The following is a 227793-nucleotide window of genomic DNA, read 5'->3' as shown; positions in this document are numbered from 1 at the left end:
ATCGGCGAATGGACGATGTTGGCGACGGTGGTGCGCAGTGGCGAGCACCAGCCATCGGTCGGGCCGAGCGAGGTCCGGGACCAGTCGAAATCCCTCACACGCTGGCCGCATTCGCCGCCACCGACCAGCCAATGCTCGGCGGTCAGCGCGGCACCCTCGTCGCGCAGCCGTTCCAGCGCGGCGACGACCATCGCCTGCTCATCGGGATAGCGGCCGTCTTCGAGGGCCTGGGCGACATATCGGTCGAGCTGCGCGGGAAGCGACAGCATTCGCGACAGGGGAGTGCTCATGGGTTGACGCATGGGTAAGCTATACCATCAAGTCAATTGCTCATTCATTGATACGTCTCGAATTGCGCCGGGTTTCCACAACTTCTTCAGCCCGGCGCATTCTCCGCCTTGGGGTGGTGAGGCTCCAGGATCAGCGTCCGCCCCTCGACTCGCCAGCTTTTGAGGCGGGAGAGGAAGTTCATGCCCAATATGTCGGTCTCGCCGAATGCGGGCGAGACGACGACGGGCAGATCATACGCGCGGATGGTGCCAAGCTTGAGCGTCTCGACCCTGGCGGTCTGTGCCCGGACCATGCCGTTGGCGGTGTTGAGAACGACCGGCATGACCGGCGTGCGCGGATCGAGACCGGCCGCCTGCGCGCTGCCGACGGACAGCGCGGTCAGCGTCGCGCCACTATCGACCAGCATCCGGCGGGTGACGCCGTCGACCGACACGCGCGCCCAGAAATGGCCGTCGGGCGACATGCGGATGCGAACCGTGTCGCCGACGACATTCTGATCCTGCAAATTCAGGACCTGCATCGCGCGCTGGATATAGGGATCGAACTGTTCGCGCTGATGAACGAGGCTCAGGACGAGTCCGCCCAGCACGACCCAGGTCACGATGCTGATCGCCACCCGCAAGACGGGTACGCGCCGCGCGACGATGCCGGCGACGATGATCGCCGCCACAAGAATCAGCAGGGGCGTGGGAATGCCGGACACGGCGGACATGGAAAGCGTCATCCTCTCGCGCCACCCGGAAAACGGATGGCAGGCCAGAGCTTTACCGCCGGCAATATTTACCCATGCTGACCAGGGGGGGGGATCAGGCCTGCTCGGTCCGTCCCAATTCCGCGGCGGAGAATTTGCGGCCGCCATACCAGCGCCGAAAACTTCCATCGGGCTGACGGAAATAGCGATTGCCTTCATATTGAACAGGCGCGCCCAGCGAACGATAGGCCGCCCAGACGCCATAGACCATAGCGATGATCGCCAGGACCTTGATCCACTCCATCGACTCGTCCCCTTTTTATTGTGAAGACGAGGCTCGCGAGAATTTCATCGAAGTTCAAGAAAATTAGGTGCTGCAACGCGGCGCGCTGCTGGATTATTCTTGTTGCGACGCGGCAGAATTGGTCGGAAACGCTTTGCTGAGCCAGGGCGAGCCGGCCCATCCGAAGCGGCGGGGGCGATCGACGGCGCGAGTGATGCCGATACGCGGCCCGATGACGATGGGCGGCATGGCGACCGGTCGTTCCAATTCGAACGGGGGCTGGGTGAGGGTGGCACCGTCACAGGCAAGATCGATGCCCAGCGCTTGGCACAAACGCCCCGGCCCGGCGCACAGGTCCCGCTCGCGCATCGCCATGCCCCGCCGCTCGCGCATCCGCTCGATGCCATGACGCGGTTCGATCGCGCGGATCAGCACCGCGCTTCCGGGCACGCCGCATACGATGTTAAGGCAATGATGCAGCCCGTAGATTCGATAGACATAGGCGAGCCCGACGGGGCCAAACATCGCCGCATTGCGCGCGGTCCTGCCCGCAAAACTATGCGATGCCGGGTCGGCGGCGTCATAGGCCTCGGTCTCGACGATCACGCCGCCGACGCCCTCGCACCGCAAGGTCGCACCGATCAGGCAACGTGCGACCTGATCCACATCCTGCGTGTAGAAATCGGGCGGCAATACCCTCACGGGGTTACGTCGATCCGATGCCAGAAACTGCCATCAGCCAGCATTTCGGCGACGGGGTGTGGCTCGTCATCGATCATGACCCGCGTATCGCGCCAATCGATCCGGTTGCCCTCGGTGAGTAACGGCCACAGCCGCAACCCGGCGACGACGGTCAACACCGCACCTTCGTGCGTCCGGCGAAAGGCGAGGACGCGGTCCTTGCCATGGCCCGTGACGGCGAGGGGTTGGTAATCGCCTTTTTCGAACAGCGCCGGGTGCTCGCGCCGCGCGGCCAGCAGCCCGGCGAGCAACGCCATCTTGGCGTCGCGGCCACCCGCAAGCGCGGCTTCCCGCGCGGGATAGTCGACCGGCCGGCGATTATCCGGATCGACCAGGCTCAGATCGGCCAATTCTGTTCCCTGATAGCAGTCGGGGACACCTGGCACGGTATAGCGCAAACCCAGTTGCGCCAGCGTGTTGGCGGCCGCAGCGGGCGCAATAGCCTTCAACAGCGAGGACAGACCTTCGCGAAAGGCACGGCCTTCGCTGCCGATAATCAGCGTCTTGGCCAGTGCGTTGCAGCGCTCTTCATAGTCGGTGTTTGGCTGCTCCCAGGATGACCGCAGCTTGCCTTCGCGCAACGCCTTTTCCTGCCAGGCGGCGACCCGCTCGACAAAGTCCTCAGCCGCGTCCGATCCCGGCCAGGCGCCGACCAGCGTCTGGATCAGCATGTACCAGTCGGCCGGCTCGACACCCTCGGACAGTCCCAACGTCTCGGTCCGCCAGCGTTCGACCATCGCACGCCATTCGTCGGGCATGGCGCTCAGCACCGCGAGCCGGGCGCGGACATCCTCGCCGCGTTTGTGATCATGGGTCGCGGTGGTCAGCATCGCACGCGGGAAGCGTTCGGCGCGGCCGACCATCCGGTCATGAAACTCCGCGATGGGCAGGCTCATGCGGCCGGCGTCGAAGCCGACATCGTTGCGCGAGAGCAGGACGCCGTGTCGGTAGAAGGCGGTGTCCTCCACCGCCTTGGCCGCGATCGGTGCCGACAATTGCTGGAAACGGCGCACCGCCTCCGCGCGCAGCGCCGTGTCGCCGGGGCCGTCGCCCGACAACCAGGTCAGCACCTGATCGACGACAAAGGCCTCACCCGGCGGAATGAACCGTTCGACCCGGTCGCGCGCCTGCTGACGGATCGCCCGATCGGACTCCGGCGCGTCGGGACCATAGGTGCGGTACACCGGAAATACCCAGAGCAGGCGCTCGATCGCCCGACGAAGCATCGGCGTCGTGATCGCGCCGTCGAGGTCGGGCGCAGATGCCGTCAGCGCCGCGAACGACGCGACGCATCCCTCTAACTGGCCCGCGAATTGCCAGGCGAGCAGATCCTGCCGTGCCTGCAACTCCTCCGGCGCGAAATCGGCGGACCGACCGCTGATCTGTGCCCACAGGTCGGCGAGCGGCCGCGTGCCCTCGGGGGCGTGGAGCAGGGCGGACACCTCCTCCATGAAGTCGTAACCGCTGGTGCCGTCGACACCCCAATCGGTGCCCATCGGCTCGTCGGCGGCGAGGATTTTCTCGATAACGATATAGGCCCGGTTGCCGTCCTCGCGCAGGATGGCGTCGAACCGGGCGCGCAGCTTGCGGCAATAGCCGACCGGGTCGGTCAGCCCGTCGACATGATCGATCCGCACACCGTCGATCAGCCCCTCGGCATAGAGGCGGAAATAGAGCGCGTGGGTTTCCTCGAACACCGCGTCGTCCCCAACCCGCAGGCCGGCCAGCTCGTTGATCGTGAAGAAACGCCGCCAGTTGAGTTCGTCATTGGACACGCGCCACGAGGCCAAGCGGTAATGCTGCCGCTCGAGCAATTCCGCGATGGGCGTGGTCTCCGCGTCCGCCTGATCCTCGTCGCGGATCGGCAGGCGATGCTCGCCATAAGCGACGATCTCGGCGCGGTCGTTCTGACGTTCGACCGCGATCTGTCGATCGGCGAGCGTCTCGGACAATGGCGCCCCAAGGATGGGCAGGACGAGCTTTCGCGACCAGTCGATGTCGAAGAACTTGGCATAGGCGCTGTCCGGCCCATGGGTCAGCACGTCGTTCCACCAGCGATTGCCCCCGCCAGCAACGCCCATGTGATTGGGTACGATGTCGATGATGACACCCATGCCGCGCCCGCGCGCCGCTTCGGCAAGCGAACGGAAAGCCGCCTCGCCACCTAGCTCGGGATTGATCCGGGTGGGGTCGATCACGTCATAACCGTGCGTCGAACCCGCCGCCGCCGTGGTGATCGGCGAGGCATAGACGTGACTGATCCCGAGCCGGTCGAGATAGGGCAGCAACGCCTCGGCCCGGGCGAAGGGAAAGTCCTTGTGAAACTGAAAGCGATAGGTGGCGCGCGGCGTCATGGACGGCGTCCTTCGATAAAGGGTCAGCGGGCGTTGAGCGTGGCGATGCGGGTGGCGACCACCGGGTCGGCGAACGCTGCGTCCAGCGTGTTGGGCAGGCGGCGGCGCCAGTTGGGATGCTCGTCGATGGTGCCGGGCAGATTGGGCTGCTCGACCAGGCCGAGAAGGTCCTCGGCGGGGATGATCGCGAGCGGGCAGGGGGAAGATGCGACCGCCGAGATGGCCGCGTCGACGACGGGGGCGGCCTCTTGTGGCATCGGATGATCGCCGATCTTGTCCCACAGCCGCGACCGCTCGTCGGCCCGTTCATCCTGCTGATCGGAGGAGACGGGCTTGCCGGCGATCGTCGCGCGCCATTCCAGATCGCGGCCCTGCCACCAACCGGCGACCGTGGCGATGTCATGCGTGGCGGTCATCGCGATGGCATCGGCGGACCAGTCTTCGGAGGGCACGAAGTCGCCCTCCGTATCGCGTTCGAAGGGCAGGACCCGCATGCCCAGCATCCCGGCATCGGCCATCACGTCGCGGAAGCCGGGCGGGACGGTGCCCAGATCCTCACCGATCACGATCGCGCCGCGCCCGTCATTGGCGCGGTGCGCTTCGATCTTCAGGATGCGCAGCATGTGATCGAACGGCATGGTCAGATACGCGCCTTGATCCGCCGTCCGCCCTTCGGGAATGACCCATAGCCGCCCCAGGCCCAGCGCATGGTCGATCCGTACCCCGCCCGCATGCGCCAGGATTGCGCGCAGCGTGCCGATGAAGGGCGCGAAGCCCTGCCGACGCAGCGCGAAGGGCGATAACGCGGTGATACCCCAATTCTGGCCATCGGGACCGAGCGGATCAGGCGGCGCGCCGATCGACAGGCCGGTCAGGACGTCCTGTGGCCTGCTCCAGCTGTCGGCACCGTCACCGGCCACGCCGATGGCGAGGTCGGCGATCAGGCCGATCGCCATGCTCGCTTCTCGTGCGGCATCCGCCGCCCGTGCCAATCCCCGATCGGCGTGCCACTGGGCAAAAGCGTGGAAGGCGACCGCATCCGCATGATCCGCGACGAAGCCGCGCACGGCCTCGCCCGCCGGATCATGAAATTCGTCGGGCCATTGCTGCCAGCCACTCGCGCCGTTCCGAGCCAGGAAATAGCCGTGCAGTGCATCGAAGACCGCCTGCGCCTGCAGCCGTTCGCCTTGCGCTTGTCGCCATTCGGCAAAGGTCGTGCGGTCCGCATCGGACAGCCGGTCATAGACGATGCGCAGGTCGCGCATCCGATCGGGCGCGGCGGTGCTCCAGTCGATCAGTTCCTCGGCTTCGGCCACCGGCTCACCGGCGGGCGCCAGCCATGCGTTGCGGAACAATCGGCTGGACGGCGCATAGGGGCTGAACCGGCTGGCGTCGGCCGGGAACAGCGCATGGACCGGGCTGATCGCGACGGCTGCGGCACCGGCGCGGCCCAGCGTCGCGGCCGCTTGGGCGAGGCTGGCGAAATCGCCATAGGCGCCGTGGCCCTCTCGCAATGACGGAATCTGAACGGCACTTCCCCAATGCCGCCCCGCCGGCGGGGAAGGACAGCGCAACGGAGCGATGGCGACCGTCAGTTCACGATCGTCCTGCCGAAGGTGGTGGTAGCCGGGCGTGGCTATGCCGGTCAGGCAGACGCGATCGTCATCTTCAGAAAGCGCAACCTTACGAGTGTCTCCGCTTTCGAGCCGCAATTCCGCTGGCCCGGCCCGCCAGCCTAGTGGCAGCACAACGATGCCGCCGACATCGGCCGATACGAAGCGCTCCTCTATGGCATCGTCGTCGAGGCAGGCGAGAATGGCTTCCAGCGCTTCGTCGGAGACGAGTTGGTCCTCGCCCTTGGCATCCTGCCACTGGCGGATCAGCCCGGCCGCCTCGGCGCGATCGTGCAGATCGCTCATGGCGCGATCCAGGCGGCGAAGCGATCGCCTTCGCGGTGGATCAATGTGCCCTCCTCGGCGTCGAGCGGGGCGGGGGCGTCGCCTAGATCGATATGGATGGTGAGCGTTGCGCCATCCGCCATCCGCCAGCGGGCCTTGACCGCCGCCGCGCCGGTCGCCTCCGCCGCGATGCCGATGGCGCCCTTCAGACGGGGCACGATATGCACTTGCCGCAGCATCAGCAATTCGCGGTACAGCGCGCGCCATTCGCCCGCCTCGGGGCCGGGCTGGGGGATCGAGGCGTCGAAGGTCGCCTTGGCGTTGGGATCGGGTATGCGTTCGCGCGCCGCTTCGTCGGCAAAGGCCTCGAACTTCGCGAATTCCTTGCGCCGGCCCTCTCGGACGGCGTCGGCGAGGTCGTCGTGAAAGTCGGTGAAGAACAGGAAGGGGCTGTCGCTGCCTTCGTCCTCACCCATGAACAACAACGGGATTTGCGGCCCCAGCAGCAACAGGGCGGTCGCCGCCCGCAGCCGCTCGCGATCGGTGAGGCGGATCAACCGCTCGCCCATCGCCCGGTTGCCGACCTGGTCATGGTTCTGGAGAAAGGCGACGAAGGCGGTGCTGGGCAGATGGCCCGACGGCTTGCCACGCGTCGCCCCGTCATGATTGGCCGAGCCTTCGCCCTGATAGATGAAGCCTTCCTTCAGACACCGGGCCAGCCGCTCGGCCGGGTGATCGGCGAAGTCGCCGTAATAGGCGCTCGTCTCACCGGTCAGCAGGACGTGCATGACGTTGTGGAAGTCGTCATTCCACTGGGCGTCATAGCGTTCGGGCGTCAGCCGCTCAGCGTCGTTCTTTTCGTTTTCCAGCACCAGATGCACATGCCGTTCGGGCAGCGCCTGGCGAATTTCGTGTGCCATCCGGTCGAGAAAGCCGTCATTGGCGATCGCATGGACGGCATCGAAGCGCAGCCCGTCGATGCGGTAATCGCGCAGCCACATCAGGGCGTTGTCGACGAAGAAGCGGTGCACCGGATCGGCATCAACCGCCACCGCGCCGCCCCAGGGGGTATGGACCTCCTTGTGGAAGAAGGCGCCGGCATAGGCGTTCAGATAATTCCCGTCCGGTCCGAAATGATTATAGACCACGTCGAGAAAGACCGAGATGCCGAGCATGTGTGCGGTATCGACCAATGTCTTCAGTTCCGCCGGCGAGCCATAGCTTTCGGCGACGGCATAGGGCAGCACGCCGTCGTAGCCCCAGTTGCGGGTCCCCCCGAAGGCGTTGACCGGCATCAGTTCGATCGCGGTGATCCCCGCCGCCGCCATGCCCGCCAGCCGGTCACGAATACCGGGAAAACCGCCCAGCGTTCCCGCATGGACCTCCAGCAGTACCGTCTCTTCCCACGGCCGCCCGCGCCATTCGGTCGCGCTCCAGGCAAAGGCGTGGTCGACCACGACGCTCCAGCCATGGACGCCGCCGGATTGCAGCCGCGACGCCGGGTCGGGCACCGCCAGGTCCTTGTCCAAACGGAACCGGTAGCGCGTGCCAGCACCCGCAGCGGCGTCGGCGACGAACCAGCCGTCCTCACTGTGCGACATCGGCACGGACACACCGCCGTCGATTTCGAGGGTGACGGCATCGCGGTCCGGCGCCCAGAGCCGGAACCGCGTCGTGCCGTTATCCCTCAGTTCGGGTCCCCACTGCGTCATGACGCGATCGCATCATGCCAGGTGATCAGGACGGCGCTTTGCGGGCCGACCTCATAGGTATCGCCGATCGCGATCTCGCCCTGTTCCGGCTTGGCGCTGTCGATCAGGACGGTGCGGTCGTTATGGGGCGGGGGCAGGGTGAAGGTGATCGGATCGGCCGAGGCGTTGAGCAACAGCGACACCGCCTCGATCCGGTCGTCCTCGGTCTTGCTCGCGCGGCGCATCATCAGGGCGCGACCTTCAGGGTTGTTCCAGTCGTCCGCTCTGAGCTGATTGCCCCGCTCGTCCCACCATTCGATGTCATTGACGCCCTGGCCCGGCGTGTCCTGGCCGTAAAGGAAGTGCGGGGCGCGCAGCACCTGATAGCGGCGGCGCAGCTCGGCGAGCCGCGCGGTGAAGGCGATCATCGCCTCGCCCTCATCGGACGCGGCGGCGTTCCAGTCGAGCCAGCTGATCTCGTTATCCTGGCAATAGGCGTTGTTGTTGCCATGCTGGGTCCGGCCGAACTCGTCGCCGGCGACGATCATCGGCGTACCGAGCGAGGCCATCAGTGTCGTCATCATCGACCGCATCACGCGGCCGCGTGCCGCCTTGATATTCTCGTCATCGGTCGGACCTTCCGCGCCCCAGTTCCGCGAGTAATTCTCGGAATGGCCGTCGCGATTATCTTCCTTGTTCGCCTCGTTGTGGCGCTGCTCATACATGACCGTGTCGGCCAGCGTGTAGCCGTCATGTGCGGCGAGCATGTTGAGGCTGGCCCAGGGACGCCGGGCGCGGCGGTCGAACAGGTCGCCCGATCCCGACAGGCGCGCGGCGAGATCGCCCCGCTGGCCGGGATCGCCGCGCCAGTATTTGCGCACCGTGTCGCGATACTTGTCGTTCCATTCCGAAAAGCCGGGCGGGAAATTGCCCAGCTGATAACCGCCGGGGCCGACATCCCATGGCTCGGTCAGCAGCTTCAACCGGCCGAGCACGGGGTCTTGGCGCAGCACGTCGAAAAAGGCCGCGCCGGGGTCGAAGCCATCTGCTTCGCGGCCCAGCGTCAGCCCCAGGTCGAAGCGGAAGCCGTCGATGCCGAAGCTGGTCGCCCAGTAACGCAGCGAGTCCGCCACCATCTGGATCACGCGCGCCTTGGACAGGTTCAGCGTGTTGCCGGTGCCGGTGTCGTTGATCGTATAGCGCGGCTGATCCTGGACCAGCCGGTAATAGCTGGCATTGTCTAGCCCGCGCCAGGACAGCGTCGGGCCTTTCTCCGACCCTTCGCAGGTATGGTTGTAGACGACGTCGAGTATCACCTCGATCCCCGCCTTGTGCAGGCGGTGCACCGCGCGGCGCAGTTCGTCCTGGGTGTCGGTCGCGAAATAGGCCTGTTCGGGGGCGAAGAAGCCGAGCGTGTTATAGCCCCAGTAATTGCGCAGGCCCTTTTCCTGCAGGAAACGGTCCTGGGTGAAGCTGTGGATCGGCAGCAGTTCGATCGCTGTAACGCCGATGCGCTTCAGATGCTTGATGACCGCCGGATGACCGAGCCCGGCATAGGTGCCCCGCTCGCGCGGCGGCACCAGCTCCATCAGCTTGGTCAGCCCCTTGACGTGCGCTTCGTAGATGACGGTTTCGGACCAGGGCGTGTTGGGCTTCACGTCGCGCGACCAGTCGAAATGGTCGTCGACGACCACCGCCTTGGGCATGGCGGCGGCGCTGTCGCGTTTGTCGAAGCTCAGATCCTCCTTCTTGGACCGGATTTGATAGCCGTGTAGCGCATCGGTCCACTTGATCTCGCCAAACAGCTTGCGCGCATAGGGGTCTAGCAGCAGCTTGTTCGGATTGAAGCGGTGCCCCGCCTCCGGCTCATAGGGACCATGCGCGCGGTAGCCATAGAGGAGCCCGGGGCCGACATCGGGCAGATAGCCGTGCCACACCTCGTCGGTGCATTCGGGCAGCGTGTAGCGCTTCAGCTCGCGCTTCCCGTTGGCGTCGAACAGGCATAGTTCGATCCGGTCGGCATTGGCCGAAAAGACGGCGAAATTCACCCCTTCGCCATCGAACGTCGCCCCTAGCGGATGGGGCGAGCCGGCAAGAATCCGATCGGGCAATGCGGTCAAGTGACATCTCCGGCAAAAGTCGGTGGAAGACCATGCGTGGTTGAAGTTCGAAATGTGCGGTGATCGCCCGGATGGCTGGTGGGAGGTCGCCATCCGGGCGATGGGTCAGGCCTTGCTGGCGCGCGGCTTTCTGGTCTTTGGTTTCACGGTGACCCCATCATCCTGGATCGTCGCGGGAGCAGCCTTGCGGCGGGTGGGAGCCGGTTTGACCTCGGCGTCCGCCGTGGTCGGCTCTTCCGCCTCGCCTGTTTCGCGCAACTGCCGTTCGGCCAGTTCCCAATGGTCGCGATCGCGGCCATGTGGTTCGCCCTCGGCCTGCCAGATGTCATAGGCGCGTTGGCGAAGCTGCTCTTCCCGTTGATCCACCGTCTTCTCCCTGTCGTGACATGATGTATGTCATCGCCAGCCTAACGATTGATGGGGTCGTTCCGCTCCCGTAAAAATCGCCTGATCGGCATCAATCACGAACCGGTGGGCGACTTGGCCTTGACCGGCTCGGGCGCGCTGACGGCCGACAGGGTCTGGCGCTGGCTTTCGGTGTCGATCCGGCGGGTGCGGGTGAAGGGGGGCAGCTCGACCCGACCCTTGGTCTCCATCGCCTTCACGATGCCTTCGATCACGCGGAGGTCGGACAGGCCTTCCTCGGCATCGGGCTCCGGATCGCGGTCGTTCAGGATGCAGTCCGAGAAATAGCGCATCTCGCCGCCGAACTGGTCGGTGTGCTTGAACGTCTCGTGGCTCTGCTTGTCGCCGATGGTCAGATTGTGCTCGATCCCCGACTGAAAGCCATAGGCCGGGCTCATATGGATCGACCCCTTCATGCCCGCGATGATCAGGCTGTCGACATTGTTCATCGCATAGCTGACGGTGAAGCTCGCCAGCCGGTCGCCCGGCATGCGCAGCACCACCGCGAAGGTATCGTCCAGATCGCCAAGACCTGCGCTGGGCTGGCGCGTCGCAACCGCGCTTTCGACCGCGACCGGCTCGGCCCCGAAGAGATAGCGGATGGCGTTGATCGGATAGGGCGCCATGTCGAACAGCGGCCCGGCCTCCAGCCCATGCTTGGCGCGGTGATTGTCGGGATCGAGCTTCTGGCCGAAGCAGGAGGTGAACGCGACCAGTTCGCCCAGTTCGCCGTTGCGGATCTTCTCGATCGCGGCGAGCGTGCCCGGTTCGAAATGCAGGCGATAGGCAGTCATCAGCTTGGCGCTGGACCGCTTCTCGGCATCCTGGATCGCACGCGATTTCTCGACCGAAATCTCCAGCGGCTTTTCGCACAGCACATGGATGCCGGCCTCCAGCGCGGGGATGGCGAATTCGGCGTGACGCCAGTTGGGCGTCGCCAGATAGATCGCATCGCAGACGCCGGCGGTCAGCAGCTTGTCGAACTCGTTATAGGAATAGACATGCTCGACACCGTATTTCGCGGCCAGCGCGCTGCCCTTCTCCGCGTCGCCCGTGACGATGGCGGTCAGTTCGGAATTGCCGGTATGCTTGATGCCCGGAAGCATCGCCGACTGGGTGATATCGCCGGCACCCACGACCGCATAGCGGACCTTCTTCGTGCCGAATCCAAGTGCCGATGCCAGGCTCATCCTATTGCTCCGATGTCGTCTTAACGGCTGCTGCAACGCGCAAAACTCAGGAAGGTCCCACGGAGACTTCGACCTTTTGATGAGTTGTTTGCGCAAGTTTCAGGACGATAACCTGGATCATGATCCCCAAAGCGGAGCGCGCGCCCTCGTGACATTGCCCGACCAGCATCCCGATCCGCTCCGCGACGCCGACGGCTTTCTCGACCTGGAAAATTACGCGGCGCTGGGCGACGGGCGCAGTGTCGCGCTCAGCGGCGCGGACGGCGCGATCGACTGGTGGTGCGTTCCCAATATGGACTCGCCGCCCCTGTTCGACCGGTTGCTGGACGGCGAGCGTGGGGGGAGCTTTTCGATCACGCCGGTCGAGCCGTTCACCGTCGAGCGCCGCTATCGGCCGAGCAGCAACGTGCTGGAAACGGTGTTCACCACTGCCTCGGGCCGCGCCAGGCTAGTCGAGTCGCTGAACAGCGGCACCGCCGGGCGGCTGCCCTGGGCGGAACTGGCGCGACGGGTGGAGGGGCTGGACGGCTTCGTCCGCTTCACTATCACGCTGCGCTTCAGCCGGCGCGCGGATACGGTCAGCCCCTATTTCGCGCCGGCCGGCGGGCACAATGTCTTCCATGTCGACCGGGTGCTGGGCGTGTTCCGCCACTGCGGGCATGTGACGATCGACAGCGTCGAGGACGGGCTGGTCACCGCCCATGCCCATGTCGGCCCCGGCGACCGGGCGCGGATCGCGATCATCGCTGGAGAGGACGAACCGCTGGTCTGTCAGGACATCGAGCAGATCGACGAGCGGATCGACCTGTCGGATGCCGAATGGCGGCAATGGGCCGAACGGCTGAAGGTCCCCGACGCGCAGCGCGACCGCGTACTGCGCAACGCACTGGCATTGAAGCTGCTGCTCTACTCGCCGACCGGCGCGATCACGGCGGCGGCGACGACCTCGCTTCCGGAAGGGATCGGCGGGTCCAAGAATTACGACTATCGTTATGCCTGGGTCCGGGATGCCGGCTATACGATCAAGGCGTTCCTGCGCATCGCCGCTCATGCCGAGGCCAAGGCGGCCTTTACCTGGCTGCTCAAGAGGCTGGGCGAGGCGGAGCCGCAGGTCTGTTACACGCTGAACGGCGAGCCGGTGCCGCCCGAAAAGGAGATCGCGGTCAGCGGCTATCGCCAGTCGCGCCCCGTCAGGGTCGGCAATCTGGCCGGCGGACAGCACCAGCACGGCATTTACGGCGACATTTTCGAGACGGCGAGCCGGTTCGTCGCCTGCGGCAATTTCCTCGATGGTGCCAGCGCCGAGACACTGTCGCATCTGGCGGATGCCTGCGCCGACCGCTGGCGACAGCCCGATGCCGGCATCTGGGAACTGCCCGAGGAACGCCACTATACCATGTCGAAGATCAGCTGCTGGCAGGCGCTGGCGCGGGCGGTCGAGCTGGCCGATCAGGGGCAGATCCCGACGACCTGCCGCGACCGCTGGGCGCGCGAGCGCGACCGGGTGGAGGCATGGATCGGCGAGCATTGCTGGTCGGAGGAACGCGGCGCCTATCTGATGCATCCGGACAGCGACGCGCTCGACGCCAGTCTCGCGCTGGCGGTCCGCTTTCGGTTCGACGGGCAGGACCGTCTCGCGCGGACGCTGGATGCGATCGACCGCGAACTGGGCAAGGGGGCGTTCCACTATCGCTATTCGGGCGTCGACAAGGAGGAGGCCTGCTTCCTCGCCTGCACCTTCTGGATGATCGAGGCACGCGCGCTGCTGGGGCAGCAGGAGGCCGCGCAGGCGGCGTTCGATGCCGCGACCGAGGCGCTCGATAGCCGGGGCGCCGGGCTATATGCCGAGATGATCGATCCCGACACGGGCCATTATCTGGGCAACATGCCACAAGGCCTGACCCATCTGGCGGTCATCCAGGCCGCTGTGACGCTGTGCGGGGAGGAATTGTGACGCCATCGGTGGCGGAGCCTTCCGCACATTGCTAACAGCCGGCCGATGACGGCCGAAAAGCTCCCCCCGCAATTGGCATTCCTCGAAGGGGGCGGCGCGGCCACGCAACTGATCCTCGATCGGGACTGGACCGATCACCCCTTCGGTCCGCCCGAAACGTGGCCCGACGCCTTTCGCGTCGCGCTGAGCCTGGTTCTCAACTCGCCGGAGTCGATGATCCTGGCCTGGGGGCCGGACCTGCATTTCTTCTTCAATGAGACCTATTTCCCGCTGCTCGGCCCCCGCCTGTCCTGGGCGATGGGCGCGAGGTTCGACGAGGTCTGGGCCGAGGCGCTGGATCAGGCGCGGCCGATCATCGACGATGCGCTGGCCGGGCGGACGCAGCGTTTCGTTGACCTGCCCTGGAAGCTCGGCACCGACCGGGGCGAAGCGCTGACCTATTGGACCTTTTCCTATTCGCGTGTCCTCGATGCGACGGGCGGGGTGGCCGGCCTGTTCATCTTCACCAACGAGACGACGGCGCGCGTGGTGGCCGATGCGGCGCTGCACGACAGCCAGGCGCAATTGTCCGCCGCGCTGGAGGAGTTGCGCGCGCTCAACGTCACTCTCGAACAGCGTGTCGTTGAGCGAACCGCCGAGCGCGACCGGATGTGGGATGTCTCCCCCGACCTTCTGACCGTGGTCGATCAGGATGGGCGCATCCATCGGGCCAATCCCGCATGGCGTGACCTGTTGGGCTATGGCGCCGAGGCGCTGCTCGGCGTTTCGATCATGGATTTCATCCATGACGACGATCTGCCCGTCGCGCAGCGGGCGCTGTCGCGGTCGCTGGAGGGCCGCGTGGCGCGCAATGAAGTGCGGATGCGTCATGCCGATGGCCATCACGAATGGATTTCCTGGGTCGGGGCCGCTCATGGTTGCGAGGTGTTCGCGGTCGGTCGCCACATCACCCAGCAAAAGGCGGCCGAGGAGGCGCTGCGCCAGACCGAAGAGCAATTGCGTCAGGCGCAGAAGCTGGAGGCGATCGGCCAGTTGACCGGTGGAGTCGCGCACGACTTCAACAATCTGCTCACCGTCATTCGCGGCTCGATCGATCTGCTCCGCCGCGACGATTTCCCGGCCGAACGCCGCCAGCGCCAGATCAACGCGATCGCCGATGCCGCCGACCGCGCCGCCAAATTGACCGCGCAGTTGCTGGCGTTCGCGCGGCGGCAACCACTGACGCCCGAGGTCATCGATGTCGGCGCCAGCATCCTGACCCTGACCGACATGATCCATACCCTGTCGGGCCCGGGCATCAGGCTGGTCATCGAACAGCCCGAAATACCGTGCTTCGCCCATGTCGATCGCAGCCAGCTCGACACCGCCATCGTCAACATGGCGGTCAATGCGCGGGACGCGATGGCGGGGCAGGGGACGCTGACCATCCGTATCGCACCCGCCATCGGCCCGTACGGGACGGATCAGGTGCACATCGCCATCACCGATACCGGCGAGGGCATCCCGGCCGACCGGCTCGAACAGATTTTCGAACCCTTCTTCACCACCAAGCAATTGGGTGCGGGCACCGGGCTGGGGCTGAGCCAGGTGTTCGGCTTCGCGCGCCAATCTGGCGGCGACGTCCGGGTCGTCAGCCAGCCAGGGCAGGGCGCGACCTTCACGCTGATCCTGCCGCAAAGCCATGGCCAGCCCAGGGTCGACAGCGGGCTGCGCGCGATCGACATGGCCAAGCGATCGGACCTCTGTGTCCTGATCGTCGAGGACAATATCGAGGTGGGTCAGTTCGCCGTGGAGGCGCTACGGACGCTGGGCTGTCGCACGGTGATCGCCACCAACGCCGCGATGGCGATGGAGGAGCTGAAGGCCGATGCCGCCCGCTTCGACCTCGTCTTCTCGGATGTCATGATGCCCGGCCAGTCCGGCATCGATTTCGCCCATGACATCGCCCGGACATATCCGGACCTGCGCATCCTGCTGACCAGTGGCTATAGCCAGGTGATCGCCGACGAGGGCAGCCATGGGTTCGCCCTGCTGCGCAAGCCCTATACCTTGGCCGAGCTTGCGCAGCAGATCGATCGCCTGTTCGGCAGCTGATCAGTCGAGATCATTCTCGCTGACGACGACCAACGACTGCTCCATGTCGCGGCCGAGCGCGGTCAGCGCAGCTTCGAGGATGTCGTCCGAATAGCGTTCGAACAGCTCCAGGGCATCATCCTCGGGCACGTCGCCGCTCAGCGCTTCGAGGACATCATACTGGACGGCGAACTGATATTCCTCGCCTTCGATCTCGCCGACGAACTCGACCTGCTTGTCGGCGACATTATCCTCCAGCGTACCCTTCACCACCGTCAACGCGTCGTCCGCCATGATCGTCCTTTCTCATGCGATTGCGACATCGGGGACGCGGAAAGCCGCCCAGGGTTCCCGCGCCCGTCGCTTATTTGACCCGCCGCCAGCGCTGCTGGCGACAGCCCAGCCCGCCGAACAGACAGCCTTCACCGACCAGCGTCTTGGCATCGACCTGGGTGATGGTGCCTTCGACCTCGCGGCCGATGTCGGGGATGAAGACGGTTCCGGCCCAGCGGCCGGGCTCTTCCTCCTCGAAATCGGTGAACAGCCGGGTGCCGACCAGGCGATCCGATCCGCCGCGCGCCGCATCGGCCTTGGCCTGTTCATTGGCCCAGATGACCGTGCCGCACATCAGCTGGGCATCCTGACCGCGTCCGCACGGAGCGAAACGTACCTGGACGCTGTTGGAGGGATTGGCCCAGACGCCCGCCGGCACCCGCGCATCGGCGGTGCCTGCCGCCCCCAGGGCCATCGCGCCGATCAAGGCCTTGGCCATCCATGGCTTCGCGTTCATCATCTCGTCTCCCGTTACCGCTGCCCGACACAGGGCTTTGCATCGCCCATGTAGGAATGGCGGTGAACAGAAACAAAACGGCCGGCGAGTCGCCCCGCCGGCCGCTTCGTTCGTGATAGCGGGCGTCCGCTCAGGCCGAGCGCTTCGCCAGCTCCTTGTTGATGCCCAGCGCCGCCAGCGTGCAGACCGCACCCGACAGCAGATAGGCGCCGACCGACAACAGGCCGAAATTGCTCGACAGCAGCAGCGCGGCCAGCGGCGCGAAGCCCGCACCGATCAGCCAAGCGAGGTCGGACGTGATTGCCGCACCCGTATAGCGACGCAGCGGCGAGAAGCCCGAGTTGATGACACCCGACGACTGGCCGAAGCCCAGGCCGAGCAGCAGGAAGCCGAGCACGATATAGATCGTCTCACCGGTGCCGCCATTGTCGAGCAGCTGCGGCGCGAAGCCCGCATAGGCAGCGATCGCGGCGGCGGAGAAGCCCAGCAGCGTGCGGCGGCCGACGCGGTCGGCGATCTTGCCCGACGCCAGGATGGCGAGAACGCCGACGATGCTGCCGATGATCTCGATCATCATGAAGTCCTGCGGCTGTTCCTTGTTGAACAGGACGACCCAGGACAGCGGGAACACGGTCACGATGTGGAACATCGCGAAGCTGGCGAGCGGGGCAAAGGCGCCGAGGATGACGGTGCGACCTTCCGTGCGCAGCGTCTCGCCGACCGGCGCGGGCTGAAGCTCGCGGCTCTCGAACATGCGCTGGAATTCCGGGGTCGCGACGATGCGGAGCCGGGCGAAGAGCGCCACGACGTTAATCGCGAACGCCACGAAAAACGGATAGCGCCAGCCCCAGTCGAGGAAGTCGGCGGTGCTGAGCGTCGTCAGGAAGAAGGCGAACAGGCCGTTGGCGACCAGCAGGCCGAGCGGCGCGCCCAGCTGCGGGATCATCGCATACCAGCCACGACGACGCTCCGGCGCGTTCAGCGACAGCAGCGAGGGCAGGCCGTCCCAGGCGCCGCCCAACGCCAGGCCCTGCATGATGCGGAAGATGCCCAGCAGCACCGCCGCCGACGTGCCGATCTGTGCATAACCGGGCAGGAAGGCGATCGCCATGGTCGAACCGCCCAGCAGGAACAACGCGATGGTCAGCTTGACCCCGCGGCCCAGATTGCGGTCGACCGCCATGAAGATGAAGGTGCCGATCGGCCGCGCGATGAAGGCCAGCGAGAACAGCGCGAACGAATAGATCGTGCCGGTCAGCGCGTCGACATAGGGGAAGATCAGCGACGGGAACACCAGCACCGAGGCGATGGCGTACACGAAGAAGTCGAAAAATTCCGAGGTACGCCCGATGATGACGCCGATGGCGATATCGCCCGGCGCGACATGGTGCGGATCGCGGGCATTGACCAGCTGCGCGTCCCGCTCAAGGGGCGTCGAGGTCGATGCGGTTAACTCTGCGCTCATCGGCTGCCAGTCCTGACTTCTTGCATGTTCCTGTCAGCGGTTCGGTTGCGGCGCAAAATGACCGCGCAGAACCACCATTGTGCTGCGCCTATGCGCCATTCCCCGGCCGGCGGGGATTGGACAAACTGTCCAATGTGCGCAGGTGCAGCAAAGGCGTAGCGGCCCATGCCATATGTCTCATTCGTCGAGCCTTGCGCGCCTGCGCCCTCTTCGCTGGGCCGCCTTGCCCCTCCTGGCCATGCTGGGGGGATGCGACGCGGTCGTGCTCAACCCTGCCGGTGACGTCGCCGTGCAGCAACGCGATCTGGTGCTGATCGCGACGGCCCTGATGCTGCTCATCATCATTCCGGTGATGGCGCTGACGGTGCTGTTCGCGTGGCGCTATCGCAAGAGCAATACGGACGCCGAATATGATCCGGAGTTCGACCACTCCACCATGCTGGAGCTGGTCATCTGGTCGGCGCCGCTGCTGATCATCATCTGCCTGGGTGCGGTGACCTGGACGAGCACCCATCTGCTCGACCCCTATCGCCCAATCGAGCGGACCGCCCCCGGCCAGCCGGTCGCGGCGAGCGTCAAGCCGCTGCAGGTGCAGGTGGTCGCGCTCGACTGGAAATGGCTGTTCATCCTGCCCGAACAGGGCATCGCCACGGTCAACGAACTGGCGCTGCCGGTCGACCGTCCGGTCGAGTTCCGCCTGACCGGCACCTCGGTGATGAACGCCTTTTACATCCCCGCGATGGCCGGCATGATCTACACCATGCCCGGCATGGAGACGAGGCTGCACGCGGTGCTGAACCGCGAGGGCACGTTCAAGGGGCTGTCGTCGCACTATAGCGGCGCGGGCTTCTCGGGCATGCACTTCCCCGTCTATGCCATGCAGTCGAGCGGTTTCGACCAGTGGGTCGAAAAGGTCCGCAGCTCGCAGGCCGGGCAGGGCAAGGGCCAGGGTCCGCTGACCCGCGCGTCGTTCCTGACCGTCGAAAAGCCGAGCGAATATGTGCCCGCCATGTATTTCAGCGGCGTGCAGAACGGCCTGTTCGACCGCGTCGTCAACCGCTGCGTCGCCGAGAACACGCCGTGCATGTCCGACGTGATGATGCACGACCGGATGACCGGTGGCGGCGACCCGCACGAGATGAAGGTCGGCGAGGGCAATCCGCCCGTCAACAATACCGGCCCGATGCACGGTGAGCGGACCAAGGGTGCGCTCGAAAAGTCGCCCGAGGAAATCCAGACCTCGCCGCATCAGAGCAAGGAGCCGCTGCCGTCGAACGGCGTGCAGCAGCCGGGTGACATGAAGAACCGCCGTATGTCCTTCCTTTCCATCCCGCAGACCCCCGGCCCGCAGACCCTTGGTCATGCCGGTGCGGGTCGCGGCTGAGGCACGCCATCATGGATCAGACATTAAAGACCATTTTCGGACGCCTGTCGTTCGAATCGCTACCGATCCACGAGCCCATCGTCGTCGGCACCTTCCTGGGTGTCGCGGTCGGCGGTCTCGCGGTGCTGGCGCTCATCACCAAGTTCAAGCTGTGGGGCTATCTCTGGAAGGAGTGGTTCACCACGGTCGATCACAAGCGCATCGGGATCATGTACATGATCCTGGGCATCGTAATGCTGCTGCGCGGCTTTGCCGACGCGCTGATGATGCGCGGGCAGCAGGCGATCGCGTTCGGCGACAATCAGGGCTTCCTGAACTCGCACCACTATGATCAGGTGTTCACCGCGCACGGCGTCATCATGATCTTCTTCGTGGCGATGCCGATCATCACCGGCCTGATGAACTATGTCATCCCGCTCCAGATCGGCGCGCGGGACGTGTCCTTCCCGTATCTCAACAATCTGAGCTTCTGGATGACCGCGGGCGGCGTGGTGCTGGTGATGGCCTCGCTGTTCATCGGTGAGTTCGCGCGCACCGGCTGGCTGGCCTTTCCGCCTTTGTCGGAGCTGGACTTCAGTCCGGATGTCGGTGTCGACTATTATATCTGGGCATTGCAGGTGGCGGGTGTCGGTACGACCCTGTCGGGCATCAACCTGATCGCGACCATCATCAAGATGCGCGCGCCGGGCATGACCATGATGAAGCTGCCGGTGTTCTGCTGGACCTCGCTGTGCGCGAACGTCCTGATCGTCGCCAGCTTCCCCGTGCTGACCGCCACGCTCGTCCTGCTGTCGCTCGACCGTTACGTCGGCACCAACTTCTTCACGAACAATCTCGGCGGCAACCCGATGATGTACGTGAACCTGATCTGGATCTGGGGCCACCCGGAGGTCTACATCCTGATCCTGCCGCTGTTCGGCGTGTTCTCGGAAGTCACCTCGACCTTCTCGGGCAAGCGGCTGTTCGGTTACACCTCGATGGTCTACGCCACGATCGTCATCACGATCCTGTCGTACCTGGTGTGGCTGCACCACTTCTTCACCATGGGTTCGGGCGCCAGCGTCAACTCGTTCTTCGGCATCACCACCATGGTGATCTCGATCCCGACGGGGGCGAAGATCTTCAACTGGCTGTTCACCATGTACAAGGGGCGCATCCGGTTCGAGTTGCCGATGATGTGGACCATCGCGTTCATGCTGACCTTCACCATCGGCGGCATGACCGGCGTTCTGCTCGCCGTTCCGCCCGCCGACTTCGTGCTGCACAACTCGCTGTTCCTGATCGCGCACTTCCACAACGTGATCATCGGCGGCGTGCTGTTCGGTGCCTTCGCTGCGATCAACTACTGGTGGCCCAAGGCCTTCGGGTTCAAGCTCAACGAGTTCTGGGGCAAGGTGTCGTTCTGGCTGTGGGTCATCGGCTTCTGGGTCGCCTTCACGCCACTCTACATCCTGGGCTTCATGGGCGTGACCCGTCGTCTGCACCACTTCGAGGACCCGTCGCTCCAGCCTCTCTTCATCGTCGCGCTGTTCGGTGCGCTGATGATCGCAGGCGGTATCGGTGCGTTCCTGGTTCAGATCGGCGTGTCGATCTGGAAGAAGGAAGAGCTGCGCGACGTGACCGGAGATCCCTGGGACGGCCGCACGCTGGAATGGGCGACCTCGTCGCCGCCGCCGCAGTACAACTTCGCCTTCACGCCCGTCATCCACGAACTGGATGCCTGGTACGACATGAAGGACAAGAAGGCACAGGCGCCGGTGGAGGGCTATCGTCCGATCCACATGCCCAAGAACACGGGCACCGGCGTGATCATCGCCGCCCTGTCGACCGCTGCCGGCTTCGGCATGATCTGGTACATGTGGTGGCTGGCCGCCTTCGGCCTGATCGGTGTCATCGTCGTCGCCATCTGGCACACGTTCAATTATGACCGCGATTACTACATCCCCGTCGATGAGGTCGTGGCAACGGAAAACGAGCGGCGTCGTCTGCTCGGGCAGGGAGCCTGATCCATGTCGACTGATGTTCTGAGCGCCGATCCGGCCAAGAACCCGACCTATTATCTGGTCGAGGACGAGGATCATCATCACGAATCCGGTGGCTCGACCGCCATCGGCTTCTGGATGTACCTGATGAGCGACTGCCTCATCTTCGCGATCCTGTTCGCCACCTACGGCGTGCTCGGCACGAGCTATGCCGGCGGGCCGACGCCGCGGGAGATTTTCGAACTCCCGCTCGTCGCGCTGAACACCTCGATGCTGCTGCTGTCGTCGATCACCTATGGCTTCGCCATGATCGCGATGGAGAAGAACCAGAAGGCGCAGGTGCAGATCTGGCTGGCGATCACCGGCCTGTTCGGTCTCGCCTTCCTGTCGATCGAACTCTACGAATTCGCCAACCTCATCCATGAGGGTGCGACGCCGCAGCGTTCGGCCTTCCTGTCGTCCTTCTTCACGCTGGTCGGCACGCACGGTCTGCACGTCACCTTCGGCATCATCTGGCTGGTCACGCTGATGGTGCAGGTCGGCCGCTTCGGCCTGCTGGAGGCGAACAAGCGCCGCCTGATGTGCCTGTCGATGTTCTGGCACTTCCTGGACGTCGTCTGGATCGGTGTCTTCACCTTTGTCTATCTGCTGGGAGTTCTTCGTTGAGCGCTCATCCTCCCCATGGTCATGGCGATCACGCCAATCTGGACCACGACCTGCATTCGCATGGCGACACCCATGGTCACGGCTCGATGAAGGGCTACATGATCGGGTTCGTGCTGTCGGTGATCCTGACTGCGATCCCGTTCTGGGCGGTGATGACCGGCGGCCTGGGTGATACCCAGACGACCGCGCTGGTCATCATGGCGCTGGCGTTCGTGCAGATCGTCGTCCACATGATCTTCTTCCTGCATATGAACACCAAGTCGGAAGGCGGCTGGACGATGATGGCGCTGGTGTTTACCGCCGTGCTGGTCGTCATCACGCTGAGCGGATCGATCTGGGTCATGTATCACATGAACACCAACATGATGCCGGACATGGCCGCCCAAATGGGCGGCGGCATGTAATGGCCGGGACGGGCATCGGAGGCGGGCGGCGGGACCGCTCGCCGCTGATGCCGGTCATCCTGACCGCGATCGGCCTGGCGCTAATCGCGGGCTTCATTTCCCTGGGCGTGTGGCAGCTTCATCGCCGCGTCTGGAAGCTCGATCTGATCGCGACGGTGAATGCGCGGCTTGACGCCCCGCCGGTCGCAGCCCCCCCGACAGCCGGTCCGGCCGATGTCTATCGCCGCGTGACCGTACGAGGCACGTTCCGTAACGACCGCGAAACCTTCGTCCAGGCCGTGACGGAGCGTGGGCCGGGCTATTGGGTCATGACGCCGCTGGTCGGCCCGCGCTTCACCATCCTCGTCAATCGCGGCTATGTTCCGGCCGAGAAGCGGGCGGACCATGATCGTCCCTCCGGCCCCGTCACGGTCACCGGGCTGGTGCGGGTCAGCGAACCGGGCGGCGGCTTCCTGCGCTCGAACGATCCCGCCGCCGACCGCTGGTATTCGCGCGACGTGGCGGCCATCGCCGCCGCCAAGGGGCTCGGCCCCGTTGCCCCTTATTTCATCGATGCCGATGCGACGCCGAACCCCGGCGGCTACCCGGTCGGAGGGCTGACCGTGGTCAGCTTCCGCAATAGCCATTTGTCCTATGCGCTGACCTGGTTCGGGCTGGCGATCCTGACGGTCGTCGGGCTGGTCATCGTGTGGCGGCCCGGCCGCGAGCGATGACCGCAGCGCCGCCCTATCTGCCGTTCACCGTTCGGCCGCGCGAACCCGATGCGACCGCGGGCACCGCCAATATGCGCCAGCTCATCCATCTGCGCTGGATGGCGGTGGCGGGCCAGCTGGTGACGATCCTGTTCGTCAATCGCGTCATGGGGGTGCAGCTCCCTATCGCCGCGATGATGGGCGTGCTGGCGATGGCGGTCGCGATCAACCTGCTGAGCCATTTCCGGCTCCGCTTCCACCGCATCACCAATACCGAGCTGCTGTTCGCGCTGATGTTCGATGTCGGCACGCTGACGCTGCAGCTGTTCCTGTCGGGCGGCGCCACCAATCCATTCATCTCGCTCTATCTGATCCAGGTCGTGCTCGGCGCGGTGCTGCTTGAGACATGGTCCGCCTGGGCGCTGGCCGGGATCACCGGCATCTGCTTCGGGCTGTTGTCGCTGCACCATCGCCCGCTGGCCTTTCCGCCCTGGCTATTCGGCGACATTGCCGGGCTGCATACGCTGGGCAATTGGCTGGGCTTCGCGATCGTCGCGGGATTGCTGATCCTGTTCGTCACGCGGATCAGCGAGAACCTCCGCCAGAACGCGGCACGCATCGCCGATTTCCGGCAACAGGCCTCCGAGGAGGATCATATCGTCCGCATGGGCCTGCTCGCCTCGGGCGCGGCGCATGAACTGGGTACGCCGCTGGCCAGCCTGTCGGTGATCCTCAGCGACTGGCGGCGCATGCCCCGCCTGCGCGACGATGCCGAGCTGATGGGCGAGATCGCCGAGATGCAGGCGGAGGTCCAGCGCTGCAAGGCGATCGTCACCCGCATCCTGCAATCGGCTGGCGAACCGCGCGGCGAGGCGGCCGAGCAGTCGGAGGTCGGTCTGTTCATCGACGCGATCGTCGGCGAATGGCGCGAAACCCATGCCCAGGTCCCATTCGACTATGCGCGGACCGAGGACGATGCCCCGATCGTGTCCGACCCCGCGATCAAGCAGGCGGTCTGGAACGTGCTCGACAACGCCGCCGAGGCATCGCCGCACGGCGTCGGGCTGAGTGTGACGCGCGAGGGGGATACGGTGGCGATCCGGGTTTCCGATCACGGCCCCGGCTTCACGCCGGCGACACTGGCACAGGTCGGTCGGCCGCAGCAGTCGACCAAGGGCGAGGGGCATGGCGTCGGCCTGTTTCTGGTGTCGAGCGTCGTGCGCAAGCTGGGCGGTCGCATCGAGGCGAAGAACCGGCCCGAGGGTGGCGCGACGGTGACGTTGACCCTACCTTTGGGGATGATCGGCATGACGGATCGGAAGAGATGATGGACGGCGAACGCTCGCTGATAATTGTCGAGGATGACGACACCTTCGCCCGCACGCTCCAGCGGTCGTTCGAGCGGCGCGGTTATGACGTCCGCGTTGCCAACAGCCCCGATGCGCTGATCGCGGTCCTGGCGGAGATGACCCCGCGTTATGCGGTCGTAGACCTGAAACTCGGGCAAGCCTCGGGCCTCGCCTGTGTCCAGACGCTGCACGCGCATGATCCCGAGATGCTGATCGTCGTGCTGACCGGTTTCGCCAGTATCGCCACGGCGGTGGAGGCGATCAAGCTGGGGGCCTGCCATTATCTTGCCAAGCCGTCGAACACCGACGACATCGAGGCGGCCTTTCACAAGGCGAGCGGCGATGCGACGACGGCGATCACCGACCGGCCCAGTTCTATCAAGACGCTGGAGTGGGAACGGATCAACGAGACGCTGGCCGACACCAACTTCAACATCTCGGAAACCGCACGGCGGCTGGGGATGCACCGCCGCACGCTCGCGCGGAAACTGGAAAAGCGTCACGTTCCCTGACGCTTGGGGGAGGGGCCAACCGACCCCTCCCATGCGCGTTCACGCGCGGCGCTTCTCGGCCGCGATCCAGGCGTCGATCTTCTGCTCCAACACCGGCATCGGCAATGCGCCGGTATCGAGAATTTCGGCATGAAAGCGGCGCGGATCGAACTTGGCGCCCAATTCGGCCTGCGCCTTCGCCTTCATCCGGCTGATCGTCAGCTGACCGATCTTATAGGCCAGCGCCTGGCCCGGAATGGCGATATAGCGCTCGACCTCGGCGGTCGCGTCGGTCCGCGCCATCGGCGAATTGGCGAGCATATAGTCGATCGCCTGATCGCGGGTCCATCCCTTGGCATGGATGCCGGTGTCGACGACCAGCCGCATCGCACGCAGCATCTCGTCGTTCAGCCCGCCCATCCGCTGATAGGGATCGGTCTCCATGCCCAATTCGGGCCACAGCGTCTCGGCATAGAGCGCCCAGCCTTCGGCATAGGCGGTATTGCCGCCGAAGCGCATGAAGGCGGGCAGCGCGGCATTCTCCTGCGCCAGGCTGATCTGGAAATGATGGCCCGGCACCGCTTCGTGCAGATAGAGCGTCTCCATCTCCCACATGTAGCGCGACGGCAGGTCATAGGTGTTGTAATAGAAGACACCCGGACGTGAGCCATCGGGCGTGCCGCCCTGATAGGAGCCGCCGGCGTCGGTCTTTTCCTTGAACGCGGGGACGGGCCGGATTTCAAGCGCGGTCTTCGGGATCAGCGAGAATTGCTCGCGGATACGCGCATCGACACGGCGGCCGATCGCTTCATAGCCTTCACGCAGCTGCTGCGCCGATTTGGGCTGGAACTGCGTATCGGTGCGCAGGAAGGTGAAGAATTCGGGCAGGCCGCCCTTGAAGCCGACCGCCTGCTTCTGGACCTCCATCGCCTTCAGGATGCGCGCGACCTCCGACAGACCGAGCTGATGGACCGCCTCGGCCTGAAGCGGCAGAGTCGTATTTTGCTCGATGAGATAGGCGTAGAGCTTCGCACCGCCCGGCATGCCCGACAGGCCGACGCTGTCGCGCGCCGCGGGCAAATAGGTCGTGGCGAGAAAATCGCGCATCCGGCGCTGGGCGGGGATGATCACGTCGCGGATCTGCGTCGCATAGGCGGCGGTCAGCCGGGTGCGGTCGGCGGCCGGAATGGCGGCGGGAAATTTCTTGACCGGCGCATAGAAGGTCGACTCTTCCGGCTTGCCCGCCAGCAGATTGTCGAACTGCGTGATCATGTTGCGAACGACCAGCTTGGGCTGGACGACGCCGCTCTTCATACCCTGTCGAAAGCGACCGATCGCTTCGTCGAGCAGCCGGGCATATTCGATGTTGCGCTTCAGGTTGTTCTCGTAATCGACCACCGTATTGAAAGGTGCGGCGCCCTGACCCGAAGCGAATTCGGGATAGAAGGTCTGGATGCCATAGAAATGATCCATCGGCCGCACGATCGTCAGCGCGACGATGGCCGGGTCCAGACCTTTCAGCGACATCTCGGTCTGATTGCGGAATACGTCGTAGGCGATCTGATCGGTCGGAGTCAGCTTGGCACGGTCAATCCGCCCCAGCTCCGCCATATCCTTTTGCGCGGCCGCGCGTTCGGCCGCGATATAGCGGTCGGAGAAAAAGTCGCCGACCTGATCGGCGCGGCGCATATCCCCCCGGAAGATGCCGTTGATCGGATTGCGCGCGAGGCTAGCTTCGTCGCTCTCATGGAAAAGCCGCTTGAGCCGCGCGTCTTCGGGGCCGTCACCCGGCTGGGGCGGAGCGGGAGGCAGGGCCTGGGCCAGAACCGGCGCGGTCATGGCGGGAAGCGACAGGGAGGAGAGCAGGGCAGCGAGAGGCAGAAGGCGCAAGCGGATTTCCCGTTCGGTCAGAGAAGACCTATTGGTAGAAACCCGCTGATCACCCCGCAAGCAGTGGTAGACGCTTATCCACCGCTGATTGTCCGATGGAGAGGACACGAAAAAGCCCCCGCAGCATCCCGGTGGGACGATGAGGGGGCTTTCTGAAACGGTTCGCGTTCAGCGCCCGTCAGCGTCAAACGCAACCTGGATTTAGATAGTCGACTTGTTGGTCGCAGCCTTGGCGGCGGCCGAACCGGCATTGCTCGCGACCTTGACGACGTCGTCCAACAACGACTTCGCACGGTCCTTCGCCGCGCCCTTGGTCAGGCCGGCCTCCTCCAGTTCGCGCAGGCCCGTCTCGCGGGCGGCCTGCGTCGCCTGACGGACCGTCTCACCAAGCTTCTTGCCGAGCGGGGCGAGGACTTCCTTTTCCCGGGCGCTGCGCGGGATCAGCGCGCCGGCGAGGACGCCGACCGCCAGACCGCCGACCAGAATGCCGAGCGGATTGGCTTCGATCGTCTGCGCGGTCTTGTGCGCGACGTCAGCGGCCTTTTCCTTGGCGTCGTGAAGGGCGTGCGAAGCAGTCTCGCGGCCGTGTGCCAAGGTCTCGCGGATACGACCATTCTGCTGATCGTCGTCGAGCGTGGTGTGCGTGGTTTCGATGGTCATTGCGGTCATCCTCCTGGACTTTTGCCGACCTTGATTTGCCGGTCGGCAGGCCAAATCACTTGCGCTTGAACAGGCGGGCGATCCGCCGACGGTTGAGGAACAACCCCAGCACCGCCACACCACCGGCGACGGCAGCGGGATTGTTCCTGGCGCTGTCGATCCCCGACTTGGCGGCGGACAGGCTGACTTCCTTAGCCTGTGCGGCCAGGGCCTGCGGCTCCAACCGCGCCTGGATACGTGCGGCCGTCTGGTTCATCCGCTCACGCGCCTCGGCGGCCCGCAGTTCGGCTTCGGAGACGGTCATGCCTGCCCTCCCGACAAACGCGACTTGCCGACCATCGCCAGGATACCGGCGATCAGCAGCACCGCGCCGACCACGATCAGGGTCGATCCCAGCGGCCCCACCAACGGCGTTAACGCCATGATCAGACCGACAAGGAACGCGATCGACGCGGCTAGCGCCAACACGCCGGCGATGGCGAAGAAGGTCGCCGCGCTGCGATAGCGCGAGACCTTGTCGGATGCCCGCGCCTTCGCCAGGTCGATCTCAGCCGCGATGAACGACCGGCCGTCATCGACCAGCTGCGAGACCAGTGAGGTAAGGGTCTCCGGTTCCGGCGACGTCGCCGAAAGGGGGGCGGTCACGCGGGTCACGCTGCGGCGTTGTCCGACGCGTGGCCCTCAAGACCCGACTGGACCACGCGGGCCACGACGAAGCCGAGCGCCGCCGCGATGCCGACGGCGACCGCCGGGCTCTTGGCTACGAAGGCGCGTGCGTCGTCGAGCAGTTCCTCGACATCCTTGTCCTTGATCGAACCGGAGAAGGAATTCACCGCATCCGCCGCCGAGCGGGCATATTGACCATATTGCTGGCCAAGCTTCTCATCGACCTGACCCGCCGCATCGTTGAGCAGCTGTGCGACCTGGTCGAGCGCCGAGCCGGCCTTCGCCTTGCCGTCGCCGGCCAGCGCATAGACCTTGTCGACCGCCTGCTGCTGGAACTTGCCGGCACCGTCCTTCACCGTCTGCTTGGCATCGGAGATGGTCGAGGCCTTCGTGTCCGCCGTGGCGGTCTGCGTCGCGCTGTTGCCGATGCCGAAGGATGCGGTGGGCGCCGCGACCTCAGGGGCGACGCCGCCATGGCCGCCGAAATTGGGCGTCGTGTCATGCTGCGGGGGGAACGTGTTGTCGGTATCGGCCATGGGACAATCCCTTTCCTTCTTGGCCCGGCGGACCGGGCAGTTCGCCTCTTAACCCCGGCGACGGAAGCACGGTTCCATGCTTTCCTCCAATTGCCCTTCGCGTGGTCACACGATAGAGCGCGCCCGAGACCTTCAAGGCTGATGTAGGAGCATCGTTACGTGACCGCAATCATCGACATCCACGCGCGTCAAATCCTGGACAGCCGGGGCAACCCCACCGTCGAAGTCGACGTGCTGCTCGAAGATGGCAGCTTCGGCCGCGCCGCCGTTCCCTCGGGCGCGTCGACCGGCGCGCATGAGGCGGTCGAGAAGCGCGACGGCGACAAGAGCCGCTGGATGGGCAAGGGCGTCGAAGCGGCGGTCGAGGCGGTCAATGACGAGATCACCGACGCGATCCTGGGCATGGACGCGGAGGATCAGGCCGATCTCGACCGCGCGATGATCGAACTGGACGGCACCGAGAACAAGGGCCGTCTGGGCGCGAACGCGATCCTGGGCGTCAGCCTCGCGGCGGCCAAGGCTGCGGCCGAGGCGCGGGGTCTGCCGCTGTATAAGTATGTTGGCGGTGTCTCGGCGCATCTGCTGCCCGTGCCGATGATGAACATCATCAATGGCGGCGAACATGCCGACAACCCGATCGATTTCCAGGAATTCATGATCATGCCGGTCGGTGCGGCAAACATCATGGAGGCGGTCCGCTGCGGCTCGGAAATCTTCCACACGCTGAAGAAGGCGCTGCACGAAAAGGGTCTGGCGACCGGCGTGGGTGATGAAGGCGGCTTTGCCCCCAACATCGCCTCGACCACCGAGGCGCTGGACTTCATCATGGGCTCGGTCGAGAAGGCCGGGTACAAGCCGGGCGACGACGTGATGATCGCGCTCGATTGCGCCGCGACCGAGTTCTTCAAGGACGGCAAATACAATATCTCGGGCGAGGGCAAGATCCTGTCGAGCGATGAGATGGCCGAGTATCTCGCCAACCTGACCCGCCAGTACCCGATCCTGTCGATCGAGGACGGCATGGCCGAGGACGATTGGGAAGGCTGGAAGGCGCTGACCGACATGATCGGTGACAAGGTGCAGCTGGTCGGCGACGATCTGTTTGTCACCAACCCGAAGCGGCTGAAGCAGGGCATCGACGGCGGCTATGCCAACTCGCTGCTGGTGAAGGTCAACCAGATCGGCACGCTGACCGAGACGCTGGAGGCTGTGTCGCTGGCGCAGCGTTCGCGCTACACCGCCGTCATGTCGCACCGTTCGGGCGAAACCGAGGACGCCACCATCGCCGATCTGGCGGTCGCCACCAACTGCGGCCAGATCAAGACGGGCAGCCTCGCGCGTTCGGACCGGCTCGCCAAGTACAATCAGCTGATCCGCATCGAGGAAGAGCTGGGTGACTCGGCGCGCTATGCCGGCCGCGATATTCTCATCCGCGCTTGAAATCGAAGGGCGTCGGTACGAAAATGGGTTCCGTGACCAAGAAGCCGTCGCCTTTCATTCGCACCATGCGGCGGGCCGCGTTGCCCGCCCTTGGCCTGACGATCGTCGCATTCTTCGGCGCCTATGCGGTGCTGGGGCGCAACGGCCTGCTCGCTTATGGCGAGTATCAGCGCCAGTTGGTGAAGCGGGAGCAGGAATATGCCCAGCTCGATAAGAAGCGGACGGTCCTGAAGAACCGCGTCGCGCTTCTCGACCCGGATCATGCCAATCCGGACATGGTCGACGAGATGGTCCGCAAGGAACTGAACGTCGCCCATCCGGATGAGGTGATCGTCCCGCTGAAGTAATCGCGGCAACCTATTGAAAAGGGGCGGCTTTCCGAATGGAAGGCCGCCCCTTTCCGTATCAGCGGCCCAAGAAGGTCAGGATGTCGCTGGTCAATCGATCGCTGTGTGTGACGTTCAGGCCATGCGGCGCGCCGTCATATTCAACGAGTTGGGACTGCGCGATCCCGGCCGCGGCCGCCCGACCGGCGGCATCGATCGGCACCGTCTGGTCGGCCGTGCCGTGGATGACCAGCGTCGGCACACGGAAGGCGGCTAGGTCGGGGCGGAAGTCGGTCTGGCTGAACGACTCCGCGCATGCCAGGGTCGGCTTGAGGCCGGCCTGCATCGCCACGCTGGTCGCCCAGTCGAGTATCTCCTCGCTGACCGGGCTGGAGATATAGCCGACACCGAAGAACTGCTTGAAGAAGGTGTGGCGCAGGAAATGCGCGCGGTCGTCCTTCAACCCTTGCGTGATCTGGTCGAAGACCGACTGCTCGGTGCCATCGGGATTGTCCGGGGTCTTGGCCATATAGGGTACGACCGAGGCGATAAGGCCGGCCGCCACGACGCCCTTGCCGTCATGCCGGCTCATATAGCGCGCGACCTCGCCGCCGCCCATCGAGAAGCCGAAGACCGCCGCATCCTGCGCGCCCGTCGCCTCCAGCACATCGGCGAGATCATCGGCCAGCGTGTCATAATCATAGCCCGACCAGGGCTGACCCGACCGGCCAAAGCCGCGTCGGTCATAGGCGATGGCACGGAAGCCCGCCTCGGCCAGCGCCATCATCTGCGCGTCCCACATGTCCGCCGACAGCGGCCAGCCATGCAGCAATACGACGGGGCGGCCTTCGCCCCAGTCCTTGACATAGATATCCGTACCGTCGCGGGTTTTCAGATAAGGCATGGTATTTCCTGACATATCGGGAAAGGAATAGCCTGAACGGGCGCGGCGATAGCCCGTTCCGTTCCCGCCATGCTTGCACAGGGCGCATGCGGGCGCGCATCACGTCAACAAGGCTGACGTGGTGCATTGCCAGCGGCGCGTGATGAAGTCACATTCGCGCCATTCACGATCCAAGGAGCTTCGATACATGCGGGGATGGCGGTTGATGTTGGCGGGATCGATGCTCGCCAGCCAGCTCATGACGGGAACGGCAATGGCCCAGGTGAATATGGTGACAGAGAACGACCCCTATATCTGGCTGGAGGACAAGGACGGCGCCAAGGCGCTCGCCTGGGTCGAGGCGGAGAATGCCAAGACGCTGCCCCGCCTGCAGAACGACCCGCGCTATCAGACCTTCTACCAGGAGGCGCTGGCCATCGCCTCGGCCAAGGATCGCATCCCGATGCCCGGCCAGCTTTATGGCCGGATTGTCAATTTCTGGCGCGATGCCGATCATCCGCAGGGCATCTGGCGCTGGACGAGCGAGGCCGATTACGCCTCGACCAATCCGCGCTGGACGACGCTGCTCGACCTCGATGCGCTGAGCAAGGCGGAGGGCAAGAAATGGGTCTGGAAGGGGCTCACCTGCCTTAGCCCCGAGGATCGGCTATGCCTGATCGCGCTGTCGGAAGGTGGCGAGGACGCGATCGAATATCGCGAATTCGACATGGAGACGGGGGCGTTCGTCCCCAACGGCTTCCGCCTGTCGACCTCCAAGCAGGGCGCGGCCTGGCTGGACAAGGACACGCTGCTGGTCAGCCGCGACTGGGGTGAGGGCACGCTGACCAAGTCGAGCTACCCGTTCGTGGTGAAGATGGTGAAGCGCGGCCAGCCGCTGACGCAGGCGAGCGAGGTCTTCCGGGGGGCGCCGACCGACGAGTTGGGCACCTATGCCGGCGTGCTGACCGATGCGAAGGGCAACCGCGCCGTCGTGATCGAGCGGCGCAAGACCTTCTTCGGCGGTGACAAGCTGTTCTGGACGCCGGCGGGCGGGGCCAAGCCGATCGCGATGCCCGCGCGCGCCTTCCCGTCGGGCATGGTCGATGGCCGCGTGGTCTTCCAGACCAGTGATGCCTGGGGCGAGCATCCGGCGGGCTCGGTCGTCTGGGCACCGCTGACCGAACTGGAGGCGGGGCGGATCACGCCGCGCGCGCTGTTCACGCCGACCGATCGGCAGGCGGTCGAGGGCGTCTCGACGACCAAGGACCGTGTCGTCGTAACCTATATCGACAATGTCCGTGGCCGGGCGAGCGTCTTCACGCCGGGCGCCAATGGCTGGACCGCGACTGCCGTGCAGGTGCCGGACAATATGGCAGTCGACGTGGTCAGCACCAGCGACCGGTCGAACATCGTCTATCTGTCGACCGCAGGCTTCACCACGCCGACCGTGCTGTCGCGCTTCGATGCTGGCCAGCCGGCCACGCCGCAGGTGCTGAAAACGCTGCCCGCGCGCTTCGATGCGGCGGGCACGACCGTCCATCAATATGAGGCGACCTCGACTGACGGCACGAAAATCCCATATTTCGTCGTCCTGCCCAAGGGCGCGAAGCTGGACGGCACCACACCGACGCTGATGACCGCCTATGGCGGGTTCGAGATCGCGCGCCTGCCGACCTATCTCGGCTCGACCGGCAAGATCTGGACCGAGCGGGGCGGGGCCTATGTCCTCGCCAATATCCGGGGTGGTGGCGAGTTCGGGCCGAAATGGCATGACGCGGGCCGCAAGACGAAGCGTCAGATCATCTATGACGACTTCGCTTCGGTCGCGAAGGACCTGTTCACCCGCAAGATCACCAATCCGCAAAAGCTGGGCATCTATGGCGGCTCGAACGGCGGACTGCTGATGGGCGTCGAGCTGACCCAGCATCCCGAGTTGTGGAAGGCGGTGACGATCCAGGTGCCGCTGCTCGACATGGTCCGCTATCAGAAGATCGCCGCCGGCGACTCGTGGAAGGACGAATATGGGTCGGTCGACGTGCCCGAGGAGGCGGCCTTCCTACGCAAGATCTCGCCCTATGCGAATATCCGCAAAGGCGTGGCCTACCCTGAGCCCTATATCTGGACCACGACCAAGGACGACCGCGTCGGGCCGCAGCATGCACGCAAGTTCGCCGCGCGCCTGTCCGAATATGGCATCCCGTATCTCTTCTATGAGGATACGGCCGGTGGCCATTCGGGTGATGCCGACATCGCGCAGGGCGCTCGGCTGAGTGCGCAGCAGATGGTCTATTTCGCGCAGAAGCTGATGGACCAGCCGAAGCGCTGACGTGGCGATGCCGGGTGCGTTACGGCGCATCCGGCATTTGCCGCTTGCCCTATGGGACAATATTGTTCTTGCTGCGTTGCGGTAGGATGGGCAAATGCAGGGCATGACCGATATGTCGACGACCGAGCGCCGTCCGGCTGAGCCGGCGGCGGGCGCTCCCGCCATCATTTTCGAGGCCATCGTGAAGATGCAGGCCGTCTCCGCCATGTATAATCGCGGCGAAGTGGTGCTGGCGCCCCATGTGATCTACACCCGCCACGACGAGCTTTACGTCGATGCGACCACTGTCGAGCGGGATGGCAAGCCGCCACGCGAGGAAAAGATGGGCACGTTCAAGCTGGCGGGCCTGGGCGCACTCCGCCTGACCCCGCGCCGTTTCGCGCTCAGCACGCTGTTCGAACGCGATGCCGAGAAATATCGCAACGTGGCGTTGATGATGGTCGAGCCGGGCTGATCGGCCCGATCAGCGGCCGGGCCAGAGCCATCAATGCATCGGCACCAATGGCTCTGGCTGATTAACTAGCGGCAGCGGACCTGGTTCTGGTCGATCGAACGCCCGGCCAGCGCGCCGCCGGCGGCACCCAATAGGGTGGCGATGGTGCTGCTGCGGCCCCCGACCAGATTGCCGAGCACGCCGCCGGCCGCCCCGCCGATGATCAGGCCGGTCGTACCGTCCGACCGCCGGCAATAATAGCGGCCATCGGTCCCCGCATAGACGCGGTCCTGCGGCTGTAGGACGCGCTCGCGATATTGCGGCCCATCGCGGTAATCGCCGACCGGATCATAATAGGGCTGATTGTCAGGGCCATAGCCGTCCGCCGGGACGGGTGGTGCCACGCGGTAGCCGCCGGGGCCGGCCGCTGGCGGCGGGGGCGGCGGGGCAGGGCGATCGCCATCGTCATAGCCCGGACCCGCATCCGAATAACCCCGGCCACGCTCCGCCTGATACCGATCCACCTCCTGCCGATAAATCTGATATTCCCGGTCGAAACGCGCCTGCGCCGCTCGGAACCGCGCCTCGTCGGCGGCGGTCTGCGCCGATGCGGGCAGGGCGGTCATGGTAACGGCGGTGGCGACTGCCGCGATGGCCAGGCGACGAAAGCCCATCGATCTCTTCCTCCAGCGCCCGCACGATCGGGCAGGCCAGACCGATACGGCCACGAATCGATATGGTTCCTGAACGATGCGGAGGGTCAGGCGACGCTTTTGGTGACGAAGCTGTCCATCACCCGCTTGCGCCCCGCCTGTTCGAAATCGATCTCCAGCTTGTTGCCCTCGATCGCTGCGATCGCGCCATAGCCGAACTTCTGGTGGAACACCCGGTCGCCGACCGTCAGATCGTCGCGGCCCTTCTGTCCCAGCCCAACCGACGGCGCGCGCGACTCGACGACGCGCACGGGGCGTGCCGGCGCGGCGGTCTGGCCGGCCGCCGCCCGCTGCCACCCCGGACCACGCCCGGTCCCCCGCCCGACATTGGCGAAGGGATCGGCATGCTCCGACCAGTTGGCGCGCCACAGGCTTTCGCCGCCGGTCATGCTGGTTTCGCTCTCGATATGCTCGGCCGGCAGCTCTCCGACGAAGCGGCTGGGCAGGCTGGACGTCCATTGGCCATAGATGCGCCGATTGGCCGCGTGGAGGATGATCGCCTTTCGCCGTGCCCGGGTGATTGCGACATAGGCGAGCCGCCGCTCCTCCTCCAGGCTGCGCGTGCCGCCCTCGTCGATCGCACGCTGCGAGGGGAACAGTCCCTCTTCCCAGCCGGCCAGGAACACGGTGTCAAATTCCAGTCCCTTGGCGGCGTGGATCGTCATGATCGTCACTTCGGGTTCGCGCCGGTCACCGTCGCGGTCCATCACCAGCGAGACATGCTCCAGGAATGCGCCAAGCGAGTCGTAATCCTCCATCGCGCGAACCAGTTCGGACAGGTTTTCCAGCCGCCCCGCCGCCTCGGCCGACTTCTCATTCTGGTACATGGCGGTATAGCCGCTCTCGTCCAGCATCTGCCGCGCCAGCTCGGCATGGGGCAGATCGCCCGCCATGTCGCGCCAGCGGGCGATGTCGCCGATCAGATTGCCCAAGCTGCGCCGCGCCTGCGGCGTCAGCTCATCGGTATCCAGGATTCTCGCGGCGGCGATGGTCAGCGGCATGCCCTCGGCGCGCGCCAGCTGATGGATCTTGGCCAGCGCCTTGTCGCCCAGGCCGCGCTTGGGGACGTTGACGATCCGCTCGAACGCCAGATCGTCGGACGGCTGGTTGACGACGCGCAGATAGGCCAGCGCATCGCGGATCTCGGCACGCTCGTAGAAGCGGAAGCCGCCGACGATCCGATAGGGCAGGCCAATCGCGATGAAGCGGTCTTCGAATTCGCGCGTCTGGTGCTGGGCACGGACGAGAATGGCGATGTCACCATAAGAGGTGCCCGACCGCCGCGCCGCCTCGATCTCCTCGCCGACGCGCCGCGCCTCCTCCGGCCCGTCCCAGACGCCGAGCACGCAGACCTTCTCGCCCACGTCCAGTTCGGTCCACAGGGTCTTGCCGAGCCGCCCGCCATTATTGGCGATCACGCCCGATGCGGCCCCCAGGATATGCGGCGTTGAACGATAATTCTGCTCCAGCCGGATGACCTTCGCGCCCGGAAAGTCGCGCTCGAAGCGCAGGATATTTTCCACCTGCGCGCCGCGCCAGGAATAGATGGACTGGTCGTCGTCACCGACACAGGCGATGTTCTTGCGCGCCTGCGCCAGCAGCCGCAGCCACAGATACTGGACGCTGTTGGTGTCCTGATACTCGTCGACCATGATGTAGCGGAAACGCTGCTGATAATGCTCCAGCACGTCGCGATGCGTCTTCAGGATGGTCAGCATGTGGAGCAACAGATCGCCGAAGTCGCAGGCGTTCACGCTACGCAGCCGTTCCTGATATTGGCGGTACAGCTCGGCCCCCCGGCCATTGGCGTAGCGTTCGGCCTCGCCGGCATCGATATCCGCCGGGATCAGCCCCTTGTTCTTCCACTCGTCGATCAGGCCGCCGAGCGCACGTGCGGGAAAGCGCTTCTCGTCGATGTCCGCCGCGACGATCAACTGCTTGAGCAGCCGGAGCTGGTCATCGGTGTCGAGGATGGTGAAGTTGGATTGCAGCCCGACCAGTTCGGCATGGCGGCGCAGCATCTTGGCACCGATCGCGTGGAAGGTGCCCAGCCACGGCATCCCCTCGACCGCATCGCCGACCAGCCGGCCGACGCGCTCGCGCATTTCGCGCGCGGCCTTGTTGGTGAATGTCACCGACAGGATCTCCGACGGCCAGGCCTTGCGGGTGTAGAGCAGATGCGCAAGCCGCGCGGTCAGCGCCGCCGTCTTGCCCGTGCCCGCCCCCGCCAGGACCAGCACCGGACCATCGGTGGTCAGCACCGCCTCGCGCTGTGCGGGATTCAGTGTCCGCAAATAGGGGTAATCGGCCAGATTTGCGGACGCTTCGGGAGTGATGGCGGTCATCGCGAACAGTTAGGGAACGTTTGCGGCCGGGGCAACCATCGGCTGTCATTCGCGCAGTTTGATCCGGAATGGAATTCGTCACGCCATTGTCGCGCGGGCGTCGCGAAACCGACTTGGGGCGCCGCTATCGAGCCGGCGTGCCGACGAGCGACGGGGCCGTAACGAACGGCTCACGTCGCCGTGACGGGCATGATCCGTTGCAGGAGATTTCCGATGACCAAGTTCATGTCCGCCGCTTTCGCGGCGTCTATTCTCGTGCCCGCCATCCTGATGTCCGCCGCGCCCGCCCAGGCGCAGACGCGGGAGACCGTCACCGCCACGGTCCGCCACCGCGACCTCGACCTGCGCAAACCCGAGCATCGCGCGATGCTCGACGCCCGTCTGCGTCGTGCCGCCGCCATCGCTTGTGGCCACATGACCCGCGACCTGCGGATCAACGGCGACATCACGCGCTGCCGCGCCGAAATGCGCGCCGACAGCGCGGTGAAGGTCGCCGCGCTGACCAACGCGCCGGTCGTGCTCGCCAGCACCCGCTGACGCCGTCGCGAACATGGGACGGTCGCGCCTGTGCCGACCGTCCCATTTCTGGTTGATGGCGCGTGCGGCCGTCGATCCGCGTCATGAAAATGTCACGTCACAGGCGCAACGAGCTTCCATCATGACACCATATGCGCTTGCCGGTGGGGAGTCCGAATCCCGCGTTCGTGGACCTAGGCTCGACGCAGGTGTTCACCCGTCGGGGCGTTGGGTCTTCACCGCCCTGCTGGTCGGTGGGCTGGCCTATGCCGGCTATAGCATCGCCACCGACACCGCCAATGTGGGCGAGCCGATGGCGATGGGTGTTTTCGCCTTTCTGGGCCTCGCGCTGCTGATCGCGCTGGGCTTCGAGTTCGTGAACGGTTTTCACGATACGGCCAATGCGGTTGCGACCGTCATCTACACCCATTCGATGCCCGCCCCGCTGGCGGTCGTCTGGTCGGGCTTCTTCAATTTCCTGGGCGTGATGCTGTCGAGCGGCGCGGTCGCCTATTCGATTATCACGCTGCTGCCCATCGATCTGATGCTGCATGTCGGATCGGCGGGTGGGTTCGCGATGATCTTCGCGCTGCTGCTCGCCGCGATCCTGTGGAACCTCGCCACCTGGGCGGTCGGCCTGCCCAATTCCTCGAGCCACGCCCTGATCGGATCGATCCTGGGCGTCGGCCTGGCCAACCAGCTGCTGTCGAGCGCGTCGGGTGCTTCGGGCGTGGACATGGCGCAGGTGAGGAAGGTGCTCTCCGCGCTCTTCTTCAGTCCGCTGATCGGCTTTGTCGGTGCGCTGCTGCTGCTCCTCGTCATGAAGCGCTTCCTGAAGGACGAGCGGCTGTACCGGGAGCCCGAGGGCAATGCGCCGCCGCCGCGCGGCATCCGTGCGCTGCTGATCTTCACCTGCACGGCGGTCAGCTTCGCCCATGGCGGCAATGACGGGCAAAAGGGCATGGGGCTGATCATGCTGATCCTGATCGGCTGTGCCCCGACCGCCTATGCGCTCAACCGCACCTTGCCCGAAAGCGCGATGCCCGCCTTCGTGCAGAGCGCCGACACCGCCTCGGCCGCCTATGCCGCGCATGGCACCGGCTTTGCGCTTCCGCTCGACCGCGCACGCGCCGCCGTCGTCGAGGGGGTGCGGACCAAGAAAATCAACACGCCGCAGGTCTATGAAGGCCTGTCGACCCTGTCGCACGACATCGGCGATCGGATCGCCAATTACGGCGCGCTCAGCCGCGTGCCCGCCGCGATCGTGCCGAATCTGCGCAACGACATGTATCTGGTCCTCGACTCCACCCGGATGGTGACGAAGGACGAAGGGGCCAAGAGCCGCTTCACCGCGGCCGAGATGGACTCGCTGAACGCCTATGCGGGGCAACTCGAGCGCGGCACTCGCTATATTCCGCTCTGGGTGAAGGTGACGGTCGCGCTGGCGCTGGGTCTGGGCACCATGGTCGGCTGGCGGCGGATCGTGGTGACGGTGGGTGAGCGGATCGGCAAGACGCACCTGACCTATGGCATGGGTGCGTCGGCCGAATTGATGGCGGCGGCGACGATCCTGCTGGCGGAGCGGTTCGGCGCGCCGGTATCGACGACCCATATCCTGTCTTCCGGCGTCGCCGGCGCCTCGGTCGCCAATGGCGCGGGGTTGCAGGGGCGGACGGTCCGTAACATGGCGCTCGCCTGGGTGCTGACGTTGCCGGTCGCCATGCTCTTGTCGGGATCGCTATACTGGCTGCTACTGAAGCTGGTCGCAGGACTGGCGGGCTGAGCCGGCGTTCGGAGGATCGATAGGCCTTTACGGCGGCATTTGGCTTCTGCCACAGCGGGACCATGACCCGTGCCGCCCCACCATCGCACCGCCATATCCTGCTCGCCAGCCTGACCGGCACGGCGGTCGAGTTTTATGACTTTTATATCTATGCGACGGCGGCGGCGCTCGTGTTCGGGCCGCTCTTCTTTCCGTCGTCGTCGCCCACGGCGCAATTGCTGCTGTCCTATGCCAGCTTCGGCCTCGCCTTCATCGCCCGGCCGGTCGGCGCGGTCGCGTTCGGGCATTTCGGCGATCGGGTGGGGCGCAAGTCGACGCTGGTCGCCAGCCTGTTGCTGATGGGCGGTTCGACCGTCGCGATCGCCTTTCTGCCGACTTATGCGCAGGCCGGCTGGATCGCGCCGCTGCTGCTGTGCCTGGCGCGACTGGGGCAGGGGCTGGGTCTTGGCGGCGAATGGGGCGGGGCCGCGCTGCTCGCGGTCGAGAACGCGCCGCCGGGTCGGCGCAACACCTGGGGCATGTTCCCGCCGCTGGGCGCGCCGGTCGGGTTCATCCTGGCCAATGGCTTTTTCCTGATCCTGGGGCTGCTGCTGACCGATGACCAGTTCCGCGCCTGGGGCTGGCGACTGCCGTTTCTGGCGAGTTCGGTGCTGGTCCTGCTGGGGCTATGGGTTCGTCTTCGCCTGACCGAGACGCCCGATTTCGCCGAGGCCAAGAAGGCGGAGGCGTTGCCGCGCGTGCCGATCGCCACCCTGTTGAGCGGCCATGGCCGTGCGCTGCTCGCCGGCACCGGCGGGGTGATCGCCTGCTTTGCGATCTTCTACCTCGCGACCGCCTTCGCACTCGGATACGGCACCAGTACGCTCGGCTATCCGCGCGAGGCGTTTCTGGGCGTTCAGCTCGTCGCCATCCTGTTCCTGGCGGCGGGCGTCGTCGTGTCCAGCGTCATGGCGGATCGGCGTGGTGCACCCATGATGCTGGCGATCGGCTTCGCCGGATGCGTGTTGATCGGACTGGCGATGGGGCCGATGCTGGGATCGGGATCGCTCGGCATCGTCTTCGTCTGGCTGGCCGCCGCGCTGTTCGTGATGGGTTTCGCCTATGGCCCGCTGGGAGGCTGGTTGCCCGCGCTGTTCCCGGCGGGGGTGCGCTATACGGGTGTATCGATGACGTTCAATCTGGGCGGGATCATCGGCGGCGCGTTGGCGCCGATCGCCGCGCAAGCTCTGACCGAGCGCGGCGGATTGAACTGGGTCGGCGCGTATCTCGTCGCCGCCGGACTGTTGAGCCTGGCGGGTCTGGGGTTGATGCGCGGGCGGCGGCTCGCTCAGCCCTGACGGAGCAGGGTCAGCCGCGCCTTGCCATGCACGCGCGAGGTGTCGACGACGAAGCCATCGACGTCCACCTCCTCCTGCTTGGCGGTCTCGATACTGATCCAGGTCGCCGGGCCGATCCAGCCCAGCCGCGCCAGCTTGTCGAGCGCGACGCTGCCCGCGCCCGTGCCATAGGGCGGGTCCATCAGGATGATGTCGAGCGGCTGGCGCGCCGGCCCCAGCGCCATCACCGAGGTCGCGCGGACGTCACCCTTGGCACCCAGCTTGTCGAGATTGGCCCGCAGCGCGTCGAGCGCATTGCGGTCCTGCTCGACGAACAGGCAGGACGCGGCACCGCGCGACAAAGCCTCGATCCCCAGCGCGCCAGAACCGGCAAAGAAATCCCCGACCGCCAGCCCGTCGAATGCGCCAAGCCGCGCGGTCAGCATCGAGAACAGCGCCTCGCGCGTTCGGTCGGCGGTCGGGCGGGTGACCTCCCCCTTGGGCGCGATCAGCGGACGCCCGCGCCATTCTCCGGCGATGACACGCATCAGCGATGGCCTCCCGGCCGGCCGGGCCGCGATCCACCGCCGCCGGGACGACCATCACGTCCGCCACCGGAAGGGCGGCCATCGCCTCCCGGCGAATTGCGCGGCCCCCGCGATGGGCGGTCGCCCGTCGGACGGTCGCCGCGTGTTGGCCGTTCCGTCCGGGCGGGGCGATCGTCACGCGATCCACGCCCCGAGGAAGCCGAGTCCGTGCGTGGACGAAAAGACCGTTCGCCACCAGCGGGACGCTCGGCGCGCACCTCTCGGCCGGATGTCGGGCTGTCGGATCGGGTACGGAACGGCCGATCACCGCGTGCCGGACGCTCGTCCCGGTCCGCACGGCGCGACGATCCCGTATCGGAGCGCGGACGGAAAGAGCCTTCGCCGCGCGCGGGGCGATCGTCACGGCCATCATGGTTCGGCGCTACACCATCCGATCGCGTGCGGAACGGACGCTCGCCACGCGCCGGCCGGTCATTGCGATCGGCGCGGCCCGAGGGGGCCGCCTCCGACCGAGCGCGAAACGGGCGCTCTCCACGCTGCGGCCGATCGCCATCGGCCGGTCGAGCGCTACGGAACGACCGTTCGTCCCGCGATGCGCGCTCCGGGCGATCATTGCTGCGCGCCGCGCCGGGGCGAGCACGGCCGGCAGCCGGACCAGTGTCGCGCGGCTTGGCATCGCGAGGTGCGCGCGCCTCATCGTCGGGGCGCGCGGGGCGGGCCGGCTTGACGGTGGCCGGCGGGGTTCGGAAACCAGCCCGTGGCGTCGGGCGAACCGCATCGGCAGGAATACCGCCCAACAGGGTCTTGCGGAACTCGACGATCTGCGCACCCTTGACCTCGCCGATCTCCCCGACCGGCAGTTCGTCGAGCACGAAGGGGCCGTAGCGCAGGCGGATCAATCGGCTGACCTGCAGCCCCAGATGTTCGAGCACGCGGCGCACTTCGCGGTTCTTGCCCTCGCGCAGCGTCAACTCGATCCAGACATTGGCGCCGGTCCGCCGCTCCAGATTGGCGTCGATCTGGCCATAGCGGATGCCGTCGATCTCGATACCGTGGATCAGCTCCTCCAGCTGCGCCTGCGTGATGTCGCCATAAGCGCGCGCACGATAGGTGCGCTCGACACCGGTCGCGGGCAGCTCCAACTGGCGCTTGAAGCCGCCATCGGTGGTCAGCAGCAACAATCCCTCGGTATTCAGGTCGAGCCGCCCGACCGGCATCAGTCGGGGCAGGCCCTCGGGCAGACGGTCATAGATGGTGGGCCGGCCCATGGGATCATGTTCCGTGACCAACAGGCCGGTGGGCTTGTTATAAAGGAAGAGCCGCGTCGGCTCGGGCGCGGCGACCGGCTCGCCATCGACGGTGATCCCGTCGATAGTGGTCAGCAGCGTCGCCGGCGTCTCGATGGTCGTGCCGTTCAGGGCGATGCGCCCCTCGGCGATCATGCGCTCGATCTCCCGGCGCGAGGCGACGCCCGCCCTTGCCAACAGCTTTGCGATACGGTGTTCTGATGTCATATTGCGCCCTGATACATAGGGTATGGACCAAAGGAAAATGTTTGCGTCGTTTCGTCGAGGCGGAGCGTTACGACTTTAACGCAGGTGGGCAAAACGGACCGAGAACGGAATGAGACTCTTCGGGCGAAAGAAGCGGCAGCTCGTCAGGCTGTTGGTGGTCGAAGACGAACCCCTGGTCGCGTTCGACACCGAACATGTCCTGACCGATGCGGAGTTTGAGGTCGTGGCGACCGTCGACAGGGTCAGCAAGGCGGTGGCCCTGATCGAAGGCGATAGCGCCATCGATCTCGTCCTCGCCGATGTCCGCCTGGCCGATGGTAGCGGATTGGACGTCGCACGGGCCGCACGCAATCGCGACATTCCCGTCCTGTTCCTGACGGGCACGCTGCCGCCCGAGGCGGACGGGCTGGCGGAAGGCGTGCTGATGAAGCCCTATGGTCCGCGCGATCTGCTCGGCGCGATCGCGGCCGTCGAGGAGAAGCGGATCGGCAAGGCGCCGAGCCGCCTGCCGTCCGGCTTTCGCCTGTTCGCCGGGGCCTGATCGCGACATTGCTCCCGGAGACGAAGGCCTTTACGGTCGCGTCTTTGCGCTGGAGCGGGATGGAATATGGCGAGTGGTCGGTGGGTGGATGGCGTTCGGCCCTATATCGAGCCGGCCCCGCTCGCCTCGCTGGCGCTGGGTATCTCCTCGGCCTTTCCGCTGACCATGATCAACGCCACGCTGTCCAGCCGATTGGCGGAAGCGGGGATCGAAAAGAAGAGCGTCACCGCCTTCGCACTGGTCATCCTGGCCTATAATTTCAAATGGCTCTGGGCCTGGATCGTCGAGGGGGTGAAGATTCCGCTGCTCCATCGCATGGGGCAGCGCGTGTCGTGGCTGCTGGTCATCGCGGTCTTCGTCTGTCTGGCGGCGGCCGGGTTGGGATTGTCCGATCCGCGCGTGTCGCTCGCGCAGACCGCCATGGCGGCGATCGCCTTGGGGGTGGCGGGTGCGACCTTCGACATCGTCATCGACGCCTATCGCATCGAACTGCTCGAGCCGCGCCAGCTGGGTGTGGGGGCCGGCATGGGTCAATATGGCTGGCGGATCGGGTCGGCGCTGGTCGCCTCGCTCTCACTCGTCATCGCGACGCGTGCCGGGTGGAGCGTCGCCTATCTGGTCAGCTGCGCCTTCGCCCTGCCGGCGGTGCTGACGGCGTTCATCATGGGGGAGCCGGCACGGCACAGCGAGATCACCGCAAAGCGTCCGAGCGAAGGAGTGATCCGTGCGATCGTCGGCCCGTTCGCCGAGTTCTTCCGGCGTCAGGGGGCCGCGATCGTGCTGGCCTTCATCCTGGTCCACAAGATCGGCGATACGCTCGCCAATCTCACCTTCCGGCTGCTATTCAACGATCTGGGCTTCAGCAAGGACGAGATCGCGCTGTATGATGTCGGCGTCGGTTTCTGGGCCTTGCTGATCGGCGTGTTCGTCGGCGGCGTGCTCTATGCGCGGCTGGGGATGAAGCGATCGGTCATCATCAGCCTGATCCTGATGGCGGTGTCGAACCTGTCCTTTGCCGGGCTGGCCGCGGCGGGTCATTCCAATCTGGGCATGGCGGGCGCGATCGGGTTCGAGAATTTCGCCAGCGGCATCGGCGGCGTGACCGTCGTCGCCTATTTCTCCGCGCTGACCGACCTGCGCTTCACCGCCGCGCAATATGCGATGATCTCGGCAGCGGCGAGCGTAGTGGGGCGTATCCTCAGCGGGACGACGGCCGGGGCACTGGTCGAACGCTTCGGCTATGTCGACTTCTATCTGTTGACCACCGTCGTGGCGCTGCCCGGCGTCATCCTGTTTTGGTGGATGGCCCGCTCGGGGCTGGTCGATCGTTCGATCGGCAGCGCGGGCATCGCCGGCGAGGGCGATGCCCGCAGCGGCGCGTCCGTCAAAAGCTGATCGGACGTCCTTCGTCGGCAAAGGCCGCGCTGACGGCGGCGGCGCTGGCCAGCACGCCGTCGATCCGCCGGACGCCCAGCAGATCGCTCATCAGGAAGCGCGCCTTGTCGGGCGCGACCTCCATCTGTGCCAGGATCGTCATCAGCGCCGCCTCGGCCGCCGTCATCCGCCCGCAGCAGCAGGGCGCGATCGCGATCTGACCCGAAGCGTGCGACGCCAGATCCGCCATCAGCGTCCGCATCAGGATCAAGGGACGCCGGAAATCCTGTCCGAAGACGGTGAACAGCGTATGCGCCGCGCGCGCATCCGACAGACCATGCGCGCCCATCCGGCGGATGGCGAACAGCGCGATCCGGGCATGGGGGCAGGCCGGCAGCGTGTGGGGCAGGGCAGTGGCGAGCGTGGTGGTTTCGGCCATCGGCGGGACTCCGTGATTGCCCGCTCATGCTAAACCGACGCTATTGATAGTCAATCGCAAATAATGGGTGGTTGATGTGCGCCTCGTCGCATCATTGCGGCAGCTCGTCATTCTCGTCGAGCACCTGCCCGGCCAGATAGAGCGATCCGGCGATCAGGACGTTCGCGGGGCGGCCGAAATGCGCCGCGATTTGGTCGAGCGCTTCGCTGGGGGTCTGGGCGGAAACCGCGTGATAGCCCAGCGCGCGCGCCTGCTCCGTCAGGTGCTCCGGCGCATGGCAGGCGTGGTGCGGCACGGGGAGCGTGACGACCAGATCGACCATCGCTCCCAACCGGCTGAGGACGGGACCGGCCTCCTTGTTCGACAGCATACCCAATACCAGCGCCGATGGTCCCTGCGCGCGCCAAGTCGCCATCGTCCGGGCGACCGGAATGGCGGCCGAGGGGTTGTGCGCCCCGTCGAGCCAGCATTGGCTCCCCGCCGGCAGATGCCGTGTCAACGGCCCATCGCTCAGCGCCTGCATCCGGGCGGGCCAATGCGCCTGGCGGGCAGCGGCCTGCAACGCCTCGGTCGGGATGGTCAGGGCGGACTGGTGCCGAAGCATCGCGACGGCGAGTGCCAGGTTGCGGGATTGGTGCGAGCCGACCAACGTCGGGCGGGGCAGGGTTATCGTCCCCCGCTCATCCCGGTAGGTGACGTGGTTCCGCCGCGTCTCGCTATGCCACGCCTGACCGCGTGGGAGTACCGGCGCTCCTGCGGCGTCGGCGACCCGTGCGATCGCCTCGCGCAGAGGCTGCGCATAGTCCATCGTGACCAGCGGCACGCCCGGCTTGGCGATCCCGGCCTTCTCGCGCGCGATGCCGGTCAGGCTGCGCCCCAGAAATGCCTCGTGATCTATCCCCAGCGCCGCGATCCCGCATATGGCGGGCGTGCGCAGGATATTGGTCGCATCCAGCCGCCCGCCGAGTCCTACCTCGATGATCGTCGCCGCCGCCGGATGCTGCGCGAAGGACAGGAAAGCCGCCGCCGTCGTCACCTCGAAGAAGCTGGCCCCGATCCCCTCGGCATGGCCGAGCACCTCGTCGAGCAACGCGGCGAGTGCGGCATCGTCGATCAGACGTCCGGCGATGCGGATACGCTCGTTGAACCGTACGAGGTGCGGGCTGGAATAGACATGGACATCATGTCCCGCCGCTTCGAGCGCCGTGCGGAGGAAGGCGCAGGTCGAACCCTTGCCGTTGGTCCCCGCGACATGGAAGACCGGCGGCATATGGTCCTGCGGATTGCCCAGCCGATCGAGCAGCCGCGTGATCCGTTCCAGCCCCAGCACGTCGGCCCCGGGCGACAGCGACCATAACCGGTCGAGTTGCGCCTGAACGGCCGGGTCTTGGGAACGGGCGTGATCGGGCATGGACCGAGCTTTCAGGGGTGGAACGGAAAAGAGGCGGACCTCTCGGCCCGCCCCTCTAATGCGATCGTCTGAAAAAGGCGACGGGTCAGGCGGCCTGGCGCGATGCCGTCAGATAGCCGATGACGGTCGCCAGACGCTCGCGCAGGTCGCGGCGATGGACGACCATATCGAGCATGCCGTGGTCGAGATAATATTCCGAGGTCTGGAAATCGTCGGGCAGCTTTTCGCGAATGGTGCTCTCGATCACACGACGGCCGGTAAAGGCCAGCGTCGCCTTCGGCTCGGCGATCTGGACATCGCCCAGCATCGCATAAGCCGCCATCACGCCGCCCGAGGTCGGGTCGGTCAGCACGACGATATAGGGCAGGCCGGCGTCGTGCAGCATCTGGATGGCGACGGTCGTGCGCGGCATCTGCATCAGGCTGAGAATACCCTCCTGCATGCGCGCGCCGCCCGATGCGGTGAAGATGACATAGGGGCACTTGTCGGTGATCGCCGCCTCGACGCCGCGCACGAACGCCTCACCCACGGCCAGCCCCATCGAGCCGCCCATGAACGCGAAGTCCTGCACGCCGACGACGACCTTGTTGCCCAGGATCGTGCCGCGCGCGTTGACCAATGCATCGGTCTCCGCCGCGTTGGTGCGCGCGGCCTTCAGCCGGTCGGCGTAGCGCTTGGAGTCGCGGAACTTCAGCGGGTCCTCGGGCACCTTGGGCGCGGGAAGCTCGGAACAGCTGCCTTCGTCCAGCAGGTGGCGGAAACGTGCCTTCGGCCCGATGCGGTCATGATGATCGCATTTCGGGCAGACGTTCAGATTGTCTTCCAGCTCCTTGGTGAAGACCATCTGCCCGCATCCCTTGCACTTGTGCCAGAGATTGTCGGGCGTCTCCTTCTTGACGACGAAGGGGATGACGTTGCGGACGCTGTTGAGCCAGCTCATGCGATTTCCTTGCGGGCGTCGGCCAGCGCCGACGACAGAGTTTCAATATAGGCACGCACCGGCGCTGCCGCGTTAATACCATGCTCGCCGACCAGATCGACGATCGCCGAGCCGACGACGACGCCGTCCGCGACCCGGCCGATCGCGGCCGCCTGCTCGGGCGTGCGGACGCCGAAGCCGACCGCGACGGGCAGGGACGTCGCCGCCTTCAACCGCGCCACCGCGTCCTCGATCGACGCCTGCGCGGCCTGTTGCTGTCCGGTGATGCCTGCGACCGAGACATAATAGAGGAAACCATCGGCGCCCGTCAAAATCGTCGGCAGGCGTGCGGCATCGCTGGTCGGTGTGGCGAGACGGATCGAGGCGACACCCTTTTCGCGAAGCGCCGCACCCAGTGCGTCGTCTTCCTCGGCCGGCACGTCTACGCAGATCACGCCGTCGATCCCCGCTTCCACGGCGGCGGTGGCGAACCATTCGGGGCCGCGCACCGTCATCGGATTGGCATAGCCCATCAGGACCAGCGGCACGTCCGGATGACGGGCGCGGAAAGCGCTGGCGATCGTCAGCACATCGGCGGTGCGCGTGCCGGCGCCCAGGCTGCGGATATTGGCCTTCTGAATCGCGGGACCATCTGCCATAGGATCGGTGAAGGGCATGCCCAGCTCGATCACGTCCGCGCCGCCCGCGACCAATGCGTCGAGGATCGCGGCGGTATCGCGTGGCGTCGGGTCGCCGGCGGTCACGAAGGTGACCAGCGCCGCGCGACCGGCCTGTGCGCAACGGGCAAAGCTATCGGCGATGCGGCTCACATCTTGGCTCCCAGGGCGTCGGCGACGGTGAAGATGTCCTTATCCCCACGGCCCGAAATATTGACGAGCACGATCTGGTCGCGGTTCATCAGCGGCGCACGGCGGATCAGGCCGACGAGCGCATGGCTGCATTCGAGCGCAGGAATGATCCCCTCGACCTTGCAGCAAAGCTGGAAAGCGTCGAGCGCCTCGGTATCGGTCACGCCCTCATAGACGACACGGCCGGTATCGTTCAGCCAGCTATGTTCTGGCCCGATGCCCGGATAGTCGAGCCCCGCCGAGATCGAATGCGCCTCGGCGATCTGGCCGTCCTCGTCCTGCAACAGATAAGTCTTGTTGCCGTGAAGGATGCCGGGCTTGCCGCCGGTCAGGCTGGCGGCATGCTGGGTGGTGTTCAGGCCATGGCCCGCCGCCTCGATGCCCAGCATGGCGACGCCGGCATCGTCGAGGAACGGATGGAACAGGCCGATCGCATTCGATCCGCCGCCGACCGAGGCGATCAGCAGGTCGGGGAGACGCCCCTCGGCCTCCATGATCTGCGCCTTCGACTCGGTGCCGATGACCGACTGGAAATCGCGGACCATCTCCGGATAGGGATGCGGACCGGCGGCCGTGCCGATGATGTAGAAGGTGTCGTGGACATTGGCGACCCAGTCGCGCAGCGCCTCGTTCATCGCGTCCTTCAGCGTCTGCGCGCCCGAGGTCACTGGGCGCACTTCGGCCCCCAGCAAACGCATGCGGAAGACGTTGGGCGCCTGACGCTCGAGGTCGCGGGCGCCCATGAAGATGGTGCAGGGCAGGCCGAAGCGCGCGGCGACGGTGGCGGTCGCGACGCCGTGCTGGCCCGCGCCCGTCTCGGCGATGATCCGCGTCTTGCCCATCCGCTTGGCGAGCAGGATCTGGCCGATGCAGTTGTTGATCTTGTGCGCGCCGGTGTGGTTCAGCTCCTCGCGCTTGAAATAGACCTTCGGCCCCTTGCCCTCGGGCGCGCTGGCGCGAAGCGTCTCCGTCATGCGCTCGGCATAATACATCGGACTCGGCCGCCCGACATAATGGGTCATCAGGTCGTCAAACTCGGCCTTGAACGCCGGGTCGACCTGCGCCGCGCGATATTCGCGTTCCAGGTCGAGGATGAGCGGCATCAGCGTCTCGGCGACGTAGCGGCCGCCATAATCACCGAAATGGCCACGCTCGTCGGGCTGGGCGCGGAAGGAATTGGGGGCGTTCATGTCACTTCCCTTGGGCATTTGCAGAGGCGACCCCTGCAAACGATCCTGTCACTGATTTGTCGCAACGGCTTTAAGGAAGCCTGCGATCTTGTCCATATCCTTGACGCCCGGCGCGCTTTCGACCCCCGACGACACATCGACCAGCGGCGCGCCGGTGCGGCGGATCGCCTCGCCGACATTGCCGGCGTCCAGGCCACCCGACAGCGCCCAGCGCAGCGGATGGCGAACCCCGTCGAGCAGGCTCCAGTCGAAGCGCAGCCCCATGCCACCGGGCAGCGACGCCTCATCGGGCGTCTTGGCGTCGTAGAGGATCAGCGTGGCGGCACCGGCATAGTCGCGCGCCTTCTCGACATCGCCGCGCAGCTTGATCGCAACCGCCGCCCAGACCTCCCGGTCGAACTTCGCACGGATCGCCGCGACACGGGCGGGGGCGGTGCGGTGGAGCTGGATCGCGTCCAGCATCCCGGCACGCACCGCCGCCTCCAGCAACTGGTCATCGGGATCGACGAAGACGCCGACCCGCTGGACATGATCGGGCACGCGGCCCGCCAGACCCGCCGCCGCGTCGAAGGTCAGATGCCGGGGGGACGCCGGAAAGAAGACGAAGCCGACATGGCTCGCCCCCCCGCCCAGCGCAGCGTCGAGCGTGGCGGGCGTCGTTAAGCCGCAGATCTTGGCCGTCGTGGACATGGTCGTTTCCCGAATGGGAGGAGTCGAAAAACGGGTCAGAGCGTGGCGGCGATCGCGCGTGCCGCCGCGTCGGGGTCTTCGGCCTGGGTGATCGGACGGCCGATGACCAGGATCGAGGCACCGGCATCGACCGCCGCACGCGGGGTGACCACGCGCTTCTGGTCGCCGATGACGCCGTCCGCCGGACGCACGCCGGGGACGACGAAGAAGCCCTTGGGCCAGGCTTTCCGAACGGCCGCTACTTCTTCGCCCGAGCAGACGATGCCGTCGATTCCCGCTTCCGCCGCGAGATCGGCGAGACGACGGACATGATCGGCGGGCGTGCCGACGACGCCGGTGTCTGACAGGTCGGAGGCGTCAAGGCTGGTCAGCATCGTGACGGCCACCACCTTGGTCCCGGTCGGTGCCGCCGCCTTGGCATCCTCCAGCATGGCGCGGCCGCCGCTGGCATGGACGGTCAGGATGGCGGGCGCGAGCGGGCTGAGCGACTGCACCGCCTTGGCGACGGTATTGGGGATGTCGTGCAGCTTGAGGTCGAGGAAGATGGGCAGACCGATCTGCGCCATTTCGCGCACCCCGCCCGCGCCATGCGCGCAGAAAAACTCCAGTCCGAGCTTCAGGCCGCCGACATGATGGCGCACCTTCTGGGCCAGGGCTTGCGCGCGCGCCAGATCGGGGGTGTCGATCGCGACATAGATGCGATTGCTCATCGGCTCAGACCGTATGTTGGGTGGTGGTAAGGGCAGTGCCGGACAGCGGCGTCGTATCCGCCGTGGCGGCGGCCAGCGCCCGCTCGGTGGCGCTCAACCGCTGACGCAGGCGCCAGCGCGCGGCATGCTGCCAGATCAGCGTCGGGATCAGGCCGAGGAGGAAGGTCAGGAACAGCAGCAGCGGCAGATTGACGTCCGCCACCAACCCGCCGACCAGCCGGATCGGCACGGTCGTCCAGTTCCCCAGCGTAAAGGCCGCCGCCAGAAAGGCGAGCAGGCACCAGAACAGCATTTTCAGGAACTGCATGGTCGTCTCCGCGTGATCCGAACCGGGCATCGCCTTTATGGGACGGCCTGGCATCGCTTGCCGGGCGGGGTCTAGCGGTGTTGATCAGGCATGACCAGCCTTCAGCCGATCTCTTGGCGAAGCGAGGCGATCAGCGGGGCGATGGCGGTCAGCCGGGGTTCCTCTTCGTCGAGGATCGCCAGGAAGGCGCGCCGCTTGAAGGCCGCGACCCGGCCGGGCTTCAGACGGATATTGGCGGGCAGGGTGGAGACGGTGATGTCGATCATCCGCTCGGCCCCGTGCAGGCGCCCCCAGAGATAGTCATTCTCGCGGTAGCTGCGGCTAAAGAAAGCGCCGAAGGTCAGGAACTGTATGCCTTTCAGCGTTGCTTCGGCCCCACCGCTACGGATGGCGGTGGCATCGTCGGGAGCGATGCGATCAACCTTGATCGGATCGAATTCGTCCAGCCCCTCACCCTGCAGCAGCGGCAGCGTCGCGACGTCGAAATAGGAAAAGCCCAGATAGGTCAGCAGCAGCGCACGCCGTGCGGCGCGCGGCAGACCGGCAAAGGCGGTCGCCAGCCGCGCATCGGTTTCGCCGTCCAGCCGGACCAGATCGAGCCGGGCCTCCAGCCTATCCAGCAATTCAGCGCCGTCGTCTCGCGCCGCCTGTATGTCCTCCGCCAGCGCGACATGGGCGGTGCCATGCTGCCGCTCCAGAAAGGCGGCGAGCGATTCGTAGAGCGCGTCGCGGATAGGGGTCAGTTCGGCTTCGCTATGGTTCGCCTCCAACTCGGTCAGCCGCCGGGCGAGATGGCGCAACCGGCGGATGCGATAGCCCAAGTCGAACGCGCGCAGGAAATCCCGAGCACCCGTGCTGGAGCCGCCGGTGAAGCTGATCGCGTCGCCCGCCAGACTGCGGGCCGCAATGGTGCGCTCGATCAGCGCGCGCAGACGAACGCGCCGCTGCTGGCCATCGTCGCCAGCGGCCTCGGCGAAGAGCGTCGCCATCGCATCGATGACATTGGCGAGCTTCAGATGGCCATAGGCGGCGTAGCTGAACCCCGCCTTGGTCGCGGCGGCCGCCTGCGCGCGGACCCGCCAGGATGCCAGTCGTGCGGCGGTCGGGCGGTCGAGGAAGAAGGTGCCGCCGAACAGCTGTTCGATCTCCTGCTCCACCTCCTCGCGAATGGCTGCGACAATGGCCTGCATCCGGTCGATCCGGCCGGAACGCGCGGCGATCGCCTCCAGATTGTCGCGGATCGGCTGCTGGCGCGGCAATTCGCTGACCGCGCCGATGATCGTCTGGAAGAAGCCGGGATGACCGCCGCCGCCGGGCAGGCGGAAATGCATGCCGGGAAAGGGGTCGATATAGACGAAGCGGCGATCGACCTGCCGCCGCGCGGGGCGGCGACCGAGTGCATCGATCGCGGGGCGGAAGGGGGCGTTGACCAGCACCGATCCGTCGATCAGCACCGCCTTGTCGGCCGCGCCCGCCGCGTGGTGGCGGGGCAGGACCCGGCGAAGAAAGGCGTCACGCCCCTCCCAATCCTGTTCCCGTGTCGCCAGCACCCGGTCGAGTTCGCCGACCGTGAAGGGCGGGAAGGCACCCGGAAAGCTGGACGTCGCACGCGCCGCGAACACCAGTTCGGGGACCTCGGCCAGCGAGCCGTCGCCGCTGTCGGTGAAGTCGACGACCATGCGATGCTCGGTCTCGACCACCTCACCCGGCGAATGGAGCCGCAGGCGCTGGGGCTGGCCGGTGAAGTCGGTAACGGTGACGAACAGGTCGAGCGGCTGGCCGGGCGGCAATAATCGCTTGCCCGCCGGTGCCGCCGCCATCCGGTCGAAGGCTTCGAGCAGACGCAGGGTAAAGTCATCGGCGGCGAAGGGTGGCTCGAACCAGCGCGAGCGGACCAGATGGCCGACCTTGCGTCGCACCTCCTCGCGCGTGTCGTCATCGAGCGCCGCGATCTTCTCACCGCTGCGCCCCGCCGCCATCCAGGCGATGGGCATGGCCCAGACTTTGGAGAAGCGCGAGGTCGGGGCCGCTTCGGGGGCGATCAGTGATTCGATGTCCGCGGCCTCCAGCCAGAGATCGGTCAGCGGATCGAGCGACTGACCGGTCGAGAGCGCCTGCCCCAGAAAGATGCCGTTGATCCCGCCGGCACTGGCGCCTGCGATGATGTCGGCCAGCACCCGGACGCGAACCTCGCCGCGCGCCGCCATCTCGTCGAGCAGATCGTGATAGACCGCATCGACCGTGGAGGCGGGCGCGTCGCCCTCATGCGAGGCACGACTGGCGCGGACGACCCGCCAGGTCTCCTTGGTGATGCCGTGCATGTAGACCGCCAGGCTGATCCCGCCATAGCAGACCAGCGCCAGCCGCAGTTCCTTCTCGCGCATCAATGCCGCCCGATCATCGCCCAGATGGGCAGATGATCCGATGCCTTGCGCGACGTGGCGGAGGCGTGAACGCCGCAAGCCTCGACCCGCAGATCGGACGACACCATGATCCGGTCGAGCCGCCCGATCGGCCGGCGGGCGTGAAAGCTGGGCCCCGTATCGGCGAAGGTGAAGTCCCGCGCGAAATCGCGCAGGCATCCCGCGCCGCGTGTCCATTCGTTCAGGTCGCCCATCATCACCGTCGGATGCTGATGAAGGCAGGAGCCGAGATGCGACAGGATCGCCCCCGCCTGTCGCCGCCGCCAGAGGCCCGACAGGTCGAGATGCATGCCCACGACCCGCAGGACACCGTCATCGATGCTCAGATCGGCCATCACCGCACCGCGCGGCTCCAGCGAGGGCAGGTGTATGACCTCAAAATCGAGCACACGGGTCGATTTGCGGACCAGCATCGTATTGCCGTGCCAGCCCAGCGAGCGCGCCTTCATGCCGTAAATGATCGGCTTCCAGTCGCTATGCTCCTCGATCAGGTGGAGCGGCAGCACGCCCTCGCGCTCGCCGAAGCGTCGGTCGGCCTCTTGGAGCGCAATGACATCGGCATCGACCTCGCGCAGCACGTCCAGGATACGGTCGGGGTTGCGCCGCCGGTCGGCGCCGATGCCTTTGCGGATATTGTAGCTGGCGACCTTGATCATTCCGCCACTGAAACGCAGCGACGGGCTTTTGGTGCCACCTGTGATAAGGTCATGGTGCCGGATGAGGGGATCGAACCCCCGACCTTCGGTTTACAAAACCGCTGCACTACCGCTGTGCTAATCCGGCGCTTGCGATCCCCCTAGCGTCAAGCGACGCCAAAGGTCCAGCCCTCCGTTTGCGCGATCTGCGCTGTCAGGCCCGGCGGGTGCCAGAGATCGTCGCGCGCCGCCACGGTACGCAGCCAGGCGGAGGTCAGGATCGCGTCGGTGCTGTGATCGTCATAGGCGGGCAGAGGCCGATGCGGTTGGCTCCCCAATTGCGACAAGGCGGCATCCAGCGCGCCGGCATCGCGCATCTTGCTTCGCCCACGCGGACGCCCCGCATCGCGCGCGGCGATCGCGGTGTAGATTTCCACCACGACCGCGCCACGCGACGGCACGGGATTGAAGGGCCAGATCGCAATCCGGCCATCCAGGCGGTGGAGCAGCCGCATTCCGGCAAAGCTGGCCTTGGCGACCTGCGACGCACCGATCGCGTCATAGACGGTCGAGGGCTTGCGTGCGCCGTCCCCCGCGACCTCGCAGCGTCGCCAGTGAAGGAAGTCCGCCTTCCGCCCGTCGGCCGCCCCGAAATAGAAATGCCGCCCGCGCCGCGCCTCCAGAAAGCTGCGTGCGCCCAGATCAGGGTCGTCGCAGCTTTGCTCGACATGGGTCCAGAGCGCGCGGGCATCAGGGGTGGGCCGATCACCGGGCAGATGCGCGCCGCGTTCGATAAAGGGTGCAGAGAAGCTGAAATCGAACCCGATCAACATCGGCTCGTCCGCGCGTTCCAGCAACCAATCGGCGACGCCTTGACGCGACCAGGCACGGCCCGGCGGCGCTATCAGCGTGGGAGCCGCCGTTCCGGCCGCACACTGCGCCATCGCGATGCCCTTGTGCGACACGCCCTGCGCGCCCGACCAGTCGATCGCGACAAAGCCCGAAAAGCGATCAGGACCGGCCGTCATCATCGCCTGCCGCCTGGATCGCGCATCGTCGCTCGTCCCACCAGGCCATCCGCTCGGCAATCCGCTTTTCGAGGCCGCGTCCGGACGGCTCGTAAAAGCCCTGCGGCGGCAGGTCGTCGGGCCAATAATTCGCCCCCGAAAAGCCGCCATCGGCGTCATGGTCGTAGTGATAGCCCTCGCCATAGCCGATCTGCTTCATCAGCTTGGTCGGGGCGTTCAGGATATTGGCCGGCGGCATCAGCGAGCCGGTTTCCTTCGCGGTCCGCCACGCCCGCTTCTGCGCCATATAGGCCGCGTTCGACTTGGGCGCGGTCGCGCAATAGAGACAGGCCTGGACGATCGCCAATTCCCCCTCGGGCGAGCCCAGGAAATCATAGGCATCCTTGGCCGCCAGGCATTGGGTCAACGCCTGCGGATCGGCAAGGCCGACGTCCTCGATCGCGGCGCGGGTCAGCCGGCGGAGCACATAGAGCGGTTCTTCGCCAGCGGTCAGCATCCGCGCGAGGTAGTAGAGCGCCGCCTGCGGATCGGACCCCCGGATCGATTTGTGCAGCGCGGAGATGAGATTGTAATGCCCCTCGCGATCCTTGTCATACACCGCGACCCGGCGTTGCAGCAGCGCCGACAGGCCGGCGGCGTCGAGCGGTTCGGGCAGGTCGATCGAAAACAGCGTCTCGGCCTGGTTGAGCAGGAACCGCCCGTCGCCGTCCGCGCTCGCGATCAATGCGTCACGCGCGGCCTGCTGCAGGGGGAGGGGGCGCTCCATCTCCGCTTCGGCACGCGTCAGCAGCTGGTCGAGCGCGCTCTGCCCGAGACGGTGGAGGATCAGCACCTGTGCGCGGCTGAGCAAGGCGGCATTGAGTTCGAAGGACGGATTTTCGGTCGTTGCACCGACCAGCGTCACCGTGCCGTCCTCGACGAAGGGCAGGAAGCCGTCCTGCTGCGCGCGGTTGAAGCGGTGGATCTCATCCACGAACAACAAGGTGCGCTGGCCGGCACGAGCATGGTCGCGCGCCTCGGCGAACACCTTTTTCAGGTCGGCGACACCGGAAAACACGGCGGAGATCGCCGCGAACCGCAGCCCCACCTCGGCCGCGAGCAATCGCGCGATGGTCGTCTTGCCGGTGCCGGGCGGCCCCCACAGGATCATCGAGGACAGACGCCCCGCCGCGACCATCCGCCCGATCGCGCCTTCGGGGCCAGTCAGATGGTCCTGACCGACGACGTCGTCCAGCCGTTCGGGGCGAAGACGGTCCGCCAGCGGCGCGTTGTCGGCATGCCGGGCGGCGGCGGTGGGGGCGGGGTCCATCCCCGCGAACAGATCGGCCATGCTCCGCATGTAAGCAGGCGAACCCGCATCGTCATCTCCCATTCAAAGATATATCGTAAAACATCTTGACGGCAGGCTTATGCGATATATCTTGATGCTATCTTGTATAGGAGCATCATGATGCGACATCATCATCCCATGGGTGGCATGAGCCATCATCCCAAAGGCTTTTGGTCGTTCGGCCCGGCCGAGATGGAAGGGCCTTTCGGTCACGATTTCGGCATGCGGCGCGGCCCCGGCGGCGGCCGGCGTGGCCGCATGTTCGACGGCGGCGAGTTGCGGCTCGTCCTGCTCAAGCTGATCGCCGACGAACCTCGGCACGGCTACGACCTGATCCGCGCCATCGAAGCGCTGAGCGGCGGCGCTTATGTGCCCAGCCCCGGGGTCATCTATCCGACCATCACGCTGCTCGACGAGATGGGCTTTATCGAGGAGCAGCAGTCGGAGGGGGCCAAGAAGCGGTTCGCCGTAACGGAGGCCGGACAAGCCCATCTGTCCGAGCATGCGGACCGTGTCGCGGCGCTGCTGGCCCGGCTTCAGGCGCTGGGTGAACACCGACAGCGCGCGGACGCCGCACCGATCCGCCGGGCGATGAGCGGTCTTAAAATGGCCGTCATGGAACGGTTCGGCGGCGGCGACGCCTCGCAGGAGATGGTTCATCAGGTCGCAGAAATGATCGACGACCTGGCGCAGAAGGTGGAGCGGTTGAAGTGAGTATGTCCGTCGCTCGGGTTCCGACCCAGTCCGCCAACCGCTACCTCCAGCAGCTGGCCAAGCATTGGAGCCACAAGATGGAGGTCGTCTTCACCCCCGAGGAGGGGACGATCGCCTTTCCCAACGGATCGAAGCTGGAGATGCGGGCGGACAGCGAAACGCTCGACATCGTCCTGCACGTCCCCGAAGGCGAGGATGTGGCGCGGATGCGCGAGGTCGTCGCCAGCCATCTCGACCGCTTCGCCTTTCGTGAGGCGCCGTTGACCTTCGACTGGCGTGAGGGCTGAGGCTCAGGTGCGATCGGCGAACATCGCGCGATAGGTGTCGATGACCGTTTCGTTGACCTTGTCCCACCGGTAATCGGCGACGCGGGCCTGCCCCGCGTCGCTGAACCGGCGACGCAGCGCGGCGTCGGTCGCGATCCGCTCCAGCGCGTCGGCATAGCCCGTGATGTCGCGCGGCGAGACCAGGAAACCGGTTTCGCCGTCCGCGACCAGATCCATCGCCCCGGTCGCATTCGCCGCGACGACGGGCACGCCGGCCGCCATCGCCTCGGTCGTGACATTGCCGAAGGTTTCGGTGACGCTGGGGTTGAAGAAGATGTCCATCGACGCAACCGCACGACCTAGATCGTCGCCGGTCTGATAGCCCGCGAAAATGGCGTCGGGGGTGGCACGCGCGAACCAGTCTTGCGCCGGTCCCTTGCCGACAACCAGCACCTTGTGGGGCACGCCGCGCCGACGCAACTCGGCCAGCACCTCGGCAAAGACGTCCAGCCCCTTTTCCTTGACCAGCCGGCCGAGAAAGCCGATCGCCACGTCATCGTCACCGATACCCAACGACCGCCGCCACTCCAGACTGCGGCGTGAGGGCTGGAAACGGTCATGATCGATGCCGCGCGACCAGATGCCCATCGGCGGCGTCACCCCCCATCCGCGCAGCAGGTCGATCATGCTGGGGCTGGGCGCGACGATACGGTCAAACTTGTTATAGAATCGGGTCAGCAACCGGATGATCGCCGGCTCCAGAAAGCCGAGATGATAATAGGCCGGATAGGTCTCGAACCGCGTGTGCACCGATGCGAGCGAAGCGACACCCTTGTCCCGTGCCCAGCGCACCGCCGCATGGCCCAGAAACTCCGGCGCCGAGACATGGACGATATTGGGCGCGAAAGCCTCCAGATCGGCGCGCACCGATGCCGGCAGGCCCCGTGCCAGCTTATAGTCCGCGCGGAACGGCATCGGGATGGACGGGACATCGACCAGATCGCCCACCGGCGGAAAGGCCGGCGTCTTCGACGTCGGCGAATAGACGCGCACCGCCACCCCGCGATCGAGCAGATGGCCGACCAGCAGGTTCAGGCTCTGGTTCGCGCCGTCGCGGGTGTAGTTGTAGTTGCCGCTGAACAGCGCGACACGGAAATTGTCTGGGGTCATGGAACCCGCCCCATAGCCGCGCGGCCGCACGATGACCACTCCCGCCCGCGGCACGCCACATGTTCCATTTTCGTTCCGCACACGCTAGAGGATCGGCATGGCCAAGATCCAGAAGCGTTATGTCTGCCAGTCCTGCGGCTCGGTGTCCTCGCGGTGGCAGGGACAATGTCCCGACTGTTCCGAATGGAACACCATGCTGGAAGAGGCACCGGTGCAGCTGACGCCCTTTGCCGCCAAGCATAATCTGCAAGGGGGCGGGCGGGCGATCCAGCTGGTCGGGCTCGACGCCGACATCCCGCTGCCCGACCGGATGGCGACCGGTATCGCCGAGCTGGACCGGGCGCTGGGGGGGGGCTTCGTCGAAGGCTCGGCGACGCTGATCGGCGGCGATCCCGGCATCGGCAAGTCGACGCTGCTGCTGCAGGCGGCGGCCAAGCTCGCCATGGCAGGCAAGCCTGTCGCCTATGTCTCGGGCGAGGAAGCGGCGGATCAGGTTCGCTTACGCGCCCGGCGACTGGGGCTGGGGCAGGCGCCGGTGCGGCTGGCGGCGGCGACCTCGGTGCGCGACATCCTGACCACCCTCTCGATCGGCACGCCGCCCGCGCTGTTGATCATCGACTCGATCCAGACGATGCATTCCGACCTGATCGAGGGCGCGCCCGGCACGGTCAGCCAGGTCCGCGCCTCAGGCCAGGAACTGATCCGCTTCGCCAAGGAGCGGGGCACCGCCGTCGTGCTCGTCGGCCATGTCACCAAGGACGGCTCGATCGCGGGGCCGCGTGTGCTCGAACATATGGTCGACACGGTGCTGGCCTTCGAGGGGGAGCGCAGTCACCAATACCGCATCCTGCGCGCGATCAAGAACCGCTTCGGCGGGACCGACGAGATCGGCGTGTTCGCGATGCAGACCGAGGGCCTGACCGAGGTCGGCAATCCCTCCTCGCTTTTCCTGACCAATCGCGAGGAGGGCGTGACCGGCGCCACCGTATTCCCCGCGCTGGAGGGGACGCGGCCCGTACTGGTCGAAATCCAGGCGCTGACCGTCCGACTAGCGTCGGGGGCGACACCGCGCCGTGCGGTCGTCGGTTGGGACACTGGCCGCCTCGCGATGATCCTGGCGGTGCTGGAGGCGCGCTGCGGCCTCAGCTTCTCGTCGGCGGAGGTCTATCTCAACATCGCGGGCGGCTACCGCGTCCAGGACCCCGCCGCCGATCTGGCCGTGGCGGCGGCGTTGATCTCCGCTTTGTCCGAACGACCGGTATCCGCCAATGCGATCGTGTTCGGCGAGATCGCGCTGTCGGGTGAAATCCGGTCGGTGGCGCATGGCCCGCTGCGGCTGAAGGAGGCCGCAAAGCTGGGGTTCGAGAAGGCGATGGTCCCGCGCGCCATGGCCAGCGACGAGGGAGGCTTGGCGATGACGGGCTTCCGCACGCTGGCCGAGTTCGTTGACCATATGCTGGGCCGGGGGTAGCGAAGACGCAATGCCGCCCCGTCGCCCATTTTCGTGCGACCGGCAGGGGAGTTGGGTAGGAAGTTGACGGCGCTCGATATTCTCGTCCTCATCGCGGTGTTCGGTGCGGCCGTTCAGGGCTTTGTGCGCGGCTTCGTCACCGAAGTGCTGGCGCTTTTCGCCTGGGTCGCGATCGTCGCCGCGCTCAAGCTGTTCCATATCCCGCTCGCCCAATCGCTGACCGGTGTCGTCGGCACCGTCTCGGGCGCGGCCGTGCTGGCCTTCGCGATCATCGTCGGCTTCACCTATTTGGGCGGGCGGATCGTGGCGCGGGCGATCGGCGCCCGGACCCGCACTTCGGTGCTGGGACCGATCGACCGTGCGCTGGGCTTCGGCTTCGGCGCGCTGAAGGGGCTGATCCTATCGAGCCTGATCTTCCTGGTCGTCGCGTTGATGGTCGATACCGTCGGCGGCGGCCCCGCGCGGCGGCCAGAATGGATGGTCAAGAGCCGCACCTATAAGCTGTTGAACGCCACCAGCGCCGGGATCGCCGATTTCGTCGATCGGCGGCGGCGGGGGCTTCCCGTCTTCGGCGCGCCGACGCCACCCGCCGACAATGCCAGCGAGAGCCGATCATGAACGCCCCCCTCTACAATGCCGAGATCCTGCGGCTGACGACGGCCATCCCGCACGACCAGCGCCTGACCGATCCGATGGCCAGCGTCGAGCGGCGCTCACCGATCTGCGGCAGTCGGGTCACGGTGGACGTCAATCTGGATGCCGAGGGCCGCGTCGCCGAGATCGGCATGCTCGTCCGCGCCTGCGCGTTGGGGCAGGCCTCCGCCGCCCTGCTGGCGAACCATGTGGTAGGACGCGACGCGACCGAACTGGCCGCGATGCGAGACCGGCTGACCGAGTGGCTCGCCACGGGCGAGGGGGCCGTCCCCGATTGGCCCGGCATCGACGTGTTCGCCCCGGCCTTGCCCTACACCGCCCGCCATCCCTCGATCCGGCTGGCGTTCGAGGCGGCGGCGCAGGCGGCAGAAGACGCCGCGCTCGCCGAGGCTGCCCGCTGATGCACGAAGAGGTATCGCTGCTGCGCGACGGGGCGATCCTGCTCGGTTTCGGGCTTGTCTTCGTCCTGATCTTCCGCCGGATCGGGCTGGGTGCGACGCTGGGCTATCTGGTCGCGGGTGCCGTGGTCGGTCCGCATGTGCTGGGGCTGGTCGGCGACGCCGAGTCGAAGCTGGGCATTGCCGAGATCGGCATCACGCTCCTTCTGTTCATCGTCGGGCTCGAGTTGAACCCGGCACGGTTGTGGCGGATGAAGCATGAGATTTTCGGTCTCGGCCTGATCCAGGTCGTCGCTTGCGGGCTGGCGATCAGCGGCATCGTGCTGCTCGCGCATTTCTCGATCGAGGCCGCACTGGCGCTCGGCCTGCCGCTCGCGCTGTCGTCGACGGCGCAGGTCCTGCCGATGCTGCAATCCTCGGGCCGGCTGCGCACGCCCTTTGGCGAGCGGGCCTTCTCCATCCTGTTGTTCCAAGACCTGTCGATCGTCCCGCTGATCACCATCGTCGCAGCCATGTCGCGCAATCCGGCGGATCATGCCGGACCGCCGGGATGGATCTTGGCGTTGGAGACGGTGGGCGCCATCGTCGGCCTGATCGTCGCGGGCCGCTTCCTGCTGCGTCCGTTGTTCCGCCTGATCGGCAATATGGGCGAGCGCGAGATGTTCGTCTTCGCGGGCCTGTTCACCGTCATCGCCAGCGCGGCGGTGATGGAACTGCTCGGCCTGTCGACCGCGTTGGGGGCGTTCATCGCGGGCGTGATGCTGGCCGACAGCCCCTATCGCCATGAGCTGGAGGCCGATGTCGAGCCGTTCCGCTCGATCCTGCTCGGCCTATTCTTCCTGGCGGTGGGCATGATGCTGAACTTGCCCGCCATCGCCGAACGGCCACTGTTCGTCGCGACGATGGCGCTGGCGCTGATCGCGACCAAGACGCTGGTCATCGCGCTGATCGGCATGGCGTTCAAGATGAAGTGGCGCTCGGCCTTCGCACTGGGCGTGCTGATGAGCCAGGGCGGCGAGTTCGGCTTCGTCCTCTTCGCCCAGGCGCAGGCCGGCTATCTGATCGCGCCCGAGGCGGCGAGCTTGTTTGGGGCGATCATCACCCTGTCGATGGCGACCACGCCGTTCCTGATGCGCGCGACGCGCGGTATCCGTGAAGAACCGATCATTACGCGCGGCAGCGACGAGCGGGAGGGGCCGATGACCGACGGCGCCAACGCGCTGATCGTCGGCTATGGCCGTTTCGGCCAGACGGTCGCGCAGATGCTGATCGCCAGCGACATTCCGGTCACGCTGATCGACCGCGATATCGAGATGATCGACATCGCCGCCGAATTCGGTGCCAAGGTCTATTATGGCGACGGCACCCGGCTCGACCTGCTGCGTCAGGCGGGCGCGGCGGAGGCGGAGCTGATCCTGTTCTGCCTCGACGACGACCAGATCACGCTGGATTTCCTGGAAAGCGTCCACACCGCCTTTCCCCAGGCGACGATCCTCGTTCGCGCCTTCGATCGCCGCGCCGTGCTGCGTCTCAAGGGCGGCCCCGCCGCCTATATCGTCCGCGAAGTGCTGGAGTCGGCGGTCAAGATGGCACGGCTCGCGATGGGCAGCCTGAAGATCGACCGCGTCGAGATCGACCGGATCGAGTCCATGTATCGCACCCGCGACAAGGAGCGGCTTGCCGCCCAGCTGGAAAGCGGCGACTTGCATGCCGCCAGCGACCGGATCATCACACAGGACGCGCGAAAGGACTGAATATGGGGATATTGGCGGTTCTGGCGGCGCTGTCGGGTGCGATCGCGATCGCCGCCGGGGCGTTCGGGGCCCACCGCGCCGAGGGGGCGGCGGTCGAGTGGCTGCGCACCGGCGGGCAGTATCAGTTGATCCATGCCGTCGCGGCACTCGTTGCGCTCAAATGGGACGCGCGTGGCCCCGGCTGGGCGTTCGTCATCGGCAGCGCGATCTTCGCCGGCACGCTCTATGCGATGGCCCTGGGCGCGCCGCGCTGGTTCGGGGCAATCACGCCGATCGGCGGCAGCATCCTAATCCTCGGCTGGTTGTGGCTCGCCTGGGGTTTGCGCGGCTGAAAGGCCGGGCTTCACCTGCGCGAAACGATGCTTTAGGGACCGGCCATGGCCGATCCATTCTATATCACCACCGCAATCCACTATCCCAATGGCCGCCCGCATATCGGCCATGCCTATGAAATGGTGGCCGCCGACGTCATCGCCCGGTTCCAGCGTCAGGCGGGACACGATGTCCTGTTCCAGACGGGCACCGACGAACATGGCCTGAAGATGGCGCAGGCGGCGCGCGCGCGCGGCATCTCGACGCGCGCGTTCGCCGACGAAATGTCCAGCCATTTCCATGCGATGGCGGACCGTCTTGATATTTCGTACGACCGCTTCATCCGAACTGTCGACGCCGATCACTATGCCGCCAGCCAGGCGATCTGGAAGGCGATGCAGGACAAGGGCGATCTGTACCTTGATCGCTACGAAGGCTGGTATTCGGTCCGCGACGAAGCCTTTTACGACGAGAGCGAACTGACCGCCGGCGAAGACGGCGCGAAGCTGTCGCCGCAGGGCACGCCCGTCGAGTGGACCGCCGAGGAGACTTGGTTCTTCCGTCTGTCCAAGTATCAGCAGCCTTTGCTCGACCTGTACCGCGACAAGCCGGACTTCATCCGTCCCGAAAGCCGCCGCAACGAGGTGATGCGCTTCGTCGAGGGCGGACTGTCCGACCTGTCGGTGTCGCGCACCAGCTTCGACTGGGGCGTGCCGGTCCCCGACAGCCCCGGCCATGTCATGTATGTGTGGGTCGATGCGCTGACCAATTATCTGACCGGCACCGGCTATCCGAACAAGGACAGCGAGCTGGCGCGCTTCTGGCCCGCCAATCTGCACTTGATCGGCAAGGATATCGTCCGCTTCCACACCGTCTATTGGCCCGCCTTCCTGATGTCGGCCGATCTGCCATTGCCGCAATCGGTGTTCGGCCACGGCTTCCTGCTCCATCGGGGCGAGAAGATGTCGAAGTCGGTCGGCAATGTCGTCGATCCGATGGGACTGGCCGATGCGTTCGGCGTCGATGCTCTGCGCTATTTCTTTCTGCGCGAGGTCAGCTTCGGGCAGGACGGCTCCTATTCCGCCGAGGCGATCGTGACGCGCGTCAATGCGGAACTGGCCAACAGCTTCGGCAATCTGGCGCAGCGCACCTTGTCCTTCATCGCCAAGAATCTGGGCGGCGAGCTGCCCGAGGCGGGGCGCAGCGATCCGGCCGATGCGATGCTGATCGAAGAGGTGGTGGTCGCCTGCGCCGGGCTGAAGACCGCGTTCGACGATCTGGCGCTCAGCCAGGGGATCGAAGCATGGATGCGAGGCGTCTATGCCTGCAACCAGTATATCGACGTCCAGGCCCCCTGGTCGCTGCGCAAGACCGATCCGGAGCGGATGCATGCGGTGCTCGGCACGCTCGTCCGTGCGATCCGCATGCTGGCCATCGCGATCCTGCCGGTCACGCCGCGCGGTGCCGGACAGGTGCTCGACACGCTGGGTGCCGAGGAACGCGATCACGCTGCGGTCGACGATGACGGCTGGTATGCGCGTCGGGCAGGGCAGGGCGTTCCCCTGTCGCCTCCGACGCCCGCCTTCCCGCGCCTGGAAGTCCCGGCAGAGGCCGACGCCTGATGCTCGCCGACAGCCATTGCCACCTGAATTACAAGGGGCTGGCCGAGGATCAGCCGGCGATCCTGGCGCGGGCGCGGGAACGCGGCGTCACCGCGATGCTCAACATCGCCACACGCGAAAGCGAATGGGATGCGGTCATCGCCACCGCCGAGCGCGAGGCGGACGTCTGGGCGACGGTGGGCATCCATCCGCATGAGGCGGACGCGCATCCGCATATCGATACCGCCAAGCTGATCGAACGCGCGCAGCACCCGCGCGTGGTGGGTATCGGCGAAAGCGGCCTCGACTATCATTACGACCATAGCGACCGCGCGCGGCAGCAGGCGAGCTTTCGCGCGCACATCGCCGCTTGCCGGGAAACGCGCCTGCCGCTGGTCGTCCATACGCGTGATGCCGAAGCGGATACTGCCGCGATCCTGGCCGAGGAAATGGGGAAGGGGGCCTATCCCGGCGTCATCCACTGCTTCACCGCCAGCGGAGAATTTGCCGATAAGGCGTTGGCGTTGGGCTTTTATATATCCATTTCGGGTATCGTGACGTTCAAGAGCGCGAAGGACTTGCAGGACACGGCCGCCCGCCTTCCGCTCGATCGTTTGCTGGTCGAGACCGATGCGCCGTTCCTTGCGCCCGTCCCCCATCGCGGCAAGACGGGCGAGCCGGCCTTCGTCGCGGACACCGCCAAATTCCTGGCCGAGTTGCGCGGTGAAAGCGTCGAGACGCTGACCCAGGCGACGGCGGAGAATTTCCACCGGCTGTTCGCGAAGACGCGCGCATGAAAATCCGTATTCTGGGGTGTGGCACGTCGTCGGGCGTACCCCGGATTGGGAATGACTGGGGTGCCTGCGATCCGCGGGAACCGCGCAATCGTCGCATGCGCCAAGCCGCGCTCGTCGAGCATGACGGCGTCCGTATCCTGATCGACACCGGTCCCGATATGCGCGAGCAATTGCTGGCCGCCGAGGCCGGGACGGTTGATGCGGTGATCTGGACGCACGATCATGCCGATCACTGTCACGGCATCGACGATCTGCGGCAAATCTATCACGCGCTCGGGCGACCTGTAGCGGGCTATGCGCGGCCGAAGACGGCGGACTCGCTGCAAAGCCGGTTCGCCTATGTCTTCCATGGCAAGACCGGCTATCCGCCCACCGCGACGATGACCGCCTTTGACGACGATCTGACGATCGGGGACATCCGCATACGGTCGGTCGACCAGCCCCATGGCCGCATCACATCGGCCGGGCTTCGCTTCGAATGCGATGGTAAGTCCATTGGCTATGCCACGGATTTCCACGACTTAACTCCGGATATGGCCGCGCTGTATGAAGGCGTCGACATCTGGATCGTCGATGCGCTCCGCCGCCATCCGCATCCGGCCCATGCCGACTTGCCGGCAGTCCTTGGCTGGATCGACGCGCTCCAGCCGAAGCGCAGCGTGCTGATCCATATGGACCAGTCGATGGACTATGCCACGTTGCAGCGCGAACTGCCCGATCATGTCGAGCCTGGCTATGACGGGATGGAACTCGTTCCATGACGACCGATCGGGTCATGGACTTCGTCTATTACGGCCTGATCCTGCTGTTGCCGCTCAGCGCTTTGGCCGCACGGCGGATATCGCTCGGCCAGGCGGCCAGGATGGCGCTGATTTGGGTGGCGATCTTCGCGGCGGGGTCTCTGGTCATCGCCCAGCGAGACCGGTTTTCCGACCTTATCGGCCGCCGCGATGCCATCCAGGGAAGCGCCCGTATCCCAATGGCGGAGGATGGCCATTTCTGGGCCAATGTCCGCATCAACGGTATCGAGCGTCGGATGCTGATCGACAGCGGCGCCACGACCACCGCGCTTTCCACCGCGACGGCGAAAGCCGCCGGACTTGATCTGGAGGAAAGTCCGTTTCCGCGCATGATCGACACCGCCAACGGATCGGTGCTGGCGCGGCATACGACCATTCCGACACTCACCATCGGTTCGATCACGATGACGGATGTCGGCGCCATTTCGTCGTCGGCGTTCGGGGATCAGGATGTGATCGGCATGAATGTCTTGGATCGGCTGAAAGCATGGCGGGTCGAGCGAGGGGTGCTTGTTCTAAACCCCTAACCGAGGTCTCATTTTACATAATATGTATTATCGATCCTTTGGTTGGAGATGTCAGGCGGCTGGCATCCCACCAACCCCCTTGCTAAATGCCATCGCGATTTGGGCGAACGCGCCATGTGCAGCAAGGAAAACAAGCGATGGAGCGTCTGCTCACTATCATGAAGCGACTTCGCGATCCCGCCACGGGTTGTGAATGGGATGTCGCCCAAAGCTTCGAGAGCATTGCGCCCTACACTATCGAGGAAGCGCACGAGGTCGCGGACGCGATCGCACGCGGCGATATGGCGGAGCTGAAGGACGAACTCGGCGACTTGCTATTACAGGTCGTCTTTCACGCGCAAATCGCTGAAGACACCGGGCATTTCACGTTCGCCGACGTGGTCACCGCGATCAGCGACAAGATGGAGCGACGTCATCCGCACATTTTCGGCGACACCGCCGAGGGCGGCCATCATCTGTGGGAGCAGATCAAGGCCGAGGAACGCCGCGCCAAGGCGGCCGGCGGGACGCTTGATGGCGTGGCGCTCGGCCTGCCGGCGCTGATGCGGGCGGAAAAGCTGCAAAAGCGGGCAGCCCGCGTGGGCTTCGACTGGCCCGACCCGAGCGGCTCGCGCGCCAAGATCGACGAGGAATTGCAGGAGATCGCCGAGGCCGATCCCGACACGCTGGAGGAGGAATTCGGCGACCTGCTTTTCGCCGTCGTCAATTGGGCGAGGCATCACGGCGTGGACGCCGAGGCCGCGCTGCGCGCCGGCAACCGCAAGTTCGAACGCCGCTTTCGCGCGATGGAGGCCGAGGGTGGCGAAGGATTCGCTGCGCTCGACCTCGATGCGAAGGAAGCCCTATGGCAGCGCGTCAAGCACCGCGACGGTTGAACCGCTCGTAATCGGGCTCGGACAAGCGAACTTCGTAGGTCGCCTGGTCGCCCTCAATGACCTGATCCAGCACCTCGCCATGCGCGTGGAGCCACGCGGCCCCCGCTCCATCCGCGACGTCGAGCGTGATCCAATAGCGCCGATGGCCGGATGTCAGCGCGGCCGCGACTTGCTCGACCAGATCATCAATCCCCTCCCCGCTCATCGCGGATACGGCAACGATATTGGGTCGACGCACGGCTTCGATAAGAACGTCCTCGCGCCGCTCGCCTTCGATCAGGTCGATCTTGTTCCATGCTTCGAAACGCGGAGTTTCAGGGTCGACGCCGATCTCGGTCAGCACCGCCTCGACATCGGCGCGCTGTGCTTCGCTGTCCGGATGGGCGATGTCACGGACATGGATCAGCAGATCGGCCGACACCACTTCCTCCAACGTCGCCTTGAACGCGGCCACCAGCTGCGTCGGCAGATCGGAGACGAAACCCACCGTGTCCGACAGGATCGCCTTGTCGATGCCAGGCAGCTGCACCTGTCGCAGCGTCGGGTCGAGCGTGGCGAACAGCAAATCTTTCGCCATGACATGAGCACCGGTCAAGCGATTGAAAAGCGTAGACTTCCCGGCGTTGGTATAGCCGACCAGCGCGATTACCGGCCAAGGTGCACGCTGCCGTCGATCGCGGTGAAGGCCGCGCGTGCGGCTGACCTGCTCGAGTTCACGACGCAACCGCGCCATGCGATCCCGGATCATCCGACGGTCGGCCTCGATCTGGGTTTCACCCGGACCGCCCAGGAAGCCGAAGCCGCCGCGCTGACGCTCAAGGTGAGTCCAGCTGCGCACGAGACGGCCGGCCTGGTAATCCAGATGCGCCAGTTCGACTTGCAACCGCCCTTCTGCCGTCGCGGCCCGCTCGCCGAAGATTTCGAGGATCAGGCCGGTACGGTCGATCACCTTGGCTTCGAGCGCGGTTTCCAGATTGCGCTGCTGGACCGGTGTCAGCGACCCGTCGAACACTACGAGCTGCGCTTCCTCCATCCGGACCTGTTGTGCGACCTGCTCCACCTGACCGCTGCCGATCAGGGTCGCAGGCTTGGGCGAACGGACCTTGAGGGCGATCCGTTCGACGACGTCCAACCCGATCGCCATGGCGAGACCGGCGGTTTCGTCCAGCCGCGCCTCGGCATCGCGGGCGGCGTCGCCCTGATCGGGCAGGACGATGACGGTGCGAGCGCCGCGGGTGAATTCCCCGCGGTCGCGATCAAATCCGGTGCTCAATCCTCGGCCGATCCCGCTTGTTCTTCCGCCAGGTTGAGCGGACGTGCCGGCTGAATGGTCGAGACGGCGTGCTTGTAGACGAGCTGCGCCATGCCCTCGCGCTGGAGCAGCATGCAGAACAGGTCGAAGCCCGCAATCTGCCCCTGCAGCATGACGCCGTTGATCAGGAACATGGTGACGGGGTCTTCGGACTTGCGCACCGCGTTCAGGAAGATTTCCTGGAGCAGCGGCTGTTTCTTCTGATGTTCGTTCATACCGTCGACGATCGCGGCGACGTCGAGCGGCCCCGACGGCATGATCGTGGAGATGGCATGCTTGTAGATCAGCTGGGACTGGCCATCACGGCGCAGCAAGACGGAGAAATTGTCGAACCAGGTGACGATGCCCTGAAGCTTCACACCCTTGACGAGGAACATCGTGACGGGCGCCTTGGAACGGCGCAGCGCATTCAGAAAGAGGTCCTGCAGCGAACCCGATTTGTCGGCCATGGAAAAGCCCTTGTTCTTGGCGGGTCCGTGCCCGCGAGTTGCGCCGTTTCCCGGCGTCGGAACCGCGCCCGTGCGCCGGACGCGTCCGTTATCTATGGATTGGGGGGCCATTCGTCCAGAGGTCGCGCGGCCGGGCAGGCGATCATTCCTCGCGCGTCTCGCTGATCCCCAGCAGCTTCAGCTTGCGGTGGAGGGCGGAGCGCTCCATTCCGATGAAGCTGGCGGTGCGTGAGATGTTGCCCGAGAAGCGTCGGATCTGGATGCGGAGATATTCGCGTTCGAAGCTCTCACGGGCTTCCCGCAACGGCGCCCCCATGATGGCGGTCGCGCCGCCCCCGCCCATATCGGCGCCCTCGCCCAGCACTTCGGCCGGCAACAGGTCGAGGTCGATCCGGCCGATCCGATCGCCCGGCGCCAGGATGATCGTCCGCTCGACGACATTGCGCAACTGGCGGACATTGCCCGGCCAGTCATAGGATTGCATCGCGACCATCGCGTCGGGGGCGATCTCGGGGGTACGGACCCGGCGCTCCACCGCATAATGCGCCATGAAATGCTCGACCAGCGCCGGTATGTCCTCGCGCCGCTCGGCCAGCGACGGGATCGTCACTGGCACCACGTTCAGCCGATAATACAGATCCTCGCGGAACCGGCCCTCGGCGATCTCCTGGGTCAGGTCGCGCGCGGTCGCCGAGACGACGCGGACGTCGACCTTGACCACGCGAGTGCCGCCGACGCGGGTGAAGCTCTGGTCGGTCAGGACACGCAGGATACGTGCCTGGGTCGCGATCGGCATGTCCGCGATCTCGTCAAGGAACAGCGTACCGCCATGCGCCTGCTCCAGCAGGCCGGTACGGACGAGGTCGCCGCCTTCCTCGACACCGAACAATTCCTCCTCGACCCGCTCGGGCGTCATGCGCGCGGCGCTGACCACGACGAAGGGCGCATCGGCGCGATTGCTCCACCCGTGGAGAAGCCGCGCCGCGACTTCCTTGCCGACACCGGCCGCGCCCATGATCAGCACCCGGCTGCCGGTCGCCGCGACCCGCTTCAGCGTCGCGCGGATGCCGTTGATCGCATTGGACGATCCGGTCAGGTCGGTCTCGCGCCCCGCGCTCGCCCGCAGCGAGGCGTTCTCGCGCCGCAACCGCTCGGTCTCGGTCGCGCGGGCGACCATCAGCAGCAGGCGTTCGGCCTCGAACGGCTTTTCGATAAAGTCCGCCGCACCCTTGCGGATCGCCGCGACGGCAGTGTCGAGATTGCCATGGCCGGAGATGACCAGCACCGGGATCGACGGATCGCGCCGCTTGATCTCATCGAGCAGCTCCAGCCCGTCGAGCTTCGACCCCTGCAACCAGACATCGAGCAGGACGAGCGACGGCCGCCGGACCGCAACGGCTTCGAGCGCCGAGTCGCTATCGGCCGCGACCCGGGCGTCATAGCCTTCGTCCTCCAGCACGCCCGCGACCAGTTCGCGAATATCGAGTTCGTCGTCGACGACGAGAATGTCCAAAGCCATGATCTTTTACGTCCGGGTACGAGTCAAAGCGGTGAGCTGGCCCTCCCCGGCCAGCTCAGGTTCGGCGCCCCCCTGGTCCAGCGCCGCCAGGGCGCCGGCATCGAACATCATCGACACGATCGTGCCGCCAGTCGGATTGTCGGAAAAGCCGATCGTGCCGGCATGTTCCTCGATGATCTTGTTGACGATGGCGAGGCCCAACCCCGTGCCCCGCGCGCGCGTCGTCATATAGGGTTCGATGATGCGGTCGCGCTCGGGCGGCAGGCCGATGCCGTTGTCGGTCACGGTGATCGTCACCATGCTCGCCTGCTGGCCGACCGTCATCGCGACCTTGCCCCCCTTCGCACCTTCGGGCCGCGCCTCGATCGCCTCGACCGCGTTCTTGACGATGTTGGTCAGCGCCTGGCTCATCTGCCGCCGATCGCAGACCAGCGAGGGGACGGGATCGTCCTGCTCCAGCTCGAACGCGATCTCGGGGTGCGCGACCTCGTGCAGGAACATCGCCTGGGCGCAAATGTCGGCGATCGCCTCTTCGCGGAAGACGGGCTTGGGCATGCGCGCGAAGGAGGAGAATTCGTCGACCATCCGCCGCAGGTCGCCGACCTGGCGAACGATCGTCTCGGTCAGGCGCCCGAAGGTCTCGTCCTGCGGATCGATGACCTTGCCATAGCGCCGTTGCAGGCGCTCGGCCGCGAGCTGGATCGGCGTCAGCGGGTTCTTGATTTCATGCGCGATACGCCGGGCGACGTCGGACCAGGCCGCGCGCCTCTGATCGAGCAACTGCTGGGTGATGTCGTCGAAGGTCAGGATCGGGCCATCAGCGGTCTGGGCGATCCGCACCGCCAGCGTCCGCATGTCACCGTGGAGCGCCACCTGCACCGTCGCCTCGCGCCGGCCCTGGTCGAGCAGCTCGTCAAGTTCTGGGGCCACTTCGCCGAGCTTGTGGCCGATCAGCCCTTCCTCGTCAGCGCCCAGAAGCAGGTCCGCCGAGTTATTCGCCATGCGCACGCACCGGTCCCGCCCGACCGCGACGACACCGGCCGAGACACCGGCCATGACCGCCTCGATCAGGGCGCGACGATTGTTGAGTTGCGCATTGGCGGTGACCAGTTCGGTATTCTGCTGCTCCAGCTGTCCGGTCATCTGATTGAAGGCATGGGCCAGCGTCCCGACCTCGTCACGGGTCCGGGGATCGGGAACGCGCGCCGTCAGGTCGCCACCGGAAATCCGCCGCGCGGCGTCGACCAGCTCGCCGACCGGGCGCACCAGGCGATCCGCCACGGTCAGCGCGATCCAGACCGCGATGCCGACGATCAGCATGGCGATGGCGAAGAGGACGAGGTTGAACTTGAGCTGCAACGACCGTGCACGGCCCTGCAACGCGCGATAGTCCTGGACCACGTCCTCGGCAGCGAAATGCTGTCCGCTCAAGAACTTGGCATTCACACTTGTCCCGACATACAGCATGATGCCGTTGCCGTTCGGCAAGGGGCGGACGACCCAGACGCGTTGCTCGTTGATGCCGACCTCTGGCCGGTTGGTCCGCATCGCCTGCTGGATCATGTCGGGGCTGACCAACTCGCGGAACGTCGAATCGGCCGGTGGCAGAATATAGTCGTAGAATTTGAAACCCTGTTTCGGGTCATAGGAGAAGAGCACCGCCTCCTCCAGTTCGCGTACCAGCGTCTGTTGCCCGAAATAGGCATGAAACGCCTCGCGGTCCTCGCGCAGGGCGGGCAGGCTGTTACTGAGGTCGCCGGACATCGCGTCCGCCGTCTTCACCCAGCGATCGATGATCTGTTGCTGCGACTGGCGCGCGATGTTCATCGCATCGCCAAAGGCCTTGCGCGCGCGGTCCGAAATCCAGAATTCGGCCGAATCCTGGAACAGGACCGACGCCGTCACGACGGTCAGCAGGATCGGCACGCTGGCGGTCAGCGAAAATAGCGCGACCAGCCTGACATGAAGCCGCCCGCCCCCACCAACGGCGGACTGGGCCGCGCGCCGCTTCGCCACGCGCCGACCAAGCAGCATGAGCAGAAGGACGCCCGGCACAAGGTTGAGGGCGAGCAGGCCGGCCATGACCGGGGGAGCGATCAGGCCCTGCGCCTCATGCCGGCTGGCGATATAGGCGTAGGTGCCGATGGCGATCGTCAATGCGCCAATGATGACCGCGATCTCAATTGCCGGGGTCACCGCGAAGCGTGACCGCGGCGTCTCATCGAAATCAGCAGGCTTCAGAAAGGCCAACATCGTTGCAATCGTACAACGTGGAGCGTGACCTGCAAGCCACAATCCATAAAAATCACGCGGCCGGATCGGCCCCTTCATCGTCGCCGGACGTCGAAATGTTCAGACTGTCGAGCCTTTTGCGCAGCGTATTGCGATTGATGCCCATGGCGCGTGCGGTCCGCAATTGATTGCCGCCGTGGCGGGCGAGCATCGCTTCGATCAAGGGGCGCTCAACCTCGCCGATGACCCGGTCATAGAGGGTCCCGTCATCCAGCAGGCCGGGCCGTTCGACCGCCAGCCGCGCCAGATAGCTTCGGACCGCGGCCGCCAGATCCGGCACCGCCGCCCGGCCGCCCCCCGCCGTCGCCCCGCTCAGCGCGGCTTCGCCCAGCATCGTCCGGACCGCTTCGGCGTCGATCACTTCGTCACGCGCCAGCACCGCGAGCCGACGCATCAGATTTTCCAGCTCGCGGACATTGCCCGGCCAATCGTGGACGACCAGCACGTCGAGCGCCTGTGCGTCGATCTTGCGCCGGGGCAGACCCTGTGCAGCGGCATTCTCTAGGAAGTGCCGGGCGAGCAGCGGAATATCCTGCCGTCGCTCGCGAAGCGCGGGCAGCGCGATCGGCACGACGTTCAGCCGGTAGAAAAGGTCTTCGCGAAACTGGCCCGACGCCACCTGCTGGCTCAAGTCGCGATTGGTGGCGGCGACGATGCGCACATCGGTCCGGATCGTCCGCGCTCCACCGACCGTCGTGAATTCGCCCGACTGGAGCACGCGGAGCAGGCGGGTCTGCGCCTCCATCGGCATGTCGCCGATCTCGTCGAGAAACAGCGTGCCGCCCGAGGCCTGTTCGAAGCGGCCGGCATTGCGCTGCGCCGCGCCGGTGAAGGCACCGCGTTCATGGCCGAACAGCTCGGCCTCGATCAGTTCGCGCGGGATCGCCGCCATGTTGATCGCGACAAAGGGTGCCGAGCGCCTCGGCCCCAGATCGTGGATCGCGCGCGCCACCAGCTCCTTGCCGGTGCCCGACTCGCCGGAGATGAGCACGGTCAGGTCGGTCGCGACCACGCGCGCGATGACGCGGTACACGCTCTGCATCGCCTGCGACCGGCCGATCAGCGGCAGGGCGCGGTCGTCCTCGCCCAAGCCGTCCTCGACCAGCACGCCACCCCGCGCCAGCGCGCCGGCGACCGCATTGGTCAGGGCGTCGAGGTCGAACGGCTTGGGCAGATATTCATAGGCACCCACTTCCGCCGCTCTCACCGCCGTCGTCAGGGTGTTCTGCGCCGACAGGATGATGATCGGCAGCGCGGGAAAGCGTTCGGCCACTCCCCGGATATGGTCGATCCCATCGCCATCGGGCAGGATGACATCGGTGACCAGCACATCGGGTGCGCCGCTCGCGAGCAGGCGGTCCAGCCGCGCCAGCGTCTCGACCACGGTGACCTCATGACCGGCGCGGCGCAGCGCCTGTCCGACGACGGTGCGGATGGCGGCGTCGTCGTCGACGACCAGGACATGGCTCATGCGCGGGCCCTGGGCAGCAGCAGACGCAGCACGGTCATTTCGGGCGAACCTTCCCTGGCATATTGGATGATCCCGTTCATGTCGCGCGCCAGCTTGTCGACGAGCGCAAGGCCGAGCCCCTGCCCCTCGCGACGACCGGAGACGAACGGGTCGAATAGATGATCGACGATGTCGGGCGGTGCACCCGGACCATTGTCGATGATGCAAATCTCGATCGGCAGCGGCAGCCGCTCCTGCCCCCCGCCGATGCTGACCGACATGCCATGGCGATAGGCGGTGGTCAGGACGATACGCGGAGTACGCTCCTGGCGCACCGCCTCGCGCGCGTTCTTCAGCAGGTTGATGACAATCTGGAGCAGCGCGTCGCGATTGATCCAAGCCGGGGGGAGCGAGGGGTCGAAACGCTCCTCGATCTCGATCCCGCGCGCGAAACCGGCGAGCGCCACGCCGCGCGCATGGGCGAGCAAGGGGTAGATATTCTCGGCGGCCAGCGGCAACGGCCGCGTGTCGCTAAAGTCCTGCATCCGGTCGATCAGTGCGGCGATCCGGTCGACCTCGGTGGTGATCAGGGTGGTCAACTCGCCGCCATTGAGAAGCTGGGCGGCGCCCCGGATGCCCGACAGCGGGTTCTTGATCTCATGCGCCAGCATGGCCGCCGCCCCCACCGCTGCGCGGGCACCCGCCCCCCGGTCTGAGGCATGGCCCAGCCGGCGCGATGGTCCCGCGCTGTGCAGCGTGATCGCTCTCCAGCCGGGATGGTCGGGAATCTGCGCCTCGACGAAATCGACGCGGATCTTCGGCCCATGCGGCGTCGCGATGACCGTGTCATAGACCGCAAAGCCATGGCCATCGCGGCTGCGCGGCGCCTCGGGCGGGGGCAGGATGGCGTCCAAGGGCTGGCCGATCATCAGCCGCTCAGACAGGTTGAGCAACTGCTCGGCCAGGCCATTGGCATGGACGATGCGATCGTCGGGATCGACCACGACCACGGCGACCGGCAAGGCGGCGAACAGCGCCGCGAAGCCGGGTCGGCCGTGGCGCGCAGGCTCAGGCGGCAGCGGCAAGCTCGATCTGCGGCATGTAGAAGTCGTACAGCATCGCCTTGACGCGATCCGCGTTCGGCTCCTTGTTCACCGTGTTGCGGAACTCGGCCGAGCCGTGCAGGCCGCGCGTGTACCAGCCGATATGCTTGCGCGCCATATTAACGCCGGTCTCGGTGCCATAATGGTCGAGCATTGCGTCATAATGTTCTGCGACCGCGCGATATTGTTCTTCGAGCGTCGGATCGTCCAGCCGCTCGCCGGTGGCGAACCAGTGCATCACCTGCCCCAGCAGCCAGGGCCGGCCATAGGCGCCGCGCCCGATCATCACCCCGTCCGCGCCCGACTGGTCCAGCGCCGCATCGGCATCGTCGAGCGAGCAAATGTCGCCATTGGCGATGACGGGGATGCTGACCGCATCCTTGACGTTGCGGATGAACGCCCAGTCGGCCGAGCCCTTGTACATCTGATTGCGGGTACGGCCATGGACGGTAATCATCTTGACCCCGATGTCTTCGGCGATGCGCGACAATTCGGGGGCGTTCAGGCTGTCATGGCACCAGCCCATCCGCATCTTCAACGTGACAGGCACATCCACGGCCTTCACCGTCGCCTCGATGATGGCGGAGGCCAGCTTCAGGTCGCGCATCAGCGCGGAGCCGGCGTCGCCATTGACCACCTTGCGCACCGGGCAGCCCATGTTGATGTCGATGATCGCCGCACCGCGATCGGCGTTCAGCTTCGCCGCCTCACCCATTTCATAGGGGGTGCAGCCGACCAGTTGCATCGACACCGGCTCCTCCAGCGGATGCCAGGCGGCCTTCTGGATCGACTGGCGCGTCTCGCGGATCGCCGCCTGGCTGGCGATCATCTCGGTGACGTTGAGACCGGAACCATAGCGGCGGACGAGCGTGCGGAACGGCATGTCGGTCACGCCGGTCATCGGCGCCAGGACGACGGGGCTGTCGATCGTCACCGGACCGACCTGGATAGGAGCGAGGTTACGCATAAAACTGCCTGAAAAATGAGCAGCCATTTAGTCCGAATCGCCGGAAAAGGCAATGTTGCCGACCCCGGCCAAAAGTCGCTAGGCGGAGCGCATGAGCCAGATGGAAAAGATCGCCGCCCTGATCGTCGCAGCGGGTGGCGGCACCCGCATGGGCGGCGGCGTGCCGAAGCAGTTCCGCGATCTGGGCGGGCGTCCGATGCTGGCCTGGAGCCATGAAGCGTTGTACACCCATCCGGCCATATCGACCGTGCTGACGATGGTGGCGGCGGATCAGATCGATGTCGCCCGATCCCTGCTGCCCGACGCACAGGTCGCAACCGGCGGTGCCAGCCGCCGTGAGTCGGTGGCCAAGGGACTTCGCCAACTGGCGCTGGAGGGCGTGACCAAGGTCCTGATCCATGACGCCGCGCGTCCATTCCTGTCGCATGACGTCATCGACCGGGTGCTCGCGGGCCTGGCGTCGGCGGATGGGGCCATGCCGGTGCTCGCGGTGGCGGACACGCTGGCGCGCAACACGGAGGACGTGCTGGGGGAGATCGTGCCGCGTGACGGCGTGGTTCGCGTGCAGACGCCGCAGGGCTTTCATATGCAGGCCGTCATCGCCGCCCATGCCGCCTGGCCCGCCGAAGCGGAAGCCACGGACGACGCGCAGATGGTGCGACGGCTTGGCGGGCGCGTCGCTTTGGTGCAGGGCGATGCCATGCTCGAAAAGATCACCTATCCCGACGACATGGCCGGCGCCGACATGCGACTGGCATGGGAAACCCGCACCGCCATGGGGTTCGACGTGCACCGGCTGGAGGATGGCGAGGAACTATGGCTCGGCGGCGTCTTGATCCCGCATCATCAGGGCCTGTCGGGGCATAGCGACGCCGATGTCGCGCTCCATGCGCTGACCGACGCGCTGCTGGGCACCATTGCCGCAGGTGACATCGGTACGCATTTTCCGCCGAGCGATCCGCAATGGAAGGGCGCCGAGTCGGGCCAGTTCCTGCAACACGCCGCCAAGCTGATCGCCGAAAAGGGCGGGCGGATCGATTTCGTCGACCTGACCATCATCTGCGAAGCGCCCAAGATTGGCCCGCACCGCGCCGCCATGGTCGCGCGTATCGCCGATCTGCTCCAGATCGACCAGAGCCGCGTCAGCCTGAAGGCGACGACGACCGAACGGCTGGGTTTTACCGGACGCGGCGAAGGCATCGCGACCCAGGCAGTGGCGACGGTGCGCCTGCCGGGTGGAGCGCAGGCATGAAGCGGCTGGGTCTCGCGCTGGCGCTGATCGGCCTGGCCGCGCCCGAAGCCGCGATGGCGCAGCAGCGCGCCTGCATCACCGCACCCGAGGCCGAGGCAATGACGCTGGTCGCGATGCCCGACATTCTGCGTGAGACCGGCCGGGTGTGTGCCGCGCGCCTGCCCGCGAACAGCCTGATCCGTGGCAACGGCACGCTGATCGCGAAATATGAAACGGCCGCCGAACAGGCCTGGCCGGCGGCGCGGGCGGCGATCGTCAAGCTGTCCGACCCGACGGTCGACACGCTGCTGCAATCTGATTTCGCCCGGCCGCTGCTGACCTCGCTCTTGGTGCCGTTCATCGTCGGGCGGATCGGGCTGGAGGATTGCGGCGTGATCGACCGGCTGGCGACGCAGCTTGCCCCCCTGCCCCCGCGCAACATGGCGTCGGTGGTCGTCACCGCGCTTCAATATCTGAAAAGCGAGAAGGCGCGCGGCCGGCAGGTGGCCGTGCCCGACCTGCCGCTTTGCCCGATCGGAACCCGCTGATGGACGTGCTACTTCCCAATGACCTGATCGCGCTCGCCGAGCGCGTGGTCACCGCCAACCGCGCCATCGGCCGCCGTGTCGCGCTGGCCGAAAGCTGCACCGGGGGACTGGTGTCGGCCGCGCTGACCGAGATTCCCGGATCGTCGGATGTCGTCGAGGCCGGCTTCGTCACCTATTCCAACAAGGCGAAGATCGACCTGTTGAAGGTGAATTCCGAGCTGATCGAAACCTTCGGCGCCGTCTCCACCGCGACCGCCTGGGCGATGGCGCAGGGGGCGCTGGCGGCGAGCGAGGCGGACATCGCCGTCGCGATCACCGGGGTCGCCGGCCCGGGTGGCGGCACTCCGAAGAAGCCGGTCGGGACGGTCGTCTTCGCCCAGGCGCTACGCGGCGGCGACCCCGAGGACATCAAGGCCGAGCGTCACGAATTCGGCGACATCGGCCGGGGCGGCATCCGGCTTCAGGCGGCGCTGTTGGCGCTGGGACTGCTCTTGCCGTAAAGCTTGGCGGCGCGGTCCTCGAACGCGCCGATCATGCGGCGTAGCGCGGTGCCGAACACCTGCCCCGCCAGCATCTCGAACACCCGGTTCTTGAACGCGAAGTCGACGGTGAAGTCGACCGCGCATCCCTGTTCCTCGGGACGGAAGCGCCAGTTGTTGCGCAGATACTTCAAAGGCCCGTCGAGATATTCGACGTCAATCGCCTCCGGCCGGGTCTTGGTGACCCGGCTGGTGAAGGTCTCGCGCAACCCCTTGAAGCCGACGATCATGTCTGCGACCGTCTCGGTGTCGGAATTCGAGCGCACACGCATCGCCGACACCCAGGGCAGGAACTCCGGGTAGCGGGCGACGTCGGCGACCAGATCGAACATCTGCTCCGGCGTATAGGGCAGATGCCGTGTCTCGCTATGTTTGGGCATCAGCGCGCGGTCGCCAGCTTCGCCTCACGCGCGGCACGCAGCCGCTCAAAATCGTCGCCGGCATGATAGCTGGAGCGGGTCAGCGGTGAGCTGGCGACGAGCAGGAACCCCTTGGCCCGCGCGATCGCGGCATAGGCGTCGAACGCCTTGGGCGTGACGAACTCGGCGACCTTGGCGTGGCGCGGCGTCGGCTGGAGATACTGGCCCATGGTCAGGAAATCGATGTCGGCCGAGCGCATGTCGTCCATCACCTGATGGACCTCCAGCCGCTCTTCGCCCAGGCCCAGCATGATGCCCGACTTGGTGAAGATCGACGGATCGTGCCGCTTCACGCTTTCGAGCAGGCGCAGCGACGCATAATAGCGCGCGCCGGGGCGGATCGTCGGATAGAGCCGGGGCACCGTCTCTAGGTTATGGTTATAGACGTCCGGGCGCGCCTCGACGATCGACTCGATCGCGGCCTGCGCCTTGTTGCGGAAATCCGGCGTCAGGATTTCGATCGTCGTGTTCGGGGTGGTCCGGCGCAGCGCCTGGATCACCTTCACGAATTGCGACGCGCCGCCATCGGGCAAGTCGTCGCGATCGACCGAGGTGACGACGATATGGTTGAGCCCCATCTGCGCGGCGGCGTCGGCGACGTTCTGCGGCTCCATCGCATCGACCTTGCGCGGCATGCCGGTCTTGACGTTGCAGAAGGCGCAGGCGCGGGTGCAGGTGTCGCCCAGGATCATGACGGTCGCATGCTTCTTCGACCAGCATTCGCCGATGTTGGGGCATGCGGCCTCTTCGCACACGGTCGTCAGGCTCTTCGCGCGCATCAGTTCGCGCGTGGCGGCGAAGCCCGCGCTCGTCGGCGCCTTGACGCGAATCCAATCGGGCTTGCGTGCGCGCACCGGCGCGGCCAACGGTGTCAACTCGTTCATGGGTTGCGAAATAGCGACGCACCGGGCCGGACACAATGCCTGCCGATGTCCCGTCCGCACGCGCCGGACATACTTTGATATGGAACCGACATGGCCCTGTCCGGTTCCAGCGTTACAACGCCGTTTCCATAACTGGATAAGAGAGAGCAATGACCGACTTTAACGACCTCGTGGATGGCTATCAGCGCTTTCGGACGTCCGATTGGCGTCGCCAGCGCGACCGCTGGGCCGAGTTGAAGGAAGGGCAGAGCCCCAAGGTCATGGTCATCGCGTGCTCGGACAGCCGCGTCGACCCGGCGCAGATTTTCGACACGCTGCCCGGCGAAATCTTCGTCGTCCGCAACGTCGCCAACCTGGTCCCCCCGTTCGAGACCGGTGGCGGTCATCACGGTGTGTCGGCCGCTCTGGAATTCGCGGTGACGCAGCTGGAAGTGACCGACGTCGTCGTCATGGGTCACGGCGCCTGTGGCGGCTGCAAGGCCGCTTTGACGCAGGGCTTTGCCCATGCGCCGCAGGGTGAAGGCGGCTTCGTCTCTGACTGGGTGAGCCTGCTCGACGATGCGCGCGAAAAGGTCATCGCCAAGCATGGTGACGCCGCCGATGCCGACGCGATGCGTGAGATGGAGCTGGAGTCGGTCCGCACCTCGATCGCCAATCTGCGCACCTTCCCCTTCGTCACCAAGCGTGAGGATGCGGGCAAGCTGACGCTGCGCGGCGCCTATTTCGCGATCGCCGATGGCGTGCTGCACCTGATGGACGAGAATGGCGAGTTCAAGCCCGCCGCCCCGGCCCTGGCTGCAGCGTAAGGAACTCGGTCCGGGTCCGGGTCCCCGACCCGGACTCGAGACGTAAAAAAAGGGCGGACGCCGCATCCGGCGCCCGCCCTTTTCGTTGCCTGTTAAAAGGATCAGCCCGCCGAGCTGGCGACGACCTGATCCACATCCTTCTTCGCTTCCGCGGTCGAACGCAGCGACAGCTCGCGCATCTGCTTGTTGCTGGGCAGGCTGGGCGCGCCCATTAGCAGGTCCTCGGCACGCTGGTTCATCGGGAACAGCGAGATTTCGCGAAGGTTCTGCGCACCGCAGATCAGCATGACGATACGGTCGACACCGGCGGCCATGCCACCATGCGGCGGGGCGCCGTACTGGAACGCGCGATAGAGCCCGCCGAAGCGCTCCTCGACATCCGCCTTGGACAGGCCGACCTTCTCGAACGCGGCGACCATCAGTTCGGGGCTCTGGTTGCGGATCGAGCCCGACGCGATTTCGAAGCCGTTGCAGACCAGATCATATTGATACGCCTTGAGCGACAGCGGATCGGCGGAGGTCAGCGCCTCCATGCCCCCCTGCGGCATCGAGAAGGGGTTGTGCGCGAACTCGACCTTCTTCTCGTCCTCGTCCCATTCGTAGAAGGGGAAGTCGACGATCCAGCACAGGCGGAACGCGCCCTCCTCGATCAGGCCGAGCTGCTCGGCGACGCGGGTACGCGCGAGCCCGGCCAGCTTGGCCGCAGCCTCGACCTTGCCCGCCGCGAAGAACAGGCCGTCATCGGGGCCGAGGCCGAGCGCGGCGTAGAGCGCCTCCATGCCCTCGGTGCCATGGTTCTTGGCGATCGGACCGCCGAACTCGCCGCCCTTGCGGGTGACATAGCCCAGGCCCGCATGGCCCTCGGCGCGCGCCCACTCGTTCATCTCGTCGAAGAACTTGCGGCTCTTCTCGGCGGTCTTGGGCGCCGGGATCGCGCGGACGACGCCGCCCGAGCCGACGATCTTCTCGAACAGGCCGAAGCCCGAGGTCGTGAAATGCTCCGAGACATCGGTGATGATCAGCGGGTTGCGCAGGTCGGGCTTGTCGTTGCCGTACTTCAGCATCGACTCCGAGTACGGAATGCGCGGGAACTCACCTACGGGCGTGACGGTGCGGCCATCGGCGAACTTCTCGAAGATGCCGCCGATCACCGGCTCCATCGTCTCCCACACCTCTTCCTGGGTGACGAAGCTCATTTCCAGGTCGAGCTGATAGAACTCGCCCGGCAGGCGGTCGGCGCGCGGGTCTTCGTCTCGGAAACAGGGCGCGATCTGGAAATAACGGTCGAAGCCAGCGACCATCAGCAGCTGCTTATATTGCTGCGGCGCCTGGGGCAGCGCGTAGAACTTGCCCGGATGGATGCGGCTGGGCACCAGGAAGTCGCGCGCGCCTTCGGGCGACGAGGCGGTCAGGATCGGGGTCGAATATTCGGTGAAGCCCGCCGTCTCCATGCGACGCCGCATGTCCGAGATCACCTGGGTGCGGCGCACGATGTTCGCGTGCAGCGTGTCGCGACGCAGGTCGAGGAAGCGATAGCGCAGGCGAATGTCTTCGGGATATTCCTGCTCGCCCGCCACCGGCATCGGCAACTCCTCGGCGGCCGACAGCACGGTCGCGCCGCGCGCGAACACCTCGATCTCGCCGGTCGCCAGGTTGGCATTCACGGTGCCGGCCGAGCGGGCCTTCACCACGCCGTCGATGGTCACGACCGACTCGACGCGGACGCTTTCCAGAATGGCGAGCGCGGGCGTGTCGCTGTCGGCGACGATCTGGGTGATGCCGTAGTGATCGCGCAGATCGACGAACAGCACGCCGCCATGATCGCGCTTGCGATGGACCCAGCCCGAGAGGCGGACCGTCTGGCCGACCGCTTCGGCGGTCAGCGCGGCGCAGGTGTGAGTACGATAGGCGTGCATGGGGGCATTCTTCCGAACGTCTGATGAAAGTGCTGCCGCTTCCCCGCCCACCCCGGTTTTGTCAATCAATATGTACCGACAGACCCGGGGATCGGAGAAAGCGCATCCGATCGTAACGGGGTCGTGTTCTTCTTTGTCAAGGCGCGAGCACGGCGCTATGTGCGGATGATGCACGTCCATCCGTTGATTACCGACAGCGCCACGCTCGCCAATCTTTGCGCCCGCCTGTCCCAGGCCGACTTCATCACGGTCGATACCGAATTCATGCGCGAAAGCACCTATTGGCCCGAGCTGTGCCTGATCCAGATCGCCAACACGCAGGAAGCCGCCGCGATCGATCCCAAGGCCCCCGGCCTGGACATGACGCCGCTGCTCGACCTGCTGGTCAACAATGACGAGGTGCTGAAGGTCTTCCATGCCGGCGGCCAGGATATCGAGATTATCTACAACCTGACCGGCAAGACCCCCCACCCGCTGTTCGACACGCAGATCGCGGCGATGGCGCTGGGTCAGGGCGAGCAGATCGGCTATTCCAATCTGGTCGACAGCTGGCTTGGTATCCAGGTCGACAAGGGCGCGCGCTTCACCGACTGGTCGCGCCGTCCGCTCGACCAGCGGCAGGTCGATTATGCGATCGGCGACGTGACCCACCTGTCAAATATCTTCCCCCGGATGCTGGAGCGGCTGCGCAAGACCGGGCGCGGCGCGTGGCTGGACCAGGAGATGGAGCGGCTGGCCGATCCCGAACATTATGCCAACGATCCGGACTCGGCCTGGAAGCGGGTGCGCGTGTCGGGGCGCAAGCCCGATATGCTCGGCCGGATGAAGGCTCTGGCGCGCTGGCGCGAGCTGGAGGCCCAGGCGAAGGACTTGCCGCGTGGCCGTATCGTCAAGGACGAGACGCTGGCCGATCTGGCCGGGCATCCGCCGCGCAAGCAGGCCGATCTGGCCAAGGTACGCGGCCTCTCGGCGACCTGGGCGAGCAACGACATTGGCGGACGTCTGATGGATGCGCTGGAGACGGCGACCCCGCTCGACGCCGACGAGCTGCCCGCGCGTGACGACCGCAAGCCCGGGCTGGGTCGCGAAGGCGCGCTGGTCGCCGATCTCCTCAAGCTGCTGCTCAAGATCCGCGCGCGCGACATCGACGTCGCGCCGCGCCTGCTCGCCCGCTCGGACGATCTGGAGATGCTGGCGGCGGGCGTGCGCAGCGGACTGGCGGTGCTCGACGGCTGGCGCTTCGAACAGTTCGGTCGTGACGCGCTCGATCTGGTCGAAGGCCGCACCGGCTTCGTCGTCAAAAACGGCAAGCTGAAGATGGTGCGGACCGAGGACGAAGCGGCATGATCCGATTGTTGACGATCGCGGCGTTGCTGCCGCTCATGGCCTGCACCGCCACCCCCAAGCCGGAAGAGGTATCCGACCTGATCGGTTGCGGCGAGACCCGCGTGGCCAACCTGGTCGGCAAGCCGTGGACCGAGGCGATGCGGGAACCGACGTTGAAGCGCACCGGTGCCCGCACCATCCGCGTGATCGCGCCGGGCGATGCGGTGACGATGGACTATCGCACCGACCGGCTGAACATCGAAACCGATGCTGCCGGCCGGGTCGTCAGGATCAAGTGCGGCTGAGCCGAATCGGCGTCCGCCCCATGGCAGTGGCCAGCGCCGCATGGCGGCGCTCCACCGCTTCGCCGTAAAAGCCGCGATCCTCTTCGCGCATCGCCAGGCCGAGCGTCGACTCGTCGAGCACCAGTCCGCTCCGTTCCAGCGGTCCGGCCAGTCCTCCGCTCAGTCGCTGCCCCAACCGGACCGCCAGTCCCCAGCTGGTCGCCAGCTTCAACTGCGCCGGGCTCGCCAGTTCGGCCAAAGGTGCGGGTACGTCCAGTCCGCCGCCCAGGCTGGTGTGCAGCGCCTGCGCCAGCATCGCGCGGCCGACCGCATCGATGCCGACCCAATTGCCGTGCAGCGCGATCTCCACCCCCCGCTCCGAGCGAAATTCCGGATTGGCGCGCCAGCCGACATCGGCCAGCAGACAGGCCGCGTGCCGCAGCCGTGCCTCGGCCGCCGCCTCACCATTGAACAGCGGCGCGGTCCATCTTTCGAGCAGATCGCCATGTTCGGGGAAGCGGCCAAGCAGCCGTCCTTCCTCCCGCGCCGCGACGATCAGCGGGTCGAGCGCGCGCGTCTTGGCATCCAACCCGCCGTAGAGCAGGCCTTCGCGCAGGCCATAGGCCGAGACGACCGTCGTGCTGCTACCCAGATGCTTGAGCAGGACGCTGAGCAGCGCCGTGGCATCGCCCAGCGTGGCGGCGCGGCTGGACGATAGACCCTTCACCTCGCGCAGGCGTGCCTTGCTGAGGTGCGGGATTGTGCGTGACAGGCGCAATATGTCGGTCGGCGTCAGCTCATAATGGTGGATGATGGGCAACGGATAGCCGGCCAGCGTCATGTCCAGCCGCGCCAGCGCGCGCCATGATCCGCCGACCAGATAGAAGGGCAGGCCCCGGCCGCGTCCTTCCCAGCCGGCCTCCTCGATCAGGCGGGCGATATGCCGCTCGAACGTCTTGCCGCCGCGTTCGCGCAGCGCCGGGATGCGCAACACGCCCAGCGGAAAGGACACCCGATCCTCGACCTCGCCGTCACGGACGCGCACCAGCTCCAGGCTGCCGCCGCCCAGATCGCCGACAATGCCATCGGCGTCGGGGATGGCCGACAACACGCCCTCCCCCGCCCCCTTGGCTTCCTGCTCGCCCGATAGCAGTTCGACCTCAAGGCCCAGCGATTCGGCGCAGGCAATCAGCTCTCCGCCATTGGCCGCATCGCGCACCGCCGCGGTCGCCACGGTGCGCAGCGTCGCCACACCCATTTCGCGCGCAAGACTGGCGAACCGGGCGAGCGCCACCTGTGCCTTGCCGAGCGCAACCGGATCGATCGCACCAGTCGCGGCCAGACCGCGCCCGAGGCCCGCCATGACCTTCTCGTTGAAGAGCGTCGCCGGCAGGCGCGGCGGCCCCTGATAGACGACCAGCCGGACCGAGTTCGAGCCGATGTCGATGATCGCCATGCGCGGCGCGTGCGTTCCTGCCATGGTTCAGCTTTCGCCCGTCACTTCTGCCGGCGCAGCGACAGGGTCGGCACCGCCTTGCTGGTGTCGAGCGCGGCACCGCGCCCCGAAAGCGAGGGATTGGTCATGAAATACCGATGCAGGTTGAAGGGGCGGTCGCCAGGCTGATCGCGGACATAGCTGCCATCCGGCTCCAGCTCCCAGCTTTGTTCATTGTCGAGAAGATTGGCGACCATCACCTGGTCCAGGATCTGGTCGTGCACGGTCGGGTTGAGGATGGGCAGCATATATTCGACCCGGCGGTCGAAGTTGCGCGGCATCCAGTCCGCCGAGGAGATGAAGACCTTGGCCGAATCATGGGGCAGGGCCTTGCCGTTCCCGAACGCCCAGATGCGACTGTGTTCCAGGAAGCGGCCGACGACCGACTTGACCCGGATGTTTTCCGACATGCCCGGCACGCCCGGCCGCAAGCAGCAGATGCCGCGCACGATCAGGTCGATCTCGACGCCGGCGCCGCTTGCCTCGTAGAGCTTCTCGATCACCAGCGGGTCGACCAGCGAATTGACCTTGGCCCACAGGCTGCCCGTACGACCTGCGCGGGCATGCGCGATCTCGGCGTCGATCAGCGCCATCAGATTGTGGCGCAGGTCGCGTGGCGACAGGCTGACATGGTTCATCGCCACCGGTTCGACATAGCCGGTGATGTAGTTGAACATCTGCGCCGCATCGCGCCCGAGCAGCGGATCGGCGGTGAAGAAGCTAAGGTCGGTATAGATGCGCGCGGTGATCGGGTGATAATTGCCCGTGCCGAAATGGCAGTAGGTGCGGAAATCGCTGCCCTCGCGCCGGACGACCATCGACACCTTGGCGTGCGTCTTCCAATCGATGAAGCCATAGACGACCTGCACGCCGGCGCGCTCCAGCGCCGAGGCCCAATAGAGGTTCTGCTCTTCGTCGAAGCGCGCCTTGAGTTCGACGATCGCCGTCACCGACTTGCCGGCCTCGGCCGCCGCGATCAGCGCGTTAATGATCGCCGACTGTTTGCCCGCGCGGTAGAGCGTCTGCTTGATCGCCACGACATCGGGATCGGCCGCCGCCTGCTTCAGGAAGGCGATGACCACCTCGAACGTCTCGTACGGGTGATGGACGACGATGTCCTTGGCCTTGATCGCGGCGAAGCAATCGCCGGCAAACTCCCGGATTCGTTCGGGAAAGCGCGGGGAATAAGGTGGGAATTTCAGGTCGGGGCGATCCTCGTCGACCAGCATGTCGAGGTCGCCGATGCCAAGCAGATTGCCGCTTTCGGTGATGATCGCGTCGCTGCCGCCCAGTTCGCCGCGCAGCACGTCGGCCAACTCGTCGGGCATGCCGGTTTCCAGCTCCAGCCGGATCACCCGCCCGCGCCGACGCCGCTTGATGGCGTTGGCGAAATAGCGGACGAGGTCCTCCGCCTCCTCCTCGATCTCGATGTCGCTGTCACGCAGCACACGGAAGGTCGCCGCGCCGTTGACGATATAGCCGGGGAAGAGCAGCCCCGAGAAGCGGCGCAGGATCGTCTCGATCGAGACATAACGCGCCCCCTCGCCCGGCAACCGGACGAAGCGCGGCATGGTCGCCGGGATCATCACCAGTTCGCGAATCGGCTCCTGATCCGACACGCGGGTCAGGTCGAAGATCATCGACAGACCCTTGTTGGGAATGAACGGAAAGGGATGCGCGGGGTCGAGCGCCTGGGGCGTCAGGATCGGGAAAATCTGATCCCGGACATGGGTTTCGAGCCAAGTGCTGGCGTCCGCATCGATCGCGTCGCGGCGCAGGACGAAGATGCCCGCCTCGTCGAGCAGGTTGCGCAGGTCACCCCACACCTCCTGCTGGCTCGCCATCAGCCGGTCCGCCTCGGCAACGATGCCGTTCAGCTGCTGCCCGGGGGTCAGCCCGTCGACGGAGCGCTGCTCGACATCCTGCGCCTGTTGTCCCTTCAACCCGGCGACGCGCACCATGAAGAATTCGTCGAGGTTCGACCCCGAAATCGACAGGAAGCGCAGCCGTTCGAGCAGCGGATGCGCCGAATTGCACGCCTCCTCCAGCACGCGGCGATTGAACGCCAGCCAGGAGAGTTCGCGGTTGAAATAGCGCTCGCTGCGGTTCGGCGTGAAATGATCGTCGTCCGGCTCGGACATTTGCGCGATATGGGCGGGACGGGTCATATTCCTCGCTCGGACTGCGTTCAGGGCTCGGCGAGGAGGCCGGCCGTGATCAGGGTGGATCGTGCAAGAGCAATGGACAAGCGCGCGCGCCGTTCCATCGCCCCCTGGTCGAGCATATCGACTGCGCGGATGACAGAAAGGTGACTGCGTTCGACACGCAGCGTCAGCCACTCGATCAGATCGGGTCGCGCATCCAGGCCCCGGCGCTCGAACAGATGCTCGAACAGCGCCGCGACCAACTCGTCGTCGGGCGGGCCGATCTCACCAAGGCTGCTATTGGCCAGGCGCGAGCGCAGGTCGGGCAGCTTCACGGCCCAGCGCGGCGGCGCGGCATCCGCGACGATCAGCAACGGCCGCCGTTCGGCCTGCGCGGTGTTCCAGGCGTGGAAGATCTGCACCTCGGGCACGCGCTCGGCATCGTCGATGATCGTGCCGCCGCTGCGGGCCGCGAAAATGCGCGCCAGCAGCGACCGGCCGGACTTGCGCGGCCCCGTCAGGATGGCGGCCATGGTCGGCCAGTTTTCCCACTGGTCCAGCATCCGCGCCGCCAGCCGGTTGGAGTCGGTCAGCAGGAAGGCATCCGATCGAGGGTCCGCTGGCCATTGCAGCGGAAGCGCCATCTGGTTCATCCGGTCGTCACAGTATCCGTAGGGGGCGTCGGCGCGGGCAAGGCCGCACGCCGCACGCGCAAGGTGGTGCCGGCACCCGACACCTGAAAACCACGCTGCTCCAGCGCGCGGCGAAGCTGGTCCGGGTCACCGTCATAGGTCACGCTCATCAGCGAGACACCACCGACCGCCAGGCTGGTCGTGCCCGCCCGCACCACGCCGGGGATGCCGCGCACCAGGCTTTCGACGTTGGCGACGGCGCTGGCGCTGGGCGCGTCATATTGCAGCGTCACCGCGATCCCCGCCCCCGTCGCGGCGATGGCGGAGTCGAGGCCCTCGATCGGCTCCTCGCCCGTGTTGCTGTCGTCGGGGGCGATCTCGACCTGCGGCTTGGGCGGCGGGGCAAGCGTCGGGTCGCCGCGCAGCACCCCGCTGGCGAGCGCGCGCTGATAGAGCGAATCGAGCCGGGCTACGCCGGTATCGAGCAACTGGCCCAATCCCTCGGTGCTGCCGACTCGCAGGGTCAGCGAACCGATCAGGGCATTGTCCGGACCATGCCGTGCCTCGAACACCCCGATCACCGGACCGCCCGGCCATTGGCGATGCAGGCGCACCACGGGGATCAGGATGTCCGACGCGCCATATTGATCGAGGATCGAGCGCCACCAGCCGCGCGAACGTCGTCCGATCTGCCCGGCATTCAGCAGCAGCGGGTCGGCACCGGTTCCCGAGGGGCGGATATAATCGATCGTGCTGTTACCGGTGCGGAACCGTGCCCAGGCCTGTTGCCACGGCGTGCGGGTCTCGAACATCTGCGACACGCCGCCCGACACCTGCAACGGCATGATCAGCATCGGCGGCGAACGATCGGCATAGGCCGACACCCCCAGCACCGAGGCGGCCCGTGCACGGTCGAACAGCACGCCCAGCCGTGCGACATAGCGTGTGGGGCCGATCTGCTCCTTCTCCACGACGATGCCGGTCACCAGCGAGTCGAGCAGGCCGTCCGACGCGCCGAAGCCGGTGCGGCCCAGCCGCTGGGCGAGCATCGCCCAGCCCTTGCGCTGTGCGATCCGCCAGCCGCCGAGCCGGGCGGCCTCCGCCGTCTTGCCCGCGACGTCGACGGTGACGCCCGACACCTCATAGGCGCTGCCGCTGTCGATCGGCATGACGCCGCGATCCTGCCCCTCGATCTGGGCCAGAACCGCGCTGGCCCCGACACCGACCCCGGCCAGGGCGGCGAGACCGATCATTCGATGGGGCAATCGCAAACGCATCGCGGCCTTTTGGCGAAGCAGGCGTGGAAATCCAAGCGCGATATAGCTAACGGGCAAACATGACCGACAACAGCACGCCGTCCACCCCCTCGTCGCCCGCCGAATCCGGCACGTCCTACACCTATGCCGATGCCGGCGTTTCGATCGCGGCGGGCAATGCCCTGGTCCGCGCGATCGGCCCGCTCGCCAAGGCGACACGCCGGCCGGGCGCCGATGCCGATCTGGGCGGTTTCGGCGGTTTCTTCGACCTGAAGGCGGCGGGCTTCACCGATCCGCTGCTGGTCGCGGCCAATGACGGCGTCGGCACCAAGCTGAAGCTGGCGATCGAGCATGACCGTCATGACGGCGTCGGCATCGACCTGGTCGCGATGTGCGCCAACGACCTGATCGTGCAGGGCGCTGAGCCGCTGTTTTTCCTCGATTATTACGCCACCGCCAAGCTGGAGGGCGATGTGCCCGAGCGGGTGATCGCCTCGATCGCCGAGGGCTGCCGCATCGCCGGCTGCGCGCTGATCGGTGGCGAAACCGCCGAGATGCCGGGCATGTACGCGGCCGGTGATTACGACCTCGCCGGGTTCTGCGTGGGTGCCGTCGAGCGCGATCAGGTGCTGACCGGTGCGGACATCGGCGACGGTGACGTGATCCTGGGTCTGGCGTCGTCTGGCGTTCATTCCAACGGCTTCTCGCTGGTGCGTCGTCTGGCGGCGGACAAGGGCTGGAAGCTCGATCGCCCGGCGCTGTTCGATCAGGAGCGTCTGCTGATCGAGGGGCTGATGGCACCGACTCGGATCTATGTCCGCGCGCTGCTGCCGTCGATCAAGGCGGGGACGATCAAGGGCCTGGCGCACATCACCGGCGGCGGTCTGCTCGAAAACATCCCGCGCGTCCTGCCCAAGGGCGCGCATGCGGTGGTCGACGCCGATGGCTGGGAACAGCCGCGTCTGATGGCCTTCCTGCAGGCGCAGGGCGGGATCGAGCCCGAGGAAATGGCACGCACCTTCAACTGCGGCATCGGCATGGCCGTCGTCGTGGCCGCCGATCAGGCTCAGGCAGTCGCCGCCACCCTGACCGAAGCGGGCGAGACGGTCGTGACCATCGGCCGCATCAAGGCGGGCGAGCGCGGCTGCACCGTCAAGGGATCGGCCGGCACCTGGAGCGCCAAGGCGGACTGGACCGCGACCCATGCGGCCTGACGGCCGGGCGAAGGTCGGTATCCTGATTTCCGGCCGCGGCTCCAACATGCAATCGCTGGTCGCGGCGTCGCGTGCGGCCGATGCCGGCTATGACGTCGCACTCGTCGCCTCGGACAAGGCCGAGGCGGCGGGGCTGGCCTGGGCAGCGGAACAGGGGATCGCGACCTTCGCCTTGTCGCCCAAGGGGATCGGCAAGCCGGCCTATGAGGCCGCGATCGATCAGGCGTTGCGCGATGCGGGCGTCGAGGTGATCGCGCTGGCCGGCTATATGCGGCTGTTGTCGGGCGATTTCGTCGCGCGGTGGCGGGGGCGTATCGTCAATATCCACCCGTCGCTGCTCCCGCTCTACAAGGGGCTGGACACCCATGCCCGCGCGATCGCGGCAGGTGACGCGAAGGCGGGCTGCTCGGTGCATATCGTCACCCAGGAGCTGGATGACGGCGAGGTGCTGGGCCAGGCCGAGGTGCCGATCCTGCCGGGCGACGATGCCACGGCACTCGCGGCGCGCGTGCTCGTTGAGGAACACCGACTCTACCCCCAAGTCCTGACGGAGTTCGTGCGTCGATGACCGATACCCTCTCCCGCATCCGCGACATCGCCCTGCTGCTGCCCGGCACGACCGAGGACGACGCCGATGGCGAAACCCGTTTCCTGGTCGAGGGCGAGCCGTTCGCCCGCATGAGCGGCGACGGGTCGGCGCTGCAGCTATGTGTCGCCGATGAGGGCAATCCGCCCCGCTGGAGCGATATCGCGCTGTCCGGCGACCTCGACTGGACGTTGATCGAGGACCGGATCGCGCGAAGCTGGGAACTGGTCGCGCCGACCGAATTGCTGGAGGCCGGCGGGCGATGAGCGGAACGGCGGGCGACGAGGCCGCCGAGCGCGCCAAGTCGCGCCGCCGGCTGCTGACCCTGGCGGAGTTCGTGGCGGTCGCGGGCTTGATCGTCGCCTCGCTGACCCTCTATCTCAACTGGTCCCAGCGGCGCAGCGAAGCCGCCGACAAGGCCGCCTCCGCCAGCGCACAGCGGCACGAGCGCGGTCGGCTGGACCTGACCGCCACCGTCGAGGGCGATGGCCGCCGCCTGACCTTGCGTGACCCGAACCATGACATCCAGGATGTCGTGATCGCGTTCCCGACCAAGTCGAGGATCGCCAGGCAGGCGCCGGTCGGTGATCCCGTGATCGACGCCGACCCCATTGCCGGCCCGATGCTGGCACTGACCGATGGACAGGCCGATACGCGCGAAGGCCGGCTGCCCGTGCTGATCACCACCCGCTACTGGGACGGCGATAGCGCCCGGACGGTCAGCGGCCTGTATGATCTGATCTGGAGTACGCACGGCCGGCTGTTGCGCGGGCGGACGTTGCGATTGGAGGGGCTAAGGCTCCGCGATCGCGATGGGACGGTGGCGAAGCTCGATGCCGCCTGGGCGGCCAGGCGGCCCTGAGCCTGGGCGTTTACAGCGCCCGGCCGTACACCACGTCATTATAGACGGTATCGCCGACCCGAAACTGCCGCTCGCCGGCAAGGGTGAAGCCCTCGCGCTCGTAGAAGGCACGCGCCTGCGCGTTGATGCCAAGCACGCCGAGCAGCATACGGCGCTTTCCCATTGCACGCGCATCATCGATCGCCCGGGCCATCAACTTGTGGCCAAGGCCTGTGCCGCGCGTCAGCGACAGGGCATAGATGCGGCGAAGTTCGATGTCGTGGCCATCGGTCGGGACCGGCAGATCGGGCGGCACGAGCAGCGTGTACCCGACGGGCGCTGCGCCATCGGAATGTTCGGCGAGGGTGGCGACGCTCTTTGCGTCGGCGATCCACGTCTCGAACTTGTCGGGAGAACTATTCAGGGTGCAATGGCGCACCATGTCGGGACCAGCGATGATCCCGGCAAATGTCTCGAGGAAACTGGCGGCCGCGACGAGCGACAGCGCCGGACCATCGCCCGGCTCCGCGCGTCGCAGCCGCCACGTCATCAGCCGACGATTTCTTCGGGCTTGAAGAAATAGGCGATCTCGATCTCGGCATTCTCGTCCGAGTCCGAACCATGGACAGTGTTGGCTTCGATCGACTCGGCCAGTTCCTTGCGGATCGTGCCCGGCTCGGCGTTCGCCGGGTTGGTCGCGCCCATGATGTCGCGGTTGCGCTGCATGGCGTTCTCGCCCTCGAGCACCTGCACGACGACCGGACCCGAGATCATGAACTCGACCAGATCGTTGAAGAAGGGGCGCTCCTTGTGGACCGCGTAGAAGCCTTCGGCCTGCTCGCGGGTCATCTGGATGCGCTTCGAGGCGACGACACGCAGGCCGGCTTCCTCCAACATCTTGGTGACGGCACCGGTCAGGTTGCGGCGGGTGGCGTCGGGCTTGATGATCGAAAAGGTACGGTTCGCGGCCATGATGGTCACGCAGCTCCTGATTTAAGGTGTTGGCTGGAAGTGGCGTCGCCCTAGTCGGGGCGGGGGAGCAATGCAATGTCTTATGGTAAGCTGATCCTCCCCGGCACGGGGGGGTGGCAGCGCGACAGCGCTGACGGAGGGGGGCTTCCACACGGGGTACCGCTTGCGGCACACCCCCTCCACCAGCTTCGCTGGTCCCCCTCCCCGTGCCGGGGAGGACTGTCAGGCCGCCTGTTCCCAGCGGCCCTGGTCGTTCTGCTTCCAGTATCGGCGCTCGACGCCCTCGCGGTCGGCCAGCGCCCGCCAGGCCGCCCGCGCCTCGGCGATGCGGTCGCCATCGAAGAAGTGGAAGGCCCGCTCGAAGCTCAGTGCCTCGTCACGCCATTGGCCGTCCGCCAGCGCGACATGGCGTGCACCGTTGCTCGGCTGCACGTCGGCCGCGATCAGGATCGGCTGGAGGCCGTCTTCCCCCTCCCCCGCCTGGGCATGGGGCAGGAAGCCGTCCGCCGGCACCATCCAGAGTTGCCGGTCGAGCGCGGCGCGCTGGTCGGCATCGCCGCTGACGATCAGCAGGCGGCCGCCGCCGGCCATCACGCGATCGGCGATGACGGGCAGCAACCGGTCGAGCGGCGCCATGGTCAGATGATAGAAGTCGACCTGCATCGGCGCCGCTCCCGCTTGTCGATCAGGCCTCGAACCGGTCCGCGACGAACCGGTCGAGCAGGCGCACACCGTAACCGGTCGCGCCCTTGTCGTGGTTGACGCCCGGCTTGTCCGACCAGACCATGCCGGCGATGTCGAGATGCGCCCAGGCGACCCCGTCATTGATGTAGCGCTTCAGGAACTGCGCCGCCGTGATCGAACCGGCACCGCGTGGGCCGACATTCTTCATGTCGGCGATCTGGCTGTCGATCAGCTTGTCATAGGCATCGGACAGCGGGAAGCGCCACAGCTTCTCGTCGGTCGCCTTGCCGGCGGCGAGCAGCGCGTCGGCCAGCGAATCGTCGTTGGCGAACACCCCACCATGCTCGTTGCCCAGGCTGATGATCATCGCGCCGGTCAGCGTGGCGAGATCGACGATGGTCGAGGGCGCATGCGTCTTCTGGACCCAGGTCAGCGCATCGCACAGGACCAGACGGCCCTCGGCATCGGTATTGATGACCTCGATCGTCTGGCCCGACATCGAGGTGACGACGTCACCCGGACGCTGGGCATTCCCGTCGGGCATGTTCTCGACCAGGCCCATGACGCCGACGACATTGGCCTTGGCCTTGCGCGCGGCGATCGCCTTCATCGCACCCGCGACCGCACCGGCACCGCCCATGTCCCACTTCATGTCTTCCATGCCGGCCGCCGGCTTGATCGAGATGCCGCCGGTGTCGAACGTCACGCCCTTGCCGACCAGCGCCAGCGTTTCCGCATCGGCCGCACCGCCGTTCCACTTCAGGACGAGCAGGCGTCCTTCACGCACCGACCCCTGGCTGACACCCAGAAGCGCGCCCATGCCCAGATCGCGCATCTGCGCCTCGTCGAGCACGGTGACTTCCAGACCCAGGCCCTCGACGTCGTTCAGGACGCGCTCGACGAAGGTTTCGGGATAGAGCTTGTTCGGCGGCTCGGACACGAGCGTACGGGTCAGTTCCAGACCGCCATTGACCGCGTGGATCGCGGCATAGGCGGCTTCCGCTTCGGCACCCGCATCGACGATCGCGATGCGCGTCAACATGGGCTTGGACGCTTCGGGCAGCTTGGTGCGATAGACGTCGTGGCGCCAGCCGCGCTGGACCGCCGCACCGGCAAAGGCGGCCACGGCCGCCGCCGAGGGCTTGGTCCCCAGACCGGTCAGCACGAGCGACGCCGAGGAGGCGGTCGTCAGCAGCTTGGCGGTCAGCGCGCCGCCCGCCTTGCGCCAGTCCGCCTCGGTCCCGTCACCCACGCCCAGCATCAGGATGCGCCGCGCCTTCCCGTCGAACGGCACGAACAGCTCGACGCTGCTGCCGGCATCGCCCTTGAACCGGTTGGCCTCCGCCGCCGCCAGCGCGAGCGAGACCATGTCCGCTCCGCCGGCTTGGCCGAAGTCCTTGCTTCCCTTCGCAACGGGAAGGACAAAGACATCGCCGGCATCGACGGTGGAGGTGAAGGCGATCTGCATGGGAAACCCCTGATGAACAAATAACTGTTGCTACCATCTAGGCGCTGGGACGGGCGTGGCAAGCACGCGATTGCAGCGAAGGGCCGGTGATGCGATAGGCGGACCATTCGCGCCGTCACCCTGCCGGGGGGAGGCTTTCATCATGTCGGCAAGGACGGATCTGGTATCATCGTGTTGCGAATGACCCTTTTGACCGGCAGCGCGCTGCCCCTCGCTCTTCTCGCAGCCCAGCCCGTATTCGGTCAGGACCTGCAGGACCGGCCCGTGTCGCCGCCGCCCGCCGACGGCCCCGCGCCCGAAGACCCCGATCAGGTGAAGTTCAGCGCCGGGCAGCTGGAATATGACATCAACGCCGATATCGTGACCGCGACCGGCGATGTCCGCATGAACCGCCAGGGCGAGCGGCTGCGCGCCGACAAGGTCACCTGGAACCGCAAGACGGGCAAGGTGCTGGCGACCGGCAACATTGCGGTGACCAACCCGCAGGGCGACATCGCTTACGGCGACCAGATCGAGCTGACCGATTCGCTGAAGGATGGCGTGGTCGACAATATGCTGGTCGTGCTGGAGCAGGGCGGCCGCCTGGCCGCCGATCGGGGCACGCGACAGGCCGATGGCACGGTCAACCTGGAACGCGCCGCCTATACCCCTTGCGCGGTCGAGACGTCGGAGGGCTGCCCCAAGGAGCCGTCATGGAAGATCACGGCGGTCCGCGTCACCTATCGCCCGGATCGCGAGCGCGTTTATTTCAATGGCGCGCGGCTCAACCTGTTCGGCCTGCCCAGCATCCCCCTGCCCCGCCTGTCGGCGCCGATCGGCTCGGGCGGCGACAGCGGTTTCCTGACACCCGACATCCGGCTCGACCGCGTCAACGGCGTCGAGGTGGCGGTCCCCTATTATTGGCGGCTCGCCCCCAATCGCGGCGTGACCGTGACGCCGCACGTCTTCACCGCCGTGCTGCCGATGATGGAGGCGCAATATGAAGCGCTGAATTCGCTCGGCGCCTATCGGATCACGGGCTATGCGACCGCCAGCCGGCGCAGCGACGACCTGAACACGCTGAACCCCACCGATACGACCCAGGCGTTTCGCGGCTATCTGGACGGTGTCGGGCGGTTCCAGTTCTCGCCCGAATGGAGCCTGTCGGGATCGCTTCGCCTGACGACCGACCGCACCTTCCTGCGCCGCTACGATATTTCGCGCGACGACCGGCTGCGCACCACCGCCAGCCTGGAACGGATCGACCAGAACAGCTATTTCGCGATCAACGGCTGGTACGTGCAGACGCTACGCGTCAACGATCCCCAGGGTCAGCAGCCGATCGCGCTGCCAGAGATCGACTATCGCCGCCGCTTCGACGACGGGTTGCTCGGCGGCAAGTTCGAGATGCAGCTCAATACGCTCGCCATCAGCCGGACCGAGGGACAGGATACCCAGCGCGCCTTTGCCAGCATGCGCTGGGACCTGCGTCGCCTGACCAATTGGGGGCAGGAGGTGACGTTCACCGCCTATGCGCGTGGTGACGCCTACAATTCGAACAACATCGTCTCGACGCCTTTGGTCTATCAGGGGCTGGAGGGCTTTCAGGGCCGCGCGATCGGGGCACTGGCGGTCGATGTGAAATGGCCGTTCGTCGGCGAATTGTGGGGCGGCACCCAGCGCTTCACCCCGCGCGTCCAGATCGTCGCGAGCCCCAAGATCCGCAACATCGAAATCCCCAATGAGGATGCGCGCGCCGTCGATCTGGAGGATTCCAATCTCTTCGCGCTTAATCGCTTCCCCGGCTATGACCGGTTCGAGGATTCGACGCGCATCACATACGGCGCGCAATGGGCGCTGACGCTGCCCGGTTTCACCGTCGATACGCTGGTGGGGCAGAGCTTCCGCCTGAACGACCGGCCGACGATCCTCTATCCGGGCACCGGTCTGTCCGATCGCTGGTCGGACATCATCGGGCGGACCGAAGTGCGGTTCCGCGATTTCGTCTCGCTGACCCACCGCTTCCGGATCGACAAGGACAGTTTCGCGGTACGCCGCAACGAGATCGACGCGACGGTCGGTTCGCGCGCGACCTATGTCCAGGCGGGCTATATCCGGTTGAACCGCAACATCTTCACTTCGATCGAGGATTTGCAGGACCGCGAGGAAATCCGGCTGGCCGGCCGCGTGCAGTTCGCGCGCTTCTGGTCGGCCTTCGGGTCGACGGTCGTCGATCTGACCGATCGGTCCGAAGATTCGTTGTCGCTGTCCGATGGTTTCGATCCGATCCGCCACCGGGTGGGCGTGCAATATGAAGATGATTGCCTTCGCCTAGGCTTCACCTGGCGGCGCGATTACGTGAACACCGGCGATGCGCGCGCGGGCAACAGCTTCCTGTTGACGCTGGCGTTCACCAATCTCGGTCGCTAAGCCCCTATTCAGCATGCTCGACCCATATCGCGACGGTTACGCGCCCCATGCAGGCGTGATGAGGATCACAAACACGGTGAAGCAGGACATTCGTAACAAGGACCGTTTCTTCCGCGGGGCCGCCGCCATGATGCTAGCGGCGGTCGCGGCCGGCGCGATGGCGCAGACGGTGGCCGATCAGACGGTGCCCGAAACCGGCGGGTTGAACATTCCGTCCAATCTTCAGCTGTTCGGCAAGCTGGACCCAAATGTCCGCAAGCCGACCGCGATCGTCAACGATACGGTGCTGACCGGCACCGACCTGGACCAGCGCATGGCGCTGGCCATGGCGCTGAACAACGTGACCAAATTGTCGCCCGAGGATCGCGATCGTCTGCGGATGCAGATCCTGCGCCAGCTGATCGACGAGACGCTGCAGATCCAGGAGGCCAAGACCGCCGAGATCACGGTGACCGCGCCCGAGATCGATCAGGCCTATGCCCGCTTCTCGCAGCAGTTCGGCAAGACCCCGAAGCAGATGAGCGCCTTCCTGCGCGAGGCCGGATCATCGGATCGCTCGATGCGCCGCCAGATCGAAGGCGAGCTGGCCTGGGCGCGCTATCTGCGCAAGCGGGTCGAGCCGTTCGTCAATGTCGGCGACGAAGAGGTGAACGCCATCCGCGCACGTCTGGAAGCGGCGAAGGGCACCGAGGAATATAACCTCAAGGAAATCTTCCTCTCCGCCAACGAAGCCACGCAGCAACAGGTCTTCGCCAATGCGCGCCAGATCATCGCTGAAATCCAGAAGGGTCAGCAGCCCTTCGAATATTTCGCGCGCAGCTTTTCCGAGGCGTCGACGCGCGCGGTGAACGGCGATCTGGGCTGGGTACGCGGCGCGCAGTTGCCGCCCGAGCTGCAGGCGGCGGTGCAGTCGATGCAGGTCGGCCAGGTCGCCGGCCCGATCCAGATTCCGGGCGGCTTCTCGATCCTGTACCTGACCGACAAGCGCCAGGTGCTGACCGCCGATCCGCGCGATTCGCGCCTGTCGCTCAAGCAGTTGACGATCAAGTTCCCCGCCGGCACCACCCAGGCGCAGGCGACCGCGCGCGCGGCCGACTTCGCCAAGGCGACCCAGGCCATTCGCGGCTGCGGCGACGTGCAGCGCGTGGCGACGACGCTGAAGGCCGAGGTCGTCGACAATGATCAGGTCACGATCCGCCAGCTGCCCGCCCCGCTCCAGGAAATCCTGCTGAAGATGCAGATCGGCCAGGCGACGCCGCCCTTCGGCTCGCCGGAACAGGGCGTCCGCTCGCTGGTGCTGTGCGACCGCGAGGAACCGCGTTCGGGCAACCTGCCGACCAGCGACCAGATCCAGAACCAGGTCGAGCAGCAGCGGGTCAATCTGCGCGCCAATCAGAAGATGCGCGATCTCCGCCGTGACGCGGTCATCGAGTATCGGTGACCGACGCGATGACCATGACCCGGCCTCTGGCGATCTCGATGGGCGATCCCGCCGGCATCGGGCCGGAGATCATCGCCAAGGCCTGGGCCGCACGGCATGACGCCCAGCTGCCCCCCTTCATCGCGGTGGGCGACGCCCGCGCGATCGAGAGGGTATGGAACGGCCCGACCGCGCGGGTGAGCGACATCGGTGCGGCGGTGTCGATCTTCGACCAGGCGCTGCCGATCCTGTCGGTCGACGATGCCGGCGAGATCACACCGGGCCAGCCCGATGTCGAGGGCGCGCGGTGTGCGCTCCATGCGCTGGAACTGGCGGTCGGCCTCGTCCGGTCGGATGCGACATCGGCGCTGGTGACGGGACCGGTCAGCAAGGCGCAGCTTTACGATATCGGCTTCACCCATCCCGGCCAGACCGAGTTCGTCGCCGAGCGCTGCGGTGTCGCGGGGGCCAATGCGGTGATGATGCTGGCCGGGCCGTCCCTGCGCGTCGTGCCGATCACCACCCATGTTCCGCTGGCAGCGGTATCGGGCCTGTTGTCGGTCGAACTGATCGTGGCCAAGGGCCGTGCCACGGCGCGGGGCCTGTGCCGCAATTTCGGGATCACCGCACCGCGCCTGGCCTTTGCCGGGCTCAACCCCCATGCCGGCGAAAGCGGTACGATCGGGCGCGAGGAGATCGAGCTGATCGAACCCGCCATCGCGCAGCTGCGTGCCGAGGGGATCGACGCGACCGGCCCCTTCGCGGCCGACACGCTGTTCCACCCGCGTGCGCGCACCGCTTATGACGCGGTACTCTGCTGCTATCACGATCAGGCACTGATCCCCATCAAGACGCTGCATTTCGACGAGGGGGTCAATATCACGCTGGGTCTGCCGATCGTCCGCACCTCACCCGATCACGGCACCGCCTTCGGTATCGCGGGGCAGGACCAGGCGCATCCCGGCGCGATGATCGCCGCGATCGCCATGGCGGGGGACGCCGCGCGTCGCCGGGCCGCGCTGGCGAACTGACATGGACCCTGTCACGCCCCTGCCCCCCTTGCGGGAGGTCATCGCGCGCCATGGCCTGTCGGCCTCCAAGTCGCTTGGCCAGAATTTCCTGTTCGACGGACAGCTACTCGCGCGCATCGCCGCCATTCCGGGCGACCTGACCGATCAGGAGGTGCTGGAGATCGGTCCCGGTCCGGGCGGCCTGACGCGCGCGCTGCTGATGGCCGGTGGTCGCGTCACCGCGATCGAACGCGACCGACGCTGCATCCCGGCATTGGCCGAATTGTCGGACGCCTTTCCGGGGCGGTTGCGGGTGATCGGGGGCGACGCCCTGCGGATCAACGCACCCGAGCTGTTCGAGGGGAAGCCGCATATCGTCTCCAACCTGCCCTATAATGTCGGCACGCCGCTGCTGGTGGGTTGGTTGTCGGGGGCGTGGTTGCCCTGGTGGAAATCCTGCACGCTGATGTTCCAGAAGGAAGTCGCCGAGCGGATCGTCGCGGCGCCCGACCAGTCCGCCTATGGCCGGCTGGCGGTGCTGACCCAATGGCGCAGCCAGGCGCGGATCGCGATGCCGGTCCACCGCTCGGCCTTCACGCCGCCGCCCAAGGTCATGTCGGCGGTCGTCCATATCACGCCCGCCCCGGCGCCCGAGGGCGTCAGCTTCCGGACGCTGGAGCGGTTGACCGCCGCCGCCTTTGGCCAGCGTCGCAAGATGCTGCGCCAGAGCCTGAAGCCTGTCGCTGGCGCCGTCGAGGCGTTGGAGTCGATCAGCATCGATCCCGCACGCCGGGCGGAGACCTTGTCGGTGGCGGAGTTCGTCGCCCTGGCACGGGCGTTGGGATAACGGCTGGTTACGCGTGGCCTGCCACCGGATGCAAGTAGCCCCCCAACGCCGTTCAGCCTGAGCGAAGTCGAAGGCCAAGGGATGTCAGCGCTGCTCCGCCTTGCATAGCCGCTATGGTAGAGCGTGGCCTTCGACTTCGCTCAGGCGGAACGGAGAACGGGGTGGAATGGTAGACCCCGCTCCTGCTCAACCCATAAAACCTCAGTTTTTCGCCGGCACCTTCGTCTCCACCTGCGCGGTCGTCACCGGCGGCGGCCCCTTGGCGATGACGGCGGCGAGCGCGGTCGCGTCGGCGCAGTCCTGTTTACACAGGGTCTTGATCTTCGTCAGATTGTCCTTGGCCCGCGCCACGGCGCCACGCTGGACCAGCGCCTCGCCCTGACCCCGCAGCGCACGCAGGTCATTGGGGTCGAGCAGCAGGGCTTCGCGATACAGCCGGATCGCCTTGCCCGGCAAACCACGCGCGCCGGCTACTTCGGCGAGCAGGATGAAGGCGGCACGGTTACGCGGATCGACCGTGACCGCCGTCTCCAGCGTATCGGTCGCGCCGTCGAGATTGCCGGCGGCCTTTTGTGCCCGGCCCTGTTCCAGCAGCTGCATCGAGCGCGCGTCGATCTGGGTATCGGGGCGCTGTCCGCTGAGCGAGGTCGAAACGGAAACCACCGCCAGCGCGGCCGCGGCGGCCATGGACGTCAAACGCATGAGGAACTCCGGACTGGGCACTGGTTGAACGCTAGCATGGCGCCCGGAGGCAGGCGACAAAAAACCCGTCGGTGCCATGCGTGGCCGGGTCGAGCCGATGCCCGGCGCCATGCGGCGTGCCCACGGTGGGCGCTTCCACCGACCAACCCCGGTTAGCCGCCAGAAAGGCGTCGACTTGATCGCAACCTTCCGCGTCGAGCAGCGAGCAGACGATGTAGACCATCCGGCCGCCGGGCTTCACCAGTCCGGCACCCACCGACAACACCTGCGCCTGCATGGCGCGCAGACGGTCGAGCCGATCGGGGGTCAGCCGCCAGCGCGCCTCCGGGTTGCGCCGCCAGGTGCCGGTTCCGGAACAGGGCGCATCGATCAGCACGCCATCGGCCTTGCCCGCCCAGTCGGCCAGCATCTCGCGCTCGCGTCCCGGATTGAGCAACCGGCTTTCGACGATCGTCACCCCGGCCCGCTCCGCGCGAGGGGCCAAGCGCTGAAGCCGCGCACGGTCGATGTCACAGGCCAGCAGCGCGCCACGATTGTCCATGGCCGCGCCGATCTGCAACGTCTTGCCGCCCGCCCCGGCGCAAAGATCGACCAGCCACTCGTCAGGCTTTGCTGTCAGCGCCGCACCGACGAGCTGGCTGCCCTCGTCCTGCACCTCGATCAATCCGGCGCGGTAGAGCTCCGATTGTTCGACCGGCGTACCGCTGGGCAGCCGCAGCCCGAGGGGCGCTAGCGGCGTCGGTACGGCGTCGGGCCATTCGGCCAGCACCGCCTCCCGCGTAGTCGCCAAGCTGTTCACCCGTATGTCGAGCGGCGCGCGGTCGATGAGTGCCGCCTGCTGCGTTTCCGTCAGCCCGGAACGGTCGAGCGCCGCCACCAGCCAGGCCGGCGCGACACCGCCCGCCGCACGCGGCTCCTCTGGCTCGATCGGAGCCGGCCCGTGGGTCGACCCGTCGAAGCTGTCCGCCACCGCGGGATCGCTGTCGGCGAGCGTCAGCACCGCCGCCCGCCCGCTCGCCGGCACGGGCCCGGCATGACGGATGGCGGCATAGACCAGCTCGCGCACCGCACGCCGGTCCTTCGATCCGGCATAGCGGCGCGTCGCGAAATAGCGGGCGATCAGCGTGTCGGCGGCCGCACCGCCCGCCGCGGCGGAGGCGATGATGGCGTCGAGCAACTCGATCGCCGCCTGGGTGCGGGCAGCGGGCGTCATGAACGGATGTCCGTCGAATCAGCGGGTTGGATAATTGGGGGCTTCCCGCGTGATCGTCACGTCATGGACATGGCTTTCCTTCAGGCCCGCACCGGTGATCTGGACGAACTGCGCCCGCTCACGCAGATCCTTCAGCGTCGCCGAACCGGTATAGCCCATCGCCGCCTTGATGCCGCCGACCAGCTGATGAATGACGTCGCGCGCCGGCCCCTTATAGGCGACCTGACCCTCGATGCCCTCGGGCACCAGCTTCATCTGATCCTTGATGTCGCCCTGGAAATAGCGGTCCGCCGAACCGCGGCCCATCGCGCCGACCGAACCCATGCCGCGATACGACTTGTATGCCCGGCCCTGATACAGGAAGGTCTCGCCCGGTGCCTCCTCGGTGCCCGCCAGCAGCGAGCCGACCATGCACGCGCCGGCACCGGCGGCCAGCGCCTTGGCCAAGTCGCCCGAGGTGCGCAGACCGCCATCGGCGATGACCGGCACGCCGGCCTTCCAGCCTTCCTCGGCACAGTCCATCACCGCGGTCAGCTGCGGCACGCCGACGCCGGCGACGACGCGGGTGGTGCAGATAGACCCCGGCCCGATGCCGACCTTCACCGCATCCGCGCCCGCATCGATCAACGCGCGGGTGGCCGCCGCCGTGGCGACGTTGCCGGCGATCACCTGCACGGTGTCGGACAGCTTCTTGGCCGCCTCGACCGCACGCGCGACGTCGCGGTTGTGACCATGGGCGGTATCGATGATGACGCAGTCGACGTCCGCTTCGATCAGCGCGCGGGTCCGCTCGAAGCCCTTCTCGCCGACCGTCGAGGCGGCGGCGACGCGCAGGCGGCCGGCGGCATCCTTGGTCGCGGACGGATAGGTGACGGCCTTTTCGATGTCCTTGACCGTGATCAGCCCGACGCAGCGATAACTGTCATCGACGACCAGCAGCTTTTCGATGCGGCGCGCATGCAGCAGGCGACGCGCCTCGTCCTGACCGACGCCGACCTTCACCGTCGCCAGATTCTCGTGCGTCATCAGCTCGGACACGGGCTGGTTCGGATTTTCGGCGAAGCGGACGTCGCGGTTGGTCAGGATGCCGACCAGACGGCCGTCGAACTCGACGACGGGAATACCGCTGATCCGGTGCCGCGCCATCAGCGCCTGTGCCTCCGACAGCGTGGCGGTCGGCGAGATGGTGATCGGGTTGACGACCATGCCGCTTTCGAACCGCTTGACCTGACGGACCGCGGCGACCTGCTGTTCGACGGTAAGGTTGCGGTGGAGCACGCCCATGCCGCCCAGCTGCGCCATGACGATCGCCATGTCGGCCTCGGTCACCGTATCCATCGCCGCCGACAGGACGGGGATGTTGAGCGCGATCGAGCGGGTCAGTTGCGTGCGCGTGTCCGCGCTGCTCGGCAGAACGTCGGACTCCTGGGGTATGAGGAGCACGTCGTCGAAGGTGAGGCCGAGGCGGATATCCATGGGGCTGCCAAATCCTGCGGAGGGAACAAGTGGCGGGCCATGTAACCAAAGCGCGCCGTTCCCGCTAGGCCCTTGCTGCACCGCCATGCTAGGATCGTCCCGGATCGATGGATTGGGAGAGATGTCGATGGGTTTGATCGTCGCCGCGCTGGCCGTGCTGCTGGTGCTGTTATACCTGATGATGTCGATCAAGATCGTCCGCCAGGGCTATCAATACACCATCGAACATTTCGGCCGTTACACCGGCACCGCCGTGCCCGGCTTCAATTTCTACCCCGCCTTTTTCTACCGTGTCGGCCGCCGCGTGAACATGATGGAGCAGGTGATCGACATTCCGGGGCAGGAGATCATCACTAAGGACAATGCGATGATCTCGACCGATGGGGTCGTCTTCTTCCAGGTGCTGGATGCGCCCAAGGCGGCCTATGAGGTGTCCGACCTCTATGTCGCGCTGCTGAACCTTGTGACGACAAACCTGCGCACGGTCATGGGTTCGATGGACCTCGACGAGACCCTGTCGAAGCGTGATGAGATCAACGCGCGGCTGCTGAATGTCGTCGATCATGCGACGACGCCCTGGGGCGTGAAGATCACCCGTGTCGAAATCAAGGACATCCGGCCGCCGGTCGACATCGTCAACGCCATGGCGCGCCAGATGAAGGCGGAGCGTGAGAAGCGCGCGAACATCCTCGAGGCCGAAGGGTCGCGCGCCTCGGAAATCCTGCGCGCCGAAGGACAGAAGCAGGCTCGCATCCTGGAGGCCGAGGGGCGGCGCGAGTCGGCCTATCGCGACTCCGAGGCCCGCGAGCGCGCGGCCGAGGCGGAAGCCAAGGCGACTCGCGTCGTGTCCGATGCCATCGCGCAAGGGGGCACGCAGGCGATCAACTATTTCGTCGCGCAGAAATATGTCGAGGCGGTCGCCAAGTTCGCCACCAGCCCGAATGCCAAGACCATCCTGTTCCCGGTCGAGGCGACGCAGTTGATCGGCACGCTCGGCGGCATCGGCGAACTGGCCAAGGACGCGCTGGCCTCCCACAAATCTGGCACCGTCACCACACCCCGCGCCACCACCAAGCCGGGGCCGTTCGACCAGTCCGGTTCGTGACGATCGGCGATCTCGATCCCGCCGCGCTGTGGCTGGCCGGGGGACTGGCGCTGGGCATCGCCGAGCTGTTCGTGCCGGGGGTCTTCCTGATCTTCCTGGCGATCGCGGCGGGCGTGACGGCGCTGACCGTCTGGGCGATCCCCGATCTGCCGCCGGTGCTCCAGCTTGTCGAGTTCGCGATCTGGAGCATCGTGTGCGTCGTCATCGGGCGGCGCTGGTATCGCGATTTCCCGGTCGACAGCGATGCGCCCGTCCTGAACGAGCCGGTGCGCCGCTTGCGCGGGCAGGTGGTCACGGTGACGATGCCGATCGTCGGCGGCGAAGGGCGCGCAAGGCTGGGCGATGGCGAATGGCCGGTGCGGGGGCCGGCTGCCGAAGTCGGGACCCGGTTGCGGGTCGCGCATGTCGATAATGGGGTGTTGCTGGTCGAGCCTCTGTCGGATTGAGGCTGACGTTGGGGCGTGGCCTTCGACTTCGCTCAGGCTGAACGGATTATAGGGCTATGCACCAACGCCCGTTCAGCCTGAGCGCAGTCGAAGGCCAAGGCCAAGGGAAAGCGCCCTCCCCAGAACGCTTTCCCTCAGCCAGCGTTATGCCGCGACCGTCACCTTGGGCGCCGCCGCGCGGACGCCCTCGTCGACATGCTCGGCGAACTGCTTGAAATTCTCATTGAACAAGTCGACCAGCCTGGCCGCCGTCGCGTCATAGGCCGCCTTGTCGGCCCAGGTATCGCGCGGGTTCAGGATCGCCCCGTCGACACCCGGCACCGAGACCGGCACCTGGAAACCGAAATTGGGGTCGGTACGGAACTCGACCTGGTTCAGGCTGCCGTCGAGCGCGGCGTTGAGCAGCGCGCGGGTCGCCTTGATCGGCATACGGTTGCCGACGCCGTACTTGCCACCGGTCCAGCCGGTGTTGACCAGCCAGCAATCGACGCCGCCCTTGGCGATGCGTTCCTTCAGCAGATTGCCATAGACCGACGGATGACGCGGCATGAACGGCGCGCCGAAGCAGGTCGAGAAGGTCGCATCCGGCTCGGTCACGCCGATCTCGGTGCCCGCGACGCGTGCGGTATAGCCCGACAGGAAGTGATACATCGCCTGCTCGGGCGTCAGCTTCGCGATCGGCGGCAGGATGCCATAGGCGTCGGCGGTCAGCATCACGATATTGCGCGGCACGCCCCCCATATTGTCCTTCGACGCATTGGGGATGAAGTCGATCGGGTATGCGCCCCGGCTGTTCTCGGCCAGGCTGTTGTCGTTCAGGTCAAGCTGGCGCGTGACCGGGTCCATGACCACATTCTCGAGGACGGTGCCGAAGCGCTTGGTCGTCGCGAAGATTTCCGGCTCGGCCTCGGGCGACAGGCGGATCATCTTGGCGTAGCAGCCGCCCTCGAAATTAAAGACCGCCGTGTCGGACCAGCCATGCTCGTCGTCGCCGATCAGCGTGCGGCTGGCATCGGCCGACAGGGTGGTCTTGCCGGTCCCCGACAGGCCGAAGAACACCGCGGTCGAACCGTCCGCGCCCATGTTCGCCGAACAGTGCATCGGCATGACGCCGGTGGTCGGCAGCAGATAGTTGAGCAGGCCGAAGACCGACTTCTTCATCTCGCCGGCATAGCGCGTGCCGCCGATCAGGATCAGCTTCTCGGTCATGTTGACCGCGATCACCGTCGACGAGCGGCAGCCATGGCGCGCGGGGTCGGCGCGGAAGCTGGGCAGGTCGATGATGGTGTATTCGGCGGCGAACTTGCGCAGCTCATGCTCCTCGGGGCGGACGAGCATCGTGCGGATGAACAGGTTATGCCAAGCGAACTCGGTCACGACGCGAACGCGGACGCGGTGCTCGGGCTGCGAGCCACCGTACAGGTCCTGAACGAACAGGTCTTCTTTCTGCCCCAGCGCGGCGAAGAAATCCGCCTTCAGCGCGGCGAAATCGTCCGGGCTCATCGGCTTGTTGGTCTTGCCCCACCAGACGGTGTCGCGGGTCTCGTCGTCGCGGACCATGAACTTGTCCTGCGCCGAACGACCGGTATGCTCGCCCGTCTCGACGACCAGCGGGCCATCGGCGGAGAGCTTGCCTTCGCCGCGCGCCACCGCCGTCTCGATCAACCGCGCGGTGACGAGGTTCCAGTGCAACGTGGCGCGGGTTTCGATCCCCTGCGCCTCAAGGCCGATTTCCGGAATCCGTTCGTTCATCTGAAGCGTCCTCATTCCCCTTGGCGCCCGTGGGTCGAGCCGCGTGACGCCCTTGTTATCGCATGTGAATACGTATGCGCTGGATCGCCTATTAGCCGAAACGTTTAACACGTCAAACACCTCGTCATGCGAAGACGGTTGAGCCGTGTCCCGCTTTGGCCTAACCGAGGGCCATGGCCGATCGCTTGCCCGGAAAGTCCCCCGCATGACCGCGACGATCGCGTTGGTCGATGACGACCGCAACATCTTGACCTCCGTCTCCATCGCGCTTCAGGCGGAGGGGTTTCTGACCCGCATCTATGCCGATGGCGAAGCCGCGCTGAAGGCGCTGATCGACAATCCGCCCGATCTGGCGATCTTCGACATCAAGATGCCGCGCATGGACGGGCTGGAACTGCTCCGCCGGCTGCGCGAGAAGAGCCAGATCCCGGTCATCTTCCTGACCAGCAAGGACGACGAGCTGGACGAGGCGCTCGGCCTGGCGATGGGTGCGGACGATTATATCGCCAAGCCCTTTTCCCAGCGCCTGCTGATCGCGCGCATCCGCGCCATCCTGCGCCGCTCGGAAGGAAGCAGCCAGATGCCCGGCGCGCCCGCCGCCGAAACGCAGGGGCCGCTCAGCCGGGGACAGCTGGCGATGGACCCGGCACGGCACAAGGTGACGTGGAAGGGGGAACCGGTCACGCTGACCGTCACCGAGTTCCTGATCCTCGAAACGCTGGCGCAGCGCCCCGGCATCGTGCGCACCCGCAACCAGTTGATGGATGCCGCCTATCAGGACGACATCTATGTCGACGATCGCACGATCGACAGCCACATCAAGCGCCTGCGCCGCAAGTTTCGGCAGGTAGACGCCGAGTTTGACGCCATCGAGACGCTCTATGGCGCCGGTTACCGATTCTCCGAGGAGTGACGCTCCCGACCTGGCGCTACGCTGGTCGGGCCAGATTTCGCTGACCCAGCGGATTCTGGCGCTCAATATCTTCGCGTTGCTCTTGCTCGCAGGCGGTTTTTTCTATCTCGATTCGTATCGCACCCGGCTGCTCGACAACCGGGTCGCACAGGCGGTGCGCGAGGTGCGGCTAATCGGCGAGGCCTTGACCTCGGTCCAGCCGGCCGAACGTGACGCGCTGATCGCGCGGCTGGCGCGTGACACGGGTGAGCGGCTGCGCATTTTCGATGCGCAAGGAAGGCTGGTCGGCGACAGTCGCGCGCTGGGCGTGCGCAATTTCGTGCTGCGCGATCCCGACAAGCAGGGCCTCGGCCAGGTGATCGCCCGCTTTCTGGACGCCGGGATCGATACCGTGGTGGGCGCTGACCGCCCCCCGCTCTATCGCGAGCGGCGCGGCGGTGCAGAGTGGCCCGACGTCATGGCGGCGCGGCGCGGGACGATCGCCGCCTCGGTCTGGCGTGCCCCCGATCGCACGCCGGTGATCACGGCGGCCGCACCGCTGCCCGCCGGCGGCGCGATCATGACGACCGAGAATGCCCGCTTCATCACCGAGACGGTCCGGATCGAGCGGTTCCGGCTGAGCGTCCTGCTGGCGCTGGTCGCGCTGATCTCGATCCTGCTGTCGCTGTTCCTGGCGCGGACCATCGTTCGGCCGCTGCGACGTCTGGCACGGGCCGCCGTGCGCGTTCGCCTGGGGCGTGCGCGTGAGGTCGTCGTGCCGCGTCTGCCCGATCGTCGCGACGAATTGGGGATGCTGGCCCGCGCCTTGTCCGACATGAGCTTGGCGCTGCGGGCGCGAATCGATGCGACGGAGGCCTTTGCCGCCGACGTCACCCATGAGCTCAAGAACCCGCTCGCCTCGCTCCGCTCCGCCGTCGACACGATGGAGGCGGTCCGCGACCCCGCGCTGCAGGCGCAGTTGCTGGCGATCATCCGCGACGATGTGCGCCGGCTCGATCGGCTGATCACCGATATTTCGGATGCCTCCCGCCTCGACGCGCAGCTCAGCCGCGCCAAGTTCGATCCGGTCGATCTCCATGCGCTGATCCAGGGGATGATCGCCCAGCGCGAGACGCGCGGCGTGGAGCGCGGCATCCGCCTCCGCTTCGACGCGCCCGATCCCGGTCCCGTGATCATCGCGGGCGAGGGTGCGCGGCTGGAACGGGTGTTCGAGAACCTCATCGCCAACGCCCTGTCCTTCTCACCCGACGAGGGCATCGTCGCGATCAGCCTGGCGCGCGACACGGATGACGTGATCGTCCGCGTCGAGGACGAAGGGCCGGGCGTTCCCGAAGAGGCGCGCGAGACGATCTTCCGACGTTTCCACTCGATCCGGCCGAGCGGCGAAAGCTTCGGCCGCCATTCGGGACTGGGGCTGGCCATCGCGCGAACCATCGTCGAGGCGCATCAGGGCCGCATCCATGTCGAATCACGCGAAGACCGGATGAGCGGTGCACGCTTCGTCGTGCGACTGCCGTTGGCGCCCGGAGCCTAGGTCCGGCGATGCCCCCGCCCGGTTCCGAGCTGATCCATGCGACCTGCGTCGCCATCGACGGCGTCGGTGTACTGTTGCGCGGACCATCGGGCGCGGGCAAGTCCGATCTGGCGCTGCGGCTGATCGATCGCGGCGCGGTGCTGGTCGGCGACGACTATCTCCATGCCACCGCACGCGACGACATGCTGTGGGTGGCGGCGCCCGACCGGATCGCAGGGAGCATCGAGGTGCGCGGCGTCGGGATCGTGGCGATGCCGCACCGCCCCGAAGCACCGGTTGCGCTGGTCGTCGATCTGGGCGAGGAGGATCGCCTGCCGGAGCCGGCCCAGGTGATCATCGCCGGCATCGCGCTCCCTATCGTTCGCCTCAACCCCTTCCCCGCCTCGGCCGCGATCAAGGTCGAGCTTCTGCTATCGCACCGCAAGGAACGCCCCTGATGGATCGCAAACGTATCCTGCTGGTCACCGGCATGTCGGGTGCCGGCACTTCGACCACGCTCAAGGCGCTGGAGGATCTGGGCTGGGAGCTAGTCGACAATCTGCCGCTGTTCCTGCTCGACAGCCTGCTCGAGGCGCCGCCCCCCGCCGGGATGGAGGGCAAGAACCGACCGCTGGCGATCAGCCTGGGCGTGCGCACCCGCGACTTCGATCCCGAACAGATCATCGAACGCGTTCGCCGCCTGAAGGATAGCCCCCGCCTCGCCATCGAGACGCTGTTCCTCAATTGCGGCGGCGAGGAGTTGAAGCGCCGCTATGCCGAAACCCGGCATCGCCATCCGCTGGCGCTCGACCGGGCAGCGGATGACGGCATCGCGCATGAGCGGGCGATCCTGGCGCCGTTGCGCGACATGGCCGACCGCCTGCTCGACACCACCAACATGACCAGCAACGATCTGGGCCAGTGGATCCGCGCCAATTACGCGGTGGAGGGGCTGAGTGAGCCGGTGCTGACCGTCATGTCCTTCGGCTTTTCGCGCGGGTTGCCGCGCAACGCCGATCTGGTGTTCGACATGCGCTTCCTGCGCAATCCGCACTGGTCGGCGGAGCTTCGCCCCGGCACCGGACTGGACCAGGGCGTGATCGACTATATCCGGCGCGACCCGGCCTATGACACGGTGCTAGGCCAGTTGGAGTCGCTGCTCGACACGGTGGTGCCGCGCTACATTGCGTCCGGCAAATCCTATATCACCATCGCGATCGGCTGTACCGGCGGGAGACACCGGTCGGTGCATGTCGCCGAACGGATCGCGCGAAGGTTGCGCCAAAGCGGTTTTTCCCCCACGGTGGTGCATCGTGATTTGAGTGCCGCGCCGAAAGACTCTCTGGAAGCCGGGCCGGCCAAGCAATGATGGATATGCGTGTCTGACATGATCGGTCTGGTTCTGGTGACGCACGGGCGGCTCGCCGATGAGTTCGTGACCGCGATGGTGCATGTGGTCGGCCCCCAGGAGCGGATCGCGACCATCGCGATCGGTCCGGAGGACGACATGGAGGAACGCCGCGCCGACATCGCCGCCGCGATCGGCGCGGTCGATGCCGGACGCGGGGTGATCGTCCTGACCGACCTGTTCGGCGGCACGCCCTCCAACCTCGCCATCTCGCTGATGGAGCGCGGCCGGGTCGAGGTGATCGCGGGGATGAACCTGCCCATGCTGATCCGGCTGGGATCGGCGCGCAAATCGATGCAGGTCGTCGACGCCGTCGCCGCCGCGCGCGAGGCGGGGCGCAAGTACATCTCGGTCGCCTCCGAAGTGCTGGGCGAGGCCGCCGCATGAGCGAACAGTCGCGCACCGTTCTCATCACCAATCGCCGCGGCCTTCATGCCCGCGCCAGCGCCAAGTTCGTCACGCTCGCCTCGACCCAGCCCTGCGAAGTGCGTGTCGGCAAGGACGGCAGCACGGTAACCGGCACCTCGATCATGGGCCTGATGATGCTGGGCGCGGCGATGGGCGATACCATCACGATCAGCGCGGCCGGTGACGGCGCCGACGAAACGGTCGCGGTGCTGGCCGCGCTGGTGGAAGCGAAGTTCGGCGAAGACTGATATGCCCCGCGAGATTACCGCTTATTCCAACCCGCTGATCAAGTGGGTCCGCGACCTGCGCGACAAGCGCCACCGCAAGCAGGCCCGCCAGTTCCTGGCCGAGGGCCTGCGTATCCTGACCGAAGCCAAGAAAACGGGGCGGCTGCCGACCCTGTTGTTCTTCGCCAAGCCATCGGCCGACCATCCGCTCGTGCGCCAGCTGGTCCGCGCGGTCGAACTGGCCGGCGGCGAAGCGATCGAGACGACGCCCGACATTCTGTCCAAGCTGTCGGGCAAGGACAATCCGCAGGCCGTGGTCGGCGTGTTCGAGGAACTCGGCACGACGCTCGACACGCTTGACCGGTCGTCGTCGGGCATCTGGCTGGTGGCCGAGCGGCTTCGTGATCCGGGCAATCTGGGCACGATCCTGCGCACCGGCGATGCGGTCGGGGCGGGCGGCCTGATCCTGGTCGGCGAGTGCGTCGATCCGTTTTCGGTCGAGGCGGTGCGCGCCAGCATGGGGGCGCTGTTCACCGTACCGATCGTGAAGACCGAGTGGCAGCCCTTCCTCGACTGGCTGCGGCAGGGACCGGGCCAGCTGGTCGGGCTGAGCCTGGATACCGAGACAGACTATCGCTCGGCCCATTATGCCGCGCCGACCTTCCTGCTGACGGGCAATGAGGCACAGGGCATGCCGGCGGATTATGCGGCGGCGTGCGATGTGCTGGTGAAGATCCCGATGCTGGGCAAGGCCGACAGCCTGAATGCCGCCGTCGCGACGGCGGTCATGGCCTATGAGGTGTTGGCACAGCAGGGCGGCGGCAAGACGGCCTAACTCCCAAGCCCCTACCTCCGTTCAGCCTGACCGCAGTCGAAGGCTAAGGGGTGAGCGTGGCCGACGGGTGCTCCCATGCACTTCGACTTCGCTCAGTGCGAACGGAGGGGGTGGCCGGGTTCCGAAATGCCGCCTCAAGGCCGCCAGTCTCAGTTCGACTGTCTCCATGGGATCATGGCCTATGACGTGCCGGCCCAACAGGGCGACCGCAAGAAGGCGAGCTGAACCCCAAAGCGCCCCCACCCCCGTTCAGCCTGAGCGCAGTCGAAGGCCAAGGGATTAGCATGGCCGAAAGGGACTCCCGTGCACTTCGACTTCGCTCAGTGTGAACGGAGGGGGTGGTCCGGTTCTGAAATGCCGCCTCAAGGTCGTCAGTCTTAAAGCGGCCGTCGCTACGGCGATCCTGGCCTATGACTCGCCGGCCCAACAGGGCAAAAGCCAGGCGGCAAGTTGAACCCGAAGCACCCCCACACCCGTTCAGCCTGAGCGAAGTCGAAGGCCAAGGGATGAACGCTGCCGAAAGGCTCTCTCTCTTGCACTTCGACTTCGCTCAGTGCGAGCGGAGGTGGTGGCTCAAGCCTAGCGATCACATCAGCAGGGATTCCTCCCCGACCAAACGCTTCACTCGCTTGCCCGGCACGCTAAAGCCTTAGGAACCCTCAGCGCCGTCTCCAGCCTCGGTCAGCTCCGCCACCGGCATCAGCTTGGTCAAGGGCCGGACCGCCTGTTCCCCGATCGGCGGCGAGTCGATCGCCTTGCCGCCGGTGTCGATGTTCAGCGCCTCGAACCGCCGCGCGCTGGTCAGCACCTGGCTCTCCAGACTGCCGACAAAGGCGTTATACGCGGTCATCGCGGTATCGAGATTCTTGCCCAGCTTCGACACATGTCCGCCCATGACGGCCAGTCGCGCGTAAAGCTCCTTGCCGAGCGCACCGATCTGCCGCGCTTCCTGCGCCAGCTTCTCCTGCCGCCACACCGCGGCGACCGTCCGCGCGATCGCAATCAGGTTCGTCGGCGTCGCGAGCAGCACGCGCTTGTCGAATGCGAAGTCCCACAGCGTCGCGTCATGCTCCAGCGCCGCCGACAGGAAATGCTCGCCCGGCACGAACATGATCACATAGTCGGGCGCGTCGTCGAACTGGTTCCAATAGCTCTTGTTGCCCAGCCCGTTGACGTGCGCGCGCATCGCGGCGGCATGGCGCGACAGGCCGGCCAGCCGCTCGACCTCGTCCACCGCGCCGAACGCATCCTGATAGTCGTTGAGCGACACCTTGGCGTCGATCACCAGTGCCTTGCCGCCGGGCACCCGCACGATCGCGTCGGGACGAAGCCGTCCGCCCTCGCCGTCCGCGACGCTGACCTCGGTCTGGAAATCGGCATGTTCGGACAGGCCACAGCTTTCCAGCACGTTGCGCAGCTGCTGCTCGCCCCAGCGCCCGCGTGCCTTGGGGGCGTTGCGCAACGCGTTGACCAGCTTGGCCGCCTCGCCCGAGACGCGCTCCTGCCCGATCCGCATCGCCTCGATCTGGCCCTTCAGCTCGCCAAAGGCATCGCGGCGCTCGTCCTCGACCTTGCGCACGCCCTCTTCATAGCGTTGCAGGCGCTGGTGAACCGGATCGAGCAGCGCCTTGAGCGTCTGCCCCGACGCTTCCTCCGACTGTCGAAAGCGTGCCTCGGCCCGCTCGAGAAACTGGCGTTGCGCGATTTCGAGCGCGCGCGCCGCCGCCTCGCCGAACTGGGTGTTGATCTGTTCACGCGCCTGCCCCAGCGCCTCCAGCGTCTGGGCATAGGCCGTCTCGCGCTCCTGCGACCGCGCGCGCAGTTCGGCGAGCTCGCGCAAGGCCGCGTTGCGCTCCGCCTCGACCGCATCGCGCGCGGCGCGGATCATGTCGAGATCGGCCGCCCGCCCGCGCAATTCGGCCAGCGCCTGCAGCGCATCGCTCCGTTCGCGCTCGGCGGTGTCGCGCGCCGTCCGCAGCGGCTGGATTTCAGCCGCCTGCGCCTTGGCCGTCGCCAGCTCGGCCGCCAGGCCATCGGCCTTGCGGCGTGCGACCAGCCAGCCGGCCAGTCCCCCCAGCAGCAGCGCCAACAGCGCGACGGCGATCAATTCGGGCATTATCTCAACCTGTCAAAACTCGAAACAGGTCGGAACATAGATCGAACAGGCCCGCCCGAACAGGCCTATTCGTGGGCGGGCCTCAGCCCTTGCGGATCTTGGTCAGCTTGCGCATCAGCATGTCGCGCTTCAGCCGGCTGACATGGTCGATGAACAGCACGCCGTTCAGATGGTCGATCTCATGCTGCATGCAGGTGGCGAGCAGACCGTCCAGCTCGGCCTCATGCGCCTCGCCCTTTTCGTCCAGCCACTTGACCTGGCATCGCGCGGGCCGCTTCACCTCGGCATATTGCTCGGGGATCGACAGGCAGCCTTCGTTGTAGGTCGACAGTTCGTCGCTGACCGACAGGATTTCCGGGTTGATATAGGCCTTGGGGTTCTTGACCGGCTTGCCGTCCTCGTCCTCTTCCTCCTGAAGGTCGATGACCAGCACGCGCTTGTCGACGCCGACCTGTATCGCCGCCAGGCCGATGCCATGGGCGTCGTACATCGTGTCGATCATGTCGGTGACGAGCTGACGGACAGAATCGTCCACCGCCTCGACCGGCTTGGAGACGAGACGCAGACGGGGGTCGGGAACTTCGACGATCGGAAGAATGGCCATGGCCGTGTCGCTACGGCGCAAGGGCAAAAGCGTCAAGCCGGGCGTCAGACCACCGGTCGCCGTGCCCGGAGCGCCTGGGCCAATGTCCCCTCGTCCAGATAGTCGAGTTCGCCCCCGACCGGCAGGCCATGCGCCAGCTGCGTCACGCGGACCGGAAAACGCTCGATCCGCTCCGCGATGTAATGGGCGGTGGTCTGCCCCTCCAGCGTGGCGTTCATGGCCAGCACGATCTCATCGATGCCGCCCTGCTCGATCCGCCGCACCAGCGCGTCGATCGCCAGATCTTCCGGCCGGATGCCCTCCAACGCGGAAAGCCGGCCGCCCAGCACATGGAAGCGGCCTGGAAACAGCCGTGACCGCTCCAGCGCCCACAGGTCGGCGACCTCCTCGACCACGCACAGCGCGGCGGGATCGCGCCGGGGATCGGCGCAGATGGCGCACGGATTGGCGGTGTCGATATTGCTGCAGGTCGAACAGGTCTCCAGCCGCTCCTCAACCGCGACCAGCGCGGAGAGAAGCGGGGCGAGCGCCGCCTCCCGCTTCTTGAGCAGGTGAAGAACCGCGCGCCGGGCCGATCGGGGCCCTAGGCCGGGAATACGCGCGAGCGCCTGGGTCAGCGCCTCGATCTCGGGGGATGCCATCAGGAACAGATAGGGGGTTGCGCGCCGTCCCGCCAGCGCAGAGAGGCTTGCGCCATGCGGATCATCTTCATGGGCACGCCGGGCTTTGCCGTCCCGGTTCTGGCGGCGCTGGCCGAGGCCGGGCATGACATCGTCGCAAGCTATAGCCAGCCGCCGCGTCCCGGCGGGCGGCGGGGGCGGCAACTGGTCGCCTCGCCGGTACAGCAGGCGGCGGAGAATCGCGGCATCCCGGTGTTCACGCCCGTGTCGCTGCGCAGGCCGGAGGAGCAGGCGGCGTTCGCGGCGCACGACGCCGATGTCGCGGTCGTCGCAGCCTATGGCCTGATCCTGCCGCAGGCGATTCTGGATGCACCCCGGCTCGGCTGCCTGAACGTCCATGGCTCGCTGTTGCCCCGCTGGCGCGGGGCCGCGCCCATTCAGCGGGCGATCCTGGCGGGCGACATGGTGACCGGGGTCGGCATCATGCAGATGGAGGGGGGCCTCGATACCGGCCCCGTACGGCTGGAGGATTCGACCCCGATCGGTCGCAAGACGACGGGCGCATTGACCGACGAACTGGCGGCGATGGGGGCGCGACTGATGGTCAGGGTGCTGGAGGATGTGGACCGCTATCCCGCACGGCCACAGCCCGAGGCAGGCATCACCTATGCCGGCAAGATCGACAAGGCCGAGACGCGGCTCGATTTCACCCGGCCCGCCATCGAACTGGAGCGACAGGTCCGCGCCTTCCACCCCGCGCCGGGAGCCTGGTTCGAGCATGAGGGGGAGCGGATCAAGGTCCTGTCGGCCGAGGTCATCGATCAATCCGGCATGGCGGGCGAGGTGCTCGACGATCGTTTGACCATCGCCTGTGGCGAGGGCGCGTTCCGCCCTGTGACGGTTCAGCGCGCGGGGCGTGGCGTATCGAGCGCCGAGGATTTGCTGCGCGGGTTTTCGATCCCGGCGGGTACCCGGCTTTGACCCGTTTCGCGCTGACGGTCGAATTCGACGGTCGCCCCTTCATGGGCTGGCAACGCCAGTTGCATGGCCCCAGCGTGCAGCAGGCGCTGGAGGACGCGATCCACGCCGTCACCGGTGAGCGTTCCGCCGTCCACGCGGCCGGGCGGACCGATGCGGGTGTCCATGGCCTGGCGATGCGCGCGCATGTCGACATCGAGAAGACGATCACCCCGTTCCGTCTGATGGAGGCGATCAACGCACGTATCCGCCCGGCACCGGTCGCCGTGCTCGATTGCGTTGCGGTGGCCGACGACTGGCATGCGCGCTTCACCTGCATCCGGCGGTCGTACGAGTATCGCATCGTCAATCGCCGCGCGCCGCTGACCCACGAAGCAGGGCTGGCATGGCAGGTGCCGCAGCCGCTGGATCATATCGCCATGGCCGATGCGGCGATGCGACTGGTCGGGCGGCACGACTTCACCACCTTCCGCTCGGCGCATTGCCAGGCGGACAGCCCGGTGCGGACGCTCGACCTGTTGTCGGTCGAGCGGATCGGCGAGCGACTCCATATCCGGGCCGCCGCCCGGTCCTTCCTGCACCATCAGGTCCGCTCGATGGTCGGATGCCTGGCACTGGTCGGCATGGGCCGCTGGACCCCGGACGATGTCGGCGCCGCGCTGGTGGCGCAGGACCGGTCCAGGCTCGGTCTCAATGCGCCGTCGGACGGGCTGTTCTTCGTGCGCGCAGATTATCCGGGCGACGCCTGACGCACGAAGCACGCCGCCAGTTCGACATGGGTCGACCAGCGGAACTGCCCCACGGGCTGCACCCATTCGAGCGACCAGCCCTGGTCGACCATCATCCGCGCATCGCGCGCGAAGCTGGACGGGTTGCACGACACATAGGCGACCGCGCCGACCGCCGCGCTGGCCAGCGCCTCGGCCTGATCGCGCGCGCCGGCACGCGGCGGATCGAGGACGATCGCGTCGAACCGGTCGAGCTCGGCCTTGGTCAGCGGCCGGCGATAAAGGTCGCGATGCTCGGCGAAGACCGGGCGATGCTGCGCATTGGCTGCGCCTTTCAGCGACAGGATCGCATCGCGCGCGCCCTCGGCGGCATAGACCTTGCCTGGCAGCGCGAGCGCGAAGGTGCCCAGCCCGGCGAACAGGTCGGCCGTCGTGCGGGGATTGCCGACCGCCTCGCGCACCGCCGCGACCAATGCCGCCTCGCCGTCCCGCGTCGCCTGCAGGAACGCGCCCGGCGGCAACGGAACCGCGACGCCGCCCAGCGTGATGGTCACCGGTTCGGGTTCCCACCGGGTTTCGGCGCCCAACCCGTCATCGACCGAGAAGCGTGCGACGCCGTGGCGCTGGCAGAAGGCGATGATCGCCTCGGCCGCCTCCAGCCCGTCGGGCCAGAAGCTCGTGACCAGAATGTCGGCGCCTTGATCGGCCAGCGCCAGATGCACGTCACCGCGCCGCTTGAACCCCCATCGCTGGAGCAGGGCGCGCAGCGGCGCGACCAGTGCGAAGAGTTCGGGGGCGAGGATGTGGCATTCGGCGATGTCGACGATCGCGTGGCTCTTCTCCTCCGAAAAGCCGATCATCACACGTCCGCCCTTCGCCTCGGCGTGGAGCGTCGCGCGGCGGCGGCTGCGCGGGGGCGAGAGATGCGCGGGCCGCAACGGAGCGGTCAGCCCCTGCGCGTCGAGCGCGGAGGCGATCCGGTCGGTGACGAAGCCGGCATAGCTTTCGTCATCCAGATGCTGGAGCTGGCAACCGCCACAGCGCGGGAAATGGCCGCAGGGCGGCGTCTGGTGATGCGGGCCCGGCACTACGCTGCCATCGGCGGACAGGGTGTCGCCGGGGGCGGCAAAGGCGGCATGACGCCCATTCTCGGTCACGCCGTCGCCACGGGCGGCGACGCGGATGATAATATCGCTCATGCGATCAGCCTCTGACGGCGGAAAGCGCGTCTGCCAAGTCATCGGCGATGAAAGCGCGTCCGCAGCGGCGCGCCGCCTGTCCGTGCAACCATACCCCCGCCTCTGCGGCGGCCAGTGGCTCCAGCCCTGCGGCCAGCATCGCGCCGATCGCGCCTGCCAGCACATCGCCCGTGCCGGCGGTCGAGAGCCAGGAATTGGCCTCGGGGCACAGGATGGTACGACCATTGGGAGCGGCGATAACGGTATCGGCACCTTTATGGACGACGACCGCGCCGGTCCGCTTCGCCGCTCGGCGCGTCGCATCCGTCTTGGCGCCGCCCTTGTCCCCAAACAAATGGGTGAACTCGCCGCCATGGGGCGTCAAAATCTTCGGGCCGATATGCGTGCGGAGCGCCTCGGCATCGACCAGTCGCAAGGCATCGCCGTCTATGACGAGCGGACGACCGCTCCCCAGCGCCGCGCCCAGCTTGGCCCGCGCCCCTTCGTCACGCCCCAGGCCGGGACCGATCACGATGGCGCCGATCCTGTCGTCCATCAGCGTGTCGGCCTGAAAGGCGCGGCGGACGATGGCATGGGGATGGGCACCCGCCTGTTGCGGCGCATCGCTCAAGTGCAGGACATAGCCCGCACCTGCGCGCGCGGCGGCGGTTGCGGCGAGTTCGGAGGCGCCCGACATCGATCCGGCGACGATCGCCACCATGCCCCGGCTATATTTGTGCGAGGTGGCATCGGGTTCGGGGAGAGTCGGCCTTATCAGGACACGGCTCCGCCCATTCGCCGGCACCCCGATGTCCAGCAGCCGTACCGCGCCCATGATGCTGGCCGATGGTTGCAGAAGATGGGCTGGCTTCAGCGCCCCCAGCGCCAGCGTCACATCGAAACGGGGGGTATCACCGAACAGGTGGCCGTCATCGCTGCCCACGCCGCTCGGCAGGTCGACCGCGATACGCAGGGTCGCAGCAGCCGCCAGCCGTGACAGCCCGGCCTGAACCGATGCGTCCAACGCCCGTGTCAGACCAATGCCGAACAGGGCATCGATCAGGACCGGCGCAGGCTCCGTCGCGTCGAGACTTTCGACCGGGCCATTCCAAAGGCCGCGCGCCCAGACGGCGCTGTCGGTACGAGGCGCGCCGGTCGCCGCGACGCGGACGGGCAGGCCCAGGCGCTGGAAGGTGGCCGCCACGACATAGCCGTCGCCGCCATTGTTGCCGGGGCCGCACAGCACCAGAACCGCGCGGCCCGCCGCCAAACGCGCCACCGACCGGGCGACCGCCTCCCCTGCGCGCTGCATGAGTTTGGTTGGGGCCAGGCCGTTATCGAATAGCCGCTGTTCGGCCGTGCGCATCTGCTCGGCCGTCAGGACCGGCTGACCGTCGATCGGGATCATCGCGCGGAGACGGTCGCCGGCAGGCGATAGCGGTCCGCCCCGACCGTCACGCCGATCTGTCGGTCGCCTTCCACCGACACCAGCGCCGGCAAGGCGCCATCGGCCGCCGCCACGCCGCGTCCGTCCTGGGTCACCTGCAATCGCCGAAAGCCGCCATCGGGATGACGCACCGTCAGGATCACCGCCTCTGCCGCTGCACTCTGCTCGACGGTGCAATCACGCTGGAAGGTCTGCGCGCCGCCCAACGCGCATTCGATCGCGAGACCGGGTTTTTCGGGGGACGACGCCGTCGCGCCGCCCTCCCCGTCCTGTCCCGACGAACATCCGGCCAGCACGATCGCGCCGGCTAGACAGGCGGCATCAGATATCCGCATAGACATGGCGCTCGGACTTGGCGCCGGGATGAGTAACCGCGCCTTGATGCGCCGGGCCGACATTCTGGGCATAGCGCCACAACACGCCGGACTGGTAATCGTTCACGCGCGGGGTCCAGCGGCCGCGCCGCTCGGCCAGCACGTCCTCGGCGACGACGAGATCGATCGTCCCCGCCTCGGCATCGATGCGGATAGTGTCGCCATTCTCGACCAGCGCGATCGGGCCGCCATCGGCCGCTTCCGGCCCGACATGGCCGATGCAAAAGCCGCGCGTACCGCCCGAGAAACGCCCGTCGGTGATGAGTGCGACCTTCTCGCCCAGCCCCTGGCCATAGAGCGCGGCGGTGGTCGACAGCATCTCGCGCATGCCGGGGCCACCCTTGGGGCCTTCATAACGGATGACGACCACGGTGCCGTCGGTGATCTCACGCGCCTCGACGGCGGCGAAAGCGTCTTCCTCGCAGTCGAATACCTTGGCGACGCCTTCGAACTGAAGGCGCTTCATGCCGGCGACCTTCACGATCGCGCCCTCGGGGGCCAGGCTGCCGCGCAGGCCCACGACCCCGCCGGTCGGCGTGATCGGGGTCTTCACGTCATAGATGACCTTCTGGTCGGGGTTCCACGTCACCTCGTCGATATTCTCGGCCAGCGTCTTGCCGGTGACGGTGATGCAGTCGCCGTGCAGATAGCCGCCCGCCAGCAGCGTCTTCATCAGCATATAGACGCCGCCCGCCTCATACATGTCCTTGGCCACATAGCGGCCGCCGGGCTTCAGGTCGGCGATATAGGGCGTGGTCTTGAAGATTTCGGCGACGTCGAACAGGTCGAAGTCGATCCCCGCCTCGTTCGCCATGGCGGGCAGGTGAAGCCCCGCATTGGTCGAGCCGCCGGTGGCGGCGACCACGCGCGCGGCGTTCTCGAACGCTTCGCGGGTGCAGATGTCGCGGGGACGGATGTTGCGCGCGACCAGCTCCATCACCTGCTCGCCCGCCGCCTCGGCAATGCCATGGCGGTCGAGGAAGGGGGCGGGCATCATGTTGCTGTTGGGCAGCGACAGGCCGATCGCCTCGCCGACGCAGGCCATGGTGTTGGCGGTGAACTGACCGCCGCACGCGCCGTGCCCAGGACAGGCGACCTTTTCGAGCGCGATCAGCTCGTGGAGCGGGCAGTTGCCCGCCGCATGCTGGCCGACCGCCTCGAACACGTCGACGACGGTCACGTCGCGATCGTGATGCCGGCCGGGCAGGATCGAGCCGCCATAGACGAAGATCGACGGCACGTTCAGGCGCAGCATCGCCATCATCATGCCGGGCAGCGACTTGTCGCACCCCGCAAAGCCGACCAGCGCGTCATAGCAATGGCCGCGCACCGACAGCTCGACCGAATCGGCGATCACCTCACGGCTGACCAGCGAGGCCTTCATGCCCTGATGGCCCATGGCGATACCGTCGGTGACGGTGATGGTGTTGAACCGGCGCGGCATGCCGCCGCCCCGGATCACCCCGCCCTGCGCGGCATCGGCCTGTGCATCGAGCGTGGTGTTGCAGGGCGCGGAGTTGTTGCCCGCACTCGCCAGCGCGACGAACGGCTTGGCGATATCCTCTTCCTGGATACCCATGGCGTAATAATAGCTGCGGTGCGGCGCACGCTCCGGACCGACGGAGACGTGGCGGGACGGCAGGCGGGACTTGTCGAATTGGCGTGTCATGGCGCAGGCCTATGTCGCGACAGAGGCCTTTGACGCAAGCAAATTTCGCATCCGCCGCCTTTCGCGGGACTTTGAGAGCCCCGGTCTGGCCTTAGAGCGACCCCAGCGCCTTGGCCACGCCGTCCATGGTGAACGGCTTTTGCAGGCGCGGACGGTCCCGGAACCGTTCATCCACGGCGTCATCCGAACCACCGGTAGCGAAGACGAAGGGAACACCGCGCTCCGCCAACGCTTCGGCGACGGGGGTGCTCTTCTGGCCGCCCCGCAGGTTGACGTCGAGGATCGCGGCATCGATACCGCCCTCTGCCACCCGCGCGAGGGCGTCGTCGACGCTGTCGACGGTGCCCGCCACCTGTTTGTCGAGGACGTCCAGGAAATCCTCGAGCATCATGGCGATAAGGGGTTCGTCCTCCACGATGAGGATCTGCACGGGCTCTGTCATCGATACCGCCATAACATGCTTTGTGTCATCCGCCAGCGGGTTGTTGCGCCAGCGCCGCCTGCGTCGCCTCCGCCAATTGCTGGACCGAGAAGGGCTTGGGCAGGAAGCCGACATTGGGCAGCGTGATCGACTTGCGCAGCTGTTCCTCGGCATAGCCCGACATGAACAGCACCGCGAGGTCGGGATAGCGCTTGCGCACCAGGCCGACCATGGTCGGACCATCCATCGTCGGCATGACCACGTCGGAGATCAGCAGGTCGGGCTTGCCATGCTTGTCGAGCATTTCCAGGGCCGCCTCGCCATTCTCGGCCGCGAGCACGGTATAGCCCTGGCGCGACAAGGCCCGCTCGGCGACCGCGCGGACCATGTCCTCGTCCTCGACCAGCAGGATCGTGCCCGACCCCCAAGGCGTCGCGGTTGCCCGCGAGGCCGGCTTGCCGGCGGGCAATTGCGCGGCCGGCACCGCTGGAGCGGCATGGACCGGCAGGTAGATCGAGAATTTGGCGCCGCCACCGACAGGCGAATCGGCGAAGATATAGCCGCCCGACTGTTTGATGATGCCGTAGACGGTGGACAGCCCCAGGCCGGTGCCTTTACCCAATTCCTTGGTGGTGAAGAACGGCTCGAAGATCTTGGGCAGGATTTCGGCCGGGATGCCGGTGCCGTTGTCGCTGATGATCAGCGCGGTATAGTCCGCCGCCGGCAGGATGTCGTTGCCCATCGCGCGCACGTCCGCCATCGACACGGCGCGCGTCTGGATGGTCAGGATACCGCCGCCGACCGGTTCATTCTCCAGGATGGCGTCGCGGGCATTGACCGCCAGATTGACGACGACCTGCTCCAGCTGCCCCGGATCGGCGCGGATCGGCCCCAGATTGCGCCCATGGCTGACGTCCAGCCGCACCCGTTCGCCGAGCAGACGCTTGAGCAGGTTCGACACCTCCGACACGACATCGGGCAGTTGCAGGATTTGGGGCCGCAGCGTCTGTTGGCGCGAAAAGGCGAGCAGCTGTCGGGTCAGGCTAGCCGCGCGGTTGGAGTTCGTCCGGATCTGCTGGATGTCGTCATAATCGCTGTCGCCGGGCGAATGGCGCATCAGCATCAGGTCGCAATGTCCGATGATCGCGGTCAGGATGTTGTTGAAATCGTGCGCCACACCACCGGCGAGTTGGCCGACCGCCTGCATCTTGGTCGCCTGCGCGACCTCGCGCTTCAGGCGGCTTTCCTCGGAATTGTCCTTCAGGCTGAGCAGCACCGCCGCCTCGCCCAGCCCGCGCGCGCCCGCGATGGTCAGCGCGACCGGCTCTTCGGGATGATCCTTCAGGCGGACGGCCATGTCGGCCGAATGGGTCGCGCCGCCGGCAAAGCGCCGGATCGCATCGGCCACCGCTGCCTTGTCCTCGCGCACCACCAGATCGCCCGGGTAAAGCGGCGGGGTCGCGCCGCTGACCCCGGCGGCGCGCATGAAGGCCGAGTTCATCTGGATGAACCGCCCATCGCGATCGACGAGCGCGATGCCGAAGGGCATCAGCGCGACGAGACCACGCACATGGCTGCCGGCATTGGTGCCGACGGGCGGCACCAGATGCGGCTCCTCGTCGAGCAGGATGACGAGCATCGGCGCGCCCTCCCCCTCGACAAAGGGCACCTGGAGGATGCGCAGCGCCTTGTCGCTGCCCGTCTCGCTCGCGAACTGGACATGGCCGCCGGCACCGGGCGACAGGAAGGTAGCGAAGTCGCGGCCGACGATCGACATCATCTCGCCGCCCATCGCGCGGGCGCACAAGGCGCGGTTGGCGGCGCGCACGCGGCCGTCCGGGGCGATCAGCGCGGCCATGATTCCCGCAGCGCCCAGTCGATCGCCATGAATGCCGCCGATCAGCCCCTCGACCGTTTCGGCCAGGTCCTGTTCCTCGGCGATGGCGAAGCGCCAGACCAGCAGGTCGGCCTCGTCGCCCGCGCGGGTGACGAGCACCGACAGTTCGGTCCCCATCACCGCGATCCGGTCCGCCCTGCCGAGGCCGTCGCGCCACGCCGCCCGCCCCGCCTGCGCCAGCGCCTCGACGCTGGGGGCATCCAGCGGCACGCCCGGCGGGGTCGGCATCATCGGGAAGAGCGAAGCATAGGCGTCGTTGGCGCAGACCAGTCGCCCGGCGCGATCGGTGACCGCGATCGCGTCCGCACTGGCATCCGCCACGACGCGGGTGAAATCCCAGTCGATGGTCCGGCGGGTCTGCTCGGTCGCCGGACGCAGCAGACGCCATGCGGCGATGACGCCGAAGGCCAGCATCGCGGCGGCCAGAAAGCCCAGCGCCACGACCCAATCCCGGACCGCGAAGAACAACAACGCCGCCGCCCCCAGCCCGCTGACGGTCGAGACGATCGCGGCGCTTTTCAGCGGGGACAAGGCTGGGGGAGACGCGGTCGCCATGACGAAACTCTTCATCCGGCGACCGGGCACGGGTCAAGCGTGATCCTGTGCCCGGTCACGTCTCCGGCATGGTTTACCAGATGCGGACGCGCTGGTCGGGCGCCAGATACAGCGTCTCGCCCGGCTTGGGCTGATAGGCGGCATACCAAGGATCGAGATTGCGCACGACCCAGGCCCGCTGCTGCGACGGCGAATGCGGATCGGTCAGCAGCCGGTTGCGCAGGTTCGCCTCGCGGTAGTTGCGCCGCCAGACCTGCGCCCAGCCCAGATAGAAGCGCTGGTCGCCGGTAAAGCCGTCGATGACCTTGGCCGGCCGGCCGCCCAGCGACGCGTGATAGGCGTCATAGGCGACCGACAGACCCGCCAGATCGGCGACATTCTCGCCCAGCGTCAGCGCGCCCTTCACATGCAGGCCGGGAAGCGGTTCATAGGCGTCATATTGCTTCACGAGTGCGCCCGTACGCGCCTTGAACGCCGCGACATCGGCGGGCGTCCACCAGTCGGTCAGCTGGCCCTTGGCATCGAACTTCGATCCCTGATCGTCGAAATGATGGCTCAGCTCATGGCCGATCACCGCGCCGATGCCGCCATAATTCACCGCCGGATCGGCTTTGGGGTCGAAGAAGGGCGGCTGCAGGATCGCCGCCGGGAAGACGATCTCGACCATGCCGAAATTGGCATAGGCGTTCACCGTCATCGGGGTCATGCCCCATTCCCAGCGCTGGATCGGCTTGCCGAGATGCGCGATGTTATCCTCGTGCCGCCACTGGGCCGCCCGCAGCGCGTTGCCGAAGGCGTCGCCGCTGACGATCTTCAGTCCCGAATAATCCTTCCACCGGTCGGGATAGCCGATCTTGGGCGTAAAGGCGGCGAGCTTGGCATGCGCCTTGGCCTTGGTCTCCGGCGCCATCCAGTCGAGCTGGTCGATACGCTTGCCCATCGCGGTCAGCACGTTTCGGACCAGCTTGTCGGCGGCCGCCTTCGTCTCGGGCGGGAAGTAGCGCGCGACATAGACCTTGCTGACCTCGTCGGCGAGCGCGCTGCTGGTGAAGTCGACCGCGCGCTTCCAGCGTTCCTGCTGCTGCGGCGTGCCTGACAGGGTCGTGCCGTAAAAGGCGAACTGCTCGCGATCGAACTGCGTGGGCAGGACGCCGGCGAACTGGTCGAGCGAGCGGACCAATAACTGGTCCTTCAGCACCGCGATCGGCGTCGCCTGGATCAGCGCGGCGATACCGGTAACGGCGGTCGGCTGGGCGACGACCAGCGTGTCGACCGGAGTGCCGACGCCCTTGAGATACGTCGCGAAGTCGAAGCCCGGCGCCATCTTAGCCAGATCGGCGACGCTCATCTTATTATAGGTCTTGGTCCGGTCGCGGCTGTCGATCCGGGTCCAATGCACCTTGGCGATCTCGGTCTCGAACGCGAGGATGGCCTGGGCGCGCCCCTCCGCATCGGGTTCGCCGGCCATGGTCATCATCTTGGTGAGATGTGCCTGATAAGCGGTGCGCGCGGCCACCAGCTTGGGATCACTGCTCAGATAATAGTCGCGGTCGGGCATGCCGAGGCCCGCCTGACGCAAGCCCACGGTGTAGATGTCGGGCTGACGCGCATCCTGGCCGACGCCCGAGCCGAAGGGAATGCCGACGCCGTTGCGATCGGCCTCGGCCAGAAGCGCGGCATAGCCCGACTTGTCCCCCAGCCCCTTGATCCGGTCGAGCCACGGCTTGATCGGGCTCAGCCCCTTGGCTTCGATCGTGCCGGTGTCGAGATAGGTGGCATAGGCGGTGCCGATCTGGTTCCGCTGCCCCTTGGCCTGCTCCAGGATGGTGTGGGTCCGCTCGCGCGACAGGTCGGCCAGCACATCGAACGCGCCATAGCTCGCCTTGTCGGCGGGGATCGCGGTCGTCTTCGCCCATTCGCCATTGGCGAAGGCGTAGAAGTCGTCACCCGGGCGAACCGACTTGTCCATGCCCTTCTCGTCGAAGCCGAAGCGGCCATAGGTCGGGCCGTTGGCGGGGGCGGCGCGGTTCTGCGCCTGCAATGCCACGCCCCCCGTGATCGCGGTCGCGCCCAGCAGCGCGGCGATGACCAGGTTCTTCATCATTCTCTCCAAAAAACAAAGCCTCTCCCGATCGCGCGATCGGGAGAGGCCAATGGGTCTGTTATCGTCTTACCAGATGCGGACGCGCTGCGCGGGCGGCAGCGCCATCTTGTCGGTCGGCTGCACCTTGAACGCCGCATACCAGGGGTCGAGGTTGCGGACGGTCAGCACGCGCTCATGGCCCGGCGAGTGCGGGTCGGAGAGCAGCGCCTGCCGCAGCGCCGGTTCGCGCCACTTGGTCCGCCACACCTGCGCCCAGCCATAATAGAAGCGCTGGTCGCCGGTCGTGCCGTCGATCACCGGCGCGGGCTTGCCGCCCAGCGACTTGTGATAGGCGTCGAGCGCGACGGTCAGGCCGGCAAGATCGGCGATGTTCTCGCCCAGCGTCAGCTCGCCCTGGACGTGCTGGCCGGGCAGCGGCTCATAGGCGTCATACTGCTTCACCAGCGCATCGGTGAAGGTCTTGAACCGCGCCACGTCCTGCGCCGTCCACCAGTCGGTCAGCTTGCCGGTCGCGTCGTACTTGCGGCCCTGATCGTCGAAGTGATGGCTGATCTCATGCCCGATCACCGCGCCGATGCCGCCATAGTTGACCGCCGGATCGGCCTTCGGATCGAAGAAGGGCGGCTGGAGGATCGCCGCCGGGAACACGATCTCGTTCATCGGCGGGTTGGCATAGGCGTTGATCGTCATCGGCGTCATGAACCACTCGCTGCGATCGATCGGCTGGCCCAGCTTGTTGAGGTCGCGCTGGAACTCGAACGCGTTGGCGCGCGCGACATTGCCGACCAGATCGCCGCGCTGGATGGTCAGGCCCGAATAATCCTTCCACTTGTCGGGATAGCCGATCTTCGGCGTGAAGGCGGCCAGCTTGGCCAGCGCCTTCTGCTTGGTCTCGGGCGCCATCCATTCCAGGTTGCGCAGGCGGTCGCCCATCGCCGCGATCAGGTTCTTGACCAGCGCGTCGGCGGCGGCCTTCGATTCCGGGGGGAAATATTTGGCGACATATTGCTTGCCGACTTCCTCGCCCAACCCTTCGGAGACCAGACCGACACCACGCTTCCAGCGCGGCTGCTGCTGCGGCGTGCCCGACAGGGTCGTGCCGTAGAAGGCGAAGTTGGTCTTGTCGAAATCGCTCGACAGATAGGAGGCGTAGCTGCGCAGGACCTTAAGCATCGCATAGTCCTGCAGGACGTTCAGCGGCGTCTCGGCATAGAGCTTGGCCTCGCCGGTCACCGCGCTCGGCTGCGCGACCAGATAGGCGGGACGGTTGGCGACGCCCAGCGTCTGCATATACTGCGCCCAGGGGAAGCCCGGCGCCTTGGCGGCGAAATCGGCCGCCATCCACTTGTTATAGGTCTTGTCCGCATCGCGGCTCTCGACGCGCGTCCAGTGGACGTTCGCCAGTGCCTTTTCGAAGTTGAAGACGGCTCCCGCGCGCGCCTCGGCATTGGGTTCGCCCGCCAGGGTCAGCATCCGGGCGAGATAGGCCTGATAGGCCGTGCGCACCGATGCCAGCTTGGCATCGTCCTTCAGATAATAGTCGCGGTCCGGCAGGCCCAGCCCGCTCTGGCTGAAGCTGACGATATAGGTGTCCGGCGCCTTGTCGTCCTGCCCGACATAGGCGCCGAACGGCGCGCCGACGCCCTGACGCTGGAGCTTGGCCATCTCGACGGCCAGCGCGTCGCGGTCCTTGGTCGCGCGGATCGCGCTCAGCCACGGCTTGACGGGTGCGGCGCCCTTCGCGTTGACGGCGGCCTCGTCCATGAAGCTGGCGTAGAAGTCACCCGCCTTGTTGCCCGGCTGCTTGGTCGCCTCGTCCAGGATGGTGCGGGTCTGCTCCAGCGAGCGGTCCTGAAGCACATGGAACATGCCATAGGTCGAGCGATCGGCGGGGATCGTCGTCGCCTTGTACCAGGTGCCGTTCGCATAATCGAAGAAGTCGGTGCCCGGCTTCACCGAGGTGTCGCGCCCCGCCATGTCGAAACCGAAATCGCCGATCTCGGGACCGTTCTTGGCATTGGGCTTGACCGGGCCGACGGCAGCCTTGTCGATCGGCGCCTGGGTCTGGGCGATGGCGGGGGAAACCGTGGAGGCGAGAAGTGCGGCAATCAGAACAGAGCGCATCTGAGTTCCCAAATAGGACAGTGATGCGGCTGTTGTAGCGGGCCGCCAAGCCCAGTCAAACGATACGCCGGTTCAAATATGCGCCGATTTGCGGCGGTTACGCCATTTCCGCGCAATCCACAGCCGCCACCCCAAGGCCGAGGCGGCATAGCCGACGACCGCACAACCCGTCGTCAGCACGCACAGCCCCAGACCAAAGGCCGGCCCCTGCTCCCACAGCCAGTGAAAGGCGCTGGTCGCCCATTGCAGCCAGCCGGTCGCGGCCTCCGCCACCGGCTGCGTATTGATCGGCGTGTCGCTGCGCAGCAGCAGCGTGCCGATGCGATAGGCGATCAGCCACAGGATCGGTGTGGTCAGCGGATTGGTGATGAAGGTCGTCAGCGCCGCGACCGGGACGTTGGCGCGGAACGGCAGCGCGAAGACGGCGGCGATCGCGATCTGCGCGACGGGAAACAAAAAGCCCGCGACCACGCCCAGCGCGACCCCGCGCGGCACCGACCGGCGGGTGAAGCGCCACAATTCGGGCGCGAGCACCCGGTGCGCGACCGGCCGGAGCAGCCGATTCTTCTCCATCGAATCGCGGGTCGGCATGTTGCGCCGCATCCACGCCAGAGATCGGTTCCACATGGTCGGCGCGGCGGAGGCCATCAGCCGCGATCGCGCAGGATACGGCCCTGCTCGCGCTTCCAGTCGCGCTCCTTGATCGAATCGCGCTTGTCGTGCGCCTTCTTGCCCTTCGCCAATGCCAGCTCCACTTTCGCGCGGCCGCGCGAATTGAAATAGATCATCAGTGGCACCAGGGTCATGCCCTCGCGCGCCACCGCTCCGTGAAGCTTGTTTATTTCGCGCTCATGAAGGAGCAATTTACGAGGCCGCTTGGCTTCGTGGTTGAACCGGTTGCCGTGGCTGAATTCGGGGACGTTGGAATTGACCAGCCACACCTCCTCGCCGCGCACCTCGGCATAGGATTCCGCGATCGATCCCTCGCCGAAGCGAAGCGATTTCACCTCGGTCCCGGTCAGGGCGATGCCAGCCTCATAGGTGGTCTCGATGGCATAGTCGAAGCGGGCGCGCCGGTTCTCGGCGACGATCTTCTTCTTGTCGAATGTCTGGGGTTTCGGGCGCATGGACGGGTCGATGTAGGCGCTTGCGTCCGCCATGAAAAGCCGGTCGATGGCGATGTCCCGTTTCCGTTCGGCACGCCGCCACCATCGGACTGGCGCATTGGGCACGCGGGGCGCTAGGCGACGGCATGATGATCCGCCCCGTCCTCCCGGCCTTCCACCTCGCCCTGATCGGCGCGCTGACCCTTGCGACCGGCGGCTGTGGCGGGGGCAGCGGCCAGGATGAGCCATCGACGCCGATCGTCACGCCGACCGCTACCCCTACGCCCGCGCCCTCCCCCAGCCCGACCGGTTCGCCCGCTGGCTGGTGGCGCCCAGATCGCGCACTCAGCTGGCAGTGGCAGCTCAGCGGCACCATCAATACCAGTTACGCCGTGCAGGCCTATGACATCGACCTGTTCGACACGCCGGTCACGACCATCGCCGCGCTGCATGGCGCGGGTCGCCGCGTGATCTGCTATTTCTCCGCCGGGTCATCCGAGAACTGGCGCAGCGACGATGCGAAGTTCGCGGAGGCCGATCGTGGCAAGGCCCTGGACGGCTGGGCGGGCGAGCGCTGGCTGCGCACCGATTCGACGACCGTGCGCGCGGTAATGACGGGGAGGCTCGATCTCGCACGAGCCAAGGGCTGCGACGCGGTCGAGGCGGATAATGTCGATGGCTATGCCAATGCCAACGGCCTGGGCCTGACCGCCGCGATGCAGCTCGACTATAACCGGTTTCTCGCGACCGAGGCGCATCGTCGGGGACTGGCGATCGGGTTGAAGAACGATCTCGACCAGGTGGCGGCGCTTCAGCCCGCCTTCGACTTCGCGGTCAACGAGCAATGCCATGAATATGGCGAATGCGGGAGCTATTCCGCATTCCTGGATGCCGGCAAGCCGGTGCTGGTCGCCGAATATGCCGACCGGTATCGAACCAACGCCAATGGTGCGCGCGATACGATGTGCGTCGCATCGCGCGCGCAAGGGGTGAGAACGCTGGTCCTGCCCCTCAAGCTCGACGACAGCTACCGCTTCACTTGCGACTAGCGCCGGGGAGCGGGATTTTCAGCCGCATCATGATGCGATTGCTGGGGAAGCCGCCCACCCCGACCTGTTCGACATCGGCCGAGGCGGTGCCGACACCCGGAATGGCGACCGCCGCCCTGGGCAGACCACCCTTATCACCGTAATCGGGAATGGGGCGCAGCCGATCCGCCTCCGACGATCGTCCGCAAACGACTACCTCGTCGCCGCTATCGCTCGGTGGGCAGTGCCGGTTCGTCGTCGGCTTTCGGGGCACGGGCAGGACGGGCCCTGCCACCGCCTGCGCCAACACCACCAAGGACATCCACATAGGCCGACCACTCCCATCGCCGCCCCGCTTGACCGATCGCAAGGTCGGCGAGGATTACGGCGACAAAAGGGCCGGTCGGCGTCAGATCAGCCCGGCATGCGCCAGCGCCGCATCGACCAGCGCCCGCGACGCTTCCGACGGCCAGGTCATCGGCAGGCGGATGCCGGTCGCGAAGCCCGGAATGACCCGGCTGAGCGCATACTTGACCGGCCCCGGCGAGGCATCGGTGAACATCGCTTCGTGCAGCGGAAACAGCCGGTCGTGCAGCTCCAGCGCGAGCGCCATATCGCCCGCCGCACAGGCCGCCTGGAAGTCGGCCGACAGGCGCGGCGCGACATTGGCGGTGACCGAGATGCAACCCACCCCGCCCATCGCGTTGAAGGCGAGCGCGAGGTCGTCGTTACCCGACAGCTGGCAGAAGTCCGAGCCGAGCGCGGCGCGGTGATGCGATACGCGGGCGAGCGCGCCGCTGGCATCCTTCACCCCGACGAAGATCTCGGGCGCGGCCTGGACCACGCGGATCAGCGTCGCGGGTTGGATGTCCGTCACCGTCCGGCCCGGCACATTGTAGAGGACGATCGGCAGCGGCGCATCGTTCGCCAGTTCGGCGAAGTGGCGGACGATCCCTTCCTGGCTCGGCCGGTTGTAATAGGGCGGGACCATCAGCGCGGCATCCGCACCGGCGGCCTGCGCGGCCTTCAGATTTTCCACCGCGACGATCGTGTCGTTCGATCCCGCGCCCGCGATCACCGGCACGCGCCCCCGTGCCTGATCGACGCAGACGCGGACGACATGGAAATGCTCGTCCTTGGGCATGGTCGCGGCCTCGCCCGTGGTGCCGCAGGCGACCAGCGCCGACGAACCCTGCTCGATCTGCCATTCGACGAAATCGCGGAACCGGCCTTCGTCGAACGCACCGCCGACATGATCGCCGCGATCCTCGAACGGCGTCACCAATGCGGGGATAGATCCTGAAAACATGAGAGGAAATGCGCTCCTGCCGCGCCGAAATTTGGAATTTGTTCAGGACATGTACGGGTAGAGGCCCTATTCTGTCCACCATGATGGCATTGACGAAAGCGGGCGCCCTTCTGGCGACACTGGCGGGAGCCCTGGTCGCGCCCGGCGGGCAGGATCAGCTCGAACGGTATCGCACCCAGATGGCGAATATGAGCCCGAACGGGGTCGCCGCGCCCAGCGACGGCGCGATCGCCGCCGCGCTGGCGCAGTGGCGGGCGTTGCAACAGACCGACGCCCTGCCCTTCGACAGCTATGCCGGCTTCCTGATGGCGCATCCCGGCTGGCCGGGCGAGAGCGGCAATCGCCGCGCGGCCGAGCGGCAGGCGGCGAACTTCACCGCCGCACCCGGCAGCATCGTCGCCTATTTCCGCCGCTTCCCGCCTCAGACGGCGGCCGGCGGCGTCGCCTATGCCCGCGCGCTGATGGCGACCGGCGCGCCTGGCGAAGCGGCGCAGGCCGCGCGTGCGGCGTGGCGGCGCGGTGCATTGTCGCCCACCGACGAAGCGCTGGTACTATCGACCTTCGGCTCGGCCTTGACGCCCGAGGATCATGACGCCCGCATGGACACCCTGCTGTGGAGCGGTCAGACGACCGCCGCGCAGCGGGTGCTGGGCTATACCAGTTCGGCGCGCCGCCCGGTCTTCGCCGCACGGCTGGCCTTCCGCACCAAATCGGCCGATGCCGCGAGCATTTCGGCCTCGACGGCCGAACTCTACGCCAATGACGCCGGCTACGTCGCCGATCGCGCCATGTGGCTGCGCAATACGGGCGACAGCATGACCGCGCGGTCGTGGCTGGCGCGCCCGCGACAGCTGACGGTGCGGCCGGGCAATGTCGAGGAATTCTACGAAACGCTGCTGCTCAACGCGCGCGCGGCGGCCTCCGACAATCAGCTTCAGACCGCCTATGACATCGCACGGCAGGTCGACGACGCCTATCCCGCCGGCACCGATGTCTCGAAGCAGCCTTATGGCGAGCGCGACGACTATACCAGCCTGGTCTGGCTGGGCGGACAGACGGCGATGAAGCTCGGCCGCCCGGCCGATGCGATGACGCTGTTCGACCGCTACGGCCGGGGCAGCCAGTCGCCGCAGACGCGGGCCAAGGGCTTTTATTGGGCGGGCCGCGCGGCGCAGGCTGCCAATCGTCCGGCCGAAGCCGCCGGCTATTTCAACCGCGCGGCCGAGTATCGCGACCAGTTCTACGGCCAGCTCGCGCTAGAGCGGACCGGCCGGCCGCTGACCGCACCGCCGGCGCTCGCCTCCGGCGGGGTGCCCGCCGCGACCCGTGCGGCCTTCGACGCGCGTGAGACGGTGCGTGCCGCGCGCTTCCTGGGTCAGATCGGCCAGTGGCAGGATCAGACGGCGTTCGTCCGCCAGATCGCGGCGGATGCGACCGACGAGAACGACCATCTGCTCGCGGTCGATCTGTCGCGTAGCATCGCGCGTCCCGACCTGGCCGTCATGGTCGGCCGCAGCGCGTTGCAGAACGGGCTGACCGACTATTCGGCGGCGGGCTTCCCGACGATCAGCGTGCCTTCGGGCTATGACTCCAGTTGGACGATCATCCATGCGATCGCCCGTCAGGAAAGCCAGTTCGATCGTGCCGCCGTCAGCCATGCCGGTGCGCGCGGGTTGATGCAGCTGATGCCCGCGACCGCCGCCGAACAGTCTAACAAGATCGGCATCTCCTATTCGCCGGCCGCCCTGACCACCGATCCCAACCTGTCGATCCGGCTCGGGGCCAGCTATTTCGAGCGAATCCGCAGCAATTTCGGCAGCTATCCGCTTGCGATCGCGGCCTATAATGCCGGCGGCGGCAATGTGAACAAGTGGCTGCGCCTGAACGGCGACCCGCGCACCGGCTCAATCGACATCGTCGAGTGGATCGAGGCCATCCCCTATATGGAAACCCGCAACTATGTGCAGCGGGTACTGGAAAACGCGGTCGTCTATGATCTGATGAACCCCGCCCGCGCCACGAGCCGGGGGCCGACGCCGCTCAGTTGGTATCTGGGCAAGTCACAGCCCGGTTGATTGCCGGGCGGCGCGCGATAGAGCAAGGCGATGGATCGCCCCAACTATATCACGCCCGCCGGCTATGCCGCGCTTCGCCAGGAATATGAGGCGCTGTTCGCGGTCGAGCGGCCCAAGCTGGTGGATACCATCGCCTGGGCCGCCGGCAATGGCGACCGGTCGGAAAATGGCGACTATATCTATGGTCGCAAGCGGCTGCGCGAAATCGACCGTCGACTGGGCTGGCTGTCCAAGCGGATGAAGGCGGCCAAGGTCATCGATCCCGCCCGCCAGGAAGACCGCTCCAAAGTCTGGTTCGGCGCGACCGTCACCATCGCCGACGAAGATGACAACGAACGCATCCTGACGCTGGTCGGCGACGACGAGGCGGATGCGGGCAAGGGCCGGGTCGGCTGGAACGCGCCGCTGGTGCGTGCGCTGCGCGGCGCATCGGTCGGCGACCTGCGGCGCGTGACGCTGCCCGCCGGCGAGCGGGAATATGAAGTAATTGCCATCACCTACCCGACGGAGTGAGGAACGGATCGCAGGCCGCACGGCACACTTCGTACGAAGCTGACGATCGTTACGATATGGAAACAATCGCTTCGCGCTTGGCCGGCAAAGCATGGCTTTGCTAGACATGCGCCATGAACGCCCTGACCCGCAACATCGCGTTGCTCATCGATGCCGACAACGCCCAGTCGGCCGCCATAGACCCGGTCCTGACGGTCCTGGCCGAGCTGGGCACGGTCAATGTCCGCCGCGCCTATGGCAACTGGTCCAAGCCGGGTCTGAAGGGCTGGCGCGACGTGATGGTCAAGCATGGCATCGAGCCGCAGCAGCAGTTCGACCTGACCAAGGGCAAGAACGCCACCGACATGAAGATGACCATCGACGCGATGGACCTGCTGTTCCGCGGGCGGATCGACGGGTTCGGGATCATGTCGTCGGACAGCGACTTCATGCCGCTGGCCACGCGCATCCGGCAGGATGGCTTTCCGGTCTATGGCTTCGGCAACAGCCGGACGCCCGAGGCGTTCAAACAGGCATGCAGCCGCTTCATCGACGTCGGCGCGCTGATCGGCGGCGGTACGCCCGCCAGCGCGACCAAGCCCGTCGCTGCCAAGCCGAGCACCGCCGATGTGCCGCTCGCCGATTCGCTGCCCCCTGCGATCGAACTCGGCAAGCGGACGGCGGGCACGCCACAGCCGATCGACGAGGAACTCCTCAAGCTGCTGGTCGACGCCTATAATTCGGTGAAGCGCGACGAGCGCGGCTTTGCCAGCCTGTCTGCCATCGGGCAGCTCGCGGGCAACCGCTCCAGCTTCGACACGCGCAATTACGGGTTCAAGCGGCTGTCAGACCTGATCGAGGCGATCCCCAATTTCCAGACCGAACGGCGCGAGGACGGGCGGACCTTCGTCAAGCGGGTCCGCTGATCCTCACGATCGCGGATCGGGCATGGTCAGCGTGGCGCAGGTCCCCGAGTCCATCGTCTCGAACCTGATCTCGCCGCGCAACTGCCGGGCCAGGCTGGCGATCATCCGCATGCCCAGGCTGTGGCGCGAGGCGGCCTTCATGTCGAAATCGGCGGGCAAGCCCTGGCCATGGTCGCGGACCGATAGGACGATGTGCCCCTCGCGGGCGTGCAGCGCCACATCGATGGCCCCGCCCGATTCGCCATAAGCGTATTTGATGGCGTTGGTCAGCAGCTCGGTCAGCATCAGGCCGATCGGAATGGCCGTATCCGCGCTGATCTCGATCGCCTCGATGTCGCAGTGAACCTGATGGTTCTTCGCCTGCTCGGCCAGTTGTTCGGCAATGCCGCAGGCCAGATGGTCGAGTGAGACGATCCCCACCCGGTCGCCGCGCCAGAGCTGGTCGTGTGTCTGCGCGATCGCCGTGATCCGCGCCTGCGCGTCGTTCAGCATGCGCAGGACGCGGGGATCGTCATCCTCCTGCTTCTGGAGGTTGAGCATCGCCGATACCAGCGCGAGGCTGTTCTTGACGCGGTGGCTCGCCTCGCGGGTCAGCAATTGCTGATGCTCGACCGCCTCGGCCAGGCGCCGCTCGGCCTCCTGACGTTCGATCGCCACGCCGATCAGATTGGCGAAACCCTGCATGAAGGCGAGATCGGCCTCCTCGAACCGACCCTCGTCGGGGCTGTCGACCTCCAATACGCCGTAACGCTGCCCCGATGCTTCGACCAGGACGTTGATCGCGCGGCGGATATGGTGGTCGGCCATGAACTGCGGGGTGCGAAACCGCTCTTCCTGATCGAGATGGTTGGAGATCACCCCCTGCCCGGTCTGAAGCGCAAAGCCGGCGGGCGAGCCAAGATCGGTGCGCATCTCGGTCGATCCGACCACGCCGGGGCCCCAGCCCACACCGGTCCGGACCAGCAACGTGTCACGATCGGCGCGATATTCCAGGAACTTACAGAAGCGCGACCGCATCCCCTCGGCGCAGAGTTCGGTCGCGCGTTGGAGCATCGGGTCGAGGTCGCGCGCCCGCAACGCCTCGATCCCGAACGCGGCGAGCACCGATTGCTGACGAAGCCGGTAATGCAACTGGCCCGCGCCGGCGACTTCCATATCCTCGCCCTGCGCCTGTTCCACTACCGCCATTCGTTATCCAACCCCTTTGATCGCCTTCGAGAATAGGCAATAGGCCAACCGATTTAAAGCCGTACCGATTGCGCTGCGAAACGACCCGCCCCGATTTCGCGGGCACCGGACACGGCAACGCCCTCCCCGATCGCTCGGGAAGGGCGTCGTTCCGCCCGCGAAAATGCGGATCAGCGCGTCAGCTTCTTATAGGCCAGACGGGTCGGACGATCGGCGGCATCGCCCATGCGGCGACGCTTATCCTCTTCGTATGATTCGTAATTGCCCTCGAACCATTCGACATGGCTGTCGCCTTCGAACGCCAGGATGTGCGTGCAGAGGCGGTCGAGGAAGAAGCGATCGTGGCTGATGACCACGGCGCAGCCCGCGAACGTCTCCAGCGCCTCTTCGAGCGCGCGCAGCGTTTCGACGTCGAGGTCGTTGGTCGGTTCGTCGAGCAGCAGGACGTTGCCGCCCTCCTTCAGCATCTTGGCCATGTGGACGCGGTTGCGCTCACCACCCGACAGCTGGCCGACCTTCTTCTGCTGGTCGGGGCCGCGGAAGTTGAACGCGCCGACATAGGCGCGCGTGCCCAGTTCCTGCTTGCCGAAGCGGAAGACCTCCAGCTCGTCGGAGATTTCCTGCCAGACATTCTTGTTGGGATCGAGTTCGTCGCGGCTCTGGTCAACATAGCCGAGCTTGACGGTCGAGCCGATCTCGATCGTGCCGGCATCGGGCTGTTCCTGGCCGGTGATCAGCTTGAACAGCGTCGACTTGCCCGCGCCGTTGGGCCCGATCACACCGACGATGCCACCCGGCGGCAGCATGAAGTCGAGATTTTCGAATAACAACTTGTCGCCATAGGACTTGGTCAGCCCCTTGGCCTCGATCACCTTGCCGCCCAGGCGCTCGGGGATCTGGATCAGGATCTGCGCCTTGCCCGCGACGCGGTTCTCCTGCTTCTCCATCAGTTCCTCGAACGCACGGATACGTGCCTTCGACTTGGTCTGACGGGCCTTGGGAGTCTGACGCATCCAGGCCAGCTCGTCGGCGATCGCCTTCTGCTTGCCCGCCTCGTCGCGCTCTTCCTGCTCCAGCCGCTTGGCCTTCTTTTCCAGATAGCCGGAATAGTTGGATTCGTAGGTGTAGTAGCGGCCGCGATCCAGCTCGAGCACCCAGTTCACGACGTTGTCCAGGAAGTAACGGTCGTGAGTGACGAGGATGACGTTGCCGGTATATTCCTTGAGGTAATTCTCAAGCCACGACACGCTCTCGGCGTCGAGGTGGTTGGTCGGTTCGTCGAGCAGCAGGATGTCGGGCTTTTCGAGCAGCAGCTTGCAGAGCGCCACGCGGCGCTTCTCACCGCCCGACAGGCGGGTGACGTCGGCGTCGCCCGGCGGGCAGCGCAGCGCTTCCATCGCCTGTTCGAGCTGGCTGTCGAGCGACCAGCCGTCGACAGCGTCGATCTTGGCCTGAAGCTCGCCCATCTCTTCCATCAGGGCGTCGAAATCGGTGTCGTCCTTCGGGTCGCCCATCTCGGCCGAGATGGCGTTGAAGCGATCGACCAGATCGGCGATCGGACGCACGCCGTCCTTGACGTTGCCCATCACGTCCTTCGACGGATCGAGCTGCGGCTCCTGCGCCAGATAGCCGACGCGGACGCCCTCGGCGGCCCATGCCTCGCCGGTGAAGTCGGTGTCCATGCCCGCCATCACCTTCATCAGCGTGGACTTGCCCGCGCCGTTCGGGCCGATGATCGCGATCTTCGCGCTCGGCAGGAACTGGAGGTGGATATTGTTGAGGACAGGCTTGTTGGCGCCGGGGAAGGTCTTGGTCAGACCCTTCATCACATAGGTATATTGGACGGCCATGGCGGCGCGGGGCTCCGTGCTTTTTTGCGACTGTGGGATATTTGGCCGTCCATGTAATGGGTGCGCGGGCGGTTGGCAAACGGGGGCGAGTGGGCGACAGTCCCATTCATGAAGCGCTTCGTCCTTGCGGCCCTGACCGCCTCCGCCCTGTCGACCCCAACCTTGGCGCAGCGAACCCCGCCACCCGCGCCCGCCCAGGTCGCGCCGGAGGTCGATCGGCTGCGCGACGCCGCGCTGACCGACACGGTCGCCTGGGACATCGTCGAGGGGCTGACGACCGAGGTGGGCCAGCGGCTGGCGGGCACCGAGGCCGAGGCACGGGCGCGCCAATGGGCGGTCGCGCGACTGACTGCGCTCGGCTTCAAGAATGTGCGAATCGAACCCTATCGCATGCCGGTATGGGAGCGCGGCGCGGAGAGCGCCGAGGTGATCAGCCCGTTTCCGCAGAGGCTGACGCTGGCGGCGCTCGGCAATTCCGCCGCGACGCCGGCCGCCGGGCTGACCGCCGAGGTCGCCGTCTTCCCCAGCATGGCGGCGTTCCAGTCGGCCCCCGATAGCGCGATCAAGGGCCGGATCGTCTATATCGGCAACGCGATGCCGCGCACCCAGGACGGATCGGGCTATGGCGCCTATGGCACCGCGCGCTTCACCGGGCCGGCGCTGGCGTCGCAGCGCGGTGCGGTCGCGATCGTCATCCGTTCGATCGGCACCGACCATCATCGCTTTCCGCACACCGGCACGACCAACTTCCCCGTCGGCGTGAAGCCGATCCCGGCGGCGGCGCTGTCCGTTCCCGATGCCGAGCAGCTGGAACGGATCGCCGCGCGCGGCAAGCCGATCCGCATGAAGCTAGTCCTCACGCCGCGCATGGTCGGAACCCGCGAATCGGGCAATGTCATCGCCGAAGTGCCGGGCGGCGACCCGTCCGCCGGGATCGTCCTGGTGGGTGGCCATCTCGACAGCTGGGACCAGGGCACGGGCGCGATCGACGATGCCAGCGGTATCGCCATCACGGCGGCGGCCGCCAAGCGGATCATGGATGCCGGCCAGCCGCGCCGCACCATCCGCGTCGTCTGGTTCGGTGCGGAGGAAGTCGGCGGGCTGGGCGGCGCGGCCTACGCCAAGGCGCATAGCAATGAGCGTCACGCCACCGCCTCCGAAAGCGATTTCGGCGCGGATCGCATCTGGCGGTTCGAGGTCAACCTGCCCGCCAGCGCCAAGCCGGTCGCCGACCGGCTGCAGACCGCACTTGCCCCGATCGGCGTGGCGCGCGGCAGCGGGCTGGGCGGTGACGGCACGGACATCGGCCCGACACTGAAGCTCGGCACCGCCGCGATCGACCTCAACCAGTCCGGCTGGGACTATTTCGACACCCACCACACCCCGGACGACGTGATCGATCGGATCGACCCCGCCGCGTTGCGCCAGAATGTCGCCGCCTGGACGGCGATGCTGGCGGTCGTGGCCAACGCCCCGGAGGAGATCGGCCCGGTGACGCCACGCTAAGCCATTTGGCGCTCAAAAATCCGGTAACACTTTGGTAACGCCAACGCCTTGAAAAAGCCTGATAGGCGCCATCGGTTCGTCGCGAACCTTGCCGCGAAGTGAATTTTGCGGATTGACCGCGATGAACCGCGCGTTATTTGAGCCGCTTCGCGACGGCATTCGGGCCGGCCGCGATTTTTGCTTTGCTTGGGAGCATTCGAATGAAGAAGATCGCTTTCGTTCTCGCTGCCGCCGGCCTGATGTCCGTCGCCGCATGCACGAAGTCGCCGGAAGCAGCCGCTGTTGAGAACAACGCGGACATGCTGGCCGACAACATGGAAATGCAGGCCGACAACCTCGAAGCGGTTGCCGACAACACCTCGAACTCGGCCGCTGCCGCGACCCTCGAGAACGCTGCCGACAACATGAACGCCGCTGCCGACAACGTCCGTGACGCTGCCGACGCCAAGGCTGACAACATGCAGTAATGTTGTTTCGGACCTTCGGGTCCGAAGCACGACTGTTTGTCGGAAAAAGGGTGCCTTCTTGATGAAGGCGCCCTTTTTCTTTGCCGATAATTGGCGATGCCGGTTGCGAACGCCCCGTTCATCACGCTACGGGATATCAAGGTGGGGCCTGTAGCTCAATGGTTAGAGCTGGCCGCTCATAACGGCTAGGTTGCGGGTTCGAGTCCTGCCGGGCCCACCAAATCACCCTAGATCATGTCAGGCGCAGCGACGCCTCGTTGATCCGACCGATCTCCAGCAGCACGTCCGATGTTTCCAGCGACAGGTTGCGGACCTCGTCGGCCACGACCGCGAAGCCGTGCCCCTGGCTGCCCAGCCGCGCCGCCTCGATCCGCGCGTTGAGTGCGACGAGACGGGTATTGGCCGCGATTTGCCTGACCCGTTCCAGCATCGCCTGCGCCTGCCGGGCCAGATCCTCGCGGGCCGCGCTGACCCGTTGCAACTGCCGCTCGTGCGTGACGTCGATAAAGGTCAAGGTCGCCCCACCATCATCATGGGGGTGAAAGGTGATCTCGAAGACCGTCCCGTCATCGAAATGGTGATCGAACCGCCGTTGCAGGCCCTCGGCCGCCCAGTTGCGGTGGTTCTCCATGATGGTCGCCTTGCGATCCTCGGACCAGCCGACGACCTCCCCGACACGATCGATATAGTCCGCAAGCGTGGACCCGATGGTCACGGCCAGTTCGGGGATGCCGAACAACCGGCTAACATAATGGTTGATCAGGCAGATGCGTTCGTCACGGTCGTAGATCACGATGCCGTGGCGCAGATATTCCAACACCTTCGCCAGTTGCTCCCCCGGCCCGATCGACACCACCCGTCCTTCGCCCCCACTTAACATGTATCAGCGGCTATCATGTTTCGTCCGCGATGAAAGCCCCGTTTCGCGCGGAGGGGTGACACCACCCCTGTCGCTTCCCGCCAACCGGCGTTAGAATGGGACCGAAACGATCACGAAGGACGAGCACATGGCGGTAAAGGGCGACCCCAAGGTCATCGAATATCTGAACGAAGCGCTGAAGAACGAACTGACCGCGATCAACCAGTACTTCCTGCACTATCGCCTGCTCGACCATTGGGGCGTCTACAAGCTCGCTCAGTTCGAATATAAGGAATCGATCGACGAGATGCGCCACGCCGACTGGCTGGCCGAGCGCATCCTGTTCCTCGACGGCCTGCCCAATTTCCAGCTGCTCGGTCGCCTGCGCATCGGCGAGACGGTCGAAGAGGTGCTGAAGGGCGACCTGGCGATCGAGATCGAGGCCGTCGCACAGCTAAAGGAAGCCATCGCCTATTGCGAAGAGGTCAAGGACTTCGTCAGCCGCGACCTGTTCACCCGTATCCTCGCCAGCGAGGAAGAGCATGTCGACACGCTGGAGCGCCAGTTCGAGATGATCGCGCGCATGGGCATTCAGAATTATGTCCAGCTGAACGCGATGGCGGAGAACGACACGCCCAAGTCGGGCGCGGCGCCGCATCTTCAGGGCTGAATAGGAAAGGGGTGGATCAAGCGATCCGCCCCTTTCCCCAGGTCGGGAACACTCCCCCGCCCCGTTCAGCCTGAGCGAAGTCGAAGGCCACGGGTTGACGGTAAGGCTGGGCGCACCATCGCCGGGCGTTTGGCAGATGCCTTCCCGTGGCTTTCGACTTCGCTCAGGCTCAACGGCGGTGGGAACGTGGGGCGCCCTATAGCGCCCCGCGTCCTGATCAGTCCTTTTTCCCGAACGGGTTCTTCGGCGCCCGCAGTGTCAGGCGCACCGGCACCGCGCCGAAGCCCAATTCCCGCCGCATCGAATTGACCAGATAGCGTTCATAGCTGGCCGGCAGCTGGTCGACCCGCGTGCCGAAGATGACGAAGCTCGGCGGACGCGACTTGATCTGGGTGACATAGCGCAGCTTGATCCGCTTGCCGCCCGGGGCGGGCGGCGGATTGGCGTCGACCGCGCGTTCGAACCAGCGATTGAGTTCGCCGGTCGGCACGCGCTTCGACCAGGCGGCGCGGGTTTCGAACGCTGCTTCGATCAGCGTGTCCAGCCCCTTGCCCGTCGCGGCCGACACCGCGAGCAGCGGCACGCCCTTCACCTGGCTCAACCCGTCCTCCAGCGCCTTGCGGACGCCGTTGAACAGCGACGACGGATTTTCCGCCACGTCCCATTTGTTGAGCGCGATCAGCAGCGCGCGGCCTTCCTCCAGCACGCGATCGGCGATGCGCAGATCCTGCGATTCCAGCCCCAGCGTTGCATCGAGCAGCAGGACCACCACCTCGGCGAAATCCACCGCGCGCAGGGCATCGGCGACCGACAGCTTCTCCAGCTTGTCCTGCACCTTGGCCTTCTTGCGCATGCCGGCGGTGTCGATCAGCCGGACCTGACGGATTTCGCCATCACGGTCGCGCCATTCCCAATCGATCGCGATCGAGTCGCGGGTGATGCCGGCCTCCGGTCCGGTGATCAGGCGATCCTGGCCCAGGAAGCGGTTGATCAGGGTCGACTTGCCGGCATTGGGACGGCCGACGATCGCCAGCTTCAGCGGGGCATAAGGATTTTCGAGGTCGACCTCCTCTTCTTCCTCGTCCTCCTCACGGTCGATGAAGGGCAGCAGCGCCTCGAACAGGTCGCCCACACCCTCGCCATGTTCGGCCGACAGCTGCACCGGATCACCAAAGCCCAACGCCAGCGCCTCAAGAATGCCCTGCTCGGCCGCGCGCCCTTCCGCCTTGTTGGCGGCGAGCACGATCGGCGTGTCCGAACTGCGCAGCCAGCGGGCGATCTCCTCGTCGAGCGGCATCACGCCGGCACGCGCATCGACCAGGAACAGCGCGACATCGGCCTCACCCACCGCCGCCTCGGTCTGGCGACGCATGCGGCCGGGCAGCGTATCAGGGTCTTCATCCTCATAGCCGGCCGTGTCGATCACGCGGAAATCGAGGCCGAGAAGGTGCGCGTCGCCTTCGCGCCGGTCGCGCGTCACGCCGGGCCGGTCGTCGACCAGCGCCAGCTTCTTGCCGACGAGACGGTTGAACAGCGTCGACTTGCCGACATTGGGACGGCCGACGATCGCGACGATAGGGAGTTTTGCCATCGCGCTCCGTTAGCGAAAGGCAAGCCATTCGTCACGGGGATAGCAGCATGAAATATAACGCCCCGTGGAACAAATCCTCCACGGGGCGAGACATGGCTTATTTATAGGCGGCGATCCGCCCCTTCTGATCGAGGACGTAGAGCGTCCCATTGGCCACGATCGGCGGCAGCGCGAAGGGTGTCTTGGTCTCAACCGTCGCCTGCACCGCACCGTCCCCCGGATTGGCATAGACGATCTGGCCGTCCGAATTGGTCAGGATCAGGCGATTGCCCGCCAGTACCGGACCGAACCAGATGATGGCGCCGGTCTTCTTCTTCTCGTTGCGGAAGCGCGGCAGCTGCGCGATCCAGCGTGCCTTGCCGCTCGACCGGGCCAGTGCGACCAGCCGCGCATCATCGGTGACGAGGAAAATCCACTCGCCCGCGATCCACGGCGTCGAGATGCCCGCGAAATTCTGCTCCCACAGCCGCTGGCCGGTCGACAGTTCCAGCGCGATCATACGACCGCCCTGGCCCAGCGCATAGACGCGGCCCTGGTCGATGACCGGCGCGGCGTCGATGTCCGACAGCGTCGACACCGAGGTCGAGATGCTGGTCCGCGACAGCGCATCCTGCCACAGCATGCGGCCATTCTCGTAACGATAGGCGTTCAGCTCGCCGCTCGAGAAACCGGCGACGATCGTGCCCTGGCTGGCGGCGGGAGCGGCGACGCCGAACACGCCCTGGGTCTCCAGCGTCCCCTGCCCGGCCCAGATGATCTTACCATCGGTCTGGTTCAGCGCGTAGAGCTGGTTGTCCTGAGTCAGGACATAGACGTTGCCGTTGGCGATGGTCGGCGATCCGCGCAGCGGGCCGCTGGGCTTGGCCCGCCACAGCACCTTGCCGTCGGCGGCGCTGGCGGCAATCACGTCGCCCAGGCCGTCGGTGGCGAAGACGGTGCCGCTGTCATAGCTGGCGCCGCCGCCGAACCGGGCGAGACGGTTCTCGTCACCCTCGGTCACGGCGGTCGACCAGAGCCTGGCGCCTGTATCGGCGTTCAGCGCGACCAGATTGCCCTGCGCGTCGACGACGAACAGCTTGCCTTCGGCGACGACCGGCGCGGCGCCGAGCGGATCGCGGACCGAGCCGCCATCGATGCTCGACTCCCACAGACGCTGGGGCTGTTCCGCCAGCGCCAGCTGGCCCATCGACTTGGCGGCGTTACCGCCCGGCTGGCTCCATTCGGGGTTCGTCTCGGGCGCGGGCAGCAATACCTGCACATCGGCGATCGTCTTGTCCGCCTCGACCCCGTTTTCCGAGACCAGGATCGGCACGCGGTCGCCGATCGTCGGAGTGGTCTTCTTCGGCGCGCCCTTGAACACGCCACAGGCGCCCAGCGCCATCAGCGCGGCAAGCGCCGCCGAGGTGCGGAAATGCTTCGTCATTGGGTCTTGGTGTCCTCGCTCTGGCCGACCGCATCGACCCCCAATACGCCGGCCATCTGAACCGCACGTTGCCGCAACGTATCGGGCACATCCTTCTCGCTGGCAATCTGACCGAACAGACGCCCCGCCTCGGCACGCTTGTTCTGGCGCAGATAGGCGACCGCGACCATCTCGCTGGCGCTGCCGAACCACGCATTGCCGGGCACCGCCATGCCGCGCAGGCGGGCGATGACCGCCTCGGGCTTCAGCGTGTCATATTCGGCCATGGTCTGGCGGATGAGCGCCAGATCGCGGAAGGGCTGCGCCAGCGAGGCGTCGTTCGCGATCGCCGCGAAGCGCGCCGCCGCACCCTTCAGGTCGTTGCGCTGGAGCAGAATATCCGCCTGGGTGAAGCTGGCGAGCGCGCGATAGGCGTCGACATCCGAATTGGCGAGCGGCGCCAGCTTGGCCTGGGCGGTCTTCACATCGCTCTGGCCGAGCGCGTCATAGGCCGCCTGAAGCTGCTCGCCATCGGCGCCCGCCTGTTCATGCTGGCGATGCTGCCAATAGAGATAGCCGCCAAAGGCCGCCAGTCCGATCAGGATCACCGCGCCGACGACCAGACCCCAACGGGTCCAAAAGCTGGTCAGCCTTTCGCGACGCAATTCGTCGTCGACCTCACTCATGAAGGCCTGGCTGGATTGGGGCGTTAGGGCCAAGTCGGGCTCCGCTATTTGGGATCAGGCAACAATGAAGCCGCGACCTTTAGCGAGGAGCAGCCCCGGTGGGAAGCAGGGTTGCGTCATCCCCCTTCGCGCGGCGCGTAGATCTGTTCCGGCCCCGGGAAATGACGGGCGCGGACATCCTCGGCATAGGCGCGTGCGGCCTCACCGATGCGGTCGCCCATCGTCTCGTAACGGCGCACGAAGCGCGCGGTCCGCTCGAACAGGCCGAGCATGTCCTCACCGACCAGCACCTGGCCGTCGCACTGGGCCGAGGCGCCGATGCCGATCGTGGGACAGGCGATGCGCTTGGTGATCTCGATCGCGATCGGCTCGACCACGCCCTCGATCACCACGGAGAACGCCCCCGCCCCGGCCACCGCCACCGCATCGGCGATGATCTTCTCGGCCTCCTCGGGCGTGCGCCCGCGCGCGCCATAGCCGCCCAGGACGTTGACCGCCTGCGGGGTCAGGCCGACATGACCCATGACCGGGATGCCGCGTTCGACCAGGAAGCGGACGGTCGGCGCCATCCCGACGCCCCCCTCCAGCTTGACCGCCGCCGCACCGGTTTCCTTGAGCAGCCACGCGGCGTTCTCGAACGCCTTTTCGGGGCTCGCCTCATAGCTACCGAAGGGCAGGTCGATGACCACGACCGAGCGATAGCTGCCGCGCACGACCGCCGCACCATGCGCCGCCATCATCTGCAGCGTGACCGGCACGGTCGAGGGCAGGCCGTAAATCACCTGGCCCAGGCTGTCGCCGACCAGCAGCATGTCGCAATGCGGATCGAGCAGCTGCGCCGACCGCACCGTATAGGCGGTCAGCATGACCAGCGGCGTCCCGCCCTTGGCGCGGCGAATGGCGGGCACGGTCAGGCGCTTCATCGGCGCGGGCGTGGGATTGGCGCGACTCGTCGCGGTATCGAGCGTGTAGGTGGTGGACATGGAGCCGCCCTTACCCGCCCCGCTTGTCCGGCTCCACCCCCTTGGTCCGTCAGAAGATTTCGGCGTAACGCTCGGGCTTGAACCCCACCGTCAGCGTGCCGTCGCGGTCGAGCACCGGCCGCTTGATGAGCGAGGGGTGCGCCGCCATCAACCGGATTGCCTTGTCCGCGTCGACGTCCTGCCGGTCGGCATCGTCGAGCTTGCGGAAGGTCGTCCCGGCGCGGTTGAGCAACGGCTCCCACCCGACCTGATCGACCCAGCGGTGCAGCGTCTCCTCGTCAATGCCGTCCGTTTTGTAGTTGTGGAAGCGGTACGCCACGCCGTGCTGGTCCAGCCAGACCCGCGCCTTCTTCATCGTGTCGCAGTTCGGGATGCCGTAGATCTGGACGGTCATCAAATTTACCTCGTCTTTCGCGTGCGATCCCCCCTTATGACGAAAATGCGTCTACGTCAGCCGCCACCCCAGTCACGAGCGAAACGCGCGTTGGCGTGGGGCCGATTGTCAGGAAAAATAACGAAAAATTCGGAATGGCACAAATTAGTCAAAGCGTCGTGACGCCATTTTTGCCAAACACAAATTGTAACTTCGTCAGAGCTAATCTCGACCTATTATAATGAACTGTAAGCACTTTCCTACGAATATAGAAAATTTATTTCATATAGACACATTGCGTTTCGAAACCTTATTATCTGATCATCTTGAAGATGATTCTATGCCCAATCAACGGGCCTGGTGCGCCCGTGCCAAGTGGATGGTGTTGCGTGCGGCGTCACGCGAACAACGTAAAGCTCCTGCTCTTAAAGTTCCCCATGTCTTCTTCTATTGCATTCGGAGAAAGCCATGCCCTCTCTTCTAATATTGTTGATTGCCCAATCCAGCGTCGTCAGCACACCTGCGACACGACATGAAACAGAACCTCGATGGATAGAAAAAGCCATCATAGAGCGGGTCACACCCGTGGGCTCGGTGGACAACCCGATAACCGTATCAAAGGATTATCTACGGAATCCCGAAGACACTATCCGGTGGATCAACACTATAGGACGCGATTCGGTATTCAATAAATCGCAATCTGCTGTGAACCCTATTTCAAATGATTTGGAGTATGGGTGCAGGAAAGTGATCCAATTTGCGCAAGGCGTCGAAGCGGCAAACTCGAAGATACTGAATGGGATGACGACCGCGTACCGGTGCGACGGTTTCGTTACAGATGTAACGCGGCAGGATTTTTCTCGCCCATTAAAGTCGGAAACCGCAACGGGCTTTGCCCCCACGCAGATTACGGCGGTGGTTCACGGCGGGGCGCTCCTGAAGAATTTTCGGCAGAACGGTGAGGGGGTAAGGGACGCCGTCTATTTATGGGTAGGGAAATCCCAATCCATCGAACTCACGCTGACGACCACGCAATTAAGCCACAAAGCGCTGGAAGTGCGGGCGGATCAGATCATCGACACCCTTACGAGGTAGGCGTGAGCGATCGACAGCGTGTGTTCACTTCAATAAGCGTGATGGAGGGGCTTCTTCCTCTCGATCGCCCCCCGTCAGACCTTCGGCCTGTCGCCTCCCCTTACAGGAGAGGAATAGAAGGAATGTCGATCGGCCCCAAGTCGCCGCGACCAGCCGTTCCCGACCGCCGCCCATCGCAACGACTGGCGCCCCCCGCCCCGCCCCGCTATCCCTATGTCATGCAGGACCATCCCTTTTTCGCCTTTCATTCCCATGGCCTGATCCGCGTGGCGGCGGCGACGCCGGCCGCGTCGGTCGGCGATCCGCATGCCAATGCGGTGGCGATGCTCGACCTGGCGCGGGACGCGGACGAACAGGGTGTCGACCTGATCGTCTTTCCCGAATTGTCGCTGACCTCCTATGCGATCGACGACCTCCATATGCAGAGCGCGATGCACCGTGCCACGCTGGAGGCGCTGGGCGAGATGGTGGATGCCAGCGCCGCGCTGACCCCGGTTATGCTGGTCGGTGCCGCGCTGCCGCGCAATGGGCGGCTGTACAATTGCGCGGTGATGCTGGCGCGCGGGCGTATCCTGGGCGTCGTGCCCAAGACCTATCTGCCCAATTACCGCGAATATTACGAGAAGCGCTGGTTCGCGAGCGGGGCCGGGCTGACCGGGTTGACGATCGATCTCGATGGCCAGTCGGTCCCGTTCGGCACCGACCTGATCTTCGCCGCCGAGGATCGCCCCGGCTTTATCTTCCATGCCGAAATCTGCGAGGATTACTGGGCACCCACCCCGCCCTCGACCATGAGCGCGCTGGCGGGGGCGACGATCTGCTGCAACCTGTCGGCGTCCAATATCGTCATCGGCAAGGCACGCGACCGCGAATTGCTTGCCGCCGCGCAATCGGCGCGCGCCGCCTGCGCCTATGTCTATTCGGCCGCCGGGATCGGCGAGAGCACGACCGATCTGGCCTGGGATGGCCAGGGCCTGATCCACGAACTGGGCCAGCAACTGGCGGAGTCTGAGCGCTTCGCCCGGACGCCCGCGCTGACCGTCGCCGATATCGATGTCGAGCGGATCGGGCAGGAGCGGTTGCGTAACGGTACCTTCAACGACTCGGCCGCCTTTGCCGGGCATCCGGAAAACCGCTTCCGCCGCATCGGCTTCGTCCACGGCGTCGAACCGGCGGATCGCGGCCTGTGCCGCACCATCGAGCGCTTCCCGTTCGTCCCCAGCGATCCGGCGCGGCGCGATGCCGACTGTTACGAGGCGTATAATATCCAGGTCGAGGCCCTGGCCAAGCGGCTGGAGGCGTCGCGCGCCACCTCGCTGGTCATCGGCGTGTCGGGCGGACTGGACTCGACCCATGCGCTGATCGTCGCTGCCAAGGCGACCGACCGGCTCGGCTGGGGCCGCGATCGCATCCTGGCCTTCACGATGCCGGGCTTTGCGACCGGTGAAGGGACCAAGGCGCATGCCTGGGCGCTGATGCGAGCGCTGGGGGTGAGCGCGGAGGAAATCGACATCCGCCCCGCCGCGCGCCAGATGCTGGCGGACATGCGCCACCCCTTTGCCTCCGGCGAGCCGGTGCACGACGTGACGTTCGAAAATGTACAGGCGGGCCTGCGCACCGATTATCTGTTCCGCCTGGCCAATCAGCGCGGCGGGATCGTGCTGGGCACGGGCGACCTGTCGGAGCTGGCGCTCGGCTGGTGCACATACGGCGTCGGTGATCAGATGAGCCATTATGCGGTCAATGCCGGTGTGCCCAAGACTCTGATCCAGTTCCTGATCCGCTGGTGCATCCGGACCGACCAATATGACGCGGCGACCAATCAGGTGCTGACCGCGATCCTGGCGCAGGAAATCTCGCCCGAACTGGTGCCGCCCGGTGCCGATGGCGCGCTGCAATCGACCGAGTCGATGATCGGGCCCTACGCCCTCAACGACTTTTTCGCGCATCACGTGATCCGCTTCGGGCTGAAGCCATCGAAGATCGCCTTCCTCGCCTGGCATGCCTGGCGCGATGCGGAAGCGGGGGATTGGCCCGAGGATCTGCCCGCCGATGCGCGCATCGCCTATGACCTGCCGACCATCCGCCACTGGCTGGAGCGGTTCCTGACGCGCTTCTTCCAGACCAGCCAGTTCAAGCGATCGGCGCTGCCCAACGGCCCCAAGGTGTCGGCCGGGGGTGCCCTGTCGCCGCGTGGCGACTGGCGTGCGCCGTCCGACGGGACAGCCGCGGTCTGGCTGGCCGAATTGCGCGACGGGCTGCCCCCCGCCTGATTTGGGGACACTCTTGGCATTTCTTGATTTGGCGCGCTATTGTACCGTACCGATCAATATTGATTATCAGGAATTACAGGCTCCTCCCGGCCTGTCGGCACGAGAGAAAATATGAGCCTTGTCGTTCGCACCCTGTCCGAACAGATTTTCACGATCATTCGCGAACGCATCATCAGCGGCGACCTGCCCGAGGAGCAGCCGATCCGGCAGGACGCGCTGGCCAATGAACTGGGCGTCAGCAAGATTCCGCTGCGCGAGGCGCTGGCACGGCTGGAGCAGGAAGGGCTGCTGACCAGCCAGGCCAATCGCGGCTTTTTCGTCCGATCGCTGGGGGCGGGCGAAGCGGAGGAGATTTACGAGCTTCGCCTGTCGATCGAACCCAATGCCGCCGCGCGCGCCAGCCGCGTCGCCACGCCGGTGGACCAGGCGGCGGCGCGCGAGGCGCTGCACGCGCTCGATGTGGCGGCGCATGAGGCGCTGCACGATGTCGCGCTTCAGAACCGCGCCTTTCACCTGGCGCTCGTCCGGCCGCTGGGGGCCGCGCTGACCTTCCAGTTGATCGAACGGCTGCAGGTGCTGGCGGAGCGTTACGTTATCCAGCATCTGAAGCCCGCCGGCCGTGAGGATCGCGCGCATGAGGAGCATCATGCGCTGCTCGACGCATGGCTGTCACGCGACGAGGCGCGGGTCGCGGCGCTGCTGTCCGAACATATCGGGGCGACACTGATCGACCTCCGCGCGCAGCTGGCGCACTGATCCGGCCTAGCCCGGTCGGCGGACGACCGGGGTGGTGATGATCCGGGCACCGCGCCGATAGGTCAGGTATCGCCACAGCCATTGCAGGCTGACCCGGATGCGCTGCGCGAAGTTGACCAGCAGCACGACATGGACGATTGCCCAGAGCATCCAGGCGGGATAGCCCTTCATCCGGAACCGCCCGAAATCGAAGATGGCGGCGTGACGTCCGATGATCGCGGCATTGCCCCGATTGTGGAAGCGAAACGGCGCGGAGCTGCGCCCCCGGGTCAGTTCGTCGCGTAGCGCCTTGCCCAGATAACTCCCCTGCTGCTGCGCGACCTGCGCCAGTCCCGGCAGGGGGCGGCCGTCCTCGTCCATGCAGGCCGCGACATCGCCCAGCGAATAGACATTCTCCACCCCTGCGACGCGCAGGTCCGCGCCGACCGGCACCCGCCCGCCGGGGCCGGGTTCGATCCCCAGCAGCCTGGCTGCCCCCGTCGGCGCCACACCCGCACCCCACAGGACGGTGCGCGTCGGAATGAAGCGCCCGCCGGCGGTCAGTCCATCCGCCGTGATCGCCTCGACCGGCATGTCGGTCATGACCCGAACCCCCAACAGACCGAGCGCACGCTGCGCATAGCCGGCCAGCGCGTCGGGGAAAGCGGACAGGATGCGCGGGCCGCCCTCGATCAGGATGATCTTCGCGGTTTCGGGACGGATACGGCGAAAGTCGGAGGTCAGCGCGTGGCGGGCCAGTTCGGCGATCGACCCGGCCAGCTCCACGCCGGTCGGCCCGCCACCGACCACGACGAAGGTCATCAGCGCCTCGCGGTCCGCCGCCCCGTCGCGCTCCGCCTCCTCGAAGGCACTCAGGATACGCGATCGGATCGCCCGCGCCTCCTCGATCGACTTGCAAGCGGGCGCGACGCTGCGCCATTCGTCATGACCGAAATAGCTGCTGGTCGAACCGGTCGCCATCACCAGCCGGTCATAGGACAGGGCCTCCCCGGTCGACAGCGCCACTTGCCGGGCCCCGGTGTCGACGCCCGTCACCTCGCCCAGCACGACGCGGATATTGGGATAGCGGCCCAGGACATGCCGGATCGGCTCCGCCACGTCGGCGGGCGACAATGCTGCCGTCGCCACCTGATAGAGGAGCGGCACGAACAGGTGATAATTATTGCGGTCAATCACCGTCACGCGGACCGGGGCGTTGCCCAGCTGCTGCGCCGCCGCCAGCCCGCCAAAGCCTGCGCCGACGATCACGACATGCGGCCAGTTCGGGTCGACGGGGTCCCGGTCGGGGCCATATTCGAACGCGCCGTTCGTCATGTCACCATCCTTACCATGTCGCGACGATCTTGCCGAAATGGCCGCCGCTCTCCTGATGGCGGAACGCATCGGCCAGTTCCTCCAGTGCGAAGCGGCGGTCGATCACGGGGCGGATGTCGCTGGCGTCGAGCGCGCGGACGAAATCCCGCTGCATCCGCCGGCTGCCGACGATCAGGCCCTGCAGCCGCGCCTGTTTCGCCATCAGGGCGGCGGTCGGCACCTGACCGGACACGCCGGTCAGCACCCCGATCAATCCGATATGCCCGCCGATCCGAACCGCCTCGATCGACTGGGCGAGCGTTGCGGGGCCACCGACCTCGATCACATGATCGACGCCGCCATCGGCCCACTCATGCACCAGCCGACCCCATTGTTCCTTCTCGCGATAATTGACGGTACAGTCTGCCCCCAGCGCCCGCGCCTGTTCCAGCTTCGCATCCGACGACGACGTCACCGCGACGCTGGCGCCCATCAGCTTGGCGATCTGCAACGCCCAGATCGACACTCCGCCGGTGCCCAGCACCAATACGCGGTCGCCCGCCTTCAATCCGCCATCGACGACCAGGCTGCGCCACGCGGTCAGCCCGGCGGTGGTGATCGTCGCGGCCTCGGCATGGTCATAGCCCTTGGGCGTGCGGGTGAAGGCCGTGGCCGGCGCAATGACCGCTTCCCGCGCATAGCCATCGATGCCGTCCCCCGGCACGGTTGCGAAATCGCCGACGCGCGCCGGCCCTTCGTGCCATCCGGGAAAGAAACACGACACCACGGCATCGCCTATGTCGAAATCGGTGACGCCCTCACCGATCGCCTCGACGATGCCGGCGCCATCGGACATGGGCACGCGGCCATCCTGGGTCGGCATATCGCCCGAGACGATGCCATAATCATGATAATTCAGCGATGTGGCATGCAGCCGCACCCGGATCATCCCCGGCCCGGGCACACCCGGATCGGGCCGGTCGACCAGTCGCAATCGATCGAGGCCGCCGGGCGCGTCGAGGATCATGGCTTTCATAGCATCGTCTTCCTGATGTCCGCTGATGCCCTGGCCAACGCGGCGGCGATGCCATGCGATCCCTCAGCCGAGCCCCAGCGACCACCCGCTCGGCAGGAAATCGAGTGACATGTAATAATAGAAGGCGCAGCTGCCGTCCGCGCGGTAGCTGCCGCCCTTGACGATGCCAAAGGCCGTGCCGCCCAGAAAGACCGGCCCACCGCTATCGCCGCTGCGACAGGTCGGCCCGCGCACCGCCACCCAGGTCGGGGTGCAGCCCCCGCCGCACAGATCGCCCGCCGGCGCGAAATCGGGCAGCCAGACCTCGGCACAGCTATAGCCGGTCCGCTCGCCCCGATGGCAGACGATGTCGCCCGCCCGCGTCGATCCGCGTGCGCGCTGTCCCTCGACACGACGCTGCACCGTCTTGGCGGTATCGCTCCAGAAGGTCGGCGCGAGCGGCACGGCGCTGCCCTGAAGCTGAACGTCCTGATAGCCCCAGCCCCATTGCCCCAGAAAGGTCAGCGGCGGGGCCGCGTTCGTCCCATCCGCCCAGGACAGATTGTCGGGGCAATGGGCGGCGGTGACGATCGCGCTTTCGCTGCCCCGCCGCACGACGAACCCGCTGGTACAGGCATAGCGGCGGCCATCGCCCGGATCGACGCCGACCAGCCGGCCGCCGCCCTGGACATCCGCCATATCGGTATCGGGCGCCTCCAGCGTGGCGATGCGAACCGGCACGCCGGTCAGCCGCGCGATCCGGTCGCGCAGCGCATCGCCAGGCTCGGCGAGCGCATCCGCCTGCCCGACCATCACGACCAGCGCCCCGATCCGCGGATCGACCCCGATCCCCGGCGGCTTGGTCAACGAGGCACGGATTTCGGTCTGATAGAGCGCCGCCGCCACGATCAGCTGGTCATGGCTGGCATACGCGCCGGTTCGAAAGCGGATCAGCACATTCGCGCCGGCGATCACGACCGTACGGTCGGCGACCGGTGCGTCCCCGGTCAGCAGAATATCGATATGGAAGGGCGCATGCCCGACGGACAGTCCCGCGAGGCGACCGGCGAACTCCACCTTCAGCGCGTCGGTGACGGGAACCGAGGCTTCCTGGATCTCCAGTTCGCGCTGCGCCTGGGCGGGCGACAAACCCGACGACGCGGCATAGGTGGCCGCATCGAGCGCGAGCGCGGCGCGCCCGTCCAGCGGCGGCTCGACTTGCCCGGTGGCGGGCGCGGCGACCGCGATCAGCCCCGGCGCGACGAGTCGAAAAGCCCAGCTATCGCGTGCCCAAGAAGAGCATGGCTTATATCCCATCATTTCGCTATGTATTGATCATACCAAGCCCGACGGACACCGGACGGCACGACAAGGGGACCGAGTTCATGTTGCGACGTTATGCCTTTCCGATGATCCTGCTGACCGCGACTGCCGTGCTTGCCGGCTGCTCACCCAAGGGTACGACCGCCGAAACCGCCAATGTTTCCGATCCGTCGCTCGGCAATGCTGACGCAGCCCTGACCGAGAATGACACGGCGATCAACGACACGCTCGCGGCCGATGAAGGAAATGCGGACATCGGCGGCAACGATCTCGATCTAAACGCGGCCACGCCGCGCTGACTTTACCCGGGGGGGGCCCTGTGGCCCTTCGCCACTCCTGCCTCGCCAAAGGAAGCTCCCAATGGCGGTTACCTGGCCCGGCGGTTCTCCGCCGGGCCATTTTGTACGGGCTCACTGATCCGACAGCCCCAGCGTCCGGAGCAGCCGCAGGTCCTGCTCGACGACGCCGGCCGAAAGCCGCTCGATCAGGCGATGCGCCTGCCGCCACATACCGGTCGCGATCGGCGGGGTGGCGGGGGCGTTCAGCAGATGGCCGCCGCAACTGCGCGCCAGCGCGCCGCCACGATCCGCGCGATCGACGATCAGCGATGGAAAGGGCAGCGCCGCATCGGGCGAGGCGAAGAGAGTCTTGCCCGACCGGTCGAGCAGATCAACCGATGGCGGATCGAACAGCAGCGCGCCCGCGACCTTGTCGACATATTGACCGGGCGACAGCCGCGCCCACCAGATCGCCGCCAGACAGGCGGCATTCTCGGCGACGAGCAGGACGGTGCGGTCCGCCTGCGCGACCGCCTGGTCCAGCCTGCTCGCCCAGACGTTGCGCGCGTCCCGGCTCTGGTCGTCAAAGGCAAGTTGCAAATCGCCCGATCGTGGCCAGGCGAAACGGGTTTCCCAGGGAAATGGCCCGTCATGCCCCGCCATGGGCAGGGTGATGATCGAAAACGGGTCGTTCAGACGCAGTTCGGCCGGCATGGTCAGCTCCGTCTTGGCTCACCCCCAAGCTACGCCGATCGACCGAAAGGGCAAGAGGGTCCCGCCGTGGCGAAGGCTCAGCCCGCCGTGGCGACCCGCGCCGCCCGGCGCGAACCCGCGAGCGCGGTGCCGATGCTGTCGACCATCAGCTCATATTGGTCGGGCGTATAGCCCGCCGCCAGGAACGCCCGCACCTCGTTCGAAGGCACGCTATAGCCATGATGCCAGCTGAGTACCGCCATCCGGCGCAGCGCCTCCAGCGACGGGTCGGCCAGGCGCGGATTGCGCGTTTCGCCGAAGATGGTGGCGATGGCGCGGGTCAGCCGACCCGGCTCGCGCAGGCTGGCGATCCGGTCACGGCGCGCCAAGGCCACGACCTGCCATTCGAGCGCCGAAAGGCGTGCATCGGGACGAACTGCGCTGGCACCCTGCTGCGCCGTCGCCGCGCCCACCGCGCTGATCGCCGCACCGATTTCCTGAAAAGCGACATAGGCCATGACATTACCCCTTTGCTGCCGCGCGACATCGCTCGCGCCGGGCCGTGCCCGACGCTGTCGACGGCGATGCCGTCGGCCGTCATGCCTCGCTAATCCATCAGACGAAGGCTCGGACGCCTTCAATACCAATCGGTATATTAACCGATCGACAGATCGTCAAGCACTTTCATACCGGTCGGTATTTATCTTGACGGCCACAGCGCAAGGCCGGTTTCGACCAGCCGTTCCAGCTCCTCGCGCGTCGCGCCCGACCCGGCCTGCACCGCCATGCCCTGGAACAGCGCGTACAGATATTGCGCCAGCCCCTCCGGTTCGACATCGTCGCGCAATTCGCCCTCATCCTTGGCGCGCTGGAACCGGGCGAGCAAAGCCGCCTGCGACGAGGCCCGGCGTTCGATGACGGCGGCCTTGATCGATTCGGCTTCTTCGCCGCAGGCCACCGAATGGATCACGCCCAGACAGCCTTGCGGCTCGCCCTTGTGCGTCTGGGCATCGAGCGCGCCGCGCAACAGATGTTCGACGACGCCGCGTGCCGTGGGCTGGTGCAGCGCCTCGCGGATATAGGCCAGCTTCTCGGCCTCATACAGGTCGAGCGCCTTGTGGAAAAGCGCTTCCTTGTTGCCGAAGGCGGCATAGAGGCTGGGCTTGGTGATGCCCATCGCTTCGGTCAGGTCCGCCATCGAGGCGCCCTCATAGCCCTTGCTCCAGAACACACGGAGCGCGGCGGCAAGAGCCTGGTCGGTGCAGAATTCGCGGGGGCGCCCTTTGCACGCGGGCGGATGATTTTCCATAACGGTCAGTATAGAAATCCGCCGGGCATTTGCAAACCCCCGCCATGCGCCATGACGTAAACGATTGTACCGTTCCGGATCGCCGGGGCCATGCCGCTTAACTTTTGTTCAAATGCGTCGTGTTACCGACGACAGATCGCGGGAGACAAGGCCGATCCATGTTCGATATCGTCGGTTGCATCACGAACGACCATGATCGCTGGATGGTCGGTCTAGCGGTGGTGATCTGCGTGTCGGGTCTGACCGCGCTGTATCTGCTGCTTGTCCGGGCCGGGGAATGTGTCGAGAGCCGGCGGCGAAGCTTGACCGCCATCGCGGCGCTGACGGCGGGATTGAGCGTCTGGGCGACGCATTTTCTGGCCATGCTGGCCTATAGAGGCCCCTTCCCCATCCATTTCGACCTATGGCTGACGGCCGTTTCGGCGGCCGTGCCGGTGGCGGGCATCTGGCTGGCGCTGACATTCGATCGCTATCGACGCACCCGGCCGCCCGTCATCGTGACCGGCATGATCTTTTCGGCCAGCGTGACGGCGATGCATTTCCTCGGCATGCGCGCGCTGATCATGCCGGGGCTGATCCGTTATGACGGCACCATACTCGCCCAGACCCTCGTTGCGGCGACCCTGTTCCTGACCATGTCGGCGTGCAGTCATCGGCAGCTTCGCGGCTGGTGGCGGATCATCGTCCCGGTCGCGCTCGGCACGCTGGGCATCGTCACGCTGCATTTCGGCGTGATGACCGCGACGACGCTGATCCCCGGTGGCGTGCCGATGCCGACGAGCGGGCATCCGATCAATCGTCTCACCATCGCACGGGCGGTGCTGGCCGCCATGACCCTGATCGTCGCGACGATGATTGCCGCCGCGATCATCGACCGCCTGCTGACCGATCTTCGCGGCCTGACCCGCGCCACGCGCGAGGGCATCGCCATCCTCAAAAATGGCCGCATCGCCGAGGTCAATCCCCGCCTCGCCATGCAGCTTGGCGTCACGAGTGCAGAACTGCTGGACAGTCGCCCCGAAGACTGGCTGGAGGCACTGGACGGCACGGCCCTGACCGTGGTCGAGGATCGCCCGGTCGAGGCGCGACCGCGCGGCGGCGGCGATTGCTGCCTGGAGATCATGTGCCATGAGATCGAATATCGCGGCCGACGCGCGGTCGTCATGGCGGTCCGCGACCTGACCGAGCAGCGACGCGCGCAGCGGCAGATCGAGTTCATGGCGGTGCATGATCCGCTGACCGGCTTGCCCAACCGGACCTACTTCGCCCAAGCGCTGGAAACCGCGATCGCGCAAGCGGACCAGCAGGGCCCCATCGCGCTCCTCGCCCTCGACCTGGACCGGTTCAAGGCGGTTAATGATCTCTTCGGGCATGCCGCCGGTGACATGGTCCTGTGCCGCGTCGCCACCATCCTGACGGGCGCCATCGGCAGCGGCGACGTGGTCGCCCGGGTCGGCGGCGACGAGTTCCTGATCCTGCAGCGCGATGCCGACACGACGGACAAGGTCCAGAAGCTGACCCAGTCGATCCTGAACGCCTTCGCCGCCGAGATGGACCTGAGCCGCGATCCCATGGCGGTCGGGGTCAGCATCGGCGTCGCGCTCCATCCCCAGGATGCCACCGACGCCGATGCGCTCCGCCAGAATGCGGATGTCGCGCTCTATCGCGCCAAGATGAGCGGGCGCGGAACCGCCTCCTTTTTCGACCATGAGATGGATCAGTCGGTCCGGACCCGCCGCGCGCTCGAGCATGATCTGCGTCATGCCCTGCTGCGCGGTCAGATGCGGCTGGTCTATCAGCCGCTCGTCGCGACCGGCGGCGCCGCGATCATCGGTTACGAGGCGCTGCTCCGGTGGCAGCACCCCGAACGCGGCGACGTCACCCCCGACACCTTCGTGCCCATCGCCGAAGAAACGGGCATCATCCTCCAGCTGGGCGAATGGGTGCTGCGCGAGGCGTGTTTTGCCGCCGCGCTATGGCCGGCACCCATGACGCTGGCGGTCAATGTCTCGCCGATCCAGTTCCAGCTTCCCAACCTGCCCGAGATCGTGTCGCGGGCGCTGACCGACAGTGGTCTGGCGGCGACGCGGCTGGAGCTCGAGATCACCGAGAATGTCCTGCTCCACGATCGCGCCGCGACGCTCCAAACCCTGCACGCGCTGAAGGCGATGGGGGTCGGCATCGTCATGGACGATTTCGGCACGGGCTACAGCTCGCTCAGCAATCTACGCTGCTTCCCGTTCGACAAGATCAAGATCGACCGCAGCTTCATTTCCGGCGTCGCCGATGACGAAGCCGCCCGGTCGATCGTCCGCGCCATCGTCGGGCTGGGCCGCAGCCTCAACCTGCCCGTCGTGGCCGAGGGGGTCGAGACGGCCGAACAGCATCGCATGGTGCTGGAGGAAGGATGCCCCCAGGCCCAGGGCTATCTGTTCGGCCGCCCCGCCGAAGCGCCGGTCTACGCGGCGCCCCGCGCACTGCGCCGGCGGCCATAGGCGAAATAGAAGGCCAGCCCCGCCAGGTTCCAGATCACGAAACGCACGATCGTCGAACTGGGCAGGCTGAACAGCAGATAGAGACAGCCCAGGATCGCCAGCGTGCCGACCAGATAGGGCAGCGGACAGCGGAACAGCCGCTTGGCGTCCGGTGCCTTGCGGCGGAGGACCATCAGGCAGGCGCCGACCGCGATGAAGGCCAGCAGCGTGCCGGCATTGGCCAGCTCGGCAATCTCGTCCAGCCGGAAGATGCCCGCGACGATCGCGATCGAGATGCCGGTGACCAGTGTGATGCGGGTCGGCGCGCCGCTGCGCTTGCTGACGACGGCCAGCGACTGCGGCAACAGGCCGTCGCGCGCCATGGTGAAAAAGATGCGGCTCTGGCCGTACATCATCACCAGGATGACCGAGGGCAGCGCGATGACGGCGGCCAGCGCGATCAGATGCGCGGCGGTCGGCTGCCCCAACGAGCGCAGGACGAGCGCGAGCGGCTCGGGCGAGTTGGCGAGTTGCAGGAACGGCAGCGCCCCGATCGCGGCGACGGCGACCGCCATATAGATCAGCGTGCAGACCAGCATCGACCCGACGATGCCGATGGTCAGGTCGCGCCCGGGGTTCTTGGCCTCCTCGGCCGAGGTCGCCACCGCGTCGAAGCCGTAAAAGGCGAAGAAGACGATCGCGGCGGCCGCCATCACCCCGCGCTTGGCCCCGTCCACCTCATGCGCGCCGAAGCCATAGGGCATGAAGGGATGGAGATTGTCCGAATTGAACGCCGGCATCGCGAAGGCGACGAAGACCCCCAGTGCGACCAGCTTGACGATGACGAGGATGATGTTGAGCGTCGCGCTCTCGCGCGTGCCCGCGATCAGCATGCCCATCACCGACAGCGCGACGATGACCGCCGGCAGGTTGATGATGCCGCCGCCATGCGGTCCCGACAGCAGGGCCGCGGGCAGATGCACGCCGGCTGCCTGTATCCAGCCGACCAGATACCCCGACCAGCCGACCGCGACGGTCGAGCAGGCCAGCGAATATTCGAGGATCAGGCTCCATCCGACGACCCAGGCGATCGTCTCGCCCAGCGCGGTATAGCTGAAGGTATAGGCGCTGCCCGCCGCCGGGATCAGCGTCGCCAGCTCGGCATAGGCGAGCGCGGCGCAGGCACAGACCGCGCCGGCGATCGCGAAGGCCAGGATGACCGCTGGCCCCGCGCGCTCGGCACCGACGCCGGTCAGCGTGTAGATGCCCGTGCCGACGATCGCACCGACCCCCAGGGCGATCAGATGGGGCCAGCTGAGCGTCTTGGCGAGCGCCTGTCCCTGGCCATGCTGGGTGGCACTACCCAGCGGTTTGAAAGGTCCGAACATGTAAGGAAAATCCCCCGCCCTAACGGTTATGGTCTTTAACAGACGGGCGCGAACCCGCCTTTCAGGTCCGACAGCGTGGACCGGATATGGCCGTCAAGCAATGCCTGAAGCCGATCGGCGTCGCGCGCCAGAAAGGCATCGAGCTGCTCGCGATGCTCCAGATGCGCGCGGGCATCGCGCCCGGCGGGCTGCAGATGCGCCACGACATAGCGCTCGGCGAGCACCGCCAGTTGCCGGATGATCTGGATGGTCAGCGGCCGGCCGATCGGCCGGATCATCGCCATGTGGAATTGCCGGTTGCACAGCGCGACGCGCGGCAGATCGCTGTTCGCCGCCTGATCCAGCGCCTCGAACCGGGCGATCAGCGTGGCGCGATCCCCGTCATCGGCGAGCAGCGCGGCGCGCGCCGCCGCCACCGGCTCCAGTCGCAGGCGTAATTCGTAGATTTCTTCGGCCTGCGCCGCCGTCATCGCGCCGACCATGTAACCGCGATTGGCGGCACTCTGGAGCAGCCCCTCCTGCTCCAACCGCGCCAGCGCCTCGCGCAGCGGTATCTTGCTGACCCCCAGTTCGGCGGCCAGTGCATCCTGGCGGATCGGACGGTCACCGGGCAGCGTACCGGCGACGATCCGATCGCGGACGATGGCGAAGATGCGATCCGCCAGCGTCTGCACCAGGATGACGCCCTCGCCCCGCGTCCGCCCGTCGTCGGACAGGATCGCGGCGGGCGAGAGCGTCGTCGCCATCAGGCGGCCTTGGCCTGGCCCAGCGTCGGGCGGGTCGCGGCGGCCTTTTCGACCATCGCGATCACCTCGGCGCGGCGCTCGCCTTCCAGGACATAGCGCGGCGGCAGGACGCGTTCCGAACCGCGACCCATGACCTGCTCGGCCAGCTTGATCGACTGGACCAGGTCATGCTCGGCGTCGAGGTGGAGCAGCGGCATGAACCAGCGATAGATTTCCATCGCCTTGGCATGATCGCCACGCTCGAACGCGGCGACCAGCTCGACCGACTCCTTCGGGAAGGCGTTGGTCAGGCCCGAGACCCAGCCCTGCGCGCCCAGATACAGCCCCTCGAGCGCGACGTCGTCCAGCCCAGCGAACAGGACGTAACGGTCGCCGAACGCGTTGCGGAAATCGGTGAAGCGACGCGTGTCGGGGGCCGATTCCTTGACCGCGACGATGTTCTTCACGTCGATCAGCGCTTCCAGCACCGTCTGGTCGATGACCGTGCGATAGGCGGGCGGATTGTTGTAGAGCATGATCGGCAGGCCGGTCTGGTCCGCCACACCCTTGAAATGGTTCACCAGTTCATGCGCCTTGGGAACATAGACCATCGGCGGCAGCAGCATCAGGCCATCGGCACCCGCCTTTTCGGCGGCCTGGGCGTAGCGCACCGCGCGGCGGGTGTCATATTCCGAGCAGCCGGTGATCACCGGCACGCGGCCCGCCACCGCCTCGACGATGGCGGTCAGCACGGTGACCTTCTCGTCATAGTCGAGCGAGTTGTTCTCGCCCACGGTGCCCAGTGCGATGACGCCGGTCACGCCGTCATTGACCAGATCGTCCACCACCCGCTGCGTGTCGGCAAGATCGATCGACAGATCCTCCCGCACCTGGGTCGTCACCGCGGGAAATACGCCACGCCAGCCGATGCTCACAATCTGTCATCCTGATTAGTTTTAGATACTGTATACTTTTTAGCGGTTATCGCGCTGCAGGTCAATCACGATCCTTCTTCATCGGGATACGGCCCCTTGCCGCCTTCCACGATGAAGCGATCGGTCCGAGCCTCGATCACCGGCAGCGGGACATAGCCGAGCTGGAGCATCGCATCGTGCCAGGCGCGGATGTTGAATTTTGGCCCCAGCGCCTTCTCCGCCTTGGCCCGTGCCCGCTGGAAGGCGAGCTGGCCCATATAATAGGACAGCGCCTGGCCCGGCCATGCGATGTAGCGGTCGACCTCGGTCTCGATCTCGTGGTCCGACAGCGCGGTATTGTCGTGGAGATAGGCCTGCGCCTGCGCACGCGTCCAACCCAGCGCATGGATACCGGTATCGACCACCAGCCGCGCGGCGCGCCAAGCCTGATAGGACAACATGCCGAACCGGTCATAGGGCGTCTTGTAGAAGCCCATATCCTCGCCCAGCGCCTCGCAATAGAGCGCCCAACCCTCGCCATACGCCGACAGGTAACTGTCGCGGCGGAAGGCCGGCAGGTCCTTGTTCTCGGCCGCCAAAGGCATCTGGAAGGCGTGACCCGGCGCGCTTTCGTGCAGGGTCAGCGCCGGGAGCGCATAGAGCGAGCGCGAGGGCAGGTCATAGGTGTTGACCAGATAGATGCCCGTGCCGCCACGCCCCGCCGTATAGAAGGGCGCAAGATCCTCCGGCACCGGCTTGATCGCGAAGCGACTGCGCGGCAGGCGGCCGAACCAGTCCGAGGCGATGCCGTCGAAGCTCTTGGCGAACCAGGCCGCCCGGTCGAGCAGCTCCTGCGGCGTCTTGGCATAGAATTGCGGATCGGTCCGCAGGAAGGTCAGGAAGGCGGGGAAGTCGCCCTTGAACTTCACCTCCTTCATCACGCCATCCATGCGCGCGCGGATGCGCTTCATCTCGGACAGGCCGATCGCATGGACCTGTTCGGGGGTCATGTCGGCGGTGACATATTCGCGGATCTTCGACCGGTAATAGGCCTTGCCGTCGGGCAGGTCATAGGCCGCCGTGCTGACCTGCGCGTGCGGGATATAATCGTTGCGCAGAAAGGCGAGCAGCTTGCGGTGCGCGGGCAGCACATCGTCGCGGATCGCCGCCTTCGCCTCGGCGCGCAGAGCGGCGGCGGTGGCGGCCGGCATCGTCGCGGGCATGGTGCGGAACGGCGCGTAGAAAGGCTGATCGTCGCCGGCCCCGCCATCGACCACCTGCGCGACGCCGATATCGCGCCCCTTCAGCGTGATCGCGGGCGGCGTGAAGCCGCGCGCCAGCCCGCCGCGCATATTGGCGATCTGCTGGTCATAATAGCGCGGCATGGCGCGCATCATCGCCAGATAGTCGCGATACTGGCTTTCGCGGGTGAAGCTGCCCCGCGACCAGCTCGCCAGATTGCCCCAGAAGCTGGTGTCCGCGGTCAGCGGCTTTTCGTAATCGCGAAAACGCTGCGCGGCGAGCAGCGCGTCGATCTGCCCCTTATAGACCATGTAATCGATGCGGGCATCGGGCGAGAGCGTCGCAGGATCGATGCCGTCGAGCGCCTTGGCCGTCGCCTCCCACCGGGCGAGCCGGGCCGCCTGGGCCTGTGGCCCCTCATCGGGCAATTGCTTCGACCCGGCGCTGCCGCTGTCCTCATCGGCGGCATTCTGGTCGATCCGCCATTTATACTCCGCCTCGGACAGGGTGCGGAAGCGGGCGTCGGCATTGTTTGCAGGTCTGGCCGCTGACGCACGCTTCTGTGCGGGATGCGGGGCCGCACCAACCAGGGCGGGTGCCAGCAGCAACGATACTCCCGCGAGGAGCCGCGTCATGTGATTGGTCATTCTCAAACCCCTTGCTCAGCCCTGTAGGGCCATGACGTCGCGGTGCAGATCGGCAGGGATCACCACCCCGTCGGCCAGCGACTTGGCCCGCGCGGCATAGCGGCGTGAAGACGGCAGCCGCGCCCCCTGCCCCGTGATGGCGTCGAACATCGCCTCCGCCCGCGCCTGATGTTCGGGGAGAAGATCACCTAAGAAGCCCTTGGGATCAATCGCGATAAGCAGCTCGCCTCCCAGTGGCGAGCCACCGCGACCGGCGTCCCGGTCGATCGACTCGCGACTGGTCATATCACCGATCAGCGGCCCGGCGAGCAGCTCGACCATCGCCGCCAGCGCCGATCCCTTGTGCCCGCCGAACGTCCGCATCGCCCCCGACAGGATCGCGGCGGGATCGGTGGTCGGCCGACCATCCGCATCGACCCCCCAATCATCGGGCACGGCCTTGCCGGCGCGGCGATGCAGCTCGATCTCGCCGCGAGCGACCATGCTGGTGGCGAAGTCGAAGACGAAGGGCGGCCCATCGGGGCGCGGCCAGCCGAACGCGATGGGGTTGGTGCCGAACACCGGCTCGGCCCCGCCCGACGGCGCGACCCAGGCATGGCTGGGCGTGAAGGCCAGCGCGACGAGGCCTTCGTCGGCCAGCTCCTCGACTTCGGGCCAGAGTGCGGCGAAGTGAACGACATTGTTCAGCGCCAGCGCGGCGATACCGTTGGCCCGTACCTTTTCGATGAGGGCGGGCTTGCCCGTCTGAAAGGCGAGCTGCGCGAAGCCACCCCCACCCTCCACTCGCACCAGCGCGCGGGCGGGATGCGACAGAACCGGCACCGCGTCGGGCACCACCACGCCCTTGTTGATGCTGGCGACCGCGACGAGCAGCCGATAGATGCCGTGCGATGCGCAGCCGTCGCGCTCGCCCGCCACCATCGTCTCCGCCACCGCCTCGGCATGGGCGGGCGCCAGTCCCGCGCCGAGCAGCTTGGCGCGCGCCAGCGTCCGCAATTCGTCCAGCGTCATCGCCACACCGCTCATGCGGTCACGCTCTTCTTGGCGGTGAACAGCCGCATGCCGAAGATCGGCCCGGCGCTGCTGCGGTCATGCGGCACGACGCGGATACGGACATTCTGCTTGCCGCGCGTCAGCGCCTCGGGCAGCGGATATTCGACGTCGAAGAACTGCCCCGGCTTATCGGAATCAAGACGTTGTGTGGCGATCTTCACATTGTCGACCAGGATGTCGAAGTCGCGCTTGCGTTCATCGCCCCAATAGGTCGCCTGCAACACCAGCGGCCCCGGCTTCACCGCCATGGTGAATTCGAAATAGCCGCCCGACCGCGCATCACGCCCCTGACGTCCGCGATAGGAGACGGGGTAGGAGATATCCGAGGTAAGCTTATGATCGCGCTCGGGTTGCATCTCGCCCAGATGCATGACGTCGACCGAGCGCGCGGCGATGTCGCGTGCATGCGCCTGCTGCGCCAGGAACGCGGCTTCTTCCGCTTTCCAGCCGCTCTCGGTGAAGCGCTTGAAATAGACGGCGCTCCGCCGGTCATATTGGCTGAAAAAGGGCACGAAGGTCAGGTCGGCGGGGCGGAACACGCCGCTGGCGACATAGCGCGCCTTGGCCGGATCGGTCGGACGGAAGGCGGTCAGCGGATTGGCGCCGACCATCGCCGGATCGGGCGAGTCCCAATCCTTTTCCCTCGGGCCGAGATCGGCCGCCATCACCATCGGCCCGCGGACCACCGCCACGACGCTGTCATCGCCCGGAGTCGGCTCGACCCGCAGGTCGAGCGGTAGGCGGATCGCCACCGTGTCACCCGCCTTCCACCGGCGATCGATGACGGCATAGCCGCGCTCGAACACCGGGGTGACCGGCTTGCCATTGACCTCGACCGCCGCCTGGCCATTGGCCCATCCGGGTACGCGCAGCGCCACCGGGAAACGTCCCGCCCGGTCCAGCCGGGTAAAGGCCAGCTTCGCCGCCCCCTCCATCGGATAGGCGGTGTCAAGCGTCAGGGTCGCACCGCGCTTTTCCCACCGCGCTTCGGCAGGAATGTAGAGATTGACGAGCAGCGCTTCGCCGCCCTGCCAGAAGATCGACTCGCCATGCTTGGCATGGCTCTCCATGCCTGAGCCGACGCAGCACCAGAAGGCATCGTCCTTCACGGTCGAAAAATCGCGCGCCATGCCGGTCATCAGCGGCGTCATATAGGTGAAGCCGCCATGCGCGGGATGCTGCGCGGCCATGACATGGTTCAAATGCGCGCGCTCATAATAGTCGAACAGCGCGCCGTCCGGCCGCCAGCCATAGAGATGGCGGGTCAGCTTGAGCATATTGTAGGTGTTGCAATGCTCGCACGTCTGCTCGGTGATGTGGCGGGCGATGGTGTCGGGCGCGGAGAAATATTCGCGGTCGGCATTACCCCCGATCACATAGCTGTGATGCCCGGTGACCGTATCCCAGAAAAAGCGCGCGCCGGCGGCCGGCGCGGGCTTGGCGGTGATTTCATGGATACGCGCCAGACCGATCAGCTTGGGCACCTGCGTATTGGCATGGAGGTTGGCGAGTTGATCCTTGCCGGCGACGAGCGGGTCGAGGACCTTGTTGTCATAGATGCGCTCGGCCAGCGCGAGCCACTGGCGGTCGCCGGTCCGCTGATAGAGTTCGGCGAAGCTGTCGTTCAGCCCGCCATATTCGCAGCCCAGCACCTCTTGCAGCCGCGCATCGTCGAGTGCGGCAAAGACCCGCGCGAAGTAACCGCCCAGCTTGACCGCCACGTCGAGCGCCTGCGGGTTGCCCCAGCCGCCATGGATGTCGAGCAACCCGGCGAACAGCTTGTGTACCGTATAGAGCGGTGACCAGCTGCCGTTCAGATCGAAGCCCCCCGACTTGATCTTGCCGGCCATGATCTCTGGGAAGATTTCCTCGCCATCGGCGATGGTGCCGTCAGGCCGCTTGCGCCCCAGCGCGCCGACATAGCCGGTGCCGCGCTTGGCCTGCGCCTCGGCCAGTTCGGTGACGATATAGTCCGCGCGGCGCCGCATCTCGGTATCGCCGGTCTGCTGCCAGGTCAGCACCAGCGCCGACATGTAATGGCCCAGCGTGTGCCCTGCGATCGTGTCGCTCTCCCACCCGCCATAGATCGCGGCCTTGGGCTTCAGCCCCGCATAGAGACGGAAATTATGGAGCAGCCGGTCGGGGTTCAGCCGATAGAGATACCCCCGGTTCGTTTCCACCGCCGTCGCATAGATGGATGGGCGCAGCCGGACCGCGGCGAGCGGCAGCGGCTCGGCCTTGTCGGGCAGGATCGTCCCCGCCGCCATCGCCCGTACGGGCACCGCCCCCACCATCGCCACCGTCGCTGCGCCGCGCATCCATTCGCGCCTGTTCGCCTGCCGCATCTTGATCTCCCCGAAATACTGTATACCGTATCGGCTCTGTGGGAGGGGGTCAATCGCCAGTGCGCGATGCATCAATATCCCATGAAATTAGGGAATTAGCCATGCGTCGCCTGCCGTTTCGCACTCTGTCACTCACGCTCGCGACGCTGGCCATCGCCGCAACCGGCCCCGGTGGCAGTTCCTCCGCCGCTCAGAAAAAGACGGCGGCCAAAGCCTCGGCCATGAAGACGATCCGCGTCGGCGGCTTCCTGTTGCGGCTCGATCCGGCCAGCCAGACGGCGCGCGGACTGTCGCCGGTCTCGACCCCCAATTTCGACTTTCTGCCCATCGGGCGGGCCGCCGAACGGGCGGGCAATGGCTATAATCATCTGGGCGATATTCACCTGAAACTGCGCAGCGGCACAGGGGCATGGCGGGACTTCTCGTCATCGCGCCAGCGTGTCCCGGTTCGCACCCTGCCCGCCTCGCCCGGTACGGTCGCGGCCGCCGACATCACGGCGTCGATGGGGGCCGGCCTGCCGCTCAGGATCGTTCGCGAATGGGTGAAGGACGGCAACGGCCCGGCGCTGCGATTTACCCTAACCAACACGTCGGCCCAGCCGGTCGAGATCGGTGCGCTGGGCGTGCCGATGACGTTCGACAACATCATCACCGATCGCGATCTGGAGCGGGCACATGCCAAGGCCAGTTTCGCCGATCCCTATATCGGTCGCGATGCCGGCTATGTGCAGGTCACGCGGCTGAACGGCGCCGGCCCGGCGCTTCTGGTCCTGCCCGAGCGCGCCACCCCGCTGGAGGCCTATGTCCCCATCCCGACGCTGCGCGAGACGGGCGGCAAGGCGGTGATCGTCGAGGCGAGTCCCCGCGCGCAGACCTCGGAAGGCTTTTACGACTGGACGGTGGCGAGCGCCGCCTATGCGCAGACCGACTGGACCAAGGCCGGCAAGCCCTGGAACGACCCGACGAGCATCCGCTTGGCGCCCGGCGAGCGCCGCACCATCGGGCTGCGCTTCGTCACGGCGCCCAGCATCCGCGCGATCGAGCCGACGCTGATGGCCGAGAAGCGTCCCGTCGCGATCGGCGTGCCCGGCTATGTCGTGCCCACGGACATCGATGCGACGCTGTTCGTCCGCGCGCCCTCGGCGATCACGGGGATCGACAGCTATCCGGCGGGCGCGCTGACCGTCGAGACGCAGGAGGCCAAGCCCGGCTGGACCCGGCTGGCGGTGCGGGGGCATCAATGGGGCCGTGCGCGGCTGACCCTGCGCTATGCCGACGGCTCGGCGCAGACGGTACAGTATTTCGTTACCAAGCCGCTCGAGCAGACCATGGCCGATCTCGGTCGCTTCTCGACGACGAAACAATGGTTCGAGGGCAAGGGCGATCCCTTCGGCCGCAGCCCCGGCATCCTGACCTATGACCGCGAGGCGAACCGCATCGTCACCGCCGATCCGCGCGTCTGGATCTCGGGCATGAGCGACGAGGGCGGTGCGGGCAGCTGGGTCGCGGCGATCATGAAGCAGCTCGACAATCCGGACGCCGCCGAGATCGCGCGGATCGAGCAGATGGTCGACACGACCATCGTCGGCCGGCTCCAGGTCGCCGAGGGTCCGCAGACGGGCGGCGTCAAGAAGAGCCTGTTCTATTACGACCCCGCCACCTTCCCCAATCTCTATCAGCCCGCCAAGGACTGGCAGAGCTGGACCTCGTGGAAGAAGGATCAGGCCGACGATCTGGGCCGCGCCTATAATTACCCGCATGTCGCGGCGGGGCATTGGGTGCTCTATCGCACCGCGCGCAACCATCCCGGCCTGACGCGCGTGCATGACTGGCAATGGTATCTCGACCATGCCTATCAGACGATCGTCGCGATGATGCGCGACGCGCCACATTATGCGCAATTCGGCCTGATGGAGGGCGACGTCTTCGTCGACATCCTGACCGACCTGAAGCGCGAAGGCTGGACCCAGCAGGCCGCGACCGTCGAGGGGCTGATGAAGGCGCGTGCCGATCACTGGAAGACGCTGCGCTATCCCTTTGGCAGCGAGATGGCGTGGGATTCGACCGGTCAGGCGGAAGTCTATGCCTGGATGCGCTATTTCGGATACGGCCCGCAAGCCGACGTCACCCGCGAGGTGATCCTGGGCTATGATCCGTCGATCCCGCACTGGGGCTATAACGGCAATGCGCGCCGCTATTGGGATTTCCTCTATGGCGGCAAATATCCCCGGCTGGAGCGGCAGATCCATCATTACGGATCGACGCTGAACGCCGTGCCGCTGTTCGACTCGTTCCGCCGCAATCCCGCCGACATGCACCTGCTACGCGTCGCCTATGGCGGACTGATGGGCGGGATTACGAACATCGATCAGCAGGGCGCATCCTCGGCGGCCTTCCACAGCTGGCCCGACAAGATGGATTGGGACCCATATAGCGGCGACTATGGCATGGGCTTTTTCGGCCATGCCTATGCGGCGGCGACCTATCTGGTGAACGATTCCACACTCGGCTGGCTGGGCTATGGCGGCAATCTGCTGGAAACCGGGGAGACGGTCCGCATCGCGCCCAAGGACGGCGCGCGCAGCCGGCTATTCATCGCCCCGGCCGGATTATGGCTGACGCTGGAGGCGGGCAAGTTCGCCGAGGCGCGCTACACGCCCCGAACCGGCGAAGTCCGGCTGGTCTTCGATCCGGCCCAGCCGCAGACGCCGAATGCGCGCCTGTTCGTCGAGACCACGACGCCGGGCGGGCGGAGCTATCACCCGGATGGCGGGACGCTCGAGCGGGGCGGTTACACCATTCCGCTGTCGCCCGGGGCCTCGGTCATCGCGCTGAAGCCCAGATAAGCATGTAACTGGCGGACGAGTGGACCGTCGGCGGGGGGCATGGGCCAGAAGGCCATGTCCTCCGGCCGGCACCAGACCAGTCCGTCCGCCTCCAGCGCGCGCGGCGTCCCAGACCAGTCGCGGATGACATAGAGCATCAGCAGCAAATGGCGATCGGCCAGCGGTTCGCTCGCAAAGCCGGCCGGCACCAGCGCGGCCGGAGAAACGACGATGTCCAGTTCTTCCCGTAATTCCCGGACGAGCGCGGCCTCCGGCGTCTCGCCCTGCTCCAGCTTGCCGCCTGGAAACTCCCACAAGCCGGCCAGCGCCTTGCCCTCGGGCCGTTGCTGAAGCAGCACACGCCCCGCATCGTCGACCAGTGCGGCGGCGACCACGGGGAACAGCGGACGACCGGGATGTTGCGGGGTAGTCATTTGTTAACCCTATTCCTTTAGCGTTGACCGCGATGAACATGCTTCCGCTCCTGTTCAAGCGCCTTCACGCCGTCGCGACCGACCGTCGCGGTGCCACGGTCGTCGAATATGGCCTGGTCATCGCGTGCATCATGCTGGGCATCTTCGCCGTGCTGTCGCAGGTCGGCGTCAATCTGGCGGGCGTTCTGTCCTATCTCGGCGACCAGCTGAGCGCTGCACTCCGCTAGTTTATTTTGCACCGATCCGGCCCGAGTTAAATATTCGTCAACCAGTCCGCGCCTACGGTGCGTGGGCTGACCCGGCGCTCCGGTTCAGTTGGGTGACTGCATGTTTTGATTCGGACGGAGACCGGAATGACTACCCTTCGCAAGATGGTTAAGAACAACAAGGGCGCAACGGCCATCGAATATGGCCTGATCGCGGCTCTGATCGCCGTGGCGGCCATCGCCGGCATGAACAAGCTCGGCGGCAGCCTGGGCAACGCGTTCACCACCATCGGCGGCAAGCTCGACACCAACGTCAAGTAAGGTCGTCGGCATGGAGGAGGGGTGAGATTACACGCGCATCAGCCTCCACCGCCTGAAGAAAAAGGCGGACGCGTCTCCCGCGCGTCCGCCTTTTTCGCGTCTGCGTCACCGGCAAAACCCAGCGGCCATGTGGCCGAATTACCGTTTCAACAAGGGAGTAGAGACATGACGGGATTTCGAATGATCATGCGCAACCGCAAGGGTGCGACCGCCATCGAATATGGCCTGATCGCGGCGCTGATCGCTGTGGCGGCGATCGCCGGCATGAATTCGCTGGGCGGCAGCTTGAGCACCGCGTTCAATACGGTCGGCGGCCATCTCGACACCAACGTCAAGTAAGTCCGCGACAGAGGTTGACGGGCGGCCACGAACGCCGCCCGTCAATAAATCTTAAAGCCGCCCCATCGCCAGGAATTTGGCGGCGCGGCCACGCTTCAGTTCGTCACGGCCGAGGCCGTTCAGCTCACCCAGCGCCTTCTGGATCGCATCGCCCAGATTGGCGATCGCGCCGCCCGGATCGCGGTGGGCGCCGCCGACCGGCTCGGTCACGATCGTGTCGATGACGCCGAAATGCTTCAGGTCCTGCGCGGTGACGCGCATCGCCTCGGCCGCGTCCGCCGCCTTGTCGGCGGTGCGCCACAGGATCGAGGCGCAGCCCTCGGGGCTGATCACCGAATAGACCGCATGCTCGAACATCAGGACGCGGTTGCCCGCCGCCAGTGCCACCGCACCGCCCGAGCCGCCCTCGCCCACGATCGCCGAGACGACCGGTACGCCCGCCGCGAGGCAAGCCTCGGTCGAACGCGCGATGGCTTCCGCCTGGCCACGCTCTTCGGCCTGGATGCCCGGGAAGGCGCCCGAGGTATCGACCAAGGTCACGATCGGCAGGCCGAAGCGATCGGCGAGCTCGACCAGGCGAATCGCCTTGCGATAGCCCTCGGGCTTGCCCATGCCGAAATTGTGGCGCAGCCGGCTGGCGGTGTCCTCGCCCTTCTCATGGCCCAGCACCATGACGCGCTGGCCGCGAAACTGGGCGAAGCCGCCCATGATCGCCTGGTCGTCGCCAAAGGCGCGGTCGCCGGCGAGCGGCACGAACTCGTCGAACAGCCCGGCGACATAATGCTTGAAGTGCGGGCGCTGCGGATGACGGGCGACCTGCGTCTTCTGCCACGGGGTCAGCTTGGCGAAGGTATCGCGCAGCAGCTTGTCCGACTTGGCCTGAAGTTTGGCGATCTCCGCGCCGATATCCACCGCGCTGTCGGCGGTCGTATCGCGCAGTTCGTCGATCCGGCTCTGCAGCTCGGCGATCGGTTTCTCGAAATCGAGGAAGCTCGTTGACATAATAGCGTAGCGCCTAGGGGCGGTTGATCGGAAAATCAACGAGCGGGTGACGGGCATTGACCAGTTCGACCAGCCGTGACGCCTCGACATGGGTGTAGATTTCGGTCGTCGCGATGTCGGCATGGCCCAGCATCGCCTGCACCGCGCGAAGGTCCGCCCCCCCGCCCAGCAGATGCGTGGCGAAGGCATGGCGCAGTACGTGCGGGCTGATCCGGTCGGGCGGGATGCCCGCCTCCGCCGCCAGCGCCTTGACCAGCTGATAGAGGCGGATGCGCGACAGATGCCGCTTGCCGCCGGGAAACAGCCAGGCCTTTTCGGCGGGCACATGCATCCGCCACGCCGCGACCGCCGCGCGCGCGCGGTCGGAGATGGGCACCATCCGCTCCGCCCCGCCCTTGCCGCGCAGGATCAGGAACGGCCGGTCGGGATGGATCGCATGGCGGGGCAGCGCCACCAGTTCGCTGGCGCGCAGACCCGATCCATAGAGCAACTCGATCAGCGCGGCCAGGCGCAGGTCATGGGGCGCGGGATGCGCTACCTCGACCCGCTCGGCGATCGCGGCGAACAGGCGGTCGATGTCGGCATGGCTCAGCACCTTGGGCAGCGAGCGACGCTGGCCGGGGCGCGGCAGGGCGCTGGCCGGATCGTCGGCGCGCAACCCTTCTTCGTGCAGAAAGGCATAGAAGCGCCGCAGGGCCGCCGCCTTGCGCGCGACGGTGGTGGTGGCAAGGCTCGACCAGCTTTCGGACAGGCGGCGCAGGGCCGTTTCGTCCACGTCGGCCAACCCGCCCATCGCCTCGCCCGCCAGCGTCAGGTCGGAGCGATAGGCGGCGATGGTATTGGCCGCCGCCCCCGCCTCCGCCGCCATCATTTCGAGGAAACGGTCGACGAGCGCCCGGTCGCCGGCGGTCATGCCCGCGCGATCGCCTCCGCCGCGATCATCCGCGCCTCGGCATCCAACCCCACCGAGCGCAGCGCCTCGACCATGCGATACAGCGCCTGGGGCGGAACCCCGCGCCAATTGCCGGTCTGCATGCCGACCGCGCAAAGCAGGACGACCATGCCGGTCCGGCCATCGGCCACCGCCTCGTCCATCGCCTCGGTCCACGCATTGCGCTGCCCGATCCGCACGTCGAGCGCCTCGGCCCCGCGCTCGGTATCCGCACGGCTCAGCCGGCCCAGCCCGGCCATGCCGGCAAAGAACAGCTGCTGCTTGAACTTGGCATCGCCCGATCCGGCATAGCTGGTGATCATGTCATAGCCGACGCCGCTCTGATGATCGGGATCGGCGAGCGCGATCATCGCCCAGCCATCGCCGCCCTCCTTGACGGCCCCGCCCCAGCGTGCGGCGCTGCGGTCCAGACCGGCGGACAGCATCGAGGCGACCAGTCGGTCCGCCTCCGCGCGGTCCGCGACCACCGGCAAGCGTGCCGCCGCGCGGGCGGTGAGGATCAGCCGGCCATAGGGGGTGCGCGCCGCGTCCCCCCAAAGCGAGCGGATCGCCGCCAGCCGCGCATCCTCGTCATTGCCGGCATAGGCATTGGCCAGATCGTTGGCGACCGCCGACTGGGCACGGCTGGCCTGCTCGTTATCGGCAAGCCCGGCATAGAAATCGACCAGCGCGACGTTGGACAGGACGCCGAAGCTCGCCGCCTGATCGACCATCGCGGCGCGTTCGGTCGCGGCGACGGTGGGCGAGGTCGCCAACCAGCCGCGCACTTGCGGCCCGACATAGGAGATATAATCCTCGGGGATCGTGACCCCGGTCGCGGTGGACAACCCGAAACGCCATGTGGTCAGCCGGTCTATGCCCGCCCATTCGACCGTCACCGCGCGGCGTCCATTGGCGCCCGAGCCCATCAGCTTTTCGGCGAGCTTCAGATCGAAATCGTCGGTGATCCGCTGGCGGCGCACCTGGCGCAGCAGCGTGCTGCCCCGCGACGCATCGCCGACCAGCGCGGCGCACATCGCCTGCGCGACGCGGTATCCACCAAGCCCCGTCACCGCCGCGCCGCGATCGGCGAGCGGGCACAGGCCCGCCGGGTCGCTGGAGGCGAGCAGCGCGTTGATCGCCACCTGATAGAGTTTGGGCGTATAGTTGCCGGCATCGACCGACTGGACGACCGCGCGGGCGACCTGCGCCTCGCCCATGCGCAGGAGCAGCCAGGCGCGTTCGGCCGCGAAGTCGGCACCGTTCACGCCGCGCGGCGTCTCCATCTGCGCGGCGAGCGTACGGCGGAGCAGGATCGACATCCAGCGCGACGGCAGAGGTGCCGACAGTCGCCGCATCAGCACTTCCGCGACGCGGCCATCGGCGCCCGCAAAGACATCGGCGCCCAGCGCGCCCTCGCGCGGACCCGCCGGCCCGACAACCGCCAGCGAGCGTCGGGCGGAGGCGGGCAGTTCATATTCCGCCAGCGTGGCCGGATCGATCGTCGGCGTCGGCGTAGCCGAGGGTGTCGCCACCGGTGTCGGCGTGGCCAGCGAGTCGATCAGCGCCCCGACCGCGTCGGCGGGCGTCGGCCGCGGTGTCGGGGTGGTCGCGGGCGCCGGCGTCGCCGCGCCGCTTGGCCCCGCCCTGGGGGTGGCGCGCGGCTGCGGCGGGGCCGGCGACTGGCCGAACCCGGGCGGCAATAGTGATTCGGGACGGTCCTGCGCCGCGGCCAATGCCGCCGCGCCTGCCATCAGAAGTGCGACGGCCCGGGGCAGATGGCGAAAAGCGCGACCGCGCTTATTGCAGGTTGCCAAGCGCAACCGCCTTTTCGACCTGGGTCATCGGCCGCTCGCTGGCCCGGCTGGACAGGAAGAACAGCCCACCGACGATGATGACCAGCAGGATGATGAGCGAAACGACGGTACGGGACATGAAACGCAAAACCTTATAATGGACCCGTGAAAGCCTGGGCGGTGTTGCCGGGCGCGCGCCTGCTGTATAGCGCAGACGGCAATGTTGCAAAGCCACAACCCTGTTGATTCAAGCTGGACCGGTTCACCCATCGTGCTCGTCGGGCTGATGGGCGTGGGCAAGTCGACCGTGGGCCGTCGCCTGGCCAACCGGCTGCGCGTGCCCTTCGTCGATGCCGACCATGCGATCGAGGAAGCCGCCGGCATGAGCGTGAACGAAATCTTCGCGCAGTTCGGCGAACCCTATTTCCGTGACGGCGAACGGCGCGTGATCGCCCGCCTCGTCGACGGCCGGCCCAAGGTGATCGCCACCGGCGGCGGCGCGTTCATCAATGACGAGACGCGCGCGCTGATCCTGGAACAGGCGACCGCAATCTGGCTCAACGCCTCGCCCGAGGTGCTGGCCGAACGCGTCCGCCGCCGCGACACGCGCCCGCTGCTACGCGGCAAGGACCCGCTGAAGGTGCTGCGCGAGCTGTCGGCGGTGCGCAACCCGATCTACGCGCTCGCGCCCATCCATGTCTCCAGCAAGCGGGGGCCGCACGAGGCCACCGTCAACGCCATATTGAAAGCCATCGGACGATGAAGACCGTCACCGTGTCGCTGGGCGACCGCAGCTATCCCATCCACATCGAGGCCGGACTGCTGCCGCGCGCCGCCGAATTCCTGGCGCCCGTCTCGCGCGGCCGACGCATGGCGATCGTCACCGACGAGAATGTCCGCCCGCACCTCGCCACCCTCCAGGCATCACTGACCGCCGCCGGGGTGGAGAGCGAGGCGATCGTCCTGCCGCCGGGCGAGAAGACGAAGAGTTGGGCGATGCTGGAGCATGTCTGCGACCGGCTGCTGGAACTGGGCATCGAGCGTTCGGATCATGTCATTGCGCTGGGCGGCGGGGTGATCGGCGATCTGGTCGGTTTCGCCTGCTCGATCGTCAAGCGCGGCTGTCGCTTCGTGCAGATCCCGACGACCTTGCTCGCGCAGGTCGATTCGTCGGTCGGCGGCAAGACCGCGATCAACACCGCTGCCGGCAAGAACCTGATCGGCGCCTTCCACCAGCCCGCGATGGTGCTGATCGACCCGGACGTGCTCGACACGCTGTCGGCGCGGCACGTGCGCGCGGGCTATGCCGAGGTCGTCAAATACGGCCTGATCGACGACTTCGCCTTTTTCGAATGGTGCGAGGCGAACGCGCCTGCTCTGTTGGCGGGCGACGCCGATGCGCGGGTGCATGCGATCGCCCATTCGGTGGCCGCCAAGGCGCGGATCGTCGCGGCCGACGAGCATGAGACGAACGGCATCCGCGCGCTGCTCAATCTCGGCCACACCTTCGGCCATGCGCTGGAGGCGGAAGCCGGTTTTTCCGACCGGCTGCTCCACGGCGAGGGCGTCGCGGCAGGCTGCGCGCTCGCCTTCCGCTATTCGGTGCGCAAGGGCATTTGCGAGAGGCAGGACGCCGAGCGGGTGGCCGCGCATCTACGGGCGGTCAGCCTGCCCGATGGGCTGGCCGCCGCCGGGATCGATGCGCCCTCCGCGACGTTGGTCGAGCATATGAAGCACGACAAGAAGATGGCGGCAGGCACCCTGCCCTTCCTGCTCGCGAAGGGCATCGGACGGACCTATCTCGACAAGACGGTCGATTTGGCCGACGTCACTGCCTTCCTGGACGCGGAAGCTCGCTGATGCCCAATGGCGTTCGCAAGCAGGACCTGCCGAGCAAGATGTGCCCGGCCTGCGGACGCCCCTTCACCTGGCGCAAGAAATGGGCGCGGGACTGGGACCAGGTCGTCTATTGTTCGGATGCGTGTCGACGGAAGCGCTGAGATCGGCCCGTGGCCTTCGACTACGCTCAGGCTGAACGGAGCGAGGAACTGATCCCAAACATCCGTTCACGCTGAGCGAAGTCGAAGCGCACGCCCCGCGCTATCCCCGCACCGATTTCCCCGCCGCCAGCGCGCGCTCGCGCCCTTCGCGATGCCCGATGATCTTCGCCGGATAATCCTTCGGCCGGCACCCCGCTTCGTCCGGATCGTGGATCGCCGCATCGGACAGCCCCTTCAACTCGGGCACCCACTGCCGGATATAATCCCCCGCGTCGAACTTCTCCGACTGGCTGAGCGGTGCCATGATCCGGCCGAACATATTGGCGTCGATCCCCGTTCCGGCGACCCACTGCCAGTTGACCGAGTTGTTGCCGTAATCGGCATCGATCAGACAGTCCCAGAACCAACGCTCGCCCTCGCGCCAGTCGATCAGCAGATGCTTGATCAGAAAGGAGGCGGTGATCATCCGCACCCGGTTGTGCATCCAGCCCGTCGCCCAGAGCTGCCGCATGCCGGCATCGACGATCGGATAGCCGGTCCGCCCGGTCTGCCACGCCTTGAGGTCCTTCTTCGCCTCGGCACCTTTACGCCACGGCATCTTGTCGAACGCGTCGCGGCCATTGCGATCGGCATAATCCGGGATCGCCATGACGACGCCGTCCGTGAAGTCGCGCCACGCCAGTTCCTTGCGAAACGTCTCGGTCTCCGCCGTCCGGTCGAGCGCGTGCCAGACGGCGCGCGCAGACACCTCGCCGAAATGGAGATGCGGCGACAGGCGCGAGCTTCCCTCCTCGGACGGCATGTTGCGTGCGGTGTCATAAGCCGCCGCTTTCCCAACGAAGTCCGCCATACGCTCGCGCGCCGCCGCCTCGCCAGGCACCCAGTCGGCATCGAAGCCGGTCGACCAATCGGGCTTGGTGGGCAGCAAATCCCAATCGTTCAACGTCTCGCTCTTGGGCCATTTGGTAGGTCCCGAGAGCGTCTTGGGCGGATCGAGGGGATGCTCGGGCGGCACATGACCCTGCAACCCCTTCCAAAAGGCCGAATAGATGCGGAACGGCTTGCCGCTGCCGGTCGTCACCAGTTCGGGCCGGGCCAGATGGTTACCGTCGTGCAGGCACCGCCGATCGCCCAGCGCCTCTTCCGCCTTGCGCCACCAGGGTTCGTAGTGGCGGATAGCATGGATCGTCTCCGCCCCCGTCTCTTCGATGAGCGCTTCCAGCACGTCGACCGCGCTGCCCCGGCGAAGGACCAGCCGGCTCCCCAGCCCCTTCAGGTCTTTCGCCAGCGACGTCAGGCTGTGGTGCAGCCACCAACGCTGCGCGCCGCCCATCCGCCAGTCACCGGGCGTATCGTCGTCGAGGATATAGACGGGAATGACCGGTCCCGCCTCCGCCGCCGCCAACAGAGCCGGTTGATCGTGAAGGCGGAGGTCCTGGCGAAACCAGACGATATGCGGCGATGTCATCCCCGCGCTACGCGCCGAGCGGCAAGCGGTTCCGCACCGACAATTTTTGACCCAGGGTAAGAATGGCGGTCACATGCCGCTCGGCGATCGCCATGACGTCGTCGCCATAACCGCCGCCCACCGTGCTCGCGAGCGGCAGGTTCCGGGCCAGCGCCAGGTCGGCGATCAGCGTATCGCGCGCCACCAGCCCCGCCTCGCTGACCGCCAACCGACCCAGCCGATCGCCGGCGAAGGGATCGACACCGGCCTGATACAGGATCAGATCGGGCGCATGCTCGTCGAGAAAGGGGATCAGGGTCGTCGCCAGCTGCTCCAGATAGCCATCATCATCCACCCCATCCGGCAACCCGACATCCAGCGTCGAGCGGGCCTTGCGCGCCGGGAAGTTCTTCTCGGCATGGATCGAATAGGTGACGATGTCGGTCCGCCCGGAGGTCAAGGCGGCGGTGCCGTCGCCCTGATGCACGTCGCAATCGACGATCGCGATCCGGCCGACCGTCCCTTCCTCGACCAGTCGCACCGCCGCGACCGCCAGATCGTTGAAGATGCAATAGCCGGCCCCGGTATTGGCCAGCGCGTGATGGCTGCCCCCCGCGGTGTTCGCGGCAAAGCCATGCTCGATCGCCAGCATCGCCGCCGTCCATGTACCGCCCGGCACGGCGCGGGCGCGATGCGCGACCTGTTCGGTGATCGGGAAGCCGATGCGCCGGGTCTTTTCCGGCGGCACCCGCGCCTCCAGCACTTCGGCGATATAATCGGGTTCATGTACCGCCTCCAGCCAGACGGGCGAGATCAGCGCGGGCTCGGTCCAGGCGATGGCATCACCCTGCCGACGCAGCAGGTCGCGGATCGCGCCATTCTTACCCCAGCGATAGGTCGAGCGTGCGGGGGCCTCGGTGACATAGGCGGGGTGATGGACGACATGGATCATGACGCCTAGGTAGGAAGCCATGACCCGCGATAGGAGGCCCGAGCGGCCGCTGCCCGACCTGCGCGCCGATGTCGCGCGGTTCCTGGGCTATTACAACAATCTGCCCGGCCCGCCGCATCACGAACTCGGCCCTGAGGCGGCACGACGGATGATGCATCAGGCCCGCGACCTGACCGACCCGCCGGTGGGGCCGCTGGCGGTCGACCGGGCCTTCACCATCGCCGGTCCGCATGGGTCCATACCGGTCCGGCTGTTCGACGCCGCGCCTGCGCGTGCGCCGGGACCGGTGGTGCTGTTCTTTCACGGCGGCGGTTTCGTGATGGGCGACATCGACACCCATGCGCCGCTCGCCGCCGAGATCGCGCGACAGCTCGACCTCCCCGTCCTGTCGGTCGATTATCGGCTGGCCCCCGAACATCCCTGGCCCGCAGCCCCCGAGGATTGCGAGGCCGCCGCGCGCTGGCTGGCGGCCGACGACATGGCGACCGGCCTGATCGTCATGGGCGATAGCGCGGGCGGCACGCTGGCGACCGTCACCGCGATGCGGCTGCGCGACGATCCCGCCGCCGTGCCGGTGATCGCGCAAGGACTGCTCTATCCCGCGACCGATATGGGCCGTGCGCACCCGTCGCTGCGCGATTTCGCCGAGGGGCATTTCCTCACCCGCGCGATGCTCGACTGGTTCGTCGCCTGTTATGCCGCCGACCTCACCGACATCCGCGCCGCGCCGATGCGGGGCGATCTGGCCGGCATGCCGCCCGCCGTCATCGCCACCGCCGAATGCGATCCGATCCGCGATCAGGGCCGCGCCTATGCCGCCGCACTTGTCCGTGCCGGTATCGCAGTCACGTTTCAGGAGGCCATGGGGACGATCCACGGCTTTGCCACCCTGCGCAAGGCGATCCCCTCGGGCGTGCAAGATCTCGCCGCATTCCTGCTTGCTTTGCGCGCGATGATCGTCGAGGCGGATAGCGCCCGTGCGAATGGACAATAGTCATGACCGATCTCCCCTATCGCCCCTGTGCGGGCGTCATCTTGATGAACCGCGACGGCCGGGTCTTTGTCGGCCAGCGGATCGATTCGACGCTGGAGGCGTGGCAGCTGCCCCAGGGCGGCATCGACCCCGGTGAGGATGCCGAGACGGCGGCACTGCGGGAGCTGTTCGAGGAAACCGGCGTCACCGCCGACAAGGTCGAGCTGATCGCGCGCGCACCGCGCGAGCTGACCTATGACCTGCCCGAGGACATGATCGGCAAGGTGTGGAAGGGCAAGTGGCGCGGCCAGCGGCAAAGCTGGTTCCTGTACCGCTTCCTGGGTGAGGACAGCGATGTGCGGATCGAGACCGAACATCCCGAATTCCGCGCCTGGCGCTGGAGCGAGCCGGCGACGCTGCCGGCGATGATCGTGCCCTTCAAAAAGGCGCTGTACGAGGAACTGCTGGTCGTCTTCGCCGACCATTTCGCCGCAGCGGGTGGCGATGCCGCCATTCCCGGCGGCGGGCAGAACGCATAAGGCATAGGGCCATGACGACGCGTCTGCTGCTGCTTCCCCTGGCCTTTGGCCTGCTGGCCAATGCGGACCCGAACGATCCCGATCCCGCGCTGATCCCGCCGCAGATCCGCGCGATGCTGGAGGCCGCGATCGCCAGCGGGAACGAGACCGACATCACGACGGTCGTCAAATATGCGCGCAACGCGGTGCCCGAGGCCGCCGATGCGATCGACGCGATGGCCGATGTCTGGCGCGACGAAAAGACCGCGAGCCGCAGCCGCACGCTGCGCGAGGCGAGCTTCTTCGACCTGTGGAATGGGCGGGTCGAGCTGGGCGGGTTCGCGACCACGGGCAACAGCCGCAATATCGGCCTGACCGGCGTCGTCGACCTGACCCGCGAGGGCCTGCGCTGGCGGCACAAGCTGCACCTGCAGGGCGATTATCAGGAGAGCTTCGACGTCACGAGCCGCGAGCATTATGTCGCGTCCTACGAACCCAATTTCAAACTGAGCGCGAACAATTACGTCTATGGCGCCGCGCAATATGAAAGCGACCGGTTCCTCGGCTATTTCAACCGTTTCTCCGCCTCGTCGGGTGCGGGCTATAGCGCGATCCGCAAGCCGCGCGTGACGCTCGACGTCGAGCTCGGCCCGGCCTTCCGGCACACCGAGTTCACCGACGGCCGGATCGAGAGCGCCCTGGCCGCGCGCGGCAATCTGAACTTCGCGTGGAAGCTGACGCCGGCCATCTCGTTCAACCAGAACGCCTCGGCCTATGTCCAGAAGTTCAACAGCACGGTCAGCGCCAATTCGGCCCTGAACGCCAAGCTGTGGGGGCCGTTGTCGGCGCAATTCTCCTACAATGTCCAATATGAAAGCGAGCCGCCGGCCGGGCGCCAGACGACGGACACGATCAGCCGCGCCTCGCTGGTCTACAGCTTCTAATTTGCCCGCCGGGGTTCACCTGAACCCCTCGCATGGCCTAGGCTGTCCGTCATGGAGAGAATGACGACGATCGAGCGGGACGCGGTGGCGTCCGCCGCCGCCTATCCGATGTTGCCGCTGGTCGAGGAGTGGGCCGCGATTAACAGCGGCACCCGCAACCTGACCGGCCTTGCGGTCATGGCCGACCGGCTGGCCGAGCAATTCGGGACGCTGCCCGGGACGCTGCGGCTGGTCGAGCCCGAGCGGGTCGAGCGCGTCGGCGCCGACGGCCGGCTGACGGAGATCGGCCATGGCCGTCACCTGCATCTGTCGGTCCGCCCCGAGGCGCCGGTCCGGATGCTGTTCACCGGCCATATGGATACCGTCTATCCGGTCGATCATCCCTTTCAGACGCTGACCCGGATCGATGCCGAACGGCTGGGCGGCCCCGGCGTCGCGGACATGAAGGGCGGCCTCGCCCTGCTGTTCGCCGCGCTTCAGGCGGTCGAGCAAAGTCCGCTGGCCCGGCGGCTGGGCTATGACGTCATGATCAACTCGGACGAGGAAACCGGCTCCGCCTCCTCCGCCGCGCTGATCGCCAGGCTGGCGGCGGGCAAGGTCGCCGCCCTCACCTACGAACCCGCCCTGCCAGACGGCACGCTGGCGGGCGCGCGTGGCGGGACCGGCAATTTCACCATCGTCGTGCGCGGGCGCAGCGCGCATGCCGGCCGCAACCCGGAAGAGGGCCGCAACGCCATCGTCGCCGCCGCGCGGATCACGCTCGAACTCGCGCAGCTCGGCTCCGACGACATCACCGTCAATCCCGCGCGGATCGATGGCGGCGGCCCCAACAATGTCGTGCCCGACCTCGCCATGCTGCACGTCAATTTCCGTCCGCGCGCGCTCGCCGCGATCGCGCGCACCGGCCCGGCCATGAAGGCGATCGCCGAGCGGATCGCCGCCGAACATGACGTCGGCGTCGAAGTCCATGGCAGCTTCAACCGCCCGCCCAAGCCGATCGACGACGGTGCTGGCCGGCTGTTCGAGACGGTGCGTGCCGCCGGCGCCGATCTGGGCCTGACCATCGGCTGGCGCGCGACCGGCGGGGTGTGCGACGGCAACAACATCGCCGCCGCCGGCGTCCCGGTGGTCGATACGATGGGCGTGCGCGGCGGAGCCATTCATTCCGCGGACGAATATATGCTGGTCGACAGCCTGTCCGAACGGGCGGGGTTGTCGGCGCTGACCATCCTGCGCATCATTGGTGCCGCATGAGCAGCTTTTGCATCCGCCCCGCCGTCGATACCGACCTTCGCCACCTCTATGAAATGGCCAAGCTGACCGGCGGCGGCTTCACCAACCTGCCCCCCGACCGCCGCGCGCTGACCGCCAAGCTGGCGCGCAGCCACGCCGCCTTTGCCAGCAATGGCGACGGCAAGGTGAAGGACGAGCTGTTCGTCCTGATGCTGGAGGACCGCGCGACCGGTGACGTGCGCGGCACCTGCCAGATATTCACCCATGTCGGGCAGAAGCATCCCTTTTACAGCTACCGCATCGGCACGCTGACCCAGCACAGCCGCGAACTCGACCGCACCTTCCGCGCCGAGATGCTGTCGCTGACCACCGATCTGGAGGGCGCGAGCGAGGTGGGCGGACTGTTCCTCCACCCCGGCGAGCGCGCCGGTGGCCTGGGCCTGCTACTCGCCCGCAGCCGCTACCTCTTCATGCGCGCCAACCGTCCGCGCTTCGCCGACCGGGTGCTGGCCGAGCTGCGCGGGGTGATCGACGAAGCCGGCGGGTCGCCCTTCTGGGACGGTCTGGCGGGGCGCTTCTTCGGGATGAATTTCCAGCAGGCGGACGAATTCAACGCGATCCACGGGCACCAGTTCATCGCCGACCTGATGCCCAAGCACCCCATCTACACCGCGATGCTGACTGAGACCGCGCGCGCCGCGATCGGCCTGCCCCATCCCTCCGGCCGCGCCGCGATGCGGATGCTGGAGAATGAGGGCTTCGCCTTCGAACATTATATCGACATTTTCGACGGCGGCCCGACCATGACCGCGCGTACCGATCACGTACGGACCATCCGCGACGCGCGCGAAAGCACGGTCGTCGCGATCGACGCGTTGCCCGGCCGGGAAGCCCTGGTCGCCGCCGGCCGGTTGGCCGACTTCCGCTGTGTACTCGCCGACATCCGCGACGGGGATGGCGGGATCATCCTGTCGGAAGACACCGCGCGCACGCTCGACCTGAGCGTCGGCGACACCGTGCTGCATATCGATCGATGAGGACGATGCTGAGAGAGATCAACTTCGACGGGATCATCGGGCCCAGCCACAATTATGCGGGGCTGAGCCATGGCAATCTGGCCGCGACGCGCAACGCCGGCCATGTCTCGCACCCGCGCGCCGCCGCGCTTCAGGGGATCGCCAAGATGCGGGCGAACCTGGACCTGGGGCTGGTGCAGGGCATATTCCTGCCCCATCCGCGTCCCGATCACCCCTGGCTGCGCCGCCTGTCGACCGATTACGACGCCGCCTCGCCGGTGCTCAAGGCGCGTGCGCTGTCCGCCTCGGCGATGTGGGCGGCCAATGCCGCGACCGTCTCGCCCGCGCCCGACAGCGGCGACGGGCGGTGCCATCTGACCGTCGCCAACCTGGTCACCATGCCGCATCGCAGCCATGAATGGCCCGCGACGCTGGCGCAGCTCCGCCTCGCCTTCGCCGACCCGGCCTTTGCGGTCCACGCCCCCGTGCCCGCCCCGTTCGGCGATGAGGGCGCCGCCAATCATATGCGGCTGTGCGCCGCGCATGACCGGCCGGGTGTCGAAGTCTTCGTCTATGGCGAGGGCGGTGGCCCCTTCCCCGCACGCCAGCACCGCGAAGCCTGCGAAGCGGTCGCCCGCGCGCATCGCCTGTCCCCCGACCGCACCGTCTTCGCCCGTCAGTCCGAGGCGGCGATCGCGGCGGGCGCGTTCCACAATGACGTGGTGGCCGTCGCGAATGAACGCGTGCTGTTCGCCCACGAACAGGCCTTTGCCGAACCCGACCGGCTATACGCCGAACTCCGCCGCCTGATGCCCGAGGTGGCGATCGTCGAGGTTCCCGCCGCCGAGGTCAGCCTGGCCGACGCCATATCCTCCTATCTGTTCAACGCGCAGCTCGTCACCCCGCCGAGCGGCGAAACCACGCTGATCCTGCCGCAGGAGGCACGCGACACGCCCAGCGTCTGGCGCTGGTTGCAGGCGCATGTCGCCGGCAACGGGCCGATCCGGCAGCTGGAGGTCGTCAATGTCCGCGAATCGATGGCCAATGGTGGCGGCCCGGCGTGCCTTCGCCTGCGCGTCGTTGCCGATCCGGCCACGGTCGACCCCCGCTTCCTGGTCGACCATGCCCGGCTGGACCGGATCGCGGCGATCGTCGAGCGGCATTGGCCCGAGGCGATCGACCCCGCGATGATTACGAATCCGGACCTGATCGTCGGGATCGAAGCCGCCAGGCTGGCGTTGCTGGAAGCGCTCGACTGTCTCATATTGGCCTAGCTTCAGGCTTGGCAGGGCGGGCATGGGGGTTCAAAATATGCCCATGTGGTCCCGCCTGGTCGCCCTGTTCACGATCAAGACGAAGTTCGAGGCCTTTCTCGTGATCTACGGGCTGGGCGTCGGCGCGGTGGAGCGCGGCCAGCATTATCTGGTCCAATATCCGGGCTGGCCGGGCAAGATCATGTTCGCGGCCTGCCCGATCGCGGTGTTCATGGCGGGAGCCAAGATCCTCGACGCACTGGAGCGGGACTATCGCGATTGACAGGATAAGTTGGTCGCGCGGTTCGCTGGCGACATTATCTGACAATCCGATGACTGGACTGACCCACCTGCAACGCCTCGAAGCCGAGAGCATCCATATCCTGCGCGAAGTCGTCGCCGAGACCGAGCGTCCGGTGATGCTCTACTCGGTCGGCAAGGATTCGGCCGTGATGCTGCACCTGGCGAAGAAGGCGTTCTTCCCGGCGCGCCCGCCCTTTCCGCTGCTGCATGTCGACACGACCTGGAAATTCCAGGCCATGTACGATCTGCGTGACCGCGCGGCCGAGGCGGCGGGTATGGAGCTGATCGTCCACCGCAATCCGGAGGCCGAGGCGCTGGGCATCAACCCCTTCGACCATGGCAGCCGCCACACCGATATGTGGAAGACCGAAGGATTGAAACAGGCGCTGACTGCGGGTGGCTATGACGCGGCGTTCGGCGGTGCGCGGCGCGACGAGGAGAAGAGCCGCGCCAAGGAGCGCGTCTTTTCCTTCCGCTCCGCCGCGCATGGCTGGGACCCCAAGGCGCAGCGGCCTGAGTTGTGGAACCTCTACAACAGCCGCATCCACAAGGGGGAGAGCATCCGCGTCTTCCCCATATCCAATTGGACCGAGCTGGATATCTGGCAGTATATCCTGCAGGAGGGCATCGAGATCGTGCCGCTCTATTTCGCCGCCCCCCGGCCGACGGTGGAGCGCGATGGCATGCTGCTGATGGTCGATGACGACCGTTTCCGCCTGAAACCCGGCGAAGTCCCGGTCGATCGCTCGATCCGGTTCCGCACGCTGGGCTGCTATCCGCTGACGGGTGCTGTCGAGAGCGAGGCGGCCACCCTGTCCGAAGTCATCCAGGAAATGCTGCTGACCACCACGTCGGAGCGGCAGGGGCGCGCGATCGATCATGATCAGGCCGCCAGCATGGAGAAGAAGAAGCGCGAGGGGTATTTCTGATGACCGCCTATCAACCCGATGCGCTGATCGCCGCCGACATCGACGCCTATCTCGCCACCCACGCCGCCAAGTCGATGCTGCGCTTCATCACCTGCGGCTCGGTCGATGACGGCAAGTCGACGCTGATCGGGCGGCTGCTCTACGATTCGAAGACGATCTTCGAGGATCAGCTCAGCCAGCTGGAGGCGGACAGCCGCCGCGTCGGCACGCAAGGGCAGAATATCGACTTCGCGCTGCTGGTCGACGGCTTGGCGGCCGAGCGCGAGCAGGGCATCACCATCGATGTCGCTTACCGGTTCTTCGCAACGGAGAAGCGCAAGTTCATCGTCGCCGACACCCCCGGCCATGAGCAATATACCCGCAACATGGTGACGGGCGCCTCGACCGCCGATCTGGCGGTGATCCTGATCGACGCGCGCAAGGGCGTGCTGACCCAGACGCGGCGGCACAGCTATCTGGCGCATCTGGTCGGGATCAAGGAGATCGTGCTGGCGGTCAACAAGATGGACCTGGTCGGCCATGACCAGTCGGTCTTCGAGGCCATTGTCGCCGACTATGCCGCCTTCGCGCGTGGCATTGGGATCGAGCGCTTCACCGCCATTCCGCTGTCGGGGCTGACCGGCGCGAACGTCACCACGGCCTCGCCCGACATGCCCTGGTATGACGGCCCCGCTCTGCTCCCGTATCTGGAGACGGTGGCGATCGACGGCGATCGCGCCGTAGCGGCCTCGTTCCGGATGCCGGTGCAATGGGTCAACCGGCCCGATCTCGACTTCCGGGGCTTTGCGGGCCTGATCGCCAGCGGCCGGGTGTCGGCGGGCGATCGGGTGCGGATCGCGCCGTCGGGCAAGACGACCAGCATCGCGCGGATCGTCACCTATGACGGTGACCGGCAGGATGCGATCGCGGGCGAAGCGGTGACGCTGGTGCTGGCCGAGGAAGTCGACTGCTCGCGCGGCGACGTGATCGCGGCGGCCGAGAACCCGCCGGAGATCGCGGACCAGTTCGTCGCCAATATCGTCTGGATGGCCGATACGCCGCTGGTGCCGGGGCGCAGCTATTCGCTCAAGCTCGGCACGCAACTGGTCGGCGCGACCGTCCAGCCGCCGCGCCATGTCGTCGACGTCAACAGCCAGGAGGAGCGCCCAGCCGACACGCTCGCGCTCAACGACATCGGGCTGGCCGAGGTCTATGCCGACCGCCCGATCGTGTTCGAACCCTATGCGAAGGGCAGCGCGCTCGGCGGCTTCATCCTGATCGATCGTGCGACCAATGCGACCGTGGCGGCGGGCATGATCGATCATGCGCTGCGCCGCGCCCAGAACGTCCACTGGCAGTCCGCCGTCGTGACGCGCGAGGCGCATGCCCGGCAAAAGGGACAGGCGCCCAAGGTCCTCTGGTTCACCGGCCTGTCGGGATCGGGCAAGTCGACCATCGCCAACATGGTCGAGCAGAAGCTGCACGCCATGGGCCGCCACAGCTTCCTCTTGGACGGCGACAATATCCGCCACGGACTGAACCGCGACCTCGACTTCTCCGAGGCGGGCAGGGTCGAGAATATCCGCCGCGTGGGCGAGGTCGCCAAACTGATGGCGGATGCCGGCCTCATCGTGCTGACCGCCTTCATATCGCCCTTCAGGGCCGAACGCGACATGGTCCGCGCCCTGCTGCCCGAGGGCGAGTTCGTCGAGATCTTCATCGACACGCCGCTGGCCGTCGCCGAGGACCGGGATGTGAAAGGTCTCTATGCCAAGGCGCGCGCCGGCGAGATTGCCGAGTTCACCGGCATCTCCAGCCCCTATGAAGCGCCCGAGCGCCCCGAAATCCGCATCGACACGACGAAGGAAACGGCGGAACAGGCCGCGTCCCGGATCGTCGAGCATGTATTGGGCATCTGGAGTTACGATCTGTGACCGACGCCGAACTCGCCCGCGCGGTCGCGGTGGAAGCCGGCGCCCTGCTCAAGGCCATCCGCACCTCGAGCGGCCTGGACGGCGCGGCGCTGGGGGCGCTCGGCGACCGGGATGCGAACACGCTGATCCTCGATCGCCTGCGCGCCGAACGGCCCGATGACTTCATCCTGTCGGAGGAGTCGATCGACGACCGTACGCGTTGTGCCGCCCGGCGCGTCTGGATCGTCGATCCGCTCGACGGCACTCGCGAATATGCCAGCGGGTCGAGCGAATGGGCCGTGCATATCGGCCTCGCCATCGACGGCCGCCCGGCGCTGGGCGCGGTGGCGGTGCCCGACCGCGATCAGGTGTTCGCCACCGACGACCTGCCCCCACGGCATCCGCCCTGCCCCGTCGGTTTGCGCGTCGTGGTCAGCCGCAGCCGCGCACCCGACATCGCACGTTGCGTCGGCGATCGGCTCGGCGCCACGATGATCCCGATGGGCTCGGCGGGCGCCAAGGCGATGGCGGTCGTCGAGGGGCGCGCCGATGTTTATCTGCATGACGGCGGCCAATATGAATGGGACAATTGCGCCCCCGCCGCCGTTGCGCTCGCCGCCGGCTTCCACGCCTCGCGGATCGACGGCAGCCCGCTGGTCTATAATTGCGAGAACCCCTTGCTCCCGGACCTGTTGATCTGTCGGCAGGAAGTCGCCGCGACCGTTCTTGACGCCATCGCGCGGGGCTGATCGACTTCGCTTGGCAAAAGGTGACCTTGTAACGTCACATGGGCTGGTCCATGGGCAAGGGATGCGGCCCCTGCCTGTTTCCTGTCTCCGCCCCTGGCCGGGGATCGTTGCGCGATGACGTTGATCCCCCTTGCCTTTGGCCTGGCGGCAATGGCGGCGACGCTGGCGGGCGGGCTGCTGGCGCTGCGGTTGCAGCACCGCCTCGGCCGGATCCTGGGCATCACTGCCGGGATCGTGATCGGCGTGGCACTGTTCGATCTGGTGCCCGAAGCGATGGGGCTGGCCGGCGATCGCTGGTCGGTGCGCAGCCTGATGATCTTTGTCGCGGCCGGTCTGGGCGGTTATATGCTGCTCGACCGGGTGCTGGCGAGCATTCCGCGTGCCGAGGAATCCTGGCGCGGCCATCTGGGCCCGGCGATGTTGTGTCTCCACAGCCTGATGGACGGGCTGGGCATTGGGCTGGCGTTTCAGATCGATACGGGTGCCGGGTGGATGATCGCGCTGGCGGTGCTGACCCATGACGTGGCGGACGGCGTCAATACCGTCAGCCTCAGCTTGGCGGCGCGGTCGGAGGCGGCAGCGCGGCGCTGGCTGGTGGTGAACGGCATCGCCCCGATGCTGGGCGTGCTGCTCGGGCTCGCCATCGCCATTCCGGCCACGATGCTCGCCCCGTTGATGGGCGTGTTCGCCGGCATCTTCCTCTATATCGGCGCCTGCGAATTGCTGCCGCGCAGCCGGGCGCTCGATCCCCGGATACGCACCGGCGTGGCGAGCCTGTTGGGCATCCTGTTGATGCTGGGCGTCACCCACTTCGCGCATTGATGGCACCGCCGCCGGGGAAGGGTGATCCGGCGGCGGTGCCGTGGCTTGAAGGGCATGCGGCGGTCCCGGGGACGTGGCCGGCAAACCCTTGCGCCATCTCATGAACGCACGGGATCAGCGATCGGCCGAACCCGGCTCCGCAATTTTTCGATGCGCCTCGGCCAGCACCGATTGCGGCACGACGCCGGAGCCTGCGACCTGCGCCTTGTTTTTCACGCCGGGGGTGATGTGCCCCTCACCCGCCTGCATCGCATTCCAGCCCTTGCGCGCGACCCAGGCGGCATCGTCCTTCTTGCTCTGGCCGACATTGGTATCGAGCATGCCGGCACGCGCGAAGAACTCGGTCTCGGTCGGGCCGGGCATCAGCGTGGTCAGGGTGACGCCCTTCTGCTCCTTCAACTCGTTGCGCAGCGCCTCGGTGAAATTGTCGATGAAGGCCTTGGTCGCATTATAGATGGCGTTGAAGGGCCCCGGAATGAACCCGACGATCGAGCCGGTGACCAGCACCTTACCCTCGCCATATCGCACCATCGCCGACAGCACACGCTGCAGCAGATAGACGGTGCCGGTGACATTGGTGTCGACCGAGCGCCGCCAGACCTCGACCGACTGATCCAAGAACGGCCCGCCCATGCTGTTGCCGGCATTGGCGCACAGCACATCGATGCGGCGACCATCCGCCGCCGCCAGCAACGCATCGACGCCCTCCAGTGTCGCCAGATCGGCCTGCACCGCCTGCACCTGCGCGCCGTCCGCCGCCAGCTTGCTCGCAGCGGTATGGATGGCGGGCTCGTCCGCGACGATCAGCAGGTCATAGCCTTCCGCCGCCGCGCACGCCGCGAGGTGATAACCGATACCGGTCGAGGCACCGGTCACGATCGCGAATTTGTTGGTCATGGCCATGTCCTTCACTGACCGGGCTTCAGCACGATCTTGGTCACTTCGTTCTGCTTGTCATGGAACATGCGATACCCCTCGGGCGCCTGTTCCAGCGGCAGGCGGTGCGAGATCAGGAAGGTCGTATCGATCTTCCCCTCCATGATCGCATCGAGCAGGCCGGGCAGATAATGCTGGACATGGGTCTGTCCTGTCTTGAGCGTCAGCCCCTTCTGCATCACCGCGCCCAGCGGGAATTTGTCGACGAAGCCGCCATAGACGGCGGGCATCGACACGCGCCCGCCCTTGCGGACCGCGATAATCGCCTGGCGAATGGCGTGGATGCGATCGGTGCCTAGGAAGGTCGACGCCTTGATCTGGTCGATGGCGTTGTCGACGAACAGCCCGTGCGCCTCCAATCCGACCGAGTCGATCACCGCATCGGGACCGATCCCGCCGGTCATCTGCATCAGTGCGTCATAGGTGTCGGTCTGTTCGTAATTGATCGTCTCCGCGCCGAACTTGCGCGCCAGTTCCAGCCGGTGCGGGAAATGATCGATCGCGATCACCCGCTCGGCGCCCATCAGGAAAGCCGACTGGACCGCGAAAAGCCCGACCGGGCCACAGCCCCAGACCGCGACGATGTCGCCCGGCTCGATCTGCGCATTCTCCGCCGCCATCCAGCCGGTCGGCAGGATGTCGGAGAGGAACAGGACCTTTTCATCCTCCACCCCGTCCGGGATGACGATCGGGCCGGTATCGCTGAACGGCACGCGGACATATTCCGCCTGCCCGCCCGCATAGCCGCCGGTCATATGGCTATAGCCGAACAGCGCCGACATCGGATGCCCGTAAAGTTCGCGCGCGATGTCCTGATTGTCGGCGGGGTTGCCGTTCTCGCAGCCCGAATATTGATGCTTGCCGCAATGATAGCAGGAGCCGCAGGCGATGGTGAAGGGCACCACGACCTTCTGCCCCTTCTTCAGGGTCGAGGACGATCCCGTCTCGACCACCTCGCCCATAAATTCATGGCCGAGAATGTCGCCCGACTGCATCGTCGGGATATAGCCATCGTAAAGATGCAGGTCCGAGCCGCAGATGGCGGTCGCGGTCACCTTGATGATGGCGTCGCGGGGATTGACGATCTCGGGGTCATCGACATTGTCGATGCGGACGTCATGCTTGCCATGCCAGGTCAGTGCCTTCATGCGCCCTGCTCCTCACGCTGTTTCCGGGTCATGGCATTGGTCGCCACCTCACCCGTCTCCATCAGTTGCTTGAACCGGGCGAGATCGCGCCGGGCCTGTATCGCGGGTTCGCGCTGGAAGAGCTTGGCGACCAGCTTGCCGATCACGCCGGCGGGCGGATCATAGAGGATAGTCGCGGTCACCACCGTGCCGCGCGCGCCCGCATCGTCGAAGGTGACGCGTCCCGAGTTCGCGACATCCGCCCCCTCGGCCGAGGCCCAGGCGATCAGCCGCCCCTCCTCTTCCTCGGTCACCACCGCATCCCATTCGACCGTCGCGCCGCCCGGCGCCTTGACGACCCAGTGCGAGCGGGTGGTGTCGATCACCTCGATCCGCTCGACATTCTCCATGATGCCGGCGAGGTTGGAAAAGTCGCGCCACCAAGCATACAGTTCGGCCGCCGGGCGGCGGATCGTGGTGGCGCAGGCGGTCAGGCTGTGACCGCGATCCTCGATCGTCTCGTGGGTCGCGATCCGGACGGCAGCCCCCTGATCCTTGGCCGTCGTGACCGGCGCATCGTCAAAGGGTCGATCGGCGATGTCTGACATCGGGCTCTCCTTGCTCTACAAGGACAGCGTCGGGCCGCGCACGATGTTCCAGCACTTCATATTGTTTTTCAATATCTTGATCCGCATCAATGATACGGATCATCACCTGTTGCCGGGCGTCGGTGAAGCGATGATCAGGGGGCCAGGACGCGGACGGGCGACCGCCCCACCTTTCGTGCCAACTGCTGGGGATCGGGGATCGTCATCGTCCGCGTCGACCAGATCAGGTCGCCCGCGCGCCGTGCCGCCTGCAGCATCCGGTTGACGTGCACCGCCGTCAATCCGAGCGCGTCCGCCAGCGTCTCCTGCGTGATGGGCAGCTCATAGCTGCGGCCCTGGGTCAGGTCGCTGAGGCTAAGCCGCTCATGCAGCTCCAGCATCAGGTCGCCGATCCGCTCCATCGCGTTCATCCGACCCAGCCTGGCGATCTGGGACAGGAGATGCGCTTCGTCGAGCGCCTGGCTGAGCGCATAGGCCTCGTCCAGCGCCGCATGGCTTCCCGGTGCCGGGGGCACGCAGACCGTCACCTCGGTCAGCGTGACGATCGTCGTCGGCGATACCGGGCGGCTATGATGATACAGCCCGATCAGGTCGCCGGGCAGCAGGAAGTTCAGGAACTGACGCCGCCCGTCAGGCAGGATGCGGACCCGCGCCGCCCAACCCGACAGGATCAGCTGCGGATGAGGGACATCGCGTCCTTCGACCAGCAGGTCGCGGCGGGGGCGAAGTACCTGGGGACGGGCGATCGCATCGCTCAAGGCCGAATGGGCGGCCGCATCCAGCCGCGCCAGTTTCGACAGCCGGTTCAGCGCGGGCGAAAAGCGGGCGGCGGGGCGTATCTGCGTGCGGTTCATGCCTGGTCCTCCACGTCACCGACCTGACCACCGGCCGAGTAACATTGTCCTTCGCAAACAATATAGGAAGCATCTCTTCGCGATCTCAATAATACACATCAATATCGCGTATTTTTCGCTATTTAGCCGAATAAACGGGATGAACGGAACGATTCTATCGGTGACGTGAACCCCTTCGCCTCTTTATGGCCGGAAATGCGAATATCGCCGACAGCCCGGTCGGCGCGACGAACCGCCCGGTGCATTCCATTTCGCGGTCATGGCCCTATGGTGCCGCGATCCATTCCCGGAAGGTTTTACGATGCGTTTCGCGACCCTGACCCGCCAGCCCGACGACCCCTTGCTGAAGATCATCGGCCAGCACGCCGCCGACCCCCGGCCCGACAAGATCGATCTGGGCGTCGGCGTATTCCGCGACGAAGAGGGGCGGACGCCGGTGATGACGGCGGTCAAGGCGGCCGAGGCCCGACTGCTGGAGACGCAGGCCAGCAAATCCTATCTGGGGCCGGAGGGTGATACGGGCTTCGTCCAGGCGCTGGGCCGGATCGTGATCGGCGACGCGGTGCCAAGCGACCGCTATGTCGGATTGCAGACGCCCGGCGGCACCGGCGCGCTGCGCCTGACCGCCGAGTTGCTGGCGCGCGCGGGCGTCGCGCGCATCTGGATCGGCAGCCCGAGCTGGGCCAACCATGCGCCCATCTATCGCCAGGCGGGTGTCGAGCCGGCGATGATCCCCTGCTATGATCTGACCAGCCAGACGTTCGATCTGGAGGGCTTCCTCGCCGGGTTGAACGGTGCGGCCGAGGGGGACGCGGTGCTGCTCCACGGCTGCTGCCACAATCCGATCGGCATCGATCCCGACGCCGCCGGCTGGGCCGCGATCGCCGAGCGGGTCGTCGCGGAGAAGCTGATCCCGGTGGTCGATCTGGCCTATCAGGGTCTGGGTGACGGTTTCGATAGCGACGCAGCTGGCGCGCGCGCGATCCTGGCCGCCGTGCCGGAGGCGCTGCTCGCCTATTCCTGCGACAAGAATTTCGGGCTGTATCGCGAGCGGACCGGTGCGCTGTTCGCCATCACCCCCGATGCCGATGCCGGCGCGGTCGTCCTGAGCAATCTCCTCGCGCTGGCCCGCGCCAACTGGTCGATGCCGCCCGATCATGGCGCGGCGATCGTGCGGATCATCCTGGAGGACGAGACGCTTGCCGCCGAATGGCGGGACGAACTGGAGACGATGCGACAGCGGCTGGAAAGCCTGCGCGCGATGCTGGCAGAGGGCGGTCGGATCGGTACCGTCGATCTGGGCGCGGTCGCGCACGGCAAGGGCATGTTCGCCACGCTGCCGCTGTCGCCCGCCCAAGTCGAATGGCTGCGCGATCGGCATGCCATCTATATGGCGGGGTCGGGTCGGATCAATATCGCCGGGTTCAATATGGCGGCGGTGAGCCGCTTTCACGCGGCGTTGCGCGACATGGCGGCGAACGAGGTGGCGTAATCTCGAACGTCCCGCCGTTCGTCATGGACGGCGGGATTCCCTTGGCCTTCGACTTCGCTCAGGCTGAACGGAGGTTGGGACTCGGACATCCCGTGACACCCGTTCAGCCTGAGCGAAGTCGAAGGCCACGCCGAACGCTAAGAAAAATGGGGCACGCCCGATCACCGGACGCGCCCCTTTTTCATACCTGACGGGCCGGATCATCCGGCCCGACGGGTCACTTGTTGACGATGCGGTTGACGATATTCTCGATCCGCTCCTGACGACCCGAACGCGGGCGGGGATCGATCGCCTTTTGCTCGGCGAGGTCGGCGATGCCGGCGAGGTCGAGCCCACCGATCTGCTGGCCGAACTCACCGTCCCAACCGGCGTAACGTTCGGACTTGATCGCATCCAGTCGACCGTCCTCGATCAGCGCGGCGGCATTGAGCAGGCCCTTGGCCACCACGTCGATCCCGCCGACATGGCCGTGGAACAGATCGACCGCATCCATCGACTGGCGACGGACCTTGGCGTCGAAGTTGAAGCCGCCAGTGGTGAAGCCGCCTGCGCGGATGATCTCCAACATGGCGAGCGTTAGTTCCTCGACCGAATTGGGGAATTGGTCCGTATCCCAGCCATTTTGGTGATCGCCGCGATTGGCGTCGATCGACCCGAAGATGCCCAGCGCGCCGGCGGTCGCAATCTCATGCTCGAAGGTGTGGCCCGCGAGCGTGGCGTGGTTCGCCTCGATATTGACCTTCACTTCGTTCTCGAGGCCGTACGCCTTGAGGAAGCCGTACACAGTGGCCGTGTCGAAGTCATACTGGTGCTTGGTCGGCTCGTGCGGCTTCGGCTCGATCAGGATGGTGCCGTTGAAGCCGATCTTGTGCTTGTGCTCGACGACCAGGCTCAGGAAGCGGCCCAGATTGTCCAGTTCGCGCTTCATATTGGTGTTGTGGAGCGTCTCGTAACCCTCGCGACCGCCCCACAGCACATAGTTGGCGCCGCCCAGCCGGTGCGTCGCTTCCAGCGCGTCGCGGACCTGCATCGCGCCGAACGCATAGACTTCGGGGTCCGGGTTGGTCGCGCCACCGGCGGCGAAGCGCGGATGGCTGAACAGGTTGGCAGTGCCCCAGAGCAGCTTGCGGCCCGACGAGGCCTGGAGCTTTTCGAGGTGATCGACCGCTTCGGCGAAATAGCGGCGATGCTCGGCGACGCCCTGCGCATCGGCCATCACGTCGACATCGTGGAAGCAGTAATAGGGGATGTCGAGCTTCGAGAAGAAGTCGAACGCCACTTCCCGCTTCTGCGCGGCGGCCGCGCTATCATTGGCGCCGGCATGCCAGGGGCGGTTGAAGGTGCCGCCGCCGAACACGTCCGAACCCGGCCAGCAGAAGGTATGCCAGAAGCACGCGGCGAAGCGGAGATGCTCCTCCATCGTCTTGCCCAGCACGACGCGGTTCTTATCATAGAAGCGATAGGCGAGTTCGTTCTCGCTGTCCGGACCCTCGTAACGGATCGTCGGGATGTCGGCGAAAAAGTCGGTAGCCATTTAAACGTTCCTCGGAGTGATACGGGAATAGCTGTCGCGGAAGCGCGCGATCTTGGGGGCGAAGCGCTCGACGAGCGCGGCGTCGGGGGCGATGGCGTGGCTGACGGGCGGCGGCGCGCAGACTTCCTCCGGCGAGCCGCCGTCGACCGCCAACTGGGCGAGACGCGCCGAACCCAGAGCCGGGCCGACTTCGCCGCCCTTCAGATAGACGAGTTCGACGTTCAGCGCGGCAGCCAGCGTCTGCCCCCAATAGGATGAGCGAGCCCCGCCGCCGATGACCGACAGCTGCGACAGCTCGGTCCCGGCATCGCGCAGCACCGACAGGCCGTCGGCCAGCGCGAACGCCACGCCCTCCAGCACCGCCTGCGCCAGACGCTCGGGCGTGGTGTCATGGTCTAGCCCCAGGAACGCGCCGCGCACCTCGGCATCGTTATGCGGCGTCCGCTCGCCCGACAAATAGGGCAGGAAGATTTCTGGGCCGCTCGCAGGACCCACGCTTTCGGCGCGGGCGAACAGCTCGGCGGCACCGGGCGTGCCGGTCAGCCGCGCGACCCAGTCGATGCAGGCCGCCGCCGACAGATGCACCGACATCTGATGCCAGACATTCGGCAGACAGTGGCAGAAGGCATGGACCGCGCCCGCCGGATTGGGGCGGAATTCCTTGGTGGCGGCGAAGATCACGCCCGACGTGCCCAGCGACAGCAGCGCATCGCCGTCCTTGACCACCCCCACGCCGGCGGCTCCGGCGGCATTGTCGCCACCGCCGCCCGCGACCGGCACCTGGTCGATGCCCCAGGCCTCGGCGACGTCGGCACGCAAACGGCCGGTCTGCGCCGTGCCCTCGACCGCCTGCGGCATCTGCTCGCGGGTCAGGCCGGTGGCGGCGAGGATGTCGTCGCTCCATTCGCGGCGCTCGACATCCAGCCACAGCGTGCCGGCGGCATCCGATACGTCCGACGCCTTCTCACCGGTCATCCGCAGCCGGACATAATCCTTGGGCAGCAGCACGGTGCGGATCTTCGCGAAGGTCTCCGGCTCGTAATGCGCGACCCATAGCAGCTTGGGCGCGGTAAAGCCCGGCATCGCCAGATTGCCCGCGATCCGGTGCAGATCGGGGGCCTTGGCCTCCAGCTCCGCACATTCGGCATGGCTGCGGCCGTCATTCCAGAGAATGCCGGGACGCAGCACCTGATCGTCCGCGCCCAGCAGGGTCGCGCCGTGCATCTGCCCGGCCAGCCCGATGCCGCGCACCGCCCGACGCACCGCCGGATCGATCGCGCGGACGGCGGCGGTTGTCGCCTGCCACCAGGCCTCCGGGTCCTGTTCGGACCAGAGCGGATGGGGGCGCTGCACGGTCAGCGCCGCCGTCCCCTGCCCCACCACCGCGCCATGTTCGTCCAGCACGACGGCCTTCACGCCGGACGTGCCGATATCGATCCCTAAGAACATCCGCGTCCCTTACTTCACGAACGGATCGATGGTCGGAATCGTGCCGTCCGGGTTGAACTTCAGCTCGGTCATCTTGACGTTACGCAGATGGTTCTTGTCCGACAACTGGGTATCGGCGTAGAACAGCCACCACTTGCCCTTCCACTCGACGATCGAGTGATGGGTGGTCCAGCCCTGCACCGGCTTCAGGATATGGCCCTTATAGGTGAACGGGCCGTACGGGCTGGTGCCGATCGCATAGTTCAGGAAATGCGTGTCGCCGGTCGAATAGGTATAATAATATTTGCCGTCGCGCTTAAAGACCCAGGACGCCTCGAAGAAGCGCCGGTCATGGTCGCCGCCCAGAACCGGCTTGCCCCGTTCGTCGAGGATCACGACGTCGCGCGGGGTCTCCGCGAAGGTCTTCATGTCGGGGTTCAGCTTGGCGATCTTGCCCGAGATAGCGGGCTGGTCGTCCTGCTTCAGGTCGGTGTCGCTGCCGTTCGGATCGTATTTGCCGTCCTTCCAGCGCTGAAGCTGGCCGCCCCAGATGCCGCCGAAATACATATACGCCGTGCCGTCCGCATCCTGGAACACGGCCGGGTCCATCGAGAAGCTGCCGGGGATTGCCTCCGGCTCGGCCTTGAACGGCCCCATCGGGTTCTTCGACGTCGCCACGCCGATGCGGAACGCGCCTAGGCCGTTGCGATCCTTCGACTTATCGCGCGCCGGGAAATAGAGATAATAGGTACCGTCCTTATAGGCGGCGTCGGGCGCCCACATCTGCTGCGACGCCCAGGGCACGTCCTTCACGTCGAGCGCGACAGGACCGATCGTGACCTTGCCGCCCGGCTCGTCCATGCGCAGCACGCGATAGTCGCGCATGGCATACTGGTTACCCAGATCGTCGTTCGGCGTGTCGGTCGGCACGTCATGGCTGGGATAGATATAGAGCTTGCCGTCTGGCCAGACATGCGCGGAGGGATCGGCGGTGAAAATCTCCCGCACCAGCGGCTGCGACAGGTAATGGCGACCATCGGGTGCGGTCGGATTTGCCTCGTTCGCCGCCGTGGCGGTGTTGGCCTGAGCGGTGTTGCCCGCCTCGTTCGACGTTCCACAGGCCGCCGTGCACAGACCCAGCACGGCCACGCTGGCCATCATCAAGCGCTTCATCGCTTTTCCTCTCCAAGCGCCCCATCTTCGGGGCTTTGACCGGACGATAGCGCTATCAGGATGCGGGATGCAAGGCCGGTTCGGCGTTTTGCGATGGGTGGGGTTTTGGCGTGGCCTTCGACGTCGCCCAAGCCGAACGGCGTTTGGGAGGGACAAGGTTATGCCCCGCCACCCGTTCAGCTTGAGCGAAGTCGAAGGCCAAGGGAATGCCCCAAATCCACGCCTTGACAAGGCACGGCGGACTGCTGGTAACGATACCCGGACAAATGAAGCGGACCGGCCCCTTCCAGGTCGGCGCGGACCCAGGACAGAGGATGACACGCATGGCCCTACGCCCTTCCCGCGCCCGGTGGATGCTGGCCGCCGCGCTGACCCTGATGCCGCTCGCCGCCGCGCCCGCACAGATGGCGACCCAGGCACCCGTCACGGTGCCCGGTGCCAAGCCGGTGACGATAGAGCGGATCAAGGTCCATTCGGCCGCCATCGAAGGCAATCTGGAGGGGAACAGCGCCGACCGCGACGTCATCGTCGTGCTGCCGCCGGGCTATGCCGCCGACAAGGCGCGCCGCTATCCAGTCGTCTATGCGCTGCACGGCTATTCGATCGGCGCAGAGCAATGGACCAGCGAAATCCATGTCCCCGCCTCGATCGAGGGCGCCTTTGCGCGCGGCGTCGCGCCAATGATCCTCGTCTTTCCCGACAGCAAGACGATGCATAACGGATCGATGTATTCCTCGTCGCAGACGGTCGGCGACTTCGAGCGGTTCATCAGCCACGACCTGATCACCGCGATCGATGCCCGCTATCGCACCATTGCCCGGCGCGAGGCGCGCGGGCTGATCGGCCATTCGATGGGCGGCTATGGCACCGCGCGGATCGGGATGAAGCATGCCGACATGTACGGTGCCATCTATATGATGAGCCCCTGCTGCCTGTCGCCCCGCGCCATGGCGCAGCCCGATGCCAGGAACGAGGCCGCGCTGACCAGCCTGACCTCGCCCAAGGATTCGGCCAAGCTGAACTGGGGCCAGCGCGCCATGCTGGCGGCGTCGGCCGCCTGGTCGCCCAATCCGAAGAACCCGCCGCTCTATCTCGACCTGCCGATCAAGGACGGCAAGCTGCGCGACGACATCATGGCCAAGTGGCTGGCGAACACGCCGCTTGCCTTTGTCGATCAATATATCGCCCCCTTGCGCAGCTTTCGCGCGATCGGGCTGGATGTCGGGTCGCAGGACGGACTAAAGCCCGATGCCGAGGCGCTGCACGCCGCGCTCGACCGCTATGGCATCGCCCATCAGTTCGAGGTGTACGAGGGCGATCACGTCAACCGGATCGGCGTGCGCTTTCAGGACAAGGTCTTGCCCTTTTTTGGCAAGATATTGGTCGGTCAGTCGGCGGGTCGACGCTGATGCGCGCGTCGCGGCGCGGCGTGCTCCAGGGGCTGGCGGCGGGCGCGATCAGCGGCGGGCTGGTCAAACCCGCCGGCGCTGCCACCCCGACCGCGCCCGATCCGACGCATCGCCTTTGGTATCGCACCCCTGCCAAGGCCTGGACCGAAGCGTTGCCGGTGGGCAATGGGCGGCTGGGCGCGATGGTCTTTGGCGGCATCGCGCGCGAACGGCTGCAACTCAACGAGGACAGCCTGTGGGCGGGCGGGCCCTATGATCCGATCAATCCCGCCGCGCGCCAGGCCTTGCCCGAGGTGCGGCGGCTGATCGCGGCGGGGCGGCTGAAGGAGGCGCAGGCACTGGCCGATCGCACATTGATCGGCACGCCGCGCACGCAAATGCCCTATCAGCCGCTCGGCGATCTGATCCTGCGCTGGCCGGGGCTGACCGACGATGCGGCCAGCGACTATCACCGGCAGCTCGATCTCGACAGCGCCGCCGCGACCACGCGTTTCTCGGCAGGCGGCGTCACCCACCGGCGAACGGTGATCGCCTCGCCGATCGGCCAGGTACTGATGATAACGATCGAGGCCGACCGGCCGTTCGATCTCGACATCGCCCTGACCTCCCCGCAACAGGATATTCGGGTCGAGACTACCCGTGATCGGCTGACCCTCACCGGGCGCAATGCGGATCATGCCGGCGTGAAGGCGGCGCTGCGCTTCGCCGCACAACTGGGTGTCGTGGCGCGCGGCGGCACGGTGACGACCGGCGACGGGCTGGCGGTACGCGGCACGCGATCGGTGACGCTCTTCCTCGCTATGGCGACCAGCCGTCGCGGCTCGGGGGATCTGACCGGCGATCCGCTGGCGGACGTATCGCGGACGATCGACCAGGCGCTGGCGCGGGGAGCGGTGAAGGTCGCGGCCGATGCGCTGGCCGAGCATCGTCGGCTCTACCGCCGCATCGCGCTCGATCTCGGCACCAGCCCCCAGGGCTTGCGCCCCACCGACGAGCGGGTGCGCGCCGATCGCGCCGTGGATGATCCGGCGCTGGCCGCGCTTTATTTCAACTATGGCCGCTATCTGCTGATCACGTCGTCGCGCGCGGGCGGGCAGCCGGCGAACCTCCAGGGGCTGTGGAACGAGAGTACCAACCCGCCCTGGGGGTCCAAATATACCGTCAACATCAATACCGAGATGAACTATTGGCCCGCCGAGCCGACCGGGCTGGGCGAATGTGTCGCGCCGCTGGTGCAGATGGTGCGCGAACTGGCGATCAGCGGCGAACGGACGGCGCGGGAGATGTATGGCGCGCGCGGCTGGGTCTGCCACCACAATACCGATCTGTGGCGTGCGACCGCGCCGATCGACGGCGCGCCCTGGGGCATGTGGCCGACCGGCGGGGCGTGGTTGTGCACCCATTTGTGGGAGCATTACGACTATCACCGCGATCCGGCCTTCTTGGCCTCGGTCTATCCGCTGATGCGCGGGGCGGCGCTGTTCTTCCTCGACACGCTGCAGACCGATCCGGCAACGGGTCACTTGGTCACCAGCCCGTCGCTGTCGCCCGAGAACGAGCATTCGCCCGGTGTCTCGATCTGCGCGGGGCCGGCGATGGACCAGCAGATCCTGCGCGACCTGTTTGATCAGGTGGCGCGCGCCGCCGCGATCCTGAACATCGATGCCGAGTTCGCCGCGCAGGTGAAGGCGGCCCGCGCCCGCCTCGCCCCCGACCGGATTGGCCGAGAGGGACAGTTGCAGGAATGGCAGGAGGATTGGGACGCCCGCGCGCCCGATCCGCATCACCGCCATGTCTCACACCTCTATGCGCTGTTCCCCAGCGACCAGATCACCCCCGACCGGACACCGGAACTGGCAAGAGCGGCGCGCAAGTCGCTGGAAATACGCGGAGACCAGTCGACCGGCTGGGCCACCGCGTGGCGCGCCAATTTGTGGGCGCGGCTGCATGACGGCGAGCATGCGCACAGGATCATCGCCTATCTGCTGGGGCCGCAGCGCACCTATCCCAATCTGTTCGACTCGCATCCGCCTTTCCAGATCGACGGCAATTTCGGCGGCACGCGCGCGATCGTCGAGATACTGATGCAGAGCCGTGACGACGAACTGCTGCTGCTCCCGGCGCTCCCCCGCGCCTGGCCGACGGGATCGGTCAGCGGCCTGCGCGCACGCGGGCGGTGCCGGGTCGACCTGCGCTGGCGCGAGGGGCGGCTCGTGTCGGCAATGCTGGCCGGCGATCTGGCGGGTGAACGCATCGTCCGGCTGGGTGCTCGACAGACGCGGATCACCCTGACACCCGGCAAACCCATCCGGTTGCGCGAAGCCGACTTTGTTTAACGCGTTGAGAGACTTCGGACGCGAAACACCGTAATCGAAACAGCTTGACTGGACAGCCCCGCTTTAGTCCGACAAGATGGCGGCAACGATAACGAAGCGGGTGAGGCAATGCGACGGATCAAACAGGCCTGTCTGGCGGGCGCGGCGGTGGTCGCGTGTCTGTCATCCACCGGCATCGCGCAGACGGCCCCGGCGAAGACCGATCCGCTGGCGCCCACCGGCCGCTGGACCGCCAATCAGGATGGTCAGGCCGCATTGCCGCCGATGGGCTGGAACAGCTGGAACGCGTTCAACAGCGATGTCGACGAGGAAAAGGTCATGGCCTCGGCGCAGCTGATCGTCGACAAGGGGCTGGCCGCCGCCGGTTATCGGTACATCAACATCGATGACGGCTGGTGGTTGCGGCGGCGTCAGCCCGATGGCCGGCTGGTGATCCGCGCCGACAAATTCCCCTCCGCCAAGGCCGGCGCCAACCAGCAGACCAGCTTTCGCCCGCTGACCGACCGGCTCCATGCCATGGGGTTCAAGGCGGGCATCTATTCCGACATCGGCCGCAACAGCTGCGGCCAGGTCTACACCCCCAATTTCGCCAACCAGCCCGAGGGCACCGTAGCCGAGCGCGAGGTGGGGCTGTACGGCCATATCGACCAGGACATCGCACTCTATTTCCGCGAATGGGGGTTCGATTATATCAAGGTCGATGGTTGCGGCATTCGCGGGCTGGGCAGGGACAGCGACCATGTCCGCAAGGGCGATTATCGCGAACTGGCCCCGCTGATCGACATGAACTCACTCGCGCGGACCGACATTCCGGCGGTGCGCGCGCTCTATGATCATGTCGCGACCGCGTTGAAGCGGGAAAACCCGGATGGCGACTATCTGTTCTCGCTGTGCCTCTGGGGCTCGTCCAATGTGCGCAACTGGGGCAAGCAGATCGGTAATGTCTCGCGCACCAGCGACGACATCACGCCGCACTGGTCGCGGATGCTGACCAACTTCGACACCAGCGCGACCCGTGCGCTCTATGCCCATGCGCATACATGGAACGACCCCGACATGCTGTTCGTCGGGTCGGGCGAGTTCGACGCCGATCACATGACCGAGGCCCGCTCGCACTTCGCGTTATGGGCGATGATGAACGCGCCAATGCTGATCGGCTTCGACCTGCGCAAGGCCAATGCCGAGCAGTTGGCGCTGCTGGGCAACCGGGCGATCATCGCGCTGAACCAGGATGCCGCCGGACATCAGGCGGTGCCGGCCTATCGGTCGGACGATGTCCAGATCTTTGTGAAGACACTGGCCAATGGCGACAAGGCGGTGGCGATCCTCAACCGCACCGCCGCGCCGGTCCAGCCGACGCTGACCGCCGATCATCTGAAACTGCGCGGCGACCGGCCGGTGGCCCTGACCGACCTGTGGAGCGGTCAGAAGACCAGCTTCACGGGCAATACCAGGCTGACCGTCGCGCCGCACCAGACGCTGATCTACCGCGTCACCGGCCAGCGCCGGTTGACGGGCGGCCATTATCTGTCGGAGACGCCCGGCGACGTGAACCCGGCCGAGGACGGCGTCGTCACGCCCGAGGGCGATCCGACGATCCATCACGAACTCAGCCCCTGGGGCGGCAGCAACGGGCCGGGCGACTTCCCGCAATATGGCGGCTGGGGCGGCGCGCAGGCCGATCGCACGCCCTTCGGCCGGCCGCTTCGCATGGCGGGCAAGGTGTATGACACGGGCCTTGGCGTCCTCGCCAATTCGCGACTGGAGGTACGCAATCCGGGCCAGTCGCGGTTCGCCGCCACGGTCGGCATCGACGACTCCGCCACCGCACGCCGCCGGCGCGTGGTGTTCGAAGTCTATGGCGATGGCAAGCTCCTCGCCCGCTCGCAGCCCGCGACGCTGAACGGAACGCCAGCGACGATCGAGGCCGATGTGCGCGGTCGCAAGCTGATCGAACTGGTCGCCCGCGCCGATAGCGCTCCCGACGCGGCTCTGCCCGTCGCCTGGGGCGAGGCGCGACTGCTCGACTGACGCGATTGTCCCGCCTGATCAGGGCCTTGCCGTTTGACCATCACCATGCAAATGTCGCCGCAAAGCACAAAGGAGAGGGTGATGGAACCCAAGGGGCAAGGCCCGATGCTGACGCGTCGGCAACAGCTTGTCGGGATGACCGGCGGCCTGATGATGGGAGCGCTCCCGTCACCACTTATGGCGCAGGCCGATATGCCGTTACGCGATCTGGCGGCGGCCAAGGGAATCCTGTTCGGCACCGCGATCAATGCCGGACGATCCTCGCCGATCAACGATCCGGCCTATGGCGCGATCATCGCGCGCGAATGCGCGGTCGTCGTTCCCGAGAATGAGATGAAGGTCTATGTGGTCGGCAACGACCCGCAGGCGCTGAACTTCGGCCCCGCCGACGCCATCGCGACCTATGCGCGCGACCATGGCATGAAGCTGCGCGGGCACACCCTGCTATGGAACTATGGCAAGTATATCTCGCCGGCGCTCGCCGAGCGGGTGCGGAGCGTCGGCGCCGAAAAATGGCTGCGCGCCTATATCGCCAGCGTCGCCGGCCATTTCGGCGATCGCATCTATTCCTGGGACGTGGTCAACGAGACGATCGATCCCAAGACTGGCGAGATCCGCGACACCGTCTTCACCCAGGCGCTCGGCTTCGACGCGCTGAAGATCGCGTTCGAAGCGGCCAGGGAACACGCCCCCCACGCCCAGCGGGTCTATAACGACTATATGTCCTGGGAGGTTGGCAACGAGAAGCATCGCGCCGGTGTCCTGCGGCTGCTCGAGCGGTTCCGGCGCGAAAAGGTGCCGGTCGACGCGCTCGGCATCCAGAGCCATCTGGGCAATGACGGCAGCCATTCGCGCGCCCAACGCGCCGAGTGGAAGCAGTTCATCGATGCGGTGGTGGCGATGGGTTATCGCCTGCTGATCACCGAGTTCGACATCAACGACCGCGAACTCCCGGCCGATCCCGTCCGCCGCGACGCGCAGGTCGCCGCCGTCGCGCGCGACTATCTCGATCGCATGTTCGCCTATCCGCAGCTCGACCAGTTCCTGTGCTGGGGCCTGTGGGACAAGCATAGCTGGCTGCAGGGGTTCGCGCCGCGCCCTGACGGCGTCGCCCAGCGCCCCCTTCCCTATGACGATGCGCTGCACCCCAAGCCGCTGCGCGCGGCCATCGCCGATGCCCTCCGCGCTGCCCCCGTTCGAAAGACCATCGCATGATCCGCCGCCTGACGCTCCTTGCCCTGTCGCTGAGCCTGGCCGGGCCCGCCGTCGCGCAGACCGCGCAGTTCGATGACTTCCGCTATCAGGGCCGTTCGCTGGAGCAGGTAAAGCCGGGCCCGGGCGAATATCTGAACCCGATCGTCGCGGGCTATTATCCCGATCCCTCGGTCACGCGGGTCGGCAACGACTATTATCTCGTCAATTCGTCCTTCGCCCATTATCCGGGCCTGCCGATCTTCCACTCGACCGATCTCGTGAACTGGACGCAGATCGGCAATGCGATCGACCGGCCGGGGCAGCTCGATTTCTCGGGCCGCGCGATTTCCGAGGCGGTGTTCGCGCCCGACATCAGCTATCACGACGGCACCTTCTACATCGTCAACACCTGCGTTCAGTGCCGGGGCAATTTCGTCATCACCGCCAAGAACCCCGCCGGCCCCTGGTCGGACCCGATCTGGCTCCCCTTCGAGGGGATCGACCCGTCCATCTACTGGGAGGGGGACCGCGCCTATATCGTCAACAACCGCGCACCCGACGAGACGCCGCGCTATGATGGCCACCGCGCCATCTGGGTCCAGGAATATGACTGGCGCGCGGGCAAGATGGTGGGGGAGAGTACGCAGCTGATCAATGGCGGCGTCGACCTGTCGAAGAAGCCCGTCTGGATCGAAGGGCCGCATATCTTCAAGAAGGACGGCTGGTATTATCTGACCGCCGCCGAGGGCGGGACCAGCGTCAACCATTCGCAGGTCGTCTTCCGCTCCAAGGCGCTACGCGGGCCTTTCGTGCCCTACGCCGGCAATCCGATCCTTACCCAACGCGATCTCGACCCCAACCGTCCGCATCCGATCAGCGCGGCGGGCCATGCCGAGCTGGTCCAGACGCAGAATGGCGACTGGTGGGCGACCTTCCTCGCGACGCGCCCCTATGCCGAGGATTTCTACAATATCGGGCGTGAGACCTTCCTGTTGCCCGTCACCTGGAAGGACGGATGGCCGATGATCCTGGAGCGCGGCAAGCCCGTACCCTGGACCCATGCCAAGCCCGACCTGCCCGCCAGCCCCGCCCCCAAACTGCCGACCAGCGGCGACTTCGGCTATGTCGACGGCTTCGACGGCAATAAGCTCGCCATGCCGTGGATCGGCATCCGCACGCCCAAAACCCCCTTCTACCGCGTCGCCAATGGCCGCCTGTCGATCGACAGCGGCGCGCCGCTGGGCGATCGGAGCGGCGTGCCCGCCTTTGTCGGGCGTCGCCAGCAGCATGTGGTCGCCGATGTCGCGACGACGCTGACCTTCACCCCCGCCAGGGACGGCGCACGCGCCGGGCTGGCGGCGATCCAGAACGACTATGCCTATCTGTTCTTCGGCCTGACCCGTATCGACGGACAGCCGCGCATCGCGCTCTATGTCCGGGAGGGCAAGAACACGCGCGACGAAGCCGCGCCCGAAAGGCTGGTGGCCTCTGCGCCGCTGACCGCAAAGGGACCGGTCACGCTCAGCATCCATGCGAAAGGCGGTATGATGACGTTCGATTATCAGACAGGCGGCAAGCCGATGACGCTGACATCCGATCTCGATGTCCGCTTCCTCAGCACCGCGCGCGCGGGCGGGTTCGTCGGCACGGTCATCGGCCCTTATGCGTATACGCCGCGATGACGGCGCGGCGACCTTTCGCGATTGCGCTTGCGGTCTCGCTGGCCGGGCTGTCCGCCATGGCTGGTGCACAAGCCTGGCAGTCGGATCGCGGCGACGGCACCTATGCCAATCCGCCACTCTATGCCGATTATCCCGATCCCGACATCATTCGGGTGGGGCGGGACTTCTACTTCATCACCACGACCTTTGCCAACGTCCCCGGCCTGACCATCATGACCTCGCGCGATCTGGTGAACTGGCGCTTCGTCGGCCATGTCATCGATCGGCTCGAGGGCTTGCCCGAATATGAGCTGAAGAAGGGCGGCGCCTATCGAAAGGGCATCTTCGCCCCCAGCCTGCGCTACCGCGACGGCGTCTTCTACATCGCGGTGACGCCGGTCGGCGAGAAGACACGCATCTATCGCTCGAAGGACATTCGCGGCCCCTGGACGATGAACCGGATCAGCGAGGAAGCCTTTGATCCGGGCCTGTTCTTCGACACGGACGGCAGCGCCTATATCATGACCTCGGTCGGGTCGGACGGCACCAATACGCTGCTCAGCCTCGACCGCGACCTGCGCACCGTCACCGACAAACGCGTCGTCTATTTCAACAAGGGCGCCGAGGGCTCGAAGCTCGTCAAACGCGGCGACTATTATTACATGTTCAACGCCATCCCCTTCCGGCTGGGGATGACCGTCTCGCGCGCCAAGAGCCTGTTCGGGCCATGGGAGACGCGCGACCAGATCGACGACAAGACCGGCGGGCATCAGGGTGCGATCGTCGATCTGCCCGATGGCACCGACTATGGCTTCGTGATGATCGATGCCGGTGCGGTCGGGCGGATGACGAACATCAGCCCCGTCTTCTGGAAGGACCGCTGGCCGGTCTGGGGCACGCCGGACACGCCGGGCCGCGTGCCCGCCACCGCGACCAAGCCGATCCAGGGCCAGCCCGTCAGCCTGCTCCCCGCCTCGGACGATTTCGCGGCGTCCAAGCTGGGCCTGCAATGGCAGTGGAACCACAATCCCGTCGCCAGCGGCTGGTCGCTGACCGAGCGGCCGGGCTGGATGCGACTGCGCGCGGGCCAGGCCCCCGCCCTTTGGAGCGCGCGCAACACCCTGCTGCAAAAGGAACAGGGACCGTTCAGCCGGGGGATCGTGGCGATCGACCCGTCGCATATCGCCGCTGGCGACCAGTGCGGCTTCGGCACCTTCGGCAAATATAACGGCCATATCGCGGTCGGCCGGGGACGCGATGGCCGACTGACGCTCACCATGCGCGTGATCGAGGATCTGGCCGACACCCAGAAGACCGACGTCCGGGTCGATGCCCAGCCGATCGCCGCCAAGCGGCTGTTCCTGCGCACCGACATGGATTTCAAGACCGATCGGGGCAGCGTCGCCTATAGCGTCGACGGGCGCGACTGGCGGACGCTGGGCGGCGATTTCCCGCTCGCCTTCGACTGGCGGACGGGGACGTTCCAAGGACAGCAATATGCGCTGTTCTGCTATAATCCGGGTGCCAAGGGCGGGTGGATGGATGTCGACAGCTTCACGCTGTCGGGGCGGTAATCCCGTGGCCTTCGACTTCGCTCAGGCTGAACGGAGCGGAGGATCGAAGGCCACACATTCCAGCATCCGTTCAGCCTGAGCGAAGTCGAAGGCCATGCGAAACGCTAGATCGTCGGCAATCCCCGCTCGACGATCTTGCGGATCAGGTCACGGTGCTTGGGCAAACCGGCGAGCATCCGCCCGGTCTGCACGTCATTCTCCCGCCGGGCGCGCTCGGCGAGGATCGTCTCGGCCGCCAGGCTGCCCGGCGCGGTCTCGGTGCGCTGGCCCATGCCGTACAGGACATATTGATAGCTGGCCGAGGGGAACACCTCTTCCACCCGGTCGAACTCGTCATGCATCCACGGCGCCTGATAGCGCCACAGCGTCATCAGTTCCTGCAACCGGTCCGGCATCGTCTCGGCCCGGCAATTGTCCCGCCAGAAGTCGCTATCGGTCCGCTGGGTCAGCGCGTAATGCAGCTTCAGGAAATCGACGATCCGGCCCCAGCGGTACAGGGTCGTGTCGTTGAACCGCTTGGCGACCGTGTCCATCACCTCGCGGCACGCCGGCATCTGCTCGGCGATCAGCTTGGCCGACAGCTCGATCAGGACGATAGCCGAGGCCTCGAGCGGTTCGAGGAACCCGGCCGCCAGCCCGACGCCGACACAGTTGCGCTCCCAGAACCGCTCACGATGTCCCGCCCGGATCTTGAGCGCGCGCACCGACAGATCGCGCCCCGCCTCGCCCAGATAGGCGCGCAGTTCGCGCTCGGCTTCGTCGCGGCCGATATGGCTGCTCGAAAAGACATGCCCCACCCCGCGCCGGGTCGGCAGGCCGATGTCCCAGATCCAGCCCGACGACTGCGCCGTCGAGATGGTGTGCGAGGCGATCGGCGCCTCGGGATCGTCATAGGGCACCTGGATGGCGAGCGCGGTATCGCAGAACAGCACATCGCCCAGCGGCTTGAATGGCACGCCCATCGCCTCGCCGAGCAGGAGCGAGCGGAAACCGGTGCAGTCGACGAACAGGTTGCCGGTCACTTCCCCCGCCTGCGCCGTGCGGACCGCGCGAATGTCGCCCTGCTCACTCAGCAGCACCTCTTCGACATCGGCCAGGACATGCCGCACGCCCAACCTCTCGCAGCAATGGCGGCGCAGGAAATCGGCGAACTTGCCGGCATCGAGATGATAGGCATAGTTGGCCAGCGCTTCATATTCGGGCGTCGCGATCGTCTTGGGCGCAAGGCCGGCGTCGCAGATCCGCCCCTGCGGCGTCACCGCGTCGCAGAAGCTGCCCTCCTCGCCCGCCGCCAGCCAGTGAGGGGCCAGGTTCACCTGTCCGAAGCTCTGCGGCAGCATCAGCGGGTGGTAATAGCCGTCATCGGCCGCACCCGTCGTCCAGCGGTTGAAGCGCGCGCCCTGCTTGAACGAGGCATCGCACTCGCGGAAGAACGCGGTCTCCGACACGCCCATCTTGCGCAGGGTCGTGCGCAGCGTCGGCCAGGTCCCCTCGCCCACGCCGATGATCGGCACATTGGGCGACTCCACGAGTGTGACGGTAAAGCCATGCGGCCGCCGCCCCTGATGCCGCGCGGCGATGACACCGGCGGTCAACCAGCCGGCGGTGCCGCCGCCGACGATCACGATATTCTGGATGGGCTGAACCATGGTCGAGAAGGTCCAAAAGCGAACGGGGATGTCAAGCCGAAGCCCGACATCCCCGCCCTCGCGCTATCGTCAGAAGCGGTAGCGCGCGCCGAGCGTGAAGCGCCGGCCATAATCGAACACATCGAGCAGCTGGTTCTTGAACCGGCCATGCGTGCTCTGCTTGTTGTTGTTGAGGTTCAGGATTTCGCCGAAGATCGAGAAGTCCTTGGTGACGTCATAGCTGCTAGTCAGATCGACCTGGAAGCTCTGGTTCACGAAGGTCGGCTCGGCGCCGTACGCCCCGGTATTCTGGTTCTGGCCGAAGCCCGCCAGATACTCGTCACGCCAGTTGAGCGCGGTTCGGATCTGGAAGCCGTTTTTGTCGTAGAAGCCGACGAAGTTGGCCGAATTGGCCAGGCCCGTAACCGCGAAGCCCGTCTGCGAGATGTTGGTCGCGTCATAGGGTTTGTTGGTGTCGACCAGCGTCGCGTTCGCCTGGAAGCCGAAGCCGCTATCGCCGAACACCTGCTGCCAGGCGATTTCGACACCGCGCACCGTCGCGTCCGGCCCGTTGACCTGTGCCGAGATGGCGAAGCTCGCGGGCTGGCCCGTGGTCGGATCGATCACGCCGTTCACCGTCTGGCGCGTCACGCCGCCGACGATGAAGTTGCTGACGTTCTTCAGGAAGAAGTCAACCGCGAGGTACGAGTTGCGCTGGTAGTACCATTCGGCCGCGACGTCGAAATTGTCGGCCAGATAGGGCTGTAGATTGGGATTGCCGCCGCTGCCCGACAGCGCACCGACGCGCTGGCCGATACCGACGTTGAGCACCGGGTTCAGCAGGTTGAGGCCCGGACGGGTCAGCGTACGCGACGCGTCGAAGCGCAGCTGCAGATTGTCGGTCACTTCCAGTCGTGCGTCGACCGAGGGCAGCACATAGGTGTAGCTGTTGCGGCGCGCCACGGGCTGCGTGTCGGAGAAGCCGATGGTCAGCAGCGACGGGTCGGTCGTGCTGCGCGTGATCGACGTCGGCTGGCGTCCCTGCCCGATCGAGCGCAGACGGGTATTCTCAGTGCGCACGCCGAACGCGACATGCAGGGGCATGTTGCCGATCCGGCCTTCCATCGCCGAGCTGAGGAAGAAGGACAGCGTCTTTTCGTTGACCGTCAGGATGCTCGCCGGATCGACCGCCTCGGTGAACTGGCCACGGAACCCGCGCAGTCCGTTCGCCGTGTCGGTGGCGCCCGGATAATTGAACCCCGGAATATTCTGGGCATAGGGATTGCCCAGCCCCGACAGATAGGCCTGATAGGCCTGCGGACTGTAGATCAGGACGGATGGCGGCAGGCCGCCCGCGAAGCCGGGGATGAATTTGTCGAGGCTGATCGTGCCCTGATAGAGGCTGGACGGCAGGGGCGACACGCCACCGCCCTGGCCCGACGGCGCGCCATAGCCCGAATAGGCCTGCCAGAAATTGTTCGTGAAGGTGCTGCGGTTCAACAGCTGGAAATTGTCTTCGACATACTGGCCGCCGAGCTTGAGCGTGATATTCTCTTCTTTCCACGTCGCAACGCCGCGGAATTGCTTGAGCTCATCGGTATTCTGCTGGGTCTGGTTGACCGTGACGTGCGAACCGATCAGCGCGGGATCGGCCCAGCGCGCGCCATCGCCGGCGGGGCCGAAATTGCTGATCGTCGGGAACGCCTTGTTGCTGTCGCCCGTGATGTTGAAGCCCAGATTGGTGCCCAGGCGACCGCCATAGCCGATGTCGCCATTCTGGCTGCCGATGACATTGCCGGGGTTCAGCCAGCTCTTGGCATAGGCGCCGTCGCCTTCGACCGTCAGCTTTTCGGTGACGTCCCACTTGACGTTCAGGCCGGTCTGGTTGGTCTGAAGGATCTGGCGGTTATGCGCGCTGGTGAAGTCGGTCGGCGACCCAGCCTGGGTGAAGCTGACCGCCGTGCCGTTGGCGTCCTGCTTGACGTTGCGCAGCGACTCCTGGCTGAACCATACGCCAAAGCCATACACGTCGGTATTGAGCGTCTGGCGCGAAAAGTTGTTGTCCAGCGTGACCATCACCCCTTCGGAAGGGTGCCATTGCAGCGCGATGCGGCCATCGACACGCTCGTCCTGCACGCGCTGCTGTTCCGCGCCGTATTGCTGCGGGAACCAGCCGGTGAGCGTTCGCCGGTTCGAGGGTGCGGCGTTGACGTCGTTCGTCGGCGCGCAGGTGGCGGCGGTGCTACCCTGCAACTGGCAGGGGGCGAAGCCGTTGCCCGGCCAACCCGAGACGAAGACGCGATTGGTATCGGTATCACGGCGGGTATAGATAAAGCTCGACAGGATACCCAGCGTATCGTCGGCGAAGGTGTCGCTGACCAGCGCGCCGAGCGTCGGCACGACATGGCCCGCACGGTCCTGCAGCGAACCCGAGGCGCTGACCGCGGCACGGAAGCCGGGATGGTCGAACGGCTTGGGGAACTGGATGTCGACGGTCGCACCGATCGAGCTGGACGCCAGCGACACGTCGGGCGTCTTCAGCACGCTGATACCGCCGATGAAATCCGAGCCGACGGTGCTGAAGTCGATCTGGCGACCACCGGTCGCGGTCGAGATGCGGCGGCCGTCATAGAGCGTGGTGTTGAAGTCGCCGCCAAAGCCGCGAACGGTGATGCCGGTGGGCTCGCCACGTGCGCCCGAGCGCTGGATCGATACGCCGGGCAGACGCTGGAGCGAGGCCGCGACGTTCGAGTCGGGAAATTTGCCGATGTCTTCTGCGGAGATAGCATCGACGACGCCGGTCGCGGTACGCTTGATGTCGAGGTTGCGCTGGAGCGAACTGCGCAGGCCGGTGACGATGATGTCGGCCGAACTCGCCTCGCCATCGGGCGACGGGCTATTGTCCTGCGCGGCGGGGTCGGTGGCCTGCCCCTGGGGCGTGCCCGCTTCCTGGGCGGTAGTGGTGTTGGCCTGAACCGCGACGTCCGGACGGACGCCGGCTCCGGTCTGGGCAAAGGCCGCGTCAGGCGACAGCAGCGCCAGGGCCATCAGCGGCGACACGCCGGTCATCAGCCTGCGCCGCGACGTCAGCGTGCTCACGAGAACAGTGCGAACCACCATCTTCCCCTCTCCTTCATGTTTATGTCCATGGGCGACCGACGTTATGCCGCCGTACCGCCCACATTATGCCAGGATGGTAACGCTATGATAGCGCTATAACAAGCGATTTGTCAGAGTGCGCGAATGCCGGTATCGGCACGGCTTGACGAAGGACGGAGGGACCGGACACAACCCCGCCCCAGACACAATCCCGCCATCGTCGCCCCGGCCGGCATCGCATCCGCCCGGGGTCATGAGAGGGTGCGACGCGAGAGGACCGACGACCATGGCCGATATGGAATTGCTCGACAGCGCGCGGCATGCGGCCCTGCGCGTGTCCACCGCACCCGACGCGACGCGCCATTTCGTGCAGCTGGTGGCCGAGGAGTTCATCGCCGCCTCGCTCCACTATCCGATATTGTTCACCCGGCACCCCGAGACGGGTGACCTCTATCCGGGGGCGCTGATGGGCTTGGTGCCGGACGAAAATCTCTGCCTGAACGCCGATCGCACATTGGCGGGCTATCGCGCCGCCGATCTGGAGCGGCAGGGTTTCTACGTCTCGGGCGAGAATATCGCGATCGATCCCCATCACGCCGCGTTGCGACAGCCCGGAGGCGAGCCGGTATTCGACGCGGACGGCGCACCGACGCCGATGTTGCAGCGGGTCCAGGCCGCCTTGCGCCGGTTGCACAAGGGGCTGCCCGAGACCGAACGCTTCGTCGCCGCGCTGCTGGCGCACAAGCTGGTCGAGCCGATCGACCTGAGCTTCCGCTTCGACAATGGCGAAAGCCTGCAACTCGACTCGCTCTATACGATCAGCCTCGATGCGCTCCACGCGCTGCCCGACGACGTCGCGCTGTCGCTGTTCCGGTCGGGCGACATGCAGCTGATCTATGCTCAGACCAATTCGGTCCGCCATATCCCCACGCTCGCCCGGCGGCGCAACGACCGGTTGAGCGGACTGGCGGCGTGAGCGGCGCAGCGGTCGAGATCGATCGCGCCGCGCTGACCGATCCGGCGGCCTTCCGCCGGCTGGTCGCCGAACCCTGCCAGCCGGTGGTGATACGTGGCGCGGTCGCCGGATGGCCGCTAGCGGAAGCGGTCAAGGACGGTGCGGCGCTGCGCGACTATCTGGCGCGGTTCGATGCGGGCCATCCGGTCGAGGCCTTTGTCGGCGATCCTGCGATCGCCGGCCGCTACCACTACACCGACGATCTGGCGGGGTTCAATTTCCGGCGCGAACGCATGGCGCTGGGCGAGGCGGTCGCACGGATCACCCGGCCGGGCGAAGCGACCGAAAGCGTCTATGCCGGCTCGCTGCCGACCGAGGTCTTCCTGCCGGGACTCGCGGCGGAGAACGCTCTGCCCTTCGCGCCTTCGGGGGTATCGCCCCGACTGTGGATCGGTCACGCCTCGACCATCGCCTGCCATTACGACATGCTGGACAATATCGCCTGCGTGGTGGCGGGGGAGCGGCGCTTCACCCTCTATCCGCCGGATGCGATCGACGACCTCTATGTCGGTCCGATCGACCACACCATGGCGGGCCAGCCGGTGGCGCTGGCAGCGGAGGCGGCGCCGGGCGACCCGCGCTATCCGCGCTTCGAACACGCGGCGGCGCGGGCGATCACGGTCGATCTGGGGCCGGGCGATGCGCTCTACATGCCCAAGCTCTGGTGGCACCGAGTGGAGGCGCGCGGACGGCTCAACCTGCTGGTCAATTACTGGTGGGATGCGTTTCCGATCGGGCCCGATCAACCCTTCGTCACGCTATTGCTGGCGATGAGCGCGATCGCCGCGCGCCCCGCGCCAGAGCGGGCGGCCTGGGCCGCATGGTTCGATCACTACGCCTTTCGCCCCGATGGCCATCCGCTGGCACATCTGCCAGAGGAGCGTCACGGCGTGCTGGGCGAGAACCCGGAGAATATGAAAATGCTCCGGGCGCAGGCAATGCGGATGCTCCGCGGCGGCTGAGCCGGCTCAGTCCGTGGCAGGGCTGAGCGTCAAGCCCTGGATCACCACCTCGGGATCGACCAGCCACAGGGTGATGCGATGCCGCCCGGCCGTGACCGCCGGTAGCGTCGTCGTCGCGGCCCGGCGGTTCTCGATCACCGACCGCTCCCATGTCTCCGCCGTCTCGCCGGCCATCAGATCGAGCATGATCGGTGCACCATCGTCGATCGAGATCGCGACCCGGTGCTTGCCGTTCCCCCGGACGTCCAGCCCCGGTGCGGCGACCACCCCCAAGGTCATCGGACCGGCGCGATCCCAGCGGACGTCATAGACGATATGCGGACTGGCCCCGCCCGGCCGCTCGATCGCGGGCGCGGTGGTGGGCGTGGCGATCATCGCCGCACCGGCCGCCGTGAAACCCGCCACACGCTGCCACCGCACGCCGCCGCCATCGACCGCTCGGCCGCTATCGGCCGCGATCATGCGGGCGGCACGGGGCGTCGGTGCCGGCAGTGGCAGGGGCTTGGCCACCGTCGCCAGTGCGGGCATCGTGTCGGTGTCGGGCTGTTGCCAGCCGGTATAGCCGATATGGGTCTGCGCCATCATGCTGGTCCATTTGCCGCCCGCCGTCTCGACCTCGTAGCGGCGGCGGATCGCCGCATCACGCACGTAGAAGCCGCGCGCCGCCTGCGCCATGCGGTCGGCGGTCGCGCCGTCTCCGGTACTCGCTGCCGCCCGGTTGGCGGCGACCGCGTGATACAGCCGGTGGAGGTTCGTCATCGCCTCGACGCGGTGGAGCACCAGTTCATAATAGGCGTCGCGCTGGGCGGCGGGCAGCGTCGCTTCGACCTGCCGCGCATCACCGTCGAGCGCGTTCCATTCCGCCAATATCCGCGCCCATTCGCCACCGGCCAGGTCATAGGTCGTCGCGTCGATCAGCTCGGGCTTGCGGCGGCTGGCGAGTTGCCCGTAGCGGGTCAGGAGCGCGCCGATGGCAGGGCCTTGCGCCGGCCCGAATTGCTGCGTCGCCCATCGGGCGGGATAGGCCTGCATCGCGGCCAGGTCCATGCGCGCCGGGTTCCACGCCATGGCGAGGAAGAAGCTGGTCGCATATTCCATCGGCTTCAGGTCGCCGACATTGACGATCCATAGCCGGTCCGCGCCATAATCGCTGGCCATCCGCATCTGCTGCCAGACGCGGGGCACGGCGTTCGTATCGAGCCATTTGTAATTGCGCGGCCCGCCGACATAATCGAAATGATAATAGACGCCCGCGCCGCCTGCGCGCGTCTGCCCCGGCGGCGGCAGGCGACGAATATTGCCCCAATTGTCGTCGGCGAACAGCAGGGTCACGTCGTCGGGGACGCGCATCCCCTTGTCATAATAATCCTGCACCTCCTTGTAGAGCGCCCAGACTTGCGGCGTTTCCGCGGCCGGGCGTTGGGTGACGTCGGCGATGATGCTGCGCTGGTCGGCGACGATCCCTTGCAGCAGGTCGATCGCGGTCCCCTCGGTCATCGGCTCGTCGCCGTCGCCGCGCATGCCGATGGTCACGGGGTCCTCGGCCTTGCCCCGCCGCTCGATACCCTTGCGCCAGAAGGCGCGCAGCGCGGGGGCATTTTTGGTGTAATCCCACGGCCCGCTGCCCTCACGCTTCCAGTCGGCCTGCGCGCGCTGCATCGGTTCGTGGTGCGAGGTGCCGAGCAGCACCCCCATTTCCTGCGCCAGCGGTGCGGAGGCGGGATCGTCCTCCCATAGCGACTTGCCCCACATGGCCGGCCACAGGAAATTCGCCTTGGAGCGAAGAAGCAGGGTGAAAACCTTCTCATAGGCCCGGTGATTGACGCCGCCGAACGTGGCGCGCGCCCAGCCGCCAAAGCCCGGTTCCTCGTCATTGATGAAGATGCCGCGATATTTGACGACCGGATGATCGGCGACGCGCCCCGCCGTCAGATAGAGGCTCGGGTGGCGCTGCGCGGGAACATCCGCCCACCAGGTCCAGGGGCTGACCCCGGCCTTGGCGCTGATGTCGTACAGACCGAAGATGGTGCCGCGCCGATCCGCGCCGACGATCACCAGCGCACGGGATACGCCCGGCGCGGGGTTGTCGACGACTTGCTCGACATAGCCTTCCCACTGGCCCTTGAGGCCGCTGACATCGATCTTGCCGGCCCGCACCAGCGCATCGATCACGGGGCTCTGGCCCAGCGTCCCCGCGATCACCGTCGCGCCCGCCACCGGTACATTCGCCAGCCGGACCTCGCCGCCGCCCACCGCCTTCAAGTCGGTGACCAGATCCTGCGCCGCGCGGCGGACACCCGGTGCATCGGCGTCGTCGACCACCACGGTGGACACCCGCCCCGGCAGGATCAGCGCCAGGCCACCCGGCGTCGCGCGCTCGCACGCCCTGACCGGCTGCGGACAGGCGGGCATAGCCTGCGCGGCGGCGGGCAACAGCGCGATCAGCGCGGCGGACAGTAGCAGATGGGGCATCGTCTCTCCCGATCCCGTCTCGCGTGACAGCGGCGGGCGTTTTCCTTTGGCGTTCTTCCTGATATCGCTACCACATACCGCGCCGCAAGCGTGGATGGACAGGAAGAGGATCGGATATGACGCGTTGGGGCTTCACGGCGGCGGCCGTCTTGGCGTTGGCACTACCCGGCGGCGCGACCGCGCGCGATGCACGCTGGACGCCGGCCTGGGGCTCGTCGCAGATGCGGATCGATGGCCCCAATGCGGACAAGCTGGCCAAGGCTGGCCCCGCGACGATTCGCCAGACCGTGCACCTGACCGCCGGCGGCCGCGTCCTTCGCCTCCGCCTCTCCAACATCGCCGGCACCGCGCCGCTGCGGATCGGGGCGGCCACCATCGGTGCGGGCACGCCGGGCCGGTCGGAGGTCGCGCAAATCCTGCCCGTACGGTTCGGCGGTCTGTCCTCAGTGCTCATCCCGCCGGGCGCGGAGCTGTATTCGGACGACATCGCCCTGCCGGTCACGCCGGGCAGCGATGTGACGGTCAGCCTCTATTTCCCCGAGGCCGTCACCCTGCCGACCGGCCATTCGGGTGCGCGGTCGACCACCTATCTGGCACCCGGCGACGCCACCGCGCGCCCCGCCCTGCCCGAGGCCGACAAGATCGGCGGCTGGTGGGCGCTGTCGGACGTCGAGGTCCGCGACGCCGCCCAGACCGCGACGATCGTCACCATCGGCGATTCGATCACCGACGGCTATGGCATCACCGATAACAGCAACAGCCGCTGGCCCGACGACTTCGCCCGACGGCTGGCCGCGAATGCCGCGACGCGCCGCTTCTCGGTGGTCAATGCCGGGATCGGCGGCAACCGCGTGCTGCTGGACGGGCTGGGCCCGAACCTGATGGCGCGCTTCGACCGTGACGTGATCGCCCGTCCGGGCGTCAGCCACGTCATCCTGCTGGAGGGCGTCAACGATCTGGGCGTGCTGACCCGCGAGCATCCTGTCGACCAGGCTACCCACCGGGCCATCGTCGAGCAGATCACCACCGCCTATCGCCAGCTGGCCGCGCGCGCCCATGCGCATGGCATCCGGCTGATCGGCGGGACGATCACCCCGTTCCAGGGCAGCGACTATTATCACCCCGGCCCGGAGACCGAGGCGGATCGTCAGGCCATCAACAGCTTCATCCGAACCTCGGGCGTGTTCGACGGCGTCGTCGATTTCGACCGGGCGGTGCGCGATCCGGCGCGTCCCGACCGGCTGCTGGCGGCCTATGACTCGGGCGATCACCTCCACCCGAGCATGGCCGGCTACAAGGCCATGGCGGCGGCCATTCCGCTGTCGCTGTTCACCACCCCGCGCCGCTGATCAAAAGGCGGTGTCGAGGCCGATGCGCAGCGTCCGGGGGCGCAACGGCGTCACCTGGTCGCGGCCCGTGGTGAAGGGGGTGCCCAGCGCGAAGCGGTTGCCCCGCACATCGGCCAAATTGGTGACGCTGGCGCTCAGCCCGAACGCGCCGAGCCCCAGCCGGGCGGTCACGCCGCTGTCGAGATAGCTGCCCTGCTGCTCGCCCAGCACGGGGCCGACACCCAGCCGCGACGCGCCGACATAGCGCAGCCAACCATCGATGCGCAGGTCGCGCCCGCCCGCCAGCGTCCGATGATAGACCGCCCCCGTCCGCGCGGTGATCCGCGCGATATTGGGGATCTGGCTCAACCGCGCGAGGATCGTCGCGCGCGCGAGCGAGGGATCGGCCACGTCCCCTTGCAGCAGGGTGAAGGCCCGACTGTTGGACGGCTCGTCGATATGGCTGTCGTTATAGGAGACCGCGCCCTCGATCCGCAGCGAGTCGGACAGTTGCGCGCCGACCAGCGCCTCGATCGTCCAGAGTTGGCCGTCGCCGATATTGGCGGTGCTGGGCAAGCCGGTCGAATCGATGAAGTCCGCCTGGATGTCACGCCAGGCGGTATGCGCCAGCGTGACCGACGCATCGATCGGATCGCGCCCCGGCCGCCCGGTACGCAACCCCGCCTCGATCGTCGCGACCCGGTCGTTGCGGAAGCGGCGGACCAGCGGCCCCTCGATCGTCAGCCCGCCCGGCCGGAACCCTTGCTGATAGCGCAGGAACAACTGCGCGCCGGGTGTCAGGTCAATCAGCGCGGAGGCCGAGGGCAGCAGGATGGTCTGCGCGCGGCTGGCAGTCACCTCGCGCAACTGACGCACCGCCTGAAGCGACAGGGCGGCCGGCAGATCCTCGGCCCCACCGTCGAGCACCGAATGGGTGACGCGCAAGCCGCCGGTGGTCAGCAGGCCGGGCAGCAGCCGCAGGCTCGCTTCGCCGTAAAGCGTCGCTTCCTCGACGCCGTTGACGACGCCGGTGCGCGGCACCAGCGCACCTGGCTCACCGAACAGGCGGGTCAGGCGCGTGGTGTTGTGGATATAGCTGAACCCCGCCAGCCAGCCCGAGCCATCCGGTCTGGAATACCAGGCGCGGGTTTCATTGGCCTGCATCCGCGTGCGATTGGCCTGCGCGAACAGCTGGACCGGGCCACCGGGCGGCGTCGCGTCATAGCGTTCCATCAGGTCATGCGCGGTCAGCCCGCTGCTCGAGCGGATACGTACCCGCCCGATCCGGCCCGACAGCACGAGTTGGCCCTGCACGAAATCGGCCGAGAAGCCTTCGGTCACCGGCGCCGAGCGGCTGAGTGGCGTGCCGTCGCGATCGGCATATTGGCTGTCGGCACCGCGAATACGCTGGCCGATGCCGATCGCCTCGACGCTCCACCCGCCCCCCAGGTCGAGCCGGGCGGCGGCGCGACCGCCTTCGATCCGGGTACGGTTGACGTCGGTGCGGTCGAGCAGCGGCTTGTCGATATAGCCGCCCTCGCTCGCCGCGTCGGCAACCAGCCGGATCGCCAGCCGGTCGGCGATGACGGGCAGGTTGAGCACCGCCTGCGCATCCGCGCCCGGCGCACCGTGGGTCGTCGCCGATCCGCCGAGCATCGCCGATCCGCCGAAGCGGGTCGCATCGGGCGCATTGGGCACCAGCCGGATCAGCCCGCCCAGCGACCCCGCGCCGTACAGCGTACCCTGCGGCCCCTCGAGCACCTCGACCGCCGCCAGATCGGCGAGCCGCAGATCGGGATCGGGCGCGTTGTAACTCAGGCGCAGGTCGCCGAAATACTGGCCTACCGTCGCCTGGGTCGGTCCGGTGAAGCTGGAATCGGCGATCCCCCGGATGAACAGCTTGTTGCGGCCTGCCCCCAGATAGGTCGAGGCGATCGCCGTCATCCGATCGGCGAGCCTGGACGTGCCCCCCGCCCCACCCAGTTCGAGATCGGCCCCCGCCACCTGCACGACCTGCCCCGCAAAATGATCGCGGGCGGTGTCGCGCTTGCTGGCGGTGACGACGACATCGCCCGGCGGCACCTCGGGCGGTGGGATAGTCGCTGGCCGGGGGCGGATCACGACGGGACGATCCGGCGCACGCGGGACGAGCCGCCAACCCGCGCCGCCCAGCCGCTCGACCCGCGCCTGCGCCCGGCGGGCGATGACGGCCAGCGCCTGTTCCACCGTCATCCGCCCATGCAGCGCGGGGACCGGGCGGCGCCACAGGCCGGGATCGGGCACGACGACGCTGGCACCACCGGCCCGGCCCAGCGTCATGACCTGGCTGCCGACCGTTCCGGCGGGCAGGTCGACGGGCACGCGCTCGGCCGCCACGGCGGGAACCGCCGCGACGATACTCAGCAACACGCCCCCCGCAATTCTCACCCGCGCGGTTCCAGCATCCAGCCCTGCCTCTCCTCGCGCACCGCCACGTTGAGCAGCGCGCCGAGCAGCCTGGGATCACGCCGCACGGCGTTCAGGTCGATCGTCCCGCGAAAGGCCTGCGCGGCCACCGACGGCCGGACCGCGACCGGCCGCCCGAGGAAGCGGGCCAGATCCTCCGCCACATCGGACAGCGCCGCGCCGTCATAGGCCAGCCGCCCGTCCCGCCAGCCACCAACCGCCTCGGGTTCCACCGCCTGGCGGACCAGCCTATTGCCCTCGGCCAGCACCGCCTGCCCCGCGTCGAGCCTCAGCGCGGCCCCACGCGGGTCGACCATCACCGCCCCTTCCGCCACCGTCACCCGCGTCATCCGGCGGCCCAGCCGGACGTCGAAAACCGTGCCCAAGTCGGTCAGCGCCAGTCCGCGCGCATCGACGGAGAAGGGATGGCGATCATCATGCCGCACCTGGAACAGCGCCTCGCCACGCTCCATGACCGCGCGGCGCGGATCGGCATGGTCCAGCATGATCCGCGACCCGCCCGCCAGCATGATGGCGCTGCCATCTGCCAGCGGCACCCGCCGCACCTCACCCGCCGCCGTCTCGATGACATAGGGCTGCGGCCGTTCACTCCACAGGCCGAGGCCGACCGCACCGACCAACGCCGCCGCGACGGCTCCCCCGATCCAGCGCAACGGGCGGCGGCGGGGCGGCTCCTCGACGATCACCGGCTCGGGGGCGATGACGTCGGGATACGCACGCAGGGCATCCTCGGCGTCGAGCAGCGCCGCCGCCATGCGGTCATAGGCGACGGCATGGCGCGGATCGGCCTCCAGCCAGTCGGTGAAGCCGTCCCAGTCGGCGCGGGCGGGATCGGCCATGCGCAGCGCCCAGTCGAGCGCGACGTCATCGATGGGGTTGACGGGGTCCTGGCTCATCCGATCTGGTCCTTGAGCGCGGCGAGCGCATGGGCCGCCATGCGCAGATCGCTTTCGACGGTGCTGATGCTGACGCCGAGTTCGGCCGCGATCTGGCGTTGGGGAATGCCCTCGATCCGGGCGCGGCGAAAGACCGTCGCGGGCCGTTCGCCCAGCGCGGTCAGCGTTGCCGCCACCCGCTCGGCGGTCTGGCGGGCGACCAGCGCGCGCTCGGCGGGCGGCTCGGGCCCGGCCTCCTGCAACTCCTGCCCCTCGGCCCAGTCCTGATCGCGTCGTTCCGCCTGCCGCCGCGCACGATAGCGGTCGATCATCAGCATGTCGGCGGCGCGGTAGAGATAGGCCAGCGGGTTGGCGATCGGACCATCCATCCGCCCCGCCATCTTGACCCACAGGTCCTGGACCAGATCCTCCGCCGCATCGCCCGCGCCACGTGCCGCCAGGAAGCGGACGAGCTTGTCGCGATTGGCGAGGAAGACGGCCTCGATCCCGGTGGGCGTCATGGTATCGACCGGACAAAAAGGGCGGAAGGCCGGTCGTTTAGCCGAACCCTCCGCCCGTGGAAAGGAGCCCCACCCGAGGACGGGGTGGGGCTCCGGACGCCCGCGCGCGTTACAGGGGGGGTGCACGCGGACGAACTCGCCTCAAAAGGCGAACTGAAGGGCCGCGCGCGCCGACAGCGCCACGTTACCAAGCCTTTGTTCGGCGTTCACCTCGCCGCTCAACCGGATCTCGCTGGTGCCGGTGATCGCGCGCACCCGCCCGATCCAGCCGCCGCCCCGCGCCTCGGGATCGAGGATGAAGGGCGTACCGTCGCCGAAGCTGGCCACTGTACGGCCCAGCGCGCCGGCGACGCGCTCGCGCCGGCCGGCCTCGACCTCCAGGCGACTCCACTGCGCATAGCGATTGTCGCCACCGAAATTGATGCCCGCCGCGACGCTGGCGGTCAGCGCGAGTTCGTCGCTGTTGCGCTTGCGAACGGTCAGGTCATAGCCGGTGCCGCCGCCAACCTCGCGATAGCCATCCTCGTTCAACCGGTAATAGTCGAGCGCCAGGATCGGGCGTACGTTGAACTGGCCGACCCAATGTTCGTAGGAGACCGAGCCCGAGCCGGAATAGAGCATGCCCTTCCAGTCGGCGGTGGCGCGGCGCTGCACCGCTTCCGAGCCGATCACGCCGTCGAACTGGCGTTGCGAGTCGAAGTTGATGAACGCCGCCGAGGCGCGGGCCTGCGCCGCCCATGCGCCCCAGCGCGCGCGCCAGAAGCCGGCCAGCTCATATTGGCTGTGGTCGACCCGGTTGACCGCCGAGCCTTCATTGTCGCGACCCTTCAGATAGGCGAGCGACGCGCCGAAATTGCCGGCATCGGTCTTGTGCTCGATGCCGCCGCTGACGCCCCAGCCGCGCACGTCATAGCTGCGCGTCGAGCGGGTGCCCTTGGACGAGTCCCAGCCCAGCGGCGACAGCCAATAGCCCCATTTGCCTTCCTCGCTGAACTCGCCCG

The 227793-nt window shown here is 66.5% G+C and carries 209 protein-coding genes and 2 tRNA genes (2 of these 211 only partly in view); 96 read left to right on the top strand and 115 right to left on the bottom strand.

What is annotated here, in order from left to right; translation table 11 throughout:
* The 10 genes from ACQHGV_RS07375 to ACQHGV_RS07330 all read right to left on the bottom strand — a co-directional run.
* A protein-coding gene (locus ACQHGV_RS07375; RefSeq protein ID WP_440979993.1) for a response regulator crosses the window boundary here: on the bottom strand, positions 1 to 290 show its start. 2830 nt of this gene lie to the left of the window's left edge; only the first 290 of its 3120 coding nucleotides appear in the window; it begins with the start codon at positions 288 to 290; its stop codon lies beyond the left edge, outside the window.
* An 86-nt stretch (positions 291 to 376) separates the two neighbouring features.
* A complete protein-coding gene (locus tag ACQHGV_RS07370; RefSeq protein WP_409787011.1) occupies positions 377 to 1003 on the bottom strand; it encodes a retropepsin-like aspartic protease family protein in 627 nt (208 codons plus the stop codon).
* Between the two features lie 94 nt (positions 1004 to 1097).
* Positions 1098 to 1286 carry a hypothetical protein gene (locus ACQHGV_RS07365; RefSeq protein WP_183950903.1) on the bottom strand — a complete coding sequence of 63 codons (189 nt, stop codon included), beginning with the start codon at positions 1284 to 1286 and terminating at the stop codon, positions 1098 to 1100.
* A gap of 93 nt (positions 1287 to 1379) precedes the next feature.
* Positions 1380 to 1967, bottom strand: a complete 588-nt coding sequence (locus tag ACQHGV_RS07360) for a DNA-3-methyladenine glycosylase (protein ID WP_440979992.1) — start codon at positions 1965 to 1967, stop codon at positions 1380 to 1382.
* Positions 1964 to 4360 carry a malto-oligosyltrehalose synthase gene (treY, locus tag ACQHGV_RS07355; RefSeq protein WP_440979991.1) on the bottom strand — a complete coding sequence of 799 codons (2397 nt, stop codon included), beginning with the start codon at positions 4358 to 4360 and terminating at the stop codon, positions 1964 to 1966. Before treY ends, ACQHGV_RS07360 begins: the two co-directional genes overlap by 4 nt.
* A 23-nt stretch (positions 4361 to 4383) precedes the next feature.
* Positions 4384 to 6279: a 4-alpha-glucanotransferase gene (gene malQ, locus ACQHGV_RS07350; RefSeq protein WP_440979990.1), complete on the bottom strand. Its 1896-nt coding sequence runs from the start codon at positions 6277 to 6279 to the stop codon at positions 4384 to 4386.
* Positions 6276 to 7970, bottom strand: coding sequence for a malto-oligosyltrehalose trehalohydrolase (gene treZ, locus ACQHGV_RS07345; RefSeq protein WP_440979989.1), 1695 nt, complete (start codon positions 7968 to 7970; stop codon positions 6276 to 6278). The genes malQ and treZ overlap by 4 nt, the downstream gene beginning before the upstream one ends.
* Entirely contained in the window at positions 7967 to 10069 is a 2103-nt protein-coding gene (gene glgX / locus ACQHGV_RS07340; RefSeq protein WP_440979988.1) for a glycogen debranching protein GlgX, read from the bottom strand. Before glgX ends, treZ begins: the two co-directional genes overlap by 4 nt.
* Positions 10070 to 10174: 105 nt before the next feature.
* Positions 10175 to 10435, bottom strand: coding sequence for a DUF2934 domain-containing protein (locus ACQHGV_RS07335; RefSeq protein WP_440979987.1), 261 nt, complete (start codon positions 10433 to 10435; stop codon positions 10175 to 10177).
* 95 nt (positions 10436 to 10530) lie between these two features.
* The gene (locus ACQHGV_RS07330) at positions 10531 to 11664 is read right to left on the bottom strand and encodes a Gfo/Idh/MocA family protein (protein WP_440979986.1); all 1134 of its coding nucleotides are present in this window, start codon (positions 11662 to 11664) and stop codon (positions 10531 to 10533) included.
* A 148-nt stretch (positions 11665 to 11812) separates the two neighbouring features.
* Here ACQHGV_RS07330 and ACQHGV_RS07325 point away from each other — a divergent pair, with 148 nt between their 5' ends.
* Together ACQHGV_RS07325 and ACQHGV_RS07320 are read left to right on the top strand one after the other, a co-directional pair.
* Positions 11813 to 13618, top strand: coding sequence for a glycoside hydrolase family 15 protein (locus ACQHGV_RS07325; protein ID WP_440979985.1), 1806 nt, complete (start codon positions 11813 to 11815; stop codon positions 13616 to 13618).
* Positions 13619 to 13663: 45 nt separating this feature from the next.
* On the top strand, positions 13664 to 15712 hold the full coding sequence (locus ACQHGV_RS07320) for an ATP-binding protein (RefSeq protein WP_440979984.1): 2049 nt from the start codon (positions 13664 to 13666) through the stop codon (positions 15710 to 15712).
* Here the strand turns inward: ACQHGV_RS07320 and ACQHGV_RS07315 are convergent, their stop codons facing one another.
* The 3 genes from ACQHGV_RS07315 to ACQHGV_RS07305 form a co-directional block, all read right to left on the bottom strand.
* A complete protein-coding gene (locus ACQHGV_RS07315; protein ID WP_440979983.1) occupies positions 15713 to 15985 on the bottom strand; it encodes a DUF1488 family protein in 273 nt (90 codons plus the stop codon).
* Positions 15986 to 16055: 70 nt separating this feature from the next.
* Positions 16056 to 16484 carry a DUF2147 domain-containing protein gene (locus ACQHGV_RS07310; RefSeq protein ID WP_440979982.1) on the bottom strand — a complete coding sequence of 143 codons (429 nt, stop codon included), beginning with the start codon at positions 16482 to 16484 and terminating at the stop codon, positions 16056 to 16058.
* A 127-nt stretch (positions 16485 to 16611) separates the two neighbouring features.
* A complete protein-coding gene (locus tag ACQHGV_RS07305) occupies positions 16612 to 17946 on the bottom strand; it encodes an MFS transporter (protein ID WP_440979981.1) in 1335 nt (444 codons plus the stop codon).
* A gap of 238 nt (positions 17947 to 18184) precedes the next feature.
* Here ACQHGV_RS07305 and cyoA point away from each other — a divergent pair, with 238 nt between their 5' ends.
* From cyoA to ACQHGV_RS07270, 7 genes are read left to right on the top strand one after another with little or no spacing between them, the layout of a single operon-like run.
* Positions 18185 to 19330: a ubiquinol oxidase subunit II gene (cyoA, locus tag ACQHGV_RS07300; RefSeq protein ID WP_440980162.1), complete on the top strand. Its 1146-nt coding sequence runs from the start codon at positions 18185 to 18187 to the stop codon at positions 19328 to 19330.
* Between the two features lie 11 nt (positions 19331 to 19341).
* The gene (cyoB, locus tag ACQHGV_RS07295; protein WP_440979980.1) at positions 19342 to 21336 is read left to right on the top strand and encodes a cytochrome o ubiquinol oxidase subunit I; all 1995 of its coding nucleotides are present in this window, start codon (positions 19342 to 19344) and stop codon (positions 21334 to 21336) included.
* Positions 21337 to 21339: 3 nt separating this feature from the next.
* Positions 21340 to 21978, top strand: a complete 639-nt coding sequence (gene cyoC, locus ACQHGV_RS07290) for a cytochrome o ubiquinol oxidase subunit III (RefSeq protein ID WP_183950890.1) — start codon at positions 21340 to 21342, stop codon at positions 21976 to 21978.
* Positions 21975 to 22382, top strand: coding sequence for a cytochrome o ubiquinol oxidase subunit IV (cyoD, locus tag ACQHGV_RS07285; protein WP_183950889.1), 408 nt, complete (start codon positions 21975 to 21977; stop codon positions 22380 to 22382). The genes cyoC and cyoD overlap by 4 nt, the downstream gene beginning before the upstream one ends.
* Positions 22382 to 23095, top strand: coding sequence for an SURF1 family protein (locus ACQHGV_RS07280; protein WP_440979979.1), 714 nt, complete (start codon positions 22382 to 22384; stop codon positions 23093 to 23095). Before cyoD ends, ACQHGV_RS07280 begins: the two co-directional genes overlap by 1 nt.
* Complete coding sequence (locus tag ACQHGV_RS07275) at positions 23092 to 24402, top strand: ATP-binding protein (protein ID WP_440979978.1); 1311 nt, start codon at positions 23092 to 23094, stop codon at positions 24400 to 24402. The genes ACQHGV_RS07280 and ACQHGV_RS07275 overlap by 4 nt, the downstream gene beginning before the upstream one ends.
* The gene (locus ACQHGV_RS07270) at positions 24402 to 24935 is read left to right on the top strand and encodes a response regulator transcription factor (RefSeq protein WP_183950985.1); all 534 of its coding nucleotides are present in this window, start codon (positions 24402 to 24404) and stop codon (positions 24933 to 24935) included. The genes ACQHGV_RS07275 and ACQHGV_RS07270 overlap by 1 nt, the downstream gene beginning before the upstream one ends.
* A gap of 39 nt (positions 24936 to 24974) precedes the next feature.
* Here the strand turns inward: ACQHGV_RS07270 and ACQHGV_RS07265 are convergent, their stop codons facing one another.
* The 5 genes from ACQHGV_RS07265 to ACQHGV_RS07245 all read right to left on the bottom strand — a co-directional run bounded on the left by ACQHGV_RS07265 (position 24975) and on the right by ACQHGV_RS07245 (position 28666).
* Positions 24975 to 26753 (bottom strand): DUF885 domain-containing protein, encoded by a 1779-nt coding sequence (locus tag ACQHGV_RS07265; RefSeq protein WP_440980161.1) that lies wholly within the window; start codon positions 26751 to 26753, stop codon positions 24975 to 24977.
* Positions 26754 to 27005: 252 nt separating this feature from the next.
* The gene (locus ACQHGV_RS07260; RefSeq protein ID WP_440979977.1) at positions 27006 to 27464 is read right to left on the bottom strand and encodes a hypothetical protein; all 459 of its coding nucleotides are present in this window, start codon (positions 27462 to 27464) and stop codon (positions 27006 to 27008) included.
* Between the two features lie 55 nt (positions 27465 to 27519).
* A complete protein-coding gene (locus ACQHGV_RS07255; RefSeq protein WP_183950884.1) occupies positions 27520 to 27768 on the bottom strand; it encodes a phosphatase in 249 nt (82 codons plus the stop codon).
* On the bottom strand, positions 27765 to 28109 hold the full coding sequence (locus tag ACQHGV_RS07250) for a phage holin family protein (RefSeq protein ID WP_440979976.1): 345 nt from the start codon (positions 28107 to 28109) through the stop codon (positions 27765 to 27767). Before ACQHGV_RS07250 ends, ACQHGV_RS07255 begins: the two co-directional genes overlap by 4 nt.
* Positions 28110 to 28114: 5 nt before the next feature.
* Positions 28115 to 28666 (bottom strand): hypothetical protein, encoded by a 552-nt coding sequence (locus tag ACQHGV_RS07245; RefSeq protein ID WP_440979975.1) that lies wholly within the window; start codon positions 28664 to 28666, stop codon positions 28115 to 28117.
* 159 nt (positions 28667 to 28825) lie between these two features.
* Between ACQHGV_RS07245 and eno the strand changes: the two genes are divergently transcribed.
* Positions 28826 to 30106: a phosphopyruvate hydratase gene (eno, locus tag ACQHGV_RS07240; protein ID WP_440979974.1), complete on the top strand. Its 1281-nt coding sequence runs from the start codon at positions 28826 to 28828 to the stop codon at positions 30104 to 30106.
* 32 nt (positions 30107 to 30138) lie between these two features.
* Positions 30139 to 30453, top strand: a complete 315-nt coding sequence (locus ACQHGV_RS07235) for an FtsB family cell division protein (protein ID WP_440979973.1) — start codon at positions 30139 to 30141, stop codon at positions 30451 to 30453.
* A 58-nt stretch (positions 30454 to 30511) separates the two neighbouring features.
* On the opposite strand, the gene ACQHGV_RS07230 is transcribed toward ACQHGV_RS07235, so the two are convergent.
* Positions 30512 to 31336: an alpha/beta fold hydrolase gene (locus tag ACQHGV_RS07230; protein WP_440979972.1), complete on the bottom strand. Its 825-nt coding sequence runs from the start codon at positions 31334 to 31336 to the stop codon at positions 30512 to 30514.
* 187 nt (positions 31337 to 31523) lie between these two features.
* Between ACQHGV_RS07230 and ACQHGV_RS07225 the strand changes: the two genes are divergently transcribed.
* Positions 31524 to 33641 carry a prolyl oligopeptidase family serine peptidase gene (locus ACQHGV_RS07225; RefSeq protein ID WP_440979971.1) on the top strand — a complete coding sequence of 706 codons (2118 nt, stop codon included), beginning with the start codon at positions 31524 to 31526 and terminating at the stop codon, positions 33639 to 33641.
* Positions 33642 to 33735: 94 nt separating this feature from the next.
* Entirely contained in the window at positions 33736 to 34095 is a 360-nt protein-coding gene (locus tag ACQHGV_RS07220; protein ID WP_409786989.1) for a hypothetical protein, read from the top strand.
* A gap of 65 nt (positions 34096 to 34160) precedes the next feature.
* Here the strand turns inward: ACQHGV_RS07220 and ACQHGV_RS07215 are convergent, their stop codons facing one another.
* Positions 34161 to 34748: a glycine zipper 2TM domain-containing protein gene (locus ACQHGV_RS07215; protein WP_440979970.1), complete on the bottom strand. Its 588-nt coding sequence runs from the start codon at positions 34746 to 34748 to the stop codon at positions 34161 to 34163.
* Between the two features lie 86 nt (positions 34749 to 34834).
* Positions 34835 to 37132: an ATP-dependent helicase gene (locus tag ACQHGV_RS07210; RefSeq protein WP_440979969.1), complete on the bottom strand. Its 2298-nt coding sequence runs from the start codon at positions 37130 to 37132 to the stop codon at positions 34835 to 34837.
* A gap of 213 nt (positions 37133 to 37345) precedes the next feature.
* Between ACQHGV_RS07210 and ACQHGV_RS07205 the strand changes: the two genes are divergently transcribed.
* From ACQHGV_RS07205 to ACQHGV_RS07195, 3 genes are all read left to right on the top strand, one after another.
* On the top strand, positions 37346 to 37669 hold the full coding sequence (locus ACQHGV_RS07205) for a UrcA family protein (RefSeq protein WP_440979968.1): 324 nt from the start codon (positions 37346 to 37348) through the stop codon (positions 37667 to 37669).
* 121 nt (positions 37670 to 37790) lie between these two features.
* Positions 37791 to 39431 (top strand): inorganic phosphate transporter, encoded by a 1641-nt coding sequence (locus ACQHGV_RS07200; protein ID WP_440979967.1) that lies wholly within the window; start codon positions 37791 to 37793, stop codon positions 39429 to 39431.
* Between the two features lie 62 nt (positions 39432 to 39493).
* Positions 39494 to 40768, top strand: coding sequence for an MFS transporter (locus ACQHGV_RS07195; protein ID WP_440979966.1), 1275 nt, complete (start codon positions 39494 to 39496; stop codon positions 40766 to 40768).
* On the opposite strand, the gene rsmD is transcribed toward ACQHGV_RS07195, so the two are convergent.
* Both rsmD and ACQHGV_RS07185 read right to left on the bottom strand, forming a co-directional pair.
* Complete coding sequence (gene rsmD, locus ACQHGV_RS07190; protein ID WP_440979965.1) at positions 40759 to 41295, bottom strand: 16S rRNA (guanine(966)-N(2))-methyltransferase RsmD; 537 nt, start codon at positions 41293 to 41295, stop codon at positions 40759 to 40761. The genes ACQHGV_RS07195 and rsmD overlap by 10 nt on opposite strands.
* On the bottom strand, positions 41295 to 42809 hold the full coding sequence (locus ACQHGV_RS07185; RefSeq protein ID WP_440979964.1) for a pseudouridine synthase: 1515 nt from the start codon (positions 42807 to 42809) through the stop codon (positions 41295 to 41297). Before ACQHGV_RS07185 ends, rsmD begins: the two co-directional genes overlap by 1 nt.
* 154 nt (positions 42810 to 42963) lie before the next feature.
* On the opposite strand from ACQHGV_RS07185, the gene ACQHGV_RS07180 reads away from it, so the two are divergent.
* Complete coding sequence (locus ACQHGV_RS07180) at positions 42964 to 43350, top strand: response regulator (RefSeq protein ID WP_440979963.1); 387 nt, start codon at positions 42964 to 42966, stop codon at positions 43348 to 43350.
* Positions 43351 to 43416: 66 nt separating this feature from the next.
* Positions 43417 to 44745, top strand: a complete 1329-nt coding sequence (locus ACQHGV_RS07175; RefSeq protein WP_440979962.1) for an AmpG family muropeptide MFS transporter — start codon at positions 43417 to 43419, stop codon at positions 44743 to 44745.
* Here the strand turns inward: ACQHGV_RS07175 and ACQHGV_RS07170 are convergent.
* The 13 genes from ACQHGV_RS07170 to ACQHGV_RS07110 all read right to left on the bottom strand — a co-directional run bounded on the left by ACQHGV_RS07170 (position 44735) and on the right by ACQHGV_RS07110 (position 56675).
* Entirely contained in the window at positions 44735 to 45163 is a 429-nt protein-coding gene (locus ACQHGV_RS07170; protein ID WP_440979961.1) for a DUF6628 family protein, read from the bottom strand. The genes ACQHGV_RS07175 and ACQHGV_RS07170 overlap by 11 nt on opposite strands.
* 91 nt (positions 45164 to 45254) lie before the next feature.
* The gene (locus ACQHGV_RS07165; protein ID WP_440979960.1) at positions 45255 to 46574 is read right to left on the bottom strand and encodes a bifunctional folylpolyglutamate synthase/dihydrofolate synthase; all 1320 of its coding nucleotides are present in this window, start codon (positions 46572 to 46574) and stop codon (positions 45255 to 45257) included.
* 85 nt (positions 46575 to 46659) lie between these two features.
* A complete protein-coding gene (gene accD / locus ACQHGV_RS07160) occupies positions 46660 to 47514 on the bottom strand; it encodes an acetyl-CoA carboxylase, carboxyltransferase subunit beta (RefSeq protein WP_440979959.1) in 855 nt (284 codons plus the stop codon).
* Positions 47511 to 48323, bottom strand: a complete 813-nt coding sequence (trpA, locus tag ACQHGV_RS07155) for a tryptophan synthase subunit alpha (RefSeq protein ID WP_440979958.1) — start codon at positions 48321 to 48323, stop codon at positions 47511 to 47513. Before trpA ends, accD begins: the two co-directional genes overlap by 4 nt.
* Positions 48320 to 49552, bottom strand: a complete 1233-nt coding sequence (trpB, locus tag ACQHGV_RS07150) for a tryptophan synthase subunit beta (RefSeq protein ID WP_440979957.1) — start codon at positions 49550 to 49552, stop codon at positions 48320 to 48322. Before trpB ends, trpA begins: the two co-directional genes overlap by 4 nt.
* Before the next feature lie 48 nt (positions 49553 to 49600).
* Complete coding sequence (locus tag ACQHGV_RS07145) at positions 49601 to 50242, bottom strand: phosphoribosylanthranilate isomerase (RefSeq protein ID WP_409786975.1); 642 nt, start codon at positions 50240 to 50242, stop codon at positions 49601 to 49603.
* Between the two features lie 35 nt (positions 50243 to 50277).
* Positions 50278 to 50952, bottom strand: a complete 675-nt coding sequence (pyrF, locus tag ACQHGV_RS07140; protein ID WP_440979956.1) for an orotidine-5'-phosphate decarboxylase — start codon at positions 50950 to 50952, stop codon at positions 50278 to 50280.
* 4 nt (positions 50953 to 50956) lie between these two features.
* Positions 50957 to 51289, bottom strand: a complete 333-nt coding sequence (locus ACQHGV_RS07135; protein WP_440979955.1) for a hypothetical protein — start codon at positions 51287 to 51289, stop codon at positions 50957 to 50959.
* A 71-nt stretch (positions 51290 to 51360) separates the two neighbouring features.
* Entirely contained in the window at positions 51361 to 53643 is a 2283-nt protein-coding gene (locus tag ACQHGV_RS07130) for a patatin-like protein (protein WP_440979954.1), read from the bottom strand.
* Positions 53643 to 54338, bottom strand: a complete 696-nt coding sequence (locus tag ACQHGV_RS07125; protein ID WP_409786971.1) for an endonuclease/exonuclease/phosphatase family protein — start codon at positions 54336 to 54338, stop codon at positions 53643 to 53645. The genes ACQHGV_RS07130 and ACQHGV_RS07125 overlap by 1 nt, the downstream gene beginning before the upstream one ends.
* A gap of 52 nt (positions 54339 to 54390) precedes the next feature.
* Positions 54391 to 54465: transfer RNA gene (locus tag ACQHGV_RS07120), tRNA-Thr, on the bottom strand.
* A 19-nt stretch (positions 54466 to 54484) separates the two neighbouring features.
* Positions 54485 to 55348 carry a hypothetical protein gene (locus ACQHGV_RS07115; RefSeq protein ID WP_440979953.1) on the bottom strand — a complete coding sequence of 288 codons (864 nt, stop codon included), beginning with the start codon at positions 55346 to 55348 and terminating at the stop codon, positions 54485 to 54487.
* Positions 55329 to 56675, bottom strand: coding sequence for a replication-associated recombination protein A (locus ACQHGV_RS07110; RefSeq protein WP_440979952.1), 1347 nt, complete (start codon positions 56673 to 56675; stop codon positions 55329 to 55331). The genes ACQHGV_RS07115 and ACQHGV_RS07110 overlap by 20 nt, the downstream gene beginning before the upstream one ends.
* 117 nt (positions 56676 to 56792) lie before the next feature.
* On the opposite strand from ACQHGV_RS07110, the gene ACQHGV_RS07105 reads away from it, so the two are divergent.
* A complete protein-coding gene (locus tag ACQHGV_RS07105; RefSeq protein WP_440979951.1) occupies positions 56793 to 57389 on the top strand; it encodes a PadR family transcriptional regulator in 597 nt (198 codons plus the stop codon).
* A gap of 2 nt (positions 57390 to 57391) precedes the next feature.
* A complete protein-coding gene (locus tag ACQHGV_RS07100; RefSeq protein ID WP_440979950.1) occupies positions 57392 to 57676 on the top strand; it encodes a DUF2218 domain-containing protein in 285 nt (94 codons plus the stop codon).
* A 3-nt stretch (positions 57677 to 57679) separates the two neighbouring features.
* Here ACQHGV_RS07100 and ACQHGV_RS07095 read toward each other — a convergent pair whose 3' ends face one another.
* Complete coding sequence (locus tag ACQHGV_RS07095) at positions 57680 to 58825, bottom strand: glycosyltransferase family 4 protein (RefSeq protein WP_440979949.1); 1146 nt, start codon at positions 58823 to 58825, stop codon at positions 57680 to 57682.
* Between the two features lie 97 nt (positions 58826 to 58922).
* Between ACQHGV_RS07095 and radA the strand changes: the two genes are divergently transcribed.
* The 10 genes from radA (at position 58923) to mazG (ending at position 68014) form a co-directional block, all read left to right on the top strand.
* Complete coding sequence (gene radA, locus ACQHGV_RS07090) at positions 58923 to 60296, top strand: DNA repair protein RadA (RefSeq protein ID WP_440979948.1); 1374 nt, start codon at positions 58923 to 58925, stop codon at positions 60294 to 60296.
* A 63-nt stretch (positions 60297 to 60359) separates the two neighbouring features.
* Entirely contained in the window at positions 60360 to 60914 is a 555-nt protein-coding gene (locus tag ACQHGV_RS07085) for a CvpA family protein (protein ID WP_440979947.1), read from the top strand.
* A complete protein-coding gene (locus tag ACQHGV_RS07080; RefSeq protein WP_440979946.1) occupies positions 60911 to 61351 on the top strand; it encodes an iron-sulfur cluster assembly scaffold protein in 441 nt (146 codons plus the stop codon). Before ACQHGV_RS07085 ends, ACQHGV_RS07080 begins: the two co-directional genes overlap by 4 nt.
* The gene (locus ACQHGV_RS07075; RefSeq protein ID WP_440979945.1) at positions 61351 to 63102 is read left to right on the top strand and encodes a cation:proton antiporter domain-containing protein; all 1752 of its coding nucleotides are present in this window, start codon (positions 61351 to 61353) and stop codon (positions 63100 to 63102) included. The genes ACQHGV_RS07080 and ACQHGV_RS07075 overlap by 1 nt, the downstream gene beginning before the upstream one ends.
* A 2-nt stretch (positions 63103 to 63104) precedes the next feature.
* On the top strand, positions 63105 to 63434 hold the full coding sequence (locus ACQHGV_RS07070; RefSeq protein ID WP_183950852.1) for a DUF423 domain-containing protein: 330 nt from the start codon (positions 63105 to 63107) through the stop codon (positions 63432 to 63434).
* Positions 63435 to 63479: 45 nt separating this feature from the next.
* Positions 63480 to 65036: a methionine--tRNA ligase gene (gene metG, locus ACQHGV_RS07065; protein WP_440979944.1), complete on the top strand. Its 1557-nt coding sequence runs from the start codon at positions 63480 to 63482 to the stop codon at positions 65034 to 65036.
* Positions 65036 to 65812, top strand: coding sequence for a TatD family hydrolase (locus tag ACQHGV_RS07060; protein WP_440979943.1), 777 nt, complete (start codon positions 65036 to 65038; stop codon positions 65810 to 65812). The genes metG and ACQHGV_RS07060 overlap by 1 nt, the downstream gene beginning before the upstream one ends.
* On the top strand, positions 65809 to 66573 hold the full coding sequence (locus tag ACQHGV_RS07055; protein ID WP_440979942.1) for an MBL fold metallo-hydrolase: 765 nt from the start codon (positions 65809 to 65811) through the stop codon (positions 66571 to 66573). The genes ACQHGV_RS07060 and ACQHGV_RS07055 overlap by 4 nt, the downstream gene beginning before the upstream one ends.
* The gene (locus ACQHGV_RS07050; protein ID WP_440979941.1) at positions 66570 to 67139 is read left to right on the top strand and encodes a retropepsin-like aspartic protease family protein; all 570 of its coding nucleotides are present in this window, start codon (positions 66570 to 66572) and stop codon (positions 67137 to 67139) included. Before ACQHGV_RS07055 ends, ACQHGV_RS07050 begins: the two co-directional genes overlap by 4 nt.
* Before the next feature lie 137 nt (positions 67140 to 67276).
* Positions 67277 to 68014, top strand: a complete 738-nt coding sequence (mazG, locus tag ACQHGV_RS07045) for a nucleoside triphosphate pyrophosphohydrolase (RefSeq protein ID WP_440979940.1) — start codon at positions 67277 to 67279, stop codon at positions 68012 to 68014.
* On the opposite strand, the gene hflX is transcribed toward mazG, so the two are convergent.
* The 7 genes from hflX to dusB all read right to left on the bottom strand — a co-directional run bounded on the left by hflX (position 67995) and on the right by dusB (position 77106).
* A complete protein-coding gene (gene hflX, locus ACQHGV_RS07040) occupies positions 67995 to 69287 on the bottom strand; it encodes a GTPase HflX (protein ID WP_440979939.1) in 1293 nt (430 codons plus the stop codon). The two genes, mazG and hflX, sit on opposite strands and share 20 nt — an antisense overlap.
* Entirely contained in the window at positions 69284 to 69775 is a 492-nt protein-coding gene (gene hfq, locus ACQHGV_RS07035) for an RNA chaperone Hfq (RefSeq protein ID WP_312489535.1), read from the bottom strand. The genes hflX and hfq overlap by 4 nt, the downstream gene beginning before the upstream one ends.
* 142 nt (positions 69776 to 69917) lie before the next feature.
* On the bottom strand, positions 69918 to 71294 hold the full coding sequence (gene ntrX, locus ACQHGV_RS07030) for a nitrogen assimilation response regulator NtrX (RefSeq protein ID WP_440979938.1): 1377 nt from the start codon (positions 71292 to 71294) through the stop codon (positions 69918 to 69920).
* 6 nt (positions 71295 to 71300) lie between these two features.
* Positions 71301 to 73547, bottom strand: coding sequence for a sensor histidine kinase NtrY-like (locus ACQHGV_RS07025; RefSeq protein ID WP_409786954.1), 2247 nt, complete (start codon positions 73545 to 73547; stop codon positions 71301 to 71303).
* Positions 73548 to 73599: 52 nt separating this feature from the next.
* Positions 73600 to 75057 (bottom strand): nitrogen regulation protein NR(I), encoded by a 1458-nt coding sequence (gene ntrC / locus ACQHGV_RS07020; protein ID WP_440979937.1) that lies wholly within the window; start codon positions 75055 to 75057, stop codon positions 73600 to 73602.
* On the bottom strand, positions 75054 to 76121 hold the full coding sequence (locus ACQHGV_RS07015) for a two-component system sensor histidine kinase NtrB (RefSeq protein ID WP_440979936.1): 1068 nt from the start codon (positions 76119 to 76121) through the stop codon (positions 75054 to 75056). The genes ntrC and ACQHGV_RS07015 overlap by 4 nt, the downstream gene beginning before the upstream one ends.
* Positions 76105 to 77106, bottom strand: a complete 1002-nt coding sequence (dusB, locus tag ACQHGV_RS07010; protein WP_409786951.1) for a tRNA dihydrouridine synthase DusB — start codon at positions 77104 to 77106, stop codon at positions 76105 to 76107. The genes ACQHGV_RS07015 and dusB overlap by 17 nt, the downstream gene beginning before the upstream one ends.
* Positions 77107 to 77197: 91 nt before the next feature.
* Here dusB and ACQHGV_RS07005 point away from each other — a divergent pair, with 91 nt between their 5' ends.
* Genes ACQHGV_RS07005 through ACQHGV_RS06995 form a run of 3 tightly spaced genes read left to right on the top strand, consistent with a single transcriptional unit; the run spans position 77198 to position 79385 of the window.
* Positions 77198 to 78358 (top strand): bifunctional 2-C-methyl-D-erythritol 4-phosphate cytidylyltransferase/2-C-methyl-D-erythritol 2,4-cyclodiphosphate synthase, encoded by a 1161-nt coding sequence (locus tag ACQHGV_RS07005; RefSeq protein WP_440979935.1) that lies wholly within the window; start codon positions 77198 to 77200, stop codon positions 78356 to 78358.
* Positions 78355 to 78885, top strand: a complete 531-nt coding sequence (locus tag ACQHGV_RS07000) for a hypothetical protein (RefSeq protein ID WP_440979934.1) — start codon at positions 78355 to 78357, stop codon at positions 78883 to 78885. Before ACQHGV_RS07005 ends, ACQHGV_RS07000 begins: the two co-directional genes overlap by 4 nt.
* Positions 78885 to 79385, top strand: a complete 501-nt coding sequence (locus ACQHGV_RS06995; protein WP_183950838.1) for a CinA family protein — start codon at positions 78885 to 78887, stop codon at positions 79383 to 79385. The genes ACQHGV_RS07000 and ACQHGV_RS06995 overlap by 1 nt, the downstream gene beginning before the upstream one ends.
* On the opposite strand, the gene ACQHGV_RS06990 is transcribed toward ACQHGV_RS06995, so the two are convergent.
* Both ACQHGV_RS06990 and lipA read right to left on the bottom strand, forming a co-directional pair.
* Positions 79346 to 79804 (bottom strand): type II toxin-antitoxin system RatA family toxin, encoded by a 459-nt coding sequence (locus tag ACQHGV_RS06990; protein WP_440979933.1) that lies wholly within the window; start codon positions 79802 to 79804, stop codon positions 79346 to 79348. The genes ACQHGV_RS06995 and ACQHGV_RS06990 overlap by 40 nt on opposite strands.
* A complete protein-coding gene (gene lipA / locus ACQHGV_RS06985; RefSeq protein WP_183950836.1) occupies positions 79804 to 80727 on the bottom strand; it encodes a lipoyl synthase in 924 nt (307 codons plus the stop codon). Before lipA ends, ACQHGV_RS06990 begins: the two co-directional genes overlap by 1 nt.
* A gap of 149 nt (positions 80728 to 80876) precedes the next feature.
* On the opposite strand from lipA, the gene ACQHGV_RS06980 reads away from it, so the two are divergent.
* Positions 80877 to 81533, top strand: a complete 657-nt coding sequence (locus ACQHGV_RS06980; RefSeq protein ID WP_440979932.1) for a carbonic anhydrase — start codon at positions 80877 to 80879, stop codon at positions 81531 to 81533.
* A 101-nt stretch (positions 81534 to 81634) separates the two neighbouring features.
* On the opposite strand, the gene aspS is transcribed toward ACQHGV_RS06980, so the two are convergent.
* Complete coding sequence (gene aspS / locus ACQHGV_RS06975) at positions 81635 to 83449, bottom strand: aspartate--tRNA ligase (RefSeq protein WP_440979931.1); 1815 nt, start codon at positions 83447 to 83449, stop codon at positions 81635 to 81637.
* Positions 83450 to 83617: 168 nt separating this feature from the next.
* On the opposite strand from aspS, the gene rnd reads away from it, so the two are divergent.
* Both rnd and ACQHGV_RS06965 read left to right on the top strand, forming a co-directional pair.
* Positions 83618 to 84796, top strand: a complete 1179-nt coding sequence (gene rnd / locus ACQHGV_RS06970) for a ribonuclease D (protein WP_440980160.1) — start codon at positions 83618 to 83620, stop codon at positions 84794 to 84796.
* Positions 84793 to 85080, top strand: a complete 288-nt coding sequence (locus ACQHGV_RS06965) for an I78 family peptidase inhibitor (RefSeq protein WP_440979930.1) — start codon at positions 84793 to 84795, stop codon at positions 85078 to 85080. Before rnd ends, ACQHGV_RS06965 begins: the two co-directional genes overlap by 4 nt.
* Here ACQHGV_RS06965 and ACQHGV_RS06960 read toward each other — a convergent pair.
* The 4 genes from ACQHGV_RS06960 to ACQHGV_RS06945 are packed head-to-tail and all read right to left on the bottom strand — an operon-like array spanning position 85067 to position 90607.
* Positions 85067 to 86539, bottom strand: a complete 1473-nt coding sequence (locus ACQHGV_RS06960) for a Ppx/GppA phosphatase family protein (protein ID WP_440979929.1) — start codon at positions 86537 to 86539, stop codon at positions 85067 to 85069. The two genes, ACQHGV_RS06965 and ACQHGV_RS06960, sit on opposite strands and share 14 nt — an antisense overlap.
* A 17-nt stretch (positions 86540 to 86556) precedes the next feature.
* Complete coding sequence (locus ACQHGV_RS06955; RefSeq protein ID WP_440979928.1) at positions 86557 to 88722, bottom strand: RNA degradosome polyphosphate kinase; 2166 nt, start codon at positions 88720 to 88722, stop codon at positions 86557 to 86559.
* Positions 88723 to 88742: 20 nt separating this feature from the next.
* Positions 88743 to 89351, bottom strand: coding sequence for a chromosomal replication initiator DnaA (locus ACQHGV_RS06950; protein ID WP_183950830.1), 609 nt, complete (start codon positions 89349 to 89351; stop codon positions 88743 to 88745).
* Entirely contained in the window at positions 89348 to 90607 is a 1260-nt protein-coding gene (locus ACQHGV_RS06945; RefSeq protein WP_440979927.1) for a heavy-metal-associated domain-containing protein, read from the bottom strand. The genes ACQHGV_RS06950 and ACQHGV_RS06945 overlap by 4 nt, the downstream gene beginning before the upstream one ends.
* Positions 90608 to 90666: 59 nt before the next feature.
* Between ACQHGV_RS06945 and purM the strand changes: the two genes are divergently transcribed.
* From purM to ACQHGV_RS06925, 4 genes are read left to right on the top strand one after another with little or no spacing between them, the layout of a single operon-like run.
* Positions 90667 to 91800: a phosphoribosylformylglycinamidine cyclo-ligase gene (gene purM / locus ACQHGV_RS06940; protein WP_440979926.1), complete on the top strand. Its 1134-nt coding sequence runs from the start codon at positions 90667 to 90669 to the stop codon at positions 91798 to 91800.
* Complete coding sequence (gene purN, locus ACQHGV_RS06935; protein ID WP_440979925.1) at positions 91790 to 92368, top strand: phosphoribosylglycinamide formyltransferase; 579 nt, start codon at positions 91790 to 91792, stop codon at positions 92366 to 92368. The genes purM and purN overlap by 11 nt, the downstream gene beginning before the upstream one ends.
* Positions 92365 to 92652, top strand: coding sequence for an MmcQ/YjbR family DNA-binding protein (locus tag ACQHGV_RS06930; protein ID WP_440979924.1), 288 nt, complete (start codon positions 92365 to 92367; stop codon positions 92650 to 92652). Before purN ends, ACQHGV_RS06930 begins: the two co-directional genes overlap by 4 nt.
* Positions 92649 to 93248: a hypothetical protein gene (locus ACQHGV_RS06925; RefSeq protein WP_440979923.1), complete on the top strand. Its 600-nt coding sequence runs from the start codon at positions 92649 to 92651 to the stop codon at positions 93246 to 93248. The genes ACQHGV_RS06930 and ACQHGV_RS06925 overlap by 4 nt, the downstream gene beginning before the upstream one ends.
* Before the next feature lie 10 nt (positions 93249 to 93258).
* On the opposite strand, the gene ACQHGV_RS06920 is transcribed toward ACQHGV_RS06925, so the two are convergent.
* The 4 genes from ACQHGV_RS06920 to ACQHGV_RS06905 all read right to left on the bottom strand — a co-directional run bounded on the left by ACQHGV_RS06920 (position 93259) and on the right by ACQHGV_RS06905 (position 96351).
* The gene (locus ACQHGV_RS06920; RefSeq protein WP_440979922.1) at positions 93259 to 93777 is read right to left on the bottom strand and encodes an N-acetyltransferase family protein; all 519 of its coding nucleotides are present in this window, start codon (positions 93775 to 93777) and stop codon (positions 93259 to 93261) included.
* Positions 93777 to 94199, bottom strand: coding sequence for a nucleoside-diphosphate kinase (gene ndk / locus ACQHGV_RS06915; protein WP_007403624.1), 423 nt, complete (start codon positions 94197 to 94199; stop codon positions 93777 to 93779). The genes ACQHGV_RS06920 and ndk overlap by 1 nt, the downstream gene beginning before the upstream one ends.
* A gap of 222 nt (positions 94200 to 94421) precedes the next feature.
* Positions 94422 to 94862 (bottom strand): DNA polymerase III subunit chi, encoded by a 441-nt coding sequence (locus ACQHGV_RS06910; RefSeq protein ID WP_440979921.1) that lies wholly within the window; start codon positions 94860 to 94862, stop codon positions 94422 to 94424.
* A gap of 22 nt (positions 94863 to 94884) precedes the next feature.
* Positions 94885 to 96351 carry a leucyl aminopeptidase gene (locus tag ACQHGV_RS06905; protein ID WP_440979920.1) on the bottom strand — a complete coding sequence of 489 codons (1467 nt, stop codon included), beginning with the start codon at positions 96349 to 96351 and terminating at the stop codon, positions 94885 to 94887.
* Positions 96352 to 96531: 180 nt separating this feature from the next.
* On the opposite strand from ACQHGV_RS06905, the gene ACQHGV_RS06900 reads away from it, so the two are divergent.
* From ACQHGV_RS06900 to rsmA, 4 genes are read left to right on the top strand one after another with little or no spacing between them, the layout of a single operon-like run.
* Positions 96532 to 98760, top strand: a complete 2229-nt coding sequence (locus tag ACQHGV_RS06900) for an LPS-assembly protein LptD (RefSeq protein WP_440979919.1) — start codon at positions 96532 to 96534, stop codon at positions 98758 to 98760.
* Between the two features lie 58 nt (positions 98761 to 98818).
* Positions 98819 to 100201: a peptidylprolyl isomerase gene (locus ACQHGV_RS06895; RefSeq protein WP_440979918.1), complete on the top strand. Its 1383-nt coding sequence runs from the start codon at positions 98819 to 98821 to the stop codon at positions 100199 to 100201.
* An 8-nt stretch (positions 100202 to 100209) separates the two neighbouring features.
* Positions 100210 to 101211, top strand: coding sequence for a 4-hydroxythreonine-4-phosphate dehydrogenase PdxA (gene pdxA, locus ACQHGV_RS06890; RefSeq protein ID WP_440980159.1), 1002 nt, complete (start codon positions 100210 to 100212; stop codon positions 101209 to 101211).
* A 1-nt stretch (position 101212) separates the two neighbouring features.
* The gene (rsmA, locus tag ACQHGV_RS06885; protein ID WP_440979917.1) at positions 101213 to 102037 is read left to right on the top strand and encodes a 16S rRNA (adenine(1518)-N(6)/adenine(1519)-N(6))-dimethyltransferase RsmA; all 825 of its coding nucleotides are present in this window, start codon (positions 101213 to 101215) and stop codon (positions 102035 to 102037) included.
* Between the two features lie 201 nt (positions 102038 to 102238).
* Here rsmA and ACQHGV_RS06880 read toward each other — a convergent pair whose 3' ends face one another.
* Genes ACQHGV_RS06880 through guaB form a run of 3 tightly spaced genes read right to left on the bottom strand, consistent with a single transcriptional unit; the run spans position 102239 to position 105428 of the window.
* The gene (locus ACQHGV_RS06880; RefSeq protein ID WP_409786932.1) at positions 102239 to 102739 is read right to left on the bottom strand and encodes a tetratricopeptide repeat protein; all 501 of its coding nucleotides are present in this window, start codon (positions 102737 to 102739) and stop codon (positions 102239 to 102241) included.
* Between the two features lie 31 nt (positions 102740 to 102770).
* Positions 102771 to 103952 (bottom strand): RsmB/NOP family class I SAM-dependent RNA methyltransferase, encoded by a 1182-nt coding sequence (locus ACQHGV_RS06875; protein WP_440979916.1) that lies wholly within the window; start codon positions 103950 to 103952, stop codon positions 102771 to 102773.
* 18 nt (positions 103953 to 103970) lie between these two features.
* Positions 103971 to 105428, bottom strand: a complete 1458-nt coding sequence (gene guaB / locus ACQHGV_RS06870) for an IMP dehydrogenase (RefSeq protein ID WP_183950815.1) — start codon at positions 105426 to 105428, stop codon at positions 103971 to 103973.
* A gap of 127 nt (positions 105429 to 105555) precedes the next feature.
* On the opposite strand from guaB, the gene ACQHGV_RS06865 reads away from it, so the two are divergent.
* Together ACQHGV_RS06865 and ACQHGV_RS06860 are read left to right on the top strand one after the other, a co-directional pair.
* Positions 105556 to 106533 (top strand): SPFH domain-containing protein, encoded by a 978-nt coding sequence (locus ACQHGV_RS06865; protein ID WP_440980158.1) that lies wholly within the window; start codon positions 105556 to 105558, stop codon positions 106531 to 106533.
* A complete protein-coding gene (locus tag ACQHGV_RS06860) occupies positions 106530 to 106979 on the top strand; it encodes an NfeD family protein (RefSeq protein ID WP_440979915.1) in 450 nt (149 codons plus the stop codon). The genes ACQHGV_RS06865 and ACQHGV_RS06860 overlap by 4 nt, the downstream gene beginning before the upstream one ends.
* Positions 106980 to 107123: 144 nt before the next feature.
* On the opposite strand, the gene ACQHGV_RS06855 is transcribed toward ACQHGV_RS06860, so the two are convergent.
* The gene (locus ACQHGV_RS06855; RefSeq protein ID WP_440979914.1) at positions 107124 to 108731 is read right to left on the bottom strand and encodes a phosphoenolpyruvate carboxykinase; all 1608 of its coding nucleotides are present in this window, start codon (positions 108729 to 108731) and stop codon (positions 107124 to 107126) included.
* Positions 108732 to 108936: 205 nt separating this feature from the next.
* Here ACQHGV_RS06855 and ACQHGV_RS06850 point away from each other — a divergent pair, with 205 nt between their 5' ends.
* The 7 genes from ACQHGV_RS06850 to ACQHGV_RS06820 are packed head-to-tail and all read left to right on the top strand — an operon-like array spanning position 108937 to position 114035.
* Positions 108937 to 109644, top strand: a complete 708-nt coding sequence (locus tag ACQHGV_RS06850; protein ID WP_440979913.1) for a response regulator — start codon at positions 108937 to 108939, stop codon at positions 109642 to 109644.
* Positions 109613 to 111178, top strand: a complete 1566-nt coding sequence (locus tag ACQHGV_RS06845) for a sensor histidine kinase (protein WP_409786928.1) — start codon at positions 109613 to 109615, stop codon at positions 111176 to 111178. The genes ACQHGV_RS06850 and ACQHGV_RS06845 overlap by 32 nt, the downstream gene beginning before the upstream one ends.
* A gap of 8 nt (positions 111179 to 111186) precedes the next feature.
* Positions 111187 to 111615 carry an HPr kinase/phosphorylase gene (locus ACQHGV_RS06840; protein ID WP_440979912.1) on the top strand — a complete coding sequence of 143 codons (429 nt, stop codon included), beginning with the start codon at positions 111187 to 111189 and terminating at the stop codon, positions 111613 to 111615.
* A complete protein-coding gene (gene rapZ / locus ACQHGV_RS06835; protein ID WP_440979911.1) occupies positions 111615 to 112526 on the top strand; it encodes an RNase adapter RapZ in 912 nt (303 codons plus the stop codon). The genes ACQHGV_RS06840 and rapZ overlap by 1 nt, the downstream gene beginning before the upstream one ends.
* Before the next feature lie 18 nt (positions 112527 to 112544).
* Complete coding sequence (locus ACQHGV_RS06830) at positions 112545 to 112952, top strand: PTS sugar transporter subunit IIA (protein WP_007403466.1); 408 nt, start codon at positions 112545 to 112547, stop codon at positions 112950 to 112952.
* Positions 112949 to 113221, top strand: a complete 273-nt coding sequence (locus ACQHGV_RS06825; protein WP_183950808.1) for an HPr family phosphocarrier protein — start codon at positions 112949 to 112951, stop codon at positions 113219 to 113221. Before ACQHGV_RS06830 ends, ACQHGV_RS06825 begins: the two co-directional genes overlap by 4 nt.
* A gap of 1 nt (position 113222) precedes the next feature.
* A complete protein-coding gene (locus ACQHGV_RS06820; protein WP_440979910.1) occupies positions 113223 to 114035 on the top strand; it encodes a TrmH family RNA methyltransferase in 813 nt (270 codons plus the stop codon).
* Between the two features lie 649 nt (positions 114036 to 114684).
* Here ACQHGV_RS06820 and rmuC read toward each other — a convergent pair.
* From rmuC to recR, 3 genes are all read right to left on the bottom strand, one after another.
* Positions 114685 to 116151 (bottom strand): DNA recombination protein RmuC, encoded by a 1467-nt coding sequence (gene rmuC / locus ACQHGV_RS06815; RefSeq protein WP_440979909.1) that lies wholly within the window; start codon positions 116149 to 116151, stop codon positions 114685 to 114687.
* Positions 116152 to 116233: 82 nt separating this feature from the next.
* Positions 116234 to 116755 carry a peptide deformylase gene (gene def, locus ACQHGV_RS06810; RefSeq protein WP_183950805.1) on the bottom strand — a complete coding sequence of 174 codons (522 nt, stop codon included), beginning with the start codon at positions 116753 to 116755 and terminating at the stop codon, positions 116234 to 116236.
* 44 nt (positions 116756 to 116799) lie between these two features.
* On the bottom strand, positions 116800 to 117396 hold the full coding sequence (gene recR / locus ACQHGV_RS06805) for a recombination mediator RecR (RefSeq protein WP_440979908.1): 597 nt from the start codon (positions 117394 to 117396) through the stop codon (positions 116800 to 116802).
* Positions 117397 to 117450: 54 nt separating this feature from the next.
* Here recR and fmt point away from each other — a divergent pair, with 54 nt between their 5' ends.
* Both fmt and truA read left to right on the top strand, forming a co-directional pair.
* On the top strand, positions 117451 to 118356 hold the full coding sequence (gene fmt / locus ACQHGV_RS06800) for a methionyl-tRNA formyltransferase (RefSeq protein WP_440979907.1): 906 nt from the start codon (positions 117451 to 117453) through the stop codon (positions 118354 to 118356).
* Positions 118353 to 119102, top strand: a complete 750-nt coding sequence (truA, locus tag ACQHGV_RS06795) for a tRNA pseudouridine(38-40) synthase TruA (protein WP_440979906.1) — start codon at positions 118353 to 118355, stop codon at positions 119100 to 119102. The genes fmt and truA overlap by 4 nt, the downstream gene beginning before the upstream one ends.
* On the opposite strand, the gene ACQHGV_RS06790 is transcribed toward truA, so the two are convergent.
* The 10 genes from ACQHGV_RS06790 to smpB all read right to left on the bottom strand — a co-directional run bounded on the left by ACQHGV_RS06790 (position 119084) and on the right by smpB (position 131977).
* Entirely contained in the window at positions 119084 to 120280 is a 1197-nt protein-coding gene (locus tag ACQHGV_RS06790; RefSeq protein WP_440979905.1) for a class I SAM-dependent RNA methyltransferase, read from the bottom strand. The two genes, truA and ACQHGV_RS06790, sit on opposite strands and share 19 nt — an antisense overlap.
* 4 nt (positions 120281 to 120284) lie before the next feature.
* Positions 120285 to 121667 carry an NAD(P)H-hydrate dehydratase gene (locus ACQHGV_RS06785; RefSeq protein WP_440979904.1) on the bottom strand — a complete coding sequence of 461 codons (1383 nt, stop codon included), beginning with the start codon at positions 121665 to 121667 and terminating at the stop codon, positions 120285 to 120287.
* Positions 121664 to 122041 (bottom strand): hypothetical protein, encoded by a 378-nt coding sequence (locus tag ACQHGV_RS06780; RefSeq protein WP_440979903.1) that lies wholly within the window; start codon positions 122039 to 122041, stop codon positions 121664 to 121666. The genes ACQHGV_RS06785 and ACQHGV_RS06780 overlap by 4 nt, the downstream gene beginning before the upstream one ends.
* Positions 122028 to 123749: a dihydroxy-acid dehydratase gene (gene ilvD, locus ACQHGV_RS06775; RefSeq protein WP_440979902.1), complete on the bottom strand. Its 1722-nt coding sequence runs from the start codon at positions 123747 to 123749 to the stop codon at positions 122028 to 122030. Before ilvD ends, ACQHGV_RS06780 begins: the two co-directional genes overlap by 14 nt.
* A gap of 91 nt (positions 123750 to 123840) precedes the next feature.
* Positions 123841 to 124203 carry a response regulator gene (locus tag ACQHGV_RS06770; protein WP_440979901.1) on the bottom strand — a complete coding sequence of 121 codons (363 nt, stop codon included), beginning with the start codon at positions 124201 to 124203 and terminating at the stop codon, positions 123841 to 123843.
* 13 nt (positions 124204 to 124216) lie between these two features.
* Positions 124217 to 126622: a response regulator gene (locus ACQHGV_RS06765; RefSeq protein ID WP_440979900.1), complete on the bottom strand. Its 2406-nt coding sequence runs from the start codon at positions 126620 to 126622 to the stop codon at positions 124217 to 124219.
* A 73-nt stretch (positions 126623 to 126695) separates the two neighbouring features.
* Entirely contained in the window at positions 126696 to 128723 is a 2028-nt protein-coding gene (locus ACQHGV_RS06760; protein ID WP_440980157.1) for a M13 family metallopeptidase, read from the bottom strand.
* A 69-nt stretch (positions 128724 to 128792) separates the two neighbouring features.
* Complete coding sequence (locus ACQHGV_RS06755) at positions 128793 to 130850, bottom strand: M13 family metallopeptidase (RefSeq protein ID WP_440979899.1); 2058 nt, start codon at positions 130848 to 130850, stop codon at positions 128793 to 128795.
* A gap of 72 nt (positions 130851 to 130922) precedes the next feature.
* Positions 130923 to 131498, bottom strand: coding sequence for a DUF2062 domain-containing protein (locus ACQHGV_RS06750; RefSeq protein WP_240455979.1), 576 nt, complete (start codon positions 131496 to 131498; stop codon positions 130923 to 130925).
* The gene (gene smpB / locus ACQHGV_RS06745) at positions 131498 to 131977 is read right to left on the bottom strand and encodes an SsrA-binding protein SmpB (RefSeq protein ID WP_007403364.1); all 480 of its coding nucleotides are present in this window, start codon (positions 131975 to 131977) and stop codon (positions 131498 to 131500) included. Before smpB ends, ACQHGV_RS06750 begins: the two co-directional genes overlap by 1 nt.
* A 125-nt stretch (positions 131978 to 132102) precedes the next feature.
* Between smpB and ACQHGV_RS06740 the strand changes: the two genes are divergently transcribed.
* Complete coding sequence (locus ACQHGV_RS06740) at positions 132103 to 133005, top strand: endo alpha-1,4 polygalactosaminidase (RefSeq protein ID WP_440979898.1); 903 nt, start codon at positions 132103 to 132105, stop codon at positions 133003 to 133005.
* Here ACQHGV_RS06740 and ACQHGV_RS06735 read toward each other — a convergent pair.
* On the bottom strand, positions 132992 to 133312 hold the full coding sequence (locus ACQHGV_RS06735; protein WP_409789041.1) for a hypothetical protein: 321 nt from the start codon (positions 133310 to 133312) through the stop codon (positions 132992 to 132994). The two genes, ACQHGV_RS06740 and ACQHGV_RS06735, sit on opposite strands and share 14 nt — an antisense overlap.
* A gap of 81 nt (positions 133313 to 133393) precedes the next feature.
* Positions 133394 to 134293: a 4-hydroxy-tetrahydrodipicolinate synthase gene (gene dapA / locus ACQHGV_RS06730; protein ID WP_440979897.1), complete on the bottom strand. Its 900-nt coding sequence runs from the start codon at positions 134291 to 134293 to the stop codon at positions 133394 to 133396.
* Between the two features lie 80 nt (positions 134294 to 134373).
* On the opposite strand from dapA, the gene ACQHGV_RS06725 reads away from it, so the two are divergent.
* From ACQHGV_RS06725 to ACQHGV_RS06715, 3 genes are all read left to right on the top strand, one after another.
* Positions 134374 to 136368 carry a transglycosylase SLT domain-containing protein gene (locus ACQHGV_RS06725; protein WP_440979896.1) on the top strand — a complete coding sequence of 665 codons (1995 nt, stop codon included), beginning with the start codon at positions 134374 to 134376 and terminating at the stop codon, positions 136366 to 136368.
* Between the two features lie 30 nt (positions 136369 to 136398).
* The gene (greB, locus tag ACQHGV_RS06720; protein WP_183950790.1) at positions 136399 to 136881 is read left to right on the top strand and encodes a transcription elongation factor GreB; all 483 of its coding nucleotides are present in this window, start codon (positions 136399 to 136401) and stop codon (positions 136879 to 136881) included.
* Positions 136882 to 136994: 113 nt separating this feature from the next.
* Positions 136995 to 137786: an NYN domain-containing protein gene (locus ACQHGV_RS06715; protein WP_183950789.1), complete on the top strand. Its 792-nt coding sequence runs from the start codon at positions 136995 to 136997 to the stop codon at positions 137784 to 137786.
* 3 nt (positions 137787 to 137789) lie between these two features.
* On the opposite strand, the gene ACQHGV_RS06710 is transcribed toward ACQHGV_RS06715, so the two are convergent.
* Together ACQHGV_RS06710 and ettA are read right to left on the bottom strand one after the other, a co-directional pair.
* A complete protein-coding gene (locus tag ACQHGV_RS06710) occupies positions 137790 to 138974 on the bottom strand; it encodes a sensor histidine kinase (RefSeq protein WP_440979895.1) in 1185 nt (394 codons plus the stop codon).
* 170 nt (positions 138975 to 139144) lie between these two features.
* A complete protein-coding gene (ettA, locus tag ACQHGV_RS06705) occupies positions 139145 to 140824 on the bottom strand; it encodes an energy-dependent translational throttle protein EttA (RefSeq protein ID WP_007403394.1) in 1680 nt (559 codons plus the stop codon).
* Between the two features lie 108 nt (positions 140825 to 140932).
* Between ettA and ACQHGV_RS06700 the strand changes: the two genes are divergently transcribed.
* The 3 genes from ACQHGV_RS06700 (at position 140933) to ACQHGV_RS06690 (ending at position 143017) form a co-directional block, all read left to right on the top strand.
* A complete protein-coding gene (locus ACQHGV_RS06700) occupies positions 140933 to 142330 on the top strand; it encodes a M20/M25/M40 family metallo-hydrolase (RefSeq protein ID WP_440979894.1) in 1398 nt (465 codons plus the stop codon).
* A gap of 200 nt (positions 142331 to 142530) precedes the next feature.
* On the top strand, positions 142531 to 142797 hold the full coding sequence (locus ACQHGV_RS06695; RefSeq protein ID WP_183950786.1) for a hypothetical protein: 267 nt from the start codon (positions 142531 to 142533) through the stop codon (positions 142795 to 142797).
* Positions 142798 to 142941: 144 nt separating this feature from the next.
* Positions 142942 to 143017 (top strand) — tRNA-Ile (locus ACQHGV_RS06690).
* Positions 143018 to 143029: 12 nt separating this feature from the next.
* Here the strand turns inward: ACQHGV_RS06690 and ACQHGV_RS06685 are convergent.
* On the bottom strand, positions 143030 to 143650 hold the full coding sequence (locus ACQHGV_RS06685) for a PAS-domain containing protein (RefSeq protein ID WP_440979893.1): 621 nt from the start codon (positions 143648 to 143650) through the stop codon (positions 143030 to 143032).
* Positions 143651 to 143804: 154 nt separating this feature from the next.
* Here ACQHGV_RS06685 and bfr point away from each other — a divergent pair, with 154 nt between their 5' ends.
* Positions 143805 to 144326, top strand: a complete 522-nt coding sequence (gene bfr / locus ACQHGV_RS06680; RefSeq protein ID WP_183950784.1) for a bacterioferritin — start codon at positions 143805 to 143807, stop codon at positions 144324 to 144326.
* Between the two features lie 217 nt (positions 144327 to 144543).
* On the opposite strand, the gene der is transcribed toward bfr, so the two are convergent.
* From der to ACQHGV_RS06655, 5 genes are all read right to left on the bottom strand, one after another.
* Positions 144544 to 145917 (bottom strand): ribosome biogenesis GTPase Der, encoded by a 1374-nt coding sequence (gene der / locus ACQHGV_RS06675; RefSeq protein WP_440979892.1) that lies wholly within the window; start codon positions 145915 to 145917, stop codon positions 144544 to 144546.
* A gap of 97 nt (positions 145918 to 146014) precedes the next feature.
* A complete protein-coding gene (locus ACQHGV_RS06670; protein ID WP_440979891.1) occupies positions 146015 to 147340 on the bottom strand; it encodes an outer membrane protein assembly factor BamB family protein in 1326 nt (441 codons plus the stop codon).
* Positions 147337 to 148005, bottom strand: a complete 669-nt coding sequence (locus ACQHGV_RS06665; RefSeq protein WP_440979890.1) for a tetratricopeptide repeat protein — start codon at positions 148003 to 148005, stop codon at positions 147337 to 147339. The genes ACQHGV_RS06670 and ACQHGV_RS06665 overlap by 4 nt, the downstream gene beginning before the upstream one ends.
* Positions 148006 to 148121: 116 nt before the next feature.
* Positions 148122 to 148988, bottom strand: a complete 867-nt coding sequence (gene panB, locus ACQHGV_RS06660; RefSeq protein WP_440979889.1) for a 3-methyl-2-oxobutanoate hydroxymethyltransferase — start codon at positions 148986 to 148988, stop codon at positions 148122 to 148124.
* Between the two features lie 49 nt (positions 148989 to 149037).
* Positions 149038 to 149382: an ArsC family reductase gene (locus ACQHGV_RS06655; protein WP_440979888.1), complete on the bottom strand. Its 345-nt coding sequence runs from the start codon at positions 149380 to 149382 to the stop codon at positions 149038 to 149040.
* 447 nt (positions 149383 to 149829) lie between these two features.
* On the opposite strand from ACQHGV_RS06655, the gene ACQHGV_RS06650 reads away from it, so the two are divergent.
* From ACQHGV_RS06650 to ACQHGV_RS06640, 3 genes are all read left to right on the top strand, one after another.
* The gene (locus ACQHGV_RS06650; protein WP_440979887.1) at positions 149830 to 150456 is read left to right on the top strand and encodes a hypothetical protein; all 627 of its coding nucleotides are present in this window, start codon (positions 149830 to 149832) and stop codon (positions 150454 to 150456) included.
* A gap of 218 nt (positions 150457 to 150674) precedes the next feature.
* Entirely contained in the window at positions 150675 to 152729 is a 2055-nt protein-coding gene (locus ACQHGV_RS06645; protein ID WP_440980156.1) for an NAD(+) synthase, read from the top strand.
* A 111-nt stretch (positions 152730 to 152840) separates the two neighbouring features.
* The gene (locus ACQHGV_RS06640; protein ID WP_183950778.1) at positions 152841 to 153485 is read left to right on the top strand and encodes a GntR family transcriptional regulator; all 645 of its coding nucleotides are present in this window, start codon (positions 152841 to 152843) and stop codon (positions 153483 to 153485) included.
* A 6-nt stretch (positions 153486 to 153491) separates the two neighbouring features.
* Here ACQHGV_RS06640 and ACQHGV_RS06635 read toward each other — a convergent pair whose 3' ends face one another.
* The 3 genes from ACQHGV_RS06635 to ACQHGV_RS06625 form a co-directional block, all read right to left on the bottom strand.
* Positions 153492 to 154799 (bottom strand): NAD(P)/FAD-dependent oxidoreductase, encoded by a 1308-nt coding sequence (locus ACQHGV_RS06635; protein ID WP_440979886.1) that lies wholly within the window; start codon positions 154797 to 154799, stop codon positions 153492 to 153494.
* Between the two features lie 10 nt (positions 154800 to 154809).
* The gene (locus tag ACQHGV_RS06630) at positions 154810 to 155814 is read right to left on the bottom strand and encodes a zinc-dependent alcohol dehydrogenase family protein (RefSeq protein ID WP_440979885.1); all 1005 of its coding nucleotides are present in this window, start codon (positions 155812 to 155814) and stop codon (positions 154810 to 154812) included.
* Positions 155815 to 155877: 63 nt separating this feature from the next.
* Positions 155878 to 157113 (bottom strand): hypothetical protein, encoded by a 1236-nt coding sequence (locus ACQHGV_RS06625; protein WP_440979884.1) that lies wholly within the window; start codon positions 157111 to 157113, stop codon positions 155878 to 155880.
* Positions 157114 to 157202: 89 nt separating this feature from the next.
* Between ACQHGV_RS06625 and ACQHGV_RS06620 the strand changes: the two genes are divergently transcribed.
* Positions 157203 to 157415 carry a hypothetical protein gene (locus ACQHGV_RS06620; protein WP_440979883.1) on the top strand — a complete coding sequence of 71 codons (213 nt, stop codon included), beginning with the start codon at positions 157203 to 157205 and terminating at the stop codon, positions 157413 to 157415.
* 111 nt (positions 157416 to 157526) lie between these two features.
* Here the strand turns inward: ACQHGV_RS06620 and ACQHGV_RS06615 are convergent, their stop codons facing one another.
* The 3 genes from ACQHGV_RS06615 to ACQHGV_RS06605 form a co-directional block, all read right to left on the bottom strand.
* A complete protein-coding gene (locus ACQHGV_RS06615) occupies positions 157527 to 158108 on the bottom strand; it encodes an alpha/beta hydrolase (protein ID WP_440979882.1) in 582 nt (193 codons plus the stop codon).
* Positions 158109 to 158185: 77 nt separating this feature from the next.
* A complete protein-coding gene (locus ACQHGV_RS06610) occupies positions 158186 to 158605 on the bottom strand; it encodes a hypothetical protein (RefSeq protein WP_183950774.1) in 420 nt (139 codons plus the stop codon).
* A gap of 182 nt (positions 158606 to 158787) precedes the next feature.
* On the bottom strand, positions 158788 to 159396 hold the full coding sequence (locus tag ACQHGV_RS06605; protein ID WP_183950773.1) for a TetR/AcrR family transcriptional regulator: 609 nt from the start codon (positions 159394 to 159396) through the stop codon (positions 158788 to 158790).
* 158 nt (positions 159397 to 159554) lie between these two features.
* Here ACQHGV_RS06605 and ACQHGV_RS06600 point away from each other — a divergent pair, with 158 nt between their 5' ends.
* Positions 159555 to 161891 carry a bifunctional diguanylate cyclase/phosphodiesterase gene (locus ACQHGV_RS06600; RefSeq protein WP_440979881.1) on the top strand — a complete coding sequence of 779 codons (2337 nt, stop codon included), beginning with the start codon at positions 159555 to 159557 and terminating at the stop codon, positions 161889 to 161891.
* Here ACQHGV_RS06600 and ACQHGV_RS06595 read toward each other — a convergent pair.
* The 6 genes from ACQHGV_RS06595 to ACQHGV_RS06570 form a co-directional block, all read right to left on the bottom strand.
* Positions 161855 to 163258, bottom strand: coding sequence for an amino acid permease (locus ACQHGV_RS06595; RefSeq protein WP_440979880.1), 1404 nt, complete (start codon positions 163256 to 163258; stop codon positions 161855 to 161857). The genes ACQHGV_RS06600 and ACQHGV_RS06595 overlap by 37 nt on opposite strands.
* Before the next feature lie 35 nt (positions 163259 to 163293).
* Entirely contained in the window at positions 163294 to 164004 is a 711-nt protein-coding gene (locus ACQHGV_RS06590) for a GntR family transcriptional regulator (protein WP_440979879.1), read from the bottom strand.
* Positions 164004 to 164918, bottom strand: coding sequence for a dihydrodipicolinate synthase family protein (locus ACQHGV_RS06585; protein ID WP_183950769.1), 915 nt, complete (start codon positions 164916 to 164918; stop codon positions 164004 to 164006). The genes ACQHGV_RS06590 and ACQHGV_RS06585 overlap by 1 nt, the downstream gene beginning before the upstream one ends.
* Positions 164919 to 164983: 65 nt before the next feature.
* A complete protein-coding gene (locus ACQHGV_RS06580) occupies positions 164984 to 166786 on the bottom strand; it encodes a DUF885 domain-containing protein (RefSeq protein WP_440979878.1) in 1803 nt (600 codons plus the stop codon).
* Positions 166787 to 166801: 15 nt separating this feature from the next.
* Positions 166802 to 167812 carry an Ldh family oxidoreductase gene (locus tag ACQHGV_RS06575; protein WP_440979877.1) on the bottom strand — a complete coding sequence of 337 codons (1011 nt, stop codon included), beginning with the start codon at positions 167810 to 167812 and terminating at the stop codon, positions 166802 to 166804.
* Positions 167809 to 170184, bottom strand: coding sequence for a beta-L-arabinofuranosidase domain-containing protein (locus ACQHGV_RS06570; protein WP_440979876.1), 2376 nt, complete (start codon positions 170182 to 170184; stop codon positions 167809 to 167811). The genes ACQHGV_RS06575 and ACQHGV_RS06570 overlap by 4 nt, the downstream gene beginning before the upstream one ends.
* Before the next feature lie 101 nt (positions 170185 to 170285).
* Here ACQHGV_RS06570 and ACQHGV_RS06565 point away from each other — a divergent pair, with 101 nt between their 5' ends.
* On the top strand, positions 170286 to 173030 hold the full coding sequence (locus ACQHGV_RS06565) for a DUF5695 domain-containing protein (RefSeq protein ID WP_440979875.1): 2745 nt from the start codon (positions 170286 to 170288) through the stop codon (positions 173028 to 173030).
* On the opposite strand, the gene ACQHGV_RS06560 is transcribed toward ACQHGV_RS06565, so the two are convergent.
* A complete protein-coding gene (locus ACQHGV_RS06560) occupies positions 172976 to 173443 on the bottom strand; it encodes a (deoxy)nucleoside triphosphate pyrophosphohydrolase (protein WP_440979874.1) in 468 nt (155 codons plus the stop codon). The genes ACQHGV_RS06565 and ACQHGV_RS06560 overlap by 55 nt on opposite strands.
* A 32-nt stretch (positions 173444 to 173475) precedes the next feature.
* On the opposite strand from ACQHGV_RS06560, the gene ACQHGV_RS06555 reads away from it, so the two are divergent.
* From ACQHGV_RS06555 to ACQHGV_RS06545, 3 genes are all read left to right on the top strand, one after another.
* Positions 173476 to 173670, top strand: a complete 195-nt coding sequence (locus ACQHGV_RS06555) for a Flp family type IVb pilin (protein ID WP_440979873.1) — start codon at positions 173476 to 173478, stop codon at positions 173668 to 173670.
* A 126-nt stretch (positions 173671 to 173796) separates the two neighbouring features.
* Positions 173797 to 173970 (top strand): Flp family type IVb pilin, encoded by a 174-nt coding sequence (locus tag ACQHGV_RS06550; RefSeq protein ID WP_440979872.1) that lies wholly within the window; start codon positions 173797 to 173799, stop codon positions 173968 to 173970.
* Positions 173971 to 174135: 165 nt separating this feature from the next.
* The gene (locus tag ACQHGV_RS06545) at positions 174136 to 174309 is read left to right on the top strand and encodes a Flp family type IVb pilin (protein WP_409788988.1); all 174 of its coding nucleotides are present in this window, start codon (positions 174136 to 174138) and stop codon (positions 174307 to 174309) included.
* Positions 174310 to 174360: 51 nt separating this feature from the next.
* Here ACQHGV_RS06545 and ACQHGV_RS06540 read toward each other — a convergent pair whose 3' ends face one another.
* The 4 genes from ACQHGV_RS06540 to ACQHGV_RS06525 are packed head-to-tail and all read right to left on the bottom strand — an operon-like array spanning position 174361 to position 178177.
* On the bottom strand, positions 174361 to 175311 hold the full coding sequence (locus tag ACQHGV_RS06540) for an acetyl-CoA carboxylase carboxyltransferase subunit alpha (RefSeq protein WP_183950762.1): 951 nt from the start codon (positions 175309 to 175311) through the stop codon (positions 174361 to 174363).
* Between the two features lie 13 nt (positions 175312 to 175324).
* On the bottom strand, positions 175325 to 176224 hold the full coding sequence (locus ACQHGV_RS06535) for a tyrosine recombinase (RefSeq protein ID WP_440979871.1): 900 nt from the start codon (positions 176222 to 176224) through the stop codon (positions 175325 to 175327).
* Positions 176221 to 177996, bottom strand: a complete 1776-nt coding sequence (locus ACQHGV_RS06530) for a hypothetical protein (protein ID WP_440979870.1) — start codon at positions 177994 to 177996, stop codon at positions 176221 to 176223. The genes ACQHGV_RS06535 and ACQHGV_RS06530 overlap by 4 nt, the downstream gene beginning before the upstream one ends.
* Before the next feature lie 46 nt (positions 177997 to 178042).
* Positions 178043 to 178177 carry a hypothetical protein gene (locus tag ACQHGV_RS06525; protein ID WP_440979869.1) on the bottom strand — a complete coding sequence of 45 codons (135 nt, stop codon included), beginning with the start codon at positions 178175 to 178177 and terminating at the stop codon, positions 178043 to 178045.
* An 81-nt stretch (positions 178178 to 178258) separates the two neighbouring features.
* On the opposite strand from ACQHGV_RS06525, the gene ACQHGV_RS06520 reads away from it, so the two are divergent.
* Genes ACQHGV_RS06520 through ACQHGV_RS06510 form a run of 3 tightly spaced genes read left to right on the top strand, consistent with a single transcriptional unit; the run spans position 178259 to position 180038 of the window.
* Positions 178259 to 178801 (top strand): shikimate kinase, encoded by a 543-nt coding sequence (locus ACQHGV_RS06520; RefSeq protein WP_183950760.1) that lies wholly within the window; start codon positions 178259 to 178261, stop codon positions 178799 to 178801.
* Positions 178798 to 179898 carry a 3-dehydroquinate synthase gene (gene aroB / locus ACQHGV_RS06515; protein WP_440979868.1) on the top strand — a complete coding sequence of 367 codons (1101 nt, stop codon included), beginning with the start codon at positions 178798 to 178800 and terminating at the stop codon, positions 179896 to 179898. The genes ACQHGV_RS06520 and aroB overlap by 4 nt, the downstream gene beginning before the upstream one ends.
* Positions 179898 to 180038, top strand: a complete 141-nt coding sequence (locus ACQHGV_RS06510) for a DUF2256 domain-containing protein (RefSeq protein WP_312488590.1) — start codon at positions 179898 to 179900, stop codon at positions 180036 to 180038. The genes aroB and ACQHGV_RS06510 overlap by 1 nt, the downstream gene beginning before the upstream one ends.
* 100 nt (positions 180039 to 180138) lie before the next feature.
* On the opposite strand, the gene ACQHGV_RS06505 is transcribed toward ACQHGV_RS06510, so the two are convergent.
* The gene (locus tag ACQHGV_RS06505) at positions 180139 to 181506 is read right to left on the bottom strand and encodes a cryptochrome/photolyase family protein (RefSeq protein WP_440979867.1); all 1368 of its coding nucleotides are present in this window, start codon (positions 181504 to 181506) and stop codon (positions 180139 to 180141) included.
* Positions 181507 to 181513: 7 nt separating this feature from the next.
* Complete coding sequence (locus tag ACQHGV_RS06500) at positions 181514 to 182437, bottom strand: histone deacetylase family protein (RefSeq protein ID WP_440980155.1); 924 nt, start codon at positions 182435 to 182437, stop codon at positions 181514 to 181516.
* 19 nt (positions 182438 to 182456) lie between these two features.
* Here ACQHGV_RS06500 and ACQHGV_RS06495 point away from each other — a divergent pair, with 19 nt between their 5' ends.
* From ACQHGV_RS06495 to ACQHGV_RS06445, 11 genes are all read left to right on the top strand, one after another.
* A complete protein-coding gene (locus ACQHGV_RS06495; RefSeq protein WP_440979866.1) occupies positions 182457 to 183431 on the top strand; it encodes an alpha/beta hydrolase in 975 nt (324 codons plus the stop codon).
* A gap of 2 nt (positions 183432 to 183433) precedes the next feature.
* Complete coding sequence (locus tag ACQHGV_RS06490; protein WP_183950754.1) at positions 183434 to 183949, top strand: RNA pyrophosphohydrolase; 516 nt, start codon at positions 183434 to 183436, stop codon at positions 183947 to 183949.
* 11 nt (positions 183950 to 183960) lie between these two features.
* Positions 183961 to 184872 carry a DUF481 domain-containing protein gene (locus ACQHGV_RS06485; RefSeq protein ID WP_183950753.1) on the top strand — a complete coding sequence of 304 codons (912 nt, stop codon included), beginning with the start codon at positions 183961 to 183963 and terminating at the stop codon, positions 184870 to 184872.
* A 60-nt stretch (positions 184873 to 184932) separates the two neighbouring features.
* Entirely contained in the window at positions 184933 to 186126 is a 1194-nt protein-coding gene (locus tag ACQHGV_RS06480) for a hydrolase (RefSeq protein ID WP_440979865.1), read from the top strand.
* A complete protein-coding gene (locus tag ACQHGV_RS06475; RefSeq protein WP_440979864.1) occupies positions 186123 to 187142 on the top strand; it encodes an arginine N-succinyltransferase in 1020 nt (339 codons plus the stop codon). The genes ACQHGV_RS06480 and ACQHGV_RS06475 overlap by 4 nt, the downstream gene beginning before the upstream one ends.
* Positions 187143 to 187147: 5 nt before the next feature.
* Complete coding sequence (locus ACQHGV_RS06470; RefSeq protein ID WP_183950750.1) at positions 187148 to 188395, top strand: N-succinylarginine dihydrolase; 1248 nt, start codon at positions 187148 to 187150, stop codon at positions 188393 to 188395.
* Between the two features lie 43 nt (positions 188396 to 188438).
* Positions 188439 to 188657 carry a hypothetical protein gene (locus ACQHGV_RS06465; protein WP_440980154.1) on the top strand — a complete coding sequence of 73 codons (219 nt, stop codon included), beginning with the start codon at positions 188439 to 188441 and terminating at the stop codon, positions 188655 to 188657.
* 49 nt (positions 188658 to 188706) lie between these two features.
* Positions 188707 to 189606, top strand: coding sequence for a sulfate adenylyltransferase subunit CysD (cysD, locus tag ACQHGV_RS06460; RefSeq protein ID WP_440979863.1), 900 nt, complete (start codon positions 188707 to 188709; stop codon positions 189604 to 189606).
* A complete protein-coding gene (cysN, locus tag ACQHGV_RS06455) occupies positions 189606 to 191519 on the top strand; it encodes a sulfate adenylyltransferase subunit CysN (RefSeq protein WP_440979862.1) in 1914 nt (637 codons plus the stop codon). The genes cysD and cysN overlap by 1 nt, the downstream gene beginning before the upstream one ends.
* Positions 191516 to 192247 (top strand): 3'(2'),5'-bisphosphate nucleotidase CysQ, encoded by a 732-nt coding sequence (locus ACQHGV_RS06450; protein WP_409788962.1) that lies wholly within the window; start codon positions 191516 to 191518, stop codon positions 192245 to 192247. Before cysN ends, ACQHGV_RS06450 begins: the two co-directional genes overlap by 4 nt.
* A gap of 114 nt (positions 192248 to 192361) precedes the next feature.
* Positions 192362 to 193069, top strand: coding sequence for a ZIP family metal transporter (locus tag ACQHGV_RS06445; protein WP_440979861.1), 708 nt, complete (start codon positions 192362 to 192364; stop codon positions 193067 to 193069).
* A 114-nt stretch (positions 193070 to 193183) separates the two neighbouring features.
* Here ACQHGV_RS06445 and ACQHGV_RS06440 read toward each other — a convergent pair whose 3' ends face one another.
* The 4 genes from ACQHGV_RS06440 to ACQHGV_RS06425 form a co-directional block, all read right to left on the bottom strand.
* On the bottom strand, positions 193184 to 193966 hold the full coding sequence (locus ACQHGV_RS06440; protein WP_440979860.1) for an SDR family NAD(P)-dependent oxidoreductase: 783 nt from the start codon (positions 193964 to 193966) through the stop codon (positions 193184 to 193186).
* A gap of 11 nt (positions 193967 to 193977) precedes the next feature.
* Positions 193978 to 195153, bottom strand: a complete 1176-nt coding sequence (locus ACQHGV_RS06435) for a zinc-dependent alcohol dehydrogenase (RefSeq protein WP_409788958.1) — start codon at positions 195151 to 195153, stop codon at positions 193978 to 193980.
* Entirely contained in the window at positions 195150 to 195740 is a 591-nt protein-coding gene (locus ACQHGV_RS06430) for an SRPBCC family protein (protein ID WP_183950744.1), read from the bottom strand. Before ACQHGV_RS06430 ends, ACQHGV_RS06435 begins: the two co-directional genes overlap by 4 nt.
* A gap of 134 nt (positions 195741 to 195874) precedes the next feature.
* Complete coding sequence (locus tag ACQHGV_RS06425) at positions 195875 to 196594, bottom strand: Crp/Fnr family transcriptional regulator (RefSeq protein ID WP_440979859.1); 720 nt, start codon at positions 196592 to 196594, stop codon at positions 195875 to 195877.
* 301 nt (positions 196595 to 196895) lie between these two features.
* Here ACQHGV_RS06425 and ACQHGV_RS06420 point away from each other — a divergent pair, with 301 nt between their 5' ends.
* On the top strand, positions 196896 to 198086 hold the full coding sequence (locus ACQHGV_RS06420; RefSeq protein WP_440979858.1) for an amino acid aminotransferase: 1191 nt from the start codon (positions 196896 to 196898) through the stop codon (positions 198084 to 198086).
* 217 nt (positions 198087 to 198303) lie between these two features.
* On the opposite strand, the gene xylA is transcribed toward ACQHGV_RS06420, so the two are convergent.
* The 3 genes from xylA to ACQHGV_RS06405 are packed head-to-tail and all read right to left on the bottom strand — an operon-like array spanning position 198304 to position 202221.
* The gene (xylA, locus tag ACQHGV_RS06415; protein WP_440979857.1) at positions 198304 to 199620 is read right to left on the bottom strand and encodes a xylose isomerase; all 1317 of its coding nucleotides are present in this window, start codon (positions 199618 to 199620) and stop codon (positions 198304 to 198306) included.
* Entirely contained in the window at positions 199621 to 201069 is a 1449-nt protein-coding gene (gene xylB, locus ACQHGV_RS06410; RefSeq protein WP_440979856.1) for a xylulokinase, read from the bottom strand. It abuts the gene before it with no gap.
* Between the two features lie 9 nt (positions 201070 to 201078).
* Entirely contained in the window at positions 201079 to 202221 is a 1143-nt protein-coding gene (locus ACQHGV_RS06405; protein WP_440979855.1) for a glycoside hydrolase family 43 protein, read from the bottom strand.
* 323 nt (positions 202222 to 202544) lie between these two features.
* On the opposite strand from ACQHGV_RS06405, the gene ACQHGV_RS06400 reads away from it, so the two are divergent.
* The 6 genes from ACQHGV_RS06400 to ACQHGV_RS06375 all read left to right on the top strand — a co-directional run bounded on the left by ACQHGV_RS06400 (position 202545) and on the right by ACQHGV_RS06375 (position 212426).
* Positions 202545 to 203630 (top strand): alpha/beta hydrolase, encoded by a 1086-nt coding sequence (locus ACQHGV_RS06400; RefSeq protein WP_440979854.1) that lies wholly within the window; start codon positions 202545 to 202547, stop codon positions 203628 to 203630.
* Positions 203630 to 205966 carry a glycoside hydrolase family 95 protein gene (locus ACQHGV_RS06395; RefSeq protein WP_440979853.1) on the top strand — a complete coding sequence of 779 codons (2337 nt, stop codon included), beginning with the start codon at positions 203630 to 203632 and terminating at the stop codon, positions 205964 to 205966. Before ACQHGV_RS06400 ends, ACQHGV_RS06395 begins: the two co-directional genes overlap by 1 nt.
* A 108-nt stretch (positions 205967 to 206074) precedes the next feature.
* Positions 206075 to 207997 (top strand): NPCBM/NEW2 domain-containing protein, encoded by a 1923-nt coding sequence (locus ACQHGV_RS06390; RefSeq protein ID WP_440979852.1) that lies wholly within the window; start codon positions 206075 to 206077, stop codon positions 207995 to 207997.
* A 105-nt stretch (positions 207998 to 208102) separates the two neighbouring features.
* Positions 208103 to 209212, top strand: a complete 1110-nt coding sequence (locus ACQHGV_RS06385; protein WP_440979851.1) for an endo-1,4-beta-xylanase — start codon at positions 208103 to 208105, stop codon at positions 209210 to 209212.
* Complete coding sequence (locus tag ACQHGV_RS06380; RefSeq protein ID WP_440979850.1) at positions 209209 to 210873, top strand: glycoside hydrolase family 43 protein; 1665 nt, start codon at positions 209209 to 209211, stop codon at positions 210871 to 210873. Before ACQHGV_RS06385 ends, ACQHGV_RS06380 begins: the two co-directional genes overlap by 4 nt.
* Positions 210870 to 212426: a glycoside hydrolase family 43 protein gene (locus ACQHGV_RS06375; RefSeq protein WP_440979849.1), complete on the top strand. Its 1557-nt coding sequence runs from the start codon at positions 210870 to 210872 to the stop codon at positions 212424 to 212426. Before ACQHGV_RS06380 ends, ACQHGV_RS06375 begins: the two co-directional genes overlap by 4 nt.
* Before the next feature lie 104 nt (positions 212427 to 212530).
* On the opposite strand, the gene ACQHGV_RS06370 is transcribed toward ACQHGV_RS06375, so the two are convergent.
* Together ACQHGV_RS06370 and ACQHGV_RS06365 are read right to left on the bottom strand one after the other, a co-directional pair.
* The gene (locus ACQHGV_RS06370; protein WP_440979848.1) at positions 212531 to 214075 is read right to left on the bottom strand and encodes a tryptophan halogenase family protein; all 1545 of its coding nucleotides are present in this window, start codon (positions 214073 to 214075) and stop codon (positions 212531 to 212533) included.
* Between the two features lie 69 nt (positions 214076 to 214144).
* Complete coding sequence (locus ACQHGV_RS06365) at positions 214145 to 217174, bottom strand: TonB-dependent receptor (RefSeq protein ID WP_440979847.1); 3030 nt, start codon at positions 217172 to 217174, stop codon at positions 214145 to 214147.
* A gap of 265 nt (positions 217175 to 217439) precedes the next feature.
* Between ACQHGV_RS06365 and ACQHGV_RS06360 the strand changes: the two genes are divergently transcribed.
* Both ACQHGV_RS06360 and ACQHGV_RS06355 read left to right on the top strand, forming a co-directional pair.
* Positions 217440 to 218129, top strand: a complete 690-nt coding sequence (locus ACQHGV_RS06360) for a SapC family protein (protein ID WP_440979846.1) — start codon at positions 217440 to 217442, stop codon at positions 218127 to 218129.
* The gene (locus ACQHGV_RS06355) at positions 218126 to 219130 is read left to right on the top strand and encodes a cupin-like domain-containing protein (protein ID WP_440979845.1); all 1005 of its coding nucleotides are present in this window, start codon (positions 218126 to 218128) and stop codon (positions 219128 to 219130) included. The genes ACQHGV_RS06360 and ACQHGV_RS06355 overlap by 4 nt, the downstream gene beginning before the upstream one ends.
* A gap of 6 nt (positions 219131 to 219136) precedes the next feature.
* On the opposite strand, the gene ACQHGV_RS06350 is transcribed toward ACQHGV_RS06355, so the two are convergent.
* Positions 219137 to 221602, bottom strand: a complete 2466-nt coding sequence (locus tag ACQHGV_RS06350; protein ID WP_440979844.1) for a glycosyl hydrolase 115 family protein — start codon at positions 221600 to 221602, stop codon at positions 219137 to 219139.
* 116 nt (positions 221603 to 221718) lie between these two features.
* Between ACQHGV_RS06350 and ACQHGV_RS06345 the strand changes: the two genes are divergently transcribed.
* Entirely contained in the window at positions 221719 to 222951 is a 1233-nt protein-coding gene (locus tag ACQHGV_RS06345) for an SGNH/GDSL hydrolase family protein (protein WP_440979843.1), read from the top strand.
* On the opposite strand, the gene ACQHGV_RS06340 is transcribed toward ACQHGV_RS06345, so the two are convergent.
* The 4 genes from ACQHGV_RS06340 to ACQHGV_RS06325 form a co-directional block, all read right to left on the bottom strand.
* Positions 222952 to 225339, bottom strand: a complete 2388-nt coding sequence (locus ACQHGV_RS06340) for a TonB-dependent receptor (protein ID WP_440979842.1) — start codon at positions 225337 to 225339, stop codon at positions 222952 to 222954. It lies immediately after the preceding gene.
* A 14-nt stretch (positions 225340 to 225353) separates the two neighbouring features.
* On the bottom strand, positions 225354 to 226292 hold the full coding sequence (locus ACQHGV_RS06335) for a FecR family protein (protein ID WP_440979841.1): 939 nt from the start codon (positions 226290 to 226292) through the stop codon (positions 225354 to 225356).
* The gene (locus ACQHGV_RS06330) at positions 226289 to 226792 is read right to left on the bottom strand and encodes a sigma-70 family RNA polymerase sigma factor (protein WP_409790599.1); all 504 of its coding nucleotides are present in this window, start codon (positions 226790 to 226792) and stop codon (positions 226289 to 226291) included. The genes ACQHGV_RS06335 and ACQHGV_RS06330 overlap by 4 nt, the downstream gene beginning before the upstream one ends.
* Before the next feature lie 141 nt (positions 226793 to 226933).
* Positions 226934 to 227793, bottom strand: the 3' end of a protein-coding gene (locus tag ACQHGV_RS06325; protein WP_440979840.1) for an autotransporter outer membrane beta-barrel domain-containing protein. The gene runs 2287 nt beyond the window's last position; only the last 860 of its 3147 coding nucleotides appear in the window; its start codon lies off the right edge, out of view; the stop codon is at positions 226934 to 226936.

Origin of the sequence: Sphingomonas pseudosanguinis (assembly GCF_052056765.1) — a bacterium.
GTDB classification, from domain to species: Bacteria; Pseudomonadota; Alphaproteobacteria; order Sphingomonadales; family Sphingomonadaceae; genus Sphingomonas; species Sphingomonas pseudosanguinis.
The sequence above is the reverse complement of the archived record's forward strand: the minus strand, read 5'-3'. Positions and strand labels throughout refer to the sequence as shown.

Bases quoted from the DNA above. Each gene is read 5' to 3' on its own strand.
- ACQHGV_RS07370 (WP_409787011.1), bottom strand. From the start codon at position 1,003: ATGTCCGCCGTGTCCGGCATTCCCACGCCCCTGCTGATTCTTGTGGCG.
- ACQHGV_RS07365 (WP_183950903.1), bottom strand. From the start codon at position 1,286: ATGGAGTGGATCAAGGTCCTGGCGATCATCGCTATGGTCTATGGCGTC.
- treY (WP_440979991.1), bottom strand. From the start codon at position 4,360: ATGACGCCGCGCGCCACCTATCGCTTTCAGTTTCACAAGGACTTTCCC.
- malQ (WP_440979990.1), bottom strand. From the start codon at position 6,279: ATGAGCGATCTGCACGATCGCGCCGAGGCGGCCGGGCTGATCCGCCAG.
- treZ (WP_440979989.1), bottom strand. From the start codon at position 7,970: ATGACGCAGTGGGGACCCGAACTGAGGGATAACGGCACGACGCGGTTC.
- ACQHGV_RS07330 (WP_440979986.1), bottom strand. From the start codon at position 11,664: ATGAGCCTGGCATCGGCACTTGGATTCGGCACGAAGAAGGTCCGCTAT.
- ACQHGV_RS07320 (WP_440979984.1), top strand. From the start codon at position 13,664: ATGACGGCCGAAAAGCTCCCCCCGCAATTGGCATTCCTCGAAGGGGGC.
- ACQHGV_RS07315 (WP_440979983.1), bottom strand. From the start codon at position 15,985: ATGGCGGACGACGCGTTGACGGTGGTGAAGGGTACGCTGGAGGATAAT.
- ACQHGV_RS07310 (WP_440979982.1), bottom strand. From the start codon at position 16,484: ATGATGAACGCGAAGCCATGGATGGCCAAGGCCTTGATCGGCGCGATG.
- ACQHGV_RS07305 (WP_440979981.1), bottom strand. From the start codon at position 17,946: ATGAGCGCAGAGTTAACCGCATCGACCTCGACGCCCCTTGAGCGGGAC.
- cyoA (WP_440980162.1), top strand. From the start codon at position 18,185: ATGCTGGGGGGATGCGACGCGGTCGTGCTCAACCCTGCCGGTGACGTC.
- cyoB (WP_440979980.1), top strand. From the start codon at position 19,342: ATGGATCAGACATTAAAGACCATTTTCGGACGCCTGTCGTTCGAATCG.
- cyoC (WP_183950890.1), top strand. From the start codon at position 21,340: ATGTCGACTGATGTTCTGAGCGCCGATCCGGCCAAGAACCCGACCTAT.
- ACQHGV_RS07280 (WP_440979979.1), top strand. From the start codon at position 22,382: ATGGCCGGGACGGGCATCGGAGGCGGGCGGCGGGACCGCTCGCCGCTG.
- ACQHGV_RS07275 (WP_440979978.1), top strand. From the start codon at position 23,092: ATGACCGCAGCGCCGCCCTATCTGCCGTTCACCGTTCGGCCGCGCGAA.
- ACQHGV_RS07270 (WP_183950985.1), top strand. From the start codon at position 24,402: ATGGACGGCGAACGCTCGCTGATAATTGTCGAGGATGACGACACCTTC.
- ACQHGV_RS07265 (WP_440980161.1), bottom strand. From the start codon at position 26,753: ATGACCGCGCCGGTTCTGGCCCAGGCCCTGCCTCCCGCTCCGCCCCAG.
- ACQHGV_RS07260 (WP_440979977.1), bottom strand. From the start codon at position 27,464: ATGACCATCGAAACCACGCACACCACGCTCGACGACGATCAGCAGAAT.
- ACQHGV_RS07255 (WP_183950884.1), bottom strand. From the start codon at position 27,768: ATGACCGTCTCCGAAGCCGAACTGCGGGCCGCCGAGGCGCGTGAGCGG.
- ACQHGV_RS07245 (WP_440979975.1), bottom strand. From the start codon at position 28,666: ATGGCCGATACCGACAACACGTTCCCCCCGCAGCATGACACGACGCCC.
- ACQHGV_RS07230 (WP_440979972.1), bottom strand. From the start codon at position 31,336: ATGCCTTATCTGAAAACCCGCGACGGTACGGATATCTATGTCAAGGAC.
- ACQHGV_RS07225 (WP_440979971.1), top strand. From the start codon at position 31,524: ATGCGGGGATGGCGGTTGATGTTGGCGGGATCGATGCTCGCCAGCCAG.
- ACQHGV_RS07220 (WP_409786989.1), top strand. From the start codon at position 33,736: ATGCAGGGCATGACCGATATGTCGACGACCGAGCGCCGTCCGGCTGAG.
- ACQHGV_RS07215 (WP_440979970.1), bottom strand. From the start codon at position 34,748: ATGGGCTTTCGTCGCCTGGCCATCGCGGCAGTCGCCACCGCCGTTACC.
- ACQHGV_RS07210 (WP_440979969.1), bottom strand. From the start codon at position 37,132: ATGACCGCCATCACTCCCGAAGCGTCCGCAAATCTGGCCGATTACCCC.
- ACQHGV_RS07205 (WP_440979968.1), top strand. From the start codon at position 37,346: ATGACCAAGTTCATGTCCGCCGCTTTCGCGGCGTCTATTCTCGTGCCC.
- ACQHGV_RS07200 (WP_440979967.1), top strand. From the start codon at position 37,791: ATGACACCATATGCGCTTGCCGGTGGGGAGTCCGAATCCCGCGTTCGT.
- ACQHGV_RS07195 (WP_440979966.1), top strand. From the start codon at position 39,494: ATGACCCGTGCCGCCCCACCATCGCACCGCCATATCCTGCTCGCCAGC.
- rsmD (WP_440979965.1), bottom strand. From the start codon at position 41,295: ATGCGTGTCATCGCCGGAGAATGGCGCGGGCGTCCGCTGATCGCGCCC.
- ACQHGV_RS07185 (WP_440979964.1), bottom strand. From the start codon at position 42,809: ATGACATCAGAACACCGTATCGCAAAGCTGTTGGCAAGGGCGGGCGTC.
- ACQHGV_RS07175 (WP_440979962.1), top strand. From the start codon at position 43,417: ATGGCGAGTGGTCGGTGGGTGGATGGCGTTCGGCCCTATATCGAGCCG.
- ACQHGV_RS07170 (WP_440979961.1), bottom strand. From the start codon at position 45,163: ATGGCCGAAACCACCACGCTCGCCACTGCCCTGCCCCACACGCTGCCG.
- ACQHGV_RS07165 (WP_440979960.1), bottom strand. From the start codon at position 46,574: ATGCCCGATCACGCCCGTTCCCAAGACCCGGCCGTTCAGGCGCAACTC.
- accD (WP_440979959.1), bottom strand. From the start codon at position 47,514: ATGAGCTGGCTCAACAGCGTCCGCAACGTCATCCCCTTCGTCGTCAAG.
- trpB (WP_440979957.1), bottom strand. From the start codon at position 49,552: ATGAACGCCCCCAATTCCTTCCGCGCCCAGCCCGACGAGCGTGGCCAT.
- ACQHGV_RS07145 (WP_409786975.1), bottom strand. From the start codon at position 50,242: ATGTCCACGACGGCCAAGATCTGCGGCTTAACGACGCCCGCCACGCTC.
- pyrF (WP_440979956.1), bottom strand. From the start codon at position 50,952: ATGAGCAATCGCATCTATGTCGCGATCGACACCCCCGATCTGGCGCGC.
- ACQHGV_RS07135 (WP_440979955.1), bottom strand. From the start codon at position 51,289: ATGCCCGGTTCGGATCACGCGGAGACGACCATGCAGTTCCTGAAAATG.
- ACQHGV_RS07130 (WP_440979954.1), bottom strand. From the start codon at position 53,643: ATGCGCGAGAAGGAACTGCGGCTGGCGCTGGTCTGCTATGGCGGGATC.
- ACQHGV_RS07125 (WP_409786971.1), bottom strand. From the start codon at position 54,338: ATGATCAAGGTCGCCAGCTACAATATCCGCAAAGGCATCGGCGCCGAC.
- ACQHGV_RS07115 (WP_440979953.1), bottom strand. From the start codon at position 55,348: ATGATGACGGCCGGTCCTGATCGCTTTTCGGGCTTTGTCGCGATCGAC.
- ACQHGV_RS07110 (WP_440979952.1), bottom strand. From the start codon at position 56,675: ATGGCCGATCTGTTCGCGGGGATGGACCCCGCCCCCACCGCCGCCGCC.
- ACQHGV_RS07105 (WP_440979951.1), top strand. From the start codon at position 56,793: ATGATGCGACATCATCATCCCATGGGTGGCATGAGCCATCATCCCAAA.
- ACQHGV_RS07100 (WP_440979950.1), top strand. From the start codon at position 57,392: ATGTCCGTCGCTCGGGTTCCGACCCAGTCCGCCAACCGCTACCTCCAG.
- ACQHGV_RS07095 (WP_440979949.1), bottom strand. From the start codon at position 58,825: ATGACCCCAGACAATTTCCGTGTCGCGCTGTTCAGCGGCAACTACAAC.
- radA (WP_440979948.1), top strand. From the start codon at position 58,923: ATGGCCAAGATCCAGAAGCGTTATGTCTGCCAGTCCTGCGGCTCGGTG.
- ACQHGV_RS07080 (WP_440979946.1), top strand. From the start codon at position 60,911: ATGAACGCCCCCCTCTACAATGCCGAGATCCTGCGGCTGACGACGGCC.
- ACQHGV_RS07075 (WP_440979945.1), top strand. From the start codon at position 61,351: ATGCACGAAGAGGTATCGCTGCTGCGCGACGGGGCGATCCTGCTCGGT.
- ACQHGV_RS07070 (WP_183950852.1), top strand. From the start codon at position 63,105: ATGGGGATATTGGCGGTTCTGGCGGCGCTGTCGGGTGCGATCGCGATC.
- metG (WP_440979944.1), top strand. From the start codon at position 63,480: ATGGCCGATCCATTCTATATCACCACCGCAATCCACTATCCCAATGGC.
- ACQHGV_RS07060 (WP_440979943.1), top strand. From the start codon at position 65,036: ATGCTCGCCGACAGCCATTGCCACCTGAATTACAAGGGGCTGGCCGAG.
- ACQHGV_RS07055 (WP_440979942.1), top strand. From the start codon at position 65,809: ATGAAAATCCGTATTCTGGGGTGTGGCACGTCGTCGGGCGTACCCCGG.
- ACQHGV_RS07050 (WP_440979941.1), top strand. From the start codon at position 66,570: ATGACGACCGATCGGGTCATGGACTTCGTCTATTACGGCCTGATCCTG.
- mazG (WP_440979940.1), top strand. From the start codon at position 67,277: ATGGAGCGTCTGCTCACTATCATGAAGCGACTTCGCGATCCCGCCACG.
- hfq (WP_312489535.1), bottom strand. From the start codon at position 69,775: ATGGCCGACAAATCGGGTTCGCTGCAGGACCTCTTTCTGAATGCGCTG.
- ntrX (WP_440979938.1), bottom strand. From the start codon at position 71,294: ATGGCTTTGGACATTCTCGTCGTCGACGACGAACTCGATATTCGCGAA.
- ACQHGV_RS07025 (WP_409786954.1), bottom strand. From the start codon at position 73,547: ATGTTGGCCTTTCTGAAGCCTGCTGATTTCGATGAGACGCCGCGGTCA.
- ntrC (WP_440979937.1), bottom strand. From the start codon at position 75,057: ATGAGCCATGTCCTGGTCGTCGACGACGACGCCGCCATCCGCACCGTC.
- dusB (WP_409786951.1), bottom strand. From the start codon at position 77,106: ATGCGTAACCTCGCTCCTATCCAGGTCGGTCCGGTGACGATCGACAGC.
- ACQHGV_RS07005 (WP_440979935.1), top strand. From the start codon at position 77,198: ATGAGCCAGATGGAAAAGATCGCCGCCCTGATCGTCGCAGCGGGTGGC.
- ACQHGV_RS07000 (WP_440979934.1), top strand. From the start codon at position 78,355: ATGAAGCGGCTGGGTCTCGCGCTGGCGCTGATCGGCCTGGCCGCGCCC.
- ACQHGV_RS06995 (WP_183950838.1), top strand. From the start codon at position 78,885: ATGGACGTGCTACTTCCCAATGACCTGATCGCGCTCGCCGAGCGCGTG.
- ACQHGV_RS06990 (WP_440979933.1), bottom strand. From the start codon at position 79,804: ATGCCCAAACATAGCGAGACACGGCATCTGCCCTATACGCCGGAGCAG.
- lipA (WP_183950836.1), bottom strand. From the start codon at position 80,727: ATGAACGAGTTGACACCGTTGGCCGCGCCGGTGCGCGCACGCAAGCCC.
- ACQHGV_RS06980 (WP_440979932.1), top strand. From the start codon at position 80,877: ATGACCGACTTTAACGACCTCGTGGATGGCTATCAGCGCTTTCGGACG.
- aspS (WP_440979931.1), bottom strand. From the start codon at position 83,449: ATGCACGCCTATCGTACTCACACCTGCGCCGCGCTGACCGCCGAAGCG.
- rnd (WP_440980160.1), top strand. From the start codon at position 83,618: ATGCACGTCCATCCGTTGATTACCGACAGCGCCACGCTCGCCAATCTT.
- ACQHGV_RS06965 (WP_440979930.1), top strand. From the start codon at position 84,793: ATGATCCGATTGTTGACGATCGCGGCGTTGCTGCCGCTCATGGCCTGC.
- ACQHGV_RS06960 (WP_440979929.1), bottom strand. From the start codon at position 86,539: ATGGCAGGAACGCACGCGCCGCGCATGGCGATCATCGACATCGGCTCG.
- ACQHGV_RS06955 (WP_440979928.1), bottom strand. From the start codon at position 88,722: ATGACCCGTCCCGCCCATATCGCGCAAATGTCCGAGCCGGACGACGAT.
- ACQHGV_RS06950 (WP_183950830.1), bottom strand. From the start codon at position 89,351: ATGAACCAGATGGCGCTTCCGCTGCAATGGCCAGCGGACCCTCGATCG.
- ACQHGV_RS06945 (WP_440979927.1), bottom strand. From the start codon at position 90,607: ATGCGTTTGCGATTGCCCCATCGAATGATCGGTCTCGCCGCCCTGGCC.
- purM (WP_440979926.1), top strand. From the start codon at position 90,667: ATGACCGACAACAGCACGCCGTCCACCCCCTCGTCGCCCGCCGAATCC.
- purN (WP_440979925.1), top strand. From the start codon at position 91,790: ATGCGGCCTGACGGCCGGGCGAAGGTCGGTATCCTGATTTCCGGCCGC.
- ACQHGV_RS06930 (WP_440979924.1), top strand. From the start codon at position 92,365: ATGACCGATACCCTCTCCCGCATCCGCGACATCGCCCTGCTGCTGCCC.
- ACQHGV_RS06925 (WP_440979923.1), top strand. From the start codon at position 92,649: ATGAGCGGAACGGCGGGCGACGAGGCCGCCGAGCGCGCCAAGTCGCGC.
- ACQHGV_RS06920 (WP_440979922.1), bottom strand. From the start codon at position 93,777: ATGACGTGGCGGCTGCGACGCGCGGAGCCGGGCGATGGTCCGGCGCTG.
- ndk (WP_007403624.1), bottom strand. From the start codon at position 94,199: ATGGCCGCGAACCGTACCTTTTCGATCATCAAGCCCGACGCCACCCGC.
- ACQHGV_RS06910 (WP_440979921.1), bottom strand. From the start codon at position 94,862: ATGCAGGTCGACTTCTATCATCTGACCATGGCGCCGCTCGACCGGTTG.
- ACQHGV_RS06905 (WP_440979920.1), bottom strand. From the start codon at position 96,351: ATGCAGATCGCCTTCACCTCCACCGTCGATGCCGGCGATGTCTTTGTC.
- ACQHGV_RS06900 (WP_440979919.1), top strand. From the start codon at position 96,532: ATGACCCTTTTGACCGGCAGCGCGCTGCCCCTCGCTCTTCTCGCAGCC.
- ACQHGV_RS06895 (WP_440979918.1), top strand. From the start codon at position 98,819: ATGAGGATCACAAACACGGTGAAGCAGGACATTCGTAACAAGGACCGT.
- pdxA (WP_440980159.1), top strand. From the start codon at position 100,210: ATGACCATGACCCGGCCTCTGGCGATCTCGATGGGCGATCCCGCCGGC.
- rsmA (WP_440979917.1), top strand. From the start codon at position 101,213: ATGGACCCTGTCACGCCCCTGCCCCCCTTGCGGGAGGTCATCGCGCGC.
- ACQHGV_RS06880 (WP_409786932.1), bottom strand. From the start codon at position 102,739: ATGCGTTTGACGTCCATGGCCGCCGCGGCCGCGCTGGCGGTGGTTTCC.
- ACQHGV_RS06875 (WP_440979916.1), bottom strand. From the start codon at position 103,952: ATGACGCCCGCTGCCCGCACCCAGGCGGCGATCGAGTTGCTCGACGCC.
- guaB (WP_183950815.1), bottom strand. From the start codon at position 105,428: ATGGATATCCGCCTCGGCCTCACCTTCGACGACGTGCTCCTCATACCC.
- ACQHGV_RS06865 (WP_440980158.1), top strand. From the start codon at position 105,556: ATGGGTTTGATCGTCGCCGCGCTGGCCGTGCTGCTGGTGCTGTTATAC.
- ACQHGV_RS06855 (WP_440979914.1), bottom strand. From the start codon at position 108,731: ATGAACGAACGGATTCCGGAAATCGGCCTTGAGGCGCAGGGGATCGAA.
- ACQHGV_RS06850 (WP_440979913.1), top strand. From the start codon at position 108,937: ATGACCGCGACGATCGCGTTGGTCGATGACGACCGCAACATCTTGACC.
- ACQHGV_RS06845 (WP_409786928.1), top strand. From the start codon at position 109,613: ATGGCGCCGGTTACCGATTCTCCGAGGAGTGACGCTCCCGACCTGGCG.
- ACQHGV_RS06840 (WP_440979912.1), top strand. From the start codon at position 111,187: ATGCCCCCGCCCGGTTCCGAGCTGATCCATGCGACCTGCGTCGCCATC.
- rapZ (WP_440979911.1), top strand. From the start codon at position 111,615: ATGGATCGCAAACGTATCCTGCTGGTCACCGGCATGTCGGGTGCCGGC.
- ACQHGV_RS06830 (WP_007403466.1), top strand. From the start codon at position 112,545: ATGATCGGTCTGGTTCTGGTGACGCACGGGCGGCTCGCCGATGAGTTC.
- ACQHGV_RS06825 (WP_183950808.1), top strand. From the start codon at position 112,949: ATGAGCGAACAGTCGCGCACCGTTCTCATCACCAATCGCCGCGGCCTT.
- ACQHGV_RS06820 (WP_440979910.1), top strand. From the start codon at position 113,223: ATGCCCCGCGAGATTACCGCTTATTCCAACCCGCTGATCAAGTGGGTC.
- rmuC (WP_440979909.1), bottom strand. From the start codon at position 116,151: ATGCCCGAATTGATCGCCGTCGCGCTGTTGGCGCTGCTGCTGGGGGGA.
- def (WP_183950805.1), bottom strand. From the start codon at position 116,755: ATGGCCATTCTTCCGATCGTCGAAGTTCCCGACCCCCGTCTGCGTCTC.
- recR (WP_440979908.1), bottom strand. From the start codon at position 117,396: ATGGCATCCCCCGAGATCGAGGCGCTGACCCAGGCGCTCGCGCGTATT.
- fmt (WP_440979907.1), top strand. From the start codon at position 117,451: ATGCGGATCATCTTCATGGGCACGCCGGGCTTTGCCGTCCCGGTTCTG.
- ACQHGV_RS06790 (WP_440979905.1), bottom strand. From the start codon at position 120,280: ATGAGCGATATTATCATCCGCGTCGCCGCCCGTGGCGACGGCGTGACC.
- ACQHGV_RS06785 (WP_440979904.1), bottom strand. From the start codon at position 121,667: ATGATCCCGATCGACGGTCAGCCGGTCCTGACGGCCGAGCAGATGCGC.
- ACQHGV_RS06780 (WP_440979903.1), bottom strand. From the start codon at position 122,041: ATGCGGATATCTGATGCCGCCTGTCTAGCCGGCGCGATCGTGCTGGCC.
- ilvD (WP_440979902.1), bottom strand. From the start codon at position 123,749: ATGACACGCCAATTCGACAAGTCCCGCCTGCCGTCCCGCCACGTCTCC.
- ACQHGV_RS06770 (WP_440979901.1), bottom strand. From the start codon at position 124,203: ATGGCGGTATCGATGACAGAGCCCGTGCAGATCCTCATCGTGGAGGAC.
- ACQHGV_RS06765 (WP_440979900.1), bottom strand. From the start codon at position 126,622: ATGGCGACCGCGTCTCCCCCAGCCTTGTCCCCGCTGAAAAGCGCCGCG.
- ACQHGV_RS06760 (WP_440980157.1), bottom strand. From the start codon at position 128,723: ATGAAGAACCTGGTCATCGCCGCGCTGCTGGGCGCGACCGCGATCACG.
- ACQHGV_RS06755 (WP_440979899.1), bottom strand. From the start codon at position 130,850: ATGCGCTCTGTTCTGATTGCCGCACTTCTCGCCTCCACGGTTTCCCCC.
- ACQHGV_RS06750 (WP_240455979.1), bottom strand. From the start codon at position 131,498: ATGGCCTCCGCCGCGCCGACCATGTGGAACCGATCTCTGGCGTGGATG.
- smpB (WP_007403364.1), bottom strand. From the start codon at position 131,977: ATGCGCCCGAAACCCCAGACATTCGACAAGAAGAAGATCGTCGCCGAG.
- ACQHGV_RS06740 (WP_440979898.1), top strand. From the start codon at position 132,103: ATGATGATCCGCCCCGTCCTCCCGGCCTTCCACCTCGCCCTGATCGGC.
- ACQHGV_RS06735 (WP_409789041.1), bottom strand. From the start codon at position 133,312: ATGTGGATGTCCTTGGTGGTGTTGGCGCAGGCGGTGGCAGGGCCCGTC.
- dapA (WP_440979897.1), bottom strand. From the start codon at position 134,293: ATGTTTTCAGGATCTATCCCCGCATTGGTGACGCCGTTCGAGGATCGC.
- ACQHGV_RS06725 (WP_440979896.1), top strand. From the start codon at position 134,374: ATGATGGCATTGACGAAAGCGGGCGCCCTTCTGGCGACACTGGCGGGA.
- greB (WP_183950790.1), top strand. From the start codon at position 136,399: ATGGATCGCCCCAACTATATCACGCCCGCCGGCTATGCCGCGCTTCGC.
- ACQHGV_RS06715 (WP_183950789.1), top strand. From the start codon at position 136,995: ATGAACGCCCTGACCCGCAACATCGCGTTGCTCATCGATGCCGACAAC.
- ACQHGV_RS06710 (WP_440979895.1), bottom strand. From the start codon at position 138,974: ATGGCGGTAGTGGAACAGGCGCAGGGCGAGGATATGGAAGTCGCCGGC.
- ettA (WP_007403394.1), bottom strand. From the start codon at position 140,824: ATGGCCGTCCAATATACCTATGTGATGAAGGGTCTGACCAAGACCTTC.
- ACQHGV_RS06700 (WP_440979894.1), top strand. From the start codon at position 140,933: ATGAAGCGCTTCGTCCTTGCGGCCCTGACCGCCTCCGCCCTGTCGACC.
- ACQHGV_RS06695 (WP_183950786.1), top strand. From the start codon at position 142,531: ATGAAGAAGATCGCTTTCGTTCTCGCTGCCGCCGGCCTGATGTCCGTC.
- bfr (WP_183950784.1), top strand. From the start codon at position 143,805: ATGGCGGTAAAGGGCGACCCCAAGGTCATCGAATATCTGAACGAAGCG.
- der (WP_440979892.1), bottom strand. From the start codon at position 145,917: ATGGCAAAACTCCCTATCGTCGCGATCGTCGGCCGTCCCAATGTCGGC.
- ACQHGV_RS06670 (WP_440979891.1), bottom strand. From the start codon at position 147,340: ATGACGAAGCATTTCCGCACCTCGGCGGCGCTTGCCGCGCTGATGGCG.
- ACQHGV_RS06665 (WP_440979890.1), bottom strand. From the start codon at position 148,005: ATGAGTGAGGTCGACGACGAATTGCGTCGCGAAAGGCTGACCAGCTTT.
- panB (WP_440979889.1), bottom strand. From the start codon at position 148,988: ATGTCCACCACCTACACGCTCGATACCGCGACGAGTCGCGCCAATCCC.
- ACQHGV_RS06655 (WP_440979888.1), bottom strand. From the start codon at position 149,382: ATGACCGTCCAGATCTACGGCATCCCGAACTGCGACACGATGAAGAAG.
- ACQHGV_RS06650 (WP_440979887.1), top strand. From the start codon at position 149,830: ATGCCCTCTCTTCTAATATTGTTGATTGCCCAATCCAGCGTCGTCAGC.
- ACQHGV_RS06645 (WP_440980156.1), top strand. From the start codon at position 150,675: ATGCAGGACCATCCCTTTTTCGCCTTTCATTCCCATGGCCTGATCCGC.
- ACQHGV_RS06640 (WP_183950778.1), top strand. From the start codon at position 152,841: ATGAGCCTTGTCGTTCGCACCCTGTCCGAACAGATTTTCACGATCATT.
- ACQHGV_RS06635 (WP_440979886.1), bottom strand. From the start codon at position 154,799: ATGACGAACGGCGCGTTCGAATATGGCCCCGACCGGGACCCCGTCGAC.
- ACQHGV_RS06630 (WP_440979885.1), bottom strand. From the start codon at position 155,814: ATGAAAGCCATGATCCTCGACGCGCCCGGCGGCCTCGATCGATTGCGA.
- ACQHGV_RS06625 (WP_440979884.1), bottom strand. From the start codon at position 157,113: ATGATGGGATATAAGCCATGCTCTTCTTGGGCACGCGATAGCTGGGCT.
- ACQHGV_RS06620 (WP_440979883.1), top strand. From the start codon at position 157,203: ATGATCCTGCTGACCGCGACTGCCGTGCTTGCCGGCTGCTCACCCAAG.
- ACQHGV_RS06615 (WP_440979882.1), bottom strand. From the start codon at position 158,108: ATGCCGGCCGAACTGCGTCTGAACGACCCGTTTTCGATCATCACCCTG.
- ACQHGV_RS06610 (WP_183950774.1), bottom strand. From the start codon at position 158,605: ATGGCCTATGTCGCTTTTCAGGAAATCGGTGCGGCGATCAGCGCGGTG.
- ACQHGV_RS06605 (WP_183950773.1), bottom strand. From the start codon at position 159,396: ATGGAAAATCATCCGCCCGCGTGCAAAGGGCGCCCCCGCGAATTCTGC.
- ACQHGV_RS06600 (WP_440979881.1), top strand. From the start codon at position 159,555: ATGTTCGATATCGTCGGTTGCATCACGAACGACCATGATCGCTGGATG.
- ACQHGV_RS06595 (WP_440979880.1), bottom strand. From the start codon at position 163,258: ATGTTCGGACCTTTCAAACCGCTGGGTAGTGCCACCCAGCATGGCCAG.
- ACQHGV_RS06590 (WP_440979879.1), bottom strand. From the start codon at position 164,004: ATGGCGACGACGCTCTCGCCCGCCGCGATCCTGTCCGACGACGGGCGG.
- ACQHGV_RS06580 (WP_440979878.1), bottom strand. From the start codon at position 166,786: ATGACCAATCACATGACGCGGCTCCTCGCGGGAGTATCGTTGCTGCTG.
- ACQHGV_RS06575 (WP_440979877.1), bottom strand. From the start codon at position 167,812: ATGAGCGGTGTGGCGATGACGCTGGACGAATTGCGGACGCTGGCGCGC.
- ACQHGV_RS06570 (WP_440979876.1), bottom strand. From the start codon at position 170,184: ATGCGGCAGGCGAACAGGCGCGAATGGATGCGCGGCGCAGCGACGGTG.
- ACQHGV_RS06565 (WP_440979875.1), top strand. From the start codon at position 170,286: ATGCGTCGCCTGCCGTTTCGCACTCTGTCACTCACGCTCGCGACGCTG.
- ACQHGV_RS06560 (WP_440979874.1), bottom strand. From the start codon at position 173,443: ATGACTACCCCGCAACATCCCGGTCGTCCGCTGTTCCCCGTGGTCGCC.
- ACQHGV_RS06555 (WP_440979873.1), top strand. From the start codon at position 173,476: ATGAACATGCTTCCGCTCCTGTTCAAGCGCCTTCACGCCGTCGCGACC.
- ACQHGV_RS06550 (WP_440979872.1), top strand. From the start codon at position 173,797: ATGACTACCCTTCGCAAGATGGTTAAGAACAACAAGGGCGCAACGGCC.
- ACQHGV_RS06545 (WP_409788988.1), top strand. From the start codon at position 174,136: ATGACGGGATTTCGAATGATCATGCGCAACCGCAAGGGTGCGACCGCC.
- ACQHGV_RS06540 (WP_183950762.1), bottom strand. From the start codon at position 175,311: ATGTCAACGAGCTTCCTCGATTTCGAGAAACCGATCGCCGAGCTGCAG.
- ACQHGV_RS06535 (WP_440979871.1), bottom strand. From the start codon at position 176,224: ATGACCGCCGGCGACCGGGCGCTCGTCGACCGTTTCCTCGAAATGATG.
- ACQHGV_RS06530 (WP_440979870.1), bottom strand. From the start codon at position 177,996: ATGGCAGGCGCGGCGGCATTGGCCGCGGCGCAGGACCGTCCCGAATCA.
- ACQHGV_RS06525 (WP_440979869.1), bottom strand. From the start codon at position 178,177: ATGTCCCGTACCGTCGTTTCGCTCATCATCCTGCTGGTCATCATCGTC.
- ACQHGV_RS06520 (WP_183950760.1), top strand. From the start codon at position 178,259: ATGTTGCAAAGCCACAACCCTGTTGATTCAAGCTGGACCGGTTCACCC.
- aroB (WP_440979868.1), top strand. From the start codon at position 178,798: ATGAAGACCGTCACCGTGTCGCTGGGCGACCGCAGCTATCCCATCCAC.
- ACQHGV_RS06510 (WP_312488590.1), top strand. From the start codon at position 179,898: ATGCCCAATGGCGTTCGCAAGCAGGACCTGCCGAGCAAGATGTGCCCG.
- ACQHGV_RS06505 (WP_440979867.1), bottom strand. From the start codon at position 181,506: ATGACATCGCCGCATATCGTCTGGTTTCGCCAGGACCTCCGCCTTCAC.
- ACQHGV_RS06500 (WP_440980155.1), bottom strand. From the start codon at position 182,437: ATGATCCATGTCGTCCATCACCCCGCCTATGTCACCGAGGCCCCCGCA.
- ACQHGV_RS06495 (WP_440979866.1), top strand. From the start codon at position 182,457: ATGACCCGCGATAGGAGGCCCGAGCGGCCGCTGCCCGACCTGCGCGCC.
- ACQHGV_RS06490 (WP_183950754.1), top strand. From the start codon at position 183,434: ATGACCGATCTCCCCTATCGCCCCTGTGCGGGCGTCATCTTGATGAAC.
- ACQHGV_RS06485 (WP_183950753.1), top strand. From the start codon at position 183,961: ATGACGACGCGTCTGCTGCTGCTTCCCCTGGCCTTTGGCCTGCTGGCC.
- ACQHGV_RS06480 (WP_440979865.1), top strand. From the start codon at position 184,933: ATGACGACGATCGAGCGGGACGCGGTGGCGTCCGCCGCCGCCTATCCG.
- ACQHGV_RS06475 (WP_440979864.1), top strand. From the start codon at position 186,123: ATGAGCAGCTTTTGCATCCGCCCCGCCGTCGATACCGACCTTCGCCAC.
- ACQHGV_RS06470 (WP_183950750.1), top strand. From the start codon at position 187,148: ATGCTGAGAGAGATCAACTTCGACGGGATCATCGGGCCCAGCCACAAT.
- ACQHGV_RS06465 (WP_440980154.1), top strand. From the start codon at position 188,439: ATGTGGTCCCGCCTGGTCGCCCTGTTCACGATCAAGACGAAGTTCGAG.
- cysD (WP_440979863.1), top strand. From the start codon at position 188,707: ATGACTGGACTGACCCACCTGCAACGCCTCGAAGCCGAGAGCATCCAT.
- cysN (WP_440979862.1), top strand. From the start codon at position 189,606: ATGACCGCCTATCAACCCGATGCGCTGATCGCCGCCGACATCGACGCC.
- ACQHGV_RS06445 (WP_440979861.1), top strand. From the start codon at position 192,362: ATGACGTTGATCCCCCTTGCCTTTGGCCTGGCGGCAATGGCGGCGACG.
- ACQHGV_RS06440 (WP_440979860.1), bottom strand. From the start codon at position 193,966: ATGACCAACAAATTCGCGATCGTGACCGGTGCCTCGACCGGTATCGGT.
- ACQHGV_RS06435 (WP_409788958.1), bottom strand. From the start codon at position 195,153: ATGAAGGCACTGACCTGGCATGGCAAGCATGACGTCCGCATCGACAAT.
- ACQHGV_RS06430 (WP_183950744.1), bottom strand. From the start codon at position 195,740: ATGTCAGACATCGCCGATCGACCCTTTGACGATGCGCCGGTCACGACG.
- ACQHGV_RS06425 (WP_440979859.1), bottom strand. From the start codon at position 196,594: ATGAACCGCACGCAGATACGCCCCGCCGCCCGCTTTTCGCCCGCGCTG.
- ACQHGV_RS06420 (WP_440979858.1), top strand. From the start codon at position 196,896: ATGCGTTTCGCGACCCTGACCCGCCAGCCCGACGACCCCTTGCTGAAG.
- xylA (WP_440979857.1), bottom strand. From the start codon at position 199,620: ATGGCTACCGACTTTTTCGCCGACATCCCGACGATCCGTTACGAGGGT.
- xylB (WP_440979856.1), bottom strand. From the start codon at position 201,069: ATGTTCTTAGGGATCGATATCGGCACGTCCGGCGTGAAGGCCGTCGTG.
- ACQHGV_RS06405 (WP_440979855.1), bottom strand. From the start codon at position 202,221: ATGAAGCGCTTGATGATGGCCAGCGTGGCCGTGCTGGGTCTGTGCACG.
- ACQHGV_RS06400 (WP_440979854.1), top strand. From the start codon at position 202,545: ATGGCCCTACGCCCTTCCCGCGCCCGGTGGATGCTGGCCGCCGCGCTG.
- ACQHGV_RS06395 (WP_440979853.1), top strand. From the start codon at position 203,630: ATGCGCGCGTCGCGGCGCGGCGTGCTCCAGGGGCTGGCGGCGGGCGCG.
- ACQHGV_RS06390 (WP_440979852.1), top strand. From the start codon at position 206,075: ATGCGACGGATCAAACAGGCCTGTCTGGCGGGCGCGGCGGTGGTCGCG.
- ACQHGV_RS06385 (WP_440979851.1), top strand. From the start codon at position 208,103: ATGCTGACGCGTCGGCAACAGCTTGTCGGGATGACCGGCGGCCTGATG.
- ACQHGV_RS06380 (WP_440979850.1), top strand. From the start codon at position 209,209: ATGATCCGCCGCCTGACGCTCCTTGCCCTGTCGCTGAGCCTGGCCGGG.
- ACQHGV_RS06375 (WP_440979849.1), top strand. From the start codon at position 210,870: ATGACGGCGCGGCGACCTTTCGCGATTGCGCTTGCGGTCTCGCTGGCC.
- ACQHGV_RS06370 (WP_440979848.1), bottom strand. From the start codon at position 214,075: ATGGTTCAGCCCATCCAGAATATCGTGATCGTCGGCGGCGGCACCGCC.
- ACQHGV_RS06365 (WP_440979847.1), bottom strand. From the start codon at position 217,174: ATGGTGGTTCGCACTGTTCTCGTGAGCACGCTGACGTCGCGGCGCAGG.
- ACQHGV_RS06360 (WP_440979846.1), top strand. From the start codon at position 217,440: ATGGCCGATATGGAATTGCTCGACAGCGCGCGGCATGCGGCCCTGCGC.
- ACQHGV_RS06350 (WP_440979844.1), bottom strand. From the start codon at position 221,602: ATGCCCCATCTGCTACTGTCCGCCGCGCTGATCGCGCTGTTGCCCGCC.
- ACQHGV_RS06345 (WP_440979843.1), top strand. From the start codon at position 221,719: ATGACGCGTTGGGGCTTCACGGCGGCGGCCGTCTTGGCGTTGGCACTA.
- ACQHGV_RS06335 (WP_440979841.1), bottom strand. From the start codon at position 226,292: ATGAGCCAGGACCCCGTCAACCCCATCGATGACGTCGCGCTCGACTGG.
- ACQHGV_RS06330 (WP_409790599.1), bottom strand. From the start codon at position 226,792: ATGACGCCCACCGGGATCGAGGCCGTCTTCCTCGCCAATCGCGACAAG.